General features: G+C 73.0%; 169 protein-coding genes, 2 tRNA genes, 1 pseudogene and 1 riboswitch (1 of these 173 cut by a window edge). Of the genes and pseudogenes, 78 read left to right on the top strand and 94 right to left on the bottom strand.

From position 1 onward, the window contains the following. The 4 genes from ACH4FX_RS18115 to ACH4FX_RS18100 form a co-directional block, all read right to left on the bottom strand. A partial coding sequence (locus ACH4FX_RS18115; protein ID WP_398479973.1) for a PE-PGRS family protein occupies positions 1–833 on the bottom strand: 833 nt, incomplete at its 3' end. A gap of 303 nt (positions 834–1,136) precedes the next feature. Continuing rightward, entirely contained in the window at positions 1,137–1,424 is a 288-nt protein-coding gene (locus tag ACH4FX_RS18110; RefSeq protein WP_398479971.1) for a hypothetical protein, read from the bottom strand. A gap of 387 nt (positions 1,425–1,811) precedes the next feature. Beyond that, a complete protein-coding gene (locus ACH4FX_RS18105; RefSeq protein ID WP_398479969.1) occupies positions 1,812–2,291 on the bottom strand; it encodes an MSMEG_6728 family protein in 480 nt (159 codons plus the stop codon). Between the two features lie 95 nt (positions 2,292–2,386). Beyond that, positions 2,387–13,069 carry an amino acid adenylation domain-containing protein gene (locus tag ACH4FX_RS18100; protein ID WP_398480012.1) on the bottom strand — a complete coding sequence of 3,561 codons (10,683 nt, stop codon included), beginning with the start codon at positions 13,067–13,069 and terminating at the stop codon, positions 2,387–2,389. Positions 13,070–13,198: 129 nt separating this feature from the next. Between ACH4FX_RS18100 and ACH4FX_RS18095 the strand changes: the two genes are divergently transcribed. Then, the gene (locus tag ACH4FX_RS18095; RefSeq protein ID WP_398479967.1) at positions 13,199–13,933 is read left to right on the top strand and encodes a 4'-phosphopantetheinyl transferase family protein; all 735 of its coding nucleotides are present in this window, start codon (positions 13,199–13,201) and stop codon (positions 13,931–13,933) included. Between the two features lie 10 nt (positions 13,934–13,943). Here the strand turns inward: ACH4FX_RS18095 and ACH4FX_RS18090 are convergent, their stop codons facing one another. Genes ACH4FX_RS18090 through ACH4FX_RS18045 form a run of 10 tightly spaced genes read right to left on the bottom strand, consistent with a single transcriptional unit; the run spans position 13,944 to position 26,041 of the window. Beyond that, positions 13,944–15,563: an AMP-binding protein gene (locus ACH4FX_RS18090; protein ID WP_398479965.1), complete on the bottom strand. Its 1,620-nt coding sequence runs from the start codon at positions 15,561–15,563 to the stop codon at positions 13,944–13,946. After that, complete coding sequence (locus ACH4FX_RS18085; RefSeq protein WP_398480010.1) at positions 15,560–16,828, bottom strand: MFS transporter; 1,269 nt, start codon at positions 16,826–16,828, stop codon at positions 15,560–15,562. Before ACH4FX_RS18085 ends, ACH4FX_RS18090 begins: the two co-directional genes overlap by 4 nt. Beyond that, positions 16,825–17,985, bottom strand: a complete 1,161-nt coding sequence (locus ACH4FX_RS18080; protein WP_398479963.1) for an HAD-IIIC family phosphatase — start codon at positions 17,983–17,985, stop codon at positions 16,825–16,827. Before ACH4FX_RS18080 ends, ACH4FX_RS18085 begins: the two co-directional genes overlap by 4 nt. Next, a complete protein-coding gene (locus ACH4FX_RS18075; RefSeq protein WP_398479961.1) occupies positions 17,982–19,004 on the bottom strand; it encodes a 3-oxoacyl-[acyl-carrier-protein] synthase III C-terminal domain-containing protein in 1,023 nt (340 codons plus the stop codon). Before ACH4FX_RS18075 ends, ACH4FX_RS18080 begins: the two co-directional genes overlap by 4 nt. Then, a complete protein-coding gene (locus ACH4FX_RS18070) occupies positions 19,001–20,113 on the bottom strand; it encodes an acyl-CoA dehydrogenase family protein (protein ID WP_398479959.1) in 1,113 nt (370 codons plus the stop codon). The genes ACH4FX_RS18075 and ACH4FX_RS18070 overlap by 4 nt, the downstream gene beginning before the upstream one ends. Continuing rightward, entirely contained in the window at positions 20,110–20,406 is a 297-nt protein-coding gene (locus ACH4FX_RS18065) for an acyl carrier protein (protein WP_398479957.1), read from the bottom strand. Before ACH4FX_RS18065 ends, ACH4FX_RS18070 begins: the two co-directional genes overlap by 4 nt. Further along, a complete protein-coding gene (locus tag ACH4FX_RS18060) occupies positions 20,403–21,284 on the bottom strand; it encodes a 3-hydroxyacyl-CoA dehydrogenase family protein (protein WP_398480008.1) in 882 nt (293 codons plus the stop codon). Before ACH4FX_RS18060 ends, ACH4FX_RS18065 begins: the two co-directional genes overlap by 4 nt. A gap of 23 nt (positions 21,285–21,307) precedes the next feature. After that, positions 21,308–24,802 (bottom strand): thioester reductase domain-containing protein, encoded by a 3,495-nt coding sequence (locus ACH4FX_RS18055; RefSeq protein WP_398479955.1) that lies wholly within the window; start codon positions 24,800–24,802, stop codon positions 21,308–21,310. Beyond that, positions 24,799–25,182, bottom strand: coding sequence for an acyl carrier protein (locus tag ACH4FX_RS18050; protein WP_398479953.1), 384 nt, complete (start codon positions 25,180–25,182; stop codon positions 24,799–24,801). Before ACH4FX_RS18050 ends, ACH4FX_RS18055 begins: the two co-directional genes overlap by 4 nt. Positions 25,183–25,207: 25 nt before the next feature. Further along, complete coding sequence (locus ACH4FX_RS18045; RefSeq protein ID WP_398479951.1) at positions 25,208–26,041, bottom strand: sugar phosphate isomerase/epimerase family protein; 834 nt, start codon at positions 26,039–26,041, stop codon at positions 25,208–25,210. Positions 26,042–26,860: 819 nt separating this feature from the next. Between ACH4FX_RS18045 and ACH4FX_RS18040 the strand changes: the two genes are divergently transcribed. Beyond that, positions 26,861–28,093 carry a cytochrome P450 gene (locus ACH4FX_RS18040; RefSeq protein WP_398479949.1) on the top strand — a complete coding sequence of 411 codons (1,233 nt, stop codon included), beginning with the start codon at positions 26,861–26,863 and terminating at the stop codon, positions 28,091–28,093. Between the two features lie 19 nt (positions 28,094–28,112). On the opposite strand, the gene ACH4FX_RS18035 is transcribed toward ACH4FX_RS18040, so the two are convergent. The 4 genes from ACH4FX_RS18035 to ACH4FX_RS18020 form a co-directional block, all read right to left on the bottom strand. After that, complete coding sequence (locus ACH4FX_RS18035; RefSeq protein WP_398479947.1) at positions 28,113–28,850, bottom strand: hypothetical protein; 738 nt, start codon at positions 28,848–28,850, stop codon at positions 28,113–28,115. After that, positions 28,850–29,479: a class F sortase gene (locus tag ACH4FX_RS18030; RefSeq protein ID WP_398479945.1), complete on the bottom strand. Its 630-nt coding sequence runs from the start codon at positions 29,477–29,479 to the stop codon at positions 28,850–28,852. The genes ACH4FX_RS18035 and ACH4FX_RS18030 overlap by 1 nt, the downstream gene beginning before the upstream one ends. Positions 29,480–29,575: 96 nt before the next feature. Next, on the bottom strand, positions 29,576–30,292 hold the full coding sequence (locus tag ACH4FX_RS18025) for a hypothetical protein (RefSeq protein WP_398479943.1): 717 nt from the start codon (positions 30,290–30,292) through the stop codon (positions 29,576–29,578). 331 nt (positions 30,293–30,623) lie between these two features. Further along, positions 30,624–31,910 carry a cytochrome P450 gene (locus ACH4FX_RS18020; RefSeq protein WP_398479941.1) on the bottom strand — a complete coding sequence of 429 codons (1,287 nt, stop codon included), beginning with the start codon at positions 31,908–31,910 and terminating at the stop codon, positions 30,624–30,626. Positions 31,911–32,649: 739 nt separating this feature from the next. Here ACH4FX_RS18020 and ACH4FX_RS18015 point away from each other — a divergent pair. The 4 genes from ACH4FX_RS18015 to ACH4FX_RS18000 all read left to right on the top strand — a co-directional run bounded on the left by ACH4FX_RS18015 (position 32,650) and on the right by ACH4FX_RS18000 (position 37,100). Further along, on the top strand, positions 32,650–34,119 hold the full coding sequence (locus tag ACH4FX_RS18015) for an FtsW/RodA/SpoVE family cell cycle protein (protein ID WP_398479939.1): 1,470 nt from the start codon (positions 32,650–32,652) through the stop codon (positions 34,117–34,119). Beyond that, entirely contained in the window at positions 34,116–35,570 is a 1,455-nt protein-coding gene (locus tag ACH4FX_RS18010; RefSeq protein WP_398479937.1) for a penicillin-binding transpeptidase domain-containing protein, read from the top strand. The genes ACH4FX_RS18015 and ACH4FX_RS18010 overlap by 4 nt, the downstream gene beginning before the upstream one ends. A gap of 104 nt (positions 35,571–35,674) precedes the next feature. Further along, the gene (locus tag ACH4FX_RS18005; RefSeq protein ID WP_398479935.1) at positions 35,675–36,175 is read left to right on the top strand and encodes an HD domain-containing protein; all 501 of its coding nucleotides are present in this window, start codon (positions 35,675–35,677) and stop codon (positions 36,173–36,175) included. Between the two features lie 88 nt (positions 36,176–36,263). Continuing rightward, entirely contained in the window at positions 36,264–37,100 is an 837-nt protein-coding gene (locus ACH4FX_RS18000) for an ABC transporter ATP-binding protein (protein WP_398479933.1), read from the top strand. A 26-nt stretch (positions 37,101–37,126) separates the two neighbouring features. Here ACH4FX_RS18000 and ACH4FX_RS17995 read toward each other — a convergent pair whose 3' ends face one another. Further along, the gene (locus tag ACH4FX_RS17995; RefSeq protein WP_398479931.1) at positions 37,127–38,272 is read right to left on the bottom strand and encodes a ferritin-like domain-containing protein; all 1,146 of its coding nucleotides are present in this window, start codon (positions 38,270–38,272) and stop codon (positions 37,127–37,129) included. A gap of 167 nt (positions 38,273–38,439) precedes the next feature. Here ACH4FX_RS17995 and ACH4FX_RS17990 point away from each other — a divergent pair, with 167 nt between their 5' ends. From ACH4FX_RS17990 to ACH4FX_RS17965, 6 genes are all read left to right on the top strand, one after another. After that, positions 38,440–39,387, top strand: a complete 948-nt coding sequence (locus tag ACH4FX_RS17990; protein WP_398479929.1) for a diiron oxygenase — start codon at positions 38,440–38,442, stop codon at positions 39,385–39,387. Positions 39,388–39,579: 192 nt separating this feature from the next. Beyond that, entirely contained in the window at positions 39,580–40,320 is a 741-nt protein-coding gene (locus ACH4FX_RS17985; protein ID WP_398479927.1) for a TetR/AcrR family transcriptional regulator, read from the top strand. Between the two features lie 63 nt (positions 40,321–40,383). Further along, positions 40,384–40,647, top strand: coding sequence for a hypothetical protein (locus ACH4FX_RS17980; RefSeq protein ID WP_398479925.1), 264 nt, complete (start codon positions 40,384–40,386; stop codon positions 40,645–40,647). A gap of 214 nt (positions 40,648–40,861) precedes the next feature. Then, positions 40,862–42,037: a chitinase gene (locus ACH4FX_RS17975; RefSeq protein ID WP_398479923.1), complete on the top strand. Its 1,176-nt coding sequence runs from the start codon at positions 40,862–40,864 to the stop codon at positions 42,035–42,037. A 190-nt stretch (positions 42,038–42,227) separates the two neighbouring features. Next, on the top strand, positions 42,228–43,496 hold the full coding sequence (locus ACH4FX_RS17970) for an NlpC/P60 family protein (RefSeq protein ID WP_398479921.1): 1,269 nt from the start codon (positions 42,228–42,230) through the stop codon (positions 43,494–43,496). Positions 43,497–43,617: 121 nt separating this feature from the next. Further along, positions 43,618–45,171: an alpha/beta hydrolase gene (locus tag ACH4FX_RS17965; protein ID WP_398479919.1), complete on the top strand. Its 1,554-nt coding sequence runs from the start codon at positions 43,618–43,620 to the stop codon at positions 45,169–45,171. 71 nt (positions 45,172–45,242) lie between these two features. Here the strand turns inward: ACH4FX_RS17965 and ACH4FX_RS17960 are convergent, their stop codons facing one another. From ACH4FX_RS17960 to ACH4FX_RS17940, 5 genes are read right to left on the bottom strand one after another with little or no spacing between them, the layout of a single operon-like run. Next, complete coding sequence (locus tag ACH4FX_RS17960) at positions 45,243–46,493, bottom strand: styrene monooxygenase/indole monooxygenase family protein (protein WP_398479917.1); 1,251 nt, start codon at positions 46,491–46,493, stop codon at positions 45,243–45,245. A 40-nt stretch (positions 46,494–46,533) separates the two neighbouring features. Continuing rightward, on the bottom strand, positions 46,534–47,190 hold the full coding sequence (locus tag ACH4FX_RS17955; RefSeq protein ID WP_398479915.1) for a GTP-binding protein: 657 nt from the start codon (positions 47,188–47,190) through the stop codon (positions 46,534–46,536). Positions 47,191–47,194: 4 nt separating this feature from the next. Continuing rightward, the gene (locus ACH4FX_RS17950; RefSeq protein ID WP_398479913.1) at positions 47,195–47,596 is read right to left on the bottom strand and encodes a DUF742 domain-containing protein; all 402 of its coding nucleotides are present in this window, start codon (positions 47,594–47,596) and stop codon (positions 47,195–47,197) included. Next, entirely contained in the window at positions 47,593–48,078 is a 486-nt protein-coding gene (locus tag ACH4FX_RS17945) for a roadblock/LC7 domain-containing protein (protein ID WP_398479911.1), read from the bottom strand. Before ACH4FX_RS17945 ends, ACH4FX_RS17950 begins: the two co-directional genes overlap by 4 nt. Beyond that, on the bottom strand, positions 48,075–50,948 hold the full coding sequence (locus tag ACH4FX_RS17940; RefSeq protein ID WP_398479909.1) for a nitrate- and nitrite sensing domain-containing protein: 2,874 nt from the start codon (positions 50,946–50,948) through the stop codon (positions 48,075–48,077). The genes ACH4FX_RS17945 and ACH4FX_RS17940 overlap by 4 nt, the downstream gene beginning before the upstream one ends. 694 nt (positions 50,949–51,642) lie before the next feature. Between ACH4FX_RS17940 and ACH4FX_RS17935 the strand changes: the two genes are divergently transcribed. The 3 genes from ACH4FX_RS17935 (at position 51,643) to ACH4FX_RS17925 (ending at position 54,703) form a co-directional block, all read left to right on the top strand. Next, complete coding sequence (locus tag ACH4FX_RS17935; RefSeq protein ID WP_398479907.1) at positions 51,643–52,488, top strand: protein phosphatase 2C domain-containing protein; 846 nt, start codon at positions 51,643–51,645, stop codon at positions 52,486–52,488. A gap of 108 nt (positions 52,489–52,596) precedes the next feature. After that, positions 52,597–53,307, top strand: a complete 711-nt coding sequence (locus ACH4FX_RS17930) for a helix-turn-helix domain-containing protein (RefSeq protein WP_398479905.1) — start codon at positions 52,597–52,599, stop codon at positions 53,305–53,307. A gap of 37 nt (positions 53,308–53,344) precedes the next feature. Next, entirely contained in the window at positions 53,345–54,703 is a 1,359-nt protein-coding gene (locus ACH4FX_RS17925) for a cytochrome P450 (RefSeq protein ID WP_398479903.1), read from the top strand. 99 nt (positions 54,704–54,802) lie between these two features. On the opposite strand, the gene ACH4FX_RS17920 is transcribed toward ACH4FX_RS17925, so the two are convergent. Continuing rightward, positions 54,803–55,318, bottom strand: coding sequence for a MarR family winged helix-turn-helix transcriptional regulator (locus tag ACH4FX_RS17920; RefSeq protein WP_398480006.1), 516 nt, complete (start codon positions 55,316–55,318; stop codon positions 54,803–54,805). Positions 55,319–55,575: 257 nt separating this feature from the next. Between ACH4FX_RS17920 and ACH4FX_RS17915 the strand changes: the two genes are divergently transcribed. Further along, complete coding sequence (locus ACH4FX_RS17915) at positions 55,576–56,430, top strand: lysozyme (RefSeq protein WP_398479901.1); 855 nt, start codon at positions 55,576–55,578, stop codon at positions 56,428–56,430. Positions 56,431–56,488: 58 nt separating this feature from the next. Here the strand turns inward: ACH4FX_RS17915 and ACH4FX_RS17910 are convergent, their stop codons facing one another. The 4 genes from ACH4FX_RS17910 to ACH4FX_RS17895 form a co-directional block, all read right to left on the bottom strand. Continuing rightward, positions 56,489–57,046, bottom strand: a complete 558-nt coding sequence (locus ACH4FX_RS17910; RefSeq protein ID WP_398480004.1) for a Uma2 family endonuclease — start codon at positions 57,044–57,046, stop codon at positions 56,489–56,491. Positions 57,047–57,216: 170 nt separating this feature from the next. Continuing rightward, positions 57,217–59,661, bottom strand: a complete 2,445-nt coding sequence (gene lon, locus ACH4FX_RS17905) for an endopeptidase La (RefSeq protein WP_398479899.1) — start codon at positions 59,659–59,661, stop codon at positions 57,217–57,219. Positions 59,662–59,783: 122 nt separating this feature from the next. Continuing rightward, positions 59,784–60,173, bottom strand: coding sequence for a VOC family protein (locus ACH4FX_RS17900; protein ID WP_398479897.1), 390 nt, complete (start codon positions 60,171–60,173; stop codon positions 59,784–59,786). Between the two features lie 100 nt (positions 60,174–60,273). Then, positions 60,274–60,999: a rhomboid-like protein gene (locus ACH4FX_RS17895; protein ID WP_398479895.1), complete on the bottom strand. Its 726-nt coding sequence runs from the start codon at positions 60,997–60,999 to the stop codon at positions 60,274–60,276. Positions 61,000–61,434: 435 nt separating this feature from the next. On the opposite strand from ACH4FX_RS17895, the gene ACH4FX_RS17890 reads away from it, so the two are divergent. From ACH4FX_RS17890 to ACH4FX_RS17875, 4 genes are all read left to right on the top strand, one after another. Further along, positions 61,435–62,169, top strand: a complete 735-nt coding sequence (locus ACH4FX_RS17890; protein ID WP_398479893.1) for a spermidine synthase — start codon at positions 61,435–61,437, stop codon at positions 62,167–62,169. A gap of 78 nt (positions 62,170–62,247) precedes the next feature. Beyond that, positions 62,248–62,988 (top strand): response regulator transcription factor, encoded by a 741-nt coding sequence (locus tag ACH4FX_RS17885; RefSeq protein WP_398479891.1) that lies wholly within the window; start codon positions 62,248–62,250, stop codon positions 62,986–62,988. Next, the gene (locus ACH4FX_RS17880; RefSeq protein WP_398479890.1) at positions 62,985–64,187 is read left to right on the top strand and encodes a sensor histidine kinase; all 1,203 of its coding nucleotides are present in this window, start codon (positions 62,985–62,987) and stop codon (positions 64,185–64,187) included. Before ACH4FX_RS17885 ends, ACH4FX_RS17880 begins: the two co-directional genes overlap by 4 nt. A gap of 237 nt (positions 64,188–64,424) precedes the next feature. After that, a complete protein-coding gene (locus tag ACH4FX_RS17875; protein WP_398479888.1) occupies positions 64,425–68,231 on the top strand; it encodes a multifunctional oxoglutarate decarboxylase/oxoglutarate dehydrogenase thiamine pyrophosphate-binding subunit/dihydrolipoyllysine-residue succinyltransferase subunit in 3,807 nt (1,268 codons plus the stop codon). Positions 68,232–68,312: 81 nt separating this feature from the next. Here ACH4FX_RS17875 and fxsT read toward each other — a convergent pair whose 3' ends face one another. From fxsT to ACH4FX_RS17840, 7 genes are all read right to left on the bottom strand, one after another. After that, positions 68,313–71,318 (bottom strand): FxSxx-COOH system tetratricopeptide repeat protein, encoded by a 3,006-nt coding sequence (gene fxsT, locus ACH4FX_RS17870; protein WP_398479886.1) that lies wholly within the window; start codon positions 71,316–71,318, stop codon positions 68,313–68,315. Between the two features lie 134 nt (positions 71,319–71,452). Continuing rightward, on the bottom strand, positions 71,453–72,631 hold the full coding sequence (locus ACH4FX_RS17865) for an FxsB family cyclophane-forming radical SAM/SPASM peptide maturase (RefSeq protein WP_398479884.1): 1,179 nt from the start codon (positions 72,629–72,631) through the stop codon (positions 71,453–71,455). A gap of 165 nt (positions 72,632–72,796) precedes the next feature. Further along, entirely contained in the window at positions 72,797–73,045 is a 249-nt protein-coding gene (locus ACH4FX_RS17860) for a YxD-tail cyclophane-containing RiPP peptide (RefSeq protein WP_398479882.1), read from the bottom strand. Between the two features lie 82 nt (positions 73,046–73,127). Then, positions 73,128–76,436, bottom strand: coding sequence for an SAV_2336 N-terminal domain-related protein (locus ACH4FX_RS17855; protein ID WP_398479880.1), 3,309 nt, complete (start codon positions 76,434–76,436; stop codon positions 73,128–73,130). Positions 76,437–76,442: 6 nt separating this feature from the next. After that, positions 76,443–77,489, bottom strand: coding sequence for an AAA family ATPase (locus ACH4FX_RS17850; protein ID WP_398479878.1), 1,047 nt, complete (start codon positions 77,487–77,489; stop codon positions 76,443–76,445). A gap of 184 nt (positions 77,490–77,673) precedes the next feature. Further along, positions 77,674–79,821, bottom strand: coding sequence for a trypsin-like peptidase domain-containing protein (locus tag ACH4FX_RS17845; protein ID WP_398479876.1), 2,148 nt, complete (start codon positions 79,819–79,821; stop codon positions 77,674–77,676). Further along, on the bottom strand, positions 79,821–80,213 hold the full coding sequence (locus ACH4FX_RS17840) for a CU044_2847 family protein (protein ID WP_398479874.1): 393 nt from the start codon (positions 80,211–80,213) through the stop codon (positions 79,821–79,823). The genes ACH4FX_RS17845 and ACH4FX_RS17840 overlap by 1 nt, the downstream gene beginning before the upstream one ends. 151 nt (positions 80,214–80,364) lie before the next feature. Between ACH4FX_RS17840 and ACH4FX_RS17835 the strand changes: the two genes are divergently transcribed. From ACH4FX_RS17835 to ACH4FX_RS17820, 4 genes are all read left to right on the top strand, one after another. Then, positions 80,365–80,544, top strand: coding sequence for a DUF6104 family protein (locus ACH4FX_RS17835; protein ID WP_398479872.1), 180 nt, complete (start codon positions 80,365–80,367; stop codon positions 80,542–80,544). Between the two features lie 704 nt (positions 80,545–81,248). Beyond that, complete coding sequence (locus ACH4FX_RS17830; RefSeq protein ID WP_398479870.1) at positions 81,249–82,247, top strand: DUF4097 family beta strand repeat-containing protein; 999 nt, start codon at positions 81,249–81,251, stop codon at positions 82,245–82,247. Positions 82,248–82,251: 4 nt separating this feature from the next. After that, positions 82,252–83,418: a helix-turn-helix transcriptional regulator gene (locus tag ACH4FX_RS17825; RefSeq protein WP_398479868.1), complete on the top strand. Its 1,167-nt coding sequence runs from the start codon at positions 82,252–82,254 to the stop codon at positions 83,416–83,418. Between the two features lie 204 nt (positions 83,419–83,622). After that, positions 83,623–84,507 carry a hypothetical protein gene (locus tag ACH4FX_RS17820; RefSeq protein WP_398479866.1) on the top strand — a complete coding sequence of 295 codons (885 nt, stop codon included), beginning with the start codon at positions 83,623–83,625 and terminating at the stop codon, positions 84,505–84,507. A gap of 54 nt (positions 84,508–84,561) precedes the next feature. Here ACH4FX_RS17820 and ACH4FX_RS17815 read toward each other — a convergent pair whose 3' ends face one another. Both ACH4FX_RS17815 and ACH4FX_RS17810 read right to left on the bottom strand, forming a co-directional pair. Continuing rightward, a complete protein-coding gene (locus tag ACH4FX_RS17815; RefSeq protein ID WP_398479864.1) occupies positions 84,562–85,125 on the bottom strand; it encodes a Clp protease N-terminal domain-containing protein in 564 nt (187 codons plus the stop codon). Beyond that, complete coding sequence (locus ACH4FX_RS17810) at positions 85,125–85,334, bottom strand: helix-turn-helix domain-containing protein (RefSeq protein WP_385226248.1); 210 nt, start codon at positions 85,332–85,334, stop codon at positions 85,125–85,127. Before ACH4FX_RS17810 ends, ACH4FX_RS17815 begins: the two co-directional genes overlap by 1 nt. A gap of 154 nt (positions 85,335–85,488) precedes the next feature. On the opposite strand from ACH4FX_RS17810, the gene ACH4FX_RS17805 reads away from it, so the two are divergent. Then, positions 85,489–86,199, top strand: coding sequence for an antibiotic biosynthesis monooxygenase (locus tag ACH4FX_RS17805; protein ID WP_398479862.1), 711 nt, complete (start codon positions 85,489–85,491; stop codon positions 86,197–86,199). Between the two features lie 25 nt (positions 86,200–86,224). Here ACH4FX_RS17805 and ACH4FX_RS17800 read toward each other — a convergent pair whose 3' ends face one another. Next, on the bottom strand, positions 86,225–87,007 hold the full coding sequence (locus ACH4FX_RS17800) for a TetR/AcrR family transcriptional regulator (RefSeq protein ID WP_398479860.1): 783 nt from the start codon (positions 87,005–87,007) through the stop codon (positions 86,225–86,227). Between the two features lie 136 nt (positions 87,008–87,143). Between ACH4FX_RS17800 and ACH4FX_RS17795 the strand changes: the two genes are divergently transcribed. Beyond that, positions 87,144–87,425 carry a hypothetical protein gene (locus tag ACH4FX_RS17795; RefSeq protein WP_398479858.1) on the top strand — a complete coding sequence of 94 codons (282 nt, stop codon included), beginning with the start codon at positions 87,144–87,146 and terminating at the stop codon, positions 87,423–87,425. A gap of 22 nt (positions 87,426–87,447) precedes the next feature. On the opposite strand, the gene ACH4FX_RS17790 is transcribed toward ACH4FX_RS17795, so the two are convergent. After that, positions 87,448–88,059 carry a short chain dehydrogenase gene (locus tag ACH4FX_RS17790; protein WP_398479856.1) on the bottom strand — a complete coding sequence of 204 codons (612 nt, stop codon included), beginning with the start codon at positions 88,057–88,059 and terminating at the stop codon, positions 87,448–87,450. Positions 88,060–88,188: 129 nt separating this feature from the next. Between ACH4FX_RS17790 and ACH4FX_RS17785 the strand changes: the two genes are divergently transcribed. Next, entirely contained in the window at positions 88,189–89,061 is an 873-nt protein-coding gene (locus ACH4FX_RS17785; RefSeq protein WP_398479854.1) for a LysR family transcriptional regulator, read from the top strand. Positions 89,062–89,125: 64 nt separating this feature from the next. Here the strand turns inward: ACH4FX_RS17785 and ACH4FX_RS17780 are convergent, their stop codons facing one another. The 3 genes from ACH4FX_RS17780 to ACH4FX_RS17770 form a co-directional block, all read right to left on the bottom strand. Further along, positions 89,126–89,743 (bottom strand): HutD family protein, encoded by a 618-nt coding sequence (locus ACH4FX_RS17780; RefSeq protein WP_398479852.1) that lies wholly within the window; start codon positions 89,741–89,743, stop codon positions 89,126–89,128. 28 nt (positions 89,744–89,771) lie between these two features. Continuing rightward, positions 89,772–90,734 (bottom strand): zinc-binding dehydrogenase, encoded by a 963-nt coding sequence (locus tag ACH4FX_RS17775; protein ID WP_398479850.1) that lies wholly within the window; start codon positions 90,732–90,734, stop codon positions 89,772–89,774. Between the two features lie 121 nt (positions 90,735–90,855). Next, positions 90,856–92,124, bottom strand: a complete 1,269-nt coding sequence (locus tag ACH4FX_RS17770; RefSeq protein ID WP_398479848.1) for an NADP-dependent malic enzyme — start codon at positions 92,122–92,124, stop codon at positions 90,856–90,858. 524 nt (positions 92,125–92,648) lie between these two features. Between ACH4FX_RS17770 and ACH4FX_RS17765 the strand changes: the two genes are divergently transcribed. The 3 genes from ACH4FX_RS17765 (at position 92,649) to ACH4FX_RS17755 (ending at position 95,425) form a co-directional block, all read left to right on the top strand. Continuing rightward, complete coding sequence (locus ACH4FX_RS17765) at positions 92,649–93,623, top strand: ABC transporter substrate-binding protein (RefSeq protein WP_398479846.1); 975 nt, start codon at positions 92,649–92,651, stop codon at positions 93,621–93,623. An 84-nt stretch (positions 93,624–93,707) separates the two neighbouring features. After that, the gene (locus ACH4FX_RS17760; protein ID WP_398479844.1) at positions 93,708–94,655 is read left to right on the top strand and encodes an amino acid ABC transporter permease; all 948 of its coding nucleotides are present in this window, start codon (positions 93,708–93,710) and stop codon (positions 94,653–94,655) included. A 17-nt stretch (positions 94,656–94,672) separates the two neighbouring features. Next, positions 94,673–95,425 carry an amino acid ABC transporter ATP-binding protein gene (locus tag ACH4FX_RS17755; RefSeq protein WP_398480002.1) on the top strand — a complete coding sequence of 251 codons (753 nt, stop codon included), beginning with the start codon at positions 94,673–94,675 and terminating at the stop codon, positions 95,423–95,425. A gap of 99 nt (positions 95,426–95,524) precedes the next feature. Here the strand turns inward: ACH4FX_RS17755 and ACH4FX_RS17750 are convergent, their stop codons facing one another. After that, the gene (locus ACH4FX_RS17750; RefSeq protein WP_398479842.1) at positions 95,525–96,286 is read right to left on the bottom strand and encodes a class I SAM-dependent methyltransferase; all 762 of its coding nucleotides are present in this window, start codon (positions 96,284–96,286) and stop codon (positions 95,525–95,527) included. 79 nt (positions 96,287–96,365) lie between these two features. Here ACH4FX_RS17750 and ACH4FX_RS17745 point away from each other — a divergent pair, with 79 nt between their 5' ends. Continuing rightward, complete coding sequence (locus ACH4FX_RS17745; RefSeq protein WP_398479840.1) at positions 96,366–97,004, top strand: CGNR zinc finger domain-containing protein; 639 nt, start codon at positions 96,366–96,368, stop codon at positions 97,002–97,004. Here the strand turns inward: ACH4FX_RS17745 and sodX are convergent. Next, positions 96,899–97,372, bottom strand: coding sequence for a nickel-type superoxide dismutase maturation protease (gene sodX, locus ACH4FX_RS17740; protein ID WP_398479838.1), 474 nt, complete (start codon positions 97,370–97,372; stop codon positions 96,899–96,901). The genes ACH4FX_RS17745 and sodX overlap by 106 nt on opposite strands. Positions 97,373–97,557: 185 nt before the next feature. Between sodX and sodN the strand changes: the two genes are divergently transcribed. From sodN to ACH4FX_RS17725, 3 genes are all read left to right on the top strand, one after another. After that, positions 97,558–97,953 carry a superoxide dismutase, Ni gene (gene sodN, locus ACH4FX_RS17735; RefSeq protein ID WP_398479836.1) on the top strand — a complete coding sequence of 132 codons (396 nt, stop codon included), beginning with the start codon at positions 97,558–97,560 and terminating at the stop codon, positions 97,951–97,953. A gap of 182 nt (positions 97,954–98,135) precedes the next feature. Further along, complete coding sequence (locus tag ACH4FX_RS17730) at positions 98,136–98,993, top strand: ANTAR domain-containing protein (RefSeq protein ID WP_398479834.1); 858 nt, start codon at positions 98,136–98,138, stop codon at positions 98,991–98,993. A 24-nt stretch (positions 98,994–99,017) separates the two neighbouring features. Continuing rightward, the gene (locus ACH4FX_RS17725) at positions 99,018–99,749 is read left to right on the top strand and encodes an ANTAR domain-containing protein (RefSeq protein WP_398479832.1); all 732 of its coding nucleotides are present in this window, start codon (positions 99,018–99,020) and stop codon (positions 99,747–99,749) included. A gap of 29 nt (positions 99,750–99,778) precedes the next feature. On the opposite strand, the gene ACH4FX_RS17720 is transcribed toward ACH4FX_RS17725, so the two are convergent. Next, a complete protein-coding gene (locus ACH4FX_RS17720; protein WP_398479830.1) occupies positions 99,779–99,922 on the bottom strand; it encodes a hypothetical protein in 144 nt (47 codons plus the stop codon). A gap of 95 nt (positions 99,923–100,017) precedes the next feature. Continuing rightward, positions 100,018–100,965: a LysR family transcriptional regulator gene (locus ACH4FX_RS17715; RefSeq protein ID WP_398480000.1), complete on the bottom strand. Its 948-nt coding sequence runs from the start codon at positions 100,963–100,965 to the stop codon at positions 100,018–100,020. 233 nt (positions 100,966–101,198) lie between these two features. Here ACH4FX_RS17715 and snpA point away from each other — a divergent pair, with 233 nt between their 5' ends. Then, positions 101,199–101,852, top strand: coding sequence for a snapalysin (gene snpA, locus ACH4FX_RS17710; RefSeq protein ID WP_398479828.1), 654 nt, complete (start codon positions 101,199–101,201; stop codon positions 101,850–101,852). 165 nt (positions 101,853–102,017) lie between these two features. Here the strand turns inward: snpA and ACH4FX_RS17705 are convergent, their stop codons facing one another. From ACH4FX_RS17705 to ACH4FX_RS17695, 3 genes are all read right to left on the bottom strand, one after another. After that, a complete protein-coding gene (locus tag ACH4FX_RS17705; protein WP_398479826.1) occupies positions 102,018–102,563 on the bottom strand; it encodes a hypothetical protein in 546 nt (181 codons plus the stop codon). 26 nt (positions 102,564–102,589) lie between these two features. Further along, positions 102,590–103,333 carry an ANTAR domain-containing protein gene (locus tag ACH4FX_RS17700; protein ID WP_398479824.1) on the bottom strand — a complete coding sequence of 248 codons (744 nt, stop codon included), beginning with the start codon at positions 103,331–103,333 and terminating at the stop codon, positions 102,590–102,592. 120 nt (positions 103,334–103,453) lie between these two features. Beyond that, positions 103,454–103,813 carry an STAS domain-containing protein gene (locus ACH4FX_RS17695; protein ID WP_398479822.1) on the bottom strand — a complete coding sequence of 120 codons (360 nt, stop codon included), beginning with the start codon at positions 103,811–103,813 and terminating at the stop codon, positions 103,454–103,456. A gap of 494 nt (positions 103,814–104,307) precedes the next feature. Here ACH4FX_RS17695 and ACH4FX_RS17690 point away from each other — a divergent pair, with 494 nt between their 5' ends. The 3 genes from ACH4FX_RS17690 (at position 104,308) to ACH4FX_RS17680 (ending at position 107,575) form a co-directional block, all read left to right on the top strand. Further along, positions 104,308–105,060, top strand: a complete 753-nt coding sequence (locus ACH4FX_RS17690) for a FadR/GntR family transcriptional regulator (RefSeq protein ID WP_398479820.1) — start codon at positions 104,308–104,310, stop codon at positions 105,058–105,060. Further along, positions 105,053–106,342, top strand: coding sequence for a CynX/NimT family MFS transporter (locus ACH4FX_RS17685; RefSeq protein ID WP_398479818.1), 1,290 nt, complete (start codon positions 105,053–105,055; stop codon positions 106,340–106,342). The genes ACH4FX_RS17690 and ACH4FX_RS17685 overlap by 8 nt, the downstream gene beginning before the upstream one ends. Before the next feature lie 102 nt (positions 106,343–106,444). Beyond that, positions 106,445–107,575 (top strand): magnesium and cobalt transport protein CorA, encoded by a 1,131-nt coding sequence (locus ACH4FX_RS17680; RefSeq protein ID WP_398479998.1) that lies wholly within the window; start codon positions 106,445–106,447, stop codon positions 107,573–107,575. A 24-nt stretch (positions 107,576–107,599) separates the two neighbouring features. Here the strand turns inward: ACH4FX_RS17680 and ACH4FX_RS17675 are convergent, their stop codons facing one another. After that, positions 107,600–108,973, bottom strand: coding sequence for an FAD-dependent monooxygenase (locus tag ACH4FX_RS17675; protein WP_398479817.1), 1,374 nt, complete (start codon positions 108,971–108,973; stop codon positions 107,600–107,602). A gap of 90 nt (positions 108,974–109,063) precedes the next feature. Between ACH4FX_RS17675 and ACH4FX_RS17670 the strand changes: the two genes are divergently transcribed. Next, the gene (locus ACH4FX_RS17670; protein ID WP_398479815.1) at positions 109,064–109,648 is read left to right on the top strand and encodes a TetR/AcrR family transcriptional regulator; all 585 of its coding nucleotides are present in this window, start codon (positions 109,064–109,066) and stop codon (positions 109,646–109,648) included. A 35-nt stretch (positions 109,649–109,683) separates the two neighbouring features. On the opposite strand, the gene ACH4FX_RS17665 is transcribed toward ACH4FX_RS17670, so the two are convergent. Then, the gene (locus ACH4FX_RS17665) at positions 109,684–111,204 is read right to left on the bottom strand and encodes an MFS transporter (RefSeq protein WP_398479813.1); all 1,521 of its coding nucleotides are present in this window, start codon (positions 111,202–111,204) and stop codon (positions 109,684–109,686) included. A 156-nt stretch (positions 111,205–111,360) separates the two neighbouring features. Between ACH4FX_RS17665 and ACH4FX_RS17660 the strand changes: the two genes are divergently transcribed. The 5 genes from ACH4FX_RS17660 to ACH4FX_RS17640 all read left to right on the top strand — a co-directional run bounded on the left by ACH4FX_RS17660 (position 111,361) and on the right by ACH4FX_RS17640 (position 116,777). Further along, positions 111,361–112,413, top strand: coding sequence for a helix-turn-helix transcriptional regulator (locus tag ACH4FX_RS17660; RefSeq protein WP_398479811.1), 1,053 nt, complete (start codon positions 111,361–111,363; stop codon positions 112,411–112,413). A gap of 85 nt (positions 112,414–112,498) precedes the next feature. Beyond that, a complete protein-coding gene (locus ACH4FX_RS17655; protein ID WP_398479809.1) occupies positions 112,499–112,726 on the top strand; it encodes a hypothetical protein in 228 nt (75 codons plus the stop codon). Next, positions 112,723–115,011: a heavy metal translocating P-type ATPase gene (locus tag ACH4FX_RS17650; RefSeq protein ID WP_398479807.1), complete on the top strand. Its 2,289-nt coding sequence runs from the start codon at positions 112,723–112,725 to the stop codon at positions 115,009–115,011. The genes ACH4FX_RS17655 and ACH4FX_RS17650 overlap by 4 nt, the downstream gene beginning before the upstream one ends. Positions 115,012–115,244: 233 nt before the next feature. Next, positions 115,245–116,183, top strand: coding sequence for a beta-ketoacyl-ACP synthase III (locus tag ACH4FX_RS17645; RefSeq protein ID WP_398479805.1), 939 nt, complete (start codon positions 115,245–115,247; stop codon positions 116,181–116,183). A 177-nt stretch (positions 116,184–116,360) separates the two neighbouring features. Then, complete coding sequence (locus tag ACH4FX_RS17640; RefSeq protein ID WP_398479803.1) at positions 116,361–116,777, top strand: VOC family protein; 417 nt, start codon at positions 116,361–116,363, stop codon at positions 116,775–116,777. A 14-nt stretch (positions 116,778–116,791) separates the two neighbouring features. Here the strand turns inward: ACH4FX_RS17640 and ACH4FX_RS17635 are convergent, their stop codons facing one another. After that, a complete protein-coding gene (locus ACH4FX_RS17635; RefSeq protein ID WP_398479802.1) occupies positions 116,792–117,703 on the bottom strand; it encodes a glutaminase in 912 nt (303 codons plus the stop codon). Between the two features lie 10 nt (positions 117,704–117,713). After that, the gene (locus tag ACH4FX_RS17630; RefSeq protein ID WP_398479800.1) at positions 117,714–118,469 is read right to left on the bottom strand and encodes a helix-turn-helix domain-containing protein; all 756 of its coding nucleotides are present in this window, start codon (positions 118,467–118,469) and stop codon (positions 117,714–117,716) included. Between the two features lie 107 nt (positions 118,470–118,576). Between ACH4FX_RS17630 and ACH4FX_RS17625 the strand changes: the two genes are divergently transcribed. The 3 genes from ACH4FX_RS17625 to ACH4FX_RS17615 all read left to right on the top strand — a co-directional run bounded on the left by ACH4FX_RS17625 (position 118,577) and on the right by ACH4FX_RS17615 (position 120,506). Beyond that, on the top strand, positions 118,577–118,810 hold the full coding sequence (locus ACH4FX_RS17625; RefSeq protein WP_398479798.1) for a hypothetical protein: 234 nt from the start codon (positions 118,577–118,579) through the stop codon (positions 118,808–118,810). Positions 118,811–118,974: 164 nt separating this feature from the next. Then, positions 118,975–119,568 carry an N-acetylmuramoyl-L-alanine amidase gene (locus ACH4FX_RS17620; RefSeq protein ID WP_398479796.1) on the top strand — a complete coding sequence of 198 codons (594 nt, stop codon included), beginning with the start codon at positions 118,975–118,977 and terminating at the stop codon, positions 119,566–119,568. Between the two features lie 26 nt (positions 119,569–119,594). Continuing rightward, positions 119,595–120,506: a 1-aminocyclopropane-1-carboxylate deaminase/D-cysteine desulfhydrase gene (locus ACH4FX_RS17615; protein ID WP_398479794.1), complete on the top strand. Its 912-nt coding sequence runs from the start codon at positions 119,595–119,597 to the stop codon at positions 120,504–120,506. 58 nt (positions 120,507–120,564) lie between these two features. Here the strand turns inward: ACH4FX_RS17615 and ACH4FX_RS17610 are convergent, their stop codons facing one another. Next, the gene (locus tag ACH4FX_RS17610) at positions 120,565–122,169 is read right to left on the bottom strand and encodes a Na+/H+ antiporter (RefSeq protein ID WP_398479792.1); all 1,605 of its coding nucleotides are present in this window, start codon (positions 122,167–122,169) and stop codon (positions 120,565–120,567) included. Between the two features lie 105 nt (positions 122,170–122,274). On the opposite strand from ACH4FX_RS17610, the gene ACH4FX_RS17605 reads away from it, so the two are divergent. The 4 genes from ACH4FX_RS17605 (at position 122,275) to ACH4FX_RS17590 (ending at position 124,777) form a co-directional block, all read left to right on the top strand. Then, on the top strand, positions 122,275–122,535 hold the full coding sequence (locus ACH4FX_RS17605) for a UBP-type zinc finger domain-containing protein (RefSeq protein ID WP_398479790.1): 261 nt from the start codon (positions 122,275–122,277) through the stop codon (positions 122,533–122,535). 85 nt (positions 122,536–122,620) lie between these two features. Further along, on the top strand, positions 122,621–123,109 hold the full coding sequence (locus ACH4FX_RS17600; RefSeq protein WP_398479788.1) for a GNAT family N-acetyltransferase: 489 nt from the start codon (positions 122,621–122,623) through the stop codon (positions 123,107–123,109). A gap of 272 nt (positions 123,110–123,381) precedes the next feature. Further along, complete coding sequence (locus ACH4FX_RS17595) at positions 123,382–123,795, top strand: anti-sigma regulatory factor (protein ID WP_398479786.1); 414 nt, start codon at positions 123,382–123,384, stop codon at positions 123,793–123,795. Positions 123,796–123,838: 43 nt separating this feature from the next. Further along, the gene (locus ACH4FX_RS17590; protein WP_398479996.1) at positions 123,839–124,777 is read left to right on the top strand and encodes an RNA polymerase sigma factor SigF; all 939 of its coding nucleotides are present in this window, start codon (positions 123,839–123,841) and stop codon (positions 124,775–124,777) included. Positions 124,778–125,003: 226 nt separating this feature from the next. On the opposite strand, the gene ACH4FX_RS17585 is transcribed toward ACH4FX_RS17590, so the two are convergent. Continuing rightward, positions 125,004–125,375: a hypothetical protein gene (locus ACH4FX_RS17585; RefSeq protein ID WP_398479994.1), complete on the bottom strand. Its 372-nt coding sequence runs from the start codon at positions 125,373–125,375 to the stop codon at positions 125,004–125,006. Between the two features lie 367 nt (positions 125,376–125,742). Here ACH4FX_RS17585 and ACH4FX_RS17580 point away from each other — a divergent pair, with 367 nt between their 5' ends. Both ACH4FX_RS17580 and ACH4FX_RS17575 read left to right on the top strand, forming a co-directional pair. Then, a complete protein-coding gene (locus ACH4FX_RS17580; protein ID WP_398479784.1) occupies positions 125,743–126,711 on the top strand; it encodes a diacylglycerol/lipid kinase family protein in 969 nt (322 codons plus the stop codon). Positions 126,712–127,032: 321 nt separating this feature from the next. Next, a complete protein-coding gene (locus tag ACH4FX_RS17575) occupies positions 127,033–127,290 on the top strand; it encodes a WhiB family transcriptional regulator (RefSeq protein WP_003983230.1) in 258 nt (85 codons plus the stop codon). Between the two features lie 401 nt (positions 127,291–127,691). Here ACH4FX_RS17575 and ACH4FX_RS17570 read toward each other — a convergent pair whose 3' ends face one another. Further along, positions 127,692–129,161 (bottom strand): sensor histidine kinase, encoded by a 1,470-nt coding sequence (locus tag ACH4FX_RS17570; RefSeq protein WP_398479992.1) that lies wholly within the window; start codon positions 129,159–129,161, stop codon positions 127,692–127,694. A 406-nt stretch (positions 129,162–129,567) separates the two neighbouring features. Continuing rightward, the gene (locus ACH4FX_RS17565) at positions 129,568–130,200 is read right to left on the bottom strand and encodes a TetR/AcrR family transcriptional regulator (RefSeq protein ID WP_398479782.1); all 633 of its coding nucleotides are present in this window, start codon (positions 130,198–130,200) and stop codon (positions 129,568–129,570) included. 80 nt (positions 130,201–130,280) lie between these two features. Between ACH4FX_RS17565 and ACH4FX_RS17560 the strand changes: the two genes are divergently transcribed. Next, positions 130,281–131,036 carry a glucose 1-dehydrogenase gene (locus ACH4FX_RS17560; protein WP_398479780.1) on the top strand — a complete coding sequence of 252 codons (756 nt, stop codon included), beginning with the start codon at positions 130,281–130,283 and terminating at the stop codon, positions 131,034–131,036. Between the two features lie 83 nt (positions 131,037–131,119). Here ACH4FX_RS17560 and ACH4FX_RS17555 read toward each other — a convergent pair whose 3' ends face one another. Then, positions 131,120–132,157: an SIS domain-containing protein gene (locus ACH4FX_RS17555; protein WP_398479778.1), complete on the bottom strand. Its 1,038-nt coding sequence runs from the start codon at positions 132,155–132,157 to the stop codon at positions 131,120–131,122. Positions 132,158–133,502: 1,345 nt separating this feature from the next. Between ACH4FX_RS17555 and nagB the strand changes: the two genes are divergently transcribed. Continuing rightward, on the top strand, positions 133,503–134,285 hold the full coding sequence (nagB, locus tag ACH4FX_RS17550) for a glucosamine-6-phosphate deaminase (RefSeq protein WP_398479776.1): 783 nt from the start codon (positions 133,503–133,505) through the stop codon (positions 134,283–134,285). A 154-nt stretch (positions 134,286–134,439) separates the two neighbouring features. Here nagB and ACH4FX_RS17545 read toward each other — a convergent pair whose 3' ends face one another. From ACH4FX_RS17545 to ACH4FX_RS17530, 4 genes are all read right to left on the bottom strand, one after another. Beyond that, complete coding sequence (locus ACH4FX_RS17545; protein ID WP_398479774.1) at positions 134,440–136,098, bottom strand: glycoside hydrolase family 3 protein; 1,659 nt, start codon at positions 136,096–136,098, stop codon at positions 134,440–134,442. An 8-nt stretch (positions 136,099–136,106) separates the two neighbouring features. Further along, positions 136,107–136,937, bottom strand: a complete 831-nt coding sequence (locus ACH4FX_RS17540) for a carbohydrate ABC transporter permease (RefSeq protein ID WP_398479772.1) — start codon at positions 136,935–136,937, stop codon at positions 136,107–136,109. Further along, the gene (locus ACH4FX_RS17535; RefSeq protein ID WP_398479770.1) at positions 136,934–137,917 is read right to left on the bottom strand and encodes a carbohydrate ABC transporter permease; all 984 of its coding nucleotides are present in this window, start codon (positions 137,915–137,917) and stop codon (positions 136,934–136,936) included. The genes ACH4FX_RS17540 and ACH4FX_RS17535 overlap by 4 nt, the downstream gene beginning before the upstream one ends. A 145-nt stretch (positions 137,918–138,062) precedes the next feature. Next, the gene (locus tag ACH4FX_RS17530) at positions 138,063–139,295 is read right to left on the bottom strand and encodes an extracellular solute-binding protein (protein WP_398479990.1); all 1,233 of its coding nucleotides are present in this window, start codon (positions 139,293–139,295) and stop codon (positions 138,063–138,065) included. Positions 139,296–139,643: 348 nt separating this feature from the next. Here ACH4FX_RS17530 and ACH4FX_RS17525 point away from each other — a divergent pair, with 348 nt between their 5' ends. From ACH4FX_RS17525 to ACH4FX_RS17500, 6 genes are all read left to right on the top strand, one after another. After that, positions 139,644–140,402, top strand: coding sequence for a GntR family transcriptional regulator (locus tag ACH4FX_RS17525; protein WP_030587435.1), 759 nt, complete (start codon positions 139,644–139,646; stop codon positions 140,400–140,402). Positions 140,403–140,519: 117 nt separating this feature from the next. Beyond that, positions 140,520–142,676, top strand: coding sequence for a carbon starvation CstA family protein (locus ACH4FX_RS17520; RefSeq protein WP_398479768.1), 2,157 nt, complete (start codon positions 140,520–140,522; stop codon positions 142,674–142,676). Beyond that, the gene (locus ACH4FX_RS17515; RefSeq protein WP_398479766.1) at positions 142,673–142,870 is read left to right on the top strand and encodes a CstA-like transporter-associated (seleno)protein; all 198 of its coding nucleotides are present in this window, start codon (positions 142,673–142,675) and stop codon (positions 142,868–142,870) included. The genes ACH4FX_RS17520 and ACH4FX_RS17515 overlap by 4 nt, the downstream gene beginning before the upstream one ends. A gap of 146 nt (positions 142,871–143,016) precedes the next feature. Further along, positions 143,017–143,292, top strand: a complete 276-nt coding sequence (locus ACH4FX_RS17510) for a DUF3311 domain-containing protein (RefSeq protein WP_398479764.1) — start codon at positions 143,017–143,019, stop codon at positions 143,290–143,292. Continuing rightward, the gene (gene mctP / locus ACH4FX_RS17505) at positions 143,289–144,923 is read left to right on the top strand and encodes a monocarboxylate uptake permease MctP (RefSeq protein WP_398479762.1); all 1,635 of its coding nucleotides are present in this window, start codon (positions 143,289–143,291) and stop codon (positions 144,921–144,923) included. The genes ACH4FX_RS17510 and mctP overlap by 4 nt, the downstream gene beginning before the upstream one ends. Positions 144,924–144,977: 54 nt before the next feature. Continuing rightward, positions 144,978–145,487: a GNAT family N-acetyltransferase gene (locus tag ACH4FX_RS17500; RefSeq protein WP_398479760.1), complete on the top strand. Its 510-nt coding sequence runs from the start codon at positions 144,978–144,980 to the stop codon at positions 145,485–145,487. Between the two features lie 37 nt (positions 145,488–145,524). Here ACH4FX_RS17500 and ACH4FX_RS17495 read toward each other — a convergent pair whose 3' ends face one another. Together ACH4FX_RS17495 and ACH4FX_RS17490 are read right to left on the bottom strand one after the other, a co-directional pair. Continuing rightward, positions 145,525–146,880 (bottom strand): TolB family protein, encoded by a 1,356-nt coding sequence (locus tag ACH4FX_RS17495; protein ID WP_398479758.1) that lies wholly within the window; start codon positions 146,878–146,880, stop codon positions 145,525–145,527. A gap of 73 nt (positions 146,881–146,953) precedes the next feature. Further along, on the bottom strand, positions 146,954–148,300 hold the full coding sequence (locus ACH4FX_RS17490; RefSeq protein ID WP_398479756.1) for a TolB family protein: 1,347 nt from the start codon (positions 148,298–148,300) through the stop codon (positions 146,954–146,956). A gap of 356 nt (positions 148,301–148,656) precedes the next feature. After that, a riboswitch (cobalamin riboswitch) is annotated at positions 148,657–148,798 on the top strand. 159 nt (positions 148,799–148,957) lie between these two features. On the opposite strand from ACH4FX_RS17490, the gene ACH4FX_RS17485 reads away from it, so the two are divergent. Both ACH4FX_RS17485 and ACH4FX_RS17480 read left to right on the top strand, forming a co-directional pair. Next, complete coding sequence (locus ACH4FX_RS17485; RefSeq protein ID WP_398479754.1) at positions 148,958–151,396, top strand: ribonucleoside-diphosphate reductase subunit alpha; 2,439 nt, start codon at positions 148,958–148,960, stop codon at positions 151,394–151,396. Beyond that, positions 151,396–152,469 carry a ribonucleotide-diphosphate reductase subunit beta gene (locus ACH4FX_RS17480; protein WP_398479752.1) on the top strand — a complete coding sequence of 358 codons (1,074 nt, stop codon included), beginning with the start codon at positions 151,396–151,398 and terminating at the stop codon, positions 152,467–152,469. The genes ACH4FX_RS17485 and ACH4FX_RS17480 overlap by 1 nt, the downstream gene beginning before the upstream one ends. Positions 152,470–152,585: 116 nt before the next feature. Here the strand turns inward: ACH4FX_RS17480 and def are convergent, their stop codons facing one another. From def to ACH4FX_RS17460, 4 genes are all read right to left on the bottom strand, one after another. After that, positions 152,586–153,227, bottom strand: coding sequence for a peptide deformylase (def, locus tag ACH4FX_RS17475; protein WP_398479750.1), 642 nt, complete (start codon positions 153,225–153,227; stop codon positions 152,586–152,588). A 114-nt stretch (positions 153,228–153,341) separates the two neighbouring features. Next, positions 153,342–154,328, bottom strand: coding sequence for a hypothetical protein (locus ACH4FX_RS17470; protein WP_030370727.1), 987 nt, complete (start codon positions 154,326–154,328; stop codon positions 153,342–153,344). 723 nt (positions 154,329–155,051) lie between these two features. Next, positions 155,052–155,459, bottom strand: coding sequence for a mycothiol system anti-sigma-R factor (gene rsrA / locus ACH4FX_RS17465; RefSeq protein WP_398479748.1), 408 nt, complete (start codon positions 155,457–155,459; stop codon positions 155,052–155,054). Further along, positions 155,456–156,154, bottom strand: a complete 699-nt coding sequence (locus tag ACH4FX_RS17460; RefSeq protein ID WP_398479988.1) for a sigma-70 family RNA polymerase sigma factor — start codon at positions 156,152–156,154, stop codon at positions 155,456–155,458. The genes rsrA and ACH4FX_RS17460 overlap by 4 nt, the downstream gene beginning before the upstream one ends. 344 nt (positions 156,155–156,498) lie before the next feature. On the opposite strand from ACH4FX_RS17460, the gene ACH4FX_RS17455 reads away from it, so the two are divergent. After that, positions 156,499–157,092, top strand: coding sequence for a helix-turn-helix domain-containing protein (locus ACH4FX_RS17455; protein WP_398479746.1), 594 nt, complete (start codon positions 156,499–156,501; stop codon positions 157,090–157,092). Positions 157,093–157,131: 39 nt separating this feature from the next. Here ACH4FX_RS17455 and ACH4FX_RS17450 read toward each other — a convergent pair whose 3' ends face one another. Together ACH4FX_RS17450 and ACH4FX_RS17445 are read right to left on the bottom strand one after the other, a co-directional pair. Continuing rightward, positions 157,132–157,758: an alpha/beta family hydrolase gene (locus tag ACH4FX_RS17450; RefSeq protein WP_398479744.1), complete on the bottom strand. Its 627-nt coding sequence runs from the start codon at positions 157,756–157,758 to the stop codon at positions 157,132–157,134. Between the two features lie 121 nt (positions 157,759–157,879). Beyond that, a complete protein-coding gene (locus ACH4FX_RS17445) occupies positions 157,880–158,698 on the bottom strand; it encodes an SOS response-associated peptidase (RefSeq protein WP_398479742.1) in 819 nt (272 codons plus the stop codon). A gap of 35 nt (positions 158,699–158,733) precedes the next feature. Here ACH4FX_RS17445 and ACH4FX_RS17440 point away from each other — a divergent pair, with 35 nt between their 5' ends. From ACH4FX_RS17440 to ACH4FX_RS17425, 4 genes are all read left to right on the top strand, one after another. Beyond that, positions 158,734–159,447 carry a M50 family metallopeptidase gene (locus tag ACH4FX_RS17440; protein ID WP_398479740.1) on the top strand — a complete coding sequence of 238 codons (714 nt, stop codon included), beginning with the start codon at positions 158,734–158,736 and terminating at the stop codon, positions 159,445–159,447. 201 nt (positions 159,448–159,648) lie between these two features. Further along, positions 159,649–161,016, top strand: a complete 1,368-nt coding sequence (gene aroA / locus ACH4FX_RS17435; RefSeq protein ID WP_398479738.1) for a 3-phosphoshikimate 1-carboxyvinyltransferase — start codon at positions 159,649–159,651, stop codon at positions 161,014–161,016. 13 nt (positions 161,017–161,029) lie between these two features. After that, positions 161,030–162,037: a ribosome small subunit-dependent GTPase A gene (gene rsgA / locus ACH4FX_RS17430; RefSeq protein ID WP_398479736.1), complete on the top strand. Its 1,008-nt coding sequence runs from the start codon at positions 161,030–161,032 to the stop codon at positions 162,035–162,037. A gap of 91 nt (positions 162,038–162,128) precedes the next feature. Beyond that, complete coding sequence (locus tag ACH4FX_RS17425; RefSeq protein WP_398479734.1) at positions 162,129–162,452, top strand: DMT family transporter; 324 nt, start codon at positions 162,129–162,131, stop codon at positions 162,450–162,452. An 86-nt stretch (positions 162,453–162,538) separates the two neighbouring features. Here the strand turns inward: ACH4FX_RS17425 and ACH4FX_RS17420 are convergent, their stop codons facing one another. Continuing rightward, positions 162,539–163,165 (bottom strand): TetR/AcrR family transcriptional regulator, encoded by a 627-nt coding sequence (locus tag ACH4FX_RS17420; RefSeq protein ID WP_398479732.1) that lies wholly within the window; start codon positions 163,163–163,165, stop codon positions 162,539–162,541. A gap of 140 nt (positions 163,166–163,305) precedes the next feature. On the opposite strand from ACH4FX_RS17420, the gene hisN reads away from it, so the two are divergent. After that, positions 163,306–164,109: a histidinol-phosphatase gene (gene hisN / locus ACH4FX_RS17415; RefSeq protein WP_398479730.1), complete on the top strand. Its 804-nt coding sequence runs from the start codon at positions 163,306–163,308 to the stop codon at positions 164,107–164,109. A gap of 216 nt (positions 164,110–164,325) precedes the next feature. Continuing rightward, on the top strand, positions 164,326–164,739 hold the full coding sequence (locus ACH4FX_RS17410; protein ID WP_398479987.1) for a cyclic nucleotide-binding/CBS domain-containing protein: 414 nt from the start codon (positions 164,326–164,328) through the stop codon (positions 164,737–164,739). Between the two features lie 217 nt (positions 164,740–164,956). Here the strand turns inward: ACH4FX_RS17410 and ACH4FX_RS17405 are convergent, their stop codons facing one another. Next, positions 164,957–166,438 (bottom strand): catalase, encoded by a 1,482-nt coding sequence (locus ACH4FX_RS17405; protein WP_398479728.1) that lies wholly within the window; start codon positions 166,436–166,438, stop codon positions 164,957–164,959. Positions 166,439–166,577: 139 nt separating this feature from the next. Between ACH4FX_RS17405 and ACH4FX_RS17400 the strand changes: the two genes are divergently transcribed. After that, on the top strand, positions 166,578–166,997 hold the full coding sequence (locus ACH4FX_RS17400) for a Fur family transcriptional regulator (protein ID WP_003987106.1): 420 nt from the start codon (positions 166,578–166,580) through the stop codon (positions 166,995–166,997). Between the two features lie 233 nt (positions 166,998–167,230). Beyond that, positions 167,231–167,425, top strand: coding sequence for a hypothetical protein (locus ACH4FX_RS17395; protein ID WP_398479726.1), 195 nt, complete (start codon positions 167,231–167,233; stop codon positions 167,423–167,425). A gap of 75 nt (positions 167,426–167,500) precedes the next feature. On the opposite strand, the gene ACH4FX_RS17390 is transcribed toward ACH4FX_RS17395, so the two are convergent. The 4 genes from ACH4FX_RS17390 to ACH4FX_RS17375 all read right to left on the bottom strand — a co-directional run bounded on the left by ACH4FX_RS17390 (position 167,501) and on the right by ACH4FX_RS17375 (position 172,937). After that, positions 167,501–167,574, bottom strand: a tRNA-Met gene (locus tag ACH4FX_RS17390). A gap of 212 nt (positions 167,575–167,786) precedes the next feature. Beyond that, on the bottom strand, positions 167,787–169,652 hold the full coding sequence (locus tag ACH4FX_RS17385) for a tetratricopeptide repeat protein (RefSeq protein WP_398479724.1): 1,866 nt from the start codon (positions 169,650–169,652) through the stop codon (positions 167,787–167,789). A 219-nt stretch (positions 169,653–169,871) separates the two neighbouring features. After that, a tRNA-Met gene (locus tag ACH4FX_RS17380) sits at positions 169,872–169,945 on the bottom strand. Between the two features lie 67 nt (positions 169,946–170,012). After that, positions 170,013–172,937, bottom strand: a complete 2,925-nt coding sequence (locus ACH4FX_RS17375) for a UPF0182 family protein (protein ID WP_398479985.1) — start codon at positions 172,935–172,937, stop codon at positions 170,013–170,015. Between the two features lie 136 nt (positions 172,938–173,073). On the opposite strand from ACH4FX_RS17375, the gene ACH4FX_RS17370 reads away from it, so the two are divergent. Continuing rightward, complete coding sequence (locus tag ACH4FX_RS17370; protein WP_398479722.1) at positions 173,074–173,628, top strand: PPA1309 family protein; 555 nt, start codon at positions 173,074–173,076, stop codon at positions 173,626–173,628. Positions 173,629–173,716: 88 nt separating this feature from the next. On the opposite strand, the gene ACH4FX_RS17365 is transcribed toward ACH4FX_RS17370, so the two are convergent. The 4 genes from ACH4FX_RS17365 to ACH4FX_RS17350 form a co-directional block, all read right to left on the bottom strand. Beyond that, a complete protein-coding gene (locus ACH4FX_RS17365) occupies positions 173,717–174,808 on the bottom strand; it encodes a PDZ domain-containing protein (RefSeq protein ID WP_398479720.1) in 1,092 nt (363 codons plus the stop codon). A gap of 152 nt (positions 174,809–174,960) precedes the next feature. Further along, positions 174,961–175,140, bottom strand: coding sequence for a hypothetical protein (locus tag ACH4FX_RS17360; protein ID WP_030662384.1), 180 nt, complete (start codon positions 175,138–175,140; stop codon positions 174,961–174,963). Positions 175,141–175,301: 161 nt separating this feature from the next. Further along, a complete protein-coding gene (locus ACH4FX_RS17355; protein ID WP_398479718.1) occupies positions 175,302–175,763 on the bottom strand; it encodes a molybdenum cofactor biosynthesis protein MoaE in 462 nt (153 codons plus the stop codon). A gap of 148 nt (positions 175,764–175,911) precedes the next feature. After that, entirely contained in the window at positions 175,912–177,063 is a 1,152-nt protein-coding gene (locus ACH4FX_RS17350) for an SDR family oxidoreductase (protein WP_398479717.1), read from the bottom strand. 192 nt (positions 177,064–177,255) lie between these two features. On the opposite strand from ACH4FX_RS17350, the gene ACH4FX_RS17345 reads away from it, so the two are divergent. Beyond that, positions 177,256–178,740, top strand: coding sequence for a zinc-dependent metalloprotease (locus ACH4FX_RS17345; RefSeq protein WP_398479715.1), 1,485 nt, complete (start codon positions 177,256–177,258; stop codon positions 178,738–178,740). Further along, on the top strand, positions 178,737–179,261 hold the full coding sequence (locus tag ACH4FX_RS17340) for an NUDIX hydrolase (RefSeq protein WP_398479713.1): 525 nt from the start codon (positions 178,737–178,739) through the stop codon (positions 179,259–179,261). The genes ACH4FX_RS17345 and ACH4FX_RS17340 overlap by 4 nt, the downstream gene beginning before the upstream one ends. A 90-nt stretch (positions 179,262–179,351) precedes the next feature. On the opposite strand, the gene ACH4FX_RS17335 is transcribed toward ACH4FX_RS17340, so the two are convergent. From ACH4FX_RS17335 to ACH4FX_RS17320, 4 genes are all read right to left on the bottom strand, one after another. After that, complete coding sequence (locus tag ACH4FX_RS17335; protein ID WP_398479711.1) at positions 179,352–180,110, bottom strand: AIM24 family protein; 759 nt, start codon at positions 180,108–180,110, stop codon at positions 179,352–179,354. 21 nt (positions 180,111–180,131) lie between these two features. Further along, complete coding sequence (locus ACH4FX_RS17330; protein ID WP_398479709.1) at positions 180,132–180,815, bottom strand: AIM24 family protein; 684 nt, start codon at positions 180,813–180,815, stop codon at positions 180,132–180,134. Between the two features lie 11 nt (positions 180,816–180,826). Next, positions 180,827–182,563 carry a TerD family protein gene (locus ACH4FX_RS17325; protein WP_398479707.1) on the bottom strand — a complete coding sequence of 579 codons (1,737 nt, stop codon included), beginning with the start codon at positions 182,561–182,563 and terminating at the stop codon, positions 180,827–180,829. A 112-nt stretch (positions 182,564–182,675) separates the two neighbouring features. Next, positions 182,676–183,275 (bottom strand): M48 family metallopeptidase, encoded by a 600-nt coding sequence (locus ACH4FX_RS17320; RefSeq protein WP_398479705.1) that lies wholly within the window; start codon positions 183,273–183,275, stop codon positions 182,676–182,678. 190 nt (positions 183,276–183,465) lie between these two features. Here ACH4FX_RS17320 and ACH4FX_RS17315 point away from each other — a divergent pair, with 190 nt between their 5' ends. Together ACH4FX_RS17315 and ACH4FX_RS17310 are read left to right on the top strand one after the other, a co-directional pair. After that, a complete protein-coding gene (locus tag ACH4FX_RS17315; RefSeq protein ID WP_398479703.1) occupies positions 183,466–184,611 on the top strand; it encodes a ThiF family adenylyltransferase in 1,146 nt (381 codons plus the stop codon). A gap of 34 nt (positions 184,612–184,645) precedes the next feature. Beyond that, complete coding sequence (locus ACH4FX_RS17310) at positions 184,646–186,046, top strand: ABC1 kinase family protein (RefSeq protein ID WP_398479701.1); 1,401 nt, start codon at positions 184,646–184,648, stop codon at positions 186,044–186,046. Positions 186,047–186,157: 111 nt separating this feature from the next. Here the strand turns inward: ACH4FX_RS17310 and ACH4FX_RS17305 are convergent, their stop codons facing one another. From ACH4FX_RS17305 to ACH4FX_RS17285, 5 genes are all read right to left on the bottom strand, one after another. Continuing rightward, the gene (locus ACH4FX_RS17305; protein ID WP_398479699.1) at positions 186,158–186,358 is read right to left on the bottom strand and encodes a hypothetical protein; all 201 of its coding nucleotides are present in this window, start codon (positions 186,356–186,358) and stop codon (positions 186,158–186,160) included. Between the two features lie 162 nt (positions 186,359–186,520). After that, positions 186,521–186,850, bottom strand: coding sequence for a hypothetical protein (locus ACH4FX_RS17300; RefSeq protein ID WP_398479697.1), 330 nt, complete (start codon positions 186,848–186,850; stop codon positions 186,521–186,523). Further along, positions 186,847–187,200, bottom strand: a complete 354-nt coding sequence (locus tag ACH4FX_RS17295) for a WhiB family transcriptional regulator (RefSeq protein ID WP_030587324.1) — start codon at positions 187,198–187,200, stop codon at positions 186,847–186,849. Before ACH4FX_RS17295 ends, ACH4FX_RS17300 begins: the two co-directional genes overlap by 4 nt. Positions 187,201–187,320: 120 nt before the next feature. Next, positions 187,321–187,653 (bottom strand): hypothetical protein, encoded by a 333-nt coding sequence (locus ACH4FX_RS17290; protein ID WP_398479695.1) that lies wholly within the window; start codon positions 187,651–187,653, stop codon positions 187,321–187,323. Between the two features lie 142 nt (positions 187,654–187,795). Continuing rightward, complete coding sequence (locus ACH4FX_RS17285) at positions 187,796–190,069, bottom strand: ATP-dependent DNA helicase UvrD2 (RefSeq protein WP_398479693.1); 2,274 nt, start codon at positions 190,067–190,069, stop codon at positions 187,796–187,798. A 197-nt stretch (positions 190,070–190,266) separates the two neighbouring features. On the opposite strand from ACH4FX_RS17285, the gene ACH4FX_RS17280 reads away from it, so the two are divergent. Further along, a complete protein-coding gene (locus ACH4FX_RS17280) occupies positions 190,267–190,509 on the top strand; it encodes a mycoredoxin (RefSeq protein WP_398479691.1) in 243 nt (80 codons plus the stop codon). 118 nt (positions 190,510–190,627) lie between these two features. On the opposite strand, the pseudogene ACH4FX_RS17275 reads toward ACH4FX_RS17280, so the two are convergent. From ACH4FX_RS17275 to ACH4FX_RS17260, 4 genes and pseudogenes are all read right to left on the bottom strand, one after another. Then, positions 190,628–190,855: pseudogene (locus ACH4FX_RS17275) on the bottom strand (XRE family transcriptional regulator); the annotation flags it as partial. Between the two features lie 93 nt (positions 190,856–190,948). After that, the gene (gene nudC, locus ACH4FX_RS17270; RefSeq protein ID WP_030662324.1) at positions 190,949–191,884 is read right to left on the bottom strand and encodes an NAD(+) diphosphatase; all 936 of its coding nucleotides are present in this window, start codon (positions 191,882–191,884) and stop codon (positions 190,949–190,951) included. Positions 191,885–192,389: 505 nt separating this feature from the next. Beyond that, positions 192,390–193,790, bottom strand: a complete 1,401-nt coding sequence (locus ACH4FX_RS17265; protein WP_398479689.1) for a dipeptidase — start codon at positions 193,788–193,790, stop codon at positions 192,390–192,392. A gap of 78 nt (positions 193,791–193,868) precedes the next feature. Then, positions 193,869–197,400, bottom strand: the 3' portion of a protein-coding gene (locus ACH4FX_RS17260; protein ID WP_398479687.1) for a UvrD-helicase domain-containing protein. 482 nt of this gene lie beyond the right edge of the window; only the last 3,532 of its 4,014 coding nucleotides appear in the window; its start codon lies off the right edge, out of view — the gene reads right to left on this strand; it ends in the stop codon at positions 193,869–193,871.

Genomic DNA, 197,400 nt, shown 5'->3' with positions numbered 1-197,400 from the left:
GAACCCGTGCCGCTGCCGGAACGGCCACCGCTGTCGCTGGAACCGCCGCTGTCGCCCGAGCCTCCTCCGTCGCCGCCGTGGTCACCGTGGCCGGCGGCGGAGTCCAGACCGTGGCGGGCGCGGTGGCCGGCCCGGTGGCCGGCGCCGTCGCGCAGGCCCTCGCCGAGGGTCTCGCCGGTGTTCTTGACGGCGTCCTTGCCGGCGGCGATGCCTTCCTTGGCGGTGCGCTTGAGGTCGTAGCCGTTCTGGGCGCCGAAGTTCTGGTTGACGGTCTGGGCGATCAGGTCGGAGGCCATGGCCTCCAGCGCGGAGATGACCGGCTCCTTGGCCGCCTCCATGATGGCGTCCAGCAGCTGCTTGGCGACCTCCTTGAGGATGCGGCGCACGATTTCGCGGGTGGCGAGGGTGCCGGCCGCCGCGCCGATCTCGGACAGGCCCAGGGTGAAGGGCGCCGCCGCCTGGGCCGCGATGATCTCCGCGGCCAGGATCGCCAGCTGCGTGATCACGGCGATCTTCATGCCGACGACCAGCGCCGCGGCGGCCTCCAGCGTGTACGCGATGATCTCGGCGGCCTGGCGCGCGTCGTCGAAGTAGCCCGACCCGTCGGCGAACTTGTCCCACGCCTTGCTGAAGCCCTCGATGGCGTCACCGGCGTTGACCGAGAGCACATTGCTCGCGGCGGTGTACCCGCGCGACTGGTGCCTGGCCACCTCGTTCGCGAACTGACGCCACACCTGCGCGCATTCGACCAGCTTGTCCTCGTCGGCATGCGGCCAGTTGAAGCCGAGCATGTCCAGGACCCATTCCAGCGGGTCCGGCAGCATGAGAGACAAGGCGGTGCTCCCCCGTGAAAGTGCGTGAGATTGTTCAGTACAAGGCGGTGACCGGCGCGCCCCGGGACGCTTCCTGTCCGGGAGCCGGTGACCCGGCCGGCTCCGTACCAGGGCGAGGCCAACGGCGTCCATGCTGCGGTGCGCTCAGGCAGCGCGGCCGTCAGACCCCACCACAGGGCTCTCCGTTCCGTTCCGCGGGCGATACCGGCGCGGCCCCGGCCACGCAGGTCTCGTCAGCCCCCTCACGACCGCTCCTGGCGCGGGCAATGTGCGGCGGACGGCGAACCCCGCGTGTTTGGGCGGTCAGGGTGTGTCGCGGCTCAGCAGCCGGCGGTAGAGCTCGACAGCGTCCTCCGGCGGACGGTTCGGGAGGAACGTCACCTCACCGTCGGCCTTGGCGATGACGGCGTTGCTGCCGCCGGGGCATGGCGGTGGCACGTACGGATCGTCATGGGCCGGGTAGCCGGGGTAGATGAGGTAGCCGATGTCGAATTCGTGCACGAACAGGTCGACCGGGCCGCTAGGCGAGCCCACGCGCGGGAACAACGTACGGCCGATCTCCAGAGCGTGATCGGCATCGGTCGGCACCACCGCGGGAGGTGTGGCGGACGGCGGGAGAGGCGGAGGGTAGGACTGCAGCGACGGCGGTTGGGGGCCTGGGACGCCCGCTGCGCCTCCTCCGGCGGTGCCTGCGTTTCCCCCGGCGCCGGTGCTTCCATTGTTCCCAGCGGCAGCGGCACCATCCGACATCCCACCCGTGTTGCCGGATTCCGTCATGGAATGTCCCTCCCGTTCTCATGGCTCACGTATCTGCTGATCAACCTAACCGACGCACCGGACACGGATACGGTTTCAGTCGGCAGCCCCCGGCGCCCTCATCGCGGCGATGGTTGGTACGTCAGCAGGGCAGCCCGTTCGCGGAGCGGCCCGTACGACGTAATAGACCCCCACTGAATCGCAGGCACTTTCCGGCATCCGTCACGCGCCCCGGCCGTCGGCCCGGTCGGACGTCGGCCACACATACGGCACCCCCTCCGGAACGTCCGGAAAATACGTGCGGTAGTGCTCCGGAGCTTTTGTCACCAAGGCCGACTGGTGGCTTTGGTGGAATTCCGGGTCGCCCAGCCAGTTCGGGAGGTCGCCGGCTTCGGACAGTTCGGCGTAGGAGCGTACGGGGGTTCGGGGGTAGTGGGTGGCGAAGTCCTGGGTGAGGGTCAGGGCGCAGGTGTCCTGGTGGCCCGCCTCTGTCCATTGGCGGCACATTTCCAGTCCGTATCGGACCAGCGCCTCCTCGTAGCCCTGCCACATGCGGACGGCCGGATGGTGTCGCCAGCCATAGCCGGGGACGGTCAGGCCGCGGAGGACCTGGAGGGTTTCCACCCGTTGTTTTCCCAGGCGGCGTGGGTCCAGGACGGCGGCGGTGGCTGCGAAGTCGGGGTAGGGGAGGAAGGTCTGCATGGGGTCTGGTGTATGTCTTCTTGGCCGCTGTTCGTGGGATCGGCGGGGCCCGCTACGTCGTTCGGGCGAGGTTGCGGGCCCCGTCTCCCGGCCGTTTACGGGAGCAATTCGGAGATCGCTCCGTCCGGGGCCGTCACGGCCGCTGTCAGCAGTGTCACCAGTTTCTCCGCGATTCCCTCCACGGTTTCCCGGTCGAAGACGTCCGTGTTGTATTCCACGAAGCCTTCCAGGCCCTCCGGCTCCCCTGCCCCCGACCGCTGTTCGGTCAGGCCGAAGGACAGGTCGAAGTGGGAGACGCCGAGGTCGACCGGGTGGAGGGTGGCCGGGCTGCCGCCGAGGGTGAAGTGGCGTTCGGGGGCGTTGTCGAGGGTGAGGAGGGTTTGGAAGAGGGGGTGGCGGGCGGTGGAGCGGGCGGGGTTGAGGGCTTCCACGAGTTGTTCGAAGGGGAGGTCCTGGTGGGCCCAGGCGGCCAGGTCGGTGTCGCGGACGCGGCGCAGCAGGTCGCGGAAGGTGGGGTCGCCCGAGGTGTCGGTGCGCAGGACCAGGGTGTTGACGAAGAAGCCGACGAGGTCGTCGAGAGCCTGGTCGGTGCGGCCGGCGATGGGGCTGCCGAGCGGGATGTCCGTACCGGCGCCCAGGCGGGTCAGCAGGGCCGCCAGGCCCGCTTGGACGACCATGTAGAGGCTGGTGCCGGTGTCGCCGGCCAGGGCGTGCAGGCCCTGGTGGAGGTCGGCGGGGAGGTGGAGGGGGAACATGTCGCCGCGGTAGGTGGTGGCCTCCGGGCGGGGTCGGTCGAGGGGCAGGGGGATTTCGGCGGGGAGGCCGGACAGCGTGGAGCGCCAGAACTCCAGTTGGCGGCTGTACGTGCTGTCCGGGTCGGCCGGGTCGCCGAGGAACTGCTGCTGCCAGAGGGTGTAGTCGGCGTACTGGACGGGGAGCGGGGTCCACTGCGGTTCCTCGCCCGCGCTGCGGGCGTCGTAGGCCGCGGCGAGGTCGCGGGACAGGGGTGCCATGGACCAGCCGTCGCCCGCAATGTGGTGGAGGAGGAGCAGGAGGACGTGGTCGGTGGGGCCGGTGGTGAAGAGGGCGGCCTTCAGGGGGTGTTCGGCGGTGATGTCGAAGGCGTGGCGGGCGGCCTTGTTGAGGGACGGGGCCAGGTCGTCGGGGGTGACCTCGACGACGGTGAGGAGGTCGGCGCCCGAGTCCGGCGGAAGGATGATCTGCTGCGCGGCGCGGGCCCGGCGCGGGAAGACAGTGCGCAGGCTCTCGTGGCGGGTCACGAGGTCGCCGATGGCGGCCCGTAGGGCCTCGGGGTCGAGTGTGCCGGAGAAGCGGAGGGCCAGGGGAATGTTGTAGGTGGGGCTGGGGCCCTCCAGGCGGTGCAGGAACCAGAGGCGGCGCTGGGCGTACGAGAGGGGGATGGTGTCGGGGCGTACGGCGGCCTTCACCGGCGGGCGGGCCTGGGCGGTGGCGGAGTCGATGCGCCGGACGAGGGCGGCGACGGTGGGGGCCTCGAAGAGGGCGCCGATGGGCAGTTCCACGTTCAGGGCGGTACGGATGCGGCTGATCAGGCGGGTCGCCATGAGGGAGTGGCCGCCGAGGGCGAAGAAGCTGTCGTCGATGCCGACGCGGGGGACGCGCAGCACGTCGGCGTACAGCGCGCAGAGGATCTCTTCCTTCGGTGAGCGGGGGCCGCGTCCGCCGAGTTCGGAGCGCGGGTCGGGGGCGGGCAGCGCCGTACGGTCCACCTTGCCGTTCGGGGTGAGCGGCAGGGCGTCGAGCGCCACGAGGGCGGACGGGACCATGTAGGCGGGCAGCCGGTCGCGCAGGTGGCGGCGCAGCGCCGTGGAGTCGAACGCCTCCTTGGAGACGGGGACGAGGTGGGCGACCAGGCGGGTGTCGCCCGGGGCGAGTTCGCGGAGGTTCACGGTGGCCTGGGCGACCGCGGGGTGGGCGTCCAGGACGGTTTCGATCTCGCCGGGTTCGATGCGGAAGCCGCGCATCTTGACCTGGGAGTCGGCGCGGCCGATGTAGTCGAGGTGTCCGTCCCTGGTCCAGCGGACCAGGTCGCCGGTGCGGTACATACGGGCGCCCGGCGCGCCGAAGGGGTCGGGGAGGAAGCGTTCGGCGGTCTGTCCCGGCCGTCCCACGTACCCTCGCGCCAGGCCCGCGCCGCCCACGTACAGCTCGCCGGTCACCGGCGGTGCGACGGGGCGCAGGGCGCTGTCGAGGACGTAGACGCGCGTGTTGTCCATGGGGCGGCCGATGGGGACCGTGCCGGCGACCCGCTGCGGGCCCCGCAGGGCGTGGTACGTCGCGGACATGGTGACCTCGGTGGGCCCGTAGACATTGTGGACGCGGGTGTCCGGGCAGGCGGTGAGGATCTTCTGTACGGCGGACGGGGAGGCCGCTTCGCCGCCCGTCCACACCTGGCGGACACCGGCGAGCGCGCCGGGGCACTCCTCCGCGATCAGGTTGAACAGGGCGGTGGTGAGGAGGACCGCGGTGATGCGGTGTCCGGTGAGGAGGCGGCGGTAGTCGTCGGGGGTGAGGTCGCCGGGCGGCGCCATGACCAGGTGGCCGCCGTTGAGCAGGGGCACCCACAGGTCGAAGGTGGAGGCGTCGAAGGCGGTGGAGGCGTGGCCGAGCACGGTGTGCCGGGCGCCGTCCGGTTCGCCGTCGCCCCAGCAGTGGTCGGCGGCCAGGCCCACCACGTCGCCCTGGGTGACGGCGATGCCCTTCGGGGTGCCGGTGGAGCCGGAGGTGTACATGACGTAGGCGACGGTGTCGGCGTGGGCGGTGGGGGCGGCGAGGTCGGTGGCGGGGAGGTCCGCCACGGCTTCGGCGCAGGCGTCCACGGCCAGGGCCGGTACGCCGGGGAGGTAGGCGGCGGCCGGCAGGTCGCGTCGGGTGAGGACGAGGACGGCTTCGGTCTCGGCCGCGATCAGGCGCATGCGGGCGGCCGGGTAGCGCCGGTCGAGCGGTACGTAGGCGCCGCCCGCCTTGAGGACGGCGAGGATCGCGACGACCAGGTCGGCGGAGCGGTCCAGGAGGACGGCGACCCGGCTCTCCGCTCCGACGCCGTGGTCGGTGACCAGGTGCCGGGCCAGGCGGTTGGCGCGGGCGTTCAGTTCCGCGTAGGTCAGGGTGGTCCCGTCGGCGGTGAGGGCGGGCGCGTCGGGGTGGGCGGCCACGACGGCCTGGAACGCCGCCGCCAGCGAGGTGCGCGGGACGGGCCGGTCGGTGGCGTTGACCTCGCCGAGCAGCAGGGCGCGCTCGTCGGCGGTCAGCACGTCGAGCTGGGTGAGCGGCTGGTCGGGGTCGGCGGTCACCGTGTCGAGCAGGGCGACCAGCCGGGCGGCCAGCGCTTCGACCGTGCCGCGGTCGAAGAGGTCGGTGCTGTATTCGATCGCGCCGTCCATGCCGGGCCGTTCGCCGTGCGCGCCGCGCCGTTCGGTCAGGAAGACCGACATGTCGAAGCGGGAGGCGTCGACGTGGACGGGTTCGGTGTGGGCGGCGTGGCCGCCGAGCGTGAACTCGCCTTCGGGCGCGTTGTCGAGGGTGAGCATGGTCTGGAAAAGGGAGTTGCGGGACGCCGAGCGGACCGGGTTCAGGGCCTCGACGAGCTGCTCGAAGGGGAGGTCCTGGTGGGCCCAGGCGGTCAGCGCCGTGCTGCGTACGCGCTGGAGGAGTTCCCGGAAGGCGGGGTCGCCGGAGGTGTCGGTGCGCAGCACGAGCGTGTTGACGAAGAAGCCGATGTGGTCGTCGAGGGCCTGGTCGGTGCGGCCCGCGACGGGGCTGCCGAGCGGGATGTCCGTACCGGCGCCGAGCCGGGTGAACAGGGCGGCCAGACCGGCCTGGAGGACCATGTAGAGGCTGGTGCCGGTTTCCCCTGCGAGCGCGTGCAGGCGCTGGTGCAGTTTCGCGGGGATCTCCCAGGTGATGGAGTCGCCCCGGAAGGAAGCGCGCTGCGGGCGCGGGCGGTCGAAGGGCAGGGCGATCTCTTCGGGGAGGTCGCGCAACTGCTCGCGCCAGTACGCGATCTGGCGGCCGTAGACGCTGCCGGGGTCCTCGGGGTCGCCGAGGAACTGCCGCTGCCAGAGGGTGTAGTCGGCGTACTGGACGGGGAGCGGGGTCCACTGCGGGGCCCGGCCGGCACGGCGCGCGTCGTACGCCGTGGCCACATCGCGCGACAGGGGGGCCATCGACCAGCCGTCACCGGCGATGTGGTGCAGGAGGAGGAGCAGGACGGTCTCCTCCGGGCCGTTCGCCCCCGCGCCGACGCGGAAGAGCTTCACGTACAGCGGCAGGTCGGTGGTGAGGTCGAAGCGGTGCCGCGCGGCCTCCTTGAGGAGCGCGCGGAAGGCCGCCGGGTCGTCGGGCACGTCCTCGGTGACGTCGAGGATGTCGAACGCGTCCGGGTCCGTGGCCGGGTCGAGGACGACCTGCTGCGGGGTGCCGCCGGTCTCGCGGAAGACCGTACGCAGGCTCTCGTGCCGGGCGAGCAGGTCGCCGAGCGCGGCCCGCAGCGCCTCCTGGTCGACCCGGCCCGCGACGCGCAGCATGAGCGGGATGTTGTACGTGGGGCTGGGGCCTTCCAGGCGGTACTGGAACCACAGGCGGCGCTGGGCGTACGACAGCGGCAGCGCCTCGGGGCGCGGCATGGGCCGCAGCGCGCCGCGGGGCCGCGCGGTGGACAGTCCGAGGCGTTCCACCAGGGCCTCGACGGTGGGCGCCTCGAAGAGCGCCGCGATGGGCAGTTCCACGCCGAGCACGGCACGGATGCGGCTGACCAGGCGGGTGGCGAGCAGGGAGTGGCCGCCGAGGGCGAAGAAGCCGTCGTCGATGCCGACCCGGGTGACGCCCAGGAGGTCGGCGTACAGCTCGCACAGGATCTCCTCCTGCGGCGAGCGCGGGGCCCGGCCGCCCGCTGCCCTGCCGGTGCGGGCCGGGTCCGGGGCGGGCAGCGCCTTGCGGTCCACCTTGCCGTTCGGCGTCAGCGGCAGCGCGTCGAGCACCGTGATCACGGACGGCACCAGGTACTCGGGCAGGCGGCCGAGCAGGTCGCGGCGCAGGCCGGCGGCGAGGGACTGCCGGGCGGCGTCCTCGGCGGGCACGACGTAGCCGGTCAGGCGGACGTCGCCGGTGCGGTCGGTGTGCGCCGCCACGGCGGCCCGGCGCACCGCCGGGTGGGCGGCGAGCGTCTGCTCGATCTCGCCCGGTTCGATGCGGTGGCCGCGCACCTTGACCTGGTCGTCGGCGCGGCCGACGAACTCCAGCTCACCGTCGGCGCGGCGTCGTACCACGTCGCCTGTGCGGTACATGCGGGCGCCCGCCGGGCCGAACGGGCAGGCCACGAAGCGCTCCGCGGTCAGCCCGGACCGCCCCAGATAGCCCCGGGCCAGGCCGGAGCCCGCGAGGTACAGCTCGCCTGCGGCGCCGTCCGGCACCGGGCGCAGCAGCGCGTCCAGCACGAACAGCCGTACGTCGCCGATCGGCGCACCGAGCGGGGGCACCACACGGCCGGACAGCGGCTCGCCCGCCGTCGCGCACACCGTGGCCTCGGTCGGCCCGTACGCGTTGACCATGCGCCGCCCCGGCGACCAGCGTTCCACCAGGCCGGCCGGGCACGCCTCGCCCGCCACCACCAGGGAGACCAGGCCGGGCAGTGTCGCCCGCGGCGGCAGCGCGGCCAGGACCGACGGCGGCAGGGTGGCGTGGGTGACACGCTGCTCGGCGACCAGTTCCTCCAGGCCCGCGCCGGGCAGCAGCCGCTCCCCCGGCGCCATGACCAGGGCGGCGCCCGTCAGCCACGTCACGCACATCTCGGAGACCGACGCGTCGAAGCTCGGCGAGGCGAACTGGAGGACGCGGCTGTCTCCCGTCACCGCGAACCGCTCGGCCTGCGAGGCCGCCAGCGCGGCGAGCCCCGTGTGCGGGACGACCACGCCCTTCGGCACGCCGGTCGAGCCGGAGGTGTGGATCACGTATGCCGGGTGCGCCGGGCGCAGACCGGTCACGGGGTCGGTATCCGGGTGGGCGGTCGGGTCCTGGCGTACGGCGTCCTCGTCCAGGACGAGGACGGGCGCGGCGTCGGCGAGGACGAAGGCGCGGCGCTCGGCCGGATAGTCCGGGTCCACGGGTACGTACGCGCCACCGGCCTTCAGGACCGCCAGCAGCGCCACCGCCAGCTCCACCGAACGCGGCAGCACCACCGCCACCCGCGCCTCCGGCCCCACACCCCGCTCCACCAGCCAGTGCGCCAGCCGGTTCGCCCGCGCGTCCAACTCGGCGTACGACAGCGACACATCCTCGAAGACCAGCGCCGTCGCCTCCGGCGTCCGCGCCACCTGCTCCGCGAACAGCTCGGGCAGCGTGCTGTGCCGTACGGGCGGCGCGGCGGCCGACGCGTCCCGGCGCAGCCGCTCGCGCTCCCCGGCCGTCAGGATGTCGAGATGGGCCAGCGGGACGTCCGGTGCGGCGACCGCCGTCTCCAGGACGCGGACCAGCTGGGCGGCGAGCGTCCCGACCGTGCCGCGGTCGAAGAGGTCGGTGCTGTACTCCACGAAGCCGTCCAGGCCGCGCGGCTCGCCCTGCGGGCCCTGGCGCTCCCAGAGGCTGAAGAAGAGGTCGTATTTGGCGGTGCCGGTGCTTAGCAGCTCGGAGCGGGTGCGGACGCCGAGCCGGCCGAAGCCGCCCTCCGGGGCGTTCTGTACGGCGGCGACCACCTGGAACAGGGGCTGCCGGCCCGCGGACCGGACCGGGTTCAGCGCCTCGACCAGCTGCTCGAAGGGCAGGTCCTGGTGGGCCCAGGCGGCCAGGTCGGTGTCGCGGACGCGGCGCAGCAGGTCGCGGAAGGTGGGGTCGCCCGAGGTGTCGGTGCGCAGGACCAGGGTGTTGACGAAGAAGCCGACGAGGTCGTCGAGGGCCTGATCGGTGCGGCCCGCGACGGGGCTGCCGAGCGGGATGTCCGTACCGGCGCCCAGGCGGGTCAGCAGGGCCGCCAGCCCGGCCTGGACGATCATGAACAGGCTGGTGCCGGTCTCGCGTGCCAATGCGTGCAGGTTCGCGTGCAGGCCGGCGGGCAGCTCCAGGCCCAGGGCGTCGCCCCGGTACGTCGCGCGCCGCGGGCGCGGGCGGTCGTACGGGAGCGGGATGTCCTCCGGAAGGCCGCGCAACTGCGCGGTCCAGTAAGCCATTTCCTTGCTCTGCACACTGTCCGGGTCCTGCGGGTCGCCGAGGACGTCCCGCTGCCAGAGGGTGTAGTCGGCGTACTGCACCGGCAGCGGGGACCACTGGGGCGCCATGCCCTTGCGCCGCGCGTCGTACGCCTCGGCCAGGTCACGCGAGAGCGGGGCCGCGGACCAGCCGTCCCCCGCGATGTGGTGGAGCAGGAGCAGCAGCACGTGCTCGTGTTGTTTCACGTGGAACAGCGTTGCGCGCAGCGGCAGTTCGGTGGCGATGTCGAAGGCGTGGCGGGTGGCTTCGTGGAGCAGCCGCCGTACGTCGTCGGGACCGGTCCGTACGACGGAGAAGACGGACGACAGGTCGGGCAGGTCGCGGACGACCTGGTGCGGGGTGCCGGCGGCCGTCTCGTGGAAGACCGTGCGCAGGCTCTCGTGCCGGGCGAACAGATCGCCCAGCGCCGCCCGCAGCGCGTCGTGGTCCAGCTCGCCGGACAGGTGCAGCGCGAGCGGGACGTTGTACGTGGCGCTCGGGCCTTCCAGGCGGTGCAGGAACCACAGGCGGCGCTGGGCGTACGACAGCGGGAGCACGTCGGGGCGCGGGACCGGGCGCAGCGCCGGGCGGCCCCCGGAGACGGCGGCGTCGATGTGCTCGGCGAGCCGGGCGACCGTGGGTGCCTCGAACACGGCGGTGATCGGGAGGTCCACGCCCAGGGCGGTGCGGATGCGGCCGATCAGACGGGTGGCGAGCAGCGAGTGGCCACCCAGGGCGAAGAAGCTCTCGTCGATGCCGACCTGCGGTACGCCGAGGACATCGGCGTACAGCTCGCACAGCACGCCCTCGCGCGGGGTGCGCGGCGCCCGGCCGCCGGTCCCGTCGCCGGGGCGGGCCGGACCGGGCGCGGGCAGCGCGGCGCGGTCCACCTTGCCGTTCGGCGTCAGGGGCAGGGTGTCCAGCGCGACGATCGTGGCGGGCACGAGGTGGGCGGGCAGCCGGTCGCGCAGGTGCCGTTGGAGGTCGGCGACCAGCGCCGTGGTGGTCAGGGCGGCGCCGGGGTCGGTGGTGTGGTCCGCGAGCGGGCCGGTGAGGTCGCCGGACGGGCGGCAGAGGTCCACAGGGGCCGCCGACGCCAGGTCCGCCGCAGGGGCGAACAGCACGTCGTACTGCCCTTCCGGGCCCTCGGGCGCCCAGGTGACGGCCGTCCACAGGCCGAGACGGGCACCCAGACCGGTGATCTCCTCCGGTTCGGTTCCCGCGGTGGCACCGGCGTCCGTGAGCCGGGAGCGCGCCTCGCGCACCGGCAGGCCGTCGGCCACGGCGGCAGCGGCCGCCGCCTCGCCCGCCAGCCGCGGGTTGGGCACCCCGGTCAGACGCAGCCGCTGTCCGGGCCGGGCGCGCAGGGCGGCTTCCAGGCCGGCGGTGCCGGTGACGTCCTCGCCCCAGGCCAGGCACGGGACGTCGGCGAAGGAGACCGTGCGGGCGGGCCGCTTGTGCAGGACGGCGTCGTAGCGGTGGCGGGTCAGCTCGTTGTGGTGGCGGGTGCCCTTGAGCCGGAGGCCGGCGCCCGCCAGGTCCGGCAGTTCGGCGGGCAGCGCCGCGAAGAAGTCCGGGTCGGCGAGGAGTTCCTTCTCCAGCCGGACGCCCTGGTCGATCACCGCGGCCAGCGCGTCCGTACCGGTGTCAGCGGCGGCGCGGGACAGCTCCACGGCGGTACGGAAGAGGCGGAGCAGGCGCCGGTTGCGGACGTCGCCGACGAAGACCCGGCCGCCGGGGGCCAGCAGGTCCACGGCCCGGCGCAGCACCCGCAGGAAGTAGGCGGCGTCGGGGAAGTACTGGGTGACCGAGTTGATCACGATGGTGTCGAACCAGCCGGTGGGCAGACCCGCGGTCTCGTCGGCAGGACGGCAGCTCAGCTCGACCTTGCCGGCCAGGTCCGGTACGGCGGCGACCTGGCGGCGCAGCCGCTCGACGGCGGGCGCCGAGAAGTCCGCGCCCCAGTACGCCTCGCAGGCGGGTGCCACCTTCGAGAGCAGCAGGCCGCTGCCGACGCCCATCTCCAGGACCCGGCGGGGCTTGAGCGCGAGGATGCGCTCCACGGTCTCGGCACGCCAGGCGCGCATCTCCTCGACGGGGATCGGGGTGCCGTCGTAGCTGCTGTTCCAGCCGCTGAAGTCCTCGCCGAACGGCGGCTCGTCGTCCTGTGGTCCGGTCCCGTCGGCGTAGAGCAGGTCGTGCATCTGCTGCCATTCGCCGACCTGGTGCGCGTCGGCCCCGGCGGCGTCCGGCGCGGGGCCGTCGGCCGGTACGACGTAGCCGGTCAGGCGGATATCGCCGGGCCGGTCCTCGCGGGCGGTGACCACGGCCTGCCCGACCGCCGGGTGGGCGGCGAGCGTCTGCTCGATCTCGCCCGGCTCGATGCGGTGGCCGCGCACCTTGACCTGGTCGTCGGCGCGGCCCACGAACTCCAGCTCACCGTCGGCCCGGTGGCGCACCAGGTCGCCGGTGCGGTACATGCGGGCGCCCGCCGGGCCGAACGGGCAGGCCACGAAGCGCTCGGCGGTCAGCGCGGAGCGCCCCAGGTAGCCCCGGGCCAGGCCGCTTCCGGTGACGTACAGCTCGCCCGTACCGCCCGTCGGCACCGGGCGCAGCGACGCGTCGAGCACGTGCAGGCGCACGTCCGCGATCGGCGTGCCGAGCGGGGGCGCCACACGGCCGGACAGCGGCTCGCCCACCGTCGCGCACACCGTGGTCTCCGTCGGGCCGTACGCGTTGACCATGCGCCGCCCGGCCGACCACCGGCCGGCCACGTCCGGCGGGCACGCCTCGCCCGCCACCACCAGCGAGGTGATCTCCGGCAGGGTGGTGTGCGGCGGCAGGGCCGCGAGCACGGACGGGGGCAGGGTGGCGTGGGTGACGCACTGCTCGGCGACCAGTTCCGCCAGGCCCGCGCCGGGCAGCAGGCGCGCCGCGGGGGCCATGACCAGGGTGGCGCCCGACAGCCAGGCGACGCAGAATTCCGCGACCGACGCGTCGAAGCTGGGCGAGGCGAACTGAAGGACGCGGCTCTCCCCCGTCACCGCGAACCGCTCGGCCTGCGAAGCCGCCAGTCCGGCGAGGCCCGCGTGGGAGACGACCACGCCCTTCGGGACGCCCGTGGAACCGGAGGTGTGGATGACGTAGGCGGCGTGCGCCGGTGCGAGGCGGACCGCGGGGGCGGTCGCGGGGTAGGCGGAGAAGTCCCCGCGCAAAGTCTCCTCGTCGAGGACCAGCGCGGGGGCCACGTCGGCGAGGAGAAAGGCACGGCGCGCTTCCGGGTACTCCGGGTCCACGGGTACATACGCACCACCGGCCTTCAGGACCGCCAGCAGCGCCACCGCCAGCTCCACCGAACGCGGCAGCACCACCGCCACCCGCGCCTCCGGCCCCACACCCCGCTCCACCAGCCCATGCGCCAGCCGGTTCGCCCGCGCGTCCAACTCGCCGTACGACAGCGACACATCCTCGAAGACCAGCGCCGTCGCCTCCGGCGTCCGCGCCACCTGCTCCGCGAACAGTTCCGGGAAGGGCAGGGCGGAAACATCCGCGTGCGTCATGTCGTTCACTGGTCCTCCACTCGTCGGCCGACGCCTGGAGCGGGCCGTTCATCAGGGTCGGGGGTGGGGTCGAAGGCGGGCACGGGGGTGCCTTGCCCGGTCCGTGCGCGCTCTGGAAAGGTGATCGTCATGGGGGCGAGCGGACGGCCGTGGGCGGTGGTGGCGGGCACGGACGAGGTGCTGGAGCTGGTCCCGGCGCCCGAGCGGCTGCTCACCGGCGCCGAACGGCGGCGCGCGGACGCGATGCCCGGCCCGCACGCCCGCGCCGACTTCATCGCCGCGCACGTGCTGGTACGGCTCTGCGCGGCCCGGCTGCTGGACCGGCCCGCCGACGCCCTCGTACTGGAACAGCACTGCCCCGGCTGCGGCTCCGGCGAGCACGGCCGGCCGGCGCTGGCCGGGCTGCCGCAGGTGTCCGTCAGCCTGTCGCACACCACGGGGGTGGTGGCCGCCGCGGCGGGCCGCGCGCCTGTCGGGATCGATGTGGAGCGGCGCAGGCTGCCGGACGGCATACGGGGTGCCGCGGGCCGGGTGCTGAGCACGGCCGAGCGGACGGCGATGCGGGAACACGCCGACCCGGACGCGTACTTCCTGCGCCAGTGGGTCCGCAAGGAGTGCCTCGTCAAGCTCGGCAGGACCACGCTCGGCGGGCTGTCCGCCGTCGATCTCTCGGGCCTGCCGGAGGGGCCGGACGGCTCCCCGGAGCGGCTGTCCCAGCACGGCGACCTGTACGTGCTCGACCACACGGACACGCGCCGGGACGCGGTCGCCGCCGTGGTGAGCACGGGGCGTCCCCGCATCGGCGCGCTGTATCCGCCCGCCGGTCCGGAGCGCCTCGCCGGCCTGGAGGGTCCGCGCACCTGACCGACACCCCTCACGCCAGCAGCTCGGCGAGCCGTGCGCGGTTGAGCTTGCCGTTGTCGTTGTGCGGCAGTTCCTCCAGGCGCCGGATGCGGCGCGGCACCATGTGCAGCGGGAGGTGCTGCCGCAGCCAGTGGCCGAACTCGTGCGCGCGCATCTCCTTGCCGAGGTAGGCGGCGAGCAGCCGCACCTCGTCCTTGACCGTGACGGCCACCACGGCGGCCTCGGTCACCTCCGGGTGCCGCCGCATCGCGGCCTCCACCTCGCCCAGCTCCACCCGGTGGCCCATGATCTTGACCTGACCGTCCAGCCGGCCGCGGTGCACCAGCCGGCCGCCCTCCCGGCGGACCCGGTCGCCGGTGCGGTACCAGTGCGCGCTGGTGAGCGGGCCGGAGCCGTCGTACGGGACGGCGGGCGCGCCCGGCTCGTACCGTACGAAGCGTCCGGCGTTGTCGGCCGGGTCCAGGTAGCCGTCGAAGCGCTGGGCGCCGCGTACGCACAGTTCCCCGTCGTCGCAGGGGTGTCCGTCCTCGTCGAGGAGGACCGCTTCCATGTGCGGGTACGGCTGCCCGATGGGGACCGTGCCGTTGGAACTGCCCGTGCCGGGCGCGCCGTCACCGAGGTCGTGGTCGGTGCAGGTGATGGTCAGTTCGGTCGGCCCGTACAGGTTGTGGATCCGGCTGCCGGGCGCCACCCGCTGCCACAGCGCGGTCAGCTGCGCGGTGACCGGTTCGGCGCTGAAGCAGCTGTGCCGGAGGGTGCTGACCTGCCCCAGCGGCAGGTTGCCGAACCGCTGGGCGGTGGTGACCAGGGACGGTACGGAGAACCAGTGGGTGAGCCGGCGGCGCACCACGTAGTCCACGGGCCGGTACAGCTCGTCCTGGTCCGGTACGACGACGGTGGCGCCGGAGCCCCAGGCGACGAACAGGTCGTGCACGGACGGGTCGAAGGTCAGGCCGAAGGTCTGCGACATCCGGCAGCCGGGGCCCGCCGCGTACCGGGCGATGGTGTACGCCACGTACGGGGAGACGTGGCGGTGGCGGATCGGCACGCCCTTCGGGCGGCCCGTCGAGCCGGAGGTGAACAGCAGGTACGCCTCCGCCTCCGGGTCGCCGGGATGTGCGGGCAGCGCGCCCTCGGGCGGGTCCGGGAGGCCGTCGCCGTCCGCGGGGACGACGGTCACCGCGGGCAGGGCGGTGAACGCGGCGCGGTGCTCCTCGCCGGCGAGGATCGCGCCGACCCCGGCGCGGCGCGCGATGTCGAGGTTGCGGGGCAGCGGGTGGTCGGCGTTGAGGGGGACCACGGAGGAGCCGAGGCGCTGGACGGCCAGGTACGCCACGTACGTGTCCACCGTCCGGGTGGCGGCCAGCGCGATTCTCACCGGAAGGCGCGGAGGGCCGTCGGCGGCGGGCTGCTGTTCGAGGACGCGGGCCGCCAGGGCCACCGCCCTCCGGTCCAGTTCGCCGTAGGTCAGGGTCTGCTCGCCCAGTTCGAGGGCCGGGGCGTCGGGCCACCGGCGGGCCGAGTCGGCGAACCACTGGTAGAGGGTGCGGCCTTCCAAGGCGGGCTCCTGGCGTACGGGGTCCACGGTGGGCGGGGAGGAGGTGGTTCCGGCGGTGGGCGGGCGGCTCACGGGGCGGCCTCCGCCGGTGCGTCCGGGGCCGCGGCGCGCTCCTGCTGCGCCGCCCCCATCCGTACGACCGGGCGTGCGACCAGCACGAACAGCAGCAGCACCCCGATGCCTGCGGCCACGTACGGCACGTTGACGTCGACCAGCTTGGCGACCGCGCCACCCGCCAGCGCCCCCAGCGGGATGGTGCCGGTGCCCACCAGCCGGTAGACGCCGTTGAGCCGGCCGAGCTGGTCGGGCGGGGTGGTGGCCTGGCGGAAGGAGACGGTCAGCGCCTGGTAGACGGCGGCGCCGAGCGCCATCAGGGCGAAGCCCGCGGCGGCGACGAGCGTATGCCGCACCAGGCCGGTGAGCAGCATGGCGACGCCCATCAGGACCATGCCGCCGAGCGCGGCCGGGAAGAGTCCGAAGCGGTCGGCCAGCCGCGAGTTGAGCAGACCGCCCGCGATGCCGCCGAGCGCGCCGACCGCCAGGAACACGCCGAACGCCGCTTCCGGCAGGCCGAGCCAGCGCACGACGTAGAGGACTTCGAGGGTGCCGGTGACGGCCATGAAGAAGTTCAGCGCGCCGAGCATGCCCGCGAGGGTGGCCAGCAGCCGGTCGGTGCGGAGCAGGCGTACGCCGTCGAGGATCATGGTGCGCCAGCGCGGCGCGTCGCCCGGGCCGGTACGGTTCGCGGGCGGCCCGGGAAAGCGCGGGAGGGTGGCCAGCAGGGCCACGCCGAGCAGGAACGACACCCCGTCGATCAGGAACGGCAGGCCCGCGCCCGCGACGAAGGCCAGGCTGCCGAGCGGCTGCCCGGCGGAGTCGCGGAAGATCAGCTGGGCCACGTGGAGGCGCCCGTTGGCGGCGGCGAGCCGTCCGGTGTCCACGACCATCGGCAGGTACGACTGGGAGGCGACGATGTGCACCGTCTCGCCCAGCCCGAGCACCGCCGCCACCGCGCAGACCACCGGCAGGCCCACCGCACCGGTGACCACGGTCAGCGTGAGGACCAGCACCGCGGCGGCCCGCAGCAGGTCGATGCCGATGAGCAGCGAACGCCGGTCGGCCAGGTCCGCCCAGACGCCGGCCAGCGGCGACAGGAGCAGGGGCAGCCAGTTGGCGACCGTCACCAGGGAGATCAGCAGCGGGTCGGTGGTGAGCGAGAGGGCGAGCAGCGGCAGGGCGGTCAGCCGTACACCGTCGCCCAGCGCGGAGACGGCGGTGGACGCCCACAGCCGTCCGAACGCGCCCCGGCCGGGCACCTTCGCGGCGCCGTCCGTCATGCCCACGGTCGCGTGGTGCCGTCGCCGGACCACAGGACGGGTCCGGACGCGGCGAGTGTCGTGGGGGCGGCCTGCCGCCGCGGGACCAGGTGCAGGCGCTGGGCGTCCGCCGGGGCGTCGACGGCCGGCTCCCGGGCGTCCTGGCAGGCGCACGGCTTGGTGTCGAAGCCGGCGAACCGGTAGGCGACCTCCATGATCCGGTTGCGTTCGGTACGCCGGAAGTCGGCCTCCAGGTGCACGCCGGCCCGGGCGGCCTGGTCGGCGATCCAGCGCAGGACGTGGCTGCCGATGCCGAAGTTGACCACCCGGCAGGAGGTGGCGAGCAGCTTCAGGCGCCAGCTGGCCGGCTGCCGCTCCAGCAGCGCCACACCGACCGCGCCGTGCGAGCCGAAGCGGTCCTCGACGGTGGTGACCAGCACCTCGTGGTCCGGGTCGGTGAGCAGGGCGCGCAGATCGGCGTCCGAGTAGTGCACGCCGGTGGCGTTCATCTGGCTGGTGCGCAGCGTCAGTTCCTCGACGCGCGCGAGGTCGTCCGCGGCGGCGCGGGCGATGTGCAGCCGCATGTCCAGGGAGCGCAGGAACTCCTCGTCCGGCCCGTTGAACTCGCTCTGGGCCGCCTCGCGCCGGAACTTCTCCTGGTACATGGCACGGCGCCGTCGGGCGTCGGTGGTGACGGAGGGCGAGAAGTCGGCGAGGTCCGGCAGGCCGGCCGCCTCCGCCGCGTCGTAGCAGCGGACGTCCGGCAGGTGGTAGGCGACCTCGGCGCGCTCGGTGTGCTGGTCGTCGATGAACGCGATGGTGTCCTGCGCGAAGTTCAGCTGCTCGGCGACGGCGCGTACGGCGTCGGACTTGCGGCCCCAGCCGATGTGCGGCAGGACGAAGTACTCGGCGACGCCCAGCGCTTCCAGCCGGGCCCAGGCGTCGGCGTACTCGTTGCGGCTGGCCACCGACTGGAGGATGCCGCGCTCGTCGAGGGCGCGCAGCGTCTTCAGGACGCCGGGGCGCAGCTCCAGGTCGTCGTTCTCCAGCAGGACGCCCTGCCACAGGGTGTTGTCCAGGTCCCAGACCAGGCACTTCACCGCGGGGCGCGGGGCCGTCGCCGCCGGGTCCGGGGTGCTCGTGGTGTCCGCCGTCTCACTGCCTGCCATGCCGGTCATACCTCCCAGAGAGTCACGGCCCACGCCGCGACCGGGCTGTTGTTGAGGACGAGGACGAGGTCGCCGGGTGCCAGCTCGCCGCGGGCCAGCAGCCGGTCCAGGTTGAGCACCACGTCCATGGCGCCGAGGTGCCCGTACGCCTGGAGGTGGTCGGTGCAGACGGGGTGGACCGGCAGGCCGAGCAGCGTCTCGTAGAACTCGAAGGCCGACGCGGTGACGTTCTGCATGAGGGTGGCGGCGATCCGCTCCCGGGGCACGCCCGCGTCCGCGAGGACCTGCTCGACCAGCCGCTTGAGGTGCTGCCGGCTGTGCAGGGCCAGTTCGAAGCGGTAGCGGTCGGCGGAGTCGATCTCCTCGCGCCACTCGTACCAGGGGGCGCTGCGGTAGTCGACCTGGAGGAGGTCGTGGAACCGGCCGTCGGTGTGCTGGCGGTGGGCGCGCAGCACCGGGCGGCCACCGCGCACCAGGGTCATGGCGAAGGCACCGTCGCCGACGACGGTGACCGGGTGGCGCACCCGGTCCAGCGCCACCGGGCGGCTGGCGTGCGCGATCATGACGGACTGCCGGGCCGGGTCGGCCGCGAGGAGGTCCCGGGCCAGCGACCAGGCCGAGCTGGAGCCCGTACAGCCCAGCCCGTCCAGGACGAAGGAGAACGCCGAGGTGAGCCCGGCCTCGGACGCGATACGGCCGGATTCGGAGCCGAGCAGCACCTCGGGGGCGCGGGCGCCGACCACCACCAGCACGTCCGGGTCCGGGGCCGCCGTGTCGCGTTCGCGCAGTTCGCGGACGGCACGGGCGGCGAGACCTGCCGCCGGCGGCTCGTCGCTGAACCGGCCGACCGTACGGATGCCGCACCCGAGCGCGAAGTCGGCTTCCTCACGCGTCAGTTGGCCGATCTCGTCCAGCTTCTCGACGGGTGTCAGCTCGTCGGGCAGGAGGCAGTGGACGGCCCCCACTCCGATGTCCGCGGCCGGGCCCCCGCCCGCGTCCGTGCCGCCTTCCGTGTCCGTCGTCGTCATCCCCGGCCCGTCCGTACGTGGTCCGCGAGGAGCAGCTGGCTGATCTCCGTGCTGCCCTCGATGATTTCCATGAGCTTGGCGTCGCGGTACGCCCGCGCCACCGGGTGGCCGTCGCCCGCCCCGCGGGAGGCCAGCACCTGGACGGCCGTGGCGGCGCCCCGGACGGCCTCCCTGGAGGCGACGTACTTGGCGACGACGGCCTGGGTGCCCAGCTCCGGCCGGTTGTCGTCCCAGCAGGCGCTGGCGTGCTCGCAGCAGCGCAGCGCGACCTGCTCGGCGACGGCCAGTTCGGCCAGGTGCCGGGCGACCAGCTGGTGGTCGGCGAGCGGCTTGCCGAACTGCTCCCGGTCCCGGGCGTGCGCCGCCGCGCTGTCCACGCACGCCCGCAGGATGCCCGCGCAGCCCCAGGCGACGGAGAGCCGGCCGTAGGTCAGCGCGGCGGTGGCGAGCAGGGCGACCGGCAGGCCGGCGCCGGACAGCAGATGGTCCGCCGGTACGCGCACGTCGTCCAGGCGCACGTCGGCGTGCCCGGCGGCCCGGCAGCCCATCGGGTCCGGTACCCGCTCGATCCGTACGCCCGGGGCGTCGGCCGGCACCACCACCACGGCCGCGCCGCTGCCGTACGTCCCGAAGACCACGAGCAGGCCCGCGTAGGCGGCGCCGGTCACCCAGACCTTCTCGCCGGTGACGTGCACCGTGCCGCCCGCGCGGCGGATCTCCGTGCGCATCGCCGACAGGTCGCTGCCCGCGCCGCTCTCGGAGAACGCGACACCGGCCGTCTCTCCCCCGGTGAGCCGGGGCAGGAACGTGCCGCGCTGCGCGGCGGTGCCGAAGCGCTGCACGGTCCAGGCGGCCATGCCCTGCGAGGTCATCAGCGACCGCAGCGAGCTGCACAGGGACCCGGCGTGCGCGGTCAGCTCGCCGTTGGCCCGGCTGTCCAGGCCGAGCCCGCCGTGTTCCGCGGCGACCTGCGCGCACAGCAGTCCGCGCCGGGCGGCTTCCCGTACCGTCTCCGCGGGGATACGGCCGGCCAGGTCCCACTCCCCGGCGCGGTCGCCGACGAGTCCGCCGAGCGCGGCGCGGGCGTCCGCGGTCGCCTGTGCCGTCACCGCCCCGCCGCTCCTTCGCCACGCAGCCGCTGGACCAGCGCGGCGATGGCGGGCACGGTACGGAAGTTGTCCAGCGTCAGGTCGTCGCCCTCGACGGTGACCTGGAACTCCTGCTCGACGTACTGGAGCAGTTCCAGGGAGAACAGCGAGGAGAACGCCCCGGAGGCGAACAGCTCCCGGTCCACGGGCCAGTCGCCGCCGGTGCGCTCGCCCAGGAACGCCACCAGGCGCTCCCGCACCGCCTCGGCGCCGGGTCCGGTCGCCGCGTCGGCCTGGTTGTCGACGGTGGTCATGCGCGCGTTCCTCCGTAGGAGTAGAAGCCGTTGCCGGTCTTGCGGCCGAAGTCGCCCGCCCGCACCTTCTCCAGGAGCAGGTCGCAGGCGCGGTACCCGTCGTCGCCGGTGCGGTCGTGCAGCACCTTGAGCGTGTCGACGATGTTGTCCAGGCCGATCAGGTCCGCGGTGGCCAGCGGCCCCGTACGGTGCCCGAAGCAGCCGGTGAAGACGCGGTCGACGGACTCGGCGGGGGCGCGGCCCTCGGCGACCAGCCGGGCCGCGTCGTTGATCACCCGCATCAGGATGCGGTTGGAGACGAAGCCGGGGCCGTCGCCGACCACGACCGCCTCCCGGTCCAGGGCGGCCAGCAGGCGGTCCAGCGTGGCCATCGCCGCGTCTCCGGTGCGCGGGCCGCGGATCACCTCGACCGCGCGGATCAGGTAGGGCGGGTTCATGAAGTGGGTGCCGACGACGTCCTCGGGGCGCTGGGCATAGCCCGCCAGCTCGTCGACCGGTACGGCCGAGGTGTTGGAGGCGATCAGCGTGCCGGGCCGGACCGCGGCGGAAATCTCGCCCAGCGCCTCGGCCTTGGCCTCGGTGGTCTCGGTGACCGCCTCGATGACGGCCGCCGCGGTGTCCAGGCCCGCGTACGGGGCGCCGGTGGTCAGCTCGCCGTCCGGGCCCTTGGGCAGCTTGCCCAGCAGCCGGGCGTGCCGCAGCTGCCGGCGCACATCGCCGCGGGCCCGCTCCAGCTGTTCCTCGGACACGTCGGTCAGCAGCACCGCAAGGCCGCGGCCCACGGCGAGCGTGGCCAGCGCGGTGCCCATGACACCGGCCCCGACGATGGCCAGCCGGCCGTCGCCCCATCTCCCGTCCGCCGTCGTGCCGTCCGTCATCCTGTGGGTCGCTCCATCGGTGGTCACCGGGCTGCACCTTCCGTCACATCGGTCAACAGGGCCGCGAATTCCGGGCGTCCGGCGAGGTGGCGCAGGGCCCGCAGGGTGCGTTCGCCGTCCAGGCGGGGGTCCAGGCCGTGCTCGTCCAGCCACTCCCGCCACAGCCCGCCCGCCACGTCCACGCGGGGCGTGTCCAGGTCGTGGGTCTCGTACAGCGCCATCGTGGACAGCACCGGATCGCCGGTCTCCAGCGCCCGCCGCCCGGCCAGCCGCGCCCACTCGGCGACCGGCACGCCGCGGGTCGGCAGGCCCAGGGCGGCCAGTTCGGCGAAGAGCGCGGCGAAGGTGGGGGGCTCCTCGCCGACCAGGTGGTAGGCGCGGCCGACGGAGCCGGGCGTGCGGCCGAGCCGGACGACGGCGCGGGCGACCAGGTCGATCGGGGCCACCGGCAGCGGCATGTCGTCCGCCGGGTGGGCGCCGATGGCCAGGCACGCGGCGATCAGCCGCCAGAGCAGGTCCAGGTCGTTGCAGGCGCCGGTGGCGGTGTCGCCGCCGATCAGGCCGGGGCGGAAGACGCGGACGCGCATGCCGTCCCGCTCGGCCTTGTCCAGGAGGCGTTCGCCGACCCACTTGGAGATGCCGTAGCCGCCGGCGTCCGGGTCCAGGGGCTGGTCGCGGCGCTCCAGCAGGCGGCCCTCGGAGCCGAGGGCCTGGCCGCAGGCGGCGAGGGTGGAAATGTAGCTGATGTCCATGATGCCGTGGCGGCGCATCCAGCCGAGGAGGTGGTACGTGGCCAGGGTGTTGGCCGGGCGCAGCACCTCGTACGGCTCGGTGAAGACCACGCGGGCGGCGCAGTGGACGACGTGGCCGGTGCGGCGGGCCAGTTCGCCGTCCCGGTAGGTCTCGCACACCTCGGCGACGTCCCGCAGGTCGCCGGGGACGACGTGGACGCGGTGCGGGTCGGGTTCGGGGAGGCGGAAGCGGGCGGCGGTCTCGCGCAGCCGCCGTCGGCCGTGTTCCTCGTCGTCGGCGCGGACCAGGCAGTGGACGCGGCTGTCGCGGTAGCCGGGGTCCTGGAGCAGTTCGTGCAGCAGGAAGGCGCCGACGAAGCCGGTGGCGCCGGTGAGCAGCACGTCCGTGCCGGGCGGTGTCCCGCGCGGTGCCAACGGCGGGAGTTCCAGGGCCAGGTCGGCGTCGATGAGGGCGGCGTCGGACGGGTGCGCGGCGGGGGCGGTCCCAGTGACGGCGGTCCCAGTGGCGGGGGCGTCGGTGGCCGTACGGTCCGACGCGCCGCGGATCGCCTCGGCGACGCGGGCGACGGTGGCCTGACTGCCGCCGGTGCGGTGCAGGTTGAGCAGCGTGCCGTACCGCTCCTGCACCTCCAGGGTCATCCGCAGACCGAGCAGGGACGTGCCGCCGAGGGAGCCGAAGGTGTCGTGCAGGCCGATGCCGCGGGTGCCGAACAACTCCTCCCATAGGGCGAGCAGTTCGCCTTCGAGACCGGCGGGCCGGCCGGTGGCCCGGTCGCTGGGCGCACCCGCCCCGGCGGGCTCCTGGGCCGTGGCTCCCGGAACCTCGAACACCGAGTCGTCCAGCGCCGAGCAGCGCCGCCGGGTGAACGGGTAGGTGGGCAGCGTGACGCGTCGGCCGGTGCCGTCGTCCAGCGCGCGGGCGTCCACCGGGACGCCGTGCAGCCAGGCGTCCGCGAGCGCCGCGGCGATCCGCTCGGTCAGGGCCGCGCGGTCCTCGGCCGGGTCGGCCGGGAGCACGTACCGGCCGGGGCCGCTCTCGCCCTCGCCGACGATCAGCAGGTAGGCGTCGGCGGGCAGCGCCGCGGGCACGGCGGCGTGCTGCTCGGTACGGCGGCCCAGGGCCGCCAGCAGGGCGGTGCGCATCTCCTCGGCGCGCTCACCGGCCGCGGTGACGGCCAGCACCGGGCGGCGGGTGCCGGCGCGGACCGTGCGGGCGGCGGGCGGGCGGGGCAGGCGCAGGGCCGCGGCCAGCCGGTCGGGCGCCGCGGTGACCACCCGGCGCTCGGGGAAGTCCCGCCGCCCCACGCGCAGGGTGTGGGCGATGTCCCCGGCCGGGGCGCGGTCCTGGTCGATCTCGTCGGCCAGGCGGCGGGAGAGGGCGTCCAGTTCGGTGCGCGTACGGGCGGAGAGCTGGAGCCGTACGACGGGCCGGGCGGGCGCCGAGGGGCGCACCGGCTCCGGCGGCGGGGCGAGGACGACGGACGCGTTGGCGCCGCCCAGGCCCATCGAGTTGACCAGCACCTGACGCCCGGGCTCGGTGCACCGCTCCAGGTCGGTGGGGACGTAGAAGGGGCTGTCGGCGAGCACACCCGGGTCGCGGGCGTGCTCGAACATCGGGTGCGGGACCAGGTGGCCGGTGCGGGCGACGTGCACCGCCTTGATCAGCCCGGCGATGCCGGCGGCCGATCCGGCGTGCCCGATGTTCGCCTTGACCGTGCCGAGCGCGCAGTGGCCGCGGTCGGCCGGGCGCCCGCCCGCCGCGCGCAGGCCGTCGATGAGGCCGCGCAGTTCCACCTGGTCGCCCAGCGGTGTACCGGAGCCGTGGGCCTCGGCGTACCGCAGGTCCGCCGGGTCGGTGCCGGCCACCGCGAGCGCGGCGGAGACGACCGAGGCCAGGCCGTCGGGGCTGGGCGCGGTGAATCCGGGCCGGTGGGCGCCGTCGTTGCCGACCGCGCTGCCCCGGACCACCGCGAGGACCGGGTCGCCGTCGGCGAGCGCGTCGGCCAGGCGGCGCAGGACGACGACGCCGATGCCGGAGCCCGCGCCGGTACCGGTGGAGCGGATGTCGAAGGCGCGGCAGTAGCCGTCCTCGGACAGCACGCCGCCGGGCTGGTACCGGTAGCCGACGGACGGGTACGACAGTCCGCTGCCGCCCGCCAGCGCGATGTCGCACTCCTCGGACAGCAGGCTGAGGACCGCGTAGTGCACGGCGGTCAGCGAGGAGGAGCAGGCGGTCTGCACGGCCGCCGAGGGGCCGCGCAGGCCGAGCTTGTAGGAGACCCGGGACGCCATGAAGTCGATGCCGCCGCCCAGTTGCAACGACAGGTCGTCGAACGCGGCGGGGCCTTCCGTACGGGCGCGGGCGTACTGGAGGAGCGTGTTGTAGGTGCTGTTGCCGGCCCCCGCGAAGACCCCGACCTGCGGACCGTGGTCACCGTTGGGCAGGTGGCCGGCCCGCTCCAGGCCCTCCCAGCACGCCTCCAGGAACAGCCGCTGCTGCGGGTCGATCAGCTCGGCCTCGACGGGCGGGAGGCCGAAGAACTCCGCGGCGAACAGCTCCGGGTCCGCGATCCACCCGGACCGGGTCACGAAGCCGGGCGCGGCGGCGGTCCCGGCGGACACACCGCAGCGGCGCAGGTCCTCCGCGGGGATGTCCCGGAGCGAGACCACGCCCTTGTCGAGGTTGCTCCAGAACTCCTCCGGAGTCGCGGCTTCCGGGAACCGGCAGCCGACGCCCACCACCGCTACGGCGGTCTCGCTGTTCATCGCGCGGCGGACCCTTCCGACCCCTGCGGGCCCGGGGCGGACACGCCGTCCGTACGGCCGCGCCGGGCACTGCCGAGCAGGCGCCCGCGGCCGGCCGCGGCGGCCACCGGGGCCGGTGCCTCCGGCTCGTACGACGGGTCCAGCAGCCGGGCCTGCGCGCGCACGGTGTCGTGCCGGAACAGCTCGGCGACCTCCAGCTCGCGGCCGGTCAGGTCGGACAGCTCGTCGCTGAGCATCACCAGCAGCATCGAGTTGCCGCCCGTCTCGAAGAACCCGGTGTCCAGGGGGGCTTCGTCGATGCCCAGGACGTCCTGCCACGCCTGGCGGACGAGCTGGAGCGGGTCCGCCGGGACGGGCGGGCTGTCTTCGGGGTTCACCACGGGGGCCTCCGGGAGGGTGTCGGGTTCAGGCACGCCGCGCCGCCGCGGTGGCGAAGAAGGCGCGGGACCGGGCCATCGCCCGGCCGACCTTGTCGTAGGCGTTCTCCGGGTCGGCGAACGGGCCGACCTCGACACCGATCCACCCGGCGTCGACGGCGAGGAGCTGTTCGGTGAAGGCGGCCATGTCCGCGACGCCCTCGCCGGGCACCAGGTGCTCGTGGTACGTGCCGTTGGAGTCGGAGTAGTCCACGCTGTTGACCCGGCCGGCCAGCCGCCCCACCTCGGACGCGGCCACACCCGCGACGACGAGGTGGGAGACGTCCACGTTGGCCTGGAGGGCCGGGGAGCCGACGTCGTCCAGCAGCCGGACCAGGTCGTCGACGTCGGTGATGAGCGAGGTGTCCATCGGCTCCGGCTTGACGCTGAGCCCGACGCCGCGCGCCTCGGCGTAGTCGGCGAGCCGCCGCACCGAGGCCACCAGCAGCCGCCACTGGGCCTCCTCGGGCCACATGGCGCGCCAGAACCAGTCCCCCAGCAGCAACTTCATCACACCGCCGCCCAGTTCGCGAGTGAGATCCACGTGCATCTCGGCGCGCTTGAGGTGGAATTCCCGTACGACGTCGCGGAAGTCACTGAGGCCGAAGGCGTGGCAGGCCGTCAGACTGATCGGCAGGCCGACCGCTTCCGCGTCGCTGCGGAAGCGCAGCAGTCTCTCCTGCTCCAGCTCCATCGCCTCTTCGACGATGCAGATCCACTCGGCGCCCAGGTCGGCGGCGGCCCGCCAGGCGTCCTTGCCCTGGTACGGGGAGCCGTAGAACGCCTGGTCCACCAGCAGCCCGAGGCTTGTCCGAAGGGTCATGGTTGGTTCCGCTTCTAGTCGGTGCGCGTCCGGGTCGCGGGCCCGGAGAGCGTCGGCCTTGCTGCCGCGAAAAGGCCCGGCCGGGCATCGTGGGAAGCACGGCGGTGGTTGGGCCGGAGCGGGAGCACTGTCCTGGAGCGGCGCGGCGGCATGCGTGCCACCACGCGCACCGGTGCGCGTACCGGGCCGTCGCCGTTTCCGGCAGGGCGCGGTCCGTTCGCGGGGATCGACTGCTGTGGGTGCCGAGTTCTCGTACGCCGGGCCGGGAGCCGCTACGCAGCGGCGTCCGCCGGGCGGCGTGGTGGTGCGGGGCAGCGGCCGGCGGCCCGCCGGAACGCGCTGCCGGAGCAGGCCGCGCTACTCGCCGCGGCGTCCGCTCTCTCGTTGATTGCCATCATTCGCGCCCCCGTCGGCCAACGATTCTGACGACCTGTTGTGGCCCTGTCGAACACCGGGATGCTAGCACGCGTCTCTGTGCGCACCCTATGGCGAAATGTCACCTCATGGCGCCGCGTTCGGCGACGAAATCCCAGCTCAGCCGGGCTAGTTGGACGAAGCAACCGAAAGCGGGAGCGGACCCCCGAAGGGGCCCGGACAGAGGCTGCGCCGCCCGCGCGCGCACCGCGGCGGCACACGCCCGGCGGACGCGGCGGGCCCCCCGTCCGCCCCCGCCCGCCGTCCGCACACGGCGCCCGTGTCCCGGCCGCCGCCGTACCGGAGAATGCACGCGAGGCTCACGAACGGAACAGTGGCCGGCCGCGCCCGGCCGGTCCGGTCCGGGCGCTTCGCGAAGCGCCCGGGAAAGGAGCAGCTGAGTTCATGTCCGGCCGCATCAAGCTGAGTCCCGGGGACATCGCGACGCTCGACCTGACCGACCCGCGCACCCACGCCGAGTACGACCTGTCCGAGGTCTGGCGCCATCTGCGGAGGACCCAGCCGTTCTACTGGCACCCCTCCGTGGGCGGCGCACCGGGGTTCTGGGTCGTCTCCCGGCACGCGGACGTCTCCGAGATCTACCGGGACGACAAACGGTTCACGTCGGAGCGGGGCAACGTCCTCACCACACTGCTGATGGGCGGTGATTCCGCGGCGGGCATGATGGCCGCGGTGACGGACGGGCCGCGGCACTCCGACATCCGCAAGATCCTGCTCAAGGCGTTCTCGCCGCGCACCCTGGAGGGCGTGGTGGAGAACATCCGGCGGTCCACCCGGGCCCTGGTCGCCGAGGCGGTCGCCCGCGGCGAGTGCGACTTCGCCCGGGACGTGGCGGCCGACATCCCGCTCACCGCGATCTGCGACCTGATGGGCGTGCCCGCGGCGGACCGCGCGAAGGTGCTGGAGCTGACCGCGACGGCCCTCGGCAACGACGGCGCCGCCCAGTCGCCCGCCGCCGCGTGGCAGGCGCGCAACGACATCCTCGCCTACTTCGGCACACTGGCCGAGGAGCGCCGCCGGGACCCTGGCGACGACGCGATCAGCGTGCTGGCCACCGGCACCATCGAGGGCGCGCCGCTGACCATGGACGAGATCGTGGTCAACTGCTACAGCCTGATCATCGGCGGCGACGAGACCAGCCGGATGTCGATGACCGGCGGTGTGCTCGCGCTGGTCGAGAACCCGGACCAGTGGCGGGCGTTGAAGAGCGGCGAGGCGGAGATCTCCACCGCCGTGGACGAGATCCTGCGGTGGACGACGCCCGCGCTGCACTTCGGCCGTACGGCGCTGGAGGACATACCGGCCGGCACCCAGGGACAGGTGATCAGGGCCGGGGACATCGTCACGCTGTGGAACGACTCGGCGAACATGGACGAGGAGGTCTTCGAGGCCCCGGAGCGCTTCCTGCTCGGCCGCACCCCCAACAAGCACCTGTCCTTCGGGTACGGCCCGCACTTCTGCCTCGGCGCCTACCTCGGCCGGGCGGAGATCGCCGCCATGCTGACGGCGCTGCGCGAGCTGGTGGCCTCGGTGGAGCTGCGCGGGGACACCCGGCGCAACTACTCCAACCTGCTCAGCGGCGTGACCAGTCTGCCCGTCGCGCTGCGGGCGGAGTGAGGCGGCGCGGGGCGGCCGTTCAGCGGTGGGTGCCGTCCGGCCCGGGGCGGGTCCGCCGGATCTCGGCGCGGTGCAGCGTCATCCCGCGCAGGGCCGGGTCCCATGCGAACACCGAGCGGTTCTCGTAGCCGGGCAGCTCGGCGGGCTCGCGCACGACGACGTCGTGGCCCGCCACTTCGACGGACAGCGGGCGCACGTGGGTGGACAGGATGCGGACGGGGACGCCGTGGTCGAGGGTGTAGGCGCGCAGCCCCAGGAACGTGTCCGGGCCGGAGCCGTCCTCGAAGCCGACGATCATCTCGTCCCGGCCGTTGCCGGTCAGGTCGTGGAAGCGGGGCTCGCGCAGCGGGCAGCCCGGCGCGCCGATCCGGGCGCAGGACCTGATCCTGCGGGCGGTGTCCTCGTACATGCCGTCGCCTCCCGTGACCACGCCGGGGTGGGCCGCGACCTCGGCCTGGACGACGGCCAGCGCGGAGAGCGTGTGGATGTCGCCGCCGGGCGCTGCGGACATCCCGGGCACCCGGTCGGGAGACGGCGGCACGGCCGGGCCGGCGGGCTGCTCGGGCTGCGGGCGGTCCGGCCACAGGCGGACCGGGGCCGAGGCCCTGGCCGCCGGGCCCGCGACCAGGGCCTCGCCCTGGGTCCCGCAGCCGCAGAGCAGCAGTGCGAGCCCGGCGGCCGAGGCGGCGGACAGCAGGTGACGCGGGCGCCGCGGCGCGCACCGGCGCGGCGGGCCGGACGGGAGCACGTCGCGCATCACTTCACCAGGTCCGCGTAGAAGACGATGTTGTCCGAGCGGTGGCCGTCCACGATCGGGCCGCCGCAGGTGATCAGGCGCAGTTCGGGCCGGTCGGTGTCGCCGTACACCCGGTCCGTCGGGAAGTTCTTCTTGTCCACCTGCTGGACCTCGCGGATCTCGAAGGCGGCGGTGGAGCCGTCCGCGCGGCCGACCTTGATGACGTCACCGGTCTTCAGCTTCCGGACGTCCTTCATCAGGGCCGGGCCCCGGGCCGTGTCGTAGTGCGCGACGAGGACGGCCGGACCCTTCTCCCCCGGGGTGACCCCCTTGGTGAACCAGCCCGCCTTGTCCGCCTTGTCCACCGGAGGGACGTCCAGTTCGCCGTCGCCGGTGAGGCCGAGCGGGAGGACCGGGCGGCTGTCCACCCCGGCCGCCGGGATCTGCAGACGGGTCGGCTCGGACCGCTTCATCGGGGCGGCGGCCTGCCCGGCCGGGCTGCTGACGGCGTTGTCCACCCGTACGTCCGGGCCGGGACCGCCACCGCAGGCGGTCAGGGCGCCACCGGCGGCGAGCGCGAGGACGCTCAGCGCGGCGATGCCTCCGATGCCTCCGACGCGGCCGTGGCGAGGCGTGGCGGACGTGGACATGGTGGCTCCTGGTGCGTACGGGGAGGGGGAAGCGGTGGGGCCGGCGGGCGGGCCGCTCCGGTGAGGGGGAGCGGCCCGCCCCGGTGGCGCCGCGGCTCAGGCGTCCTCGCGGGCCTTGCGGCGGTGCAGCAGCGCGAAGCCGAGGCCCGCCGCGGCCGCGGCGGCACCGCCGCCGGCGAGCAGCACGGTCGAGGTCTCCGGCGCCCCGCCGACGCCCTCGGCACCGGCCTTCACGCCGCCCTTCGGCGTGACCTGGGTCTGCTTGCCGCCGTTCTGCTGCGACTGCTGCTGCCCCTTCTTGGCGCCCTTCTGCTCTTCGGGCTTCCTTTCGTGCTTCTTCTCGCCCTTCTTTTCGCCCTTCTTCTCGTCCTTGTTCTTGTCGCCGCCCTGGACCCAGGAGGTCATGGACCCGTCGGGCTGGAGGACGAAGTGCGCGCCGTTGTGCTGCCCGTAAGCGGGCTTGCCGCCCCTGGTCTCCAGCGTGTCCATCTTGACGGGCTTGCCGGTGGCCGGGTCCTTGCCGTACATGTCGGCCTGGAAATGGTCCGGGCCCAGCTTGTAGATCTTGGCGGTGAATCCGCCGGACAGCGCCTGCGTACGGACCGGCTTGCGCTCGCCCTTGTGGTGCTCGCCCTTCTGCTGGGCGTCCTTCTGCTGCTTGCCCTCGTCGCCCTTGTTCTCCGGCTGCTGCGCGGTGGCCTCCGCCCGGGGGCCGTCGGCGAAGGCGGCAGCGGCGGGCAGCATCATCGCGGAGCCGGCGACGGCCGCGACGGCGGTGGTACGGACGAGATTGCGGCGGCGGTTGACGGTCATCAGGAGTTCCTTTGCGGTTTTCCGGACTGGGAGCGCCGTCCGGCGGTGCGCCGACGACACCGACGAAGTTAGGCAGCCCGCATCACGGAAACTCTCCGGAAATGTAACAGCCGGCCGAAGATACGGAAACGGGCAGGCGACTCCCGCGCTTTCCGGGACTTTGGTCCCGGCGGAATTCCGCGCCACTCATCCCTAAGTCGGAAAAGCAACGACCGGACACTCGGCCGAAAGATCGAGTGCCCGGTCGTCGGAATGAAATCGAGCCGCGCCCGCCGCCCGCCCGAGAATTGGTTGAATTCTGATCCAGCGGCGCGGGAAAGAAACGGCGGACTCAGCCGTCGAGGTGCACCGGCAGCGACTCGATGCCGTACACGATCGACAGCTTGCGGAACGCCAGCGCGTCCGGCTCCACCGCGAGCCGCATGTTGGGGAACCGCCGCACCAGCGCGGGATAGGCGGCCCGCAGCTCCATACGGGCCAGCTCCGCGCCGACGCACCGGTGTATGCCGTAGCCGAACGCGAGGTGCGAGGGAACGTTGCGGGACGGGTCGAAGCGCTCCATGTCGGGGCCCAGCTTGCCGTCCCGGTCGGCGCCGCTGAGCGAGCACAGCACCACGTCGCCCTTGGCGATCGGCACGCCGGCGATCTCCATGTCCTCGCGCGCGAAGCGGGGGAAGGCCACCTGGACGACGGTGAGGTAGCGCAGCAGCTCCTCGACGTAACGCTCGGCCGCCTCGTCGTCGTCCTTGAGGGCCGCGAAGTGCGACTCGTCCTGGAGCAGGACCAGGGCCCCCAGCGCCAGCATGCTCGCGGTGGTCTCGAAGCCACCGGTCAGCACGCCGTCGGCGAGGCCCGCCAGCTCCTCGTCGCTGACCGAGTCGCCGTGCTCCTTGACGATCATCCCGAGCAGTCCGTCGCCCGGGTTCTGCCGCTGCTTCTTGACCACCTCACGGAAATACGCGAGCGATTCCGATATGGCGCCGAAGGAGGCGTTGGCACCGCTGAAGAGGTCGAAGCGCGCGGCGCTCAGCCGCTCGAAGTCCGCGCGGTCCTCGTACGGCACACCGAGCAGTTCACAAATGACCAGCGACGGAATCGGCAGCGCAAAGGTCTCCACGATGTCGACCGGCTCGCCGGAGCTGCCGGCCTTCTCCATCGCGTCCAGCCGCTCCGTCACGATCTCGTGGATACGGGGCGTGAGCCGGCCGAGCCGGCGCATGGTGAATTCGGGCGTCAGCAGACGGCGCAGCCGGGTGTGCACCGGCGGGTCGGCGAATCCGAGGCCGCCGGGGTTCTGGTCGGTGCTGGCGCCGGCCTGCCCGATGAGGTTGGTGAAGTCGGAGCTGAAGGCATTGGCCTTGCCCAGCACCGCCTTGACCTCGTCGTAACCGGTGACGAGCCACACATTGGCGGCGAGCGGCACCGGCAGCTTGGAGATGGGCTCCTTCTCGCGCACCGTCGCCAGCTCGCCCACCGGGTCCAGCCCGTGCCGCCGCAACGGCATCAACACAGACTCGGGCAAGAAAGACATCCGAGACAGGTCGAAGCCCTTCTTGCGCGTTCTGGCCATATACAGGCGGCCGGCCCAGGCGATGATCCGGGAACGGAGAGTCGTCATGACGCTAATACTGCCTTTCGTCGAGGGGGACGGTCACCCGCCCTCGGCGGGCCCCGGCAAGGGCCGCCGAACGCCGGGACATCCGCTCGGCGTTCGCGGATGTGACGTGCGCCATGGACCGGTCGGCCGCATCCAGCGTGACGAGCTCAGCCTTGTACTTATGTGTGCGCGCGGTCTGAGGGCGAGTTTACAAACTGCCATTGCGCCCAATCACGGAACAACCCTTGTTCGTCCCCTAGGGGCTTCCCCGGGGAAGGCCGCACGACCCTGGCCGCCGCCCCGAACTGGCCCCGGTTCCGGGCCAGTAGGCCACCGTCGCACGGGCCGCTGCCGGGGCCGCGGAAGTACCGGACGTCGTGAGTGAAAGCCAACCGTACGCGGGGATGCGGCCCACCGTTTCCGTCACGGGCGAACGGGGCAACCCGCACACCGATTCGCGCGTCCCCGCCCCGGACGCTCCGGCGGGAGAAGCCGGAGACGCCGCGCCTCTCGCCCGGCCCGGTAATCGTGCCCGTACGGCCCGGAAAGCGCGGCCCCGCACGGCCCACCGGCCGACGCGGCCACGGCCCACCCTCCCGGAAACCGTGCCCGCCGGCCCCTACCGCCCGCCACCCGTGCCTCCCCGAGCCGGACATCCTCCCGGCCGCCTCGCCCCACCCCCTGCGACCGCTTCGCACCACACGCCCCGCCCATCCCGACATAAAGGACATATCCCTCGGCGCTTGCTACGTTGCCGGACATGACCGCATCCACGGCGGACGCTCCCCCACCGGGCCTGAGACTGCCCAGACGCCGGGGCACCGAACTGGTCCTCCTCGTCGGCGCCGTGCTCATCAGCGTCTACGGGTACATCGATGTCGGGCTCGCCCGGCAGAACGCCGTACCGGGCGACGCGGTGGGCTACGGCGCGGGCCTCGGCGTACTGGCCCTCCTCGGGCACCTCGCCGTCAGGTTCCGGGCCCCGTACGCCGACCCCCTGCTGCTGCCCATCGCCGTGCTGCTCAACGGGCTCGGGCTGGTGCTGATCTTCCGGCTCGACCTGGAGACGCCCCGGAACCAGGCCGCGCCCACCCAGCTGGTCTGGTCCGCCCTCGGCGTCGCGCTGTTCGCCGGCGTGGTCCTGCTGCTGCGCGACCACCGTGTCCTGCAGCGCTACGCGTACGTGTCGGTGGCCGCCGGTCTCGCCCTGATGATCGTCCCGATCTTCTTCCCCGCGGTGAACGGGGCGAAGATCTGGATCCGGGTGGCGGGCTTCTCCTTCCAGCCCGGCGAGTTCGCGAAGATCCTCATCACCGTCTTCTTCGCCGCCTACCTGGCGGCCAACCGCAACGCCCTCGCCCACACCGGCAGACGGATGTGGAGGTACCAGTTCCCCACCGGCCGGGTGCTCGGCCCGATCGTCACCATCTGGCTGATCAGCGTCGGCGTCCTGGTCATCGAACGCGATCTGGGCACCTCGCTGCTCTTCTTCGGCGTCTTCGTCGTCCTGCTGTACGTGGCCACCGGCCGCACCGGCTGGATCGCGATGGGCCTGCTGCTCGCCGCTGCCGGCGCCGCCGCCGTCGGCTCCCTCGAACCGCATGTGCACAGCCGGGTCTCGGACTGGCTGCACCCGTTCGCGAGCATCGACGCGGGCCGCGGCGCGAGCCAGCTCGCCCAGTCGCTGTTCGCCTTCGCGGCCGGCGGCATGCTCGGCACCGGCCTGGGCGCGGGGCACTCCGCCCTCATCGGCTTCGCCATGAAGTCCGACTTCATCCTGGCCACCTTCGGCGAGGAACTGGGGCTGGTCGGCCTGACCGTGCTCTTCCTCCTGTACGCGCTGCTGGTCGCCCGCGGCTACCGGGCGGGCCTCGCGCTGCGCGACCCGTTCGGCCGGCTGCTGGCCGTGGGCCTCGCCTCCCTGCTGGCCATCCAGGTCTTCGTCATCGCGGGCGGTGTGATGGGGCTGATCCCGCTGACCGGCATGGCGATGCCGTTCCTCGCCCAGGGCGGCTCGTCCGTCGTCACCAACTGGATCATCATCGCGCTGCTCATCCGGATCAGCGACAGCGCCCGCCGTCCGCACCCGGCCGCCGCGGAGACCGGGGTCATCGCGGGGGTACGCCCCGGCGGCGGCCGGTCGGGGTCCTCGGCCGGGCCGTCCGCGGAGGAGGACACCCCGTACCGGTCCGGCTACGGGTTCGGCGACGGGGAGGAGCGGGACCGGTGAACCGTTACATCCGCCGCGCCAGCGTCTTCTGTCTCGTGCTGCTCGTCGCCCTGCTGCTGAACGCCGCCCGCGTCCAGGTCTTCAAGGCCGACGACTACGACCGGAACCCCGCCAACCGGCGCAACGTCCTGGCCCGTTACAGCCAGCCGCGCGGCGACATCCTGGTCGGCGGCAGGCCCGTGACCGGCTCCCGGGACAGCGGCGGGCAGCTGCGGTACGAGCGCACGTACGCCGAGGGGCCGCTGTACGCGCCGGTCACCGGCTACGCCTCCCAGATCTACGGCACCTCGCTGCTGGAGAACGCCGAGGACGACATGCTGTCCGGCACCGACCCCCGGCTCGCCCCGGTCCCGCTGTGGACGGACATCACCCGTGAACAGCAGCCGGGCGGCGACGTGCACACCACGATCGACGCCGCGGCGCAGCGGGCCGCGTTCGCGGGGCTGGGCGCCAAGAAGGGCGCGGTGGCCGCCGTCGAGCCGCGGACCGGGAAGATCCTCGCGCTGGCCAGTACGCCGTCGTACGACCCGAACGACCTCGCCGGCACCGGCAAGCCGGTCACCGCCGCCTGGAGCCGGCTCACCAGCGGCGACGCGCAGCCGATGCTCAACCGCGCCCTGAAGCAGACGTATCCGCCGGGCTCCACCTTCAAGGTCGTCACGGCCGCGGCGGCGCTGGACCACCACAAGGCCGGGGACCTCGACGCGAGCACCGGCGTCCCGAGCCCGTACACCCTTCCGGGGACGTCCACACGGCTCACCAACGAGGCGGGCGGCTGCGCGAACGCGTCCCTGCGGCACGCCTTCGAGGTCTCCTGCAACACCGTCTTCGCGAGCCTGGGCGTGGCCGTCGGTCTGGACGGCATGGCCGGGACCGCGGAGAACTTCGGCTTCAACGACAAGGACCTGAAGGTCCCCTCCCCCGCCGCCCGCAGCAACTTCGACACCGACATGAACGCGGCACAGGTGGCGCTCTCGGCCATCGGCCAGTACGACACCACGGCCACCCCGCTCCAGATGGCGATGGTCGCCGCGGCGGTGGCCAACGACGGCGAGGTCAGAACCCCCTATCTGGTGGACAAGGTGACCGACGCGGACGGTGCGGCCGTCGCCACCACCCGGCCGCGGACCCTGCACCGGGCCATGAGCCGGGGCACCGCGCGCCACCTCCAGGAGCTGATGACCGGCGTGGTCACCCGGGGCACCGGCACCAACGCGGCGATCGACGGCGCCACCGTCGGCGGCAAGACCGGCACCGCGCAGCACGGGGTGCACAACGAGGGCACGCCGTACGCCTGGTTCATCTCCTGGGCGAAGCGGGACGGCGCGCGCGACCCGGCGGTGGCCGTGGCGGTGGTGGTCGAGGACGCGGCGGCCGACCGCGCGGACATCAGCGGCGGCGGCAGCGCGGCCCCCATCGCCCGTGCGGTGATGCAGGCCGCGCTACGGTGACGTACGGGGTACCGGGACGTACGGGGGGGGCACGGAACGTCCGGGGTACCGGGGATGCGGGACGCCGGTGAGCCGGGCCGGACCGCGAAGGGGCAGGGGAACGCATGGCACCTACACACCGCAGGGAACGCACCCGGCAGCCGGCCGCCCGTGACCGGGGCCGGGCCGTGCTGCCGCTCACCGAGGTCGAGGCGCTGGCCCGCCGCGCGCACGAAGGGCAGACGGACAAGGCCGGCCGTCCGTACGCTGAACATCTGGCCGCGGTCGCCGAAGGCGTACGCGCACACGGCGGCAGCGACGAACAGATCGCCGCCGCCTGGCTGCACGACGCGATCGAGGACGAAGCGCTGCCGCCCGCATGGCTGGACGGCGCCGCGCTCACCCCGCGCACCAAGGCGATGGTCCGCGCGGTGACCAAGCGCCCGGGAGAGCCGGTCGAGGCGTATACGGCGCGCATCCTCGCCACACCCGGCGCGCTGCTGGTCAAGCAGGCGGACCTGGCGCACAACGCGGACCCGGCGCGGCTGGCGGTACTGGACGCGGCGACGCGGGAGCGGCTGACCGTGAAGTACGCCCGGGTGCGCGCGCTGCTGGGGCCGGCGTAGCACCGCCGTCCGCGGTCCCGGGGCCGGCCCCGTTCCACACCGCGGACACCGCCTCGCAAAGCTGCCCCATACAGCTAACCTGCCCGCCATGACGACCTCGGAGCCCTCGGACCCCACCGCCCCATCGGCCCCCGGCGACCAGGTGGTCGCCGCCCTCCACGACGCGAGCGTCCGCCGTTTCACCACCGGACAGGTCATCCTCGACGGCATCGACTGGACCGTGCGCACCGGTGAGCACTGGGCCCTGCTCGGCGCCAACGGTGCGGGCAAGACCACCGTCCTGCGGCTGATCGGCGCGCTCATGTTCCCCACCACGGGCACGGTCGAGGTGCTCGGCCACCGGCTGGGCACCGTGGACGTGCGGGAACTGCGCGCCGCGATCGGTCTGGTCTCCAGCGCGCAGAAGGTGCCCCAGGACGCCACCGGGCACACGGTGGTGCTGACCGGAGCGACCGGAACGGTGCAGCCGCTGTGGGGCAAGTACGACGACGCGACCCGCGAGCGCGCGCACGAACTGCTGGCCGAGCTGGAGTGCAAGGACCTGGCGGACCGGCCGTACGGCGTGTGTTCCGGAGGTCAGCGGGCCCGCCTGCTCATCGCCCGCGCGCTGATGGCCGATCCGTCGCTGCTCCTCCTGGACGAGCCGTTCAACGCGCTCGACCTCCCGTCCAGGGAGGACCTGATCGACACCATGTACCGCCTGGCCGAAGGCCGCCCCGGCCTGGCGACCGTCACGGTCACCCACCACCTGGAAGAACTGTCCCCCGCCATCGGCCACGCGCTGCTGCTGCGTGAGGGCCGAGTACAAGCGCTGGGACCGGTCGAGGACGTCCTCACCGGCGACCGCATGACAGCCTGCTTCGGCCGCCCCATCGAGGTCTCCCGCCACAACGGCCGCTGGCTCGCCCGCTCGGGCCGGCGCTAGGGTCCGCTACCCCGCTCGGGGCGGCTTCAGGCCCCGTCGTCCAACTGCTCAGGCTTGACTCCGTCGTCCTGCTGTGCGCCCTCTGTGATCGCCGCCGTCACCTCCGCCTTGCGGGCGCGCTCTTCGTTCGCGAAGCGTTCGGCGTCGAGTCGTTCGGCCAGTTCCTCGTCCTGGGCCATCAGCTGGTCGAGGTTGGAGTCGCCCAGGTCGAAGACGCCCATGTCCACGTAGGCGCGCTGGAGGCGTCCGCCCCACAGGCCGATGTCCTTCACGCACGGCACGATGCGGCTGAAGAGCAGTTTGCGGAAGAGATGGAGGAATGCGGAGTTCTCGGTGATGCCGGCGGCCTCCTGGCGGGGGATGCCGAAGTTCTCCAGGACCTCCAGACCGCGCAGCCGGTCGCGCATCAGGTAGCAGCCCTCGATCACGAACTCCTCGCGCTCGCGCAGTTCGGCGTCGGTGAGCTGCTTGTAGTAGTCGCGCAGCGCGAGCCGCCCGAAGGCGACGTGGCGGGCCTCGTCCTGCATGACGTAGGCGAGGATCTGCCGGGGCAGCGGCTTGGTGGTGGTGTCGCGGATCATGCCGAAGGCGGCCAGCGCGAGGCCCTCGATCAGCACCTGCATGCCCAGGTAGGGCATGTCCCAGCGGGAGTCCCTGAGGGTGTCCCCCAGCAGCGCCTGGAGGTTGTCGTTGACCGGGTAGAGCATCCCGATCTTTTCCTTGAGGAAGCGGCTGTAGATCTCGGCGTGCCGGGCCTCGTCCATGGTCTGGGTCGCGGAGTAGAACTTCGCGTCGAGGTCGGGGACGGTCTCCACGATGCGCGCCGCGCACACCATCGCGCCCTGCTCACCGTGCAGGAACTGGCTGAACTGCCAGGAGGCGAAGTGCTGCCGCAGGGCGCCGCGTTCCTTGTCCGACATCCGGTCCCAGTGCGGCGTGCCGTACAGGGACACCGATTCGTCCGGGGTGCCGAGCGGGTCGTACGGGTCCACCTCCTGCGCCCAGTCGATGCGCAGGTTCGCGTCCCACTGCTTGTCCTTGCCCTTCTGGTACAGCGCGAGGAGGCGTTCCCGGCCGTCGTCGTACTCCCAGCTGAAGCGGGCCGGGCTGCCCGCCGGCACGGTCCACTCGTATCCGCCGGGGTCCTGTACGTACAGCTCGCGGCTCGACATCCTCGCCTCCTCGCTCCGCCGGCCCCCTGCCGGAGGTGGTCGTCGGCAGGCTCACACGGGACTTACCGGGGGGTCAATAAGTCGCGCACAGGGGATTGACGAGCTTGCTGACAAGCAGTCTCATAAGACGTGACCGCGGGTAACCCACGAGCGAGGTAGCCACAGCCATGACGACCGTGACGACAGCGACGACCGTGACGGAGCCGGAAGCCCTCCGGGACGCCCTCGGGCTGCTCAAGGACCGCGAGCAGGTGGCCGAACGACTGCTCGACTCCTCCGCCAAGCACTCCTTCGACCCGGACACCGAACTCGACTGGGACGCACCCCTGGAAGAGGGCAAGTGGTTCTGGCCGCCGGAGCTGGTGTCGCTCTACGACACCCCGCTGTGGAAGAAGATGTCCGAGGAGCAGCGGATGGAGCTGTCCCGGCACGAGGCCGCCTCGCTGGCCTCGCTGGGCATCTGGTTCGAGATCATCCTGATGCAGCTGCTGGTCCGGCACATCTACGACAAGTCCGTCACCAGCGCGCACGTACGCTACGCGCTCACCGAGATAGCCGACGAGTGCCGGCACTCGAAGATGTTCGCGCGCATGATCCAGAAGGGCGGGGCGCCCACGTACCCCGTCTCCCGCCTCAACCACAACCTGGCGCGCATCCTCAAGACCGTCTCCACCACGCCCGGTTCGTTCGCCTGCACCCTGCTCGGCGAGGAGATCCTGGACTGGATGCAGCGGCTGACCTTCCCGGACGAGCGGGTCCAGACGATCGTGCGCGGCGTCACCCGCATCCACGTCGTCGAGGAGGCCCGGCACGTCCGCTACGCCCGCGAGGAACTGCGCCGCCAGATGGTCACCGCGCCGCGCTGGGAGCAGGAGCTGACCCGGCTCAGCAGCGGGGAGGCGGCCCGCGTCTTCTCCATCGCCTTCGTCAACCCGCAGGTCTACTCGAACGTCGGGCTGGACCGGCGGGAGGCGGTCGCCCAGGTGAAGGCCAGCGGGCACCGGCGCGAGGTGATGCAGTCCGGCGCGGGCCGGCTGACGGAGTTCCTGGACGACATCGGCGTCCTGCGGGGCGTGGGCCGCAAGCTCTGGAAGAGCTCGGGGCTGCTGGCGTAGCGGCGCGGGGCACGGGACACGGGCCGCGACGGCCGGAACGCGGGTGCGATTCGGGCCCGGGCCGGGCGGCACGGCGGCGGCCCGGGCCGTGCCCGGCGGGCACCGGCGCTGCGCCGGTCCGTGCGCGCGGGTGCGCCCCGGGCCCCCGAACCCGCCCCGGCGCGTCCACGACCGGGCGGTTACGCTGCTGGGATGAACGGCAGCGGCACCGCCCCAGCAGTCCCCCGACCCGCCTACCGGCGGCTCAGCGTCGAGGAGCGCCGCTCCCAACTCCTGTCCGCCGCCCTGGGCCTGTTCGCCCAGCGCGCCCCGGAGGACGTGTCGCTGGACGACGTCGCCAACGCCGCACAGGTGTCCCGGCCGCTGGTCTACCGTTACTTCCCCGGCGGCAAGCAGCAGTTGTACGAGGCGGCCCTGCGCAGCGCGGCCGACATCCTGGAGGGCTGCTTCGACGAGCCGGAGGAAGGCCCGCTGACGCGGCGCCTCGGCCGGGCGCTCGACCGCTACCTGGCCTTCGTGGACGAGCACGACGCCGGGTTCAGCGCCCTGCTCCAGGGCGGCAGCGTCGTCGAGACCGCCCGTACGTCCGCGATCGTGGACGAGGTGCGGCGCACCGCGGCCGAGCGGATCCTGCACCACCTCGGCGCCGCCACCCCGTCGCCCCGGCTGCGGATGGCGGTCCGTACGTGGATAACCGCCGTCGAGGCCGCGTCCCTGATCTGGCTGGACGAGGAGAAGCACCCGCCGCTGGACGAGCTGCGCGACTGGCTGGTGGACCACTTCATCGCGTTGCTGACCGCGACCGCGGCCACCGACGAGCAGGCCGCGCAGGTGACGCGGGCCGCCCTGGCCATGGAGGCCGCCGACGGGCCGGTCGGCGTGCTGGCCCGGCGGGTGCTGCCTCTCGTGGGCGATGCGGCCCACCTCCTGTGATCGTCGGCCGCTCTGGCCTGACCTGCGCTTTCACCGGCTCTCGCGCGATGTGAGACTGGTGGGGTGAGAAGCGAGAACACCCCGTTCGTCGGCGGCCCGCTCGATGGGCGGGTCCTGCCGGTCCTCGTCGGCGCGACCGGCCAGCCGCCGAAGACGTACGAGATCCCGGTGCCGAACGACGACGGCAGCCCGCCGACGGTGCACCTGTACCGGCGGGCGCCGGGCCGGGCGGGGCGGCTGGGGCTGCCGCGGGGGTGGAAGTACGAGTACGACCCGGAGGGGAAGCCGCAGGGCGGGCCCAAGTGGCCGTGGTCCAGGCTGCGTTGACCGCGCTTCCGGCGGCCGGCGGGCGTACCCCGGGCGGTACCCCCGACTCCGGTCCGGACCATTGACAGCACTGGTCTAGTCCTGTTTGCTGCCTGCCCAGGGGGGAGCCGCGCTTGCGCCTCCCTGGCAAGGCCCCACTCCGCAGGGGCGGCCCCTCCCACTTCGGCACTCACGTACGTCCCCTCCGTACCGCCGACCACAAGGAGCACCCCCCATGCGCCGCAGCCGCCGCCTGTCCGAAAGACCCCTGACCGCCGCCCTGGCCACCGTCGCCGCCGGCCTCCTCGGCGCCACGGCCCTGCTCGCCGCCCCGGCCCAGGCCGCTCCACCGGCCACCGCCGCCGCCCCCGCACCGGCCGCCCGCACGCAGACGCTCCCCGAGCACGCCCTCGTCGGCTACCTGCACACCAGCTTCGCCAACGGCTCCGGCTACACCCGCCTGGCCGACGTCCCGGACAGCTGGGACGTCATCAACCTGGCCTTCGGCGAGCCGACCTCCACCACCTCCGGCGACATCCGCTTCGCGCTCTGCCCGAAGACGGAGTGTCCGGGCGTGGAGAGCGAGGCGGAGTTCAAGGCCGCGGTCGAGGCGAAGCAGGCCGCCGGCAAGAAGGTGCAGATCTCGGTCGGCGGGCAGAACGGACAGGTGCAGCTGACCACCACCGCGGCCCGCGACCGGTTCGTGCAGTCGGTCGGCGCGATCATCGACCGGTACGGGCTGGACGGCCTGGACATCGACTTCGAGGGCCACTCCCTCTCCCTGGCCACCGGCGACACCGACTTCAAGAACCCGAAGACCCCGTCGATCGTCAACCTGATCTCGGCGGTCAAGGCACTCAAGGCCCGGTACGGCGCCGGGTTCACACTCACGATGGCGCCGGAGACGTTCTTCGTCCAGCTCGGCTACCAGTTCTACGGCTCCGGCCCCTGGGGCGGCCAGGACCCGCGCGCCGGCGCCTACCTGCCGGTCGTCCACGCGCTGCGCGACGACCTCACGCTGCTGCACGTCCAGGACTACAACTCCGGCCCGGTCATGGGCCTCGACAACCAGTACCACTTCATGGGCGGCGCGGACTTCCCCATCGCGATGACCGACATGCTGCTGACCGGCTTCCCGGTCGCCGGCAACCAGAACAACGTCTTCCCCGCGCTCAAGCCGTCCCAGGTGGCCATCGGCCTGCCCGCCTCCCCGTACGCGGGCAACGGGCACATCCCGCCCGCCGAGGTCACCAAGGCCCTCAACTGCCTCACCCGGGGCACCGACTGCGGCGGCTACCGCCCCCACGGCCGCCGGCCCGGCATGCGCGGCCTGATGACCTGGTCCGTCAACTGGGACCGGTTCGGCGGCTGGGAGTTCCAGAAGAACTTCGACGCGTACTACGGCGGCTGACCGCCCCTCAGAAGCACACCACGGCCGTCACCGGGCGCCGGGACACGCCCCCGGCGCCCGATCGGGTGACCGTACCGCTCCGGTGGACGCACCCCCACGGCGAAGATACGACCACCGTGGCACGATCCGATCGAACCGGGCGGCGGACCGCGGGTCCGCCGGAGCCGAGCTGTCCGTCGGAGGTGGGTTCGTGTCGCAGCGGTGCACGCCGGTCCGGTCCGGGCCGGGGCGGGTCGTACGGTCGGTCTGCGCGATGGCGCTGGTGGGCGCGGTCACGCTGACGCTGCCCGCCGCCCCCGTCCACGCCGCCCCCGAGCCGGACCCGGCCCCGGCCGGGGAGGTCCTGGACCCCGGCGCCGCCGACGCCGGCGCCGACACCGGAACCGACGCGGGAACCGACGCCGACACGACCGGCTCCGACGACGACTCGCTCCGCCGTCTGCTGACCCGCCTCCAGGACCTCTACCGCCGCGCCGAGCAGGCCACCGAGGCGTACAACGCCACCGAAGAGGACCTGAAGGAGCAGCGCCGCACCTCCCAGGACCTCAACGTCCGGCTGGCCCGCGCCCGTACGCGGCTCGCCGACGAGCAGGCCGACGCGGGACGGCTGGCCCGCCAGCAGTACCAGGGCAGCGGCGCCGCCGGGCTGTCCACGTACCTGCGCATGCTGCTGTCCGCCGACCCCGAGGAGGTGCTGGAGGAAGGCCACCTGCTCAAGGAGGCGGCCGGCGGTCAGGCCGCCGCCGTCACCCGCCTGACCGGCGCCGAGAAGCGGGCGGACGAGCTGGCCAGGGCGGCGCGGGCGGCACTGGACGCACAGCAGGTGCTCACCGAGCGGCGGCGGCAGCAGCGGGACGCGGTGACGGGACGGCTCAAGGAGGTCGAGGAGCTGCTCGCCACGCTCTCCGACGACCAGCTCGCCGAACTCGGCAGACTGGAGCAGCGGGGCACCGACGACGCACAGCGCCGGCTGCTGGCGTCCGGCGAGCTGAGCGGGGCGCGGGCGCCTTCGGAGAGCGGCGACCGGGCCGTCCGGTACGGCCTGCGGCAGGTCGGCAAACCGTATGTGTGGGGCGCGCAGGGGCCCGACTCCTTCGACTGCTCCGGCCTCACCTCCCAGGCGTGGTCGCACGCCGGTCGGCCCATCCCGCGCACCAGCCAGGAGCAGTGGCGGCAGCTGCCGCACGTGCCGCTGAGCGCCCTGCGCCCCGGTGACCTGGTGATCTACTTCCCCGGCGCCACGCATGTCGCGATGTACCTGGGCGACGGCATGGTGGTGCAGGCCCCGCGCCCCGGCGCGCACGTCAAGATCTCCCCCATCGCGGCGAACCCGCTGCTCGGCGCCGTACGCCCGGACCGGGACGCGGCGGCCCTGCGCGCCTACGTCCCGCCGCCCCTCCCGGCGGACGCGACGGCGGGCGCCGACACGGGGTACGGGCCGGCCACCGGGCCCGCCTGACCGGAGGTGGCACTGGTGCCACCCCGGAAGTGAAACCCGTGTGATCGACCCGCGCGCCCGCGCACCGCGACCATCGTTCCCGTACGGCGGCACGGCCGTACACACACCTTGGGGAGGAACGATGCGGGTGTTCGGGAAGCGGCGGGGCAGAGCCACCGTCGCGGGCCTGGTGACGGCGACGGTCGCGGCCCTGCTGCCGGCGGCCACCGGGCCCGCCGCCGCGGCGGAGGGCGGGACGCGCGTTCCGGCGCGCTATACGGAGCAGCGGCTCAACTGGCACGCGTGCGACGGCGCACCGTCGCTGGAATGCGCGGTGATGACCGTGCCCCGCGACTGGCACCACCCCGCGGACGGCCCGGACATCGGCATTTCCGTGTCCCGGCACCGGGCGGCCGGACCGGCGGCCCGGCGGGGCGTGCTGATGATGGCGGCGGGCGGCCCCGGCGGGCAGGGCCTGACCAGACCGGCCGGCTTCGCCGAGAGGTCGCCGGCGGTGGCCGCCGCGTACGACATCGTGAGTTTCAACCAGCGCGGGCTGCCGCTCAGCACGCCCCTGCGCTGCCAGACCCCGGCGGAGTTCGACGCGTTCTTCGGCGACGACTCGCGGGACCGCTCACCCGCGGCCGTGCGCGCCACCGTACGGCGCTCGCGGGAGCTGGCCCGCGCCTGTCACGAGCGAGGCGGCGGCCTGGCCCCGTACCTCACCACCGACCAGACCGTGCGCGACATGGATCTGTTCCGCGCGCTGCTCGGCGCCCGCACGATCGCCTATTACGGGCCCTCGTACGCGGCCATGATCGGCGCCTACTACGCGACGGAGTTCCCGCACCGTGTCGACCGGCTGGTCCTGGACAGCCCGGTCGGCTTCGACGGCACCTGGCAGACCTTCGAGACGGGCCAGCCGCTCAGCTTCCAGCGGCGGTTCGAGCAGGACTTCCTGCCCTGGCTCGCCGCCCGCGACGCCACGTACCACTACGGGCGGACCGCCGCCGCGGCGGAGGCCAAGTGGGAAGCACGGCGGCGCGCCCTGGGCGCGCACCCGGCCGACCTGGGCGGGGGCCGGCGGATGACCGCCAACCGCCTGGACTTCGGGACCGGCCAGGCCCTCTACAACACCGCCCGCGGTTTCGCCCCGCTGGCCACCGCGCTCGCCGCCCTCGACCACTGGGGCACCGCCACGGCGGCCGAGCGCGACACGGCCGGGAAGGTCTTCGGCGGCTACCTCAGCCCGGAGTTCCTCGCCGAGTTCACCGCGGTGACGTGCAACGACACCCCGTGGAGCCGTGACATGGCCGGGTGGGTGCGCCGTACCGCCGCGTACACCGCGCGGTATCCGCTGGTCGGGGCGCGGTCGCTGGCCTTCGCGGCGACCTGCGCCGCCTGGCCCGCCTCCCGCGCCCCACGCGTCCGGGTCAGCGGCGCGGGCCTGCCGCCGACCCTCATGCTCGCCTCCCGGCACGACCCGGCCGCCCACTACGAGGGCGCCCTGCGGGCCCACCGGGCCCTGCGCGGCTCCCGCCTGGTCACCGTCGCGGGCGGCGACCACGGGCAGTACCAGAACGGCAACGCGTGCGTGGACGCCCTGGTGGGCAGGTACCTGCTCACGGGCGCGGCCCCGGCGGGGAACGTGAGCTGCCCGCAACCGGCCCGTCCGGCCTCTGAGGCCGATCAGTGAAGCTGCCCGGTCACCACCGGCCCGTCCGGCGCTTGAGGACAACGCGCCCCCGGGCGCACCAGGACCGCCGGCTAACCGAGCGAAGCGAGATACGCCTCCGCCTTCTCCGGCTCGAAGAAGAAGTTGTCGAAGTCGGCCGGGTCGTTGAACCCGTTCGCGAACCGGTCGGCGACCGGCTGGAGCTGTCCGGCCGCGCCGATCAGGTTCAGCACGTGCTCCGGCGGCGGCGCCAGCATCGCGTTGGTCCACCTGGTGACGTGCTGGGCGGTCTGCCAGTAGCGGTCGAAGGCGGACTGCATCCACTCCGCGTCGAAGGGCCGGTCACCGTGTTCGATGATCGAGGCGAGGTAGGAGGCGGCGCACTTGGACGCGGAGTTGGAGCCCTGGCCGGTGATCGGGTCGTTGGCGACCACGACGTCCGCGACGCCGAGGACCAGCCCGCCGGAGGGCAGCCGGCCGACGGGGTGGCGCACGGTCGGCGCGTAGCGCCCGGCCAGCGTGCCGTTGGCGTCGGTCAGCTCGACCTTGGTGGCGCGCGCGTACTCCCAGGGGGTGAAGCGTTCCATCAGCTCCAGGGTCGTCGCCAGATGCTCGTGGGGGTCCCGGATGTTCGCGAAGACGTCCAGCGGGCCGCCGGGTATGCCCTCCCAGAAGAGGATGTCGGCGCGGCCGGAGTTGGTCAGCGTCGGCATGATGAACAGCTCGCCGACGCCCGGTACGAGATTGCAGCGCACCGCGTCGAAGTCGGGGTGCTCCGGGCGCGGGCCCAGACCGTGCACGTACGCCACGGACAGCGCGCGCTGCGGGGCGTCGTACGGCGAACGGGACGCGTCGCGCCCGAACATGGACACCAGTTCGCCCTTGCCGGCGGAGACCAGCGTCAGGTCGTAGCGGCTCGCGAAGAAGTCGAGGTCGGAGACGGCGGCGCCGTGGATGACGAGCTGCCCTCCGCGCTGCGCGAAGGTCTCCATCCAGCCGGCCATCTTCAGGCGCTGGTCGACGGACTGGGCGTAGCCGTCCAGCTTGCCGACCCAGTCGACGGCCCGCTGGGTGCCGCCGGGCTCCGCGTGGCTGCCGGGGGCGGCGACCGAGACGCCCAGGCCCTCGATGCGCGGGGCCTGGTTCTCCCAGAAGTTCAGCGCCAGGTCGCGCTCGTGCTGGAGCGCGGTGTGGAACATGCACTGCGTGGACATCACGCGGCCGGAGCGGATCTCGTCGGCGGTGCGGTTGGACATGAGGGTGACCTCATAGCCCTGGGACTGGAGCCCGAGGGCGAGCTGGAGCCCGGACTGGCCGGCTCCGACGATGAGTATCTTCCGCATGGTTGTGCTCTCTTCCCAGATACGGGGGGGGCGGCTCGGGCTATTCGGGAGTGGTTTCGAGGGCGTGGGCGACGAGCGTGAGCAGCGACTCGACGACCGTGATCCGCTTGCGCGCGTCCATGATCACGACGGGCACGTGCGGCGGCACGGTCAGCGCCTCGCGTACGTCCTCGACGGCGTACTCGGCCGTCCCCTCGAAGTGGTTGACCGCGACGACGTACGGCAGGCCGCAGCTCTCGAAGTAGTCCAGCGCGGGGAAGCAGTCGTCCAGCCGGCGGGTGTCGGCCATCACGACGGCGCCGATCGCGCCGCGCACCAGGTCGTCCCACATGAACCAGAAGCGCTGCTGCCCCGGCGTGCCGAACAGGTACAGCACCAGGTCGGAGTCGAGGGTGATCCGCCCGAAGTCCATCGCGACCGTGGTCGTGGTCTTCTCCGGGGTGGCGGACAGGTCGTCCGTGCCCTCGCTGGCCTGCGTCATCACCGCCTCGGTCTGCAACGGGGTGATCTCGGAGACCGAGCCGACGAAGGTCGTCTTGCCCACCCCGAAGCCGCCGGCCACCACGATCTTGGTCGCGATGGGGGCGCGGGAACGATCCGTCTGCCAGCTCTGGAGCCCCGCCTCCTCGTCGAGCGCCGGTTCCCCGGCGGCGGACACCTGCGGCGCTCCGGCCACCCCGGCCGCGGCGGCCGTCATCGTGTCAGAGCCTGCGAAGTCCACCCAACACCCTTTCCAGCAGTGCGCGGTCGGGCCGGCCGGTGCCGTGCCCGGTGCCGTAGACGCGGATCTTTCCTTGGTCGGCGAGGTCGCTGAGCAGCACCCGGACCACGCCCAGCGGCATCTTGAGCAGCGCGGAGATCTCCGCGACCGAGCGCATCCGGCGGCACAGCTCGACGATCGCGCGCATCTCCGGCATCACCCGGTCGCCCCAGCCGCCGGAGGTCAGCTCCCGGCGCTCCTCCGGGCCGTCCAGGGCGGCCACGAACGTCTCGACCAGCAGGACGTGCCCGAAGCGGGTGCGCCCGCCGGTGAGCGAGTACGGACGCACCCGCGACGGTTTGCGGTCCCCGCCGCGGACGGGGAGCTCGGGGCTGGGGCTCACTGGGCGCTCTCCATCGACTTGCGCAGCTCGCTGCGGAGTTCGGGGGTCAGGACGTGGCCGGCCCGGCCGACGAACAGCGCCATGTGGTAGGCGATGACGCTCATGTCGCAGTCCGGGGTGGCGTGCACCCCGAGCAGCGAGCCGTCGCTGATCGACATGACGAAGAGGCTGCCCTCGTCCATCGCGACCATGGTCTGCTTGACCGTTCCGCCGTCCATCAGTTCGGCCGCGCCCGTGGTGAGGCTGCCCAGCCCGGAGACGATGGTGGCCAGGTCCGCGCTGGATCCGCGCGGGCTCTGCTGCCCGGCCCGGGGCGCCGCGGCGGCGAGTGCCGGGTCGGAGGAGAGCAGCAGCAGTCCGTCGGAGGAGACCACGGCCACCGAGCGGATGCCCGGTACCTCATCGACCAGATTCGTCAGCAACCAGTGCAGGTTCCGTGCCTGGCTGCTCAGTCCGTAAGCAGTGGGCGCTTGCGCGTTCAATCGCGTGCCTCCTCGACAACGTGGCTCTCTCCCGGGGCCCCCGCTCCGTCGGTGTCCGTCTGTGGGATGGTCTGCTCCGCTGTACGTTCCGCGATCTCGGCCTCGACATCGCGCCGGCCGTCCCGCGCCCCCTGCTGGAAGCCGCCGAGCCGGGCCCGCAGGGCCTCGGCGTTGACCGCCGCACTGCCCGTACGCGGGGTGGCGGGCGGCTTCCGCGCCACGATCCGGGGCGTGCGCTTGGGCAGGCCCTGGTCGGTCAGCCGGCGCGGCGCGGCGGCGCCTTCGCCGGCCGGTGTGGCGTCGTCCTGCTGCGGCCGGGCGTGCCGCCCGGCAGGCGGTGCCGCGGCGTCCGGCCGGGTGTGCTCGGCGGGTCCGGCGGTGTACGGGCCGGAGGCGCCGCGGCCGGTGGTCGTGTCCGCGGCGGGTGCCGTGGCGCCGGGCGCCGGGCGTTCCGCGGGCCGGCCGTGCTCGGCGGTCTCCTTGGCGTACGGGCCGGGCGACTGCGGCCCGTACGGGCTCGTTCCGGCCGCCGGGCCGTCGGTCGCCGCGGCGGCGGGTGTCTCGGGACCGGCGGGTGCCTGGGGCCCGGCGGGTGCCTCACGTCCGGCGGGCGCCTCGGGCCCGGCGGGTTCCGCAGCGGCTTCCGGGGCGGGTGCCGCGACCGGCTCCGCGGCCGGTTCCCCTGCCGGGGCCGGGTCCTGAGCCTGGGCCGGGACCTGGGCCGGGCCCGGTGCCGGGACCGGCGCCTCCTCGGAACCGTGGACCGTTTCGGCGGTGCCACCCTGTTCCAGGCGCGGCAGCCGCGTCTGGAGCGTGTTGGAGTTGGCCTCGGCCACCGAGCCGGGCAGGTTCTGGGTGCCGCCCTCGCCGGGCGGCGCGGGCGTGACGGCGCCCGGTGCCGGGCGGGTGGGCAGGATGGCCGCGGGCAGCACGACGACCGCCGTGATCCCGCCCTGCTTCTGGTCCCGCAGCTGTACGCGCACACCGTGGCGGGCGGCGAGCCGTACGACGACGTACAGACCGAGCCCGAGGGTCTCGTCCTCCGTACCGAGCCCGTCGTCGTCCCCGGCGGGGTCGGCGAGGCGGGCGTTCAGCTCCGCCAGGCGCTCCCCGGTCATCCCTATGCCCTCGTCCTGCACGGAGAGCATGACCTCGCCGCTCTCCAGCAGCCAGCCGGACAGCTCGACGTGGGAGTCCGGCGGCGAGAAGGCGGTGGCGTTCTCCAGCAGCTCGGCGACGAGGTGGCTGATGTCGTCGGCGGCGAACCCGGCGACCTGGGAGTGCGGCGGCAGCGACTGGATGCGGACCCGCTCGTACCGTTCGATCTCGCTGATCGAGGCGCGCAGCACGTCCAGCAGCGGAACCGGCCCGGGGTGCCCGGTGCCGTGCTCCGTTCCGGCCAGCACGAGCAGGTTCTCGCTGTTGCGCCGCATCCGGGCGGCGAAGTGGTCCAGCTTGAAGAGGGTCTCCAGCCGGTCGGGGTCCTGCTCCTTCTGTTCCAGCGACTCGATGACGGTCAGCTGGCGCTCCACCAGACCCAGGGTGCGCAGGGCGAGGTTGACGTACCGGCCGTGCACGCCGGTGCGCAGCGCCGTCATCCGCCCGGTGAGGTCCGCGACCTCCTGGCGCAGCGCCGCCCGCTCCTCCTGGAGCCCCTCACGCTCGGCCACCAGGCGCCGGCGCCCGCCGACCAGCCGGGCGCGCTCGCCCTCCAGTTCGGCGATCCGGCGGCCGGCCTCGCCCACCCGGGCGTGCAGGGCGTTGACGGACCGTACGGCGTCGGCGAACTCGTCGTTGCGCCCCTTGAACGCCACCGGGGCCTCGCCCGCCGGGTCGGCCGCCACCCGCTGGGCGCCCAGCCGCAGCGCCGCGAGCGGCCGGGTCACCGAGCGCCATGCGGAGACGCTGGCACCGGCCGCGATCAGCAGGCAGACGCCGACCAGCGCGATCCGGAGCTCCAGCGCCGTGACGTCGTCGTCGCGCAGCGCGCTCAGCCGGTCGATGTCGGCGGTGGCCATCGACGCCTCGACGCCGCGCATCAGCCCGATCCGGGCGGTGAGCGCGGTCTTCACGCGCGCGCTGCTCAGCCGCTGGTCGTCGGCGTCCAGCCGCGGCTGGTCGGTGAGCTTGGCGAGGTAGGCCTCGGCGGTGTTCACGTCGCCGCCGTTGACGGTGCGGTCGTAGGCGTCCCGGGCCTTGGGGCTCGCCGACTGCTTGAAGGCGGCCAGCGCGGCCTGTTCGCGGACGAAGGACGTCTGGGCGGTGGCGGTGAGCCTGGGCTGCGGGCCGCCGGCGGCGAGGGCCGGGACGAGCAGGGCGCGGGTGGCGGCCGCCTGGTCGGTGGCGCGGCCGAGCTGCGGCAGGGCCCGGACGTCCGGCGCGATGTCGTTCGCGCGGGCGGGGAGGTCGCGGGCGATGGCGTCGGACAGCGCGCCGAGCGCCTGGACGGCGGCCGTGTAGGCGTCGAAGGTCTCGGTGACCTGCCCGGGCCCGGAGAGTGCTTTCTGGCGGGTCTGCGGCAGCGCGGTGAGGAGCTTGTCCGCCGCGCGGTAGGCGTCGGTGGCACCGGCGGCACCGTTCGCCACCCCGCGCAGCTCGCCGATCTGCCGGTCCACGCGGGCCCGCTGGGATTCCGGGACGCCCGCGCCGCCGTTCTTGGCGGAGCGCCCGCCCGCGACGAATTCGGTCATCGCGTCCCGCTCGTCGGCGAGGGAGTGCGCGAGCGTGACGGCATGGGCGTTCAGCCCGGCGAGGTCGACCAGCCGCTGGGAGTCGTGGACGTCGTCCACGGCGGAGAAGATGGCGGGCGCGCCGGCGCCCAGGACGGCGAGTGCCGCGACGGCCACCGCGCCGACGAGCCGGTTGCGCACCCGCGCGGGGCGTCCGGCGGGCGACGGGACGGGTGCGGCGGGAGTGTCCTGGGACGTACCTTTCCTACGGTTTTGCGGCGCGCCGGGAGACCCCGCGGCGCCCGGCGCCGCTCCGGTCCCCGGGGGCGCGTCCGGGGCGACGCCCGGAGCCGTACCCGAAACCGGACCGGCCGGCGATCCCGGCTCGACCGCGCCGTCCCGAAGCCGCTTCTTCCGCACCGCTGCTCGCATTCCTGTCTCGCCTGCCCACACCGTGTGGTCCCGCGGACCCGGCTCGCTCTCCGCTCGCGGGGCGGATCGGTGCGAAGACCGCAGCAATTCACACGTCCGCGAGGGAAGCAGCCCGGCTCTGCGCGTCGCGACGAGCGTTTTGGCCCCTCCCATGATCCGGGCCACGACCATTCCACCGGCATCGCGCAGTGGCCCGGCAACGCATGCCTGGCCACTCGAATGAGTGAACATCAATCGGAAGTTGACCATCAACTTCCGGTCCCGGCCGCCGCGGCGTGCAACCCTTCGCAACCCCCGAGCGGGTTTGGCGAACCGTACAGGGTCCTGGAAGGATGCGCGCCCGCATCTGCGGGGACCGCGGTTTCCAGCCCCGGTTACGCCCCTGACCTGCTGCTACTCCCGCCGGATCCGGCGAAGACGGCACACCGCGGGAAACCGGACGCGCTGCGGCAGACTGACCGGCATGCGCATCGAACTGGCCACCGAGCCGGGAGACCCCCAACACCCGAACGAGGACTACGCGTCCGTCGCCCTGCCCGCCTCCGGCCAGGGCGGAGTGCTGGTCCTGCTGGACGGCGTGACCCCGCCGCCGGACGACACCGGCTGCTCCCACGGCGTGCCCTGGTACACCGCGCGCCTCGGTGGCGCAATGCTCGAACTGTCCGGTTCATTCCGGGATATGACGCTCCCTGAGGCACTTTCGGCCGCCATCTCCCGGACGGCCGAAGTTCACCGGTCCACCTGTGACCTTTCTCACGCGCGCACCCCGCAGGCAACCGCGGTGGCCGTCCGCTGGTCGCCGGAGGCGGTCGAGTACCTGGTCCTGTCCGATTCCGTCCTGCTCGTCGAGCACCCCGACGGCACGGTCCGGCCGGTCCTGGACACCCGCCTGGACGAACTGCCGCCCGCCGTACAGGCCCTGCGCGAGACCGTACGGGGACTGCCGCGCGGCTCCGCCGAACGCGCCGCCGCCGGCCGTGAGTACGGGGCCGCGGTCGAGGCGCTGCGCAACGCCGAGGGCGGCTTCTTCACCGCTGCGGCCGACCCCGCGGTGGCCGCCCGGGCGGTCACCGGCTCCCTGCCGCGCGCCGAAGTACGGACCCTGACCGCCCTCAGTGACGGCGCATCACGGTGGGTCGAGGTCTTCCGCGAGGGTTCCTGGGCGGACTGCCTCGCGGTGGTGCGCAAGGAGGGGCCGCAGGCCCTGGTCGACCGCGTACGGACGCTGGAGGCCGCCGACCCGGACGGCGCGCGCTTCCCTCGCGGCAAGTCCCGGGACGACGCGACGGTGGTGCTGGTGGAGCCGTAGGAAGCTCTCGCCGCACGGCTGGAAACCGCCTTACCCGGCGGGCACCGCCCGGCCTAGCTTTGACTCCGTGACCAGTTTCGAAAACTGGTCACGGAGTCAAGGAGGGACATGGAAGCGGCGGAACGCACCGAACGCGGCGAACGCATCCTGGACGCCGCCTGCGACCTGCTGCTGGCCTGGGGGTACCGCCGTGTGACCACCGACGAGATCGCCCGCCGGGCGAACGTCGGCAAGGGCACGGTCTACCTGCACTGGAAGAACAAGGACGCCCTGCTGCTGGCGGTGGTCCTGCGGGCCAAGTGCGCCGACCACCAGCGCCAGTTGGCCCGGATGCGGGCCGACAACAGGAACATCCTGCCCAGCCGGCTGCTGCGCTGGGCCCTCCTCGACTTCATGGACGACCCGGTGCTGCGCGCCGTGTACCTGGACGACTCCGACGTACTCGGCCGCCTGAACGAGATCGCCAAGAAGGAGCTGGCGGAGCTGATGGCGGCCGGCACCCAGTCCCTGCGCGCGCAGCTGTCGGTGCTGCGCGAGCACCGCCTGGTGCGCGAGGACCTGAGCGTCGACCAGCAGATGTACGCCTGCATGGCGATCGCCGCCGGCTTCTTCCAGGCGGAAGTGCTCTTCCCTGAACGCGCGCCGGGCCGGCCGGAGGAGCGGGCCGACGTGCTGTGCCACACCATCCGCACCACTTTGGAGACCCACGCCGATCCCGACCCACGGCTCATCGCCGCGGCCGCTCCCGGCATCATCGCGCACTACCAGCGCCTGGAGGAGCTGAGCCGGCAGGAAGTGCGGCGGCAACTGCGCCAGTGATCCCCGGTCACACCCCTGATCAGGAGGAGAACGCACGATGACCACATCGCCCACCGGGTCCGCCGCGGCCACCCCGCCCGGCGCCCCGACCACCACCGCCACCACACCCGGCGGGCTGCCCGACTACGTAGGCCTGCACCCGGGCGAGCCGAACGTGATGGAGCCGGAACTGCTCAGCGACCCGTACACCGGGTACGGCAAGCTGCGCGAGCAGGGCCCGCTCGTCCGGGGCCGGTTCTTCGACGACTCGCCCGTCTGGTTCGTGACCCGCTTCGACGTGGTACGCGAGGTGATGCGCGACCCGCGGTTCGTCAACGACCCGACCCGCGTGCTCGACAGCACGGGCAAGGACCCGCGCGCCCAGCTGATCGAGCTGTTCGGCATACCCGAGCACGTCGCCCCGTACCTGGTGGAGACGATCCTCACCAGCGACCCGCCGGACCACACCCGGCTGCGCCGCCTGGTGTCGCGTGCCTTCACCGCCCGCCGTATCCAGGACCTGCGGCCGCGGGTGGAACGGATCACCGATGAGCTGCTGGACCGGCTGCCCGGTCACGCGGCGGACGGCGTCGTCGACCTCGTCGAGCACTTCGCGTACCCGCTGCCGATCACGGTGATCTGCGAGCTGGTCGGGATCGACGAGGCGGACCGGCACCTGTGGCGGCAGTTCGGGGCCGCCCTGGCCTCCCTGGACCCGAAGCGGATCGGCGCCACCGTACCGGGCATGGTCGAGCACATCCACGAGGTGATCCGCGAGCGGCGGGCCACCCTGCGCGACGACCTGCTCAGCGCGCTCATCCGGGCGCACGACGACGACGGCGGCCGGCTCAGCGACACCGAGATGGTCACCATGGTGCTGACGCTGGTGCTGGCCGGCCACGAGACCACCGCCCACCTCATCAGCAACGGCACGCTCGCCCTGCTCACCCACCCCGACCAGCGTCGCCTGCTCGACGAGGACCCGGCCCTGCTGCCCCGCGCGGTCCACGAGCTGATGCGCTGGTGCGGGCCGATCCAGGCCACCCAGCTGCGGTACGCCACCGAGGACACCGAGGTGGCCGGCACGCAGGTCCGCCGGGGCGACGCCCTGATGTTCAGTCTCGTCGCGGCCAACCACGACCCGCGGCACTACACCGAGCCGGAGAAGCTCGACCTGACGCGGCAGCCTGCGGGCCGGGCCGAGGACCACGTCGGGTTCGGGCACGGCATGCACTACTGCCTGGGCGCCTCGCTGGCCCGGCAGGAGGCCGAGGTCGCCTTCGGCAAGCTGCTCGCGCGCTATCCGCGGCTGGAGCTCGCCGTGCCCCACGAACAGCTGGAGGAGCAGGAACGCATGCGTCAGCCGGGTGCCTGGCGCCTGCGGCGGCTGCCGCTGCGGCTAAACGCACAGAGCTGACCCGTACGGGATGCCGGCCGTCCGCGGAGGAGGCGGCCGTCATGGAGGACCGGCCGGGAGCCGGTGCGCACCGCCCCGCCGGGGTCCGCGCGCCGGCTCTCAGCCGTGTCCGCCCTTCCCGCCCCGCTCGGCCTTTCCGGCCGCCCCGCACCCTTCCTCCGCGTCCTGTTCGCCGTTCAGGCGGTGCAGCAGGCGGGCCAGTTCCGCCACCTCGCGGCGGTCCCAGGAGGCGAGCTGCCGGGCGTACTGGGCGCGCCGGCTGTTGCGTACCCGGCTGAAGCGGTCGTGGCCCTCGTCGGTGAGGCGGACGAGCACGGCCCGCCCGTCGGCCGGGTCCGGTTCGCGGGCGATCAGGCCGAGGTCCTCCAGGGCGCGCAGCTGCCGGCTCATCGTCGCCTTGCCCACGCCGAAGTACCCGGCGAGGTCGGTGGCCCGCTGCCGGCCCGCGTCCGCGAGGCGCACGAGCAGGCCGTACGCCGCCGACTCCAGCTCCGGGTGGACCGCCCGCGCCAGCTCACCGGACGTGGCGCGGGCGCGGCGCAGGAAGACCGCCAGCTCCCGCTCCAGGGACAGGAACACCTGGTCCACGCCGCTGGGTTCATCCGTCCCGGTCATGCCGTCGGGTCTGGTGTTGTGCACGTCGGCGCCCTCTCCCGCTTTCCGGACCGTGAAAGTTTTCCTGTCGTGGCGGCCGAAACCGCAGCTGGTCCAGTATTTCGCAGGAGCAGACCATCGGAAGCCCGGCTCCCCCCTTTCACGGCGCGCATCTACGCGCGTACCGTCAAGGCTTCACCTGACATGACCACACCAAGCGGTTCCCCTCTCCCGCGTCATGTCCGGGACACCAGCCGGCCCGCTCTCCGGAGGCCCCCATGCCCGTGCCCAGATCCGGCCCCGCCCGCCGCCGACCGCGCTCCCTCGGGAGCCTGGCCGGCCTGTTCCTCACCATCGCCGCCCTGCTCCTCGGCCTGCCCGGTACCGCCGGCGCCGTCGCGTACGGAGGGGCCCCCGAGCCCACCCACCCGGGACGGGACTGGGCCGGGTCCCAGGTCATCGAGCACGAGGGCGACGCGCCGGGCGAGGCGCCGCCGCCCACCCTCGCCTCCGTCGAAGGCGTCGACGTCAGCAGCCACAACGGCAACGTCCCGTGGCAGACGCTCTGGAACGGTGGCGTCCGTTTCGCCTACGTCAAAGCCACCGAGTCCACCGGCTACACCAATCCGTACTTCGCGCAGCAGTACAACGGCTCCTACAACGTCGGCATGATCCGCGGCGCGTACCACTTCGCCACCCCCGACACCTCCAGCGGCGCCGCCCAGGCCGACTACTTCGTGGACCACGGCGGCGGCTGGTCCAGGGACGGCCGGACGCTGCCCGGCGCCCTCGACATGGAGTACAACCCGTACGGCGCGACCTGTTACGGCAAGAGCGCGGCCGGCCTGATCAGCTGGATGCAGGACTTCTTCGCCACGTACAAGGCGCGCACCGGCCGGGACGCCGTCCTCTACACCTCCACCAGCTGGTGGAAGCAGTGCACCGGCAACTACGCCGGCTTCGGCTCCGTCAACCCGCTGTGGATCCCCCGCTACGGCTCCTCGGTCGGCGAACTCCCCGCGGGCTGGGCCTTCCACACCATCTGGCAGTACACGTCGTCGGGCCCCACGGTCGGCGACCGCGACCGGTTCAACGGGGCGTATGAGCGGTTGCAGGCGTTGGCCGACGGGTGAGACAGGCGGGGGCCCCGGCGCGAGGCGCGCGCCGGGGCCCCTGAACCGACGTATGCCGTCACTCCCTGCCGAACTCCGTCGTCTCCAGCGTCAGACCGACAACCGTCCCCGTCAGGTCCACCGGGTCGCCGAAGTCCAGGGTCAGGTATCCGTGGTACTTCCCGTCCTTGGGCAGCGTGTGGAGATGCCACGTACCGGTGTACGGGTCGACGATGAGGTAGACCGGGACCTCGGCCACCGCGTAGGTCTCCAGCTTGGGGCCGTAGTCGTTGCTCGCCGTCTTCCGGGAGATGACCTCGGCGACGAGTTCGATGTCCTGATACCGCCAGCGCCCCTTGTCGTCCCTCTCCGCGCCGTCCCGTAGCGCGACCACGTCGCAGGCGAAGCCGTTGAGGTCGCCGGGGAAGTCGATGCGGACATCGGACTTCACCCGCTTCCTCGGGTACTTCACGCGCAATTGCTCGACGATCTCCAGGATGATGTCCCAGTGGTTGTCCCGTTGCGGCGACAGGAAGATGGCCCCCTCGACAATCTCTGTCTTATAGCCCTCGGGGATGGGCATCCGCTCCAGCCAGTCGAACATCATGTCCAGGCTGAGCTTGTCGCTGTCGGCCATCTCGATCTCGATCCTGTTGTCGGTCAGCTCGATGGTCACCGTGCGCTCCTCCCCACCGCCGCGTTGTGCGGGCAGTCGCGCAGTACAACGATACGCACGGTAGTCGGGACACGCGCGCGGCCCGGAGCCCCGTGTCCGGGGTTCCGGGCCGCTGTTGCCGGCCGCGTCCGTCACGCCGCGGCCGGGACCTCCGGGGCGGCCGGGGCCAGGGCCGGGGTCAGGGCCAGGTCGAGGACCTGGCGGACGTCGGAGACGGGGTGGACGGCGAGGTTCTCCAGGACCTCGGCGGGGACGTCGTCCAGGTCCGGCTCGTTGCGCTTGGGGATGATCACGGTGGTGATCCCCGCCCGGTGCGCCGCGAGCAGCTTCTGCTTGACGCCGCCGATCGGCAGCACCCGCCCGGTCAGCGAGACCTCACCGGTCATCGCCACGTCCGGGCGCACCGGCCGGCCGGAGAGCAGCGAGGCCAGCGCCGTCGTCATCGTCACGCCCGCGCTCGGGCCGTCCTTCGGCACGGCGCCCGCCGGTATGTGCAGGTGCACGCCGCGCTCCTTCAAGTCGCTGACCGGCAGCTCCAGTTCCGCGCCGTGCGAGCGCAGGAAGGAGAGCGCGATGTGCGCGGACTCCTTCATCACGTCGCCCAGCTGGCCGGTGAGCCGGAGGCCGGACGCGCCGGTCTCCGGGTCGGCGAGCGAGGCTTCCACGTACAGGACGTCGCCGCCCGCGCCGGTGACCGCGAGGCCGGTGACCACGCCCGGTACGGACGTGCGCCGCTCGGCCGGGTCCTGCGCCGACTCCGGGGTGTGGTGCGGGCGTCCGATCAGCGGGCGGAGCTCGTCCTCGTCCACCGTGAAGGGCAGGTCGCGCTCGCCCAGTTCGCTCTGGGCCGCGATCTTGCGCAGCAGCCGCCCGACGGCCCGCTCCAGGTTCCGTACGCCCGCCTCGCGGGTGTACTCCCCGGCGAGCTTGGCCAGCGCCCCGTCCGTGAGCGTGACCTCGCCGGTCTCCAGACCGGCCCGCTCCAGCTGGCGCGGGACCAGGTGGTCCCGGGCGATGAGGACCTTCTCGTCCTGGGTGTAGCCGTCCAGCCGGACCAGCTCCATGCGGTCGAGCAGCGGCTCCGGTATGGCCTCCAGGACGTTGGCGGTGGCCAGGAAGACCACGTCGCTCAGGTCCAGCTCGACCTCCAGGTAGTGATCCCGGAAGGTGTGGTTCTGCGCCGGGTCGAGGACTTCGAGGAGGGCGGCGGACGGGTCGCCCCGGAAGTCCGAGCCGACCTTGTCGACCTCGTCCAGGAGGATGACCGGGTTCATCGAGCCGGCTTCCTTGACGGCGCGCACGATGCGGCCGGGCAGCGCGCCGACGTACGTACGCCGGTGGCCGCGGATCTCCGCCTCGTCCCGTACGCCGCCGAGCGCGACCCGGACGAACTTGCGGCCCATGGCGCGGGCCACGGACTCGCCCAGCGAGGTCTTGCCGACGCCGGGCGGGCCGATCAGCGCCAGCACGGCGCCGCCCGCCCGACGCCCGCCGCCGCCCGTGCCGGAGTCGCCGGCCGGCCCGCCGACCGGGCCCAGACCGCGGTCGGCGCGCCGCTTGCGCACGGCCAGGTACTCGGTGATGCGCTCCTTGACGTCCTCCAGGCCGGCGTGGTCGGCGTCCAGGACCTCCTTGGCGCCGGGGATGTCGTACGCGTCCTCCGTGCGCTCGTTCCACGGCAGTTCCAGCACCGTGTCCAGCCAGGTCCTGATCCAGCTGCCCTCGGGGCTCTGGTCGCTGGACCGCTCCAGCTTGTCGACCTCCTTGAGGGCCGCCTTGCGGACGTCCTCGGGCAGCCGGGCGGCCTCGACGCGGGCGCGGTAGTCCTCGCCCTCGTCCTCCGGGTCGCCGTTCAGTTCGGCCAGCTCCTTGCGGACGGCCTCCATCTGGCGGCGCAGCAGGAACTCGCGCTGCTGCTTGTCCACGCCTTCCTGGACGTCCTTGGCGATGGCCTCCGCCACGTCCTGCTCGGCGAGGTGCTCGCGCAGCGCTTCGGTGGCCTGCTTCAGGCGGGCCACCGGGTCGGTGGTCTCCAGCAGCCGCACCTTCTGTTCGGTGCTCAGGAACGGTGAGTAGCCGGAGTTGTCCGCGAGCTGCGAGACGTCGTCGATCTGCTGGACGCGGTCCACGACCTGCCAGGCGCCGCGCTTCTTGAGCCAGTCGGTGGCCAGCGCCTTGTACTCCTTGACCAGCTCGGTGACGGCGCCGGGCAGGGGGTCGGGCACCGTCTCGTCGACGGTCGTGCCCTCCACCCACAGGGCGGCGCCGGGGCCGGTCGTCCCCGCGCCGATCCGCACCCGGCCGAGGCCGCGGATCAGCGCGCCGGGGTCACCGTCGGACAGCCGCCCGACCTGCTCGACACGGCCGAGCACGCCGATGGCCGCGTAGGCGCCGTCGGTCCGCGGCACCAGCAGCACCCGCGGCTTGTCACCCGGGGAAGCGGCGGCCTGCGCGGCCTCCACCGCGGCCCGTACGTCCGCTTCGGAAAGGTCCAGGGGCACCACCATGCCCGGCAGGACGACTTCGTCGTCGAGCGGCAGCACGGGCAGAGTGAGCGAAGTGGACGTCGAAGCCATGATCTCCCCTTCGGCAGGCAAGTTGAGCAATACCCGCTCAATGCTTGTGAGCCTCGGGATGTTCCCCGGCGGCTGTTCGCTGTGAGCGATCAGCCGCCGGGGCGGGCCGTGCCGCCCGACGGTCAGCCCTGGGCCATGTGCATCAGTTCCCAGACATGGCCGTCCGGGTCCTGGAAGCTGGCGCCGTACATGGGGCCTTCCTCCATGACCGGCTTCCAGGGGCTCGCGCCCGCTTCCAGGGCCTTGGCGAGCAGGGTGTCGACTTCCTCCCGGCTGTCGCAGGACAGACAGGTGAGGACTTCCTTCGTCTTCGCGGCGTCGCTGATGTCGCCGTTGATGAAGTCCCGGAAGCGGTCCTCCTGGAGGAGCATGACGGAGATGTTCTCCTCGACGACCATGCACAGGGTGTGCTCGTCGGAGAACTGCGGGTTGAAGGCGAAGCCGAGGCGGGTGAAGAACTCGCGGGACGCGGTGACGTCCTTCACCGGCAGGTTGACGAAGATCATTCGCATGGTGTGCCTCTTCCTGACGGAGCGGGGCCCCGGCCGTCGCGGCCGGGTGCAACCCTCGCTCCACCTCCCCGTCGAGCCGTGGAGAAGCGTGTTCAGGAAGCTAGCAACGGCCACTGACAACCGGCCCGTACCGCGGCCCGCGGCGGCGTCGCAGCAGGCGCCAGGTGAGGGTGCCGAGGACCAGGGCGAGCAGGTGGCCCGAGTCGCTCACGGGGTCGGTGGAGAACAGGAGGTTGCCGGCGGCGAACCAGGTCACGCCCGCCAGCAGCGGCCACCGCGCCCAGGCCGGGAGCAGCCCGGCCAGCGCGCCGGTGCAGGTCATCACGCCGAAGCTGATGCCGTAGTCGAGGCGGTGCAGGGCGTCGGCGGGCAGGTGCCCGAGGGCGACCGCGGCGCCCACCGGCAGCTCGGTGGCCAGTGTGGCGACCGCATGGCCGCCGAAGAAGACCGCGGCCGTACGCAGGGCACCGACGCGGCGTTCCAGTGCCGTCAGGACGAGGAGGAAGGCGATGGCGTACGCGGAGGTCATGCCGCCGGCGATCCACAGGGCGCTGGCGACGAGCACCAGCAGGGGCGCGTGCGCGAGGTGCTCGACGTCCGTGCTGGAGCCCTGGAGCAGGGCGGAGACCAGCGTGGGGTCGGCGTGCTCGGCGAAGACGGAGGTCGCGACGAGGAGGAGGGTGTAGCCGAAGGTGAAGGGCGCGCCAAGGGGCGTGGGCAGCAGGCGCCAGGGGCGCGGCGCGCGCCGGAGTCGCGAGCCGATGCGTATCGGGGCGGGCGCGGCCACCCTGGACGCGGGAGCGGGCGCCGCTGCGTCCGTAGACACCACGCCCGCGGGTACGGCACCCGCAGGCACCGCGTCCGCAGCCACGCCGTCCATGGCCTGCCCGGCACCGTCCCCCGCCACCGCCCGCTGTCTGGGAACCCCCGCGAGCGCCCCCTTCGCCCCCTTCTCCCCTGCGGCCGTTACGGCTTCTTCCGTGCCGGGGACACCGGCCGCATCCGTTACGCCAACCCGCCTCACCCGCTCCAGGCCCCTTCCGTGCACGGCGCCGACGGCGCCACCGGCATGCCCGTCCCCCTCGGGCGTGCGCCCCTCGTGGGCGGTGTGCTCCCACGAAGATCTACGTACGGGAACAGCCTGCACGCTCAACCCATGAGTGAGCTGTGCCCGTGACGCGCGTCACCCGAAGCGGTCGTCGTCGCCCGGGCCCGCAATCCGGCTGGACCCGCGCCGCTCCGGTTGGTCAGGATGGCGGTCATGGTTCACCCCGCGCACGCCGTGCCCCACTCCGTGCACGTACCCGGTCCGCCCGCCGACGGCAGCCCGCCCCGGGTGCTCGACCGCCGCGAGGGCCCCTACGGGGAGGCGGTACTGCGGCAGCGGGGCGAGCACTTCGAGATCATCGCCAACGGGTGCTTCCTGATGGACACCTCGGACGGACGGTCCGAGCGGCTGCTGGTGGACGCGGCGCTCGCGGAGCTGGACGACGGACGGCCGTCTCCCGATGTGCTGATCGGCGGGCTGGGCGTGGGCTTCTCCTTGGCGCGGGCGGCGGAGGACGCCCGGTGGGGGCGGATCACGGTGGTCGAGCGGGAGACCGCGGTCGTCGACTGGCACCGCGACGGTCCGCTGTCCGCCGTGTCCGGGGCCGCGCTCGCCGATCCGCGGACCGAGATCGTCGCCGCCGACCTGGTCGGGTACCTCCGCGACGGCGCCGGCGGGCGCACCTTCGACGCGCTGTGCCTGGACATCGACAACGGGCCGGAGTGGACCGTCACCGAGGACAACGGCGGCCTCTACTCCCCCACCGGGCTCGCCGCCTGCCGGGAGCTGCTGACGCCCGGCGGGGTGCTCGCCGTCTGGTCGGCGCAGCCGTCGTCCGCCTTCGAACTCGCGCTGCGAAATGCCGGGTTCACCGGCGTACGTACCGAAGAGATCCCCGTTGTCCGAGGCGTCCCCGACGTGGTGCACCTCGCGCGCAAGGGCGCGTAGCCGACGGTCACACCCTGCCCTTACGCTGCTGCCCAGCAGTACGCGACCAGGCAGCACGGGGACACGCAGGGGCGGGCGATGGATCAGACGCAGACCACCCAGGGCGGCACCGCCGCGGCCACGCCCGGCGCCCAGCGCCGGGTCCTCGTCGTGGAGGACGACCCGACGATCGTGGACGCCATCGCGGCCCGGCTGCGTGCCGAGGGATTCCAGGTGCAGACCGCCACCGACGGGCCCGCCGCGGTGGACACCGCCGAGGCGTGGCAGCCGGACCTGCTGGTCCTGGACGTGATGCTGCCGGGCTTCGACGGGCTGGAGGTGTGCCGCCGGGTGCAGGCCCGGCGCCCGGTGCCGGTGATGATGCTCACGGCGCGGGACGACGAGACGGACATGCTGGTCGGCCTCGGTGTCGGCGCCGACGACTACATGACCAAACCGTTCTCCATGCGCGAGCTGGCGGCCCGGGTGCACGTACTGCTGCGGCGCGTGGAGCGCGCGGCGCTGGCCGCGCACACGCCGCGCAGCGGCATCCTGCGCCTGGGCGAGCTGGAGATCGACCACGCGCAGCGCCGGGTGCGGGTACGCGGCGGCGACGTCCACCTCACCCCGACCGAGTTCGACCTGCTGGTGTGCCTGGCGAACACGCCGCGCGCGGTGCTCTCCCGCGAACAGCTGCTGGCCGAGGTGTGGGACTGGGCGGACGCCTCCGGTACGCGCACGGTCGACAGCCACATCAAGGCGCTGCGCCGCAAGATCGGCGCCGAGCGCATCCGCACGGTCCACGGCGTCGGGTACGCGCTGGAGACCCCGCCGGTATGACGGCCCCCGCCCGACGACGGACGGCCGACCGGAAGGAGCGCCGCGACCGGGCCCGGGAGCGCGCGTGGGACGGGCTGGACGGCCTGCGGGAGCGGGTCTGGGCCCCCTTCTGGCAGCGGGTGTGGGAGGGACTGCGGCCGCTGGACCCGTACCGCTCGGTCAAGGCGGCGCTCGGGGCGCTGGTCATCGTCTCGGTGATCATCACGACGCTGCTGGTGTTCGTCGCCATCCACTCCGACACCGAGCTGCGGGTCATCACGGTCTTCTCGATCATCGCCTCGCTGCTGGTCACCCAGTTCGTCGCGCAGAGCCTGACGGCGCCGCTGGACGACATGACGGACGTGACCCGGGCGATGGCGGACGGTGACTACACCCGCCGGGTGCGGGGCGGGCGGCGGGACGAGTTCGGCGACCTGGCCGACGCCTTCAACCGGATGGCCGCCGACCTGGAGGCGGTGGACACCCACCGCAAGGAGCTGGTCGCCAACGTCTCGCACGAGTTGCGCACCCCGATAGCGGCTCTGCGCGCCGTCCTGGAGAACGTGGTGGACGGCGTGTGCGAGCCGGACCCGGAGACAATGCGGACGGCCCTGAAGCAGACCGAGCGGCTGGGGCGGCTGGTCGAGCACCTGCTGGACCTGTCGCGACTGGACAACGGTGTGGTGCCGCTGCACGCCCGCCGTTTCGAGGTGTGGCCGTATCTGTCCGGGGTGCTCAAGGAGGCCAACATGAGCCGGGGTGCCTCGACGCTGGCGGGGCTCGCCGGCTCCGGCACCCACACCCGTACGGACGTACACCTCCATCTGGACGTCTCGCCGCCGGAGCTGACCGCGCACGCGGACGCCGAGCGGCTCCACCAGGTGGTGGCCAACCTGATCGACAACGCCATCAAGCACAGCCCGCGGCACGGCCGGGTCACGGTGCGGGCGCGCGCGGGCGAGACGCCGGAGAGCCTGGAGCTGGAGGTGCAGGACGAGGGGCCCGGCATCCCGGAGGCCGAGCGGCACCACGTCTTCGAGCGCTTCAACCGGGGCGACCCGGCGGCCCCGGGGCCGGGCAGCGACGGCGGTACGGGGCTGGGCCTGGCCATCGCGCGCTGGGCGGTGGACCTGCACGGCGGGCGGATCGGGGTGGCCGAGTCACCTCGCGGCTGCCGCATCCGCGTCACCCTTCCGGGGACCGACGTCACACGAAGCTGACTCCGCGTGACGTAGGGTCGGTGATGGAAGCACCCACTCCGGGGTGCGGTGGCGATGCCGCGTACCCGCAGACAGGCGAACCTGGTGTGTTTCCCACCGCGTCATGCCCCGAAACCCCTTGCTGAATGTGACGTGCACGACGACTGACCGCCCCGGACTGCACCAAAGGTCCCGAGAGGCGTAGCCTTTATTCCCGCTGTCCACCACCTTAGGAAGCGGAAGAGGGCGGTTGCCGCCGTGTCGCCACAGTCCCCCAACAGTTCGAGCACTTCGACTGACCAAGAGGGGCAGGGTAAGAACCCTGCTGCCGCGTTCGGTCCGAATGAGTGGCTCGTCGATGAGATCTACCAGCAGTACCTCCAGGACCCGAACTCGGTAGACCGAGCCTGGTGGGACTTCTTCGCCGACTACAAGCCGGGTGCGAGCACCACCGCGCCGGCCCCCGCGAGTGACGGCGCCCCCGCCACTCCGGCCTCCGGCCAGGCAGCCCCGGCCGCCGCCGCGCCGAGCGCGCCCGCGGCCCCGGCCACGCCCGCCGCGGCGCAGCCCGCCGCACCGGCGAAGCCCGCCGCGAGCGCCCCGGCGCCCGCCCAGGCCGCCCCGGCCAAGGCCGAACCCGCGAAGACCGCCAAGCCCGCAGCCAAGAAGGACGACGTGAAGGCCGACGAGGCGCCCGCAGGACCGGAACTTGTCACCCTGCGCGGCCCCGCCGCCGCCGTCGCGAAGAACATGAACGCTTCGCTGGAGCTGCCCACGGCCACGTCCGTGCGCGCCGTCCCGGTGAAGCTGCTGTTCGACAACCGCATCGTCATCAACAACCACCTCAAGCGCGCCCGTGGCGGGAAGGTCTCCTTCACCCACCTCATCGGGTACGCGATGGTGCAGGCCCTCAAGGCCATGCCGTCGATGAACTACTCCTTCCAGGAGAAGGACGGCAAGCCGACGCTGGTCAAGCCCGAGCACATCAACCTCGGTCTGGCCATCGACCTGGTCAAGCCCAACGGTGACCGCCAGCTCGTCGTCGCGGCCATCAAGAAGGCCGAGACGCTCAGCTTCTTCGAGTTCTGGCAGGCCTACGAGGACATCGTCCGCCGGGCCCGCAACAACAAGCTGACGATGGAGGACTTCACCGGAGTCACCGCGTCGCTGACGAACCCGGGCGGCATCGGCACCGTCCACTCCGTGCCCCGCCTGATGCCCGGTCAGGGCCTCATCATCGGCGTCGGCGCGATGGACTACCCGGCCGAGTTCCAGGGCACCTCCCAGGACACCCTGAACAAGCTGGGCATCTCCAAGGTCATGACGCTGACCAGCACGTACGACCACCGCGTGATCCAGGGCGCCGCCTCCGGCGAGTTCCTGCGCATCATGAACCAACTGCTGCTCGGCGAGAACGACTTCTTCGACGACATCTTCAAGTCGCTGCGCATCCCCTACGAGCCGGTGCGCTGGCTGCGCGACATCGACGTCAGCCACGACGACGACGTCACCAAGGCGGCCCGGGTCTTCGACCTGATCCACGCCTACCGGGTGCGCGGCCACGTCATGGCCGACACCGACCCGCTGGAGTACGAGCAGCGCAAGCACCCCGACCTCGACATCATCGAGCACGGGCTGACGCTGTGGGACCTGGAGCGGGAGTTCGCGGTCGGCGGCTTCGCCGGCAAGTCGATGATGAAGCTGCGCGACATCCTGGGCGTGCTGCGCGACTCGTACTGCCGCACCACCGGCATCGAGTTCATGCACATCCAGGACCCCAAGCAGCGCAAGTGGATCCAGGACCGGGTCGAGCGCGGGCACTCCAAGCCGGAGCGCGAGGAGCAGCTGCGCATCCTGCGCCGCCTGAACTCCGCCGAGGCGTTCGAGACCTTCCTCCAGACGAAGTACGTCGGCCAGAAGCGGTTCTCCCTGGAGGGCGGCGAGTCCGTCATCCCGCTGCTGGACGCGGTCATCGACTCGGCCGCCGAGTCGCGCCTGGACGAGGTCGTCATCGGCATGGCCCACCGCGGCCGGCTGAACGTGCTCGCCAACATCGTCGGCAAGTCGTACGCGCAGATCTTCCGCGAGTTCGAGGGCAACCTCGACCCGAAGTCGATGCACGGCTCCGGCGACGTGAAGTACCACCTGGGCGCCGAGGGCACCTTCACCGGCCTGGACGGCGAGCAGATCAAGGTCTCGCTCACCGCCAACCCGTCCCACCTGGAGGCCGTCGACCCGGTCGTCGAGGGTGTGGCGCGCGCCAAGCAGGACATCATCGGCAAGGGCGGCACGGACTTCACCGTCCTGCCGGTCCAGCTGCACGGTGATGCGGCCTTCGCGGGCCAGGGTGTGGTCGCCGAGACGCTGAACATGTCGCAGCTGCGCGGCTACCGCACCGGCGGCACGGTGCACATCGTCATCAACAACCAGGTCGGCTTCACCGCCGCCCCGGAGTCGGCCCGCTCCTCCATGTACGCCACCGACGTGGCCCGCATGATCGAGGCGCCGATCTTCCACGTCAACGGTGACGACCCCGAGGCCGTCGTCCGCGTCGCGCGGCTGGCGTTCGAGTTCCGCCAGGCGTTCAACAAGGACGTCGTCATCGACCTGATCTGCTACCGGCGCCGCGGTCACAACGAGACCGACAACCCGGGCTTCACGCAGCCGCTGATGTACGACCTGATCGACAAGAAGCGCTCGGTGCGCAAGCTCTACACCGAGTCGCTGATCGGCCGGGGCGACATCACGCTGGAGGAGGCCGAGCAGGCGCTCCAGGACTTCCAGGGCCAGCTGGAGAAGGTCTTCACGGAGGTCCGCGAGGCCACCACCGCCCCGGCCGCCCCCGAGGTGCCGGAGCCGCAGGCCGAGTTCCCGGTCGCCGTGGACACCGCGATCTCCCAGGAGGTCGTCAAGCGGATCGCCGAGTCCCAGGTCAACATCCCCGAGCGGGTCACCGTCCACCCGCGCCTGCTGCCGCAGCTGCAGCGCCGCGCGGCCCAGGTGGAGGACGACACGATCGACTGGGGCACCGGCGAGACCCTCGCCTTCGGCTCGCTGCTGATGGAGGGCACCCCGGTCCGCCTGTCGGGCCAGGACTCCCGCCGCGGCACCTTCGGCCAGCGCCACGCGGTGCTGGTGGACCGGGAGACCGGCGAGGACTACACCCCGCTGCTCTACCTGTCCGAGGACCAGGCGCGCTTCAACGTCTACGACTCGCTGCTGAGCGAGTACGCGGCGATGGGCTTCGAGTACGGCTACTCGCTCGCCCGCCCGGAGGCGCTGGTCCTGTGGGAGGCGCAGTTCGGTGACTTCGCCAACGGCGCGCAGACCGTCGTCGACGAGTTCATCTCCTCGGCGGAGCAGAAGTGGGGCCAGACCTCCGGCGTCACGCTGCTGCTGCCGCACGGCTACGAGGGCCAGGGCCCGGACCACTCCTCGGCCCGCATCGAGCGCTTCCTCCAGCTGTGCGCGCAGAACAACATGACCGTCGCGATGCCGACGCTCCCGTCGAACTACTTCCACCTGCTGCGCTGGCAGGTGCACAACCCGCACCACAAGCCGCTGGTCGTCTTCACCCCGAAGTCGATGCTGCGCCTGAAGGCGGCGACGTCGAAGACGGCGGAGTTCACCACGGGCGGCTTCCGGCCGGTGATCTCGGACGACGCGGCGAAGGCCGAGGACGTCACCAAGGTCATCTTCTGCTCCGGCAAGGTCTACTACGACCTGGAGGCGGAGCGGGTCAAGCGCGGCGCGTTCGACACCGCGCTGGTCCGGATCGAGCGGCTGTACCCGCTGCCCGGCAAGGAGCTCCAGGCGGAGATCGCCAAGTACCCGAACGCGGGCAAGTACCTGTGGGTGCAGGAGGAGCCGGCGAACCAGGGTGCGTGGCCGTTCCTGGGTCTGAACCTGATCGACCACCTGGACCTGTCCGTCGGTGCCGACATTCCGCACGGCGAGCGTCTGCGCCGCATCTCGCGGCCGCACTCCTCGTCGCCGGCCGTGGGTTCCGCCAAGCGCCACCAGGCCGAGCAGGCCGCGCTGCTCGCCGAGGCGTTCGACGCCTAGTCCGTACGGCGCCCGTGTGACGGCCCGGGGCCCCGCCGCGAACGACCGACGTTCGCTGCGGGGCCCCGGGCCGTCCGGCGCTCAGACCGGCTGCGGTTCGAAGTCCCAGTACGGGCGGCGCCGGCGGCGGGCGGAAAGGGTGTGCGGGTGCTCGGCGCCGAGGGTCTCGGTGAGCTGCTGCACGGCCTCCTGCTCCAGCTTGGCCGCCTCCTGGCCGCGCCGCAGGGCCCGCAGGTCGTCGGCGAGGGCCGTCTTGGCCGAGAGGGTCAGCGGGTGGGTGTCGCCGAGCGTCTGCTTGGCGCGCTCCAGGGTGTCCCGGCTCAGCTCGGCGGCGCTCTCCTCGTCGTCGACGCGGTTGCGGGCACCGGCCGCGTTCAGGGCGCAGCCCAGCGTCCAGGGGTGGTCGGGGCCCATCGCCCGGGTCATACCGGCGAGCGCCTGCTCGGCGATGGCCAGCGCGTTGTCCCGCTCGCCGAATTCCCAGCAGACCAGGCCGGTGTTGCCGAGCGCGCCGACGGTGAACGGGTGGGCCTCGCCGACCAGGGTGCGGTACCGCTCGGCCGCCTCCTCGCCCAGCGCCCTGGCCTGGCCGAGGTCGCCGTGCTCGCGCAGGAACGTGGCGTAGTTGGCCTGCATCATGAGCGTTTCCGGGTGCCGGGGGCCGTGCACCCGGCGGGAGCGCTCCACCACGTCCCCCATCAGCGCGTCGGCCTGGGTGACGGCGCCGGAGCGGCGCAGGCACAGCGCGAGGTTGTGCTCGGCGCGCAGGGTCAGCGGTGTGTGCCGGCCCATCACCTGGTGGTAGAGCCGTACGTTCAGCTCCTGGCGGGACAGCGCGTCGGTGTAGCGGCCGAGCAGGCGCAGCATGCGGGCGTACGAATACGCGGCGCCGAGCGTGAGGTGGTGCCGGGCCCGCAGCTCGCGCTCCCAGACGAGCAGCACCTCGCCGTAGAGGGTGAGCGCTTCCTCGTAGCGGCCGACGGCGCTGAGCGCGGAGGCGAGGTTGCTGCGCGAGGACAGGGTGAGCGGCGCCTCGGGGCCGAGCAGTTCCGTACGGCCCCGGACGACCCGCTCGAAGATCTCCCGCGCCTGTTCGTAGGAGCCCAGTGCCATGAGGGTGCCGGCCAGGCCGTCCTGGGCGCGCAGCAGGGCGCCGTCGCCCGGGTCGCGTTCGGCGGCCAGTTCCTCGACGATGGCGCTGCCGACCGCCTCGGCCTCGCGGTAGCGGCCCAGCCGGCGCAGCATGTTGGCGTGCTGGTGGGTGACCACGAGCATGGTGCGCTGGGTGGGCGCGATGCGGGTGCGCCAGCGGGAGAGGAACTGCTCGCACAGCCGCAGGCCCATCCGGTACTCGCCGCGCACCCGCAGGTATTCGATGCAGTTGAGCAGCAGTTCCTGGACGGAGGTCTCCGGGCTGTCCAGGACGCCGGCCGGCTCCAGGTGCGGGATGAGCGCGGCGTACTGCTCCCAGGTGCGGGTGTCGGAGGGGCTCTGCGGGTCGGCGGTGGCCAGCACCCGGCAGGCGGTGGCGGACATCGTGTCCCGCTCGTCCTCGGACATGTCGCTGCGCAGGAACCGGTGGTAGAGCCGGTGCATCTGGGCCGTCTCCACGGCCGGGTCCGTGGTCGTCTGGGCGACCTGGTAGTCGAGGCGTACGGCCGTGGACTCGGTCAGCCGCCGCAGCGCGGTGTTCCAGGCGATCGGCTCGGCCGCCAGGTCGGCGAGGTATTCGGGCAGGTCGCCGCGGCGGGCGCGGGCGAGCATCGGCACCGGGATGGCGTCCGGGGTGAAGAACGCGAAGAGCTTGAGCAGTTCGACGGCGGCGGGGCTGCGTTCGCGCAGCGTGTTGAGCGTTATGGCCCAGCTGGTCTGGAAGGCCATCGGGTAGTCGGTGGAGATGCGGATGCCGACCAGGCTCGGCTCGCCGCGCCGGATCAGCTCGATGTACTCCCTGGGCGCCATCGGGTTGGCGTCCAGCCAGGCGGCGGTCTGCGCGAGCAGCAGCGGCAGGTCCTGCACGGCGTCCGCGAGCAGGTCGGCCTCGGTGCTGGTCAGCCGTGGGGCGCGGCGCCGCGCGTAGGCGACGGACTCGGTACGGGTGAAGGGCAGCACCTCGATCTCCTGGGCGCTGCCGGAGCCGGACCAGTCCCGGGTGAGGGTGGTGATCAGGACGTGCCCGCGGCCGTCCGGCACCAGGTCCTCGATCTGCTCCATGTCGTCGGCGCTGTCGAAGATCAGCAGCCAGCGGCGGTACGGGCGGCCGATGCGCAGCGCCTCGTGGACGGCGCGGATGCGGTCGCCCAGCTCCTGGCCGACCGGCAGGCCGAGGCGGGTGGCCAGCTCGGCGAGCTGTTCGCGGGCCGCGCCGCGGTTGGTGGCGCTGATCCACCACACCACGTCGTAGTCGTTGCCGAACCGGTGGGCGTACTCGGCGGCGATCTGGCTCTTGCCGACGCCGGAGATGCCGTACAGGGCGATCCGGGTCTCCAGGGGCTGGCCGGCGCCGGGCAGCGGCCCCGCCAGCTTGCCGTGCAGCTCTTCCAGCGCGGCGTCGCGGCCGGTGAACCGGTTGTTGCGGCGGGGGATGTTCCAGATCTCGGGCGGGTCGTTGGGGAAGCGCGGGGCGTCGGCGGCGGGCTCGGTGGGGCGCCGGGCGGCGGCCGGGACGCCGAGGCGGTTCAGGACGCGGCGGTTGGCCTCGACGGCGTCCAGGTCGCGCAGGTCGGCGGGGCGCAGCACGGAGGCGGTGGCGGGCAGCCGCTGGGTGGCGACGCTGACGGCGGCGAACCGGTCGGCGTGGTCCGGTACGACCTCCTGGAGGGCGGCCGTCCACTCCTCGTGGGTCTTGGGGCCGAGTTTGAAGTACCAGTCGTCCAGCACCATCAGCAGGCGGCCCTCGGCGGCGAGCAGGCCGGCCAGTTCCTCGGTGAGGGGGCTGTCCGCGGCGGGGTCCCAGCGCAGCATGGTGGTGCCGTGCCCGAGCTGTTCCAGCTGGTGCGAAATCCAGGCCGCCCACGGCCGGTTGAAGCCCGCGTAGCTGATGGTGATGTGCTCTCCGGAGCCGGTGGTTGCGGACTGATCGGCCATGCGCCCGTCTCCTCGGTAGGCGGTGGTTCGCGCGTGCGCGAGCTGGCTGTTCGGCACGATAGCCCAAGTATCACCCGGGGTGGCGACGCCACGTCAGGTCTTGTGCCCTGTGGGCCAGTTGATCGTTACGGCATTCAGGTCAGCACCGGGCCGGGTGGCCGGTCCACGTGCACCGCGGCGGCGAGCCGGGCGGCGATGTGCCGGATCACCCGTTCCAGGTCGGCGCAGTACACGGAAGGGTTACGGAAGCCGCTGCGGCCGGCCCGGTAGCGGTGGGCGTAGTTGCCGCCGCCGCAGACCGTCATCAGGGGGCAGGCGCGGCACCGGTCGCACAGGGCGTCCGCGCCGAGCCGGCGGGCGGCCATCCCGGGGTGGCCGAGCGCCTCGTCGAAGCTGTTGCGGAAGACGTCCAGGCCGGTGGCGGGGGCGCCCTCGTACGCCGATTTGAGGGAGTCGACCTGCTCGATGGCGCCGTCGGTGTCCACGACGAGCGCGACCACGGGCGACAGGCCGACCGCCTCGCTGGTGCTGGGTCTGCCCAGCAGCAGGCCGATGATCTCGGTGAAGAGGCGGATGCGGGGTGCCGGGCCGGTCCGGTCCCACCACAGGTCGAAGACGGTGCACAGCCAGTCGCCGTACGGGGTGCGGCTCACCGGGCCCGGGGGCAGCGGCGGGCGGCTGGTCCAGTTGGCGTGCGGGAGGAGGAAGTCGAGCATCGGGGGGCCGAGCGCGCGCAGCGAGTCGTAGACCCGGGCCGGGTCGGAGGTGAGGTCGATGGTGCACAGGATGCCGGCGAAGACGCCAGGGCGGCGGGCCAGCAGCCGGGCGGCGCGGGACGCGGCCGGCCAGGAGGGGCGGCCGGCGTGGTCCAGGCGCCGCCGGTTGAGGCCGGCGGTGCCGCCGTCCAGGCTGAGCCCGATCCGGAAGCCCGCGCCGGCCAGCGCGTCGAGCGCCGGCGGGGTGAGCAGGGTGCCGTTGGTCTGCACCCCGAGGTGCACGCGGCAGCCGGCCGGGAGCGCGGCGCGCACCGCGGCGGCCTGAGCGAGGAGCGGGCCGGGCCCGGTGAGCAGGGGTTCGCCGCCGTGCAGGTCGATGCGTATCTCGTCGAGGCGGTGAGCGCGTACGTGTTCGGCGATGCGCAGCGCGGTCTGGCGGACGGTGCCGGGCGGGGCGTGCGGCGGGCGGTCGCGCCAGCTGCGGTCCGGGCCCGCGTAGATGTAGCAGTACGTGCAGGCGAGGTTGCAGCGGCTGTGCGTCTTCAGGACGAACTGGCGGAAGGGCACCGCGGTCCGGTCCGGGCTCTGGCACACCATGACGCCGCCCCCTGCCTGCGTCCGACGTCCGGGCACCCCGATGACGGCCCGCTGTCGCCATACCTGGGCCCGGCCACCCGAGAACATGCACACGGCAACGGCAACTGGCCGGATTCGCCGCCCTATTGCCCAAAAACCGCCGTCCGGATCGCCCGGCGCCCCGGGTCAGGGGCCGGCCGGCACCACCCTGTCGTCGGGGTCGCCCGGTCCGTCGTCGTAGTACGCCACCGCCCGCTCGGCGGGGACCCAGGTGCGCAGCAGGACCGCCGCCACCTCCCCCAGCGCCGGATGGCCCGTCCGCGCGGCCAGCGCGGCCACATCGACACCGCCGAAGTCCGGCAGCGGCTCGGCCGACGGGCCGGACGGCTCGGCCGGTACGGCCGGGGCCGTACCGGTGACGGGGACTGTCGCCACGCTGTTCTCCTCTGGGCCGGGTGGACGGGGTGTTCCCGCGCGCCCGTGCACGGAAACACACCGGCCCGGCCGGGTCAGACGGTCATTCGGACGGTTCCAGGGCGCGCATCCGCTCCCTCGTGCGCCGGGCCTCCGGGCCGTTCTCCTCGGACGCGCGCTGCCACTGCTCCCAGCTCTCCCGGTAGGCGGGCAGCGCCGCCTGCGGGCCCGCCGTGTCTTCCAGGACGCCGGCCCGCCGGTGGTGGGCGCGCGCCGCCAGCAGCGGGCTGCCGGCCCGCTCGGCGGCGGACGCGGCCCGCCGGTAGGACGCGGCGGCGCGGTCGTGCCGCTCGCGGGAGTCGAAGCGGCGGTCCAGCACGAGCTGGACGTCGCCGACCTCCAGCCAGGCCTCCGCGCTGACGACCGGGTCGGCCGAGCTGCGCGCGGCCAGCTCCAGGACCCAGTCGGCCTCGTGCAGGTCGGCCAGGGAGGGCTGGCGGTCGTGGCGCAGGCGCAGGGCGCGGCCGAACAGCAGGCGGTGGGCGCCCAGTTCGGGGGCGTTCGGAGCGACCCGGCCGAGCGCCTCGCGCAGCACGTGCACCGCCTCGTTCGCCAGCCGTTTGCCCTGGTCGCCGGGGGGCTCCAGCCGGGCGCGGGACAGCAGTGCCGCGCCGCGCCGGGCGAGCAGGGAGCTGTGTTCGGACGAGTCGGGAGTGGTCAGGCGGAGCGCGGCGGCCAGCGCCTCGATCGCCGCGTCCAGGGCGTCGGGGTCGGCGGTACGGGCGTGCAGGGCGCTGTACGCCGCTGCCGTACGGCTCAGGGCCTCCGCCTCCAGGGCCCGGTCGCGCAGTTCGCGGGCGAGCGCGCGGGCCCGCTCCAGGACCGGCAGCACGGCGTCCGGCCCGATGCCGCCGCCGAGCAGGGAACGGGCCTGGGCCAGCTCCAGCAGCGTCTCGCAGACCTTGCGGTCGGCGGTGCTGCCCCGGCGGCGCAGCAGCGTCGTGGCGGTGTCCAGGTCGGCGGTGGCGCGCAGGGCGAGTGCTCCGGTGTGCGCCTCGGTCCCCGTCTCGCGCTCGGCGGCGCGGCGCGCCTGGTCCAGCAGGACGCCGCCGCGTGCGGCGTAGACCTCACCGGGCACCTGCTCGCCGCTGGGCCACTGTGCCAGGAGGGTGGTCAACGCCTGCTCGGCCTCGTCGAGGGGGTCGGCGACGCGGCCGGTGACGTTCGCGGCGGCCGCGGGCAGCGCGGCCAGCCGCCGCAGCACTTCGGTACGCAGCACCATGCTCTCCAATACGCGGGGGTCCAGCAGGCTCATCAGCCCGCAGGCGGCGTCCAGATGGCGCGCGGCGTCCTCCAGCGCGCCCCGTTCACCGTCCGGGTACCCCGCGGCGCCGCGTTCCTGCGCGGCGGCGTAGCGCACCCTGGCGAGCACGATCAGCGCCCTGACGCGTGCTTCGCCGTCCCCCTCCGGCGACTGCGCCGGATCCTCGCCGACGGCCTCGGCCGCGGCCCGTACCGCCCGTTCCGCCTCCTCCAGGGCGTCCGGCTGCCGCCACTCGGCCCAGCCGTGCAGCAGCGCGCGGGCGAGGTCGGTGCCCGCGGCGGGCAGCCGCTGCGCCGCGGCGCGCAGCAGCCGCACGGCTTCGATCAAGTCCCGTACGGTGCCGTCCTGTTCGTAGCGCGCCAGCAGTGCGGCACCCTTGGCGGCGGGCCCGTCGGGTGCGTACGACAGCTGTGCGGGCGTGCGCAGGGCCGGTTCGAACCGGCGCAGTACCCGCTCGGAGATCCGCGCGAACGGCTCGGGCACGGCGCGCTGCCCGGTCGTCGGCTCCCGGCCGCTGCCGGAGAGCATGGCGACCGCCACCGCGGGGAAGTTCCGGGCGGTGCGGCCGAAGGTGCGCTCGATGTAGAGGGAGCAGTGCTTGAGGACGAGGGCGGCCTCACCGGCGCTCAGCCGGCTCAGCAGCTCGTCCCGCACGCCCGGCACGAACTCGTACCAGGGGCCGCCGGCCGGGCCCTCGCCCCCCGGTCCGCCCGGCGGGTCGGGCAGCTGCTCGATCAGGCCGCTGAGCAGCACCTCCGCCAGCTCGGTGGGGCCGGTCTGGGGCAGCATCGCGCGCTGTACGAGCTGGATGACGGGCAGCGCGAGCGGTACGGCCGACAGGTGGACGGCCAGGTGCCGGGCGTCGGGCGAGGCGGTCTGTTCGAACTCGCGGACCAGCCGGGCCGGTTCGGGGCGTCCGGCGTCCCGCGCGAGGTGCGTGCCCAGACCGTGGTCGGAGCGGACGACGGCGGCGGCGCCGCGCAGCGACAGGCCGGATTCGGCCGCGGCCAGCCGGGCCCAGGAGCCGAGGGCGGCGGGCGCGGCCGACAGGACCGGCACGGCGCGCTCGCGGGCCGCGTCCCGCGGGCGCCCGGTCGCGGCCGGCGTACGGCGGCGGCGCCGGGCGGGCCGGAAGTCCAGGGCGCGGTAGGGTCCCTGGCGCCGTACGAGCGTGCCCGCGACGGCGGGCAGCAGGGTGCGCGCCCACATCCGCTGCGGCAGCGGCTGCACCACGGCGAGCGGCGCGTCGGCCGCCCAGCGGTACAGCAGCCGCTGGATGCGGCCGTCCCGCCACAGCGGGCCCGCGCAGTCGCTCACGACGAGGGTGAGGTGGTGGCCGGTGGGGTCGTGCAGCTGGTCGGCGGGGCGCAGCGGCGCGTCCCGGCCGGGCCCGGCGGCGACGCCGACCTCGTCGCCGTGCGGGTGGAGGTAGTGCACCGTCACGTCGCGGAAGGCGCCGACCCGCTCGCAGACCTGCCGCAGGTCGTGCAGCATCTGCTCCCACACGGCCATGGAGGACGAGCCGTCCATCAGCAGGCGCAGGCTGGCCGCGCGGCGGCGGATGCCGCGCAGCACCGGGATGATCAGTTCGGCGTGGGCCGAGAGGTCGGCGGTGGCGGCCTCGTCCAGTTCCCGGCGGACCGGGGCGACCGGCGGGTGGTAGCGCTGGACCGGCCGCAGGGCGCGCTGGAGCGGCAGCAGGCCGGGGAAGGCGGAGGCGACGGGGATGCCGACCTCGCCGAGCCGTCCGTGGCCGGGGGCGAGGGCGCGGTCGTCCTGCGCGGGCAGCAGGTCCACCTCCGTACGGCGGGGGCGGTCCCGGGCGGCGTGCTCCGTACCGGGCGGTGCCTCGCGGGCGGGCTCCCGACCGCGGGGGTCCACGGAAAATGTGGCCGGTTTCGGCCTCTGTCCGGCCGGCGGAACCGTCTCGCCGGCGGGCGTCCCCTCGCCGTCGGCGGCTCCCGGGGTGATCCACCGGGCCAGCCACAGGGCGTCCGCCATGGCGCGGGCGTCGGCGGGCAGACCGGCCGCGCGCAGTCGCGCGACGATCTCACCGAGGGGGCCGTGGCCCGGTCCGCCGGCCGGCACCGCGGCTCACCTGGTCCGATCCAGGGGCCGCAGCAGTTCGGCCGTCAGGCGCCGCCGCGTCTCCTCCTCGTCCTCGTCCGCCCAGCCGGCCTTCTGCGTCAGGTGGATCGCGTTGAGCAGCTGGTCCACGGCCCGTACGTCGCCGGGTTCGCGGTCCAGGAAGCGGTCGATGACCGACTCGTACTCGGCGGCGGCGCTCTCGCCGAAGTGCGCCCGGACCATGTCCGTGAGCCGCTCCTTGTCGGGCGTGGGGATGTTCAGGTGGATGCAGCGGCGCAGCAGCGGCGCGGGGAAGTCCCGCTCGCCGTTGCTGGTCAGCACGATGAACGGGAAGGCGCGGCAGCGTACCCGGCCGTCGCGCACGGTGACCTGCACGCCGTCGTCGCTGAGCACCGGCACCTCGGGGGCGGATCCGGCCAGCCGCTCCAGCTCCGGAATCCGGAACTCCCCTTCCTCCAGGACGTTGAGCAGGTCGTTCGGCAGGTCGATGTCACTCTTGTCCAGCTCGTCGACGAGCAGGACGCGCGGCTTCGCGGCGGGCAGCAGCGCGGTGCCGAGCGGGCCGAGGCGGATGTAGCGGCCGATGCCGCCGCCCGGCTCGTCCGGCGCCCCCGCGCGCCCCTGCGTCGCCGGGGGCTGGGCCGCGCGGGCGATCTGGAGGTCCTGGAGGCGGCCGATGGCGTCGTACTCGTACAGCCCGTCGCGCAGCGAACTGCGGCTGACGATGGGCCAGTTCAGCACCCGGCCCAGGCCCAGCTCGTAGGCGACCGAATGCGCGAGGGTGGACTTCCCGCTGCCCGGGGCGCCGGTGACCAGCAGCGGGCGGCGCAGGTAGAGCGCGGCGTTGACCAGCTCGCGCTCGGTCTCGCCCGGCCGGTGGTAGCTGGCCTCGCGGCGCTGCACGCCGAGCCGGCGCTCGGAGGCGTGGTCCAGGGCGGCGGGCGGCGCCACCAGCGGCCCGCCATCGAAATCGCGCCACGGAGGGGGTGGGGGTAACTGCTCGATGCCGTCGTGCGGAGCCCCCGCGCCACGGTAGATGAGCCAGTCGCTCACGTCGGAACTCCTCGTCGCCGGCCGGCCATCGGGCAGGGGCGAAGGGCCGCGGCGGAGCAACCGGCAAGCGTCGGCAGCCGCTTCCCGCCCTCCCCGGACCCGTCCCCCCTAGCAATCTCTCACGACGCTAGGACAGTAGCCAGCCGGACGGAAGGATACGGGGCGTTTTCGGTCCCGGGAGCCGTCATGGGGGCGACAATTGGGTGCCCTGGGAGAAGAGTTGGGGGATCGGATTGCCCGGGTCGTCGTAGAGCAGCACCAGGTCCCGGGCCCAGGAGGCACCGCCCTCCGCGGCCTTGGCGCGCAGCTCACGCACCAGTTCCGGCAGTTCGGTCACCGACTTGGGCGCGCCGAGCAGTTGCCGCACCTCCCGGTGGAAATCGTCACAGCTGCGGTCGCACTCGCGCTCGTCGTGCCCCCCGGCCGGCCACAGCGCGACCGGGTGGCCGGCGTCCAGCGCCCAGCCGACGGCCTCCAGCCCGGTGCCGTCCGCCACCGACCGGCACAGCGCCGGGACCGCGCCCTCGGCCGCCTCCTCCAGCAGCCGCGACAGGCCCGAAGCGGTGGCCCGGGCGCCGGGCGGCACCCGCAGCGCGGTCAGCCGCCGGGCCGCGGTCAGACCCTGCCAGCGCCGTAACCAGGCCGGGTCCACCTCCTGGCGGCGCCCCTGGTCGCGCAGCACCACCGCGCGCGCCGGGCCCAGCGGGCGCAGCCGCGCGGTACGGCGGGTCGAGGCGGGCACCTGCCAGCGGTCCGCCGCGGTGTGCCAGTGCTCCTCCGGAACCGCCACCTCCAGACGCACCCGGACGCCGCCCGCCGCGTCGTCGGCGCGCAGCAGACGCGGGCCGAGCCGCCGCACGACCTGGTCCCGGGCCTCCTCGAAGGTCATCCCGTCCCGGGACTCCTGGATCTCGACGCGCTGCCACCGGCCCTGCCCGTACCCCTCGCTCACCGACCAGTTGAACAGCTGCCGCCCGCCGGCGTCGTCGTAGAACAGCGGCTCGAACTCCACCAGGACCGCGTCGGGGCGGCACCGCACCGGGCCGATCCGCTCGCGGTCCCTGGGCAGCAGCACGACCGCCTTCGCCGTCACGAACAGCGCCAGCCGCTCGGCCGCCGCGCGCGCCTCGGCGCCCTCGTCGCCGGGGACGCCGCGCGCCTCGTCGGCCGTGCGCTGCGCGACGATGCGCAGGTAGTGCACGAAGGCGCACAGCTCCGTGTACGGGTCGCTGCCCTGGTAGAGCGCGCCGTGCCCGTCCCGCCACGTACGCAGTGTCCACGGCCCGGTACGGCCGGCCCGGCCCGCCGGGTCCGCGCGGCCCAGTGCCTCGGCGACCGCGGCGGCCACCACCAGCGGGTCGCGGGGCGGGGGCAGCGACGCCAGCAGGTCGAGCGCCTGCAACCGCTCCTGTACGCCCCACAGCCGGCCGCGCCCGGCCATGATCGCGTGCTGGGCGTCGAACCAGGTCGGCTCGCCCGTCCCGCCGAGGTCCTGACCGGCCCAGTGCCAGCGGTCGTGCAGGCTCGTCAGCGCGTGGTACGGGTCGTCGCCGAGGCCGGTGGCGCCCGGCACGAGGTGGTCCGGCGCCAGCCGCCGTAACTCGGCGACCGGCACCGCGAGCCCGACCCGGTCCTCGCGGTGGCTGCCCTTGACGATGCCGACGACCTCTCCGCGGTCGCAGTCCAGCAGCGGCCCGCCGGACGCGCCCGGGGTGACCCGCACATCGCTGCCGAACTGGAGCCCGCGGGAGTCGCGGGCACCGAAGCGCACGGCTATGAAGGGATCGATGGGGGTCAGTGGAAGGGCGGGGGCGAGGCCGTCGGGTCTGTGGGGGCCGTCGCCCTCCGCTCCGCGCGGCGGCACGGCTTCGCCGTACACCGCCCCGGGCCCGCCGAGCTGATCGTGTCCCCGGAAGATGAACGCGTCCTCCAGGAGCGCCGCGGGCTGGTCGCTGAGCCAGGCGCACGGGTGCGCGACGTCCGGGTCCAGCAGCCGGAGCAGGGCCAGGTCGACGCGGGGGCCGGGGGCCGGGTGGCTCAGGTCGTACTCCAGGCGCGCGGCGGCCACCTGGCCGTCGAACGCCACACCGACCTCCCCGTCCGGCCCGGTCGGGCGGCGCCGCCCGTCACCGCTGACCAGCACATGGGCGCAGGTCAGCACCCACCCGGGGGCGACGAACACCCCACTGCCCCACACCGGGGCCGGCCGCACGCCGGGGGCCGGGCGGATCGCGACGGTGGCGCGCCCCGCGTGGTCCAGCAGGCGTGCGAACTTCTCGCGGTCCGCCCGTTCGGCGCGCTCGGGCCCGTGACCGCCGTCCGAGGCCGCCATCACGCGTCCGGGTTGTCCGGCCCTCGGCCGCCGGTCCGGCCCTGGTCCACCGCCGCTTCCCGCTCCTGCCGCCGCCAGGTGAGCGTCACCGACAGGTTCGCCTTGGCCTCGCCGTCCGCGAGCAGCGCGACGGCCCGGCCGGGCTTGGCCGCCACCTCGATGCCGAAGCTCACGCTCGTCTCGTCCGGCGCGACCCGCTCGGTCGCCGCGCGCAGGCTCGCCGCGACGCCGCCGACCAGCTCGCGCAGCCCTTCCACCCGGGCGCCGAGTGCGTCCCACGCCCCTACGTCGTCGAATTCCTCGTCCGGATCACCCGAAATGTCCAATCGTGCGACGCGGGCCCAGACCTGCGTCCCGTCGGGCAGCTCGATGAGATGTGCGCGATCGCGCATCACGGCCTCCTGCTCCCCCCTGAGCGGCAACGTCGCACTGCCCCAGGGCCGTTGACAGGTGATCAGGTTATCCCCAGGGTGCGAGTGACGCGAGGGGTCGCGACGCCTGCCTATCCTGGCCGGGAACGTCACGAGAACTGGTGGAGAGCACGTGTATTTCACGGATCGCGGTATCGAGGAGCTGGAGAGCCGGCGCGGCGAGGAAGAGGTCACCCTCGGCTGGGTCGCCGACCAGCTCCGCACCTTCGTCGACCTCAACCCCGACTTCGAGGTCCCCGTAGAACGCCTGGCCACATGGCTCGCCCGCCTGGACGACGAGGACGACGACTGACCGCCTTCGGCGGGGCGGGACCGTAAGGCGCGCCCTGGTGGGGGTGCGCCGTTCGCCTCCGGCGGGGGCGGGGCTGTGAAGCTCGCCCTGGTGGGGTGCGCGCCGTGCGCGAGGGGTCCGGTGGGTTGGGGCTCGGGGCCCCTCCGGGATCTCTCCTCGGCGCCGTTGAGCCCGCGCGGACGAAATCGCAATCTAGTCGCCCGGTCGTCCTGCGGGGAGACCCCGGAGTGTCCCCGAGCCCTGCCGTCGGGCGACTATCCCGCCGTCGTGACTGGGCACTGACACCACGGGCGTCACTCTGCTCCGCGTGGAGTGGCGCCCCGGCCGGCGCATACGTGTACGCGAGCCTCGCCACCGGGTGGGCGCCCACCCCGGTCACCGTTCTTTTCCCACCCCCACCGGGCCGAGCACGCCAACCGACCGGAGGGGGCGTGCAGGGGGCCATCCCCGCAGGACGACCGGGCGACTAGGTTGCCGAATACCCCCGCGCGGGCTCAACGGCGCCGAGGAGATGGCCCCCTGCACGCCCCCGCACCACAACGAACCCATGCGCCCGCGCGTCAGCGCATGCGCAAGGCCCACACCCCCACCCGCCGCGACAGCGGCATGCGCATGCTGCGCACCACTTGGTCCCACCCCACCCCGCGATATATCGTGACACCGTATACGCGATATGCCGCGTCGCCGACAGGGAAGGCCAGGACATGACAGCCCGGACCGAGTGGTCGGTCTCCGCGCCGCGCACGCTGGAGATCGAGGAAGAGATCACCACGCTTGAGGTACGGCTCGTCGGCGGAACCGTCAACGTCGTCGGCACGGCCGACCCCGGCCGGGCCCGCGTCGAGATCGGCGAGCTGACCGGAGCACCGCTGACCGTCCGGCACGAGGCGGGCCGGCTCACCGTCGCCTACGACGATCCGCCCTCCAGGGGCCTCCGCGCGCTCCTGGAGCACCGCCACCGCAGCGCCGTCGTCTCGGTCACCGTCCCCGGCCCGACCCGCGTCACGATCGGCACCGTGAGCGCGAGCGCGGTGCTCTCGGGGATCTCCGGGCGTACGGAGCTGCGCGGGGTGTCCGGCGACAGCACCCTGGTCCGGCTGACCGGCCCCGTACGGGCCGAGACGGTGTCCGGCCGGGTGGAGGGCCAGGCCGTCACCGGCGACCTGCGCTTCCACTCCGTCTCCGGCGACCTGACCCTCATCGAGGGCTCCGGCGGCACCGTGAAGGCGGATTCGGTCAGCGGCGACATGGTCCTGGACCTCGATCCGGCGGCGACGGGTACGGACCTCAGCCTGACGACGGTCTCCGGCGAGGTCGCCATCCGGCTGCCCGCGCCGGGCGACACCGAGGTCGACGCGAACACCACCAGCGGCACGGTCACCAACGCCTTCGAGGACCTGCGCGTCAGCGGCCGGTGGGGCGCCAAGCGGGTCACGGGCCGGCTCGGCTCGGGCAGCGGCCGGCTGAGGGCCACCACGCTCTCCGGGGGCCTGGCCCTGCTGCGCCGCCCACCGTCCGAGGACCGGCCCGCGGCCTCGGCCGGAGGGCCCGCCACCGCGGCGAGCGGACCCGCACCACAGGGGGAAGAGACCACCGGCCCGCACGCCGAAGCCGAAGCCCCGGCCCCCGGCGAACCCGGCACCCCGCCCCGCCCCGCGAGGCACCCCCAAGACGACTCCCCCGCCGACGAGAAGGTGCTCTGAAGCCATGCCCCCCGTCTTCGCCCATGGCCGCCTCCGCCTGTATCTGCTCAAGCTGCTGGACGAGGCCCCGCGGCACGGTTACGAGATCATCCGGCTGCTGGAGGAGCGGTTCCGGGGCCTGTACGCGCCGTCCGCCGGCACGGTCTACCCCCGGCTGGCCAAGCTGGAGGCCGAGGGACTGGTCACCCACACCACCGAGGGCGGCCGGAAGGTCTACTCGATCACCCCGGCGGGCCGCGCCGAACTGGCGGACCGGGGCGGTGAGCTGGCCGACCTGGAGATGGAGATCCGGGAGTCGGTCGCGGCGCTGGCGTCCGACATCCGGGAGGACGTGAGCGGCTCGGCGCGGGACGTGCGCCGCGAGCTGCGGGAGGCGGCCCGGCAGGCGCGGGAGGGCCTGCGCGGCGGGCCCGGGGCCGGCCCGGGCGGTGGCGAGGAGCACGGCTTCCCGGACGCCGCCGAGTACTTCGACGGCCGGTTCGGCGACCGGGAGGCGTGGCGGCAGGCGAAGGAGGAGTTCCGCCGCGCCAAGGAGGAGTGGAAGGAGCAGGCCCGGCGGGCCAAGGAGGAGAGCCGGCGGGCCAAGCAGGACGCGCAGCGGGCGCGCAAACAGGCCCGGGAGGCCCGGTCGTTCGTCCGCGAGGAGGTCCAGGAGGCCATCCGGCGCGTACAGGAACAGGCCCAGGAGCACGTACGCACCGGGGACTGGGCGGGGGCGCTGCGGGAGGCGCTGTCGGAGGTCTCGCGGGAGATGGGCCGTTTCGCGGCCGGGCCGGAGGGGGCGGACGGACGGACGGCGGGCGCGGAACGGCCGGGCGGGGGTACCGGGCGGGCGCCGGCGGACGGGGGCGGCGCCGGGTTCACCGAGGAAGACGCCGTGGCGGGGAGCGGCACGGGGGACGGTACCGGTACGGCGCGGCCGGCGCCCGGCGGCCGGGCGCCCGCGGAGCCCGCGTGGGCGTCCGAGCCCGGTTCCGGCGACCCCGCGCGGGACTTCGACCGGCTGCTGGACCGCTTCCGCGACGACCTGCGGGACGCCGCGCGCGACCACGGCGTGACGGCGGAGCAGTTGGCGGACGTACGCCGCCGTCTGTCCGCGACTGCTGCGCACGTCGGAGCGTTGCTGCGGAACCCGGGGGCATATGCGGCCGGTCAGGAGCCGCCGCGCTGACCGTCCCGCCGCACCGCCCGGCGATTACGCACAGTTGCCTGCGAGGGGCTGGATTCACCGCACGTAATCGGGGAACTCGGATTCTCGCACGGCTTTTTGCCCGACGACGGGTCCTGCCGCAAGAAATCGCAGACCTACGGCCGTGTCCGCCTTTACAGTCAACTCTCCTTGTCTGACCGGATCTTGAAGGCCAAGAGGTAAGCGATGTCGGAATACCCCGCGGTGGCCCGCCGGATGTGGCGTCAGCTGGAGCCCGTCCACGCCCTTCTCTACTTCGCCCCCGAGGCGTTCGAGGAAGCGGCGGCGCTCGGCTACGACACCGACTCGCGCTGGCCCAGTTACTTCGCCTGGCGCACGGCGCCGCTCGGCGCCGCGGGCCCGGAGCTGGTGGCCGCGACGTTCTACAGCTTCAGTCCGCGGATGATCGCCCGGTACGTACCGGCGATCTGGTCGACGGCGGCGCCCGGCAAGGTGCTGGACGCCCGGCTGCGGGCGGTGGACCGGATACTGACCGGCTTGCTGAGAGCCGGCCGGATTTCCGCGTCCCAGATCGCCGAGGCCGCCCGGCTGGCCCGCCAGGCCGCCGAGAACGCCTCCATGGCCGCCCGCCCGCTGGCCGCCGCCAACCGCGACCTGCCCTGGCCGGACGCGCCGCACCTGGCCCTGTGGCACGCCGTCACGGTGCTGCGCGAGCACCGCGGCGACGGCCATCTGGCGGCCCTGATGACCTGTGACCTGGAACCGTGCGAGGCACTGGTGTCGTTCGCGGCGATCGGCGCCGCGCCGAAGGCCAACTTCAAGGGGCGCGGCTGGTCTTCGCAGGAGTGGAGCGCCGCGCACGACCGGCTGGCCGCGCGCGGCTGGATCGATCCGGCCGGCCGTCCCACGGACCGGGCCCGCGAGGGCCGCGACGAGGTCGAGCGCATGACGGACCGGCTGGCCGCCGGCCCTTGGCGGGCGCTCGGCCGGTCCCGCGCGGAACGGCTCGCGCAGCTGCTGAACCCGCTGCTGGCGGCGGTCTCGGAGGCCGGTCTGCTGCCGCGGCACGGGACGTTGGGGATCGGGGCGGTGAAGGTGGCGTACCCGTAGCGGAGCGGCATACGGGCCGGGCCCGCACCCCGGCGGCGGGCCCGGCCCGGCCCCTCATCCCGTCGCCGCCCGGTCCCCCAGCACCCGTACGACGTCCGCGTGCGTGACCCCGTGTTCGGCCAGTACGGACGCGGCGAGGCCCGGCCTGGCCACCAGGGCGAGGAGCAGGTGTTCGTCGCCGATGTGCTTGTCGCCGCGGCCGAGCGCGACGCGCAGCGACCGTTCCAGCGCGGACTTGGCCTCCGGGCCGAACGGTCCGCGCAGCGAGCGCGCGCGCCGCGCCGGGGGCCCGGAGGCGGCGGCCAGCGCGCCGGTGCCGTGCGCCTGTTCCACCCGTGTGACGATCTCCGAGAGGTCGATGCCGAGCCCGGCCAGCGCCTCCGCGTCGGCGGCCGTCAGCCCGCCCCGCCGTCGGGCCTCGTCCAGCGACCGCTCCACGGACGCCCGGCGTTCGCGCACTCCGAGGGCGGCGAGCGCCTCGGCGCCCGGGGAGCCCCGGCCGTCCAGCAGGGCGAGCAGCAGTTCGCCCTCGCCGACCGTGCCGGGCCCCGGCCGGGCCGCGTAGGCGGTGGCGCCCCGCACCACGTCGCGGGCGCTCGCCGTGAACCGTTCGAACATCAACGCCTCCCGTGCTTCTTGTGGACCGCCTGCCTGCTGACCCCCAGCTCGGCGGCGATGTCCTGCCACGACCAGCCCTTCGCGCGGGCACTGCGCACCTGTACGGCTTCCAGCTGTTCCAGCAGCCGGCGGAGCGCGGCGACGGCGCGCAGCCCGATCCGGGGGTCCTGGTCGCCCGCCCGCTCGGCGAGCTTCGTTGCTTCGCTCATGGTGTCAATTTAGGTTGACGCGGGGGTGGTGTCAATGGTGGTTGACAAGGCGGGTTCCGCCGACCCGGCGCGCGGCCGGCCCGCCCTTGACCTCAAGTGCGCTTGATGTCGGAGGCTCCGGGAGCAATCCCGGCCCGAGAAGCGAGGAAGCCCGATGACCATCACGTCCGTACACCCCGACGTCCGGCGCCCGGACGCCGGTACCGTTCTCGTCAGCCTCTGGACCGTGCCGGCGCCGGACCTCCAGCGCCGCGCCGCCGACGCCGTGCTCGACGCGTGGGAAGGGCAGCCGCGCCCCGGCGCGATGCTGTCGCTGAGCACCTTCCTGAGCGACGACGGCGGCCATGTCCTGAACTACGCCCAGTGGACGGACGACGACGCGCACCGGGAATGGGTACGCCACCGGCGGCCCGCCGCCGTCAGCCGTATCGACGAGTCGATTCCCGGCATCCGCAGGCCGGGGGTGGCCCGTTACGCGCGCTACCGCAGCTACGTACCCGACGGGACGCCGGACCGGCACCCCGGCCTACTGGTGACCCCGACGTTCACCACCACCGGCCCGGCGGTCCAGCGCGCGCTGGCCGACACGATGCTCGACGCTCTGGAGCGGGAACGGTTGCCGGGCCTCCTCGGGGCACACCTCCACCTCGCCAAGGACGGCAGCCGCGTCCTGAACTTCGCCGAGTGGGCGGACACCGCCGCGTGGCGGGAGTTCGCGGGCAGCGGCGCGGCGGCCCGGCTGCGTGCGGCCGTGTCGGCCGTCGAGGGGGTGACGGCCGACACGGCCGCACCCACCGCGTCGGGGCAGGCCGGTGTGACGCACTACCGGCTGCACGCAAGCCTGGTGAACGTCCCGGCCCCGTGAGCACGCGCGCCGCGGCCCGGTCCGTTCAGGAGAAGATCCGGGCGAGGTGGTAGTCGATCGTCCTTTGGACGTCGGCCATCGTGCGGCGCCCGTGGAGCACATCGAGGCCCAGGCCGGTGACGCCCGACACCAGCAGGTCCGCCTCGCGCGCGGGATCGACGCCGGGGCGTACCGCGCCGGCCTCCCGGATCAGCCCGGCGACCAGCAGCTCCACGGTCTGCTCGCCGTGCAGGAACACCTCGGCCGTCGCCGGGTCGGTCAGACTGCGCACGAAGTACGCGGTGAACACCCGCAGCGCCAGGGCGCGCTGGTCGTCCAGCGGGAGGAATTCGACCAGCACGGCGCGCAGGACGGCGCGCAGGTCGCCGGCGTCGTGCAGGCCGGCCATGCGTGCGCGGGCCCGCCGGTCGTTCTCCTCGTGCAGCATCCGCAGCGCCTCGACCAGCAGGCGGTGCTTGCTGCCGAAGTAGTACTGGACCACCCGCAGCGACACCCCGGCCTCCGCCGCGACCTCGCGCATGCTCACCGCCTCCAGGCCGCGGCCGGCCGCGATCCGCCAGACGGCTTCGGCGACCTGACGCCTGCGCCGTTCCCGCGCGCCGTCCGGCGGGGACGGGGGCGGCGCGGGCCGGTGCCGCCCCGGTACGGCCGCGCCCTCGTCGGACCGGTCAGCGGCGCGGGCCTTCCGGCGCCGCCGGTACGCCTTCGCCTGGCAGCTCCGCGAACAGTAGACGGGCGGCCGTCCGCGGGCCGCCGCGGGCAGCCCGGTTCCGCAGACCCGGCACCCGGCCGTATTTTCGTCACGCACGAGGACAGCGTACCGCGTCACGGAAAGCGTGACGAATATCAGAAAGCCCATCCACAGTCAAGGCGGTCGGGTGAGATTTTTGGTACGGTCGTATCCATCGCACGGGAAACACCGTCACGCAACGGGGAGACGACCCATGAACGAAGGCTGGTACCGGCTGCTGTCCCTCCTGACGCTCGTCGCGGGCTTCTGGGAGGGGCCGGCGGCCATCCTCTACCGGATCATCGGCGACGACGACGGCACCGTCCTGCGGGCCGCCAACTACCTCGACGGGCCCTGGAACTACGTCGTCTCGGGCGCGGCCATCGTGGTCACCGTCGCCCTGCTCGCCGTACTGGACAAGGGACGCCAGAAGGCGCTCGCCCGCGAGCGGGACGCCGGGGGCGCCCGTACGCAGACGGGCACGCACACGGGCTGAGGCCCCCGGCGCCGGCCGGACGTCAGGTCAGTTCGTAGACCTGCCCGGTCTGGCCGCCCTCGACCGAGCGGACGTACGCCGCCGCCACCCGGTCCAGGCCCACCGACTCGATGCCGGGGAAGAAGTCGCCGTAGTCCGCCAGGGATTCGGTGACCACGGCCGGGCTCACCGCGTTCACCCGCTGCGGCGCGATGTCGACCGCGGCGGCCCGCACGAACGCCTCCACCGCGCCGTTGGCCATCGCCGCCGCGCTGCCGGTGGGTATCGGGTCCCGGGACAGGACGCCGGTGATCAGGGTGAAGGAGCCGCGCCCGGCGATCCGGGCGGTGCCCTGGCGCACCAGTTCGATCTGGCTGAGCACCTTGCCGCGGAAGCCCGCCGCGTAGTCCTCGGCGGTCATCTCGGCAACCGGCTTGAACGGGACGTCACCGGCCGCGCTCACCACCGCGTCCAGCGTCCCGGCCCGCTCGGTGGCCCGGTCGTACGCCTCGGTGACCTGTGCCGGATCACCGATGTCCAGCCGCAGGTCGCCGCCGCGGCGGCCGACGGTGATGACCTCGTGGCCGCGTCCGGCCAGCGTCTTGTGTACGGCGGCGCCCAGTTTCCCGGTCGCGCCGATCAGCAGGATCTTCATGCGGCCGACGCTAGGCCGGGCCCCGCACGGGAGGGAAATACCTTCCGCGGGGGATTTATGCTCGGGGGTTATGAGTGATCTGCGGCGGGCGGCCGGACGGCCGGGCCGGGGCCCGGACGGGGCCGCGCGATGAACGTGGAGCTGCGGCACCTGCGGGCCCTGGCCGCCATCGGCGACCAGGGCACGATCACCGGCGCGGCGGCGGCCCTGCACGTCAGCCAGCCCGCGCTGTCGCGCACGCTGGAGCAGCTGGAGACCCGGCTGGGCACCGCCCTGGTCGAGCGGACCACCCGCCGGCTGCGGCTCACCCCGGCGGGCCGGCGGCTGTACGAGCACGCCCACCGCATCCTCGCCCAGCTCGACGACGCGCTCGCCGAGGCGACGGCCGGGCCCCGGCCGCTGCGCGTCGGCTTCGCCTGGGCCGCGCTCGGCCGGCACACGGTGCCGCTGCTGCGCGACTGGCGGCAGGCGCGCCCCGGCGACCCCGTCGAGGTGCACCGGCTCGACGACCCGGAGGCCGCGCTGCGCCGCGGCACCGTCGATCTCGCCTTCCTGCGCACCGTCCCGGCGGACGACGGCGTGCTGCACACCGTCGCGCTGTACCGCGAACGCCGGCTGGCCGCGCTGTGCGAGAGCGACCCGCTGGCCGGTGCGGCGGAGGTCGCGCTGGCCGACCTGGCGCACCACCCCATCGCGCTGTGCGCCACGGCCTGCACCACCAGCACCGAACTGTGGCCCGCCGGGCGGCGTCCCCGCCGCACCTTCGAGGTCGCCAACGTGGACGAGTGGCTGACGATGATCGCGACCGGCGAGGCGGCCGGGGTGACCGCCGAGGCCACCGGGCACAGCCATCCGCACCCGGACGTCCGGTACCTGCCGATCACCGACGCCGGGCCGGTCACGGTCCTGCTGGCCCGGCCCCGTACGGCCACGCACCCGGCCACCGCCGCCTTCGCGGACCACGCGCGGCGGACCCTGCGCGACGGTGGCGGGACCGCGTAGCGGCGGCTCCTCGGGCCGCGGCGGCGTGCCCCTCCGTCGCTCCGGCGGGCCGCCGGTGGCCGGTTCAGTCCGTCCGGGCGCCGGTCGCCGCCCGGACCGTCAGGGTGACGACGGCCGCGACGCCGTCCGTGTGCAGCGCGGCGCCCGTGTCCGCGGGCAGCAGGGCGGCGTCGTGGCGCTCCAGCGACAGCGCGGGCGCGGCGGACCCGTGCCCGTCCAGCGTCGTACGGCCGGACAGCGCGACGACCAGCCGCGTGCGCTCTTCGCCCGGCTCCCGCGGGGCGGTCGCGGGAAGCGCCAGGTGCTGCTCCCGCGCCGGCTCCACGGTCGCCGTCGAACGCCCGCGCCGCACCATCACGTTGAAGTTGACCACGGGCCCGTCCAGGAGGCGGCAGTCGGTCACCGCCTCGCCGGGGAAGGCGAACGGGCGGTGTCGGCCCGGCAGTACGTGGCGCGTCCCGTCGACGGTCAGTTCCAGTCCGGCGCCTTCGGCCACCATCAGGACGCGGTCCACGCCGGGCAGGGCGGAGTACGGGCCGTCCCGGCCCACCTCGGCCAGGCTCACCCGCCAGTCGAAGGCGTCCCAGCCCGCGCCGGGCGGTGCGGCGGCGATCTCCCGCGTCACACCGCCGCCGTTGCTCCAGGCCGACGCCGTACGGCCGGCCGCGCGCAGCACCCGCACCCGCGCCCCCTTCCCGTGCTCCCGCGCCTCAGACCGTCAGGACGACCTTGCCGAACATCTCGCCCTCGGCCAGCTTCGCGAAGCCCTCGCGCGCCCGGTCCAGCGGCAGCGTCGTGTCGATGACCGGCCGCACGCCCTTGGCCGCGCAGAAGTCCAGCAGCGAGGCCAGTTCGTCCTTGCTGCCCATGGTCGAGCCGACGACCTTCAGCTCCAGGAAGAAGATGCGGTTGAGTTCGGTGCGCTCGGGGTTGAAGCCGCTGGTGGCGCCCGAGATGACCAGCGTGCCACCGGGCTTGAGCGACTTCACCGAGTGCGACCAGGTGGCGGCGCCGACCGTCTCGATCACCGCGTCCACCCGCTGCGGCAGCCGCTCGCCGGTGGGCAGGGCGGCCTCGGCGCCCAGTTCGACGGCGCGCTTGCGCTTGTCCTCGCTGCGGCTGGTGGCGAAGACCCGCAGACCGGCCGCCGCGCCCAGCACGATCGCCGCGGTGGCCACCCCGCCGCCCGCGCCCTGCACGAGCACGCTGTCCCCGGGCCGTACCCCGGCGTTGGTGAACAGCATCCGGTACGCGGTCAGCCAGGCCGTCGGCAGGCACGCCGCCTCGGCGAAGGACAGCTCCTTCGGCTTGGGCAGCACGTTCCAGGCGGGGACGGCGACCTGCTCGGCGAAGGTGCCCTGGTAGCGCTCGGTGAGGATGGAGCGCGGCTCGTCCGGGCCGACGCCGTGCCCGCTCTGGCCGATGACCGAGTGGAGGACGACCTCGTTGCCGTCCGCGTCGATGCCGGCCGCGTCACAGCCGAGGATCATGGGCAGCGCCTCCTCCCCGAGTCCCACGCCGCGCAGCGACCACAGGTCGTGGTGGTTGAGGGAGGCGGCCTTGACGTTGACGGTCGTCCAGCCGGGGCGTGCCTCGGGGGCCGGGCGCTCCCCCAGTTCGAGTCCGCTCAGCGGCTGGTCCCGGTCGATCCGGGCGGCGTAGGCAGCAAACATGATCCCAACGTAGGGCGCCGGGGGCCCGGGCGGTACCGCGCCGCGGTGTGACACGCGCCGCGCGGGCCCGCCGGGAAACGCGAAGGCCCCGCCACCGGGCGGGGCCTTCGGGGTCACCGGGTCAGCGGCGGGCGACGCCCTCCGCGCGGGCGGCGGCGGCGACCGCCGAGGTCACCGCCGGGGCGACCCGCTCGTCGAACGGCGACGGAATGACGCACTCGGCGCTCAGGTCGTCGGCGACCACCGAGGCCAGCGCCTCGGCGGCGGCCAGCTTCATGCCCTCGGTGATACGGGTGGCGCGCACCTGGAGCGCGCCGGCGAAGATGCCGGGGAACGCCAGGACGTTGTTGATCTGGTTCGGGTAGTCGCTGCGGCCGGTGGCGACCACCGCCGCGTACTTGTGCGCGACGTCCGGGTGGATCTCCGGGTTCGGGTTGGCCATCGCGAAGATCAGCGCGTTCTCCGCCATCTTGGAGACGGCCTCCTCCGGCACCGTGCCGCCGGAGACGCCGATGAAGACGTCCGCGCCGTCCAGCGCGGTCTCCAGCGAGCCGGACAGCCCCGCCTTGTTGGTGAAGGAGGCCAGCTCGCGCTTGACGTCGGTGAGGTGCTCGTCGCGGTCGGCGGTGACGATGCCCTTGCGGTCGCAGACCGCGACGTCACCGATGCCCGCCTCGACGAGGATCTTGGCGATGGCGACCCCGGCCGCGCCGGCGCCGGAGATGACGGCGCGCAGCTGGCCGAGCGAACGGTTCGTCAGCTGGGCGGCGTTGCGCAGCGCGGCCAGCGTGACCACGGCGGTGCCGTGCTGGTCGTCGTGGAAGACCGGGATGTCCAGGCGCTCCTGGAGCCGGCGCTCGATCTCGAAGCAGCGGGGCGCCGAGATGTCCTCCAGGTTGACGCCGCCGAAGGACGGCGCCATCCGCACCACGGTGTCGACGATCTCGTCGGTGTCGGTCGTCGAGAGCGCGATCGGCACCGCGTCCACGCCGCCGAACTGCTTGAAGAGGATGGCCTTGCCCTCCATCACCGGAAGGGACGCCTCCGGGCCGATGTCCCCCAGGCCCAGCACCGCGGTGCCGTCCGTGACCACGGCCACGACCTGCGACTTCCAGGTGTAGTCGTGCACCAGGTCGGGTTCTTCGGCGATCGCGCTGCACACCTTGGCGACACCGGGCGTGTAGGCGAGGGACAGGTCCTCGCGGTCCCGCACCGGCACCGTCGCCTGGATCGCCATCTTGCCGCCGCGGTGGAGGAGGAAGGCGGGGTCCTGGCACTGCCGCTCCCCGCCGTCGGGTCCGGAGCCGGACGCGCCCTTGGCGCCCGTACCGCTGCCCGGGTCCGTCTGCGTGTTGCCGCCGCTGTGGGACTGGGCGGTCTTGGCTGTCACTGGTTCAACCCCTTTATTCGTCAAACAGTTGAGGGTGACCACTCCCTGGTCGGGGTGGGCGGGCACCGCGTCCGCGCCCTGCGCGACGGATGGCCGTCCCGCGGGGGGAGGTACGGACGCCGGGCGCGCCGCACACGCGCCCTGAGCCCCGGATGAGGGGTGTAACGAACCTTTCTACCGGACGGGCGTGCGCCCCGACGAGTCGGATTCGTTACCCTCCGGTCCGCAAGCCCGGCAATAGCCGCTAACGGCACGAAAAGCAAAAAGCGCCGGGCCGCCTGTCCGTACTGCGAGACGCGGGCCCGCGCCGGCCGCCCCGCCGTGCGGCTTCCCGCGCGGGCTCCCCTTGGGGCACCTGGCGTACACGGGCCCGCCCACGTCCGTTATCCGATTTTGACCTGTACGACAGTCCGGATAGCGGTGTCCGGATGGCAGGATTCCGTCACCAAACGAGGTCGCGACGCCCGAAGGTGTGTGCCCGGCCCCTGCCAGTCGGCTTCTCCCTCATCCGCAGGAGGATCAGCATGACCGCAAGCCCCACCCGTCGCCCGGCCCCCGGCAGGTCTCGTTCAGCCGTGGCCGCGGCGGCCGCGGTCGCGGCCTCGCTGCTGCTGCTCACCGCCTGCGGCGACCAGACCGACGCGGCCATCGCCAAGCGCGAGGCGGCCAAGAACCGCAACCCGGACGCGCCGCTGTTCAAGCTGCTGCCCAAGGACGTGCAGGACAAGGCGATGATCCAGGTCGGCTCGGACATCTCGTACAAGCCGGTGGAGTTCCGCACCAACGGCGAGGTCACCGGCATCGACCCGGACCTGGCGGACGCCCTGGGCAAGGTGCTGGGCGTCAAGCTGAACTTCAACAACGCCACCTTCGACACCCTCATGGGCGGCATGAAGTCCAAGCGCTACGACATCGCCATGTCGGCGATGACGGACACCAAGGACCGCCAGCAGGGGGTGGACAGCACCACCGGCAAGAAGGTCAGCGACGGCGTCGACTTCATCGACTACCTGGACGTCGGCGTCTCGATCTACACCCAGAAGGGCAAGACCCAGGGCATCGACGGCTGGGAGGCCCTGTGCGGCAAGAAGATCGCGGTGCAGCGCGGCACCGTCTCGCACGACCTGGCCAAGGACCAGACGAAGAAGTGCGAGGAGACCGGTACGGACGCCATCTCCATCGAGGCGTTCGACAACGACTCCGAGGCCCAGACCCGGCTGCGCACCGGGGGCGTGGACGCGGTCTCCAGCGACTACCCGGTCGCCGCGTACGCGGTCAAGACCTCCGGCGGCGGCAACGACTTCCAGCTGGTCGGCGGCGCGCCGGTCAAGGCCGCCCCGTACGGCATCGCGGTGCCCAAGGACCGGCCGGAACTGCGCGACGCCCTCAAGGCGGCCATGGAGGCCATCGTGAAGAACGGCGACTACGCCCAGGTGCTCAAGAAGTGGAACGTCACCGACGCCGCGGTCGGGGAAGTCAAGCTCAACGGCGGCAGCTGAACGCGCCCGAGCCCCGCCCGGCCGCGTGCCCGCTCCGCCCGCGCACGGCCCGTCCCTCCCGCCGAACGCTGAAAGGCAACACCCGTGTCCGTTGACGTCGACAAGCCGGCCCAGCCGCCGGCGGACGCCCCGCCGCCCGCGCCCGAGCCGATCAAGGCCATCCCCGTCCGCCATTACGGACGCTGGGTCGCGGCGCTGGTGGTCCTCGCGCTGCTCGCCCTGCTCATCCGGGCCTTCGCCTCCGGCAAGGTCAACTGGGGCGCGATACCCGACTACATGTTCAACCCGGACATCCTCCGGGGGCTGCGCAACACCCTGCTGATCACCGTGCTGTCGATGGTCATCGGCATCGTACTGGGCGTGGTCCTGGCCGTGATGCGGCAGTCGAAGAACCCGGTGACCTCGACGGTCGCGTGGTTCTACGTCTGGTTCTTCCGCGGTACGCCGGTCTACGTCCAGCTGTTCCTGTGGTTCAACCTGGGCCTGGTCTTCCAGTACATCGACATCATGCCGATCTACAAGGACGAGTGGTCGGACTTCATGACCCCGTTCCTGTGCGCGCTGCTGGGCCTGGGCCTCAACGAGGCCGCGTACATGGCGGAGATCTGCCGCGGCGGTCTGCTCGCCGTGGACGAGGGCCAGACCGAGGCGGCGCACGCGCTGGGCATGAGCCACGGCAAGACGCTGCGCCGGATCATCGTGCCGCAGGCGATGCGGGTGATCGTGCCGCCGACCGGCAACGAGGTCATCAACATGCTCAAGACCTCCTCGCTGGTCATCGCCGTGCAGTACTACGACCTGCTGCAGTCGGCGCAGAACGTGGGCCGCGACGCCGGTCCCGTGGTGGAGATGCTGATCCTGGCCGCGGTCTGGTACCTGATCGCCACCTCGGTGCTCAGCATCGGCCAGTACTACCTGGAGCGCTACTACGCCCGCGGCGCCAGCCGCCAGCTTCCGCCCACCCCGGTCCAGCGGCTGCGGGCCAGGCTGTCCGGCGGTGCCACCCGTTCGTCGGCCGGAGGTGCCGCATGACCAGCAAGTCCACCCCCATGGTCAAGGCCGAGGGCGTCCACAAGTCCTTCGGCGCGGCCCACATCCTCAAGGGCATCGACCTGGAGGTCGCACCCCGTGAGGTGTTCTGCCTGATCGGTCCGTCCGGCTCCGGCAAGTCGACGTTCCTGCGCTGCATCAACCACCTGGAGAAGATCAACGCCGGCCGGCTGTCGGTCGACGGCGAACTGGTCGGCTACCGGGAGGCCAACGGCAAGCTGTACGAGCTGCGCGACCGCGAGGTCTCCGCGCGCCGCCGGGACATCGGCATGGTCTTCCAGCGTTTCAACCTCTTCCCGCACATGACGGCGCTGGAGAACATCATGGAGGCGCCGGTCCAGGTCAAGGGCGAGACCAAGGCGACCGCCCGGGAGCGCGCGGAGCGGCTGCTGGACCGGGTGGGCCTGGCCGACAAGGCGGGCAACTACCCCTCGCAGCTCTCCGGCGGCCAGCAGCAGCGCGTCGCGATCGCCCGCGCGCTGGCCATGGAGCCGAAGCTGATGCTGTTCGACGAGCCGACCTCGGCGCTCGACCCGGAGCTGGTCGGTGACGTGCTGGACGTGATGAAGGACCTGGCGGCGGACGGCATGACGATGGTGGTCGTCACGCACGAGATGGGCTTCGCGCGCGAGGTCGGCGACTCGCTGGTCTTCATGGACGACGGCATGGTCGTCGAATCCGGCCACCCGCGCGACGTGCTCGGCAAGCCGCAGCACGAGCGCACCAAGTCCTTCCTGTCCAAGGTGCTCTGACCGCCGGGCCGGCGCCGGGAACACGAGACGGGCGGTCCGAACGGGCGCGGCAGACGCCTCCGTACGGACCGCCCGTCGTGGGCACGGGCCGTGCCGGGGCTACTTGAGCCCGAGGACCAGCGCGTCCATGGGCGAGCGCCACACCGCGCGCGCCTCGCCGAAGCCGGATTCCCGCAGCACCTCGCAGTGCCAGGTCACCGAGGGGGTGTCGCCGTCGGCGTGCTCGCCGTAGATCGCGAAGCGCTCGGCGGTCGGCCCGGCGAGCACCGGGTCGGCGGCGGCCTTGTCCCACCAGGCACGCCAGTCGAGCGCGCCCGCCTCCTTGGCCTGCTCCTGCCGCGCGTGCCGGAAGGCGCGCTCGGCCGCGTCGATGCGCGGGGTGTCCCCGTCGGGCATGTGGTCGGCGTTCATGAAGACGCCGCCTTCCCGGACCAGCCCGCCGAGCTGTCCGTACAGGCCGCGCAGCGGTCCGGTGTGCATCCAGTGCAGGGCGGTGGCGGTGAGTACGGCGTCGTACGAGTCGTGGGGCAGGGCGTCGGTCCAGCGGGGGTCCTTGAGGTCGGCGCGGACGAACGTCACCCGGTCGTCGCCCTCGAAGTAGCCCTGGGCGATGGCCAGCAGCGCGGGGTCGAGGTCCACCCCGACGCTCACGGCCTTGGGGAACCGCTTGAGCAGCCGATCGGAGATACTGCCCGTACCGCACGCGAGGTCCAGGACCCGGGGTTCGGTGCCCACCAGCGCCTCGACCATGTCCAGCATCACGCGGAACCGCTCCTCGCGGTCCGGCATGTACCACTCCTGCTGGCGGTCCCAACTCTCCTGCCAACCCTGCCAGTCCGTACCGACGACGGTCTCGGTCATACCGTTACCTCCAGGCCGTAATACCCTCGTAGCAACAACACCTCTTACGAACCCTAGAGCGCGCCCGTAAGGACTACAAGTGGAACTGGCCTATTACTCGGACTACGCCGTTCGCCTGGTCAACACCGAACAGCCCGAGCGCGGCGGCGACACCCTGACCTCGGTCGAGGCCGTGCGCGAGCTGTTCGGCCCGGCCCAGCAGATGGCCCGCCGGGCGACCGAGAGCGATGTGACCCGCCTGCGCGGGGTACGGTCCCGGCTGCGCGCCGTCTTCGAGGCCGCGGCCGAGGGCGACGAGGTACGGGCCGTGGACCTGCTCAACGCGCTGATGATGGAGTTCCCGGTCAGCCCGCAGATCTCCGGGCACGAGTTCCGCGACGAGGACGGGCGCCCCAAATGGCACCTGCACATCGCCGACCACGCGGCCAACGCCACCGCCGGCTACACCGCCACCGCGTCCATGGGCCTGGCCTTCCAGCTCACCGAGCTGGGCGTGGACCGGCTCGGCATCTGCCAGGCACGCCCGTGCCGCAACGCCTACCTCGACACCTCGACCAACCGCTCCCGGCGCTACTGCTCCGACCGCTGCGCGACCCGCGCCAACGTCGCCGCCTACCGGGCCCGCAAGCGCCTGGACGGCGAACGCCCGGCCCGTACCGGCCGGACCGCGGAGACCGCCGAGACGGCCCAGGACAGCACGCCCGACAGCGAACGCTGAAACCCGCGCGGCGGCCGCACCCGCACCCGGGCCCGGGCGACCACCAGCTCGTCGGGCACCACGCCGAACTCCCGGCTGTCGTTGGCCACGAACGGATTGTCCCCCTGGACCCACCAGCCGCCCTCGCGCCGCTCGACGGCCCGCTTGACGATCAGCAGGTCCTGCCGGAACGGATGCCGCAGGACGACGACGTCACCCGGCCGTACCACCGCTCCGTACTGGACCACCAGCTGGTCGCCGGGCCGCAGCGTGGGCACCATCGACGGGTTGTAGACCTCGGCCAGGCCGAAGGCCCGCAGCAGTCCCCTGCGCTCCCGTCCCTGTTCCTCGCCCTGCTCCGGCCCGCGTTCTTCCACCCGCTCCGGCATCCGCCACACCTCCCGGTCCGGGCCCGGTGACCGCCACGGCCCGGTCGTCCGCTCCCGGTCCCATCCTCCATCAGTCCCAGCCTCGCACCGGCCTTTTGCCCTAAGACCCCCGGGGCACCCGAGAAAAGGCTTCCCGCAGCGAGTAATCTCGCACCTGAGAAGACGATCACGAGGAAGGACTGAACATGCTTTCCCGCCTGTTCGCCCCCAAGGTGAAGGTCAGCGCCCACTGCGACCTGCCCTGCGGTGTCTACGACCCGGCCCAGGCCCGGATCGAGGCCGAGTCGGTCAAGGCCGTCCAGGAGAAGTACCAGGCCAACGAGGACGCGGACTTCCGCACCCGTGCGATCCTCATCAAGGAACAGCGCGCGGAGCTGGCCAAGCACCACGTCTCGGTGCTGTGGAGCGACTACTTCAAGCCCCCGCACTTCGAGAAGTACCCGGAGCTGCACCAGCTGGTCAACGACACCCTCAAGGCGCTGAGCGCCGCCAAGGGCTCGAACGACCCCGCGACCGGCCAGAAGGCCCTGGACTACATCGCCCAGATCGACAAGATCTTCTGGGAGACGAAGCAGGGCTGACCCGCCCGCTCCGGCCACGCACTGCCACCGCACCCGGTCCGCGCGGCGCCGTCCCGGCGCCCTCCGCGGGCCGGGTGCGCCCGTGTGCGGCCGTACCACGGGACGGCACGGCGGTGTGTGCCGCCGGAGCGGATCACGACGACACCGGCGACCGGGCGCCACCACGGGCGTACGCTGAGGACATGGTTCGGGGCTCGGGCAGGGACGGCCAGGCGGAGCGGGCGCGCCGTCGTGCGGCCAGGGCCCGGCAGCGTGCCGGGCACGCCGCCGCGTGCGCCGAGCGGCAGGAGGCCCTGGCGGCCTCGGCCGGTGAGGAAGTCCACCGGCTGCCGGCCAAAGCCTGTCGCCGGCCGGCCGAGTGCCACCGGTCCTCCGCGCGCCTCCAAGAGGCGTACGCCGAGCGGATGTCGGTGTGGACCGGCGAAGAGACCGGCCGGCCCCGCTTCATGACGGGTGTCGCGGAGGCGTGCGGGTCGCCCGGCGCGGCGCTCACGCTGACGGGCACCGGCCACGGGCAGCTCTCCGTCGCCGCGTCGGACGAGTCCTCCCGGGCCGCACAGGACCTGGAGTTCGTGCTGGGCGAGGGGCCGTCCCGCGACACGTCGGTCAGCGGCCGTCCGGTCTCGGCGAGCGGGTGGGCCATCGAGCGCCGCTGGCCCGCCTACGGGCCCGCGCTGACCGCGCTGGGCATCCACGAGGTGCTCACCACCCCGCTGCGGACCGAGGGCACCTGCATCGGCGCGCTCGCCGACTTCGCCCCGGACGACGGCCCGGCCGCCGCCGCCACGCTCGCGGTGACCGCCGACGCGCTCCTCCGCACGGTGCTCCCGGGCCCCGACGCCGGCCCCGGGCCGTACGACGGCGCCGACCACCGGGACCGCGTCCAGCAGGCCGCCGGCATGCTCTCCGTACAGGCCGGCTGCCGGGTCCAGGACGCGCTCGCGCTGATCGAGGCACGGGCCTTCGCCGAGGGAGAGCCGCCGGACGCCGTCGCACGGCGGATCGTCCACGGCAGGCTGAAACTCGCCCAGGGCAGCTGAACCCACCGAGGGGACCTCACACCCATGACCTCAGCCCCGCACCACCTCGCATCGGTCTTCGTGGAGCTGGCGGGCGGTGGCGCGCCGGGGCCGCCCGGTGTCCCCACCCTGCTGGCCCGGCTCACCGAGCGCAGCCGGGAGCTCCTCGCGGTCCGGGCGACCGCGGTCACCTTCGCCCCCGGGCCCCGGGACACCCCCCAGGTGGCGGCCTCCGAGGCCGATGTGTGCCGCCTCGAACAGGACGCGCTCTCCTGGAAGGAGGGCCCCGGCCCCGCCTGCCGCCGCTCCGGCCGGACGCTCGGGGACACCTCCCTGACCGGGCCGGCGGCCCGGCAGCGCTGGCCGCGCTACGCGCCGCGCGCGCTCCGGCTGGGCTGCACGCACGTCGCGGCGCTGCCGATACGGAGTCACACGGGACCGGTCGGCTCCCTGGTCCTGCTGGCCGCCCGGCGGACCGCGCTGACCGGTGACCTGATGGCGCTGGGCCAGTCGCTGGCGGACTTCGCCGCGGTGACCCTGCTGCGCGAGCACGAGGTCGAGGCGGGCCGGGCCCTCGCCTCCCAGCTGGAACGCGCCCTGGCCACCCGGGTCGTCATCGAGCAGGCGAAGGGCGCGCTGACCGCCCGGCACTCCCTCTCCCCCGACGCCGCCTTCACCGTGCTCCGCAGCTACGCCCGCTCCCACCAGCGGCTGCTGACCGAGGTGGCCCGCGAGGTGGTGGAGGGCCGGCTCGACCCGCGACGAGCGGGGGGGTAACGGCCGCCGGGGACGCGTCATCCGTTCCTTCAGGCGCCGGGCGTGCGCCCGGCCCAGGTGGCCAGGGCTCGCGCCGCGTCGTACGGGTCGGGTACGGCCAGCAGGTCGGCGCGCGCCCGGGTGAGCAGGCTGCGGACCTGCTGCGGGCGACCGGCCGGTGCGCCTCGAACCACAGGTCGTACGGGCGCAGCCGCAGGAAGAGCGGCTGGAGGGAGACGACCAGCTGCCAGGTGACGGAGTGCCAGGACCGGTCGGCGGCCCGCCCCGCTCACGTCCCGATCGGCAACGGCCCGTCGTGCCGGACCAGCCACTCGCGGTACGCCGTGCTCTCCCAGGCCACTTCCATGTACGAGGCGGTGAGGTCGGCGAAGAGGGCGTCGGCGGGGGCGGCCGGGGCGGCGCCGGGGCGGTGGGCCATGAAGAGGCGGACGGCCAGCGGGTCGCCGCGCAGCGGGCGGACGGCCATGCCGTACCGGGGCCGGGAGGTCGGCTGGCAGGGGGTGACCACCTCGCCTGCCGCGACCAGGTCGGCCGCGGTGAGGTAGTCCCCGTGCACCACCCGGGGGTCCAGGCCCGCCGCCGCGAAGACCCGGCGCAGCCCGGTCCACTCGCCGTCCACCGACGGGTCGACCATCCACTGGTCACCGGCGAGGTCGGCGAGGTCGACCACCGGGTGGCGGGCCGCCGGGTGGTTCACCGGCAGCGCGACGAACTGCGGCTCGCGGGCTATCAGTTCGCGTTCGACCAGCCCGTCCGGCCGGCGCAGCGGCGCCCCCTCCACCTCGTGCACGAAGGCCACGTCGAGCTGGCCCATGGCCACCATCTGGAGCAGCGCGTTGGCGGACACGTCGATGCGGATGGTGGTGTCGGTGTCGGGCAGCCTGGCCCGCAGCCGCCGCAGCCAGCCCGCCACGGCCCTGCTGCTGGTGCTGCCGATGCGCAGCCGGGAGCCGCCGGCCCGCAGCGAGGCGGAGGCGATCTCGTCGACCAGTGCCCGCATGTCGGCCACTATCGGCCGGGCCCGGCTCAGCACCGAGTGCCCCAGCGGCGTCGGCCTGCTGCCGGTCCGCTCGCGGAAGAACAACTGGCCGCCCAGGGCGTTCTCGATGCGGCGGAGCTGGGTCGTCAGGGAAGGCTGGGTCATGCCCAGCTGCCGGGCCGCCTTGCGTACGCTGCCGGCGTCGGCGATCGCGCACAGCGCACGAAGATGCCTCACTTCGAGCTCCACGACCGGAGCATAACGACGTTTGCGCACGTCACACCAGACTCTCAGGCCAGGCCGGGGGCTCTTTCCGCCTGGGGTATCACCTGGTGCTATCGCCACCTGGCATCTCCGCGCCCCAAGTGATCTCGAACAGACTCTCCCGCACCACAAGTTCATCCGCAGGGCCCCGGCCGCCGCCCCACACGGCGGCCGTACGGCCCCACGGACGATAAGGAGTCCCCCCCATGAGATCTCCCAAGACCGCGCTGTCGGCAGCGCTGGGCCTGGGCCTCGTCGCCACGCTGGCCGCTGCGGCCCCCGCGACGGCGACCTCCGTCTCCTCCGCCCCCACCCCCCAGTCGCACCGGGTCACGGCCGCCGCCTACGCCGGTTCGGCCGCCGAGAAGGCCGACACCAAGGCGTTCTTCGAGGCCGTCATGAAGTCGGTCAAGGCCAAGCGGGCGGCGCACCCCGGCCTCAAGGTCGTCACCGTCACCTATGACGCGAGCGCGGCGCCGACGTTCAAGGGCCAGATAGCCAAGAGCGCCCAGATCTGGAACGGCGCGGTGCAGAACGTCAAGCTCCAGGAAGGCAGCGGCGGAGACTTCCAGTACCGCGAGGGCAACGACGCCCGCGGCTCGTACGCCAGCACCGACGGGCACGGCAAGGGCTTCGTCTTCCTGGACTACAAGCAGAACCAGGAGTACGACTCGACCCGCGTGACCACACACGAGACCGGCCACGTGCTGGGTCTGCCGGACCACTACGAGGGCCCGTGCAGCGAGCTGATGTCCGGCGGCGGCCCCGGACCGTCCTGCACCAACGCCCAGCCGGACCAGAACGAGCGGGCCCAGGTGGACCAGCTCTGGGCCAACGGCCTCAAGGGCGTACGCCCCTGACCGGCGTCCTCCCCCTGCGGGCCCGGTGAGGCGTGACCCGCACCGACCCCCGGACATTACGGTGCGCGAGCACCACGGTCCGACAGCGCCTACGCGCGCGGCGGGTTCCCCCGGAGCCTGCCGCGCGCGTACGCGTTCCGCACCCGCGGTGCGTCGCGCCGCCGCTCAGCGCGCCAGTTCCCGGCTCCACGCCTCCAGTTCGGGCGCCCCGTCGCCGGAGCGGCAGAGCCGGCCCGTCGGCCGCCACCCCCAGGCCCGTACCGCGGAGCGGGCCGCCCCGTTGGCCGTGTCGACCAGGGTGACCACCTTGATGGCACTGCTCCGGATCAGCAGGGTCTCCTGGAGCCGGGTGGCGACGTGGCCGCGCCGGTGCGCGGGCAGCACCATCAGCTCGGCGACGACGAACACCCGCCCGGCTGCGGTCAGTTCCTCCAGCTCGCGCGGGACCTGCCCGTTGGAACCGGGCCACCAGCCGCCGTCCCGCCCGGCGGGGAAGCCGTAGGCGCAGCCGACCAGCGCCGGGTCGCTGGCGATGACCATGTCGAATCCGGGGCGCTGGACGTGCTCGGCGAACCGCTGCAGAAAGGCCCCCCGTCCGCGGAACTCCTCGCCCGAGGGGCCGCGGTACGCCTCGACGTACAGGTCGGCGACGGCCTCGCGCTGTGCTTCGGCCTGCCACCTGGTCAGGCGCCGTAAGAAGACTTCTGCCATCCGGTCCTCCAGCAGGGTCCAGGAAATCACCTTCGGTTGAGGAAGTACTCCTCGACGAGGCCGCTGTCGAGCGTGCCGTCGACGACCTGGCGGGCCAGCGCGGGCAGTCGGTGGCGGTGGGCGCGCGCGTAGGACCTGAGGATCTCGAACGCCTCGTCCACGGTCGTCCCCCAGCGCTCCGCGAGGACGCCCTTGGCCTGTTCGATGACGACGCGGGAGGTGAGCGCGTTCCGCAGCTGGGCCCGCTCGGCCTGGCTCTGCTCCAGGCCGCGCTGCTGGACGACGGTGACGGCCAGCAGGTCGGCCAGCGACCGGGCGAACGTTTCGCCCTGCTCTCCGAGGGGCGCGGTTCCGGTGCCGAAGAGGACGAGGACGCCGACGGCGCGGGAGCGCAGCCGCATGGGGACGGCGTGCACCGCCGCGTAGCCGCACTCGCGGGCGCGGGCGGTGAACCGCGGCCACCGGGCGGCGGTGCGCGGATCGGTCAGGACGATGCCGGTCTCGGCGGTCCCGCTGCGGTGGCAGTCCGCGTACGGGGTCCGGCCGCCGTGCGGTCCGGCCGGGTCCAGCAGGCGGCCGGTGCCGGCGGACGCCACCGCCACGTGCAGCCGGCCGTGGACGTCGGCGAGGAGCACGGCGGCGGCCTGGGCACCGACCAGGCCGGCGCACTGGACGGCGAGCCGGCGCAGCAGGCCGGCGGTGTCGAAGTCGCCGACGACTCCCCCTGGCAGGTCCGTCCCGGCCGGTGCCAGGCGTTCTTCCCGGGCCATGGAAACCCTCCCTCTCCCTCGTCGGCAGGCGGTGGTCCGTGCATGGTCTTCGGGTCGCGGTCGCACGGCTACTATGCCCCGGGCAATCCACTCAGGGGGAGACCCACCGCAACGCCCGGTTCACGGAGAGCAGTTCGCCATCCGGTCGCGTCGCGCGTCCCGCACGGTCGCGTAGCGGGGGAAACGGCCGGTCAGCCGGGTGGCGCTGAGCAGCGTGGCGATGCCGCGCCGGTCGTGGACGACGCGCAGCCAGCCGCCCTGTTCCACGGCCCAGCTCTGCGCGGCGCACAGCTCCCGCAGTCCGGAGCAGTCCATGAAGGAGACCGCGCCGAGGTCGACGATCAGCCGGGGCGGACCGGCGGCCCGGCGGTGGTCCTGGCGCAGCAGGTTCCGGAACCGCGGCGCCGTCACGAGGTCCAGCTCTCCCTCGGGCCGTACTACGTGGATCGTGTTCGCGCCGTTCCGGCGATGGAGGTCCATAGCGATCCCGCCCCTGAAATCAAACATGTACGTACTGACTCGTACTCGTGCGAACCGGGGTCCGGGGCACCGCGCCATCAGCGTATTCCGGCCCGGCGTCGGACGGCGGTGAAGAAAGGTTCCGTTCGAAAGTAGGCCGCATCTCTTCACTCGTACGGGGTTCGCGTCGCACGGACGAGCCCACCGGGCGCACCCGGTCACGCGCGTACCGCTCAGGCCCGGAGCACGTGGGCGGGTCCGGCACCGGCGAAGACCGCGCCCAGGGCCACGGCCACGCTCGCCACCGCGCCGGTGACCAGACCCAGCACCGACGAGCCCACGACGTTGGCGGTGAACGTGCCCCTCCGGGGTACGGCCGTGGCCGGTGTGCCGTCGGCCGCCGCCGGGCGGTGATCCGCAGGTCACCGGTGCTTTCAGACCAGCCCGGGCGGTTTGACAGCGGGAAACATGGGATGTTCCCATCACCGGTGGAATCGAGAGGGAGGACGGCGTCCATGCCGCTGCGCAGCACCGCCCGCACCAGCCTGGTGGGCCTGGTCATCGAACAGATGGAACGGCTCATCACCGAGGGCGAGTGGGAGGTCGGCGGGAAGATCCCGCCCGAGCCGGTCCTGGTCGAGACGCTGGACGTGGGCCGCAACACCGTCCGCGAGGCGGTCCGCGCGCTGGTGCACACCGGAATGCTGGAGCCGCGCCAGGGCGACGGGACGTATGTACGCGCCAGCAGCGACCTCGGGGCGGCGGTGCAGCGGCGGCTGCGCCGGGCCGCGGACCTGGAGGCGTACGAGGTCCGGGCGTCGCTGGAGCGCGACGCGGCCCGCTACGCGGCGCTGCGCCGCACCGGCGAGGACCTGGCCGCCCTGCGGGCCGCGCTGGCCGAGCGGGACCGCGCCTGGGGGAACAGCGACGTCGGCGCGTTCATCGACGCGGACGTGCGCTTCCACCGGACCGTCGCGGCGGCTGCGCACAACAGCGTGCTCGCGGACCTGTACGAGCACTTCAGCGACGCGCTGCGCGGCACCCTCCAGGCCGTCATCCGCAGACCGCTGCCCGATTCCGTACGCCACCAGTTCGACGCGCACACCGCCATCGTCGACGCCATCGAGGCCCGGGACCCGGACGCCGCCGAACAGGCCGCGCTGGCCCACCTGACCGAGGCCATGGACGCGCTGCGCGCAGCGCGGCCGGAGGACGACGGCGGACACCCGGCGCGTACAGCAAGCCCAGGAGAAGAACACCATGCATGACGACGGACCGGCCGCCACCCTGAGCGCCCCCGGCACCGGCGGCGCCGCGCGGCCGGACGCCCCCGCGGACACCGCCCCGCCACCGGCGACACCGCCGGGCGCCACCGGACGCCACGCCCTCTGGCTGGGCGCCGGCGTCGTCCTGCTCGCACTCAACCTGCGCCCCGCCCTGGTCGCCGTGTCCCCGCTGGCCGGCACCATCCGCGACACGAGCGGGATGTCCGCCGCGGCCACCAGCCTGCTGACCGCGCTCCCGCTGCTCTGCTTCGGCCTGCTCGCCCCGGTCGCGCCGCGGCTGGGCCGCCGCTTCGGGATGGAGCGTGCGCTGCTCGGCACCATGGTGCTGATCTGCGCGGGCACCGCGCTGCGGCTGCTGGACTCGGTCGCCGCGCTGTTCGCCGGGACGATCGTCATCGGCGCGGGCATAGCCGTCGCCAACGTGCTGCTGCCCGGTCTGATCAAGCGCGACTTCGCGGCCCGGTCCGGGCTGATGACCGGGCTCTACTCGATGTCGCTGTTCGGCGGCGCGGCGCTGGCGGCCGGGGTCACCGTGCCGGTGCAGCGCGCGGCCGGGCTGAGCTGGCAGGCCACGCTGGCGTGCTGGGGCTCGCTGGCGGTCGTCGCGCTGGTGGTGTGGCTGCCGCAGACCCGCGGCCGTACGCGTACCGCCGCGGCCACCGCCCGGGAAGCCGCCCACCCGGTGCGCGGCCTGTGGCGCTCCCCGCTGGCCTGGCAGGTCACCGCGTACATGGGCCTGCAGTCGCTCAGCTACTACGCGGCGGCCGCCTGGCTGCCGACGATGCTCACGGACGCCGGGATGAGCGCGGGCGACGCGGGCTGGATGCTGTCGTTCTCCTCCCTGCTGGGCATCGCGGGCTCCTTCCTGGCGCCGGTGATCATCGGACGGCGGCTGTCGGCGGGCGCGCTGGCCACGCTCGGCGCGGTGCTCTGCGCGGCCGGGTTCGCGGGGATGCTGGCCGCGCCGGCCGGCGGCGCGTACGTGTGGATGACGCTGCTGGGGCTGGGCCAGGGCGCGGCGATCAGCCTGGCCCTGCTGTTCATCGTCCGACGCGCCCCGGACATCCGGCACACCGCGCAGCTGTCCAGCATGGCCCAGTGCTTCGGCTACATCCTGGCGGCCACCGGGCCGGCGGTGCTGGGCGCCGTGCACGACGCCTCGGGCGGCTGGACGGTGCCGGTGCTGGTGCTGCTGGCCCTGCTGGTCCCGCAGGTGGCGATGGGGCTGGGCGCGGCCCGGCCCCGGCACGTCGCGGGCCGCTGACGTCCCGTACGGGCGGGTTCGCGCAGGTACGGGCCGGGGCACGCGGGTTGCCCGACGCCTCCCGCCCCGCCGGGCGGCCGGGCCATACTGGGTCCCGTGTCGGTGATCAGCAACCTCCGTAAAGCGGTCCGGCTGCCGCAGCAGCGGCGCCGCGGCGTCGACCTCAGCCACCCGGCGCGCTCGCCCCTGGGCACCGCCGTGGTGAACTGCGCGGTCTACGAGAACGGTGTACGCCAGCCCGGCGACCACCCGGCCGAGGACGCGGTCCGCCGGGTCCGCGGCTCGGGGGACGGCTTCGTGTGGATCGGCCTGCACGAGCCGTCGGAGCGGGAGTTCGCCGGGATCGCCGAGCTGTTCGGGCTGCACCCGCTCGCCGTCGAGGACGCGGTGCACGCGCACCAGCGGCCCAAGCTGGAGCGGTACGACGACTCGCTGTTCACGGTGTTCAAGACGGTCTGCTACGTGGAGCACGACCGGCTCACCGATACCAGCGAGGTGGTGGCCACCGGCGAGATCATGGTCTTCACCGGCGCCGACTTCGTCATCACGGTGCGGCACGGCGGCCACGGCTCGCTCGGCCCGCTGCGCGAGCAGCTGGAGGCCGAGCCGGAGCAGCTGGCGATCGGCCCGTCGGCGGTGCTGCACGCCATCGCCGACCTGGTCGTGGACGACTATCTGGACGTCGCCGCCGCCGTGCAGGACGACATCGACGACGTCGAGAGCGGGGTCTTCGCCGCGGGCCCGCGCCGCGGCCGGGGCGCGCGGCGGCACCGCGACGCCAGGGGACCGGGCACCGGCGCCGGCCGGATCTACCAGCTCAAGCGGGAACTCCTGGAGCTGAAGCGGGCGGTGGCACCGCTGGCCCGCCCCCTGCACGCGCTGGCCAACCAGCCGATGGCGCTGGTGGACCCGCACATCACCACGTACTTCCGGGACGTGTCGGACCACCTGGAGCGGGTGACCGAGCAGATCACGGCCTTCGACGAACTGCTCAACTCCATACTCCAGGCGCATCTCGCGCAGGTGACGGTGGCGCAGAACGAGGACATGCGGCGGATCAGCGCCTGGGTGGCGATCCTCGCCGTGCCGACCATGGTGTGCGGCGTCTACGGCATGAACTTCGATCACATGCCGGAGAAGCACTGGACGTTCGGCTATCCGCTGGTCATGGCCGTCACGCTGACGGCCTGTTTCCTCATCCACCGGGGCTTCAAGCGCAACGGGTGGCTGTAGGCGGGTCGCCGGGCCTGTGACGGCTCAGGCCAGGTAGCCGTCCGGGCGGACCAGGAAGGTGTCGCCCGGCGCCGCCGCGTAGGCCGCGAACGCGTGGCCCTCGGCGTCCACGACGTACCGCCCGTGGCCGGGCCGGTCGCCGGGCCGCAGCACGGCGTACGCGTGCTCCTCGTCCGGGGCGGGCGCGCCGAAGCACAGCCGGGTGAAGTGCGGGCCGCGGAAGAGGTCGAAGAGGCGGACGCCCTTGCCGTCCGGGTCGAGCAGCGGGGCGTCCGGCGCGCGGTCGCCGGTGACGAGGGTGCCGGTGGCGTCCGGGGCCCGGTAGGTGATGTCGAGGCCGAAGCCCTCCTCGCCGCGCTTGTGCGCGTCCGGGTGGCCCTCGACGTACTTGTCCAGCAGGTCGGTGCTGACGCCGAGCACCCGGGACGCGACCGCCCGCCGCTCGGTCTCGTAGCTGTCGAGCGCGGTCTCCGCGGCCAGCTTCCAGCCGAGGTTGTAGGCGTCCTGCACGCCGGTGTTCAGGCCCTGGCCGCCGGTCGGCGGGTGGACGTGCGCGGCGTCGCCGGCCAGGAAGACCCGTCCCACCCGGAACCGCCCGGCCAGCCGTACGTTGGGCCGCCACACCGTCGACCAGCCGTACCCGGTCAGGCGCAGGCCGGTCGCGTAACGGTCCAGCGCGGCCTGCATCACCTCCGGTGAGGCGTCGTCGCCCGCGTCCACCGGCGTCATGAACTGGAACCGCCCGGTGCCCGGCAGCGGGGTCAGCGCGACCCCCTGCATGGGGTGGTCGGCCCCGGCGAACCAGTGGCCGACCGTGGGGTCGAGACCCGGCACGGTCACGTCACCGACCAGCACCCGGAAGGACTCGTCGGTGACGCCGGGGAAGGCCACGCCGATCGCCTTGCGGACGAAGCTGGCGCCGCCGTCGGCGCCCACCAGGTAGTCGAACCGGCTCTCCTCCCCGGTGGCGAACCGCGCGGTCACCCCGTTCGCGTCCTGTTCCAGCCCGGTCAGTTCGGTGCCCAGCTCGACCCGCACGCCGTATTCGGACAGCCGGTCCCGCAGGATCGCCTCGGTCTGCGACTGGCCCAGCACCCACCCGTTGGGATACGGGACGTCCGGGCGGGGGTCGCGCGGCTCGGTCATCCAGTGTTCGCCCACGAACCGGCCGTCGAGGTGCACGCGGAGCGGCGCCGGCGGCGCCCCGGCCGCCCGTACGGCGTCCAGCACGCCGAGGTCGTCGAAGACCTCCAGCGTGCGCGGCTGGAGGCCGTCGCCGCGCGAACCGTCGAAGTACGCGGCCGCCTTGTCCACGACCCGCACCCCGACACCGCGCCGGGCCAGCTCGATGCCCAGCGTCAGTCCGGTCGGTCCCCCGCCCACGACGAGTACCCGCATGACGAACCCCTTTCACTGAAACCAAGTTCACTGAATGTAGGTTCATCCTCTGGGCTGCTAGCGTGCGCTGTCAAGGAAGCGGGAGGACACGTGAAGCGCGCGGAGCAGGCGGTCGAGACGAGGGCGGCCCTGATCGAGGCGGCCAAGCGCCTGTTCGCGACCCGCGGCTACCTGAACACGAAGGTCACCGACATCACGGCGGAGGCCGGGCGCGCGGCGGGCTCCTTCTACAACCACTTCGCGGGCAAGGAAGAGCTGCTCAAGGCGCTGCTGGACGAGCTGGCCGCGGCGAGCGACACCTTCGCCGCGGCCGACGGGCACAAGGCCGACTTCTCCGACCCGGACGCGATCCGCTACCACGTGACCGCCGCCTGGCGCGTGCACCGGGAGCACGCGCCGATCATGCTCGCGCTGCGCCAGGCGGCGCTGGTCAGCGCGGACTTCGCCCGCACCCTGGACCGGTTCCGCCGCGCCCAGCTGGAAGACCTGGCCGACCACCTGGAGCACGTGCGGAACCTGCCGGCCTCCGTCGAGACCACCCTGACGCTGCTGAGCGCGATGCTGGAGGCCCCCGCGCAACTGGCGCCCGGCCTGTCCGAGGAGGAGGCCGTCGAGGCGACCACCCGTTTCCTCTACCGTGCCCTGAACGGCACGGACTACCCGCCACGGGCGTAGGGGCGCACGGCCCCGGGGGCGTCCGTGCCGGCCGTTCAGTGAACCAGGGACCGGTCCGCCCCGGAGTCCCGGTGCCCGCCTCCGGACGCTGCGGGCCGGTCCGCTCCCCCAGCCGTACGGGGCTTCGCCGGCAGCAGGAACAGCAGCAGGAAGATGACCGCCAGCCCGGCCGCCACCCACCACAGCGAGGTGACCGTGGCGTCGACGACCGCCGCCCGCGGGTCCCGGCCGGCCGCTCCGTCCAGGACGCCGAAGAAGGCCACCGAGGACAGTCCGAGGCCGAGCGCCATGCCCAGCTGGCTCATGGTGTTGAAGACCCCGGACGCCGACCCGGAGTGCCCGGCCGGCACCTCGGAGATGGCCGCGTCGGTGATCGGGGCGACGATCAGGCCCATGCCGCCGCCCATCAGCAGCATCGCGGGCACCATCTGCCAGGAGGTCAGTTCCGTGCCGTAGCGCCCGCACACCGCTATGTAGAGCAGCACACCGGCCAGCATGACCAGCGCGCCCGCCTGCATCACCTTGCGCCCGAAGCGCGGCACCAGCTTCTGTACGGAGACGCCGGCCGCCGCCGAGCAGGCGAGCGAGAACGGGACCCCGGTCAGCCCGGCGTGCAGCGGGCCCCAGCCCAGGCCGAGTTGCATGCACAGGGTCCAGACCAGGAAGAAGAGGCCGGACAGCGCGCCGAAGGTGAGCTGGACACCGGTGCCCGCGGCGAACGTCCGCAGCCCGAACAGGGAGAGCTCGACGAGCGGCGAGCCGTCCTTGCGGGCCTTGGCGCGCTCGTACCGCACGAAGACGGCGAGGACGAGCGGGCTCGCGGCCATCGACACGAAGCCCCAGACGGGCCAGCCCGTCTCGCGGCCCTGGGTGAGCGGGTAGAGCACCATCAGGAGGGCGAGCGCGGCCAGGACCGTGCCCACCAGGTCCAGGCGCAGCGCCTTGGGAGCGCGGGACTCGGTGATGAAGCGGCGGCCGAGGAGGATGCCGGCCACGCCGACCGGCAGGTTGATCAGGAAGATCGGCCGCCACTGGAGGCCGAGGACGTCCCACTGCGTCAGCAGCGCGCCGATCAGCGGACCGCACACCGCGCCCAGGCCGATGACGGCGCCGAACATGCCGAAGACCTTGCCGCGTTCGTGCGGCGGAAAGGTCACGTGGATGATCGCCAGCACCTGCGGCACCATCAGCGCGGCCATCGCCCCCTGGAGGACGCGGGCCGCGATCAGCATCCGCGGATCGGCGGCGATCCCGCACAGCGCGGAGGCGGCGGTGAAGCCGCCCATGCCGAGCAGGAAGAGCCGGCGGCGGCCGTGGATGTCGCCGAGCCGGCCACCGGTGATCAGGCCGACGGCGAAGGCGAGCGCATAGCCCGCGGTGATCCACTGGATGGCGCCGAACGAGGCGCCGGTGTCCCGCTGGATGCTCGGGATGGCGATGTTGACGATGGTCGCGTCCACCAGGTCCATGAAGGCGGCGGTCAGGACGACGGCGAGCGCGATCCAGCGTCTGCGGCCGGCCGTCGCGCCGGGTGCGGTCGTGGGCGGGGTGGGCATGGTGCTGTCTCCTGAACGGCCTGCGAATGTCGGTCCCGGTGTCCCGGCTCGGGCGGCGGACTGCGGGTGCGGCGGGCGCCGGGGCTTGCCGCACCCTCGACATTAAGGGCCATGGAGGACAGGTCCGGTCCTACATCTGCGCGCATCATGCAGGGCATGAGTGAGACCTCGGCACGCCTGCTGAACCTGCTGTCCCTCCTTCAGACACCCCGCGAATGGCCCGGCAGCGAACTCGCCGACCGCCTGCGGGTCACCACGCGCACCATCCGCCGCGACATCGAGCGGCTGCGCGGCCTCGGCTACCCGGTGCACGCCACGATGGGCGCGGAGGGCGGCTACCGGCTCGCCGCCGGCACCGCGCTGCCCCCTCTGCTCCTGGACGACGAGGAGGCGGTGGCCATCGCCGTCGGCCTGCGCTCGGCGGCCGGGCACACCGTCGACGGCATCGAGGAGGCGTCCGTCCGCGCCCTCGCCAAGCTGGAACAGGTGCTGCCCTCCCGGCTGCGGCGGCGGGTGGGCACGCTCGGCACCGCCACCGTGCCGATGCCCTCCGGGGACGGGCCGACCGTCGACCCGGCCCACCTGACCGTGCTGGCCGCCGCGATCGCCAACCGGGAGCGGGTGCGGTTCTCCTACCGGGCCGGCGCCGGCGCCCGCTCCAAGCGCCTGGTCGAGCCGCACCGGCTGGTCGCGGCCGGGCGCCGCTGGTACCTGGTGGCGTACGACAACGAGCGCGAGGACTGGCGGATCTTCCGGGTGGACCGGCTGAGCGAGCCGTACCCCACGGGGGTACGCACACCACCGCGCGAGCTGCCCGCGGCGGACGCCGCCGCGTACGTCAGGGAGCGGATGCAGGGTCTGGCACCCCCCGGCCGCCCCGCCGTGGCCACGGTGTACGCGCCCGCCGCCGAGGTCGGCGCCCGGATGGGGCGCGCGGCGGCGGAGGTGGAGCCGCTCGACGCGGCGTCCTGCCGCCTGCGCACCCGGCCCGACCCCTTGGAGTGGACGGCGTACCGGCTGGCGATGCTGGGGTGCGAGTTCACGGTGCACGAACCCGCGGAGCTGGTGGAGTACCTGCGGCGCCTGGGCGGACGGGTGCTGCGGGCGAGCGGAGGGGAGGCGGACGTGGCGGGGGAGGTGGCGGGCGCGACGCGGGAGGTGGCGGGCGTGGACGAGGCGCGTGCGGCGCCGGATACCCCGGGGGGGTAGCGCAATACCCCCGGGGGGTATATCGTTCGGGTCATGGGCGACGGCGGCGCCCGCCGCCGCCCCGCCCTTCCCGAAGGAGTACGCCATGACGCACCTGACCGCACCGGTCAAGCTCGGCGGCTACATGCTGTTCCTTCTCGCCGTCCTCGCCGCCGCCTTCGGGATCGGCCGCGCGACCGGCGGCGACCGGGACGCCCCCGCGCCGCACCCCGCCGTCCGGCACGCGCAGTCCGCCGGAGCCACCGGGCACACCGGGCCCGCCCGGCCCCCGCACACCGCCCCGTCCGCCCCGTCCCCGCAGGAGCAGCCATGACCACCACCGTCGACGAGCGCCGCATCGAGCTGGAGATCGGCGGCATGACCTGCGCCTCCTGCGCCGCCCGTATCGAGAAGAAGCTCAACCGGATGGACGGCGTCACCGCCACCGTCAACTACGCGACGGAGAAGGCGAAGGTCACGTACGAGGACGGCGTCGGCGTCGCGGACCTGATCGCCACCGTCGAGAAGACCGGCTACACGGCCGCCGTACCGGAACCCCCGGCCGCCGCCCCGCCACCGCCGGAGCCCGGCCGGGCCGCGGCGCCGGGCGCGGGCCCCGGCACGGCGCCGGACACCGACCCGCTCGCCCCGCTGCGGCAGCGGCTGACCACCTCGGTGCTCCTGGCCGTACCGGTGATCCTGATGGCGATGGTTCCGGCGCTCCAGTTCACCAACTGGCAGTGGCTGTCGCTGACGCTGGCGGCGCCGGTCGTGGCGTACGGCGCCTGGCCGTTCCACAAGGCCGCCTGGACCAATCTGCGGCACGGCACCGCCACCATGGACACCCTGATCTCCATGGGCACGCTGGCCGCGCTCGGCTGGTCCCTGTGGGCGCTGTTCCTCGGCGACGCCGGGATGCCCGGGATGACCCACCCGTTCGAGCTGACCATCGCGCGCAGCGAGGGCAGCGGCAACATCTACCTGGAGGCCGCGGCCGGCGTCACCGCCTTCATCCTGGCCGGACGCTACTTCGAGGCCCGCTCCAAGCGCCGGGCCGGGGCCGCGCTGAAGGCGCTGCTGGAGCTGGGCGCCAAGGACGTCGCGGTGCTGCGGGACGGGCGCGAGGTCCGCGTGCCGGTCGGCGAACTGGCGGTGGGCGACCGCTTCGTGGTCCGTCCCGGCGAGAAGATCGCCACCGACGGCACGGTCGTGGACGGCTCCTCCGCCGTCGACGCCTCGATGCTCACCGGCGAGTCGGTGCCCGTCGAGGTCGCCCCCGGCGACCGGGTCACCGGCGCCACCGTCAACGCGGGCGGCCGGATCGTCGTCGAGGCGACCCGGATCGGCGCGGACACCCAGCTGGCCCGCATGGCGCGGCTGGTGGAGGACGCGCAGAACGGCAAGGCCGCCGCCCAGCGCCTGGCCGACCGGATCTCCGCCGTCTTCGTCCCGGTGGTCATCGCGCTGGCCGTCGGCACGCTGGGCTACTGGCTCGGTACGGGCGAGGGCGCGGTCGCCGCGTTCACCGCCGCGGTCGCCGTCCTGATCATCGCCTGCCCGTGCGCGCTGGGCCTGGCCACCCCGACCGCGCTCATGGTCGGCACCGGCCGCGGCGCCCAGCTGGGCATCCTGATCAAGGGGCCGGAGGTGCTGGAGTCCACCCGCCGCGTGGACACCGTCGTCCTGGACAAGACCGGCACGGTCACCACCGGCGCGATGGCGCTCACCGCCGTCCACCTCGCCGACGGCGTGTCCGAGGCCGAGGCGCTGCGCCTGGCCGGGGCCCTGGAGCACTCCTCGGAACACCCGATCGCCCGTGCCGTCGCCGGTGCGGCGGCCGAGCGCACCGGTGAGCCGCCCGCCCCCGAGGACTTCGCCAACGTGCCCGGCCGCGGCGTCCAGGGTGTCGTGGAGGGCCACGCCGTCCTCGTCGGCCGTACCTCGCTCCTCACCGACTGGGCCATCGAGCTGCCCGCCGCGCTCGCGGACGCCAAGGCCGCCGCCGAGGAGGCCGGCCACACCGCCGTCGCCGTCGCCTGGGACGGCGAGGCGCGCGCCGTCCTCGTCGTCGCCGACGCGGTCAAGCCCACCAGCGCCGAGGCGGTCCGCCGGCTGCGCGCCCTCGGCCTCACCCCGGTCCTGCTCACCGGCGACAACGCGGCCGTCGCCCGCTCGGTGGCCGCCGAGGTCGGCATCGACGCGGAGCACGTCGTCGCCGACGTGCTGCCCGAGGACAAGGTCTCGGTGGTCAAGGCCCTCCAGGCGGAGGGGAAGTCGGTGGCCATGGTCGGCGACGGCGTCAACGACGCGGCGGCGCTGGCCCAGGCCGACCTGGGACTGGCGATGGGCACCGGCACGGACGCCGCCATCGAGGCCGGTGACCTGACGCTGGTACGGGGCGACCTGCGCGCCGCCGCGGACGCCATCCGCCTGGCCCGCCGCACCCTCGGCACGATCAAGGCCAACCTCTTCTGGGCCTTCGGCTACAACGTCGCCGCGCTGCCGCTGGCCGCGGCCGGGCTGCTCAACCCCATGATCGCGGGGGCCGCGATGGCCTTCTCCTCGGTCTTCGTGGTGGCCAACAGCCTCCGGCTGCGCCGCTTCAAGCCGCTCGCCTGAGCGGCGGGCGCCGCCGGCCGGCCCGGTACCGACGACGATCCGCCGTCGGTGCCGGGCCGGTGCCGTGGCCGGGGTCACATCGCCGTGCCGGGGCCGCCGGAAGCACCGGCACCGGGCGGTACATGACGTTCCCTCCAGAAGTGGCCCCCGAGAATTGGCGTATCGCGCACCGTCCCCTGGAGCCGCACGCCCAACACTGAACGGATACCGTCCGCACACGCACAGGGGAACCCATGACGGGCGCACGTGTCCTGGCCCTCGGCCACTACCAGCCCTCCGAGGTGCTCACCAACGACGACCTCGCGAAGATCGTCGACACCGACGACGCATGGATCAGCAGCCGCGTAGGCATCCGCACCCGGCACATCGCGGCCCCCGACGAGACCGTGGACGCGATGGCCGCCGCCGCGGCGGCCAAGGCGCTGGCCGCGAGCGGCCTGGCGGCCCAGGACATCGACCTCGTCCTGGTGGCCACCTGCACGGCCGTCGACCGCAGCCCCAACACCGCCGCCCGGGTCGCCGCCCGGCTCGGCCTGCCGGCCCCCGCCGCCATGGACATCAACGTCGTCTGCGCGGGCTTCACCCACGCCCTGGCCACCGCCGACCACGCCATCCGGGCCGGGTCCGCCGTCAACGCGCTGGTCGTGGGCGCCGAGAAGTTCACCGACGTGGTGGACTGGACGGACCGCTCGACCTGCGTGCTCGTCGGGGACGGGGCGGGCGCCGCGGTCGTCACCGCCGCCCCGGAACCGGAGATCGGCCCGGTGCTGTGGGGCTCGGTCCCGGAGATGGGCGACGCCGTACGCATCGAGGGCAGCCCGGCCCGCTTCTCCCAGCAGGGCCAGGCCGTCTACCGCTGGGCCACCACCCGGCTGCCGTCCATCGCCCGCCAGGTGTGCGAGCGCTCCGGCATCCAGCCGGCGGACCTGGCCGGGGTCGTGCTGCACCAGGCCAACCTGCGGCTGATAGAGCCGCTCGCGGAGCGCATCGGCGCGGTCAACGCGGTGATCGCGCGCGATGTCGTCGAGTCCGGCAACACCTCGGCCGCCTCCGTACCGCTGGCCCTGTCCAAGCTGGTGGAACGGCGGGAGATCCCGTCCGGCGCCCCCGTCCTGCTCTTCGGCTTCGGCGGCAACCTGTCGTACGCGGGGCAGGTCATCCGCTGCCCGTGAGGCGGGGCCCGGGGCGTGCCTCCTCCGAGGCGGGGCCCGGGGCGTGCCTTCTACCGAGGCGGGCCTGGGGCGTGCCTCCTCCGAGGCGGGCCTCCGGAGACCCGATGCGGGCGCGCCTGGGCCGCCGCGTCCGATTCGTTCAAGACCCGGCCCGGCCGCGCTTCCTACGCTCACCCCATGAGCAACGGAACACGCCCCACCACGACCCCGCACCTCGCCGCGATCGGCATGGCCGTCGCCGACATGGCGGCCTCGCTCGCCTTCTACCGCCGCCTGGGCCTGGCGGTCCCGGCCGAGGCCGACACCGCCCCGCACGCCGAGGCGACCCTGCCCGGCGGGCTGCGCCTGATGTGGGACACGTACGAGACCCTGCGCTCCATCGACCCCGCGTGGACGCCGCCGGCCGGTGGCACCGCGACCGGCCTGGCCTTCGTGTGCGCGGACCCGGCGGAGGTCGACACGGTCTACGCGGACCTGGTCGCCGCCGGGTACACCGGGGAGAAGGCGCCCTGGGACGCGCCCTGGGGGCAGCGGTACGCGGTGGTCCAGGACCCGGACGGGCAGGGGGTGGACCTGTTCGCGCCCCTGGCGTAGGTGCTACGGGGCGCTCAGAAGACCGACCAGCCGGTCAGCGTCGTGAAGTGGTCCAGCGCCGCCGCCCCGGCCACCGAATTGCCCCGGCTGTCCAGCCCCGGGCTCCACACGCACAGCGTGCAGCGCCCCGGTACGACCGCGACGATGCCGCCGCCGACGCCGCTCTTGGCGGGCAGCCCGACCCGGTAGGCGAACTCCCCGGCGGCGTCGTAGGTGCCGCAGGTCAGCATCACCGCGTTGATCCGCTTGGCCTCGCGGGCCTCCAGCAGGCGGCTGCCGTCCGCGCGCAGCCCGTGGCGGGCCAGGAACCCGCCGGCCGCCGCCAGGTCGCGGCAGCTCATCTCGATCGAGCACTGCCAGAAGTAGTGCTCGATGACGCTGGGGACCGGGTTCTCCAGGTTGCCGAAGCTGGCCATGAAGTGCGCGAGCGCCGCGTTGCGGTCGCCGTGGTCGGCTTCGGAGTCGGCCACCGCCTGGTCGAAGGCGAGGTCCGGGTTGCCGCTCTCCGCACGCAGGAAGTGCAGCATCGTGGTGCTGGCGTCACCGGTGAGCGTCTGGAGGCGGTCGGTGACGACCAGCGCGCCCGCGTTGATGAAGGGGTTGCGCGGTATGCCGTTCTCCCACTCCAGTTGCACGAGCGAATTGAACGGCGTGCCCGACGGCTCGCGGCCGACCCGCTTCCAGATGTCGTCGTTGTCGTTGGCCATGACCAGCGCCAGCGAGAACGTCTTCGATATGGACTGCACGGAGAACGGGACCTCCCAGTCCCCCACCCCGTACACCTCGCCGTTGATGTCGGCCAGCGCTATGCCGAAGCGGTCCATCGGCACCTTTTCCAGCGCCGGTATGTAATCGGCAACCTGCCCATGTCCGACATACGGCCTCGCAAAGGCCGCTACCTCCTCAAGAACGGCCTGGTAGTCCATGACGGACACGCTAACCCGAGGCCACCACCACCCCCAGCGGGACCCCTGCCAGCGCCTTCACCTCACGTGCCAGGTGCGCCTGGTCCGCGTACCCGGCACGGGCCGCCACGTCCGCGTACGGCAGGCCGCCGCGGGCCAGCTCCAGCGCGCGCACGAGGCGCAGCACCCGGGCCAGCGTCTTGGGGCCGTACCCGAACGCCGTCAGGCACCGGCGGTGCAGCTGCCGCTCGCCGATGCCGACGGTCCGGGCGACCTCCGCGACGGACCGCCCGCGGCCGAGCGCGGCGGCGATCACCCCGCGCGCCGGGTCGGGCGGGTCGTCCGCCGCCCGCAGCCGGTCAACGGCGATCCCCTCCAGCACCCGTCCGGGTGATTCGGTCCCGGCCAGCGTGCCGGCCAGCCGCGCCACCCGCTCCCGGGGCCACAGCTCCTCCAGCGGCACCCGCCGATCCCGCAGCACATGCGCCGGCACGCCCACGACGGCGGGCCCCTGACCAGGCGCGAAGCGCAGTCCGACGACGACCGAGCCGGGCCGGACGGTGGGGAGGTGGGCGCTGGTGTCCGGGCCGGCCACGATCAGCCGGCCGTCCATCCACAGCAGGTCCGTACAGCCGTCGGGCAGCACCCGCTGCGGCACCTCGGGCACGCCGTCCGGCGCCCGCTTCGTCCAGACGACCGCGCCGGACAGCCGCGCGGGCCGCTCCCGGTAGCCGCCGCGCGCCCCGTCCGCGCCGCGGCGCACGCCGCCGCCCCCGTCCGTGCACATGTCCCCAGCCTGGCACGGGAACGCGGGTAACGTCCGGTGCGTTGATCGGGTACGGCACCGTGACACGGCGGGCCGTACGCCCCTCCCCCGACCCCACGGAGGCAGCAATGGCAGGCTTTCTCGACCGCGCCAAGGAGCAGGCACAGAGCGCGCTGAACCAGGGCAAGCAGAAGGTCGACGAGGTCCAGCAGCAGCGGGCGGGCAACGACCTGCTGAAGAAGCTGGGCGCGGCCTACTACGCCGAGCGCCGTGGCAGCGGCACACCGCAAGCCACCCAGGAGGCGCTCAGCGCGCTGGAAGCCCATATCGCCACCCACGGCGACGGCTTCCTGCGCGGCTGAAAGCGGCCCTCCCCACCGCCCAAAGCAGTGGAAAGCGGCTGAAACCGCTCGCTCAACCGCTCGTACACACGACGAACGGCTGGTCCGCGACCTGACGTTCCAGTACAAGCGTTTTATGAGGCGGTGCGCGGTCGGCGGCCGCCGCGCACCGAACGGAGTCGGCCATGGCCCCACCCATGTCCGCGAACACCTTCCTCAAGGCCCTCAGAGACGAGGGTCTGGAGGTCGTCGAGGTCGGCGAATGGCGTACGCACAACCGCAACGGCCACGGCGACTGGGGCCCGGTGCACGGCGTGGTGATCCACCACACCGTCACGTCCGGGACCGAGAGCACCGTACGCCTGTGTTACGACGGCACCTCGGCGCTGCCCGGCCCGCTGTGCCACGGCGTGATCACCAAGGACGGCCGGGTCCACCTGGTCGGCTGCGGGCGCGCCAACCACGCGGGCAGCGGCGACCGTGACGTGCTGCGCGCCGTGATCGCCGAGAAGAAGCAGCTGCCCCCCACCAACCAGTACAACGCCGACGGCAACGTCCACTTCTACGGCTTCGAGTGCGAGAACCTGGGCGACGGCAAGGACCCCTGGCCGGAGGCCCAGCTGCTGGCCGTCGAGAAGGCCGCGGCCGCGCTGTGCCGGGTCCATGGCTGGAACGAGTACTCGGTCATCGGCCACCTGGAATGGCGGGCCGACAAGATAGACCCCAAGGGCTTCACGATGAAGGACATGCGCGCCCGCGTCGGCGCCCGGCTGAAGTAACCCCGGCGTCACGCGACAATGGCCGTGTGACCTCGCCCGCCCCCGGCCTCGCCGCACTGCGGCCGCGTCTGCCGTCCCCCCTCCAGCACATCGAGGACGAACGGTTCGCGCGCCGCGGTGTGCGGCTGCTCCTCAAGCGGGACGACCTGATACATCCCGAACTGCCCGGCAACAAGTGGCGCAAGCTGGAGCTGAACCTGCGGGCAGCCGCCGAGGCCGGGGACCACACACTGCTCACGTTCGGCGGCGCCTACTCCAACCACCTGCGGGCCACCGCCGCGGCCGGCCGCCTGCTGGGCTTCGCGACGGTCGGCGTCATACGGGGCGCCGAGCTGGCGGACCGGCCGCTGAACCCGTCCCTGGCGCGCTGCGCCGCCGACGGCATGCGGCTGCACTTCATCGACCGCACCACGTACCGCCGCAAGACCGACCCGGACGTCGCCGCGGCGCTCCGCGAACGTTTCGGCCCGCACTACGCCGTCCCGGAGGGCGGCAGCAACGCACTCGCCGTCCAGGGCTGTACGGCACTGGGCCGGGAACTGCGCGGCGAGACCGACGTGGCCGCCGTCGCCTGCGGCACCGGCGGCACCCTGGCCGGCCTGGCCGCGGGCCTGGCACCGGACCAGCGCGCCCTCGGCATCCCCGTCCTCAAGGGCGGCACCCCGCACTTCCTCGCCGCGGACACCGAACGCCTCCAGCACGCGGCCTTCGGCGGCCGGCGCGGTACGTGGGACCTGGACCCCCGCTTCCACTGCGGCGGGTACGCCCGGCGCACCCCCGAACTCGACGCATTCGCAAACGACTTCGAGGCCCGTCACGGCGTCCCCGTGGAACGCCTCTACGTGGCCAAGCTCCTCCTGGGCCTGACCACGCTGGCCGAGGAAGGCGCGTTCACCCCCGGCACCACGGTCACCGCCGTGATCACGGGCGCGCCCTGACAGGACGGTGCCGTCACCACCGACGCGCCCTCGCAGCGGCGGGCCGGCCCGCCGCCCCTCAGTCGGCTCCTTCCCGGTACGCCGCCGCCTCCTCCAGGTCCAGCCGCTTCAGCAGCACCCGCATCATCTCGTCGTCGATCCGCCGCTCGTCCCGCATGGCGACGAAGACCTTCCGCTCCGCGTCGATCATTTCCCGCGCCAGCCGCCGGTAGGTGTCGTCCGCCGACTCCCCCGTCACCTCGTTGACCGTCCCCAGCCGCTCCCAGACCGCGTTGCGCCGCCGCTCCAGGACCGTGCGCAGCCGGTCGGCCAGCGGCCCCGGCAGCGCGTTCCGCTCGTCCTCCAGCAACTCGGCGAGCCGCCGCTCAGCCGCCCGCGACGCCTCGTTCTGCGCCTGCGCCTCGGCGAGGGTCTCGGCCCGTACGTCCCGCTGCGGCAGCCGCAGCGCGCGGATCAGCGGCGGCAGCGTCAAGCCCTGGATCACGAGCGTGCCGATGACCGTCGTGAAGGTCAGGAAGAGCACCAGGTTGCGCGCCGGGAACCCCTCGTCGGAGCCCTGGACGGTCACCGGCACCGAGAAGGCGATGGCCAGCGACACCACACCGCGCATGCCGGCCCATCCGACGATCACCGGCGCCTTCCAGTTCGTACCGGGCTCCCGCGCGCGGATGCGCTCCGACAGCACCCGCGGCACGAACGTCGCGGGGAACACCCACACGAAGCGCGCGAGCACCACCACCGCGAACACCACGACCGCGTACCAGGCGGCCTGCCCGCCGCTGAACTCGCCCAGCCCGCGCAGCACCACCGGCAGTTGCAGGCCGATCAGCGCGAACACCGACGACTCCAGCACGAAGGAGACCATCTTCCACACGGCCTCCTCCTGGAGCCGCGTCTCGAAGTCGACCTGCCAGGACCGGTGCCCGAGGTAGAGCCCGACCACCACGACCGCCAGCACACCGGACGCCCCGAACTCCTCGGCGACCTGGTACGCCACGAACGGGATGAGCAGCGACAGGGTGTTCTCCAGCAGCGGCGCGTCCCGCAGCCGGCAGCGCAGCCAGTGCAGCGGGATCATCAGCACCACCCCGGCCCCGGCCCCGCCCACCGCCGCGACCGCGAACTCCCGGATGCCGCCGGTCCAGGTGGCGCCCACCCCGGCCGCCGCGGCCACCGCCACCTTGTACGCGGTGATCGCGGTGGCGTCGTTGACCAGCGACTCGCCCTGGAGGATCGTCGTGATCCGGCTCGGCAGGCCCAGCCGGCGGGCGATGGCGGTGGCGGCCACCGCGTCCGGCGGCGCGACCACCGCGCCCAGGACGAGCGCCGCCGGCAGCGGCAGGTCCGGGATCATCAGGTACGCGACGTACCCGACGACGACCGTCGCGAAGAGCACGTAGCCGACCGACAGCAGCGCCACCGGCCGCAGGTTGGCCCGCAGGTCCAGGTACGAGCTCTCCAGTGCCGCGGTGTGCAGCAGCGGGGGCAGCAGCAGCGGCAGCACGATGTGCGGATCGAGCGTGTAGTCCGGTACGCCGGGGATGTACGAGGCGGCCAGCCCGGCGGCGACCAGCAGCAGCGGCCCGGGCACGGGGGTGCGCCGGGCGGCCCCGGCGACCGCCGCGCTCCCCGCGGCCAGCAGCAGTAGTGGCATCACGTCCATCGGCCTCGCCCGTCCTGTCCCGTCCCTCCGGGCCGGCCCACGCCGCCCCGGTCACCGCGGCGGCCGCCCGTGCCGCGCCCGCTCCGGCGATCTAACCTGGCAATCATGAGCGAGTGCCCGCACGTTCCCGGACTGCCGCGCCCCGAGCCCGCCGCGCTGAGTGCCACCTGCCCCGAGTGCGAAGCCGTCGGCAGCCACCCCGTACAGCTGCGGCTGTGCCTGGTGTGCGGGCACGTCGGCTGCTGCGACTCCTCGCCCCACCGGCACGCGACGGGCCACTTCGAGGCGACCGGCCACGCGGTGATGCGGTCGTACGAGCCGGGCGAGTCCTGGCGCTGGTGCTTCGTCGACCAGACGCTCGTCTGACGAGCGCCGCGCCCGCCCGGACCGGGCGGGCGCGGTTTCCCGGACCCGCGGGCCGGATGTCGGTGCCGCCCGCTAGCCTTCAGGCATGATCCGCACCGCGACGGTCGACGACGTACCCGTCCTCCACACGATGATCCGCGAGCTGGCCGCGTACGAACGGGCCCGGGACGCCGCGCGGGCCACCGAGGCGCAGCTGCGCGAGGCCCTCTTCGGCGAGCACCCGGCCGCCTTCGCGCTCATCGCCGAGGACGCGGAGGGCCCCGTCGGCTTCGCTCTGTGGTTCCGCAACTTCTCGACGTGGACGGGCACGCACGGTGTCTATCTGGAGGATCTCTTCGTCCGCCCGGAGGCCCGCGGCGCGGGCCACGGCAAGGCGCTGCTGTCCGCCCTCGCGGAGATATGCGTGGCCCGCGGCTACGAGCGTTTCGAGTGGTCAGTCCTGGATTGGAACGAACCGTCCATCGGTTTTTACCGGTCGATCGGCGCGGAACCCATGGACGAATGGACCGTCTTCCGGCTCACTGGAGATGCACTGCACAACCTCGCGGGCGCCTCGAACGTCAACGCTGCGTAATCAGCTTCGATTTGGCAGTGCAGACCCCTAGCCACTGTCCGTACCCGTAGGCTTACAATGAGTGACAGTCGTAGGACTGCGGGACGCTGCGAGACCCACCGTCGTACCGGAGGCCGGCGCTGCCTCTTCCGGGCGACATCGCCCCGCAGATCGCGATAGCGTCGCAGGCGAACCATGTGCCGCGCCGGATCGTTCTCCTCTCGTTGTCACAAGAGGGGCCGCGACCGGCGCGAATATCAGCTCAACCAGCTTGTGTCACCTTGGAGGTGAGGGTGTCCCAGATCGCAGGCGAGCCCGGGACCCAGGACTTCGTGGAAGTCCGGCTGCCCGCTGCGGGTGCCTACCTGTCGGTGCTGCGTACGGCCACGGCCGGACTCGCAGCCCGCTTGGACTTCACCCTCGACGAGATCGAGGATCTGCGCATCGCCGTGGACGAGGCGTGCGCGATTCTTCTGCAACAGGCCGTGCCGGGCAGCGTACTGAGCTGCGTCTTCCGCCTGATCGACGACGCGCTGCAGGTGACCGTGTCGGCCCCGACGACCGACGGCCGCGCCCCCGAGCGCGACACCTTCGCCTGGACGGTGCTCTCCGCGCTGGCCGGCAAGGTCGACTCCACCGTCGCGGCGGACCGTACGGTCACGATCAGCCTGTACAAGGAGCGCGGCGCCGGTCCCGGACCGTCATGACCGAACAGGGGGCCCCGTGAAGGATCTTGAACGCGGCACGCGGATGGCGCCCGGTGTGGCCATCCCCGAGCAGCATGCCCGGCCGCAACCGGTGGGCGCGGATGACCACGGCGGCCGGTTGGACGCGGCGGAGCAGGCAGAGCGGGCGGACCACATGGACCAGAGCGAGCACAGGCGGAACGAGCGCGATCCGCACACCCCGCACCACCCTCATGACCCTCACGACCCCCATGACCGGAGCGGTGCGCGGGCGATGTTCTACGAGCTGCGCAAGCTGCCCGACGGCTCGGCGGAGCGCGCCGAACTGCGCAACGCGCTCGTGCGCATGCACCTGCCGCTCGTCGAGCACCTGGCCCGGCGCTTCCGCAACCGCGGCGAGCCGCTGGACGACCTGACCCAGGTCGCCACCATCGGCCTGATCAAGTCCGTGGACCGCTTCGACCCGGACCGGGGCGTGGAGTTCTCCACGTACGCCACCCCCACCGTCGTCGGCGAGATCAAGCGGCACTTCCGCGACAAGGGCTGGGCGGTCCGCGTGCCCCGCCGCCTCCAGGAGCTGCGGCTGTCGCTGACCACCGCGACCGCCGAGCTCTCCCAGCGGCACGGGCGCGCCCCCACCGTCCACGAGCTGGCCGAGCACCTCTCGATCTCCGAGGAAGAGGTCCTGGAGGGCCTGGAATCGGCGAACGCCTACAGCACCCTGTCCCTGGACGTCCCGGACACCGACGACGAGTCTCCCGCCGTCGCCGACACCCTGGGCGCCGAGGACGAGGCACTGGAGGGCGTGGAGTACCGCGAATCGCTCAAACCGCTGCTGGAGGACCTGCCGCCGCGCGAGAAGAAGATCCTGCTGCTGCGCTTCTTCGGCAACATGACCCAGTCGCAGATCGCCCAGGAGGTCGGCATCTCGCAGATGCACGTCTCCCGGCTGCTGGCCCGCACCCTGGCCCAGCTCCGCGACAAGCTCCTCGTGGAGGAGTGACCGCAACGCCCGCCGTCGGCCACCGCCCCGGTCTCATCACAGGAGCCCGGGGCGCCGTACGGCAGCCGCAGCACACGCTGCCGTAAGCGCCTGAGCCGTCAGGCGTTCAGCAGACCGCCCGCCGCCGCCCGCACAGGGCTCACCGGCGGCCGGCCCCGTACGAGCCGCACGCTTCCTCCCCGCGCGGCTCTTTCCCCCACGCGTCGCGCGGCGGTACCCGCATGGCTCAATCCCTCGGCGCGATTCCCAGCGCCTCCGTGGCCGTCGGGTTCACCAGCAGGGCGAGCACCGCGATGGCGGCCACCGCCAGGGCGATACCGGCCGCGATCAGCGCGCCGCCGCCGTTGACCAGTGTCCAGGCCACCGGGAACGCCACGATCTGGGTGATCAGCGAGGGGCCGCGGCTCCAGCGGCGGCGCAGCCACAGCCCGCGCGCCGCGACCAGCGGCAGCGCCGCCAGCGCCAGCACGGTCAGGCCGCCCATCTCCGCCTGCCGGGGGCTGTCGGGCGACCCGGCCAGGCCCATGACGAGCAGGTAGACGCCGAGGGCGGCCAGCGCGGCGCCTTCCACGGCGGTGAGCGCCGCGGCGGCGCCGATCCGGGCCGGGCGCGGTCCGCTCGGCCCCGGAGCGGCGTCGGCGGCCTTGGCGGACCCGGCCGCCTGCTTGCGGTCCTTGCCGGACCGGGTGCCCTTGGCGGACGCGGCCGTCCGGGTGCCCTTGGCGGACGTGGCGCCCTTCGTGGCCCCGCCGCGCGACCCGTCCTGCGCGCTGCCGTCTCCGGTCCGTACGTCGTCCCCGTCCGGCTTGCTGCGCCGCGTCGCCCCGGCCGGCCGGGAGGGCTTGGCCGTCTCGGCCGCGGGCCGTTTCTGCTGACTGCTCACCCCAGCAGGGTAGCCCCGGGGTGCCCGGCTGACGGTGGGCAGGGAGTGGGTCGGGTACCGGCAGGTAGGTACCCTGCTCCACATGCGTGCACTTCTCGTGGTCAATCCCGCAGCTACCACCACCAGTGCGCGTACGCGTGACGTCCTCACCCACGCACTGGCCAGCGACCTCAAGCTGGAGCTCGCCGAGACGCGGTACCGGGGCCACGCCCGCGACCTGGCCCGGCAGGCCGCCGAGGGCGGCCAGATCGAGCTGGTCGTGGCCCTCGGCGGGGACGGCACGGTGAACGAGGTCGTCAACGGTCTGCTGACGCACGGCCCCGCCCCGGACGCCCTCCCCCGCCTCGCCGTCGTCCCCGGCGGCTCCACCAACGTCTTCGCCCGGGCCCTCGGCCTGCCCAACGACGTCGTCGAGGCGACCGGTGCCCTCCTGGACGCGCTGCGTGACGGCAGCGAGCGCACGGTCGGCCTGGGCCTGGCCGCCGGCACCCCGGGCACCGAGGACGAGGGCGTACCAGCCCGCTGGTTCACCTTCTGCGCGGGCTTCGGCTTCGACGCGGGCGTGGTCGGCCGGGTCGAACAGCTGCGGGAGCGCGGCAAGCGTTCGACGCACTCGCTCTACATGCGGCAGGTGCTGCGGCAGTACGTCGGCGAGCCGAACCGCCGGCACGGCACGATCACCCTGGAGCGGCCGGGCGAGGACCCGGTGGAGCACCTGGTCATGTCGATAATCTGCAACACCGCCCCCTGGACCTACCTGGGCAATCGCCCGGTCTACCCGGCGCCCGCGGCGTCCTTCGACACGGCCCTGGACGTCTTCGCCCTGTCGAAACTGTCCGCGTCCGCGGTGACGCGCTACGCAACCCAGCTGCTGGCGTCAACACCGGAGCGCGGCCCCCGTGGCAAGCACGTGGTCTCGCTCCATGACTTGACGGACTTCACCTTGCATTCGCAGGCGCCACTGCCCTTCCAGATGGACGGTGACCACCTGGGGGTCCGTACGAGCGTGACGTTCACAGGCGTTCGCCGTGCACTGCGTGTGATTGTGTGAGCAGTAGGGCCTAAAGTCCTTTCAGTCGAACGTTTAGGCTGACTTCCACCCCCTAGAAGTACGGCTGTGACCTAGGCGACACCAAGGAATCAAAAAAAAGTTTCCGGAAGGGGTTGTATCCGCAGCCGAGGTTTGCGAGTCTCTTCATGGCGATCGGGACGGCCGTTTCTTCCGGCCCCCTTGAGAGCCCGAATCCTCCTCCTCATTCTTCAGGACCGCACCAGTTCTCAACTGGGGTTCGGCCCTTCCCTTGTGGAGGGATTCGTGAAAGCGTTCACATTCACAAGCAACGATCCCGTCACACGAGGAGATGGAGCAGCCATGGACTGGCGTCACCGCGCCGTTTGCCGCGAGGAAGACCCCGAGCTCTTCTTCCCCATCGGCAACACCGGTCCTGCGCTGCTGCAGATCGAGGAAGCCAAGGCCGTCTGCCGCCGCTGCCCCGTCATGGAGCAGTGCCTGCAGTGGGCGCTGGAGTCCGGCCAGGACTCCGGTGTCTGGGGTGGCCTCAGCGAGGACGAGCGCCGCGCCATGAAGCGCCGTGCAGCTCGCAACCGGGCGCGCAACGCCAGCGCCTGACCGCAGACGCCCCCCGTGGCCCCCGAGCCGCAGCGCGCAGTACCCCCGATGCTCCCCCAGCACCGCGAGTGCCTGGGAGCCCCCCACGCAATGTGAGCTTTGAGCCCCGGACCAGATGGGTCCGGGGCTTACTGCTGTTCGCCCCGGGTGGTGGCCCTGGAGGCCCGCCGTCAAAGGTCCGGACCTGCCGCGTCCCAACCCCCGCGCCGCGACCCACTCTCCCCGGGCGATTCACAGCACGCGCGACACCGTTGTCCATTCGCCGCCATTGCCGTCACTCTTCCGTTACCTCGATCTGCTGTACGGCAGTTCAGCGACGCGGGTACTCGGTGCGGGCTTCCCTTCCGTATTCCGCTCCGAATTCCACCCGGTTACCGCTCACTTGATGAGCGTCTCCGTCATCAGTGCTTCTCCGCTCGTACGGGAACGTCGAGAATCACCTGAGTACCCCGGTCGGCGCCGGGCACCATGTCGAACTTTCCGCCCAACTCGCCCTCCACCAGCGTGCGTACGATCTGCAGGCCGAGGTTGCCGGCCCGGTGCGGGTCGAACCCGTCCGGCAGGCCGCGGCCGTTGTCCTGGACGGTGACCAGCAGGCGGGGCTCCGTACGGCTGCCGCCGCGGACCGCGCCGACCTCGACGGTCCCCTGATCGCCGGGAACGAAGGCGTGTTCGAGGGCGTTCTGCAGGACCTCCGTGAGGACCATGGAGAGCGGGGTGGCGACCTCGGCGTCGAGTATGCCGAAGCGGCCGGTGCGGCGCGTGGTGACCGCGCCCGGCGCGATCTCCGCGACCATCGCCAGCACCCGGTCCGCGATCTCGTCGAACTCCACCCGCTCGTCGAGGTTCTGGGACAGCGTCTCGTGGACGATCGCGATCGAACCGACCCTGCGCACCGCCTCGTTGAGCGCCTCGCGCCCCTGTTCGGAATCCATCCGGCGGGACTGCAGCCGCAGCAGCGCGGCCACGGTCTGCAGGTTGTTCTTCACCCGGTGGTGGATCTCCCGGATGGTGGCGTCCTTGGTGATCAGTTCCCGCTCCCGGCGCCGGAGTTCGGTGACGTCGCGCAGCAGGACCAGCGAACCGATGTGCGTGCCCTTGGGCTTGAGCGGGATGGCGCGCAGCTGGATCACCCCGTCCTCCCCCTCGACCTCGAACTCCCGTGGCGCCCAGCCGCTGGCCAGCTTCACCAGCGCCTCGTCGACCGGGCCGCGGGCGGGCGCGAGTTCGGCGGTGGCCTGGCCCAGGTGGTGGCCGACGAGGTCGGCGGCGAGGCCCAGGCGGTGGTAGGCGGACAGCGCGTTCGGGCTGGCGTACTGGACGACGCCGTCCGCGTCGAGCCGGATCAGCCCGTCGCCGGCGCGCGGCGAGGCGTCCATGTCGACCTGCTGCCCGGGGAAGGGAAAGGCTCCTGCAGCGATCATCTGGGCGAGGTCGGAGGCGCTCTGGAGGTAGGTGAGCTCCAGCCGGCTCGGCGTCCGTACGGTCAGCAGGTTGGTGTTCCGGGCGATCACGCCCAGCACCCGGCCCTCCCGGCGCACCGGGATCGACTCGACCCGTACCGGCACCTCCTCGCGCCACTCGGGGTCGCCCTCGCGGACGATCCGCCCCTCGTCCAGGGCGGAGTCGAGCATCGGACGGCGGCCACGCGGAACGAGATGGCCGACCATGTCGTCCTGATAGGAGGTCGGTCCGGTGTTGGGCCGCATCTGGGCGACGGAGACGTATCGGGTGCCGTCGAGGGTGGGGACCCACAGGACGAGATCGGCGAAGGAGAGGTCGGAGAGCAGTTGCCACTCCGACACCAGCAGGTGCAGCCATTCCAGGTCGGAGTCGCTGAGGGCGGTGTGCTGGCGTACGAGATCGTTCATGGAGGGCACGCCCTGGAGCCTACCGGCGTACGGTGGGGGTGTTGCTCCCGCAAGGGCATGGACAGATCTAAATGGTCTAGTCCACAATGAGTTGGTACCGCACCCGCACAGGGCCGCCTCCGGGCACCGCGGTACCGGCACCAAGACGTCGAGAACCTCCAGTACCTCCGCTCTCCCCGCACAGGAGGGCGGATAGAGGCCCGAGCGCTCTCTGCCCTGACTGCGCGACGGCCTCCGGTCGACCGGCCTCTGGGCGGGTGTGTGTTCCTGCCGCACGTGGGGCGCATTCCGCCGCCGGGCCGGCCGATGAAGCTCCGGGCTGCGGTGCCGGACAGGTTGAGGGTCCTGTCCCGGCGCCGCGGCCCGCGGGTGTTCCAAAACCCCGTGAGCCCTCTGCGCCTCTCGCCTACCCCTCTTCCCCGTCGCTCCGCCCGGTGGGCCAGGCGGCCATCGCCAGCTCCGCCACCCGCTCCAGCGTCGTACGGTCCGCGCCGTCCCTGGCCTGCTGGGACATGCCCTGGAGTACGGCCGCGCTGTACGTCGCGAGCGCGTGCGCATCGGTGCCGGCGGGCAGCTCACCGGCCGCGATGTCGCTCCGGACCCGCTCCTCGACCGTCTCCACGTTCTGCGCGCGGCGCTCCTGGAGGCTGCGCATGACGTCCTCGGACTGCGCCGTGCAGTTGGTGGCGGCCGAGATGACCATGCAGCCGCGCGGATAGCCCGGCATGGTGTGGAAGGTTGCCGCCTCGTGCAGCATCCGCGCCACGGCCCGGCGGGCGGTCGGCTCCTCGGCCAGGGCGCGACCGGAGAAGACACCAAAATCCCGGACGTACGCCTCGATCGCCTCCTCGAAGAGCGTCCGCTTGTCGCCGAACGCCGCGTACAGGCTCGGTGCCTTGATGCCCATGGCATCGGTCAGGTCGGCGATGGAGACCGCCTCGTAGCCGTGCTCCCAGAAGGCCCGCATCGCCTGCTCCAGGGCCGTCTCCCGGTCGAAGGACCGGGGCCGCCCGCGCTGTGCACGCTGTTTCGTCGCCATTCCCCAATTCTATAGCGCCCGCTACGGAAACCCTGCTAACGTATTTCTGTAGCAACCGATATAGAAAGGGGGGCGCGGTCATGGGCGTGCTCACGGGCAGGACGGCGCTGGTCACGGGCGGCAGCAGGGGCATCGGCCGGGCGATCGCCGAGCGGCTGGGGCGGGACGGCGCACGGGTCGCGGTGCATTACGGACGCGACGAGGCCGCCGCGAAGGACACGGTGACGGCGATCGAGGAAGCCGGCGGCCGGGCCTTCGCCGTACAGGCCGAGCTGGGTGTTCCGGGCGACGCGGCGGCCCTGTGGTCCGCGTTCGACGCCCACGCCGACGGGCTGGACATCCTGGTGAACAACGCCGGCACGAGCGGCCGGCGCGAACCGCTCGCCCGAGCGACGGAGGAAGACTTCGACCACCTCTTCGCGGTCAACACGAAGGCCCCGTTCTTCCTCACCCGGCTGGGCCTGGAGCGGCTGCGCGACGGCGGCCGCATCATCAACGTCTCCACGGGCCTCACCCACGGCGTCGCCATGCCCGATCTGATCGCCTACGCGATGACCAAGGGCGCCCTCGATGTCTTCACCTCGACCCTCGCCAAGGACCTGGGCCCTCGCGGCATCACCGTCAACGCGGTCGCCCCGGGCGTGGTCGACACCGACATGAACGCGGGCTGGCTCCGCGACAACCCCGAAGCGTGGCGGACCTCCTCCGAAATATCCCCCCTGGGCCGCGTCGGCGAGCCCCGCGACATCAGCGACATCGTCGCCTTCCTGGCCTCCGACGACAGCCGCTGGATCACCGGCCAGTGGCTCGACGCAACCGGGGGCGCCTTGCTCTGACCGCCTGGGGCGGCCGGGTATGTGGGAGCGGGAGCCGGGGGGCCGGGGGGCCGGGGGGGCAGGGGGCCGGGGGGAGGGTCGGGTCAGTGGGTTTCGGTGACCTTGGCGAGGGAGCGCGGGGCGTCCGGGTCCTGTCCCCGCGCGAGCGTGACCTCGTAGGCGAGCCTCTGAAGAGGAAGGATTTCCAGGATGGGCTGAAGCTCCTCGGCCACGCCGTCCGTCGGCAGCGCGAAGCCGGCCGCCGCCCGGCCCACCTCGGCGTGACTGCCGATGACCACCAGATCCGCGCCCCGATCACACAACCGCTCCAGCACCGGCCGAAGGGCCGTCCCGCCCGCGCCGTCGGTGACGATCGCGATCACCGGGGAGATGTTGTCGACCATGGCGAGCGGGCCGTGCAGCAGGTCCGCGCCGGAGTAGGAGAGCGCGGGAATGTAGCTGGTTTCCATGAGCTTCAGCGCGGCTTCCTTGGCCGTCGGATAGCCGTAACCACGGGAGGTGAGCACCATGCGTTCCGCGAACCGGTAGCGCGCGGCGAGGGCCTTGACCTCGTCATGGCGGGCGAGGACGGCCTCGGCGAGGTCCGGCAGCGCCTTCGCCGCCAGGTTCCCCGCGGCGCGCGGGCCCGGCCGGGCCCAGCAGTCTCGCAGCCCCTCGACGAAGAGGTAGAGGGCGAGGAGTTCGGCCGTGTACGTCTTCGTGGCGGGCAGGGCGCGCTCCGGCCCGGCCAGCACGTCGATGTGGAACTCGCTGATCTCGGCGAGCGCCGACCCCGCGTTGTTGGTCACCGCGAGCGTGATCGCACCGGCTTCACGGGCGGCCCTGGTGGACGCGGCGAGATCGGGTGAGCCGCCGGACTGGCTGACCGTGACGACGAGGCAGTCACGGAGGTCGGGCCGGGCTCCGTAGGCGGTGGTCGTGGACATGGAGGTGAGGCCGCAGGGCTTGCCGAGGCGGATTTCGCAGAGGTACTTGGCGTACAGGGCCGCGTTGTCCGACGTACCGCGCGCGGTGAGGAGGACGAACCGGGGACCGCGGGCGGCGACCTGCTCGGCGACCGCACGGATACGTGGGGCGCCCTCGGCAAGGAGACGACGCAGCACGCCAGGCTGCTCCGCCATTTCCGCAGCCATGAACCGCCCCGGCCGCCCCTGGCCCCCGCTTCCCACCACGGCGCCCCCCGCTGCCGAAGACGCGCGCCCCGCCGCCTCGCGCTGCGCTGAGGCGCGCTGCCCGGGCGAGTCCTGCCTTGGCGGGTCTTGCTCTGGCGGGTCTTGCTCTGGTGCGCCCGGCTCTGGCGAGTCCTGCTTTGGTGAGTCCTGCCGCGGCGCGCTCTGCCCGGGCGAGTCTCGCCTGGGCAGGTCCTGCACTGACGCGCCCTGCCCGGGCAAGTTCCGCCATGGCGGCTCCTGCCCGGGCGTCATGGGCCCGGGCGACTCACGCCAGGGCAGGTCCTGCCCTGGCGCGTCCTGCCCAGGCAAGTCCCGCCCTGGCGTCCCTTGCCCGGGCGCGCCCAGTCTTGGCGGCTCCTGCCCGGGCGAGTCCCGCCCCGGTGGTGTCTCTTGCCCGGGCGCGCCCAGTCTTGGCGGCTCCTGCCCGGGCGTGCCCTGCCCGGGCCCGCCGTGCCTTGGCGTGTTCTGCTTCGGTGCGCCCTGCCCTGGCGCGCTGTGCGCCGTCGTCGGGTCCCCGGTCGCGGCCGTACCCGTCGCCGGCGATAGACCATCCGGCGCCGCCCGGCCCTCCGGTGCGAGCACGTCCTTCGCGGGTGCCGGAGCCTCGTCCCCGGCCGCACTCACAGCCGACGCCGGACCCTCAGCCGACGCCGGGGCCTGACCCAACGCCGAGCCCTCAGCCGACGCCAGACCCTCACCCGACGCCGGTCCCTGACCCGACGCCGCCCCTTCCGCTGCGGCCGCACCCCCCGGCGCAGGCGCGGCCCCCGGCGCAGGCGCGGGGCCCGGAGCGGGCACGACCCCTGGCGCAGGCGCGGGGCCCGGAGCTGGCACGACCCCTGGCGCAGGCGCGGGACCCGGAGCCGGCACGACCCCTGGCGCAGGCGCGGGGCCCGGAGCGGGCGCGGGTCCCGGCGCGGGTGTGCCGTTTGCTGAGTGGTTCGGCTTGTCCGGCATGTGGGCGCCTCCCGGTGGGTGTGCGTCCCTGGGTACCCGCCGGGTGGTGGTGCAGCACCTGCGGCTGCGGTGGCGTGCCGGCCGCGCCGTGTTCCGGTGCTGCGGCGGTTCGCGGACGCCCGGCACCGGGCAATGCCGCGGGGCGGGTTCCGTGGTGTGGGGTCGGGCGTTCGGCCCCGGACCGCGGAACCCGCCCTGCGGACCGCACCCGTCCTCACTGTGCCCCGCGTTCGCCGCCTGTTAAGCCCGGGGTCGCCGGATGTCACCAGGGTGGCCGGGTGCGCTCTGGTAGATTGGTCTATACCACACGTCCACTCTCCAGATCGGCAGGCACAGCGTGGAAGTTGTCATCGTCCCGGACGCCAAGGCAGGCGGCGAGCTGATCGCGGAGGCCATCGCCGCCCTGGTGCGCCGCAAGCCCGCGGCGCTGTTGGGTGTGGCCACCGGCTCGACTCCGCTGCCCGTCTACGATGCGCTGGCGCGCAAGGTCCGCGGTGGTGACGTGGATGTCTCGCGTACCCGCATCTGCCAGCTCGACGAGTACGTGGGGCTGCCCGCCGGGCACCCCGAGTCGTACCGGTCCGTGGTGCTCCGCGAGGTCGTCGAGCCGCTGGGGCTCGGCGAGGACGCGTTCATGGGGCCCGATGGCACGGCCGAGGACGTGCAGGCGGCCTGCGAGGCGTACGACCGTGCGCTGAGCGAGGCCGGCGGTGTGGACCTCCAGCTGCTGGGCATCGGTACCGACGGGCACATCGGCTTCAACGAGCCGTGCTCCTCGCTCGCGTCCCGTACCCGGATCAAGACGCTGACGCAGCAGACCCGGGAGGACAACGCCCGGTTCTTCGACAGCCTGGACGAGGTGCCCCACCACGTCATCACCCAGGGCATCGGGACCATCCTGGAGGCCCGCCACCTGGTGCTGCTGGCCACCGGCGAGGGCAAGGCGGACGCCGTGGCGCAGTCCGTCGAGGGCCCGGTCTCGGCGCTGGTGCCGGCCTCCGCGCTCCAGCTGCACCCGCACGCCACGGTCGTCGTCGACGAGGCCGCCGCGTCCAAGCTCAAGCTGGCCGACTACTTCCGCGCCACGTACGCCGCCAAGCCGGAGTGGCAGGGGCTGTAAGGGCCAGGCGATCCGGCCGAGCCACTCCGTACGCCCCGGCCCCCCGTACAACCGGGCCACCCCCACGCGACCCGGGTGGGCACCCCCCAAGGTGCCCACCCGGGTCGTGTGTCCCGCCGGGCCCACGGCTCCCCTTCCGTGGCCCGGCGGGGGTTCATCCACCTGCGATGACCTCCGCGGCAGCGCGTCCGCAGACGCGGGCCGCGCCGTGGGTGGCGATGTGCAGGGCCCCGCGCGGGGGCGCCTGCGGGAGGCCCATCTCGACGACGATCGTGTCGGGGCGGGCGTCGAGCAGCGCGTCCAGCGCGCCCGCCATCCACGCGTGCCGGTGCGCGTCGCGGACGACGGCGACGATCCGCCGCTCCCCCGCCGCCCGCAGCACCTCCGCGATCTGCCCGGACACATCCGGGACGCCCCCGGCGCCCCCGGACACCGGGCCCCCGGCTCCCGCGCCCCCAGCCTCGGCGACCCCGCCCCCAGCGGTCCCAGCCCCAGCGGCCCCGGCGGCCCCAGCAGCCCCGCCCCCGGTCCCGGCCCCGCCCCCGTACGCCCCCGTCTCCGTCCCGGGCAGCAGCCGGGCCAGTTCCGCGGCCACCCCCCACGGCGTCTCATCGCCCACGGCGATATTCGCGACGGGCGTGAAGGCCGCGACGTACGCGGGCGCGCGCAGCGGTTCGTACGCGCCGTTGCGGGTCACCCGCAGCGCGCGGCGGGCCGCCACGAGCCCGGCCTCGGGTGCGGGCGCGACCCCTCGCTCCCCAGAGAGGGTCCCCTGTGCCGCGCCCGCACTCCGGGTCCACCGCGCCAGGGCGCGGACCCGCGCCGCGGCGTCGGCGAGCCGCTTCTCCGACAGCTCGCCGTCACGTACCGCCCTCACCAGGGCGTCGCGCAGCCGCAGCACGGTGGCTTCGTCGGCCAGTCCCCCGCCGACGCAGATGGCGTCGGCACCGGCGGCGATGGCCAGCACGCTGCCCCGTTCGATGCCGTACGTCGCCGAGATGGCCCGCATCTCCATGCCGTCGGTGACGATCAGCCCGTCGAAGCCCAGGCCGCCCTCGGCGACGGGGGCGCGCAGCAGCCCGGTGAGCACGTCGCGGCTCAGCGTGGCGGGCAGTGTGCCGTCCAGGGCCGGGAGCAGGATGTGCGCGCTCATCACGGCCTTGGTGCCGGCGGTGATCGCGGCCCGGAAGGGCACCAGCTCGCGTTCCTGGAGGGTGCGCAGGTCGGCGGCGATGCGCGGCAGGTCGTGGTGGGAGTCCACGGCGGTGTCGCCGTGCCCGGGGAAGTGCTTGGCGCAGGCCGCGACGCCGGCGGACTGGAGCCCTTCGACGTACGCGGCGGTGTGCCGGGCGACCAGCTGCGGGTCGGCGCCGAAGGACCGTACGCCGATGACCGGGTTGGACGGGTTGGAGTTGACGTCGGCGGACGGCGCCCAGTTCAGGTTGACGCCGCACTCGGCCAGCCGGCGGCCCAGTTCCCGGGCCACGTCGCGGGTGAGGCCGGTGTCGTCGACCGCGCCGAGGGCGAGGTTGCCGGGGAAGGACGAGCCGCCGCGCACTTCCAGACGGGTGACGTCGCCGCCCTCCTCGTCGATGGCGACGAGGAGGTCCTCGCGCTCGGCCCGCAGTTCGGCGGTGAGCGCGGCGAGCTGGTCCGGCGAGGCGATGTTGCGGCCGAACAGGCCGACGGAGGCCAGTCCCTCGCCGAGCCGGCGCAGCAGCCAGTCGGGCGCCGAGGTGCCGGTGAAGCCGGGCTGGAGGACGGTGAGCGCGTCGCGGGTCAGGGTGTCGGCCGGGTGCACGAGGGTCGTCATGGCGCGCGTCATCCCTTCACTGCGCCGGCGGTCAGTCCGCCGACCGCCTTGCGTTGCAGGAACAGGAACAGGACGAGGATCGGCAGGGCGAAGATCGAGGCGGCGGCCATCGTGGCGCCCCAGTCGTCGCCGAACTGGCTCTGGAACTGCGAGAGCCACAGCGGCAGCGTGCCCTTGTCCGGCTCCTTGTTGAGAACCAGCACCAGCGGGAATTCGTTCCACGCGGTGATGAAGCCGAACAGCGAGGTGGCCATCAGTCCGGGCGCCAGCAGCGGGAAGATGATCTTCACGAACGCCTGGCGGCGGGTGCAGCCGTCCACCATCGCGGACTCCTCCAGCTCCTTGGGTACGGCGGCGACGTAGCCGCGCAGCGTCAGGAGGGTGAAGGGCAGCACCATCAGCATGTAGAAGAAGGTCAGCGGCACCAGGTTGTTGAGCATGTCGGCGTCGCGCACGATCATGTAGACCGAGATGACCAGGACCTCCCAGGGCGCCATCTGGGCGATCATGAAGGTCAGGACGATGCCCTTGCGGCCCTTGAAGCGCATCCGGGCGATGGCGAAGGACCCGCACAGGGCGATCAGCAGCGAGAGGCCGACCGCCAGCACGGTGACGGTGACGGAGTTGCCCGCCAGGGTCCAGAAGTTCGGCGCGTTGACGGCCGTCGAGAAGTGCTCGAAGGTGCCGTGCAGCGGGAACCACACCGGGTCCTCGGTGATGATGTCGCCGTTCGGCTTGAAGGCCGTGGTGAACATCCAGTACACGGGGAAGACGAATCCGAGGGCGAGCACGAGCGCCGTCGCGTTGGGCCAGATGCGGCCGAGCAGGGAGCGCTTCACAGCTCGTCCTCCTCTTGCTTCAGGGTCAGTCGCAGGTAGTACGCGGTCATGGCGAGCAGCACGACGATCGTCAGCAGCGAGATGGCCGCGCCCATGCCGAAGTGGAGGTTGCCGACGCCCTCGGTGAAGGCGTAGATCGGCAGGGTCTCGGTGAGCCGGTCCGGGCCGCCCTCGTTGATCGCGAAGATCTGCGGGAACGCCTTGAAGACCCAGATGATCTCCAGGAACGTGGTCGCCAGGAAGAACGGCTTGAGGAACGGGAAGGTGACGCTGGTGAAGACCTTCCAGGTGCCGGCGCCGTCCATCCGGGCCGCCTCGTACAGCTCCTTGGGGATGGTCGTGGTCGCGGCGTAGAGGTTCAGCGCCACGAACGGCAGCGACTGCCAGACGATCAGTACGGTGATGACGAAGAAGGTGGACAGCTGGCTGCCGACCCAGTCGTAGTGGGCCATCGAGTGCCAGCCCAGCTTGTCCAGGACCCAGTTGACGATGCCGTAGCGGGAGTCGAACAGCCACTGGAAGACGGTGGTGGCGGCGATGACGGGCATCGCCCAGGTCAGCACCAGCGCGACGGACAGCACGAGGCGCATCTTCTTGCCGAGCCGGGCGAGCAGCAGGCCGATCAGCACCCCCAGCACCATGATCAGGGTGACGTTGACGGCGGTGAAGATGATGGTGCGGGCGGTGACCCGCCAGAACTGCTCGCCGCCCAGGATGTCCTGGTAGTTGCCGAATCCGCGCCACTCGGTGAGGCGCTGGATCAGCTGCTTCATGTTCAGGTTCTGGAACGAGAGGATCAGGTTCCGCACCATGGGCCAGCCCAGGAAGACCGCGGTGGCGGCCAGGGCCGGAATCAGCAGCAGGTAGGGGGCCTTCCCGGCGGCCCGGCCGGTCCCGCGGCGGCGTCCGGGCGGCGGGGCGCCGCCCTTGCCGATCCGTGGCGCGGAATTCTGCACCGCGTCCTCGATCTGCACTGACATGTCCCGCTTCTCCCCATCACCCGGTCGTGCTCGTGCTGGCGGTTCCGTACGGGGGCCGGGACGGCCGGCTCCCGTACGGAACCTGTAGAAGGCGGTCCCCGCGGTCGGCGCCGCCGCGGGGACCGCGGTCACTGGTGGCCGCGCGTCACTGCTTCTGCGACAGCCGCTTGTTGATCTCGCCCTCGACGTCCTTGGCGGCGTCCGCCGGGGCCTTGCCGTTGAGAACCGCGGTCATGTAGTTCTTGATCGGGTTCGGGGTGTTCTCGACCTGGGCCCACTCGGGGATCAGCGGCGTGGTGCCGCTGGACTTGGCGGCGCCGGGCGCGGCGGCCGCGGCGGCCGGGTTGCCCTTGGCGGCGTCCGCGAGGTCGGGGGACTTCGGGCTCCAGCCGACCTCCTTGACCATCTGCCCGTCGTTCTTCTTGGACAGCGCGACCTTCAGGAACTCCTTGGCGAGCTCCTGGTTCCGGCTGCCACCGGCGACGGCGAAGTTGGAGCCGCCGAGGAAGACGCCCTCGGGCTTGTCGGCGGTCTCACCCGGGATGGGGAAGAAGCCGATGTCGTCCTTGATGGCCGGGTTGGCCTTGACGGCGGTGGGGCCCTCGTAACCCATGGCGATGATGGCGCCGGTCTTGCCCTTGGAGAAGATCTCCGCCTGCTGCGGGGTGGCCTCGTCCTTGTTCTTCGGGGCGGTGCTGAAGGCCTGGTACTGCTTGTAGATGTCCATGGCCTTGGAGACCTTGGGGTCACCGAGGTTGGAGACCCACTTGCCGCCTTCCTTCTTCACCAGGTCGGCGCCGGTCCCGATGGTCAGGCCGTCGAAGAAGTACCAGTTCTGGCCGGGCAGGTAGAGCGGCTCGGCGTCGGTCTTCTGCTTGATGGTGTCGAACGCCTTGAAGAGTTCCGAGCGGGTCTTGGGCAGTTCCTTGATGCCCGCCTGGGCCCAGATCTTCTTGTTGTACATCACCACGCGGTTGCCGGCGTACCAGGGGAGCGCGTACTGCTTGCCGTCGACGAGGGAGGCCTTGTTGAAGGAGTCGTTCCAGTCCTTGCCGATCTCCTTCTTCAGGTCGCCCAGCTCCGCGAGCGCGCCGGCCTTGGCGTACGCGGCGGTCTGGGTGTTGCCGATCTCGACGACGTCCGGCGGGCTGTCCTCGGACAGGGCGGTGGTCAGCTTCTGCTGGATGCCGTTCCACTGCTGGACCCGGAACTCGACCGTGGCGCCGGTCTTGGCCTTGAAGTCCTCGGTGACCTGCTTGGTCCACTGCGCCGGGTTGGAGCCGTCCATCACCCAGACGACGAGCTTCTTGCCCTTGAAGCCGTCGGCGCCCGCCGACCCGCTGCCGCTGGACCCACAGGCAGCGACACTCACCAACATTCCCGCGACTGCCGTCGCCGCTATGAGTCCACGCTTCATTGCGCTCTCCCCTAAAGGCTGGCCGGTGGTCTTTAATGGTTTAGACCAGTGCCCGCAGCTTGGCCTAGACCTTTTGGGGTGTCAAGGGTGTATAAGAGTCGCTGTCAGGTCCGTTACCGGACCGACATCTGGGGGCTGCCGCCGCGGTAGCGGCGTCCGCCCGCGCGGCAGACGCTACGTTGGCGTCGGGCCCCGCGAGCGGGCACGGACCAGCAAGGGAGCATCGGGACCCCACCCGTGCCACGATGTGAGCCGCTACGTACGGAGGAGCCGGTGACGGCAGCGCGACAGGAGTCGGAGAGGCGGGTCATGGAGACCGACGGGGGCAGTGCGGACAACGGCGGCGGCGCACGCACCGCCCGCGTACCGAAGTACTACCGCCTCAAGCGCCACTTGCTGGAGATCACCGAAACGCTCCCGCCGGGCACTCCGGTCCCGCCCGAGCGGACCCTGGCCGCGGAGTTCGACACCTCCCGCACGACCGTGCGCCAGGCCCTCCAGGAACTGGTCGTCGAAGGCCGGCTGGAGCGCATCCAGGGCAAGGGTACGTTCGTCGCCAAGCCCAAGGTCTCGCAGGCCCTGCAACTGACCTCCTACACCGAGGACATGCGGGCCCAGGGCCTGGAGCCCGCGTCCCAGCTGCTGGACATCGGCTACGTGACGGCCGACGACCGGCTGGCCGGGCTGCTGGACATCGCGGCCGGCGGCCGGGTGCTGCGCATCGAGCGGCTGCGGCTGGCCAGCGGCGAGCCGATGGCCATCGAGACCACCCATTTGTCCGCCAAGCGCTTCCCCGCGCTGCGCCGCAACCTCGTGAAGTACACCTCGCTCTACACGGCGCTCTCCGAGGTCTACGACGTGCGCCCGGCGGAGGCCGAGGAGACCATCGAGACGTCGCTGGCCACCCCGCGCGAGGCCGGACTGCTCGGTACGGACGTGGGCCTGCCGATGCTGATGCTCTCCCGGCACTCGCTCGACGCCGAGGGCGCCCCGGTGGAGTGGGTGCGCTCGGTCTACCGCGGCGACCGCTACAAGTTCGTGGCCCGGCTGCGGCGCCCGGCGGACTGACCGCCCGGCGGCGGGGCGGCCGTACCGGCGTCCCGCCGCACCTTGCGGGGGTATGGCGCGATCCACCCTCCTGCCTCTACGGTCCTTCCGTCGTCGCGTCGACGGGAGGACGTACCGGTGCGCCCAGCAGGCCAGCCACGAACCGCCGCCAGCCCCCGGAAGATCGCCGTGTGGACGGCCGTGGCGCTGGTCGGCGCCGCCGGCTGGACGCTGCTCGCGCTGTCCCGCGGCGAGGAGGTCTCGGCCGCCTGGATGGTCGCCGCCGCGCTCGGCTCGTACGCCATCGGCTACCGCTTCTACGCGCGCTTCATCGCCACCCGGGTGCTGCGCTTCGACAAGTCCCGGGCCACCCCCGCCGAACGCCTCAACGACGGCGTGGACTTCCACCCCACCGACCGCCGGGTGCTGCTCGGCCACCACTTCGCGGCCATCGCGGGCGCCGGACCGCTGGTCGGGCCGGTGCTCGCCGCCCAGATGGGCTATCTCCCCGGCACCATCTGGATCATCGTCGGCGTCGTCTTCGCGGGCGCCGTGCAGGACATGGTCGTCCTGTTCTTCTCCACCCGGCGCGACGGCCGGTCGCTGGGGCAGATGGCGCGCGAGGAGATCGGCGTGCTGGGCGGGGCCGCGGCGCTGCTCGCCGCCTTCGCCATCATGATCATCCTGCTCGGCGTGCTGGCACTGATCATCGTCAACGCGCTGGCGCAGTCCCCCTGGGGCACCTTCTCCATCGGCATGACGATCCCGATCGCCCTGCTGATGGGCTTCTACCTGCGGGTGCTGCGCCCCGGCCGGGTCACCGAGGTCTCCCTGATCGGGGTCGCGCTGCTGCTGCTCGCGCTGGTCGCGGGCCGCTGGGTCGCCGACTCGTCCTGGGCCGACACCTTCACGCTGGAGCCGGGGACGCTGGTCGTCTGGCTGGTGGCGTACGGGTTCATCGCCTCCGTGCTGCCGGTGTGGACGCTGCTGGCGCCCCGCGACTACCTCTCCACCTTCATGAAGATCGGCACGATCGGGCTGCTGGCGGTCGGCGTCCTGGTCACGCTGCCGAACCTGAAGATGGACGCGGTCACGGACTTCGCCGGGCGCGGTGACGGCCCGGTCTTCGCCGGCTCGCTCTTCCCGTTCGTCTTCATCACCATCGCCTGCGGCGCGCTCTCCGGCTTCCACGCCCTGATCTCCTCCGGCACCACGCCCAAGATGGTGCAGAAGGAGACCCAGATCCGCATGATCGGCTACGGCTCGATGCTCATGGAGTCGTTCGTCGCGGTGATGGCGCTGGTCGCGGCGTCGATCATCGACCCGGGGCTGTACTTCGCGATGAACGCGCCGGCCGGCGTCATCGGCGACACCGTCCAGTCGGCCTCGCAGGCCGTCGCGCACTTCGGATACAGCATCTCCCCCGACCAGTTGGCGGCCGCGGCCAAGGCGGTGGAGGAGCACACCCTGCTGTCCCGTACGGGCGGCGCGCCCACCCTCGCCGTCGGGGTCGCGGACATCTTCTCGCAGGTCTTCGGCGGCGCCGGGATGAAGGCGTTCTGGTACCACTTCGCCATCATGTTCGAGGCGCTGTTCATCCTCACGGCGCTCGACGCGGGCACCCGGGTGGGCCGCTTCATGCTCCAGGACATGCTGGGCAACGTCTACAAGCCGTTCCGCAGGGTGAGTTGGAAGCCGGGACTGGTGCTGTGCAGCGCGGCCGTGGTCGCGCTGTGGGGCTACTTCCTGTGGGTCGGCGTGCACGAGCCGCTCGGCGGCATCAACCAGCTTTTCCCGGTCTTCGGGATCGCCAACCAGCTGCTGGCGGCGGTCGCGCTGACCGTCTGCACGACCCTGCTGGTCAAGTCCGGGCGTCTGAAGTGGGCCTGGATCACGGGAGTTCCGCTCATCTGGGACGCCACCGTCACCCTCACCGCGAGCTGGCAGAAGGTCTTCTCCGGTGACCCCAAGGTCGGTTTCTTCACCCAGCGTTCGGTCTACCAGGACGCCATCGACGCCGGGAAGGTGCTGCCGCCCGCCAAGAACATGAGCGACATGCACACGGTTGTCACCAACTCCACGGTGGACGGCGTGCTGTCGGCGGTCCTCGCCCTGCTGATCGTCGTGGTGATCGCGGACGCGGCCCGGGTGTGCGTACGCCACCTGCGGAACCCGGCCGCGACCCGGCTCAGCGAGGCCCCGTACGTGGAGTCGGCGATCGTCGCGCCCGCCGGGCTGGTGGCCTCCAAGGAGGAGAAGGCGGAGCTGGCGGCGGCGGAGCGGAGCGGGCCGTGAGCGCGGCCCGGCGCGCGCTGCGCTGGATCCGCTGGTACGTACGGGAATTGACCGGCGAGAGCGCGTACGAGCACTACGTCGCACATGTCCGGCAGCACACGCCGGACGCGCCGGTCCCCAGCCGCCGGGAATTCGAGCGGCGGCGCGCCGCAGCGCGCGAGGGAGACCCCCGTTCCGGCTTCCGCTGCTGCTGAGGCGGCCCGTTCTGCGGCCGGGCTGCGGACGTCGTTGCCGTACCGATATGCGGACAGGTAGTGACGCGTACAACTTTCCTGGCTTAGATTTCCTGCCCATTACACGCGTGATCACCATGGGACCGCCAGGGAACGGAGCCACGGCCATGCCAGAGCCGTCCGAATCAGCCGGAACACCAGCGGGCAGCGCCGCGCCGGTCGTCACGCCCACGCGCGTGATCGCCGGCTTGTGCCTGGTCGCGCCCTTCGTGGCGATGCTGTGGGTGAGCTCGTACGCCAAGGTCGAGCCGACGTTCATCGGCATCCCGTTCTTCTACTGGTACCAGATGCTGTGGGTGCTGATCTCGACCGCGCTGACCACCGTCGCGTACAAACTGGTCCAGCGTGAACAGCGGCTGCGCACGGGGGGTGCGGCCCGGTGAAGGACGGCGTGAACGGCGTCGCGCTCGCCGTCTTCATCTTCTTCTTCGTGGCCGTGACGGTCATGGGCTTCCTGGCGGCACGCTGGCGCAAGGCCGAGCAGTCCGCCAACCTCGACGAGTGGGGGCTGGGCGGGCGCAGCTTCGGCACCTGGGTGACCTGGTTCCTGCTGGGCGGCGACCTGTACACGGCGTACACCTTCGTCGCCGTGCCGGCGGCGATCTACGCGGCGGGCGCGGCCGGGTTCTTCGCGGTCCCGTACACGATCCTCGTCTACCCGCTGATCTTCACCCTCCTGCCCCGGCTGTGGTCGGTCTCGCACAAGCACGGGTACGTGACCACCTCGGACTTCGTGCGCGGCCGGTTCGGGTCCAAGAGCCTGTCGCTGGCCGTGGCGCTCACCGGCATCCTCGCCACGATGCCGTACATCGCGCTGCAACTCGTCGGCATCCAGGCGGTGCTGGACGTGATGGGCGTCGGCGGCGGCGAGGACACGAACTGGTTCGTCAAGGACCTGCCGCTGCTGATCGCCTTCGGTGTGCTGGCGGCGTACACCTACAGCTCCGGACTGCGCGCGCCCGCGCTGATCGCGTTCGTCAAGGACGGGCTGATCTACCTGGTCATCGCCGTCGCGATCATCTACATCCCGATCAAGCTGGGCGGCTTCGACCACATCTTCGCGGTGGCGAAGGACGCCTTCGCGCAGAAGAATCCGGCGACCGGCAAACCGCGCGGGGAACTCGCCAGCGGGCCGAAAGCGCAGTGGTCGTACGCGACCCTGGCCCTCGGCTCGGCGCTCGCGCTGTTCATGTACCCGCACTCGATCACCGCGACGCTGTCCTCCCGCAGCCGCAACGTGATCCGCCGCAACACCACCATCCTGCCGCTGTACTCCCTGATGCTGGGGCTGCTCGCGCTGCTCGGCTTCATGGCGGTGGCGGCCGGGATCACGGTGCAGAACGGGCAGCTGGCGATCCCGCAGCTGTTCGAGGACATGTTCCCCGACTGGTTCACGGGCGTGGCGTTCGCCGCGATCGGCATCGGCGCGCTGGTGCCGGCGGCCATCATGTCCATCGCCGCGGCGAACCTCTTCACCCGCAACATCTACAAGGACTTCCTCAAGCCCGGCGCCACGCCCGCGCAGGAGCACAAAGTCGCCAAGCTGGTGTCGCTGCTGGTGAAGGTCGGTGCGCTGGTCTTCGTCCTGACGATGGACAAGACGGTGGCCATCAACTTCCAGCTGCTGGGCGGCATCTGGATCCTCCAGACCATGCCGGCCCTGGTGGGCGGCCTGTTCACCCGCTGGTTCCACCGGTGGGCGCTGCTGGCCGGCTGGGCGGTGGGCATGGTCTACGGCACACTCGCGGCGTACGGGGTGGCCAGCCCCACGCAGAAGCACTTCGGCGGCTCCAGTGCGGAGATCCCCGGCATCGGGGAGATCGGCTACATCGGCCTGACCGCGTTCGTGCTGAACGTCCTGGTCACGGTCGTTCTGACGGTGGTGCTGCGCGCGGTCAAGGCCCCGGACGGCGTCGACGAGACGTCCCCGGAGGACTACACGGCGGACGCGGGCGACAAGGGCGTCCGGGTCGACCTGCCGCCGGCCACGGCGGGGGTGCCGGTGGGGCACTGAGGCGCCAGGGGCGCCGTCGGGAGCGTTGTCAGTCCCCCGGTGCACACTGGCCGCATGGACATCACGATCAGGCCCGCGCGGCACGAGGAGTTCGCGGGGATCGGCGAACTCCTCGTGGCGGCCTACGCGGCGGACGGACTGCTGGTGCTCGGGGAAGCCGACCCGTACGCGAACGAGCTGCGCGACGTCGCGCACCGGGCGGCACACGCCGAGGTGCTGACGGCGGTCGACGCCGGCGGCACGGTGCTGGGGGCGGTGACCTTCGCCGCCCCCGGCAGTCCGTACGCCGAGATATCCGGGCCGGACGAAGGCGAATTCCGGATGCTGGCCGTCGCCCCCGCCGGCCGCGGGCGCGGCATCGGCGAAGCGCTGGTGCGCGCCTGCATGGACCGCGCCCGCTCCCTGGGACTGACCCGCATGGTGCTCTCCGCCCAGCCGCACATCAAGAACGCCCACCGCGTGTACGAGCGCATCGGTTTCACGCGGATACCGGAGCGGGACTGGGAGCCCGTACCTGGTATCACGCTGCTGGCGTTCGCCTGCGGTCTCGGCGGGACCGCGTAGCGGCTCCCGGGCCCGCCCGCCCGGTTACGGCAGTTGGTTACGGCCCCACCCTCCGTACGAACACATCCGTCACCCCGTTCGTGTCGCCCGGGACCAGGTTCGCCGCTTCGGAGTCGAAGGCCGCGGTCCGGCCCGTGGCGTCGGTGGAGGGGTTGGCGGACCGGGCCTGGGCCTGGGAGCCGTCGGCGGCGGTGCTGACCCGCTCGATGACGCCGGTCCGCATGTCCCGGACGAAGACGTCCTCCGCCTGGTTGGTGTCGCCTCGCACCAGGTCCGGCACCGAGGACTCGAAGAACAGGCGGCGGTTGTCCGCGGACAGGACGCCGCTGTCGGAACGGCCCTCCTGCGGCTGCTTGCCGTCGTAGGTGTACGTCAGCTGCTCCGTCGTGCCCTTGACGAGGTCGCGTACGAACAGGTCGGCGCGGCCCGTCGGATGGCCGGGTACCACTTCCCCGTACTGGCTGGAGAAGACCGCGTAGCGGCCGTCGGGGCTGAGGGAGGCGTTCCAGGCGCCCACCGTCTCCCCGGTCGAGCTGAGGCTTCCCACGGCGGTACGGCCGGTGTCCAGGTCGTGCACGTAGAACGGGTAGCTGTGCGGTCTGCGCAGGTCCGCCTCGCCGCGTCCGGCCGCGGCCGGGTCCGGGCGCAGGTTCGCGGCCTTGGAGATGAAGCCGACCGTGCGGCCGTCGTAGCTGATCACCGGGTTGGCGGACGGGCCGGTGGCCTGCTCGCCGGTGGCGGAGACGCTGACCCGTGTCACGGCGCCGGTCCGGCGGTCGCGGACGAAGATGTCCTGGGCCTGGTTGGTGTCGCCGGGCACCAGGTCCTCGCGGCTGGAGGCGAACGCCACGTACCGGCCGTTGGCACTGATCACCGGCATCTGGGAGCCCTGCTTGCCCTGCGGGGGCTTTCCGTCGAGCGTGACGCTCTCGGTCCGCCCGGTCCTGCGGTCGTGCACGAAGATGTCGGTGGCGGCGTTGGTGTCGCCCGGCACGAGGTTGGCCGCGCCGGACGCGAAGGCGACGTAGCGGCCGTCGGCGCTGATGGACGGGGTGGACGACCAGGAGTCGGCCTGGGTGCCGTCGCCCGCCACGCTGACCCGTTCGACGGCGCCGGTGCGCAGGTTCTTGACGAAGACGTCCGGCTGCCCGTTGGTGTCGCCGGGTACGAGGCCGGTCGCGTCGGAGTCGAAGGCGACGTACCGGCCGTCGGCGCTGATCGCCGAGGCGGACGAGCCGCCGTTGCCCTGGGTGCCGTCGGCGGCGACGCTGACGCGTTCGGTGCCGTGCGGCGGTGCGGACCGGGCGTCGGCCGTCGCGGCGGGCAGCAGCGCGGCGAGCGCGCACACGCCCGTGACGGCGGCGAGTCTTCGTACGGTGCTGGCGGTCCTCATGGTCGGTTCCCCTCCTGGTCGGTACGTTTCTGCGCCGCGCCGGCGGGCCACGCCGCACCGGCGCGCCGGTACGTCAGTGGCGGAGCCGGCGGACGAACACATCGCCCGTCCCGTTCGTGTCCCCGGGCACCAGCGCCGCGTCGCGCGAGTCGAAGGCCGCCAGCCGCCCGGCGGCGTCGGGGGCCGCGATGTCCGTCCAGGACGCCGACTGGCCGCCGTCCTCGCCGACGTTGATCCGCTCGACCCGCCCGGTGCGCAGGTCGCGGACGAAGCCGTCCACCTGGCCGTTGGTGTCACCGGGCACCAGGTTGGTGGCCGCGGAGGTGAAGAAGAGCCACCGGTTGTCCGCGCTGAGCCGCCCGTCGGAGGACCAGCCGTTGGCCTGGGAGCCGTCGTGCGCGCGGGACAGCAGCCGGGTGGTGCCCGTCTCCAGGTCGCGGGCGAAGAGGTCGTACGTCCCGTTGGTGTCGTCCGGCACCACGTCGTCGGCCACGGCGGAGAAGACCGCGTACCGGCCGTCGGGACCGAGCCGGGGGGACGGGGACACGCCGACCACGGCGTCCGTGCTGCTCAGGCTCGCCGCCCGGGTCCGCCCGGTGTCCAGGTCGTGCACGTACATGGGGTCCTGCGGCGGCGGGCGGCGGAAGCCGGGGCCGGCGGGGGTGAGATGCGTCGCCTTGGAGGTGAACCCCACCCGGCGGCCGTCGGCGCTGATCGACGGGAAGCCGGACGCGCCGTCGCCCTGCGTGCCGTCGCTCGCCACGCTGACCCGTTCCGTCGTTTCCTTCTGCACATCGTGGACGAAGACGTCCAGGCGCTCGTTGGTGTCACCGGGCACCAGGTCCGGACGGTAGGAGCCGAAGGCGAGGTGGCGTCCGCTGCCGCTGAGGGCGAAGTTCTGCACCCCGAATCCGTACGGGGACCGGCCGGCGCCCGCCGTGGGGCTCGTGGTGCGCCCGGTGCGGCGGTCGTGCACGAAGACGTCGCCCTCGCCGTTGGTGTCGCCGGGCACCAGGTTCGTCGCGCTGGAGTAGAAGGCCACGTACCGCCCGTCGGCGCTGATCCCGGGCGAGCCGGAGAGGCCGTCGCCGGGCGTGCCGGTACTGCCGACGCTGGCCAGGCCGACCTTTCCCGTCCGTAAATCCTTGACGTAGACGTCCTGGTGGCCGTTGGTGTCCGATGGTCCCAGATTGGTGGCTTCCGAGGTGAATGCCACGAACCGCCCGTTCGCGCTGAGCGCCGGCGCTCCTGAAAAACCGTTTCCCTGCGTCCCGTCCGCGGCGACGCCGACCCGCTCGGTCGCCGGTGCCGCCGGCCTCGCGGCGGCGCTCGCCGCGGGCAGCACTCCCGCCACGGCACACGCACCCGCCACCAGCCCCACGGCCTTCACGACACCCCGCGCCGCACCGTTCCTTCGCATGTCTCCCCCCCTTGCCCAACTCCCCCACCCGCCCCGCCGGCCGACGGAGCAGACAAGGAGCCAATACGCTTCAGGGGTCCCGGTCAACGCATCAGGGACATTCCGCGCCACCAATACGCCCCCTGCATCAGCCCCCGTCCAGGCCGCCCGGAGCGGTGCCGGACGACGCCGGAACGGCCGTGGAACCCCCCGGGAACAGGGCCCCCGAAGCGGCTCGGAAGCGCCTTCACAGCGGCCCGGAAGCGGCCCCGAGGCGGCCCCGGCGAGCCCCGCCGGGAGGCCCGGAACGGCCGCTGAATACCACGGCTTCGGACAACCCCGCCCCAACGCGACACAAGATATGGGGGTGGGTGCACGAGGCAGCACAAGATGTATGCTCGTCCTCGCTGTCGTCGCAGGGGAATCCGGTGCGAATCCGGAACTGTCCCGCAACGGTGTACGAAGTGCGGCAATCCGCACCCGTGAGTCCGAAGACCTGCCCACAGTACGCCCGCGCCACCTCCGGCGCGGTCGACGATACGTCCGGGCCTCGCGGGTTGGGCCGGTGGACGCTGCGCGGTGTGCCCGCGCGCCCCTCGGCATACCAGGGGTGCCGCACGCCCGTACGCGGCCCTCCGCTCCTCCCCCGGGCCCCCGCCGAGTGAGGGAGAGCAGCACGTGACCATCGCGCCAACGGAGCCCGCATCAGCCGAGCAGGTCGTGCAGCCCGCGAAGGACACGCAGCCCCGGCAGGGTGCCGGCGGCCGGGCCGAGGACGGCCCCGGCGCCGCGCTGCTGCGCACACTGACCGACCTCACCGCCGACCTGGACGCCACCGACCCCGGCAAGATCGCCGCCGCCGCGCTGCGCGGCCGGCACCCCGGCTCCGACGAGGCCGAGCTGCGCTCGCTGGCCATGGAGGCCGCGGCCGGCCTGATCGGCGACGAGCCGCAGTACTCCAAGCTGGCCGCCCGCCTGCTGACCCGTGCCATCGCGGAGGAGGCGGCCGCGGAGGGGGCGGTCGCCTTCTCCGCCTCCGTCGCCACCGGCCACCGCGAGGGCCTGATCGCCGACTCCACGGCGGCGTTCGTCCGCACCCACGCGGCCCGGCTGGACGCGCTGGTCGAACGGGCCCTGGCGGACGGCGCGGACGACCGGTTCGGCTACTTCGGCCTGCGCACCCTGCACTCCCGCTACCTGCTGCGCCACCCGATCTCCCGGCAGGTCATCGAGACCCCGCAGCACTTCCTGCTGCGCGTGGCCTGCGGCCTGGCCGAGGACCACAGCGAGCGGGCCCTGGACGACGTCGCCGAGCTGTACCGGCTGACCAGCTCGCTGTCGTACCTGCCCTCCTCGCCCACCCTGTTCAACTCCGGCACCCGGCACCCGCAGATGTCCTCCTGCTACCTGCTGGACTCCCCGCTGGACGAGCTGGACTCGATCTACGACCGCTACCACCAGGTGGCGCGCCTGTCGAAGCACGCCGGCGGCATCGGCCTGTCGTACTCCCGGGTGCGCGCCCGCGGCTCGCTGATCCGCGGCACCAACGGCCACTCCAACGGCATCGTGCCGTTCCTGCGCACCCTGGACGCCTCGGTCGCGGCCGTGAACCAGGGCGGCCGTCGCAAGGGCGCCGCCTGCGTCTACCTGGAGACCTGGCACGCGGACCTGGAGGAGTTCCTGGAGCTGCGCGACAACACGGGCGAGGAGGCCCGGCGCACCCACAACCTGAACATCGCGCACTGGATCCCCGACGAGTTCATGCGGCGCGTCGAGGCCGACGCCGACTGGTCGCTGTTCTCCCCCAGCGACGTGCCCGAGCTGGTGGACCTGTACGGCGACGAGTTCGACGCCGCGTACCGCGCGGCGGAGGCCGCGGGCCTGGCCGTCAAGCAGGTCCCGGCGCGCATCCTGTACGCGCGGATGATGCGCACCCTCGCGCAGACCGGCAACGGCTGGATGACCTTCAAGGACGCCGCCAACCGCACCGCCAACCAGACCGCCGAGCCCGGCAAGGTCGTGCACTCCTCGAACCTGTGCACCGAGATCCTGGAGGTCACCGACGACGGCGAGACGGCCGTCTGCAACCTCGGCTCGGTCAACCTCGCCGCCCACCTGGGCGACGACGGCGAGATGGACTGGGAGCGGCTGGACGCCACGGTCCGCACGGCGGTGACCTTCCTGGACCGCGTGGTGGACATCAACTTCTACCCGACCGAGCAGGCCGGCGCCTCCAACTCCCGCTGGCGGCCGGTGGGCCTGGGCCTGATGGGCCTCCAGGACGTCTTCTTCCGCCTGCGGCTGCGCTTCGACTCGCCCGAGGCGCGGGAGCTGTCCACCCGCATCTCCGAGCGGATCATGCTCGCGGCGTACGAGGCGTCCGCCGACCTGGCCGAGCGGCACGGCCCGCACCCGGCCTGGTCCGCGACCCGTACGGCCCGGGGCGTGCTGCACCCCGACCACTACCCGAACGCCGAGCCGCGCTGGGCGGACCGGTGGGCGGCGCTGCGCACCCGTATCGCGGCGACCGGCATGCGCAACTCGCTGCTGCTGGCCATCGCGCCGACCGCCACCATCGCCTCCATCGCGGGCGTGTACGAGTGCATCGAGCCGCAGGTCTCCAACCTGTTCAAGCGCGAGACGCTGTCGGGCGAGTTCCTCCAGGTCAACGCGTACCTGATCGAGGAACTGAAGGCGCTGGGCCTGTGGGACGAGCGCACCCGTGACGCGCTGCGCGAGGGCAACGGCTCGGTGCAGGACCTGGACTGGATCCCCGCCGAGACCCGTGAGCTGTACCGCACGGCGTGGGAGATCCCGCAGCGCGCGCTGATCGACATGGCGGCGGACCGTACGCCCTACCTCGACCAGAGCCAGTCGCTGAACCTGTTCATGGCGTCGCCGACCATCGGCAAGCTCAGCTCGATGTACGCCTACGCCTGGAAGCGCGGCATCAAGACCACGTACTACCTCCGCTCGCGGCCGGCGACCCGTATCGCCCAGTCCGCGCGCGGCACGGGCGGGGGCGCGCAGACCGCTCCCGTACCCGCCCAGGCGGCCGACCCCGAGGCCGTCGCCTGCTCCCTGGAAAACCCCGAGTCCTGCGAGGCATGCCAGTAATGACGACCGCACCCGAGAAGAACCAGCCCGCCGAGACGACCGCGGCCGCCTCGCACACCGCCACCACCGGCAAGAAGAACCTCCTCGACCCGGGCTTCGAGCTGACCCTGCGCCCGATGCGCTACCCGGACTTCTACGAGCGCTACCGCGACGCGATCAAGAACACCTGGACGGTGGAGGAGGTCGACCTCCACTCCGACGTCGCCGACCTCGCCAAGCTCTCGCCGGGCGAGCAGCACCTGATCGGCCGGCTCGTCGCCTTCTTCGCGACCGGCGACTCGATCGTGGCGAACAACCTGGTGCTGACGCTCTACAAGCACATCAACTCCCCCGAGGCGCGGCTCTACCTGAGCCGGCAGCTGTTCGAGGAGGCCGTGCACGTCCAGTTCTACCTGACCCTGCTGGACACCTACCTGCCCGACCCGGACGACCGCGCGGCCGCGTTCGCCGCGGTGGAGAACATCCCCTCCATCCGGGAGAAGGCCGAGTTCTGCTTCAAGTGGATGGACTCGGTCGAGTCCATCGACCGGCTGGAGAGCAAGGCGGACCGCCGCCGCTTCCTGCTGAACCTGATCTGCTTCGCGGCCTGCATCGAGGGCCTGTTCTTCTACGGCGCCTTCGCGTACGTGTACTGGTTCCGCTCGCGCGGCCTGCTGCACGGCCTGGCCACCGGCACCAACTGGGTCTTCCGCGACGAGACCATGCACATGGAGTTCGCGTTCTCGGTCGTGGACACGGTGCGCGAGGAGGAGCCCGACCTCTTCGACGACGAGCTGGAGCACCAGGTCACCGACATGCTCAAGGAGGCCGTCGAGGCGGAGCTGCAGTTCGGCCGGGACCTGTGCGGTGACGGGCTGCCGGGCATGAACACCGAGTCGATGCGCGAATACCTCCAGTGCGTGGCCGACCAGCGCCTCCAGCGCCTGGGCTTCGCGCCGGTGTACGGCTCGCAGAACCCGTTCTCCTTCATGGAGCTGCAGAACGTCCAGGAGCTGACCAACTTCTTCGAGCGGCGCGCCTCGGCCTACCAGGTCGCCGTCGAGGGCTCGGTCTCCTTCGACGACGAGTTCTGAGCACGCCGGGCGGTGCCGGTCCGTACGCACGGACCGGCACCGTCCGCTTCTTTGCGTCCGGCGAATCGGGACCGGATTCGACGAGTCGATGACAACGCGACCGGGCCGGGCGGGGCTCAGTCGTTGGCGACGACCGGGTACCGCGGCTCGCGCTCGGCCATCTGCTTGAGGGCGTCCTTGCGGTCGCGCTTGGAGAGCCGGTCGATGTACAGGTAGCCGTACAGGTGGTCGGTCTCGTGCTGGAGGCAGCGCGCGAAGTAGCCGGTGCCCTGGACCTTGATCGGGTTGCCCTCGGCGTCCTGGCCGCGGACGACCGCGTAGTCGGGGCGGGCCAGCTCCGCGTACGCGCCGGGCACCGACAGGCAGCCCTCGTTGGAGTCGTCCAGCACCCGCCGCTCGACCGGCAGGTCCTCCAGGACCGGGTTGCAGACCGCCCCGACGTGGCGTACGCCCTCGTCGTCCAGGCAGTCGTAGACGAAGACCTTCAGGTCCACGCCGATCTGGTTGGCGGCCAGGCCCACGCCCTCGGCCGTGCGCTGGCTGGCGAACATGTCGTCGATCAGCCGGGCGAGCCCGTCGTCGAACTCGGTGACGTCCTTGCACTCCTTGTGCAGCACCGGGTTGCCGACGACGGTGATCGGACGGGACGTACCGCGCTCACGGTGCGCCGCCTCCCGCTCCGCCGCGCCGGTGACGTCGTCGACGAAGCCCTCCGCCGCCCGCTCCTCGTTGTGGTCAAAAACAGGCTGTTCCGCCATGTCCGCCGTACGCCTTCCTGGAAACCCGAAATATTCGCCCTCCAGCCTAATCCGTGGCCGGGTGCGCCCTCCCGGACCGGACGGGCGTACGACGTCCAGGCCGCCCGCAGACGCTCAGCAGACCTCTTCGAGGTCACGCCACTCACGGGTGTCCGGGCTGTCCGCGACCCAGCCGTCCAGCAGGCCGCGCACCAGGCCGGCCGGGGCCGCGATGCCGCATTCGCGCTCCGGGACCCACAGGGAGCCGGAGCCCGCCGTGCGGTGCCCGAGCGGGCCCGGGTGGCCCGGTTCGCTGTGGTCGTGCGGGTCCAGGTGCTCGCCCTCGCCCTCGTCGCTGGGCATCCGGCTCTCGGAGCAGGTACGGCACAGCAGGCGGACGGAGGAGGACCAGTCCTCGGCGGCGAAGCCCGCGTCGGCGGCCAGGCGCTCCAGGGCGTCCCGGTCGGCCTCGGTGGCGGCCTCCAGGAGCACGACCCAGGTCGGGACCGGTGAGGGCGCCCACAGCTCGATCTCGTCGAACACCGGGAACGACGGGCCTGCGGCGGTGGTGCGCTCGCCGTTCGGCACGCCGTCGTGCAGCACCACCTCGCCCCAGCGCCGCCCGGAGGACGGCAGCGGGATGGAGAGCACCTCGATGCGGGCCGGGTCCAGCCGGCGGCCCCAGACCACCTCGGCCTCGCCCTCGGGCGACAGGCGCACGGCGGCGCTGCCCAGCTCCATGCCGACCGGTTCCGCGGACGGCGAGCCCTCGCCGGGCACCTTGAGGCCGTACGCCTGCCAGGCCCGCCGGGCCAGCGGCCAGTCCTGGAGGGCGGTGGCCGCGATGCCCACGTTCCACCAGTCGGGCGCCCCGGCCTCGCGGTCCAGCAGGGCGACCGCGCGCAGTCCGGCGGCGCGCGCCTGCTCCCAGTCGTGGCGGAACTTGTGCAGCAGCGCGAGGTTGAACCAGGACTCCGACAGCCACGGCTCCATGTCGGCCGCCCGCGTCAGCAGCGCGCCCGCGTCCTCGTAACGGCCGTCACCGATCAGCGTGAAAGCGCGGTCGGTCGCCTGCCGCCACGAGGCGGAGGGCCGGTGCCGTACCTTGCCGAAGATCCTCACGATTCCCGCCTGCTGGTTGCTTCCTGGATACCGCCCCGGACGGACGCCGGGGGCCGTTCGAGGGCCCACTCGACAACCTGCCACAGATTGCCGCCGGGCTCAGCCCGGTTGCCGCGCCGCCCGCGGCCCGCCACCGACCCCCTCACCGGCTCCTTGCCTTTCGCCGACCCCCTGAATCCCCGTTCGTGGGGGTTCCTTCGCATCCAACCATGCCCATCTCCGGGACCGCTCATTACCCATCGGTTCCATGACCTTGCGCGGGCCTTTGTGACGATCTGGGCGGGGCCGGAAGGGGGGTGCCGGGGCGCGCTACGGCCCGGACGGGGGCGCGTCCGGATGCCGTACGCGTCCGTCTCCAAGCCACGTGCGCCCATGCCCAGTTCACACCTCACCGCACGGCTCGACGCGACGGTGCAGCGGGTGGCGGATTGCGACAAAAGGGACGGCAGGGCGCAGGAGAGGGAGACGGCGGCGGCCGCTACGTCCGGCAGCAGGGCGTACGAAAGAGCTGGCCGTCGTGCGGGAGTTGGTGCCCGGTGGGCGGGGAACGGCGCCGGACCCGGGCGGCGGCCCGGGCCGCCGGTGGCGGCGGGAACGCTCGGCCGACGGGGCGGGGAAGAACGGGCCCGTCCCACCGGAGGGAGGCCGGGCCACGGGGCGGCGCGTCAGCGGGTCGGGCGGGGCGAAACCCCCGCCCCTCACCCCTTCGGGTGATACGTCGCGTTATTCGGCCCGCGCGGTCTCGCCACGCGCGTCGAGCGTGTCGTCGGGGCCGGACCCGGACGCCTGCTCGGGGGCCTTCGCGGCCGCGGCGGCGCGGGCCGCCGCCTGTTCCTGCCTGGCCTGTTCGAGCACGCTCTGCTCGGGCACCGCCTCGCCCGCGCGGATCAGGTCGATCCGGCCCATGACCTTCGACCGCAGGTCGGTCGGTACGTCGTCATGGCCGCAGCAGCGCTTGACGAGCTTCTTGACGGCCTGCTCCAGCCCGTACTTCTCCAGGCAGGGCGAGCATTCGTCGAAGTGCTCCTGGAACTTCTCGCATTCACCGGCCGGCATCTCGCGGTCGAGATACTCGTACAGATGGTCGAGGACCTCTGAGCAGTCCTTCTCGTGCGGCTCTCCGCAGCTCATGATCCCGAGCCTTTCCGATCGTGCGGCTGCGACGACTGCGCGGTCGCCGCGCCTGCCCCGGCGGGGACCAGCCCGCGCTCCCGGGCGTAATCCTCCAGCATGCCGCGCAGTTGGCGCCGGCCGCGGTGCAGACGGGACATCACCGTGCCGATGGGTGTACCCATGATGTCGGCGATCTCCTTGTACGCAAAGCCCTCGACGTCCGCGAGATAGACCGCGATGCGGAATTCCTCCGGAATGGCCTGAAGTGCCGCCTTCACATCGGAGTCCGGCAGATGGTCCAGCGCCTGGGACTCGGCCGAGCGCAGGCCGGTCGACATGTGCGACTCGGCGCGCGCGAGCTGCCAGTCCTCGATCTCCTCGGCGGCACTGCGCTGGGGTTCGCGCTGCTTCTTGCGGTAGGAGTTGATGAAGGTGTTCGTGAGGATGCGGTACAGCCACGCCTTGAGGTTCGTTCCCTCACGGAACTGGTGGAAGGACGCATACGCCTTCGCATACGTCTCCTGAACCAGGTCCTCCGCATCGGCCGGGTTGCGCGTCATGCGCAGCGCGGCCGAATACATCTGGTCCAGGAAGGTGAGCGCGTCCCGCTCGAAGCGCGCGTTGCGCTCGGCGTCCGTCTCCCGCTTCCCGTTGCCAGCGTGTTCCTCTGCCGTGCCGTCGGTCCCTGCGTCGGTACCGGTGACCGGACCCACCTCCTCCAACACCGTGACGGATCCGGATGCGGACCCGCTCGAATCGGAGAATAGACGACGATCCGGTACCGCCGCCGCTCCAGCCATGGCGGCCTGGGCGCCCCGCAGCTGTGTCCACTGCAGGTCAGCGGCCTGCGGGCGGGCTGGGCAAGCGATTCCCATGCGGCGGGCTCCCATTCTTCGAAGATTCCTTCAGCGTTCCTGCAATCCGCACAACAGCCGCACCCCGCACGTCATTCCCGCCCCGTCCGCCCGGCGCGTGAGCATGGTCACCCGGGCTCGCGCGGGCTGCCGGGACACGCCGATCCCTTGACAAACGGCCTTGCCGCTTCAGCAATGAAGACATGGATGACAAGGCGTACGAACGGGTGCTGTCGGACGTGGGACCGCGGCTGCGGCGGCTGCGGCAGGAAAGGGGCGTGACGCTCGCCGCGCTCTCGGAGACGACGGGCATCTCGGTGAGCACGCTCTCCCGCCTGGAATCGGGCGGGCGCAAGGCCACCCTGGAGCTGCTGCTGCCGCTCGCCCAGGCCCATCAGGTACCGCTGGACGAGCTGGTCGGCGCGCCGGAGGTGGGCGATCCCCGGGTGCGCGCGGTGCCGCAGCGCAGGAACCACATGACGTTCGTGCCACTGACCCGGCAGCCCGGCGGACTCCAGGCGTACAAGATGATCGTCGAACCGGTGCCGGGCCCGCCCGAGCAGCGCACCCACGAGGGCTACGAATGGCTGTACGTGCTCTCCGGGCGGCTGCGGCTGCTGCTCGCCGACCGGGACGTGGTGCTGCGCTCCGGCGAGGCCGCCGAGTTCGACACCCGGCTGCCGCACTGGTTCGGCCCGGCGGACGACGAGCCGGTGGAGATCCTCAGCCTCTTCGGGCGGCAGGGCGAGCGGATGCACGTACGCGCCCGGCCGCGCTCCAAGGGCGACGACAGCTGAGGGACGTACAGAGGGGTGCGCGGCAGGCGGGGGCCGCGGTCAGCGGAAGAGGCCGTCCAGCCACTCCCCCACCGCGCCGGTGAGCACGGCCAGCGCCGCCGGCTCGTCGAGGTCCGCCTTCTTCGGTACGGCGAATCCGTGGTCACCGTGCGGCACCTCGACGACGCGGGTGTCCGCCGGGAACTCCGACGGCCTCCCGAACGGGTCCCGGCCGCCCTGCACCACCAGCGTCGGCAGGCCGGCCCCGGTCAGTTCGTCCGCGCGCGACTTCTCCGGCTTGCCCGGCGGGTGCAGCGGGAAGCTCAGCGCCAGTACGGCGTGCGCGCCCAGGTCGCGCGCCGTACGGCAGGCCACCCGCGCCCCCGCGCTGCGCCCGCCCGCCACCACCGGCAGACCGGGCTTCTCCAGGGACGGCCACAGCGCGGTCCAGGCGGTGTCCAGCGTCTTGGGGGCGGGAGCCAGCTTCTTGCCGGCCACCCGCCACGGCTGCTCGACCAGCGCGACGGTGTAGCCGCGCGCGGGCAGCGCGGCGGCCAGCGCGCGCAGGTCCCGGGCCTCGATGCCGCCGCCGGCGCCGTGGCTGACGGCGAGGACGGCCCGGGCGTCCGCCGCCGGGTGCCAGGTGATGCGCGCCTCACCCACAGGAGTCTCGACTGTTTCGCTCACGCCCTCATCCTGCCGCCTCACGGGGCCGTGGCGGTGCGGGGGCACACGGCGGAGGGGGCGCCGGAGCAAGTGGCTCCCGCCCGCCGCGCACGCGAAACGACCGACCGCACGCGGGAGCCCGTCAGAACAGCGTGCCCGCCTCCGGTGCCGGCAGCTCCTTGACCAGTTCGGGCCCGTTGTTGCGCACATTGCTCACGTCGGACGACACCGGGTACGCCCGCATCAGCCCGGCGGGCGGCGGCGCGAGCAGCGGAAGGATGTCGTCCACCTCCGTACGGGCCGGGTCGAGCCAGGCGTCCCACTTGTCGGGCGTCATGATCAGCGGCATCCGCGGGTGGATGTCGGCGAGCGCCTGCGGCCCCTCGCCGCCGTCCGCGTTCGCCAGCGGTGTGGTCTCCGCCTCGGTGGTGACGACCGTGCAGGTCACCCACCATGCCTGCGGGTGGTCGTCGGGCAGCGTGCGGTCGCGCCAGAACTCGTACAGCCCGGCCATCGCCATGACCTGGCCGTCCGCCGGCGTGACGAAATAGGGCTGCTTGCGCGGGCGCTTGCGCCTGCCCTGTTCCTCCAGCTGCCGTTCGGCCGCGGCCGTGGCCCACTCGTAGTAGCCGTCGCCGGGCAGCAGGCAGCGGCGGGCCGCGAACGGCCGCCGGTACGACGGCTTCTCGTGCACCGTCTCGGCCCGAGCGTTGATCATCTTCGCGCCGCCGTCCGGCGATTTCGCCCAGGACGGGATCAGCCCCCAGGTCAGTCTCCGCAGCTGGCGAACCGGACGGCGGTCTTCCGCGTCTTTCAGAGGACGTTCGAGCACCGCGTGGACGTGCTTCGTCGGGGCGACGTTCCAGTCGGGCGCCAGGGTCTCCTCCGGCTCCCACTTCTCGACCTCGAAGAGCCCCACCAGATCCTCGGGGCTGCGACTCGCTGCATACCGTCCGCACATGCATGCCACAGTGCCACGCCAGACCAAGGGGAGAGATGGACACCGGTCATATCACCGACGTATGGGACAGGGTTTTCGGCATCCAGCCCGACCCGCCGCCCTGGCTCGTCGTCGTCACGGCGGTGGTCGCGCTGGCCGCCATCGCCCCGTACCGCGCCTGGCGGCTGTCCCGTAACGCCATCACCATCGCCCACGAGGGCGGCCACGGGCTCGTCGCCCTGCTCAGCGGGCGCCGGCTGTCCGGCATCCGGCTGCACTCCGACACCTCGGGGCTGACCGTCTCGCGCGGCAAGCCGACCGGCCTCGGCATGATCCTCACCGCCGCCGCCGGGTACGTCACCCCGTCCCTGCTGGGGCTCCTCGGCGCCTGGCTGCTGGCGTCCGGGCACATCACGGCGCTGCTGTGGGGCGCCACCGCGCTGCTCGCCGCGATGCTGCTGATGATCCGCAACGCGTACGGCGTGCTGACCGTCGTCCTGGCCGGCGCCGCCTTCTTCCTCGTCTCCTGGCTGACCGCTCCCGAGGTGCAGGCGGCGTTCGCGTACGCGGTCGTCTGGTTCCTGCTCCTGGGCGGCGTACGGCCGCCCTTCGAGCTCCAGGGCAAGCGCCGCCGCGGCCGGGCCGGGGACTCCGACCCCGACCAGCTGGCCCGGCTCACCCGGGTGCCGGCGGCCGTCTGGCTGGGCCTCTTCCACCTGGTGACGCTGTGCTCGCTGGCCGGCGGCGGGCGCTGGCTGCTGGACGTCTGAGCCGCCGGGCCCGTCCGCCGGCGCCCGTCGCGAGCCGGTACGGCCGGTATGCGAGCGCCCGCCGCACGCGCCCCGGAGCGTGACGCCGGGAGCGCGGTCCCGCACCGTGACCCCGCCCGCACTATCAGTGCCGTGTTTCCTGCAGGTTGCGCCACTTCTGATCAAGATTTGCACCCGGGCCCAGCCATTAAAGTGAGGGACATGACCGAGAGCCCCGTGCATCCCGCCCTCTGGCCCGCCCCCGTAGCCGCCGGGGCGGTCGACGCGACCGTCACCGTGCCCGGCTCCAAATCGGTCACCAACCGTGGCCTCGTCCTCGCCGCCCTGTCCTCCGAACCCGGCTGGCTGCGCCGCCCGCTGCGCTCCCGCGACACCCTGCTGATGGCCGAGGCGCTGCGCACGATGGGCGTGGGCATCGAGGAGACCGCCCCGTCCAGCGCCGCCGCCACGGCCGGCGCGGACGGCGGCGGGGGCGAGGCGTGGCGGGTGATCCCGGCCGGGCTGCACGGCCCGGCCACCGTCGACGTCGGCAACGCGGGCACGGTCATGCGCTTCCTGCCGCCGCTCGCCGCCCTCGCCGACGGCGCCATCCGCTTCGACGGCGACCCGCGCTCCTACGAGCGCCCGCTCGACGGCGTGATCAACGCGCTGCGCTCGCTCGGTGCCCGGATCGACGACGACGGCCGCGGCGCGCTGCCCATGACGGTGTTCGGCGGCGGAGCCCTGGAGGGCGGCGCCGTCGAGATCGACGCCTCCTCCTCGTCGCAGTTCGTCAGCGCGCTGCTGCTGTCCGCGCCGCGCTTCAACCAGGGCGTCGAGGTACGGCACGTCGGCGCGGCGCTGCCCTCGATGCCGCACATCCGGATGACCGTCGACATGCTGCGCAGCGTCGGCGCCCAGGTGGACACCCCGGAGTCGGGCGGCGAGCCGAACGTCTGGCGGGTCACCCCCGGCGCCCTGCTCGGCCGCGACCTGATCGTCGAGCCGGACCTGTCCAACGCCCAGCCCTTCCTGGCGGCGGCGCTGGTCACCGGCGGCCGGGTGACCATTCCCGACTGGCCCGAGCGCACCACCCAGCCCGGTGACGCGCTGCGCGAGATCTTCACCGCCATGGGCGGTTCCTGCGAGCTGACCGAGCAGGGGCTGACCTTCACCGGCACCGGCCGTGTGCACGGCATCGACGTCGACCTGAGCGAGGTCGGCGAGCTGACCCCGGGCATCGCCGCGGTGGCCGCCCTCGCGGACTCCCCGTCCACCCTGCGCGGCGTCGCCCATCTGCGGCTCCACGAGACCGACCGGCTGGCGGCGCTCACCAAGGAGATCAACGAGCTGGGCGGCGACGTCACCGAGACCGAGGACGGCCTGCACATCCGGCCGCGCCCGCTGCACGGCGGCATCTTCCACACGTACGAGGACCACCGGCTGGCCACCGCCGCCGCGGTCATCGGACTGGCCGTACCGGGCGTCCAGGTCGAAAACGTGGCGACGACCGCCAAGACGCTCCCCGACTTCCCGGCCCTGTGGACGGGGATGCTGGGCGAGGCGGCGGCCACCGCCGGGAGAGGCTGAGGCTCCTTCGACCATGCGCCGCTACGGCAAGAACCCCGACGAGGACGACGTCCGCGTCCGCCCCAACCGCAAGGGCAACCGCCCCCGTACGAACATCCGCCCCAAGCACGAGGACGCCAGCGAGGGCCTGGTCCTGACCGTCGACCGCGGCCGGACCACCTGTCTGATCGAGGACCGCACGGTCATCGCGATGAAGGCCCGTGAACTGGGCCGCAAGTCCGTCGTGGTCGGCGACCGGGTCGCGGTCGTCGGCGACCTGTCCGGCGCCAAGGACACCCTCGCGCGGATCGTCCGGGTCGAGCCGCGCAGCTCGACCCTGCGGCGTACGGCGGACGACGACGACCCGTTCGAGCGGGTGGTCGTCGCCAACGCCGACCAGCTCGCGATCGTCACCGCACTGGCCGACCCGGAACCGCGCCCGCGGCTGATCGACCGCTGTCTGGTCGCCGCGTACGACGCCGGGCTCGACCCGCTGCTGGTCCTCACCAAGTCCGACCTGGCCTCCGCGGACGCGCTCCTGGAGTCGTACGGCACGCTCGGCGTCCCCTACGTCGTCACCAACCGTGTCGAACTCGCCGACGGCACCGCCGCCGAGCAGGTGCGCGACCGGCTGCGCGGGCACATGACCGCCTTCGTCGGGCACTCCGGCGTCGGCAAGACCACCCTCGTCAACGCGCTGGTGCCGGACCGCAAGCGGGCCACCGGCCACGTCAACGCGGTCACCGGGCGCGGCCGGCACACCACCACCTCGGCCCTCGCACTGCCCCTGCCCGACGACTCCGGCTGGGTCATCGACACCCCGGGCGTGCGCTCCTTCGGCCTGCACCACGTGGACCCGTCCCGGGTCGTCCTCGCCTTCCCCGACCTGGTGCCCGGCACCGCCGGCTGCCCGCGCGCGTGCAGCCACGACGAGCCGGACTGCGCCCTGGACCAGTGGGTCGCCGACGGGCACGCCGACCCGGCCCGCCTGTACTCGCTACGCCGTCTGCTGGCCACGCGGGAACGACGCGAGGGGGACTGACCGCGCAAAGTTTGCTGCCCCGCGGCCGAGGTAAATGCATAATCACACCAAGGCTGACGAAGTGGTCACGGACCGTACGGAGGCAATGGACATGGCGTGGCTGCTCGTCGTGGTGGCAGGACTCCTGGAGACGGGATTCGCGGTCTGCCTCAAGCTCTCGCACGGCTTCACCCGGCTCTGGCCCACCATCGCCTTCGCCTGCTTCGCCCTGGGCAGCTTCGGCCTGCTGACCCTCTCGCTGAAGAAGCTCGACGTCGGGCCGGCCTACGCGGTGTGGACCGGCATCGGCGCCGCCGGCACCGCCATCTACGGCATGGTCTTCCTCGGCGACCTCACCTCCACGCTCAAGCTCGTCTCCATCGCCTTCGTCATCGTCGGCGTCATCGGCCTGCAGCTCTCCGGCTCGGCCCACTGAGGAACGGCAGACGGGGGCGGCGCGCGGCTCACGCACGGTGTGCGGCTCATGAACGAACAGTGCGCGGCTCACGCACGGTGCGCGGCTCACGCACGGTGTGCGGCGCAGGCGAACGCCCTGTGCAGCTGGCGGGTCAGGTCGTCCGGCTCGGCGGGGGCCACCACGTACGACAAGGTGAGGCGGGCCGCCGTCGCGCAGGCGGTGCCCAGTTCGGGCAGGTCCTCCTTGGGCCAGTCGGCCTCCAGCGCGGCCACCGCGCGGTCGCAGAACCGGCCCACCAGCTCCGTCGGCCCCGGCGGCCCGTCCATGTGCGCCCCCGCGCCACCGGAGTGCGCCCCGCGCTGGCCCGGCACTCCGCCCGCCGGCGTGGGCAGGCGCTCGCTCCAGCAGCCGGTCAGCGCCGCCCGTACGAGCGGATTGGTGCGCGCGGCCCGCACCGTCCAGGCGGCGGCCGCCACGACGCGGGCCTCCACGTCCCCGCCCGCCGTCGGCCCCGGTTCCTCCAGGGCCCGGGTCACCCCGGCGAGATAGCCTTCCGTCTCCCGCCGCACCAGGGCCCGGGCCAGCCCTTCCTTGCTGCCGAACTCGTTGTAGAGCGTCTGCCGGGACACCCCGGCCTCGGCCGCGACATCGACCATCCGGACGCCCGCCCACGGCCTCGCCGCGAGCGCCGCGTAGGCGGCGTCCAGCAGGGAATCACGCGCTGTAGGCATCGTCGCCTCCCAGGCCGCCGGCCCAGATGGCCGGTGTGCGCACAGGATTGACTCACCACCAGGGGCTGTCAAGGGTCCGTACGCGCCGGGGAACCGTGGTCATGTGGCTCGTGCCGGACACCAATCGATACTGTTCGCACATGCCCGACTATCACGATGACCTCCGCCTCGGCCACGTCCTGGCGGACGCCGCCGACGCCGCGACCATGGAGCGGTTCAAGGCACTCGACCTCAAGGTCGAGACCAAACCGGACATGACTCCGGTGAGCGAGGCCGACAAGGCGGCCGAGGAACTGATCCGTGGTCATCTGCAGCGCGCCCGTCCACGGGACGCCGTCCTGGGCGAGGAGTTCGGCAGCGAGGGCTCCGGTCCGCGCCGCTGGATCGTCGATCCCATCGACGGTACGAAGAACTACGTGCGCGGGGTGCCGGTCTGGGCCACGCTCATCGCCCTGATGGAGCGCGGCGAGGGCGGCGACCGTCCGGTGGTCGGCGTCGTCTCCGCACCCGCGCTCAACCGCCGCTGGTGGGCGGCGGAGGGGCTCGGCGCGTACACGGGGCGCAGCCTGACCTCCGCGAGCCGTCTCCAGGCGTCGCAGGTGGGCCGCATCCAGGACGCGTCGTTCGCGTACTCCTCGCTCACCGGCTGGGAGGAACAGGGCCGGCTCCCCGGCTTCCTGGAACTGTCCCGGGACTGCTGGCGCACCCGCGGCTACGGCGACTTCTGGCCGTACATGATGGTCGCCGAGGGCTCGGTGGACATCTGCGCGGAGCCCGAGCTGTCGCTGTGGGACATGGCGGCCTGCGCCGTCGTCGTGCAGGAGGCGGGCGGCCGGTTCACCGGCCTGGACGGCGTGCCGGGCCCGCACAGCGGGAACGCCGCGGCCTCCAACGGCCTGCTGCACGAGGAGCTGCTCAACTACATCGGCGACGGGCGCCGCTGAGGCGGTACGGACGGCCGGGCACCGCTGAGGCAGCGGCGGGCTCGGACTCGTATACGAACCGGCCCCCGGGGGCGCGCAAACGGCAATCGTCCGTTCCGCGCCCCTTGTTGCCCCTCCGGGCGCATGTGAGCATGAGAACACCGAAGCTTGTGAACTTGTGAATCGATTCGCAAGGTGCACCCGCAAGCGCCAAGGAGGTGGCTCCATCCCATGCCCATGTACGTGCGCAACGCCATGAGCACGGTGGTCCTCACCATCGGCCCCGCCCACACACTGCGCCAGGCGGCCCACCTGATGGCGGCCCGCCGCGTCGGCGCGGCCGTCGTCCTCGACACCGACACCAGCGGGCTCGGCATCCTCACCGAGCGCGACATCCTCAACTCCCTGGGCGCGGGAGAGGACCCGGACCAGGAGACCGCGCAGGCCCACACCACCTCGGACGTGGTCTTCGCCGCGCCCGAATGGACGCTCGACGAGGCCGCCCGTGCCATGGTGCACGGCGGCTTCCGTCACCTCATCGTGCTCGACGACCGGGAGCCGGTGGGGATCGTGTCGGTCCGCGACATCATCAGGTGCCGCGCCGCGGTCCCGGAGCAGCGCGCGGAGCGGGTCAGCGCCGTACCGGCGTGACGGCGCCCGCGCCGGGATGAGGGCACCCGCGCCGGGATGAGCGCGCCCGTCCCGGGGTACCGGCGCCCGCGCCGGAGTGACGCGGGCCGCGGAGTCCGCGCGGCGCGGGCCATGGCGCCGGCGCGGCGCGGGCCGCCGTACGGGCCCGGGCGCGGGTACGCGAAGAGGCCGGAGCCCACTGGCGTCCGGCCTCTTCGGTGTTACGGCAAGGGATGGGTCAGCCGCGCAGGGCCTGGACCGCGGCCTCCAGCCGCTTGCCGTAGTCGGGGTCCGCCTTGCGGAAGTTCTCGATCGCGCGCTGGGCGATGTCGTCGCGCGAGACCTTCGAGATGAAGCCCGCCAGGTTGTCGATCAGGCGGTCCTTCTCCTCTTCCGTCATCAGGCGGTACAGGTTGCCGGCCTGCACGAAGTCGTTGTCCTCGGCGTGCGAGGGCGCCTCGGTCTCACCGGTCGTGCCGCTCACCGCGATCGGCTGCCACAGCGGGCGGTCGGTCTGCACCGGGCCGCCGAAGCTGTTCGGCTCGTAGTTCTTCGCGCGGCCGTGGCGGCCGTCGTAGAGGTAGCCGTCGCGGGCGTGCGAGCGGGCCTCGGTGGCGTGCGGGCGGTTGACCGGCAGGTGGTCGGCGTTGATGCCGACGCGGTAGCGGTGGGCGTCCGCGTACGCGAACAGGCGACCCTGGAGCATCTTGTCGGGCGAGGGGCCGATGCCCGGCACGAAGTGGTGCGGGGAGAAGATCGACTGCTCGACCTCGGCGAAGACGTTCTCCGGGTTGCGGTTGAGCTCCAGCTTGCCGATCTCGATCGGCGGGTAGTCCGCGTGCGGCCAGACCTTGGTCAGGTCGAACGGGTTGAAGCGGTACGTCGCGGCGTCCGCGGCCGGCATGATCTGCACCTGGACGGTCCAGCTCGGGAAGTCGCCGCGCTCGATCGCCTCGCGCAGGTCGCGCTGGTGGCTGTCCGGGTCCTCGCCGGCGAGCTTGGCGGCCTCGGCCGCGGTGAGGTTCTTGATGCCCTGGTCGGTCTTGAAGTGGTACTTGACCCAGAAGACCTCGCCGGCCTCGTTGTTCCACTGGTAGGTGTGCGAGCCGAAGCCGTCCATGTGGCGGTACGAGGCCGGGATGCCGCGGTCGCCGAACAGCCAGGTCACCTGGTGGGTGGACTCGGGCGACAGGCCCCAGAAGTCCCAGACGTTGTCCGCCTCCTGGGAGCCGGTGTACGGGTCGCGCTTCTGGGTGTGGATGAAGTCGGGGAACTTGATGGCGTCCTTGATGAAGAACACCGGGGTGTTGTTGCCGACGAGGTCGTAGTTGCCGTCCTCGGTGTAGAACTTCAGCGCGAAGCCACGCGGGTCGCGCACCGCGTCGGCGGAGCCGAGGTTGCCGGCGACCGTGGAGAACCGCAGGAAGGTCTCGGTCTGCTTGCCGGCCTCGGAGAGGAACTTGGCGCGGGTGTAGCGCGACATGTCGGCGGTGGCCGTGAAGGTGCCGTACGCGCCGGCGCCGCGGGCGTGCACCACGCGCTCCGGGATGCGCTCACGGTTGAAGTGCGCGAGCTTCTCGATCAGGAGCTGGTCCTGGATGAGTCCGGGGCCGCCGATGCCGGCCGTCTCGCTGTTCTGGTTGTCCGCGACCGGTGCCCCGGCCTCCGTGGTCAGCGGTCCGGTGCTGCTCTGTACCGACACGTGCGCCTCCTGAGTCATGAACCTGCCCTTGGCTTGCGCCGAAACCGATCCTACATTGGACTTTGTCTAAGTCAAGATGATCCCGAAACTCGTACCGAATCCGGTGATGGACGGACCACTGCTACCCTTGCCCTTATCTGACTGATAGGTGATTGGCATGAGTGACCTGCTGGAACGGCTCCGGGGACGCGGCTGGCGGCTGACCGCGCAGCGACGCGTCGTCGCCGAGGTCCTCGACGGGGACCACGTCCACTACACCGCCGACGAGGTGCACGCGAAGGCGACCGAGCGCCTGCCGGAGATCTCTCGCGCGACCGTCTACAACACGCTGGGCGAGCTGGTCTCGCTCGGCGAGGTGCTGGAGGTCAGCACGGACGGCCGCGCCAAGCGGTACGACCCGAACGCCCACCACGACCACCAGCACCTGGTGTGCTCGCGGTGCGGGACGATAAGGGACGTCCACCTGGACAGCGACCCGCTCGCCGCGCTGCCGGTGCCGGAACGCTTCGGCTTCCAGGTCTCCGAGGTGTCGGTGACGTACCGGGGCATCTGCCCGAACTGCCACTCGCACAGCTGACCCCCGGCGCCGACCGCGCCCCCGCGCGACGGCGCCGACCACAGAAAGAGCCCGCCCCGGGACGGCGCGGGCTCTTCGGCCTGCGCGCACCTCTCGGCAGAGGCGCCCAGCGGCCCGGCAGACAGGGGACAGCGGTACGAGGTCACATCGCGCGGGCAGTGACGCCGCGTGTCCCCTTTGCGGCGTTTTCGCCAGACTTGCCGGGGCACTCAGGGCCCAGGAGGTGGTTCACCGTGCCCGAGCCCGGCAGCAAGAGCTACGACACCCGCCGCGCCCGGCTCCGCAAGGACGCCGAGAACAACGGGATCAACGACCAGCAGGCCAACCAGGAGGCGAACGAGACCCTCCAGAACGAAGGGGGCCTGCGCAGCAGGGGGCCGCGCACCGAGCGCGGCCAGGGTCCGAAGGGCGAACGCCGCGGCGAGTGACCTCGCCCGCACACAGGCCCCGCACCGCAACACGGCGAAGGCCCGGATCCGAGGATCCGGGCCTTCGCCGATCAGTAGCGGGGACAGGATTTGAACCTGCGACCTCTGGGTTATGAGCCCAGCGAGCTACCGAGCTGCTCCACCCCGCGCCGTTGTGTCTCCACTCTAGCCTCACCGCGCCGACCAGCGCAAATCACTGTCCGTTGCGCTGGGGCCAGCGACAGCCGAGCCGCGTACGGCGGGGCCCCGCGGCCCGGCGGAGGCGCGCCGCCCCCGCCGGGTCATGCCCCACAGGCCGCCCCGCAGCCCCCGTACGGCCGGGGCTGCGCGCCCGCAGCGCCCTGTACGGTACCGGCCGGGCTTACGCCGTCAGCTCCTCCTGGAGCGCCTCGCGCAGCCGCGCCGCGCGCTCCGCCACCTCCGGCGGCCCCAGCTCCACCGCCCGGCGGCACCACTGATGCCCCTCGGCGAGCGCGCCGCGCCGGGCGGCGAGCAGCGCCAGGCGCAGGGCCGCGCGTCCGTGGCCGTCCTCGGCCGCACGGGTCCACCACAGCGCGGCCTCCGGCAGGCTGCCCTCGCGCGCCAGGAGGAGGCCGAGGTTGAAGGCGCCGTTGCGGCTGCCCGCCTCCGCCGCCGCGCGGTACCAGCGCGCGGCCTCGACCACGTCGCCCCGCGCCGCCGCGAACATGCCAACCCGGACCTGGGCGCGCCGGTGCCCTTGGTGCGCGGCGTGCTCGTACCACCGGGTGCACTCGTCGTCCTGCCGCCGCTCGACCGCACCGCCGTCGCGGCGGTCCAGCAGGTCGGCCAGGCGGAACGCCGCCTCGGCGCTGCCGCCCTCCGCCGCGCGGCGCAGGTTCCGTTCGGCGGCCTCCGTGTCACCGTCGCGCAGTTGGACGATGGCGACCTGGAGGGCGGCCTCCGTGTGCCCGGCCGCCGCGGCGCGCTCGTACCACTCGTGCGCCGTCCGCTCCGCGCCGCGCTCCGCGTACAGGATGCCCAGGTTGAAGGCGGCGTCCACGCTGCCCGCCTCGGCGGCCTTGGAGAACCACGGCTCGGCGCCGGCCGAGTCGCCGCGCTGGAGCAGCATGATGGCGAGCGCGTTGGCGGCCTCGCGGTGCCCGGCATAGGCGGCGCGGCGGTACCACTGCTCGCCGCGGCCGTCCCGGCCCTGCTCGGCGCAGAGCAGGCCGATGTTGTACGCGCCGTTCACATCACCCGCGTCCAGTGCGGCGCGGTACCAGCGCTCGGCGGTCTGCGTCTCGCCGCGGTCGGCGTGCAGCGCGCCCAGCGCGTTGGCCGCGTTGCCGTCGCCGTCCTGGGCGGCGCGGCGCCACCACTCGGCGGCGCTCTCCTCGTCGCCCGCGTCGCGCAGCAGGAAGCCCAGGGCGCAGGCGGCCCGCGCCTCCCCGCCCTTGGCGGCGGTCAGGTACCAGCGGCCGGCCTCCTGGGTGTCGCCGCGCTCCTCCAGGAGCGTGCCCAGGTGCAGGGCGGCGCGGCGGTGCCCGCGGGCGGCGGCCTGGCGGTACCACTGCTCGGCCTCGGCCTCCCCGGTGGCGTCGCCGCCGCCCACCGCCTTCGTGCGGTCGTCCAGCAGGCGCGCGAGGCGGTACGCGGCCTCGCGGTGCCCACGCTCGGCGGCGGCCCGGAACCAGCGCTCGGCACCCACGTCACCGCGGTGCTCCAGGAGGTCGGCGAGGGCGTACGCGCCCAGGCAGTGGCCCGACTCGGCGGACTGGCGCAGCCAGTATTCGGCAGCGGGCTCGTCGCCGCGCTCACGGTAGTAGCGGCCCAGCGCGTGGGCGGCCGCGGCGGAGCCGGCGACGGCCGCGATGCGCCACCAGCCCGCCGCCTCGTCCGCGTAGCCCCGCTGGTGCAGGAGGACGCCCAGGTTGTTGGCGGCGGCCCGGTCGCCCGCCGCGGTGGCGGAGCGCAGGTACGGTTCGGCGCCGTCCAGGTCGCCACGGCGCAGCAGCAGCGCGCCCAGCACGCTCATGGACCCGGTGTCACCGGCCTCGGCAGCCCGGCGGTGGCCGGCTTCGCTCACGGCTTCGGACGCCTCCGCCGCGGCGTCGGCCTCGATGGCGTCCAGCGGCAGCCGGTCGTCACGCTGGTCCGGAAGCACGGTCTCCCGTCCGTCCGGCGTTCTGGATGCGCGCCCGTCGTCGGGCGCGTGCACAAACCGGCCTGTCTCCAACAACCTTGCCTTGTCCCCCATGAGGGCCATCGTCGCACCACCCGCAACCCGCGTACACCTGGTATACCGCAGCCAGTGAGGTCACTACAGCGTTTTGTCGACTTCCCGATACAGAGACATGCCAAACTCCGTACCCTCCAGTTCCGTTCACACCTGAAGAAGACGCGCCACCCCGGGCGTGTCGCCCGGCGACGCCGCACCACACATGACGAAGGCCCGGATCCCAAGGATCCGGGCCTTCGTTTCCAGTAGCGGGGACAGGATTTGAACCTGCGACCTCTGGGTTATGAGCCCAGCGAGCTACCGAGCTGCTCCACCCCGCGCCGTTGTGTATCCACGGTACCACGGCACGGAGGTGGGCCCGGCCCGCATGGGGGCCGGGCCGCCGTCTCAGCCGCCGCCGGTGCCGCCGTTCTTGCCGGCGTCACCCTTCTGCGCGGCCTTCTTCGCCGCCTCGGCGGCCCGGTCCAGGGCCGCCTTCAGCTTCTTCTGCGCCTCGCCGTAACCGGCCCAGTCGCCTTCCTTGCGGGCCTTCTCGCCGTCCTCGTAAGCCTTCACGGCGTCGTCGAGGGCCTGCTGGGCCGTCTGGTCGGCCGGCGGCTGCTTGCCCGTGTCGCCCTCGCCGGACGGCGGTTGCTCCGTACCGGAGCCCGGCGGCTTCTTGCCGAACACGACGTCCAGCGCCTCGTCCAGGTTGTTGCCCAGCACCGGGTCGTTCTCGCCGTAGCTGACCAGCACCTTCTTCAGCAGCGGGTAGTTGGTGCCGGCGCCGCGCAGATAGACCGGTTCGACGTACAGCAGGCCGCCGTTCATCGGGACGGTGAGCAGGTTGCCGTACTCGATCTCGGAGTCGCCGAGCTTCTTGAGGATGTTCAGCTCATTGGCGATCTTCGGATCGGAGTTGAACTTCGACTGGACCTGCTGCGGCCCGGGCACCGGCGTCTGCGACGGCAGTTTCAGCACTCTGATCTTGCCGTAGTCGGCGCTGGTCGCGTTGGCGTCCACCGCCATGAACGCACCCAGGTTGTCGCGCTTGTTGGGCGTGAACGTCGTGGTCAGCGCGAAGGTCTGGGCCTTCTGGTCGGGCATCTTCAGGCTCTGGTAGTACGGCGGCACCGAGTTGCCCGACTTGTTCGTCGGGTCGTTCGGCACCTGCCAGCGCTCGCTGCCCGTGTAGAAGGTGTTCGGGTCGGTGACGTGGTACGTCGTCAGCAGCTGGCGCTGCACCTTGAAGAGGTCCTGCGGGTAGCGCATGTGCTCCATCAGCGACTTGCTGATGGCGCTCTTCTTCTCGACCGTCCCGGGGAACGACTTCATCCAGGTCTTCAGGACCGGGTCCTTGGTGTCCCACTGGTAGAGCTTGACCGAGCCGTCGTAGGCGTCGACCGTCGCCTTGACCGAGTTGCGGATGTAGTTGACCTGATTCTGCTGGGCGACGACCGCCCGCTGACCGTCGGTGAGCGAGTCGGCGGTGGTGTCGCCGAGCGTGGTGCGCGAGGCGTACGGATAGCCGTTGCTCGTCGTGTAGGCGTCCACGATCCACTGGATCCGGCCGTCGATGACCGCCGGGTAGGCGTCACCGTCGATGGTCAGCCAGGGGGCGACCGCCTCCACGCGCTCCTTGGGCGTGCGGTTGTACAGGATCCGCGAGCCCTCGCCGATGGCGCCCGAGTAGAGGATCTGCGGCTCGCCGAACGCCACCGCGTAGGCGGCGCGGTTGATCGGGTTGGCGAGGTTCACCCCGCTCTTGCCGGTGTAGCTGTAGCTCTTCTCGCCGCTCTTGTCGGAGGAGTAGTCCAGCTCCTTCTGCGGCCCGCCCACGATCGAGTACTGGGTGGTCTTCTCGCCGTAGTAGACGCGCTGCTCGTACGGCCCGAACTGGCCCTTCGAGGGCAGCTCGCTCTCGGTGTAATCGGGCTCGCCGCCCTCGGCGAACGTGGTGCCCTTGGCGGCCACCGCGCCGTACCCGTGGGTGTACTTGAAGTGGTCGTTGATCCAGTTCCGCTCGGAGACGCCGTTGAGGTTCAGCTCGCGCAGACCGATGACGGTGTCCTGGTCCTTGCCGTCCTTGTCCTTGTAGCGGTCGACGTCGAGGGTGGACGGGAACTGGTAGTAGCTGCGGACCTGCTGGCGCTGCTGGAAGGCCGGGGAGACCACGTTCGGGTCGAGCAGGCGCACGCTCGCGGTGGTGTCGGCGGCGTCCCGCAGCTTCCGCCGGTCCGCGTCGTCCTTCGGCTTGTAGTTGCCGTCGTACCCCTGCACGTCGACACCGTTGATGTCGTACGCGTCACGGGTCGCCTTGATGTTCTGCTTGATGTACGGCGCTTCCTTGGCCTGCTCGTTCGGCTGGACCTGGAACTTCTGCACGATGGCCGGGTACAGGCCGCCGATGAGGACCGCGGAGAGCACCATCAGGCCGAAGCCGATGACCGGCAGCTGCCAGGTGCGCCGCCACAGCGTCGCGAAGAACAGCACCGCGCAGATCGCCGCGATGAAGAACAGGATCGTCTTCGCCGGCAGATAGGCGTTGGCGTCCACGTAGCGCAGGCCCGTCCAGCCGTCGGCGGACTTCAGCCCGCTGGACTTGACCGCGAGGCCGTACCGGTCGAGCCAGTACGCGATGGCCTTGAGCGTCACGAAGATGCCCAGCACCACGGACAGGTGTCCGGTGGCGGCGGCCGTCGCGCGCGAGCCGGGGCTCGTGACGCGCAGCCCGCCGTACAGGTAGTGGGTGAGGGCCGCGGCGATCAGGCACAGCACCGCGCACGCGAAGCCGAAGCTGAGCAGGAAGCGGTACCAGGGCAGGTCGAAGGCGTAGAACGAGACGTCCTTGCCGAATTGCGGGTCCTGCTGGCCGAACGGCACGCCGTTCACCCACTGGAGCCACGTACGCCACTGGCCGGAGGCCGACGCGCCGGCGATCAGGCCCACCACCGCGGTGACCGCGATCAGCGCCCACTTCTTGTACGGCGCGATGCCCATCCGGTAGCGGTCCAGGCTCTGCTGCTCCATGGACATCGCGCTCAGCGGCGGCCGCAGCCGGTGCGCCAGCCAGATGTTCACCCCGACCGCGGCGGCCATCAGGAAGCCGAAGGCGAAGAACAGACCGATCTTCGTCCACAGCGTGGTGGTGAAGACGGAGGAGTACTTGACCGACCGGTACCAGAGCCAGTCGGTCCAGAACCCGGAGAACATGACGAAGAGCATGGCCAGCACCGCCAGCACGCCCAGTGTCATGAACAGGGTCCGGACCCGCCGGGACGGTCGGCCGACTCTGATCCGTGGCCCAGTCGGGCCTCCGCCGCGGTCCGGCATCTGGAAAGCCAAGGTGCGCACCTCGAAGTTCGCTGTCGTATGGAGCAGGCCCGGCGATAGTAGGACCCACTGATGCAACTTACTAAGGCTTTACTCGGTTCCCGTTTTCCGGGGTCCGCAGGGCACGATATTGGGCATGAACAACCTTCCTGTCGACGGCACCCCCCTCGCCGCCAGCCCGCTGACCCGCGCCGTGCTCGAAATCGACGAGTACGCCGCCGGGCTCGGCTGGGACCAGCCCGCCCGCCTCTTCGCCCTCGTGGACACCGCCCGGCTCCGCGAGCAGGAACCTTCGCTCGCCGAGCAGCTGGGCATCGACGACTCCACCACCGCCTCGCTGACCCCCGTGGAACAGGACGAGGTCCCCGCGGACGTGCCGCTGGACGAGTTCCTGGCCACCATCGGCTGGCCGGATGCGGTGGCCGGCTGCGCCATGACGGTGGAGCGGCTGATGCTGCCGCCGTCCGCCGAGGACTCCGTACCGGAGGGCATGGACGAGGCCCAGCTCGCCAAGTGGGTCGCCGGCCACCCGGACCGCCAGGAGGTGCGGATGACGGTGGCGGTCCTGCGGGACGGTGCCCGGGAGTCGGCGCTGCGGCTGCGCGAGAAGGACGCGACGTCCGAGGTGCTGACCGGCTCGCAGCTGGTGCCCGGTCTGGCGGACGCGCTGGCCGCGACCTTCGAGGGCTGACGCCGGGCCGCCCGAGGCCGGGTCCGCGCCCCCGCCCCGGCCCGCGGCCCTGCCGTGACCGGCTCGGAGCCCGTACGAGCCGGGCCGGCTACTTGTTCGCGGGGCAGCTCGGCAGGCCGGCCGTGTCGCCCTTGCGGATCTTCTCCAGGGACCGCAGCGCGTCGCCGATGGTGTCCACCTTCACCAGGCGCAGGCCGTCCGGGTGGTCGTCGACCACGGCCGAGCAGTTGTCCTTGGGCGTGAGGAAGTACTCGGCGCCCTTGTTGCGCGCGCCGACGACCTTCATCGCGATGCCGCCGATCGGCCCCACCTTGCCGTCGGCGTCGATGGTGCCCGTACCGGCCACGAACTTGCCGCCGGTCAGATCCTCGGGGGTGAGCTTGTCGATGATCCCGAGGGCGAACATCAGTCCGGCGCTGGGGCCGCTGACGTCGGCCAGCTTGATGTCCACGTTGAACGGGAACGTGTAGTCGATGCCGGCCTGGATCCCGACTATGGACCGGCCGTCCTTCGCCTTCGTGGTGGTGACGGCGACGTCCTTGGTGGGGCCCTCGGGCCGCTTGCCCTTCTTCTGGGCCGCGGCCGCCTCCTTGGCCGGGATGACCGTGAAGACGGCCTTCTCGCCCGGCTTGTGCCCGGTCACCAGCTTGGCGACGTCCGTGTTGGCCTTGATCTCCGTACCGTCCACGGCCTTGATCACGTCACCGGCGTGCAGCTTCCCGTCCGCGGGGGCGTTCTTGACGACGGATGCCACCACCGTCTGGGAACCGACCGGGATCTTCAGCTGCTTGAACGCCGCCACCTTGGCGCTCTCCAGGGACTGGGTGAACTCCTCGGCGTTCTGCTGGTCGGATTCCTCCGCCGTCTGGCCCTCCGGGTAGAGGATCTTGTGCGGGACCACGATGCTGTCGTGCTTGAGCCAGCCGTAGACCGCCTCGAAGAGGTTCATCTTGTACTCGGCGCCGGTGACCCGGACCGTGACCATGTTCAGGTTGCCGGAGGTGGGATACGTCTTGTGGCCGGAGATCTGCAGCACCGGCTCGCCCTTGTGGTCACCCAGCGTGTTGGTCGTGGGGCCCGGATACATCTCCGAATACGGGACGGGAATCAGCACCCCGGCGCAGAGCAGCGCGATCAGCATCAGGGTCGAGGCGAGCAGCGTCGCGGTGCGGCGTGGCATGGAACGACAGTACGGGACGCCTCCGACACCCGGTTCCCGGGGCCGTCCGTCCGTGGGCGGGCGGGAGCGCGCGAGGGCGCCGGGCAATCGGAGCCACGCCGGCCGCTTGCGGCTGCGTACGCCCGCCACGGCGCCGGCTCACTCCGGCATGCTCATGCCGCGTCGGAACCGGAATGCGCCTTCTCGGGCTTCTCCATCGCCTCCCGGAAGCGCGCGTAGCCCGCCAGTTCCGCGACATCCCCGGTCCTGCGATTGCGTGATGCCCAACTGCTCCACACGACGGCGGCGATGGCGGCCAGAACCGGAATCAGCAACCAGAGGAGCGCTCCCATAGCGGCCTCCCGACCCCTTGTAACAACCGCAACGACGAATAAGCAGATTAACCATCTGCCAGGTCAACGCTTACGCCAGGGGGCGGGTTACGCAACCGGAGCGCGCGTAAAGGCTTTCCCGGCGACCGGCCGGAACGGGCGCCACCGCCCGGAACCGGCCGTCAGCAGGCACCGACCCACTCCTCCGTACCGTCCGAAAAACGCTGGTGCTTCCAGATCGGCACCTCGTGCTTGAGGTCGTCGATCAGCCGCCGGCAGGCCGCGAACGCCTCCGCCCGGTGCGGGCAGGAGACCGCGACGACGACGGCCAGGTCACCGACGGCCAGCTCGCCCACCCGGTGCACCGCGGCCAGCGCGCGTACGGGGTGGTCGGCGGCCACCTTCTCGGCGACGCGGCGCAGTTCGGCCTCGGCGCTCGGGTGCGCCGAGTAACCGAGGCCGGCCACGTCGGCGCCCTGGTCGTGGGAGCGGACCGTGCCGACGAACAGGGCCGTGCCGCCGGCCGCCGGGTCGCCGACGGCCGCGAAGACCTCGTCCAGGGACAGCGGGGTGTCACGGACGGCGAGCAGGCGGATCGGGTCCGCCGTGCCCTGCTCACCCGGGTGGTCATACGTGCCTGGCATGCCCCCATCGTGCCGTACGGAGAGACGCCGCGGAACATGGCCTTTCCACCGGTCCTGCGGAAGGCCGTATGGAGACCCCTACAGGCGGACGGACGCGCGCGGCCCGGCCATCCGTACGAAAGATCCGCCCCGGGCCCGGCCCGCGGCCTCAGATACGGCGGCGGGCCTTGCGGGCGCGGCGCACCAGGGCGGCGGTGCCCAGGAGGGCGACGGTCGCGCCCGCCGCACCGGCCGCGGTGGCGTCCTTGCGGCCCAGCCGGCGGCCCGCGACCGTGTGCCGGCCCGCGACCTCCTCCAGCAGCTCGGCCAGCACCTCTTCGTTCGTCCACCGGGGGCGCCAGCCCGCCTCGTGCAGCCGGCTGCCGCTGACGACCCACGGGTGCATCGTGTACGCCAGGTCCCCGGCGGGCGACGGGGTGAGGCCGATCCGGTGCAGCCGGGCGGCGGCGCCGAGCGCCACCGAGGACGGCAGCTCCATGCGCCGGATCCCGGAGAGCTCCTCGACCTCCTCCTGCTCCAGCCAGCCGTCGCAGCCCACCGCCAGCTCGCCCTCGACCTTCTCCAGCGCGGCGTACAGCAGGGCGCTGACCAGGTCCTCCACATGGCAGAACTGCCAGGCGGGGCGCGAACCGGCGACGACCAGCAGCCGCGGCGACTCGAAGTAGCGGGTCAGCGCGGTGTCCGTGCCGCCCACCAGGACGGTGGGGCGCAGCACGGTGACGTTCAGGCCGGGGTGCGCCCGGGGCGCGCGGTGCGCCAGCCGCTCGATCTCCAGGAGGTCGCCGACCCCGGTGGCGTCGGCGGTGGCGCGCAGCTCGGCGTCCTCGGCCAGCGGTACGTCGTTGTCCGGGAGCGCGCCGTACACCATGGCGGAGGTGCACAGCACGACCCGGTGCACCCCAGCGGCCGCGGCGGCCGTGAGGACCGTCTGCGTGCCGCGCACGTTGTACGCCGTACGGGCCGCGGCGTCGGTCTCCAGGTCGAGATCGACGGCCAGGTGCACGACGACGTCCACGCCGCGCAGCTTGTCGGCGATGGCCGGGTCCCGGACGTCCAGGACGTGCCAGTGCGCCTCGGCGGCCTCACCGCGGCGCTCGTCGATGGCCACCACCCGCTTGACCTCGTCGGACTCGGTCAGCGCCTGGGTGAGCAGGGCGCCCACTCCGGAGGCGGCGCCGGTGACCGCGACGACGGGGCGGCGCAGCGGCCGGGCGGGCGCGCCGCCCGCCTGCTTGCCGGCTTTCTCGGTCTCGGCCGCAGCGTTTCGCGCTGCGCGAACGGTCGGATCTGGGGAACTCACCGGGCGTCTCCAGCGGTTGTCTTCAGTGCGTAGGCGTGCTGACGCGTACGTACCAGGTGCCGTCCATCCTGCCGCAGGCACAAGGACGGCGAAGCACCGAGCCCCGATGCGGGCGGGGTGTCTAGGCTGGAAGAGAATGTCGGGCAGCCGCCGCCGGCCCCGGGCCGGCGGCCCTACGAGCCGAGGAAACCCGTGAGTGACACCCCATTTGGATTCGGCCTTCCGCCGGAGGAGCCGGAGGACGGCGACAACGGCAAGAAGAAGGGCGGCCAGGGAGGTAGCCAGGGCCCCGCGAACCCGTTCGGATTCGGCGGCGGGAGCGGGGCGGACAATCCGTTCGCGGCGCTCTTCGGCGGCATGGGCGGCCCTGGCGGCGAGATGAACCCTGGCGACCTTGGCGCCGCCTTCCAGAAGCTGGGCCAGATGCTCTCCTACGAGGGCGGCCCCGTGAACTGGGACATGGCCAAGGACATCGCGCGGCAGACGGTCGCGCAGGGCACCGAGGACGGCACCAAGGACGCGAGCGTCTCCCCCGGTGAGCGGGCGGCCGTCGAGGAGGCCGTGCGCCTGGCCGACCTGTGGCTGGACGGCGTGACGTCGCTGCCTTCGGGAGCGGGCACGGTGCTGTCCTGGAGCCGCGCCGAGTGGGTCGAGGAGACCCTGCCGGTGTGGAAGGACCTGGTGGACCCGGTCGCCGAGCGCGTCGGCGCGGCCATGGGCGACGTCCTGCCCGAGGAGATGCAGGCCATGGCGGGCCCGCTGCTCGGCATGATGCGCTCCATGGGCGGCGCGATGTTCGGTACGCAGATCGGGCAGGCGCTGGGCGTCCTGGCCGGCGAGGTGGTCGGCTCGACGGACGTCGGGCTGCCGCTGGGACCGGCCGGCAAGGCCGCGCTGCTGCCGGGCAACATCGCGAACTTCGGCTCCGGGCTCGGCGTCCCGGAGGAGGAGGTGCGGCTCTACCTGGCCCTGCGCGAGGCCGCCCACCAGCGGCTCTTCGCCCACGTGCCGTGGCTGCGCTCCCACCTGTTCGGCGCGGTCGAGGGCTACGCCCGCGGGATCAAGGTCGACACGACCAAGCTGGAGGACGTGGTCGGCCAGCTCGACCCGCAGCATCCGGAAGAGCTGCAGAACGCCCTCCAGCAGGGCATGTTCCAGCCCGAGGACACCCCGGAGCAGAAGGCGGCGCTGGCCCGTCTGGAGACGGCGCTGGCCCTCGTCGAGGGCTGGGTGGACGCGGTCGTGCACGCCGCCGCCTCCCCGCACCTGCCCTCGGCGGACGCGCTGCGCGAGACGCTGCGGCGACGCCGGGCGACCGGTGGCCCGGCCGAGCAGACCTTCGCCACCCTGATCGGCCTGGAGCTGCGCCCGCGGCGCCTGCGGGACGCCTCGCGGCTGTGGGCCCTGCTGACGGATGCGCGCGGCCTGGACGGACGCGACGCCCTGTGGGAGCACCCGGACATGCTCCCCACGGCCGCCGACCTGGACGACCCGGACGGTTTTGTCCACCACGAGCAGCTGGACTTCTCCGAGCTGGACAAGATGCTCGGGGAGGCCGCGGGCGGTGCCGGGAAGCCGGACCTGACCAAGGAGACCGGCGAGGGCGGCGCCCAGGGCGGCTCCGAGGAGGGCGGCCGGCCCGAGGGCGACGGCGGCAAGGGCGACGACGAGAAGTGAGCCTTCACGACGACGCGGCGCGGGTCCTCAAGGAGTGGCCCGCGCCGTCCCCCGAGCAGGACCGGCTGCGGCTGGCCTACCTGGACCACCTGGCCGCCCACCCGGACGGCATGGTCAAGCCGTGCAAGGACGGGCACATCACGGCCAGCGCCCTGGTGATCGACCCGGCGCGCGGGCGGGTGCTGCTGACGCTGCACCGCAAGCTCAAGATGTGGCTCCAGATGGGCGGCCACTGCGAGCCGGAGGACGCCACGCTCGCGGACGCGGCCCTGCGCGAGGCACGCGAGGAATCCGGGATCACCGGGCTGACGCTGCTGGGCGGGCCGGTGCGCCTGGACCGCCATCTGACGCCGTGCGCGTGGCATCTGGACGTGCAGTACGCGGCCCTGGCGCCGGACGGGGCCGAGGCCGCGATCAGCGACGAGTCGCTGGACCTGCGCTGGTTCCCGTACGACGAGGTGGCGGACGTCGCGGACGACTCGGTCGTCCGCCTCATGGAGCGCACGCGCGCGCTTCTGTAGGACGCTCTGTGGTCGCCCGCGCTCTCTCGTTACGGAGAGAACGCGGGCGGCCGATGCGCGGAACGGCCGGCCTACGAGCAGCCGCGCGCCTCAGTTGGTGAAGATGTTGCCCTGGTTCTGCCCGTGGGCGCCCTGCCGGCCCATGCCGAACTGGGCGGCGAGGCCGGACCCGATGACGGCGTTCTGCGGCGGCAGCAGCTCGCTGGGCTGGACGAGCGCGTAACCCTGACCGAGGAAGCTCAGCTCCCAGCCCTCGCCCGTACCGCCGCGGCGCCGCCACACGCCCGACGCGTGCGTCTGCGCCTGCATCTGCACCCGCAGCGACGCGGACCAGGCGACCACCGCGTCGGCGTCGGCGTTGACGTACTTGTCCGGGGTGACCTGGAGTATCAGCGGCTGGCCCGAGGTCATCAGCACGACCTTGCCCCGGCCGGAGATGTTGAGCTGGTACTTGCCGGTGCCGGAGATCCCGTACTGGCTGTCCACCGAGATCACCTCCCAGTGGAGGCCGGAGTCCAGCGCCAGCACATAGCTGCTGTCCACGGTCAGGCCGTCGTGGTCGACGTCCATGATGTGCACGTACTGGGCCAGGTTGGCCAGGTAGACCGTGCCCTGTCCGGAGACGCGCATCAGGTCGAGGCCCTCGCCCGACATCGCGCGGGCGTGCTGCTGTCCCGGGGTCTGGTGGTTCCCGTCGAATTCGAGCAGGCCCTGGTAGGCGACCATGCTGCCCTTACGGGCGAGCAGGTCCTCGTGGCCCTGTAGGGCGACCCGCAGCAGCTGCGGGTTCTGGAGGGCGAACCGGTCCTGGGTCTGCGCCTCGGTGTAGGCGAAAAGCGGACTCTGCATGATGGCTTGACGTCCTCCCCCTCAGCCCCGGGCCCGGAGCCGGTCGGTGCTGTCCTCACTGGGCTGTACGACGACGAAGCCCTGGCCGGAGAAGCCGAGCTGGTACGCCTCGCCGCTGCCGCGCCCGATCATCGAGGACGCCTTGAAGCTGCGCTTGCCCTTCATCTTCAGGTTGGCCGACCAGGCGACGAGCGCGTCGGGATCGACGTACGTCTCGTCCTCGCCGCGCCCGCAGTCCACCACGATCGGGGTGCCGCGGGAGGTCAGCGCGACCCAGCCGGTGCCCGAGATGCCGACGTTGAAGAGCCCCTGGCCGGCGAACTTGGCCATGCCCTTGACGCGCTGCACGCCCCACTGGAGGTGGGCGTCGAACGCCAGGAGGTTGGTCCCGTTGACGGAGAGCGAGTCGCCGTCCAGGTTGACGCAGACCACGTCCGCCCCGTAGTCGGCGAGGTAGAGCAGGCCGTCGCCGGAGCACTTCATCAGGGGCGCGCCCTCGCCGGTCAGCCACTGGGAGGCCATCTGGCGGACCGCGGGCGGGTTCGGCTCGTACTGGACGAAGCCCTCGTAGGCGACCATCGAGCCGGTGCGGGCGAACACGTCCTGGCCGCTCTGCATGGCGATCTTGACCATCGCGCTGCCGTGGTTCTCCATGCGGGCCGCGGGCACGGTCGGGGCGTAGCCCGGAACTTGCTGTTCGTACATGACGGGCTCCCTCAGACCTCGTAGGGCTGGACGACGATGAAATTACCGGGCGCGCCGCGGAACTGGAGGTTCACGGTCTCGCCGGAGTGGCCCGGGTACGCGCTGCGGCGCAGGCTCACCTGGCTGGAGACGATCACCTGCGCGGCGGCCGACCAGGCGACGACGGCGTTGGCGTCCGCGAAGGTCGTCGGGGTGACCGGGAGGACGACCGGGGTGCCCTGGGTCTTGACGACGACCGTGCCGGTGCCCTGGAACTGCATGGTGAACAGCGCGCCGCCCGGGATGCCGTGCCCCTCGATGCGGCGGACCTCGTGCTGGAGCGACTCGTCGAAGGCGAGCACGCTCTCGGCCGACACGCAGATCGCGTCGCCCTGGAGCTCGATCGGGTGCACGTGGGCGCTGTTGTCGGCGAAGAACACCTGGCCCTGGCCCGTGCAGCGCATCAGCTGCATCTCCTGGCCGGTGGCGTTGCCCACGATGCGGCCCCGGATGCCGGCGCCCTTGTAGCTGAAGTCGACCTTGCCCTGGTAGAGGACCATGCTGCCCTGGCGGGCGAGCACCGGCTGCCCGTCGATGCCGAGGTCGGCGCGGATCAGCTTCTCGTTCTGCGGGGCCCACCGCCGGCCCGTGGGGGCTTCGCGGTACTTGTCCAGGACGACACCGAGGCCCGGCCCCTGGGCGGACGGCTGCCCGTACGGAGCCGCCTGGTCCTGGGGAGCGCCGTACGGGGCCGGGGCCTGCGGGCCGGGGAACTGGCCGCCCGGCTGGCCGTACGGGGCCTGAGGAGGCGCCTGGGGCGGCGCCTGCGGGACTGCCTGGGGCGGCTGGCCGTACGGGGCAGGCGGTGCCTGCTGGTACGGGTCCTGGCCGAATGGCGGCTGCCGGCCGGGGACCTGGCCCGGCTGGCCGGTCGGTGCACCGGGCGGCGCCATCGGGGCCGCGATGGTCGGGGCGCTGTGCACCTGTGGGGCCGGGGGCTGGTGCGGCTGGACCTGCGGCGGAACCTGCGGTTCCGGCTGGGGCGGCGCCGGAGGCCGGGGGGCTCCGTGGGACTGTTGGCCCTGCGGCGCGCCGAAGGCCGGGACGGGTTCCTGCGGAGCGGCGGGCTGTCCCTGATCCGTCGGTACGGCGAAGCCCGGCGCGGGCTCGGCGGCGGCGGGCGGCGCGAAGCCCGGCACGTCGGCCTGCGGGGCCGGCTCGGGTGCTGCCGCGGGCTCCTCCTCGGCGACCTCGCCGCCGAAGTTCTTCAGCAGCGCCTCCAGGCCGCCGTCGAAGCCCTGCCCGACCGCGGCGAAGCGCCACACGCCCTTCCTGTAGAAGTCGCCGAGCATGACGGCGCGCTCGGTGGTGAACTCGGTGCCGTCGAACGCGTAGCGGGCGACCTCCTCACCACCGGCGACGATGCGCAGGTAGCCCGGCCCGATCTGGGACATCTGACCCGCGCCGTCCAGGGTGGCGGTGAACGAGAGCTTCTGGATCTGCGGCGGAATCCGGTCGAGGGTGACCCGGAACGACTCGGTGTCGCCCGCCTGGGGACCGAGCTGCTGGATCGCGCCCTCGGGCGACGCGGGCTGGTTGAAGAAGACGAAGTACCGGTCGTCGGAGAGCCGCTCGTCCGCGTCGAGCCCGAAGCAGCTGATGTCGAAGGTCAGGCCGGCTCCCGCGATCCGCACGCCCACGTACAGATCCGTGCCGGCCGTCAGATCGCCGATCCTGGCCTTGTGGCCCCGTTGGAATTCCCTGGCCATACGTAACCGACCGTCCCCCCGCTCCGCGCTCTCAATGACGTCGCGCCAGGCTAACCGCTGCCGCCGACGGCGGGCGATGCCGGGGCGCGTCGCGAACCGGGCGGAACCACCCCTATTCCGTACGGGCGGCGGGCACATGCGGCAGCCGCTCCGCCGCGACCACCCCTTCGAGATAGCCGCGCGCCCGCTCCGTTCGCGGGTATGACTCCAGGAGCCGCCAGAAACGCTGTCCGTGACCGGGGACGAGAAGATGCGCCAGCTCGTGCAGGAGTACGTAGTCGATGACGTACTCGGGCATGCCCTGGAGCCGGTGCGAGAGGCGGATGCTGCCCTCGGCGGGCGTGCAGGAGCCCCAGCGGGTGTTCTGGTTGGTCACCCAGCGCACCGTGGCGGGCCGGGCGCGGCCGTCCAGGTACTGGAGCGACAGGCGCTCCGCGCGCTCGGCCAGCTCGCTGTCGCCGAGCCTGCGCTTGCTCTCCTGGGCGGCGAGCTTGTCCAGCATCACCGTCACCCAGCGCCGTTCCTCCGCCTCGGACATCCGGGCCGGGATCAGCACGATGGTGCGGTCGCCCTCGCGGTACGCGGAGACCGTACGGCGCCGCCGCGAGCTTCTGCGCACCTCGACCGCGCTCGTCGCGGAACGCCCGGCCGCGGGGCGCGCGGCGGTCCTGCGTTGCGGGTCTGCGGCTCGGCGCAAAGGGTCGGCGGGCACGCCCCGACGTTACCCGCTGGCCGCGCGGGAAGTCCCGTCCCCCGGTTCTGCCGTGCGACCGAAACACTCAGAGGCAGTCATGGCTTGTATGACTATTGCCTGCCGGCTGTGGACAACTTCCGACGCCCGCCCGGCGGCCGGGGCATGCTGGCAACCGCTGGACGAGAGGCGATCGACGGGGGGCGGAGCCATGCATCCGATGCTCAAGCCCGCGCTGCGGCGCGGCTGGCGGGACCGGGAGACGGTGCGGTTCGGGGTGGCCCCGGCGCACGCGGTGGAGCTGGGGCCGGTGGACACGGCGACCGGCAGCTTTCTGGCCTTGATCGACGGCACGCGCAGCCTGGCACAGCTGGCGGACGCGGCCGAGTCGCTGGGGCTGCCCGGCGAGCACGCGCGGCGGGTGGTGGACCGGCTGGGGCGGGCCGGGCTGCTGGACGCGCCCACAGCGGGCGGCCCGGCGGCCGAGACGGTGCGGTCGGACACCGCGGCCTTCGGGCGGCTGCGGGCGGATCTCGCGTCGCTGTCGGTGCGGCACCCGGAGGCAGCGGGCGGATTGGAGCGGATGGGAGCGCGCCGCGCCGTACGGGCGCGCGTGCGCGGCGCGGGACGGGTGGGGGCCTCGGTCGCGGCCCTGCTCTCCGCGGCGGGCATCGGGCGGGTGGAGGTGCAGGACGGCGGGACGGTCGAGCCCTGGGACGTGGTGCCGGGCGGGGTGCGGGCGGAGCACATCGGAGACCGGCGCGACACCGCCGCCCGCAGCCTGGTGCACCAGGCCTCGCCCTGGTCGCGCGGACACCGGAACGACGGCGCGCCGCCGGAGGCGGGCGAGCCGGGGCTCGGACTGGTCGTGATCACGCCGCGCGACGGTCTCGCCGCCTACGCGCCCGACCCGGTCCTGTACGAGCCCTTCCTGTCCGCCGGCATTCCCCACCTGTTCGCCGGGGTGATCGAAGGGACCGGTGTGGTGGGCCCGCTGGTCCTGCCGGGCGGCTCCTCCTGCGCCGGGTGCCTGGAGCTGCGGCGTACGGACGCGGAGCCGGCCTGGCCGCGGCTGCTCGCGCAGTGGCGCTCGGGGCGCGGCTCACCGGCCGTGCCGGCGTGCGACGCGGCGCTGGCGACGGCGGTGGCGGGGCTGGCGGCCGTGCAGGCGCTGGCGTTCCTGGACGGTCGGTTGCCACCCTGCACCGGGGCCCGGATGGAGGTGGTGCTGCCGTGCGCGGACTGGCGGACGACACGGATCGCGCCGCATCCGGAGTGCGGCTGCGGCGCGGCGGGGCCGGCCGGCGCCACGGGTCCCTCGGAACCGCGACGTCGACACGTAACAATGGCGGAGTAACCCCGGTTGGGGACAGTGTGAGTTGGAGGGGCGAATGTCAGATCTTCCCCGCAAGGCGGTCACCCGCACCGCCAAGCTGGCCGCGCTGCCACTGGGATTCGCCGGCCGTGCCACCTGGGGGCTGGGCAAGCGGATCGGCGGCAGGTCGGCGGATCTCGTCGGCCGCGAGCTCCAGCAGCGGACCGCCGAACAGCTCTTCCGGGTGCTCGGCGAGCTGAAGGGCGGCGCGATGAAGTTCGGGCAGGCGCTGTCCGTCTTCGAGTCGGCACTGCCGGAGGAGATCGCCGGCCCGTACCGCGCCGCGCTCACCAAACTCCAGGAAGCCGCGCCGCCGATGCCGACGGACACGGTGCACAAGGTGCTGGTGGAGCGGCTCGGCGCGGACTGGCGCGAGCTGTTCACGGAGTTCGACGACAAGCCGTCGGCCGCCGCCTCGATCGGGCAGGTGCACCGCGCGGTCTGGCACGACGGCCGCGCGGTGGCCGTCAAGGTCCAGTACCCGGGAGCGGGCGCGGCCCTGCTCTCCGATCTGTCGCAGCTCGGCAGGTTCGCCCGGCTGCTCGGCCCCCTGATCCCCGGCATGGACATCAAGCCGCTGATCTCCGAACTGCGCGACCGGGTCTCCGAGGAACTGGACTACTCCCTGGAGGCCGAGGCGCAGCAGGCACACGCCGAGGAGTTCGCCGACGACCCGGACGTCCGGGTGCCCGCGGTGGTCCACCAGGGCGACCAGGTGCTGGTGACCGAGTGGATGGACGGCATCCCCCTGTCGGAGGTCATCGCCGACGGCACCGAGGAGCAGCGCGACCGGGCCGGACAGCTCCTGGCCCGCTTCCTCTTCTCCGGCACCGCGCGGACCGGCCTGCTGCACGCCGACCCCCACCCGGGCAACTTCCGCCTGCTGACGGGGGACGCCCCGGACGGGCCGGCCGAGCGGTGGCGGCTGGGCGTGCTGGACTTCGGCACGGTCGACCGCCTGCCGGACGGTCTGCCGCCCACGATCGGCACGTCCCTGCGCATGACGCTGGACGGCGAGGCCGAGGCGGTCTACGAGCTGCTGTGCGAGGAAGGCTTCGTCAAGGAGTCCATCGAGCTGGACCCCGACGCGGTGCTGGACTATCTGCTCCCGATCATCGAACCGGCCCAGGTGGACGCCTTCACCTTCACCCGCTCCTGGATGCGCAACCAGGCCGCGCGCATCGCCGATCCCCGCTCCCCCGCCTACCAGCTGGGCCGTCAGCTCAATCTGCCCCCGTCCTACCTCCTCATACACCGCGTGACGCTGAGCACGATCGGCGTCCTGTGCCAGCTCGGCGCCACCGTCCGCATGCGCGACGAGTTGGAGGCCTGGCTCCCGGGCTTCACCCCCGCCGACACGGCCGCCCCGTCCGTACCCGAACAGAACCGGGCAACAGTGGAGGACACCCCGGCCTGACGCGGGCGCGCGATGACGCGGCGCCCGGCCTCCTCACCGCGCCCTGCCTCTTCACCGCTCGTTGACGGCTTTCATCACCCGCCGATGGCTTTCACCACGCGGCGTTGGCCTTCACCGCGCGGCGATCGGGTCCAGGTGGGACTCGATGACGCGCAGGTGGGCGCGGGTGCAGGTGTCGCAGAGGTGGTGGCGGACGCCGTCGGCGATGGTGCAGGTCCAGATCGGTGCGGCCCCCTCGGCGACGGCGCCGCACTGGGCGCACTCCGCGTTGCCGGTCGCCAACTCCGCCTGTTCGTACGTCTTCTGGTTCATCAGCCGACAATATCTCCGGCACCGCCGGGAAAGGGGCACAACGCCCTCAGGGGCCGCCCAGTTGGACAGCCCCTGAGGTTCGTGGTGGTGCCTGGGTGCGTGATGCGGTGGTGACACCCGGGCGGCGTCGGCACAGTCCATGTGCCGGGCCGCCACGGTGACTCACTGCATGACGGCCATGGCCAAGGCGCGCCGGGCGCGCAGCGATGCCCGCTCGGCGCGGCGCTGCATGCGCCGGGCCGCGGCGAGCCGCTGGGCCCTGCGTTCCGACTCGGCCTCCTGCAGGCGCTCTTGCATATGTGCGCGCGCCAGGGCTTCTGGGATGAGTTGCATTTCACGGGTCCTGTTCTGGCGCGACTCGATCACGCCGGGGTTCGCGGGTGCGGTGGTGTCGGTGAGGGTGGGGTTCATCGGGTCCTGCTTCTGGGGGTCCCGTTGGGCGGGACGGTCGATCGTTCCGGTGCCGCTGGTGTACGCGCCGCTGATGTTCATGCCGCGACCGGGTTCTTGCGCGGGCGGCCACGCGGACGCTTGCGGGGCACCACGACGCCCTGGACGAAGAGTTCGCCGCCCCAGACGCCCCACGGCTCACGACGGTCCTTGGCGCCGGCGAGACACGCCTCGCGCACCGGACAGGTCTGGCACAGGGACTTGGCGTACTCCACGTCGGCCGGGGTCTCGGCGAAGAAGACCTCCGGGTCGTAGGTACGGCACGGCACGGCGGCGCCGAGTCGGTCGATCTCGTCGTCGAGCTCGGTGAGGGGCAGCAAAGGGTTCTCCTGGGAGTCGGGCGGGGGAATCAGGTCGGTGGCGACGGACGGGGTGTGCGTCTGGAGTTGCACGGTGGTGTGTTCCTCGTCTGTTCGGCCCGGCTGGTGGCCGGGCGCATGGGCAAAGCAAAAGGGCCGCGGATCCCGGTGTGGGTTCCGCGGCCCTGGAAGGTGCCGACCTGATCATGCCGATCAGGCTGGATCTCTCCAGGGTTCGTGCCCGCGGTGGGCCCACGTGTCCTGCTGCGTCTGGTACTGCATCCGGGATTCGGCACCGTTGGCCGCCGCGCGGACAAAGGCATGCGCATTCGCTGCCTGTGCCGCTGCCGCTACTGCAGGTGCCTCGGTCGGTCGCTCGTCGCACTCGCCCTTGGGCAGGAACGCCAGGGAAGCGGCACGGGAGACCTCAAGACCGGACAGTCGGCCGGAGCCGGACAGACCGGTGCCCGGGAACGAGGCGCCGAGCGTGCAGGCGGCGACGACCGAACGATCGGTCATTTTCTGGGTCTCGATGAAGCTGATCACTGGTCTCGCCTCCTCTCGGCGTCTCGGCGGACCGGAAAATCCGGTCCGGGCTTGTTCAGTACAACACGAATCCAGCGGATCCCGGAAGGCCCGATGTCTCCGTGCCTGTGAAGGCTATGGGGATGCGCTCCGCGCGCGCAAACTATTTTTCTGACGACTTTCCGGAGCTTCTTGCACCACCCTCCGGAAGATCGTCCGGCGCGGGCTCGCCCCCTGCCGGAACCAGCTCCTCACCTGCGCACAGCGCGAGGACGTCGGCGCCGAACCTGCCCAGCTTGCGTCCCCCCACACCGGGGATGCCCACCAGTTCCCCCTCGGTTCCCGGTACGGCCTCGGCGATCGCCATCAGGGTCCTGTCGGTGAAGACGCAGTACGCCGGCTGGCCCAGCTGCCGTGCCTGCTCCGCCCGCCAGTCGCGCAGCCGCTCGTACAACGCCTCGTCGAGCTCGCAGGGGCAGTCGTCGCAGCGCATGAGCTTCATCTCGCCCGCGTCGGTGAGCGTCTTGCCGCAGACCCGGCAGCGGGCCGGGGCGCGGTTGCGGCGCTTGCTCGCGCCCCGGACGCCGCCGCCACCTCGCTCGATGCCGCCCGCGACGGCTGCCGCCGTACGGCGCGCGGACCCCGAGCCGGGCCGCAGGCCGTCCAGGAAGCGGCTGGGGCGGCGGACCGCCCGGCCTCCCGGAGAGCGCGACAGGGACCACGACAGGCCCAGGTGCAGGCGGGCCCGGGTCACGCCGACGTACAGCAGACGGCGCTCCTCCTCGACCTGCTCGTCCGTCTTGGCGTAGGTGATCGGCATCATGCCCTCGGTGAGGCCGACCAGGAAGACGGCGTCCCACTCCAGACCTTTGGCCGCGTGGAATGAGGCGAGCGTCACACCTTCGACGGTCGGCGCGTGCTGGGCGTTGGCCCGCTCGTCCAGCTCGGTGACCAGGTCGGCGAGGGTGGCCGTCGGCCGGGCCTTGGCGAAGTCCTCGGCGAGCCGGACCAGGGCGGCCAGCGACTCCCACCGGTCCCGTACGGCGCCGGAGCCGGCCGGGGGCCGGCTCGTCCAGCCCATGTCGCTCAGCACCGCCCGCACCTCGGACGGGAGGTCGGCGGCGTCGTCGAGGAGCGCGTCGTTGGCGCCGAAGCGGGCGGCGCCGCGCAGCTTGACGCCCGCCTCGCGCACCTCGGGCCGCTCGAAGAACCGCTCGGCGCCCCTGAGCTGGTACGGCACGCCGAGGTCGGCGAGGGCCTGCTCGTAGACCTCGGACTGGGCGTTGATACGGAAGAGGACCGCTATCTCGCTCGCCGGCACGCCGGAAGCGATCAGGTCGCGGATTCGGCGGGCGGTGCCCTCCGCCTCCGCGGGCTCGTCCCCGTACTCCACATACGCCGGCTCGGGCCCAGGGTCCCGCTGCGAGATCAGCTCCAGGCGGTGTTCGGCGGCGCGGCCGCGCGCCTGGGACAGGAGGCCGTTGGCGAGGTGTACGACCTGGGGGGTGGAGCGGTAGTCGCGGACCAGCTTGACGACCGTCGCGTTCGGATGGCGGGTGCGGAAGTTCAGCAGGTGTTCGGGGGTGGCGCCGGTGAAGCTGTAGATCGTCTGGCTGGCGTCGCCGACCACGCAGAGGTTGTCGCGGTCGCCGAGCCACAGGTCCAGCAGCCGCTGCTGGAGCGGGCTGACGTCCTGGTACTCGTCCACGACGAAGTGCTGGTACTGGGCGCGGACCTGCTCGGCGATGTCGTGCCGCTCCTGGAGAACGCCGACCGTCAGCAGCAGCACGTCCTCGAAGTCGATGGTGCCCCGATCGCGCTTGAGCTGCTCGTACGTCCCGTAGATCTGCCCGATCTCGGCCGGATCGCGGGGGGCCTCGCGCCCGGCCTTGTGGACGGCGGCCGGGTAGTCGGCGGGCACGGTCTGGGTGACCTTGGACCACTCGATCTCGCCCGTGACGTCCCGCAGCTCGTTGCGGTCCAGGCGGATGCGGCAGCGGGCGGCGGCCTCCGCGACCAGCTGGACCTTGCGCTCCACCAGCCGGGGAACCTCGCCGCCGATCGCCTTGGGCCAGAAGTACTGGAGCTGGCGCAGGGCGGCGGAGTGGAACGTACGGGCCTGCACACCGCCCGCGCCGAGCTGGCGCAGCCGCCCGCGCATCTCCCCCGCCGCGCGGGCGGTGAACGTGACGGCGAGCACCGTGCCGGGCTGCAGGATGCCCGCACGGACGCCGTACGCGATCCGGTGGGTGATCGCGCGGGTCTTGCCCGTGCCGGCGCCCGCCAGGACGCACACGGGGCCGTGCAGCGCCGTGGCGACCTCGCGCTGCTCGGGGTCGAGGCCGTCGAGCACCGCGTCGGCACCCTCGGGCGTGGCCGGGAACTGGGTCGCGGCCGCAACCTGCGGGAAGAGAGTGGAGTCCGATGCTGCTGTCACCCCGCCATGCTGCCAGGTCGGCCGGGGCAGCCGGGAAAGTTGTCCACAGCTGCCGCTCCGTGGTCGTACGAATACGCGGGTCCACGGATGCGGAGCCGTACGCCCACGGAAGCGGTCCGGTACGGACGGGAATGGTCCGGGGCGGGTGAGCGTTCTTCCACCGCATAGACGCCGAGCTTGAAGGAGCGCGAGGACCCATGGCGGGCACTGTGACGATGTACAGCACCACGTGGTGCGGCTACTGCCGCCGGCTGAAGGGCCAGATGGACCGCGAGGGAATCGCGTACACCGAGATCAACATCGAGCAGGACCCCGAGTCCGCCGCGTTCGTCGAGAAGGCCAACGACGGCAACCAGACCGTCCCCACCCTCCTCTTCCCGGACGGCTCCACCCTGACCAACCCGTCCCTGGCCCAGGTCAAGCAGGCGCTCGGCGTCTGAACCCCGGCCCATGGGCGGGCCCCGGCCCACATGAGCCCTGGTTCACACGGGCGGACCCCCGGTCGTCGCGGCCGGGGGTTTCGTCGTGCCCGCCGCCCCGGGACGGCCACCCTCCTGATCAGCCGGGCGTCCGGCTATACCGCCCCACGGTCTCCTTCGACGTGGACGCGTCCTTGAAGATCAGCTCCCAGGGGCCGGTGTTCACGTCGAAGTCCTTGCCGAAGCCGACCCACTTCCCGGCCAGCCGCCGGCCGGTCGGCTCGGCCAGCAGCTGGAGGGCGCCGTGGTAGCGGGCACCGGCGTAGTAGCCGTCCGTCGCGGTCTGCTCCACCCAGGTGCCGGTGAGGGGCAGGTCCCGGCCGGACGAGCGGGCAGTAGGAGGGGCAGGCGAAAGGCCCGGAGCCCTGTCGGGGCCCCGGGCTCCTCGCCGTTGGGACGGCTACGGCTTCGGCAGCGGCTTGCCGTACCACATTTCGATCAGGCGGGCGGCGATGGAGATGCCGTACGGGGGGAGGACCTCGCCGGATTCGAAGGCGGCCTTCAGGTCCTCGCGGGAGAACCAGCGGGCCTCTTCGATCTCCTCGCCGTCGACCTGGATCTCGGAGGACGTGGCGCGGGCCATGAAGCCGAGCATCAGGCTGGACGGGAAGGGCCACGGCTGGCTGGCGACGTATTCGACGTCGCCGACGACCACGCCCGCCTCTTCGTAGACCTCGCGGGCCACCGACTGCTCGATGGACTCGCCGGGCTCCACGAAGCCCGCGAGGGTGGAGAAGCGGCCTTCCGGCCAGTGGACCTGGCGGCCGAGCAGCGCGCGGTCCTCCTCGTCCGTGACGAGCATGATCACGGCGGGGTCGGTGCGCGGGTAGTGCTCGGCGCCGCAGGCGGGGCAGCGGCGGATGTGGCCCGCCGCGGCGATCACGGTGCGCTCGCCGCAGCGCGAGCAGAAGCGGTGCAGGCGCTGCCAGTTCTCCAGGGCGACGGCGTGCACGAGCAGGCCGGCGTCGCGCGGGGAGAGCAGCAGGCCCGCCTCGCGCAGGCCCGCGGGGCGCGCGGACTGGTCCATGCGCCCCGGCAGCGCGTCCTTCTGGAGCGCGAAGTAGCGCACGCCGTCCTCGTCGGTACCGAGGAAGTAGCGGTGCGTCTCGGTGAGCGGCGCCTCGAAGGACGGCGTCATGACCAGTTCCGTACGCCCGTCCGGGGTGTCGTCGACCAGGGCCTGGCCGCCGGAGACCACGAAGACGCGCGTCGTCGGGTGGCTCCAGGCCGCCGCGAGCCACGCCTCGTCGAGGCGGTGGTGGGCGGCGCGGTCGATGCCGCTCGGCGCGCTGAAGGTGATCGGCCGGTCGGCGCTGTGGTCGGTCCAGGTGGTCACTGCGGTTTCCAACTCCCCCTGTGGCGTGGGTGATTGCCGTGGTTGCTGCATACGGGCGCGGGCGCCGGGCGGACGGCGGTCGCGGCGGGCGGCGGCACGCGTACGGTCCGGGCGGGCGGCGGCACGCGTACGGTCCCGGCGGGCGCGGTCGGCCCGGCCGCGTACGAAGGGGCCGTGGTCGTGTACGAGGGGGCCGTGGCCATGTACGAAGGCGTGGCCGCGTCGTTTGCCGGGGGTGCGCCGCCCGCCGGAGGCCCGTCGCCCGCCGGGAACGCCCGCGGAGTCGGCACGGCCGCGGACGCGCTCCCGGCCGCGGGCCGACGCGGACCACGGCCCAGGCACAGGCCGCGGCCAGGCCACGGACCACGGCCGGCCTCCGGGCCGAGCCCCCGGCGCGGGCCGCGCGCGGCCGGTGGGCCGGGGACGGTTCGCGCCGCCCGGCCCACGGGCACGGTTCGCGCCGCCCGGCTCACGGGCACGGTCGCCGGTACGGCGCGGTCACCGGTCAAGCCACGCGCCAGTTCTCCGCCAGGTCGCCCCACAGGTGCGCGGCGGTTTCGACGCCCTTCATCAGCAGGTCCAGCTCGACCTTCTCGTTCGGGGCGTGCCAGCCGTCCGACGGGATGGATATGCCGAGGAAGAGGACCGGTACGCCGAGGACGTCCTGGAGGTCGGCGGCCGGGCCCGAGCCGCCCTCGCGGGTGAAGCGGATCTTCTGGTTGAAGGCGCGGCCCATGGCCCGTACGACGGACTGCAGGGCGGGGTGGTCGAGCGGGGTCAGGCAGGGGCGGGTGGCGCCCCAGAAAGTGATCTCGTGGCGGATGCCGTCGGGCAGGCGGGCGGCGACCCAGTCCCGTACGGACTGCTGGACGGCGTCCGCGTCCTGGCCCGCCACCAGGCGGAAGGACAGCTTCAGCTGCGCGGCGGACGGCACGATGGTCTTGCCGCCGGGGCCCTGATAGCCGCCGCCGATGCCGTTGACCTCGGCCGTCGGGCGGGCCCAGATGCGCTCCAGAGTGCTGTGCCCGGCCTCGCCGAGCGCCGCGTGGGAGTGCGCCGTACGCAGCCATCCGGCCTCGTCGAAGGGCAGCTCGGCGAAGAGCTCGCGCTCGCGGTCGGTCAGCTCGACGACGCCGTCGTAGAAGCCGGGGATCGCCACCCGGCGCTCCTCGTCGTGGAGCGCGGCGGCCAGCCGGGCGGCCTCGGTGGCGGGGTTGGGCACCGCGCCGCCGAAGGAGCCGGAGTGGATGTCCTGGTCGGGGCCGTACAGGTCGATCTGGCAGTCCGTGAGGCCGCGCATGCCCGTGCAGACGGTCGGGGTGTCCTTGGACCACATGCCCGTGTCGGAGACGATCACCGCGTCGCAGGCGAGGCGGTCCGCGTGCTGGGCGATCAGGGCCGGGAAGTTCGGGGAGCCGGACTCCTCCTCGCCCTCGATGAGGAGCTTGAGGTTGACGGCGGGCGCGGTGCGGCCGGTCGCGGCCAGGTGGGCGCGCACGCCGAGGGTGTGGAAGAACACCTGGCCCTTGTCGTCGGCGGCGCCGCGGGCGTACAGCTTGCCGTCGATGGTCTGCGGCTCGAACGGGTCGGTGTGCCAGCCGTCCTCGGGGGCGGCGGGCTGCACGTCGTGGTGGCCGTACACCAGGACGGTGGGGGCCGTCGGGTCCCCGGAGGGCCACTCGGCGAAGACCGCGGGAGCGCCGTCCGTCTCCCAGATCTCGGTGGTCGGGAAGCCGGTCGCGGTGAGCCGGCCGGCCAGCCACTCGGCGCTGCGGCGCACGTCGGCGGCGCGCGCCGGGTCCGCGGACACGGAGGGGATGCGCAGCCAGGCGGCGAGGTCGTCGAGGAACTCTTCGCGGTGGACGTTGATGTACGCGCGGACGGCGCTGTCCGAGGTGGTGCTCATGGGTCCGAGCCTATCCGCCCCGGCGGCGCGGTCCGCCGCCGGTCTCGACGATCTTGTCACCTCTGCCGTCCTCATCCGTCACCCGCCGTCGCCGTCGTCGGGGACGTCGGCGGCGTCCGCGCCGGCCGCCGGGTCCGGCTCGCCCAGCAGGATGCGTTCCAGCCCGGCCCGGTCGGGCAGCCGCCGGGGCCGGACGGTCTCCCCGCTGCGCACGTACAGGAACGCGGCATCGACGGCGGACAGGGGCAGACCGTGCTGCTCGGCCCAGGCCACCCGGTACAGGGCTAGCTGGAGCGGGTCGGCGGTCTGCGCGTGATGGGTCTTCCAGTCGATGATCTCGTACGTGTCCCCCTCGGGGCCGCGGGTGCGGTAGACGGCGTCGATACGGCCGCGGATCACCCGGCCCGCGAGGGTGATCTGTACGGGGACCTCGATGCGGTACGGGGTGCGCCGGGCATACGGGCTGCGGGCGAAGGCCTCCTTGAGGGCTTCGAGGTCGTCCTCGTCCCTGATCGCATCCGCTTCCCCGGCCGCTTCCTGGGCGCGCGCCTCAGCCCCGTACGCGCCGCCCGGAAGTTCGTCGGGGCCCAGCACGGGCAGCGTCAGCTCCTCGAAGCGGGACTCCACCCAGGCGTGGAAGCGGGTGCCGCGACGGGCGGCGGGGCGCGGCGGGTGCGGCATGGGCCGTGCCAGCTCCCGGGTGAAACCGTCCGGATCGGACGCCAGCCACAGCAGCTGCGAGGCGCTGAGCGAGGACGGCAGGGGGACGTCCCGGACGGTCGCGCGGGACCGGCGCAGCTCGTCGGCGAGCGCGTCGAGATCGCGGTCCCAGGACGCGACGGTACGACGCTCCTCGGGGAGGAGGACGGGGGCCGGGGGGAGGTCCGGGGAGGCTTCGGAGGCCGGGTGGGCTTCGGAGGCCGGGTGCGGGGCCGTCCCTGGGGCGGGGCGCCGGGCCGTCTCCGGGGCGGGCGATTGGGCCGGTACCTGGGTACGCCCGCCTCCGTTACGCCCGCTCTCGGAATGCCCGTAATGCCCGTTCCCGGGGTGTCCGTTGCGTCCGGCGCCGCGGACCGCACCGTGGGCCGGATCCGCACCCTCCGGATCCGCACCCTCCGGAGCCGCGTCCTCCGGATGCGCGTCCTCCGGATGCGCGGGCCGCTCCGCGCTCCACGCGTCCCAGTCGGCCAGGTCGTGCTCCGCGCCGGGCCCGTGGTGCTCCCCGTCCCCGATGCCGATGCCGATGCCGATGCCGGTGGTGTCGTCGAAGGCGGCGTACGGATCGTCCTCGGGGGGCGGCGGCCACTCCGGGTCGTGGGCGGGCAGGGGCCGGGCGGGTGCCGCGGCGGACCCGGCCGTCCGGCCCGGCAGGACCTGCCCGGGCAGGGACGGGCCGGGTACGGCGGTCCCCGCGCCCGCCGCCGGGTGCGGGGCGTCATGGGCGGCGGCGGCCTCCGTCCCGTCGGCCGCGGTGGCGTGCGGCGGCACGGCGCCGTCCGCCGTCATGCCGTCCAAGTACGCCCGGACCTTGGCGGCGGCGGCCCGGCGGCGCTCCGTGGCCACCGCGTCCAGCGGCAGCGGCCACTCCAGCTCGGCTTCGGCCTCCTTGAGCGACGGGTTCTCCGCGCCCTCCTCGGGTGCCTCGGCCCATTCCTCGATCTCACCGTGGCCCGCCTCGCAGTGCACCCGCAGCGCCTCCAGGAAGGCGGACGGGCCGCGGGGCCGCTTCTGGTCGGGTCCCCACCAGTGGCCGGAGCCGAGCAGCAGGGAACGCGGGCGGGTGAAGGTGACGTACCCGAGGCGCAGTTCCTCGACCGACTGGTGCTCCTTCATCGCCTCCTTGAAGGACTTCACGCCGCGGCTGCTCCAGTCGGCCACGTCCGGCAGCGTCGCGGCGTCGCCGCGCAGGGCGTGCGGCAGCACCTTGGCCTGGGTGAGCCAGGAGTCGCGGGACTGCTCGCTGGGGAACTGCTTGCCGACCAGACCGGGGACGGCGACCACGTCCCACTCCAGGCCCTTGGACTTGTGGGCGGTCAGCACCTTGACCGTGTTCTCGCCGCCCGGCAGGGAGCTGTCCAGGCCCTTCTCGTGCTGGACGGCGGTGCGCAGGAAGCCCAGGAAGGCGAGCAGCGTCGCGTCGCCGTCCAGGGCCGCGCCGCCCTGCTTGGCGGCGAAGCCGGCCGCGATGTCCAGGAAGGTGCCCAGGGTCTCCCGGCGGCGGGCCGCCACGGCGCGCGGGGACGCGGACAGCTCGACCTCCAGGCCGGTGACGGCCAGCACCCGGTGCAGTACGTCCATCAACGGCTCGGCCAACGAGCGCCGCAGCTCGCGCAGTTCCCGCGCCACGTAGGCGAAGCGGACGCGCGCCTCGGGGGAGAACGGCAGTCCGTCGTCGGGGCGCCCGTCCGCCTCCAGGAACGTGTCGAGCGCATCGGCGAGCGAGATCGTCTCGGCCGGGTCGACGCCCTCCACGGCCTCGGCCAGGCGCCGTTCGGGGTCCTCGGACGGGCCGTCCCGGTGGACGAGCAGCCGCGCCCGGCGGCCCAGGAGGGCCAGGTCGCGGGGGCCGATCCGCCAGCGCGGGCCGATCAGGAGCCGTACCAGGGCGGCGTTGGCCGTCGGGTCCTGGAGGACCTCGCACACCGCCACCAGGTCGGCGATCTCCGGCAGGTGCAGCAGCCCGGACAGGCCGACGACCTCCACCGGGACCTCCCGCGCCACCAGCTCGCCCTGGATCCGGGCGAAGTCGCCGGCCGTACGGCACAGGACGGCGATCTCACCGGGCGGGGTGTCCGTGCGCACCAGGTGGGCGATGCGGTCGGCGAGCCAGGCCATCTCCTCCGCGTGGGTGGGCAGCAGCGCGCAGCGCACCACGCCGTCGCGCTCGGCGCCGGGGGCCGGGCGCAGGGCCTCGACGCCTTCGTGCATGCCGCGCAGCGGCGCGGCGAGCCCGTTGGCCAGGGTGAGGAGCCGGCCGCCGCTGCGGCGGTTCTGGCTGAGGGCGGCGCGCCGGGCGGGGCTGCCGTCCTCGAAGGGGAAGTGGTCGGGGAAGTCGTCCAGGTTGGCGACGGAGGCGCCGCGCCATCCGTAGATGGCCTGGCAGGGGTCGCCGACGGCGGTCACGGCATGGCCCGTACCGCCGCCGAACAGGCCGGACAGCATGATCCGCTGGGCCACGGAGGTGTCCTGGTACTCGTCCAGGAGGACGACCCGGAACTCGTCGCGCAGCAGGGCGCCCACCTCGGGCCGGGTGGTCGCGAGCGTCGCCGACAGGGCGATCTGGTCGCCGAAGTCCAGCAGCTCGCGCCGCCGCTTCTCGGCCCGGTACGACGTGACCAGCTCCAGCAGCTCCAGGCGTGCGCGGGCCGTCTCGGGCACCTTGCGCAGGTCGGCGTTGGAGAGCTTGACCCGGTCGAGGGCGGCCAGCAGCTCGGTGTCGTACGCCCGCAGCCGGTCCGGCTCCACCAGGTGCTCGGCCAGCTCGCCGTCGAGCGCGAGCAGGTCCTCCACGAGGGCGGGCAGCGACTTCGTCAGCGCCGGATACGGGCCGGGGGCGGACCGCAGCACCCGGGCGGCCAGCTGGAAGCGCGTCGCGTCGGCGAGCAGGCGG

The sequence above is a fragment of the Streptomyces sp. NPDC018019 genome (assembly GCF_044327805.1).
In the GTDB taxonomy this organism is placed as follows: Bacteria; Actinomycetota; Actinomycetes; order Streptomycetales; family Streptomycetaceae; genus Streptomyces.
The sequence above is the reverse complement of the archived record's forward strand: the minus strand, read 5'-3'. Positions and strand labels throughout refer to the sequence as shown.

Coding starts and splice junctions, on each gene's coding strand:
- ACH4FX_RS18105 (WP_398479969.1), bottom strand. CDS start 2,291: ATGCAGACCTTCCTCCCCTACCCCGACTTCGCAGCCACCGCCGCCGTC.
- ACH4FX_RS18100 (WP_398480012.1), bottom strand. CDS start 13,069: ATGACGCACGCGGATGTTTCCGCCCTGCCCTTCCCGGAACTGTTCGCG.
- ACH4FX_RS18095 (WP_398479967.1), top strand. CDS start 13,199: ATGGGGGCGAGCGGACGGCCGTGGGCGGTGGTGGCGGGCACGGACGAG.
- ACH4FX_RS18085 (WP_398480010.1), bottom strand. CDS start 16,828: ATGACGGACGGCGCCGCGAAGGTGCCCGGCCGGGGCGCGTTCGGACGG.
- ACH4FX_RS18080 (WP_398479963.1), bottom strand. CDS start 17,985: ATGACCGGCATGGCAGGCAGTGAGACGGCGGACACCACGAGCACCCCG.
- ACH4FX_RS18075 (WP_398479961.1), bottom strand. CDS start 19,004: ATGACGACGACGGACACGGAAGGCGGCACGGACGCGGGCGGGGGCCCG.
- ACH4FX_RS18065 (WP_398479957.1), bottom strand. CDS start 20,406: ATGACCACCGTCGACAACCAGGCCGACGCGGCGACCGGACCCGGCGCC.
- ACH4FX_RS18060 (WP_398480008.1), bottom strand. CDS start 21,284: ATGACGGACGGCACGACGGCGGACGGGAGATGGGGCGACGGCCGGCTG.
- ACH4FX_RS18055 (WP_398479955.1), bottom strand. CDS start 24,802: ATGAACAGCGAGACCGCCGTAGCGGTGGTGGGCGTCGGCTGCCGGTTC.
- ACH4FX_RS18045 (WP_398479951.1), bottom strand. CDS start 26,041: ATGACCCTTCGGACAAGCCTCGGGCTGCTGGTGGACCAGGCGTTCTAC.
- ACH4FX_RS18040 (WP_398479949.1), top strand. CDS start 26,861: ATGTCCGGCCGCATCAAGCTGAGTCCCGGGGACATCGCGACGCTCGAC.
- ACH4FX_RS18035 (WP_398479947.1), bottom strand. CDS start 28,850: ATGCGCGACGTGCTCCCGTCCGGCCCGCCGCGCCGGTGCGCGCCGCGG.
- ACH4FX_RS18030 (WP_398479945.1), bottom strand. CDS start 29,479: ATGTCCACGTCCGCCACGCCTCGCCACGGCCGCGTCGGAGGCATCGGA.
- ACH4FX_RS18025 (WP_398479943.1), bottom strand. CDS start 30,292: ATGACCGTCAACCGCCGCCGCAATCTCGTCCGTACCACCGCCGTCGCG.
- ACH4FX_RS18020 (WP_398479941.1), bottom strand. CDS start 31,910: ATGACGACTCTCCGTTCCCGGATCATCGCCTGGGCCGGCCGCCTGTAT.
- ACH4FX_RS18015 (WP_398479939.1), top strand. CDS start 32,650: ATGACCGCATCCACGGCGGACGCTCCCCCACCGGGCCTGAGACTGCCC.
- ACH4FX_RS18005 (WP_398479935.1), top strand. CDS start 35,675: ATGGCACCTACACACCGCAGGGAACGCACCCGGCAGCCGGCCGCCCGT.
- ACH4FX_RS18000 (WP_398479933.1), top strand. CDS start 36,264: ATGACGACCTCGGAGCCCTCGGACCCCACCGCCCCATCGGCCCCCGGC.
- ACH4FX_RS17995 (WP_398479931.1), bottom strand. CDS start 38,272: ATGTCGAGCCGCGAGCTGTACGTACAGGACCCCGGCGGATACGAGTGG.
- ACH4FX_RS17990 (WP_398479929.1), top strand. CDS start 38,440: ATGACGACCGTGACGACAGCGACGACCGTGACGGAGCCGGAAGCCCTC.
- ACH4FX_RS17985 (WP_398479927.1), top strand. CDS start 39,580: ATGAACGGCAGCGGCACCGCCCCAGCAGTCCCCCGACCCGCCTACCGG.
- ACH4FX_RS17975 (WP_398479923.1), top strand. CDS start 40,862: ATGCGCCGCAGCCGCCGCCTGTCCGAAAGACCCCTGACCGCCGCCCTG.
- ACH4FX_RS17965 (WP_398479919.1), top strand. CDS start 43,618: ATGCGGGTGTTCGGGAAGCGGCGGGGCAGAGCCACCGTCGCGGGCCTG.
- ACH4FX_RS17960 (WP_398479917.1), bottom strand. CDS start 46,493: ATGCGGAAGATACTCATCGTCGGAGCCGGCCAGTCCGGGCTCCAGCTC.
- ACH4FX_RS17955 (WP_398479915.1), bottom strand. CDS start 47,190: ATGACGGCCGCCGCGGCCGGGGTGGCCGGAGCGCCGCAGGTGTCCGCC.
- ACH4FX_RS17935 (WP_398479907.1), top strand. CDS start 51,643: ATGCGCATCGAACTGGCCACCGAGCCGGGAGACCCCCAACACCCGAAC.
- ACH4FX_RS17930 (WP_398479905.1), top strand. CDS start 52,597: ATGGAAGCGGCGGAACGCACCGAACGCGGCGAACGCATCCTGGACGCC.
- ACH4FX_RS17925 (WP_398479903.1), top strand. CDS start 53,345: ATGACCACATCGCCCACCGGGTCCGCCGCGGCCACCCCGCCCGGCGCC.
- ACH4FX_RS17920 (WP_398480006.1), bottom strand. CDS start 55,318: ATGACCGGGACGGATGAACCCAGCGGCGTGGACCAGGTGTTCCTGTCC.
- ACH4FX_RS17915 (WP_398479901.1), top strand. CDS start 55,576: ATGCCCGTGCCCAGATCCGGCCCCGCCCGCCGCCGACCGCGCTCCCTC.
- ACH4FX_RS17910 (WP_398480004.1), bottom strand. CDS start 57,046: ATGGCCGACAGCGACAAGCTCAGCCTGGACATGATGTTCGACTGGCTG.
- lon (WP_398479899.1), bottom strand. CDS start 59,661: ATGGCTTCGACGTCCACTTCGCTCACTCTGCCCGTGCTGCCGCTCGAC.
- ACH4FX_RS17900 (WP_398479897.1), bottom strand. CDS start 60,173: ATGCGAATGATCTTCGTCAACCTGCCGGTGAAGGACGTCACCGCGTCC.
- ACH4FX_RS17890 (WP_398479893.1), top strand. CDS start 61,435: ATGGTTCACCCCGCGCACGCCGTGCCCCACTCCGTGCACGTACCCGGT.
- ACH4FX_RS17885 (WP_398479891.1), top strand. CDS start 62,248: ATGGATCAGACGCAGACCACCCAGGGCGGCACCGCCGCGGCCACGCCC.
- ACH4FX_RS17880 (WP_398479890.1), top strand. CDS start 62,985: ATGACGGCCCCCGCCCGACGACGGACGGCCGACCGGAAGGAGCGCCGC.
- fxsT (WP_398479886.1), bottom strand. CDS start 71,318: ATGGCCGATCAGTCCGCAACCACCGGCTCCGGAGAGCACATCACCATC.
- ACH4FX_RS17865 (WP_398479884.1), bottom strand. CDS start 72,631: ATGGTGTGCCAGAGCCCGGACCGGACCGCGGTGCCCTTCCGCCAGTTC.
- ACH4FX_RS17845 (WP_398479876.1), bottom strand. CDS start 79,821: ATGGCGGCCTCGGACGGCGGTCACGGGCCCGAGCGCGCCGAACGGGCG.
- ACH4FX_RS17840 (WP_398479874.1), bottom strand. CDS start 80,213: ATGCGCGATCGCGCACATCTCATCGAGCTGCCCGACGGGACGCAGGTC.
- ACH4FX_RS17830 (WP_398479870.1), top strand. CDS start 81,249: ATGACAGCCCGGACCGAGTGGTCGGTCTCCGCGCCGCGCACGCTGGAG.
- ACH4FX_RS17825 (WP_398479868.1), top strand. CDS start 82,252: ATGCCCCCCGTCTTCGCCCATGGCCGCCTCCGCCTGTATCTGCTCAAG.
- ACH4FX_RS17820 (WP_398479866.1), top strand. CDS start 83,623: ATGTCGGAATACCCCGCGGTGGCCCGCCGGATGTGGCGTCAGCTGGAG.
- ACH4FX_RS17815 (WP_398479864.1), bottom strand. CDS start 85,125: ATGTTCGAACGGTTCACGGCGAGCGCCCGCGACGTGGTGCGGGGCGCC.
- ACH4FX_RS17810 (WP_385226248.1), bottom strand. CDS start 85,334: ATGAGCGAAGCAACGAAGCTCGCCGAGCGGGCGGGCGACCAGGACCCC.
- ACH4FX_RS17805 (WP_398479862.1), top strand. CDS start 85,489: ATGACCATCACGTCCGTACACCCCGACGTCCGGCGCCCGGACGCCGGT.
- ACH4FX_RS17795 (WP_398479858.1), top strand. CDS start 87,144: ATGAACGAAGGCTGGTACCGGCTGCTGTCCCTCCTGACGCTCGTCGCG.
- ACH4FX_RS17790 (WP_398479856.1), bottom strand. CDS start 88,059: ATGAAGATCCTGCTGATCGGCGCGACCGGGAAACTGGGCGCCGCCGTA.
- ACH4FX_RS17785 (WP_398479854.1), top strand. CDS start 88,189: ATGAACGTGGAGCTGCGGCACCTGCGGGCCCTGGCCGCCATCGGCGAC.
- ACH4FX_RS17775 (WP_398479850.1), bottom strand. CDS start 90,734: ATGTTTGCTGCCTACGCCGCCCGGATCGACCGGGACCAGCCGCTGAGC.
- ACH4FX_RS17765 (WP_398479846.1), top strand. CDS start 92,649: ATGACCGCAAGCCCCACCCGTCGCCCGGCCCCCGGCAGGTCTCGTTCA.
- ACH4FX_RS17755 (WP_398480002.1), top strand. CDS start 94,673: ATGGTCAAGGCCGAGGGCGTCCACAAGTCCTTCGGCGCGGCCCACATC.
- ACH4FX_RS17750 (WP_398479842.1), bottom strand. CDS start 96,286: ATGACCGAGACCGTCGTCGGTACGGACTGGCAGGGTTGGCAGGAGAGT.
- sodX (WP_398479838.1), bottom strand. CDS start 97,372: ATGCCGGAGCGGGTGGAAGAACGCGGGCCGGAGCAGGGCGAGGAACAG.
- sodN (WP_398479836.1), top strand. CDS start 97,558: ATGCTTTCCCGCCTGTTCGCCCCCAAGGTGAAGGTCAGCGCCCACTGC.
- ACH4FX_RS17730 (WP_398479834.1), top strand. CDS start 98,136: ATGGTTCGGGGCTCGGGCAGGGACGGCCAGGCGGAGCGGGCGCGCCGT.
- ACH4FX_RS17725 (WP_398479832.1), top strand. CDS start 99,018: ATGACCTCAGCCCCGCACCACCTCGCATCGGTCTTCGTGGAGCTGGCG.
- snpA (WP_398479828.1), top strand. CDS start 101,199: ATGAGATCTCCCAAGACCGCGCTGTCGGCAGCGCTGGGCCTGGGCCTC.
- ACH4FX_RS17705 (WP_398479826.1), bottom strand. CDS start 102,563: ATGGCAGAAGTCTTCTTACGGCGCCTGACCAGGTGGCAGGCCGAAGCA.
- ACH4FX_RS17700 (WP_398479824.1), bottom strand. CDS start 103,333: ATGGCCCGGGAAGAACGCCTGGCACCGGCCGGGACGGACCTGCCAGGG.
- ACH4FX_RS17695 (WP_398479822.1), bottom strand. CDS start 103,813: ATGGACCTCCATCGCCGGAACGGCGCGAACACGATCCACGTAGTACGG.
- ACH4FX_RS17690 (WP_398479820.1), top strand. CDS start 104,308: ATGCCGCTGCGCAGCACCGCCCGCACCAGCCTGGTGGGCCTGGTCATC.
- ACH4FX_RS17685 (WP_398479818.1), top strand. CDS start 105,053: ATGCATGACGACGGACCGGCCGCCACCCTGAGCGCCCCCGGCACCGGC.
- ACH4FX_RS17675 (WP_398479817.1), bottom strand. CDS start 108,973: ATGCGGGTACTCGTCGTGGGCGGGGGACCGACCGGACTGACGCTGGGC.
- ACH4FX_RS17665 (WP_398479813.1), bottom strand. CDS start 111,204: ATGCCCACCCCGCCCACGACCGCACCCGGCGCGACGGCCGGCCGCAGA.
- ACH4FX_RS17660 (WP_398479811.1), top strand. CDS start 111,361: ATGAGTGAGACCTCGGCACGCCTGCTGAACCTGCTGTCCCTCCTTCAG.
- ACH4FX_RS17655 (WP_398479809.1), top strand. CDS start 112,499: ATGACGCACCTGACCGCACCGGTCAAGCTCGGCGGCTACATGCTGTTC.
- ACH4FX_RS17650 (WP_398479807.1), top strand. CDS start 112,723: ATGACCACCACCGTCGACGAGCGCCGCATCGAGCTGGAGATCGGCGGC.
- ACH4FX_RS17645 (WP_398479805.1), top strand. CDS start 115,245: ATGACGGGCGCACGTGTCCTGGCCCTCGGCCACTACCAGCCCTCCGAG.
- ACH4FX_RS17640 (WP_398479803.1), top strand. CDS start 116,361: ATGAGCAACGGAACACGCCCCACCACGACCCCGCACCTCGCCGCGATC.
- ACH4FX_RS17635 (WP_398479802.1), bottom strand. CDS start 117,703: ATGGACTACCAGGCCGTTCTTGAGGAGGTAGCGGCCTTTGCGAGGCCG.
- ACH4FX_RS17630 (WP_398479800.1), bottom strand. CDS start 118,469: ATGTGCACGGACGGGGGCGGCGGCGTGCGCCGCGGCGCGGACGGGGCG.
- ACH4FX_RS17625 (WP_398479798.1), top strand. CDS start 118,577: ATGGCAGGCTTTCTCGACCGCGCCAAGGAGCAGGCACAGAGCGCGCTG.
- ACH4FX_RS17620 (WP_398479796.1), top strand. CDS start 118,975: ATGGCCCCACCCATGTCCGCGAACACCTTCCTCAAGGCCCTCAGAGAC.
- ACH4FX_RS17610 (WP_398479792.1), bottom strand. CDS start 122,169: ATGGACGTGATGCCACTACTGCTGCTGGCCGCGGGGAGCGCGGCGGTC.
- ACH4FX_RS17605 (WP_398479790.1), top strand. CDS start 122,275: ATGAGCGAGTGCCCGCACGTTCCCGGACTGCCGCGCCCCGAGCCCGCC.
- ACH4FX_RS17600 (WP_398479788.1), top strand. CDS start 122,621: ATGATCCGCACCGCGACGGTCGACGACGTACCCGTCCTCCACACGATG.
- ACH4FX_RS17590 (WP_398479996.1), top strand. CDS start 123,839: ATGGCGCCCGGTGTGGCCATCCCCGAGCAGCATGCCCGGCCGCAACCG.
- ACH4FX_RS17580 (WP_398479784.1), top strand. CDS start 125,743: ATGCGTGCACTTCTCGTGGTCAATCCCGCAGCTACCACCACCAGTGCG.
- ACH4FX_RS17575 (WP_003983230.1), top strand. CDS start 127,033: ATGGACTGGCGTCACCGCGCCGTTTGCCGCGAGGAAGACCCCGAGCTC.
- ACH4FX_RS17570 (WP_398479992.1), bottom strand. CDS start 129,161: ATGAACGATCTCGTACGCCAGCACACCGCCCTCAGCGACTCCGACCTG.
- ACH4FX_RS17565 (WP_398479782.1), bottom strand. CDS start 130,200: ATGGCGACGAAACAGCGTGCACAGCGCGGGCGGCCCCGGTCCTTCGAC.
- ACH4FX_RS17560 (WP_398479780.1), top strand. CDS start 130,281: ATGGGCGTGCTCACGGGCAGGACGGCGCTGGTCACGGGCGGCAGCAGG.
- ACH4FX_RS17555 (WP_398479778.1), bottom strand. CDS start 132,157: ATGGCGGAGCAGCCTGGCGTGCTGCGTCGTCTCCTTGCCGAGGGCGCC.
- ACH4FX_RS17545 (WP_398479774.1), bottom strand. CDS start 136,098: ATGACGACCCTCGTGCACCCGGCCGACACCCTGACCCGCGACGCGCTC.
- ACH4FX_RS17535 (WP_398479770.1), bottom strand. CDS start 137,917: ATGTCAGTGCAGATCGAGGACGCGGTGCAGAATTCCGCGCCACGGATC.
- ACH4FX_RS17530 (WP_398479990.1), bottom strand. CDS start 139,295: ATGTTGGTGAGTGTCGCTGCCTGTGGGTCCAGCGGCAGCGGGTCGGCG.
- ACH4FX_RS17525 (WP_030587435.1), top strand. CDS start 139,644: ATGGAGACCGACGGGGGCAGTGCGGACAACGGCGGCGGCGCACGCACC.
- ACH4FX_RS17510 (WP_398479764.1), top strand. CDS start 143,017: ATGCCAGAGCCGTCCGAATCAGCCGGAACACCAGCGGGCAGCGCCGCG.
- ACH4FX_RS17500 (WP_398479760.1), top strand. CDS start 144,978: ATGGACATCACGATCAGGCCCGCGCGGCACGAGGAGTTCGCGGGGATC.
- ACH4FX_RS17495 (WP_398479758.1), bottom strand. CDS start 146,880: ATGAGGACCGCCAGCACCGTACGAAGACTCGCCGCCGTCACGGGCGTG.
- ACH4FX_RS17490 (WP_398479756.1), bottom strand. CDS start 148,300: ATGCGAAGGAACGGTGCGGCGCGGGGTGTCGTGAAGGCCGTGGGGCTG.
- ACH4FX_RS17480 (WP_398479752.1), top strand. CDS start 151,396: ATGACGACCGCACCCGAGAAGAACCAGCCCGCCGAGACGACCGCGGCC.
- def (WP_398479750.1), bottom strand. CDS start 153,227: ATGGCGGAACAGCCTGTTTTTGACCACAACGAGGAGCGGGCGGCGGAG.
- rsrA (WP_398479748.1), bottom strand. CDS start 155,459: ATGAGCTGCGGAGAGCCGCACGAGAAGGACTGCTCAGAGGTCCTCGAC.
- ACH4FX_RS17455 (WP_398479746.1), top strand. CDS start 156,499: ATGGATGACAAGGCGTACGAACGGGTGCTGTCGGACGTGGGACCGCGG.
- ACH4FX_RS17445 (WP_398479742.1), bottom strand. CDS start 158,698: ATGTGCGGACGGTATGCAGCGAGTCGCAGCCCCGAGGATCTGGTGGGG.
- ACH4FX_RS17440 (WP_398479740.1), top strand. CDS start 158,734: ATGGACACCGGTCATATCACCGACGTATGGGACAGGGTTTTCGGCATC.
- aroA (WP_398479738.1), top strand. CDS start 159,649: ATGACCGAGAGCCCCGTGCATCCCGCCCTCTGGCCCGCCCCCGTAGCC.
- rsgA (WP_398479736.1), top strand. CDS start 161,030: ATGCGCCGCTACGGCAAGAACCCCGACGAGGACGACGTCCGCGTCCGC.
- ACH4FX_RS17425 (WP_398479734.1), top strand. CDS start 162,129: ATGGCGTGGCTGCTCGTCGTGGTGGCAGGACTCCTGGAGACGGGATTC.
- ACH4FX_RS17420 (WP_398479732.1), bottom strand. CDS start 163,165: ATGCCTACAGCGCGTGATTCCCTGCTGGACGCCGCCTACGCGGCGCTC.
- hisN (WP_398479730.1), top strand. CDS start 163,306: ATGCCCGACTATCACGATGACCTCCGCCTCGGCCACGTCCTGGCGGAC.
- ACH4FX_RS17410 (WP_398479987.1), top strand. CDS start 164,326: ATGTACGTGCGCAACGCCATGAGCACGGTGGTCCTCACCATCGGCCCC.
- ACH4FX_RS17405 (WP_398479728.1), bottom strand. CDS start 166,438: ATGACTCAGGAGGCGCACGTGTCGGTACAGAGCAGCACCGGACCGCTG.
- ACH4FX_RS17400 (WP_003987106.1), top strand. CDS start 166,578: ATGAGTGACCTGCTGGAACGGCTCCGGGGACGCGGCTGGCGGCTGACC.
- ACH4FX_RS17385 (WP_398479724.1), bottom strand. CDS start 169,652: ATGGCCCTCATGGGGGACAAGGCAAGGTTGTTGGAGACAGGCCGGTTT.
- ACH4FX_RS17375 (WP_398479985.1), bottom strand. CDS start 172,937: ATGCCGGACCGCGGCGGAGGCCCGACTGGGCCACGGATCAGAGTCGGC.
- ACH4FX_RS17370 (WP_398479722.1), top strand. CDS start 173,074: ATGAACAACCTTCCTGTCGACGGCACCCCCCTCGCCGCCAGCCCGCTG.
- ACH4FX_RS17365 (WP_398479720.1), bottom strand. CDS start 174,808: ATGCCACGCCGCACCGCGACGCTGCTCGCCTCGACCCTGATGCTGATC.
- ACH4FX_RS17360 (WP_030662384.1), bottom strand. CDS start 175,140: ATGGGAGCGCTCCTCTGGTTGCTGATTCCGGTTCTGGCCGCCATCGCC.
- ACH4FX_RS17355 (WP_398479718.1), bottom strand. CDS start 175,763: ATGCCAGGCACGTATGACCACCCGGGTGAGCAGGGCACGGCGGACCCG.
- ACH4FX_RS17335 (WP_398479711.1), bottom strand. CDS start 180,110: ATGCAGAGTCCGCTTTTCGCCTACACCGAGGCGCAGACCCAGGACCGG.
- ACH4FX_RS17330 (WP_398479709.1), bottom strand. CDS start 180,815: ATGTACGAACAGCAAGTTCCGGGCTACGCCCCGACCGTGCCCGCGGCC.
- ACH4FX_RS17325 (WP_398479707.1), bottom strand. CDS start 182,563: ATGGCCAGGGAATTCCAACGGGGCCACAAGGCCAGGATCGGCGATCTG.
- ACH4FX_RS17315 (WP_398479703.1), top strand. CDS start 183,466: ATGCATCCGATGCTCAAGCCCGCGCTGCGGCGCGGCTGGCGGGACCGG.
- ACH4FX_RS17310 (WP_398479701.1), top strand. CDS start 184,646: ATGTCAGATCTTCCCCGCAAGGCGGTCACCCGCACCGCCAAGCTGGCC.
- ACH4FX_RS17305 (WP_398479699.1), bottom strand. CDS start 186,358: ATGAACCAGAAGACGTACGAACAGGCGGAGTTGGCGACCGGCAACGCG.
- ACH4FX_RS17300 (WP_398479697.1), bottom strand. CDS start 186,850: ATGAACATCAGCGGCGCGTACACCAGCGGCACCGGAACGATCGACCGT.
- ACH4FX_RS17280 (WP_398479691.1), top strand. CDS start 190,267: ATGGCGGGCACTGTGACGATGTACAGCACCACGTGGTGCGGCTACTGC.
- ACH4FX_RS17265 (WP_398479689.1), bottom strand. CDS start 193,790: ATGAGCACCACCTCGGACAGCGCCGTCCGCGCGTACATCAACGTCCAC.